The sequence below is a fragment of the Ralstonia edaphi genome (genome assembly GCF_958350185.1).
Classification (GTDB): Bacteria; Pseudomonadota; Gammaproteobacteria; order Burkholderiales; family Burkholderiaceae; genus Ralstonia; species Ralstonia edaphi.
Genome location: NZ_CATWHI010000004.1, coordinates 280,309 through 510,369 on the forward strand (window position 1 = coordinate 280,309; position 230,061 = coordinate 510,369).

At 65.7% G+C, this 230,061-nt stretch carries 208 protein-coding genes (2 of these 208 cut by a window edge); 122 read left to right on the forward strand and 86 right to left on the reverse strand.

Annotation, left to right across the window (positions count from 1 at the left end; genetic code table 11):
* The 6 genes from R2669_RS16150 to R2669_RS16175 all read left to right on the forward strand — a co-directional run.
* Positions 1-102, forward strand: the final stretch of a protein-coding gene (locus tag R2669_RS16150; RefSeq protein WP_316901183.1) for an acyclic terpene utilization AtuA family protein. 1,254 nt of this gene lie to the left of the window's left edge; the window shows 102 of its 1,356 coding nt (coding positions 1,255-1,356); the start codon falls outside the window, past its left edge; the stop codon is at positions 100-102.
* A gap of 1 nt (position 103) precedes the next feature.
* Positions 104-424, forward strand: a complete 321-nt coding sequence (locus R2669_RS16155) for an AtuA-related protein (protein ID WP_316901185.1) — start codon at positions 104-106, stop codon at positions 422-424.
* Positions 425-450: 26 nt separating this feature from the next.
* Positions 451-1,350, forward strand: coding sequence for a LysR family transcriptional regulator (locus tag R2669_RS16160; protein ID WP_316901187.1), 900 nt, complete (start codon positions 451-453; stop codon positions 1,348-1,350).
* Between the two features lie 90 nt (positions 1,351-1,440).
* Complete coding sequence (locus R2669_RS16165) at positions 1,441-1,908, forward strand: universal stress protein (protein WP_316901189.1); 468 nt, start codon at positions 1,441-1,443, stop codon at positions 1,906-1,908.
* A 115-nt stretch (positions 1,909-2,023) separates the two neighbouring features.
* Positions 2,024-2,467: a nuclear transport factor 2 family protein gene (locus tag R2669_RS16170; RefSeq protein ID WP_147213730.1), complete on the forward strand. Its 444-nt coding sequence runs from the start codon at positions 2,024-2,026 to the stop codon at positions 2,465-2,467.
* Between the two features lie 52 nt (positions 2,468-2,519).
* Positions 2,520-3,524: an NAD(P)H-dependent flavin oxidoreductase gene (locus R2669_RS16175; protein WP_316901191.1), complete on the forward strand. Its 1,005-nt coding sequence runs from the start codon at positions 2,520-2,522 to the stop codon at positions 3,522-3,524.
* A gap of 3 nt (positions 3,525-3,527) precedes the next feature.
* Here R2669_RS16175 and R2669_RS16180 read toward each other — a convergent pair whose 3' ends face one another.
* On the reverse strand, positions 3,528-4,064 hold the full coding sequence (locus R2669_RS16180) for a PadR family transcriptional regulator (protein WP_316901193.1): 537 nt from the start codon (positions 4,062-4,064) through the stop codon (positions 3,528-3,530).
* 332 nt (positions 4,065-4,396) lie between these two features.
* Here R2669_RS16180 and R2669_RS16185 point away from each other — a divergent pair, with 332 nt between their 5' ends.
* Positions 4,397-5,035 (forward strand): LysE family translocator, encoded by a 639-nt coding sequence (locus R2669_RS16185; protein ID WP_316901195.1) that lies wholly within the window; start codon positions 4,397-4,399, stop codon positions 5,033-5,035.
* Between the two features lie 140 nt (positions 5,036-5,175).
* On the opposite strand, the gene R2669_RS16190 is transcribed toward R2669_RS16185, so the two are convergent.
* The gene (locus R2669_RS16190; RefSeq protein WP_147213734.1) at positions 5,176-6,735 is read right to left on the reverse strand and encodes a methyl-accepting chemotaxis protein; all 1,560 of its coding nucleotides are present in this window, start codon (positions 6,733-6,735) and stop codon (positions 5,176-5,178) included.
* A gap of 319 nt (positions 6,736-7,054) precedes the next feature.
* On the opposite strand from R2669_RS16190, the gene R2669_RS16195 reads away from it, so the two are divergent.
* From R2669_RS16195 to R2669_RS16205, 3 genes are all read left to right on the forward strand, one after another.
* The gene (locus R2669_RS16195) at positions 7,055-7,399 is read left to right on the forward strand and encodes an ArsR/SmtB family transcription factor (RefSeq protein WP_147213735.1); all 345 of its coding nucleotides are present in this window, start codon (positions 7,055-7,057) and stop codon (positions 7,397-7,399) included.
* Positions 7,389-7,907 (forward strand): SRPBCC family protein, encoded by a 519-nt coding sequence (locus R2669_RS16200; RefSeq protein ID WP_316901197.1) that lies wholly within the window; start codon positions 7,389-7,391, stop codon positions 7,905-7,907. The genes R2669_RS16195 and R2669_RS16200 overlap by 11 nt, the downstream gene beginning before the upstream one ends.
* Positions 7,908-8,387: 480 nt before the next feature.
* Positions 8,388-11,093: a sensor domain-containing diguanylate cyclase gene (locus R2669_RS16205; RefSeq protein WP_316901198.1), complete on the forward strand. Its 2,706-nt coding sequence runs from the start codon at positions 8,388-8,390 to the stop codon at positions 11,091-11,093.
* 147 nt (positions 11,094-11,240) lie between these two features.
* Here the strand turns inward: R2669_RS16205 and R2669_RS16210 are convergent, their stop codons facing one another.
* Entirely contained in the window at positions 11,241-12,161 is a 921-nt protein-coding gene (locus R2669_RS16210; protein WP_316901200.1) for a LysR substrate-binding domain-containing protein, read from the reverse strand.
* A 135-nt stretch (positions 12,162-12,296) separates the two neighbouring features.
* Between R2669_RS16210 and hglS the strand changes: the two genes are divergently transcribed.
* The 3 genes from hglS to R2669_RS16225 are packed head-to-tail and all read left to right on the forward strand — an operon-like array spanning position 12,297 to position 16,431.
* Positions 12,297-13,706 (forward strand): 2-oxoadipate dioxygenase/decarboxylase HglS, encoded by a 1,410-nt coding sequence (hglS, locus tag R2669_RS16215; protein WP_316901201.1) that lies wholly within the window; start codon positions 12,297-12,299, stop codon positions 13,704-13,706.
* Positions 13,703-14,953, forward strand: a complete 1,251-nt coding sequence (locus R2669_RS16220) for an aminotransferase-like domain-containing protein (RefSeq protein ID WP_316901203.1) — start codon at positions 13,703-13,705, stop codon at positions 14,951-14,953. The genes hglS and R2669_RS16220 overlap by 4 nt, the downstream gene beginning before the upstream one ends.
* A 38-nt stretch (positions 14,954-14,991) precedes the next feature.
* A complete protein-coding gene (locus R2669_RS16225) occupies positions 14,992-16,431 on the forward strand; it encodes an FAD-binding oxidoreductase (RefSeq protein ID WP_316901205.1) in 1,440 nt (479 codons plus the stop codon).
* Here the strand turns inward: R2669_RS16225 and R2669_RS16230 are convergent.
* Entirely contained in the window at positions 16,416-17,258 is an 843-nt protein-coding gene (locus R2669_RS16230) for an IclR family transcriptional regulator (RefSeq protein WP_316874672.1), read from the reverse strand. The genes R2669_RS16225 and R2669_RS16230 overlap by 16 nt on opposite strands.
* 187 nt (positions 17,259-17,445) lie before the next feature.
* On the opposite strand from R2669_RS16230, the gene R2669_RS16235 reads away from it, so the two are divergent.
* The 8 genes from R2669_RS16235 (at position 17,446) to amaB (ending at position 25,756) form a co-directional block, all read left to right on the forward strand.
* Positions 17,446-18,510 (forward strand): ABC transporter ATP-binding protein, encoded by a 1,065-nt coding sequence (locus R2669_RS16235; RefSeq protein WP_316890641.1) that lies wholly within the window; start codon positions 17,446-17,448, stop codon positions 18,508-18,510.
* A complete protein-coding gene (locus tag R2669_RS16240) occupies positions 18,507-19,364 on the forward strand; it encodes an ABC transporter permease (RefSeq protein ID WP_027679829.1) in 858 nt (285 codons plus the stop codon). The genes R2669_RS16235 and R2669_RS16240 overlap by 4 nt, the downstream gene beginning before the upstream one ends.
* A gap of 10 nt (positions 19,365-19,374) precedes the next feature.
* Positions 19,375-20,169 (forward strand): ABC transporter permease, encoded by a 795-nt coding sequence (locus R2669_RS16245; RefSeq protein ID WP_027679828.1) that lies wholly within the window; start codon positions 19,375-19,377, stop codon positions 20,167-20,169.
* Between the two features lie 13 nt (positions 20,170-20,182).
* Positions 20,183-20,509: a (2Fe-2S)-binding protein gene (locus R2669_RS16250; protein WP_027679827.1), complete on the forward strand. Its 327-nt coding sequence runs from the start codon at positions 20,183-20,185 to the stop codon at positions 20,507-20,509.
* Positions 20,509-21,939: an FAD/NAD(P)-dependent oxidoreductase gene (locus tag R2669_RS16255; RefSeq protein ID WP_316901209.1), complete on the forward strand. Its 1,431-nt coding sequence runs from the start codon at positions 20,509-20,511 to the stop codon at positions 21,937-21,939. Before R2669_RS16250 ends, R2669_RS16255 begins: the two co-directional genes overlap by 1 nt.
* Complete coding sequence (locus R2669_RS16260; protein WP_316901211.1) at positions 21,932-23,065, forward strand: NAD(P)/FAD-dependent oxidoreductase; 1,134 nt, start codon at positions 21,932-21,934, stop codon at positions 23,063-23,065. The genes R2669_RS16255 and R2669_RS16260 overlap by 8 nt, the downstream gene beginning before the upstream one ends.
* 26 nt (positions 23,066-23,091) lie before the next feature.
* Positions 23,092-24,156 (forward strand): ABC transporter substrate-binding protein, encoded by a 1,065-nt coding sequence (locus tag R2669_RS16265; RefSeq protein WP_316901213.1) that lies wholly within the window; start codon positions 23,092-23,094, stop codon positions 24,154-24,156.
* A gap of 67 nt (positions 24,157-24,223) precedes the next feature.
* Complete coding sequence (amaB, locus tag R2669_RS16270; RefSeq protein ID WP_316901215.1) at positions 24,224-25,756, forward strand: L-piperidine-6-carboxylate dehydrogenase; 1,533 nt, start codon at positions 24,224-24,226, stop codon at positions 25,754-25,756.
* 71 nt (positions 25,757-25,827) lie between these two features.
* On the opposite strand, the gene R2669_RS16275 is transcribed toward amaB, so the two are convergent.
* On the reverse strand, positions 25,828-27,093 hold the full coding sequence (locus R2669_RS16275; RefSeq protein WP_316901217.1) for a serine hydrolase domain-containing protein: 1,266 nt from the start codon (positions 27,091-27,093) through the stop codon (positions 25,828-25,830).
* A 159-nt stretch (positions 27,094-27,252) separates the two neighbouring features.
* Between R2669_RS16275 and R2669_RS16280 the strand changes: the two genes are divergently transcribed.
* Positions 27,253-28,170, forward strand: a complete 918-nt coding sequence (locus R2669_RS16280; RefSeq protein ID WP_316901219.1) for a LysR substrate-binding domain-containing protein — start codon at positions 27,253-27,255, stop codon at positions 28,168-28,170.
* A 9-nt stretch (positions 28,171-28,179) separates the two neighbouring features.
* Here the strand turns inward: R2669_RS16280 and R2669_RS16285 are convergent, their stop codons facing one another.
* On the reverse strand, positions 28,180-29,088 hold the full coding sequence (locus R2669_RS16285) for an alpha/beta fold hydrolase (RefSeq protein WP_316901220.1): 909 nt from the start codon (positions 29,086-29,088) through the stop codon (positions 28,180-28,182).
* 173 nt (positions 29,089-29,261) lie between these two features.
* Complete coding sequence (locus R2669_RS16290; RefSeq protein ID WP_316890627.1) at positions 29,262-30,332, reverse strand: NAD(P)H-dependent flavin oxidoreductase; 1,071 nt, start codon at positions 30,330-30,332, stop codon at positions 29,262-29,264.
* Between the two features lie 148 nt (positions 30,333-30,480).
* Between R2669_RS16290 and R2669_RS16295 the strand changes: the two genes are divergently transcribed.
* Positions 30,481-31,062 (forward strand): CGNR zinc finger domain-containing protein, encoded by a 582-nt coding sequence (locus R2669_RS16295; protein ID WP_316890625.1) that lies wholly within the window; start codon positions 30,481-30,483, stop codon positions 31,060-31,062.
* 116 nt (positions 31,063-31,178) lie between these two features.
* Positions 31,179-31,952 carry an SDR family NAD(P)-dependent oxidoreductase gene (locus R2669_RS16300; protein WP_316901222.1) on the forward strand — a complete coding sequence of 258 codons (774 nt, stop codon included), beginning with the start codon at positions 31,179-31,181 and terminating at the stop codon, positions 31,950-31,952.
* 331 nt (positions 31,953-32,283) lie between these two features.
* On the opposite strand, the gene R2669_RS16305 is transcribed toward R2669_RS16300, so the two are convergent.
* The 5 genes from R2669_RS16305 to R2669_RS16325 form a co-directional block, all read right to left on the reverse strand.
* Positions 32,284-33,720 carry a M20/M25/M40 family metallo-hydrolase gene (locus R2669_RS16305; protein ID WP_316901224.1) on the reverse strand — a complete coding sequence of 479 codons (1,437 nt, stop codon included), beginning with the start codon at positions 33,718-33,720 and terminating at the stop codon, positions 32,284-32,286.
* Positions 33,721-33,909: 189 nt separating this feature from the next.
* Positions 33,910-35,454, reverse strand: a complete 1,545-nt coding sequence (locus R2669_RS16310; RefSeq protein ID WP_316901226.1) for a methyl-accepting chemotaxis protein — start codon at positions 35,452-35,454, stop codon at positions 33,910-33,912.
* Positions 35,455-35,594: 140 nt separating this feature from the next.
* Positions 35,595-36,086: a GNAT family N-acetyltransferase gene (locus R2669_RS16315; RefSeq protein WP_316890619.1), complete on the reverse strand. Its 492-nt coding sequence runs from the start codon at positions 36,084-36,086 to the stop codon at positions 35,595-35,597.
* A 2-nt stretch (positions 36,087-36,088) separates the two neighbouring features.
* Positions 36,089-37,495, reverse strand: coding sequence for an alkaline phosphatase family protein (locus R2669_RS16320; protein WP_316901228.1), 1,407 nt, complete (start codon positions 37,493-37,495; stop codon positions 36,089-36,091).
* A 104-nt stretch (positions 37,496-37,599) separates the two neighbouring features.
* Positions 37,600-38,859 carry an MFS transporter gene (locus R2669_RS16325; RefSeq protein ID WP_147217819.1) on the reverse strand — a complete coding sequence of 420 codons (1,260 nt, stop codon included), beginning with the start codon at positions 38,857-38,859 and terminating at the stop codon, positions 37,600-37,602.
* 89 nt (positions 38,860-38,948) lie between these two features.
* Between R2669_RS16325 and R2669_RS16330 the strand changes: the two genes are divergently transcribed.
* The 3 genes from R2669_RS16330 to R2669_RS16340 all read left to right on the forward strand — a co-directional run bounded on the left by R2669_RS16330 (position 38,949) and on the right by R2669_RS16340 (position 41,550).
* On the forward strand, positions 38,949-39,911 hold the full coding sequence (locus tag R2669_RS16330) for a GlxA family transcriptional regulator (RefSeq protein WP_316901230.1): 963 nt from the start codon (positions 38,949-38,951) through the stop codon (positions 39,909-39,911).
* Positions 39,912-39,975: 64 nt separating this feature from the next.
* Entirely contained in the window at positions 39,976-40,641 is a 666-nt protein-coding gene (locus R2669_RS16335; protein ID WP_147217815.1) for a glutathione S-transferase, read from the forward strand.
* A 48-nt stretch (positions 40,642-40,689) separates the two neighbouring features.
* On the forward strand, positions 40,690-41,550 hold the full coding sequence (locus R2669_RS16340) for a class I SAM-dependent methyltransferase (protein WP_316901233.1): 861 nt from the start codon (positions 40,690-40,692) through the stop codon (positions 41,548-41,550).
* A gap of 12 nt (positions 41,551-41,562) precedes the next feature.
* Here R2669_RS16340 and R2669_RS16345 read toward each other — a convergent pair whose 3' ends face one another.
* Positions 41,563-41,895, reverse strand: a complete 333-nt coding sequence (locus R2669_RS16345; protein ID WP_147217811.1) for a hypothetical protein — start codon at positions 41,893-41,895, stop codon at positions 41,563-41,565.
* Positions 41,896-42,178: 283 nt separating this feature from the next.
* Here R2669_RS16345 and R2669_RS16350 point away from each other — a divergent pair, with 283 nt between their 5' ends.
* The 3 genes from R2669_RS16350 (at position 42,179) to R2669_RS16360 (ending at position 48,062) form a co-directional block, all read left to right on the forward strand.
* Positions 42,179-42,574 carry a DUF1801 domain-containing protein gene (locus R2669_RS16350; RefSeq protein WP_147217809.1) on the forward strand — a complete coding sequence of 132 codons (396 nt, stop codon included), beginning with the start codon at positions 42,179-42,181 and terminating at the stop codon, positions 42,572-42,574.
* A gap of 77 nt (positions 42,575-42,651) precedes the next feature.
* The gene (locus R2669_RS16355; RefSeq protein ID WP_147217807.1) at positions 42,652-42,981 is read left to right on the forward strand and encodes a DUF2322 family protein; all 330 of its coding nucleotides are present in this window, start codon (positions 42,652-42,654) and stop codon (positions 42,979-42,981) included.
* 155 nt (positions 42,982-43,136) lie between these two features.
* Positions 43,137-48,062 (forward strand): NAD-glutamate dehydrogenase, encoded by a 4,926-nt coding sequence (locus tag R2669_RS16360; RefSeq protein ID WP_316901235.1) that lies wholly within the window; start codon positions 43,137-43,139, stop codon positions 48,060-48,062.
* A gap of 9 nt (positions 48,063-48,071) precedes the next feature.
* On the opposite strand, the gene R2669_RS16365 is transcribed toward R2669_RS16360, so the two are convergent.
* Positions 48,072-49,322 (reverse strand): phosphatidylserine decarboxylase family protein, encoded by a 1,251-nt coding sequence (locus tag R2669_RS16365; RefSeq protein WP_316901237.1) that lies wholly within the window; start codon positions 49,320-49,322, stop codon positions 48,072-48,074.
* Positions 49,323-49,333: 11 nt separating this feature from the next.
* Positions 49,334-49,909 carry a diguanylate cyclase gene (locus tag R2669_RS16370; protein ID WP_316890606.1) on the reverse strand — a complete coding sequence of 192 codons (576 nt, stop codon included), beginning with the start codon at positions 49,907-49,909 and terminating at the stop codon, positions 49,334-49,336.
* Positions 49,910-50,028: 119 nt separating this feature from the next.
* On the opposite strand from R2669_RS16370, the gene R2669_RS16375 reads away from it, so the two are divergent.
* The 3 genes from R2669_RS16375 (at position 50,029) to R2669_RS16385 (ending at position 51,341) form a co-directional block, all read left to right on the forward strand.
* Positions 50,029-50,655 carry a UdgX family uracil-DNA binding protein gene (locus R2669_RS16375; protein ID WP_316901239.1) on the forward strand — a complete coding sequence of 209 codons (627 nt, stop codon included), beginning with the start codon at positions 50,029-50,031 and terminating at the stop codon, positions 50,653-50,655.
* A 61-nt stretch (positions 50,656-50,716) separates the two neighbouring features.
* Positions 50,717-51,103, forward strand: a complete 387-nt coding sequence (locus R2669_RS16380) for a hypothetical protein (RefSeq protein WP_316901241.1) — start codon at positions 50,717-50,719, stop codon at positions 51,101-51,103.
* A gap of 43 nt (positions 51,104-51,146) precedes the next feature.
* Entirely contained in the window at positions 51,147-51,341 is a 195-nt protein-coding gene (locus R2669_RS16385; RefSeq protein ID WP_024542155.1) for a hypothetical protein, read from the forward strand.
* 104 nt (positions 51,342-51,445) lie between these two features.
* On the opposite strand, the gene R2669_RS16390 is transcribed toward R2669_RS16385, so the two are convergent.
* The 10 genes from R2669_RS16390 to kbl form a co-directional block, all read right to left on the reverse strand.
* Positions 51,446-51,718: a hypothetical protein gene (locus R2669_RS16390; RefSeq protein WP_316901243.1), complete on the reverse strand. Its 273-nt coding sequence runs from the start codon at positions 51,716-51,718 to the stop codon at positions 51,446-51,448.
* A 233-nt stretch (positions 51,719-51,951) separates the two neighbouring features.
* Positions 51,952-52,182, reverse strand: a complete 231-nt coding sequence (locus tag R2669_RS16395) for a hypothetical protein (RefSeq protein WP_316874702.1) — start codon at positions 52,180-52,182, stop codon at positions 51,952-51,954.
* Between the two features lie 382 nt (positions 52,183-52,564).
* Positions 52,565-53,572 carry a poly-beta-1,6-N-acetyl-D-glucosamine biosynthesis protein PgaD gene (locus R2669_RS16400; protein ID WP_316890601.1) on the reverse strand — a complete coding sequence of 336 codons (1,008 nt, stop codon included), beginning with the start codon at positions 53,570-53,572 and terminating at the stop codon, positions 52,565-52,567.
* Positions 53,569-54,855, reverse strand: a complete 1,287-nt coding sequence (gene pgaC / locus R2669_RS16405) for a poly-beta-1,6-N-acetyl-D-glucosamine synthase (protein WP_430708802.1) — start codon at positions 54,853-54,855, stop codon at positions 53,569-53,571. The genes R2669_RS16400 and pgaC overlap by 4 nt, the downstream gene beginning before the upstream one ends.
* Before the next feature lies 1 nt (position 54,856).
* Positions 54,857-57,007 carry a poly-beta-1,6-N-acetyl-D-glucosamine N-deacetylase PgaB gene (pgaB, locus tag R2669_RS16410; RefSeq protein ID WP_316901484.1) on the reverse strand — a complete coding sequence of 717 codons (2,151 nt, stop codon included), beginning with the start codon at positions 57,005-57,007 and terminating at the stop codon, positions 54,857-54,859.
* Between the two features lie 50 nt (positions 57,008-57,057).
* The gene (pgaA, locus tag R2669_RS16415; protein WP_316901245.1) at positions 57,058-59,520 is read right to left on the reverse strand and encodes a poly-beta-1,6 N-acetyl-D-glucosamine export porin PgaA; all 2,463 of its coding nucleotides are present in this window, start codon (positions 59,518-59,520) and stop codon (positions 57,058-57,060) included.
* 73 nt (positions 59,521-59,593) lie between these two features.
* A complete protein-coding gene (locus tag R2669_RS16420) occupies positions 59,594-60,607 on the reverse strand; it encodes a response regulator transcription factor (RefSeq protein WP_316901248.1) in 1,014 nt (337 codons plus the stop codon).
* 585 nt (positions 60,608-61,192) lie between these two features.
* The gene (locus tag R2669_RS16425) at positions 61,193-61,465 is read right to left on the reverse strand and encodes a hypothetical protein (protein ID WP_261797232.1); all 273 of its coding nucleotides are present in this window, start codon (positions 61,463-61,465) and stop codon (positions 61,193-61,195) included.
* Between the two features lie 82 nt (positions 61,466-61,547).
* Positions 61,548-62,531, reverse strand: coding sequence for an NAD-dependent epimerase/dehydratase family protein (locus tag R2669_RS16430; RefSeq protein ID WP_316890597.1), 984 nt, complete (start codon positions 62,529-62,531; stop codon positions 61,548-61,550).
* Positions 62,531-63,748 carry a glycine C-acetyltransferase gene (gene kbl, locus R2669_RS16435; RefSeq protein ID WP_316890595.1) on the reverse strand — a complete coding sequence of 406 codons (1,218 nt, stop codon included), beginning with the start codon at positions 63,746-63,748 and terminating at the stop codon, positions 62,531-62,533. The genes R2669_RS16430 and kbl overlap by 1 nt, the downstream gene beginning before the upstream one ends.
* An 87-nt stretch (positions 63,749-63,835) precedes the next feature.
* Between kbl and R2669_RS16440 the strand changes: the two genes are divergently transcribed.
* Entirely contained in the window at positions 63,836-64,435 is a 600-nt protein-coding gene (locus R2669_RS16440) for a helix-turn-helix domain-containing protein (protein WP_316890594.1), read from the forward strand.
* Positions 64,436-64,455: 20 nt separating this feature from the next.
* On the opposite strand, the gene R2669_RS16445 is transcribed toward R2669_RS16440, so the two are convergent.
* The gene (locus R2669_RS16445; protein WP_316901249.1) at positions 64,456-65,811 is read right to left on the reverse strand and encodes an MATE family efflux transporter; all 1,356 of its coding nucleotides are present in this window, start codon (positions 65,809-65,811) and stop codon (positions 64,456-64,458) included.
* A 362-nt stretch (positions 65,812-66,173) separates the two neighbouring features.
* Here R2669_RS16445 and R2669_RS16450 point away from each other — a divergent pair, with 362 nt between their 5' ends.
* Together R2669_RS16450 and R2669_RS16455 are read left to right on the forward strand one after the other, a co-directional pair.
* Positions 66,174-67,820 carry an APC family permease gene (locus tag R2669_RS16450; protein ID WP_316901251.1) on the forward strand — a complete coding sequence of 549 codons (1,647 nt, stop codon included), beginning with the start codon at positions 66,174-66,176 and terminating at the stop codon, positions 67,818-67,820.
* 158 nt (positions 67,821-67,978) lie between these two features.
* Positions 67,979-68,824 (forward strand): DUF4349 domain-containing protein, encoded by an 846-nt coding sequence (locus R2669_RS16455; protein ID WP_316901252.1) that lies wholly within the window; start codon positions 67,979-67,981, stop codon positions 68,822-68,824.
* Positions 68,825-68,840: 16 nt separating this feature from the next.
* On the opposite strand, the gene R2669_RS16460 is transcribed toward R2669_RS16455, so the two are convergent.
* Together R2669_RS16460 and R2669_RS16465 are read right to left on the reverse strand one after the other, a co-directional pair.
* Positions 68,841-69,851, reverse strand: a complete 1,011-nt coding sequence (locus tag R2669_RS16460) for a VOC family protein (RefSeq protein WP_316901253.1) — start codon at positions 69,849-69,851, stop codon at positions 68,841-68,843.
* Positions 69,852-70,217: 366 nt separating this feature from the next.
* Positions 70,218-71,120: a LysR family transcriptional regulator gene (locus R2669_RS16465; protein ID WP_316901255.1), complete on the reverse strand. Its 903-nt coding sequence runs from the start codon at positions 71,118-71,120 to the stop codon at positions 70,218-70,220.
* 115 nt (positions 71,121-71,235) lie between these two features.
* On the opposite strand from R2669_RS16465, the gene R2669_RS16470 reads away from it, so the two are divergent.
* The 5 genes from R2669_RS16470 to R2669_RS16490 all read left to right on the forward strand — a co-directional run bounded on the left by R2669_RS16470 (position 71,236) and on the right by R2669_RS16490 (position 76,552).
* Complete coding sequence (locus R2669_RS16470; RefSeq protein WP_316901257.1) at positions 71,236-72,120, forward strand: aldo/keto reductase family oxidoreductase; 885 nt, start codon at positions 71,236-71,238, stop codon at positions 72,118-72,120.
* 101 nt (positions 72,121-72,221) lie between these two features.
* Positions 72,222-73,097, forward strand: a complete 876-nt coding sequence (locus R2669_RS16475; RefSeq protein WP_316901259.1) for a LysR family transcriptional regulator — start codon at positions 72,222-72,224, stop codon at positions 73,095-73,097.
* 117 nt (positions 73,098-73,214) lie between these two features.
* Positions 73,215-74,231 (forward strand): succinylglutamate desuccinylase/aspartoacylase family protein, encoded by a 1,017-nt coding sequence (locus R2669_RS16480; RefSeq protein ID WP_316901261.1) that lies wholly within the window; start codon positions 73,215-73,217, stop codon positions 74,229-74,231.
* A gap of 49 nt (positions 74,232-74,280) precedes the next feature.
* On the forward strand, positions 74,281-75,642 hold the full coding sequence (locus R2669_RS16485) for an MFS transporter (protein WP_316901263.1): 1,362 nt from the start codon (positions 74,281-74,283) through the stop codon (positions 75,640-75,642).
* A 16-nt stretch (positions 75,643-75,658) separates the two neighbouring features.
* Complete coding sequence (locus R2669_RS16490) at positions 75,659-76,552, forward strand: MBL fold metallo-hydrolase (protein ID WP_316901265.1); 894 nt, start codon at positions 75,659-75,661, stop codon at positions 76,550-76,552.
* A gap of 46 nt (positions 76,553-76,598) precedes the next feature.
* Here the strand turns inward: R2669_RS16490 and R2669_RS16495 are convergent, their stop codons facing one another.
* Positions 76,599-77,585, reverse strand: a complete 987-nt coding sequence (locus R2669_RS16495; protein ID WP_316874720.1) for a response regulator — start codon at positions 77,583-77,585, stop codon at positions 76,599-76,601.
* Positions 77,566-80,964: a hybrid sensor histidine kinase/response regulator gene (locus tag R2669_RS16500; protein WP_316901267.1), complete on the reverse strand. Its 3,399-nt coding sequence runs from the start codon at positions 80,962-80,964 to the stop codon at positions 77,566-77,568. Before R2669_RS16500 ends, R2669_RS16495 begins: the two co-directional genes overlap by 20 nt.
* Positions 80,965-81,226: 262 nt before the next feature.
* Between R2669_RS16500 and urtA the strand changes: the two genes are divergently transcribed.
* The 8 genes from urtA to R2669_RS16540 all read left to right on the forward strand — a co-directional run bounded on the left by urtA (position 81,227) and on the right by R2669_RS16540 (position 88,716).
* The gene (gene urtA / locus R2669_RS16505; RefSeq protein ID WP_316901268.1) at positions 81,227-82,462 is read left to right on the forward strand and encodes an urea ABC transporter substrate-binding protein; all 1,236 of its coding nucleotides are present in this window, start codon (positions 81,227-81,229) and stop codon (positions 82,460-82,462) included.
* Positions 82,463-82,549: 87 nt separating this feature from the next.
* Positions 82,550-83,467, forward strand: coding sequence for an urea ABC transporter permease subunit UrtB (gene urtB, locus R2669_RS16510; protein ID WP_027679773.1), 918 nt, complete (start codon positions 82,550-82,552; stop codon positions 83,465-83,467).
* Between the two features lie 10 nt (positions 83,468-83,477).
* A complete protein-coding gene (gene urtC / locus R2669_RS16515; RefSeq protein WP_316901270.1) occupies positions 83,478-84,614 on the forward strand; it encodes an urea ABC transporter permease subunit UrtC in 1,137 nt (378 codons plus the stop codon).
* A gap of 14 nt (positions 84,615-84,628) precedes the next feature.
* Positions 84,629-85,390 (forward strand): urea ABC transporter ATP-binding protein UrtD, encoded by a 762-nt coding sequence (urtD, locus tag R2669_RS16520; RefSeq protein WP_027679772.1) that lies wholly within the window; start codon positions 84,629-84,631, stop codon positions 85,388-85,390.
* Positions 85,391-85,405: 15 nt separating this feature from the next.
* Positions 85,406-86,095 carry an urea ABC transporter ATP-binding subunit UrtE gene (urtE, locus tag R2669_RS16525; protein ID WP_027679771.1) on the forward strand — a complete coding sequence of 230 codons (690 nt, stop codon included), beginning with the start codon at positions 85,406-85,408 and terminating at the stop codon, positions 86,093-86,095.
* Between the two features lie 25 nt (positions 86,096-86,120).
* Positions 86,121-87,143, forward strand: coding sequence for an aliphatic amidase (locus R2669_RS16530; protein ID WP_092970959.1), 1,023 nt, complete (start codon positions 86,121-86,123; stop codon positions 87,141-87,143).
* Positions 87,144-87,168: 25 nt separating this feature from the next.
* Positions 87,169-88,350, forward strand: coding sequence for a formamidase (gene fmdA / locus R2669_RS16535; RefSeq protein WP_027679769.1), 1,182 nt, complete (start codon positions 87,169-87,171; stop codon positions 88,348-88,350).
* Positions 88,351-88,416: 66 nt separating this feature from the next.
* Entirely contained in the window at positions 88,417-88,716 is a 300-nt protein-coding gene (locus R2669_RS16540) for an FmdB family zinc ribbon protein (protein WP_092970957.1), read from the forward strand.
* A gap of 103 nt (positions 88,717-88,819) precedes the next feature.
* On the opposite strand, the gene R2669_RS16545 is transcribed toward R2669_RS16540, so the two are convergent.
* The gene (locus R2669_RS16545; protein ID WP_316901272.1) at positions 88,820-89,848 is read right to left on the reverse strand and encodes a MerR family transcriptional regulator; all 1,029 of its coding nucleotides are present in this window, start codon (positions 89,846-89,848) and stop codon (positions 88,820-88,822) included.
* Positions 89,849-90,105: 257 nt separating this feature from the next.
* Between R2669_RS16545 and R2669_RS16550 the strand changes: the two genes are divergently transcribed.
* Complete coding sequence (locus R2669_RS16550) at positions 90,106-91,890, forward strand: EAL domain-containing protein (protein WP_316901274.1); 1,785 nt, start codon at positions 90,106-90,108, stop codon at positions 91,888-91,890.
* An 18-nt stretch (positions 91,891-91,908) separates the two neighbouring features.
* On the opposite strand, the gene R2669_RS16555 is transcribed toward R2669_RS16550, so the two are convergent.
* Together R2669_RS16555 and R2669_RS16560 are read right to left on the reverse strand one after the other, a co-directional pair.
* Positions 91,909-92,661, reverse strand: coding sequence for an autoinducer binding domain-containing protein (locus tag R2669_RS16555; protein ID WP_316901276.1), 753 nt, complete (start codon positions 92,659-92,661; stop codon positions 91,909-91,911).
* 210 nt (positions 92,662-92,871) lie between these two features.
* Positions 92,872-93,045, reverse strand: coding sequence for a hypothetical protein (locus R2669_RS16560; protein ID WP_316890571.1), 174 nt, complete (start codon positions 93,043-93,045; stop codon positions 92,872-92,874).
* A gap of 558 nt (positions 93,046-93,603) precedes the next feature.
* Here R2669_RS16560 and R2669_RS16565 point away from each other — a divergent pair.
* The 3 genes from R2669_RS16565 (at position 93,604) to R2669_RS16575 (ending at position 97,921) form a co-directional block, all read left to right on the forward strand.
* Positions 93,604-95,022 carry a discoidin domain-containing protein gene (locus R2669_RS16565; RefSeq protein WP_316901277.1) on the forward strand — a complete coding sequence of 473 codons (1,419 nt, stop codon included), beginning with the start codon at positions 93,604-93,606 and terminating at the stop codon, positions 95,020-95,022.
* Positions 95,023-95,209: 187 nt separating this feature from the next.
* On the forward strand, positions 95,210-96,880 hold the full coding sequence (locus tag R2669_RS16570; RefSeq protein WP_316901278.1) for an alkaline phosphatase D family protein: 1,671 nt from the start codon (positions 95,210-95,212) through the stop codon (positions 96,878-96,880).
* 27 nt (positions 96,881-96,907) lie between these two features.
* Positions 96,908-97,921, forward strand: coding sequence for a 2-dehydropantoate 2-reductase (locus tag R2669_RS16575; RefSeq protein WP_316901280.1), 1,014 nt, complete (start codon positions 96,908-96,910; stop codon positions 97,919-97,921).
* Here the strand turns inward: R2669_RS16575 and R2669_RS16580 are convergent.
* From R2669_RS16580 to R2669_RS16600, 5 genes are all read right to left on the reverse strand, one after another.
* Entirely contained in the window at positions 97,918-98,607 is a 690-nt protein-coding gene (locus R2669_RS16580) for a Crp/Fnr family transcriptional regulator (protein ID WP_316901282.1), read from the reverse strand. The genes R2669_RS16575 and R2669_RS16580 overlap by 4 nt on opposite strands.
* Positions 98,607-98,999: a 2OG-Fe(II) oxygenase gene (locus R2669_RS16585; RefSeq protein WP_316901283.1), complete on the reverse strand. Its 393-nt coding sequence runs from the start codon at positions 98,997-98,999 to the stop codon at positions 98,607-98,609. Before R2669_RS16585 ends, R2669_RS16580 begins: the two co-directional genes overlap by 1 nt.
* A gap of 45 nt (positions 99,000-99,044) precedes the next feature.
* Positions 99,045-99,308, reverse strand: a complete 264-nt coding sequence (locus R2669_RS16590; protein ID WP_316901286.1) for a DUF2164 domain-containing protein — start codon at positions 99,306-99,308, stop codon at positions 99,045-99,047.
* A gap of 35 nt (positions 99,309-99,343) precedes the next feature.
* Positions 99,344-100,972 carry an alpha,alpha-trehalase TreA gene (treA, locus tag R2669_RS16595; protein WP_316901288.1) on the reverse strand — a complete coding sequence of 543 codons (1,629 nt, stop codon included), beginning with the start codon at positions 100,970-100,972 and terminating at the stop codon, positions 99,344-99,346.
* 184 nt (positions 100,973-101,156) lie between these two features.
* Positions 101,157-101,717 (reverse strand): dihydrofolate reductase family protein, encoded by a 561-nt coding sequence (locus tag R2669_RS16600; protein ID WP_316901290.1) that lies wholly within the window; start codon positions 101,715-101,717, stop codon positions 101,157-101,159.
* A 151-nt stretch (positions 101,718-101,868) separates the two neighbouring features.
* Between R2669_RS16600 and R2669_RS16605 the strand changes: the two genes are divergently transcribed.
* Positions 101,869-102,486: an HAD hydrolase-like protein gene (locus R2669_RS16605; protein ID WP_316901292.1), complete on the forward strand. Its 618-nt coding sequence runs from the start codon at positions 101,869-101,871 to the stop codon at positions 102,484-102,486.
* 64 nt (positions 102,487-102,550) lie between these two features.
* On the opposite strand, the gene R2669_RS16610 is transcribed toward R2669_RS16605, so the two are convergent.
* Both R2669_RS16610 and R2669_RS16615 read right to left on the reverse strand, forming a co-directional pair.
* Positions 102,551-102,877 (reverse strand): hypothetical protein, encoded by a 327-nt coding sequence (locus tag R2669_RS16610; RefSeq protein WP_316890560.1) that lies wholly within the window; start codon positions 102,875-102,877, stop codon positions 102,551-102,553.
* Between the two features lie 71 nt (positions 102,878-102,948).
* The gene (locus tag R2669_RS16615) at positions 102,949-103,299 is read right to left on the reverse strand and encodes a hypothetical protein (protein ID WP_147217742.1); all 351 of its coding nucleotides are present in this window, start codon (positions 103,297-103,299) and stop codon (positions 102,949-102,951) included.
* Positions 103,300-103,507: 208 nt separating this feature from the next.
* On the opposite strand from R2669_RS16615, the gene R2669_RS16620 reads away from it, so the two are divergent.
* Positions 103,508-104,086, forward strand: coding sequence for a chorismate mutase (locus R2669_RS16620; protein ID WP_316901294.1), 579 nt, complete (start codon positions 103,508-103,510; stop codon positions 104,084-104,086).
* Between the two features lie 124 nt (positions 104,087-104,210).
* Here the strand turns inward: R2669_RS16620 and R2669_RS16625 are convergent, their stop codons facing one another.
* The 4 genes from R2669_RS16625 to R2669_RS16640 all read right to left on the reverse strand — a co-directional run bounded on the left by R2669_RS16625 (position 104,211) and on the right by R2669_RS16640 (position 109,716).
* A complete protein-coding gene (locus R2669_RS16625; protein WP_316874751.1) occupies positions 104,211-105,692 on the reverse strand; it encodes a DegQ family serine endoprotease in 1,482 nt (493 codons plus the stop codon).
* Positions 105,693-105,841: 149 nt separating this feature from the next.
* On the reverse strand, positions 105,842-107,158 hold the full coding sequence (locus tag R2669_RS16630) for a sensor histidine kinase (protein WP_316901296.1): 1,317 nt from the start codon (positions 107,156-107,158) through the stop codon (positions 105,842-105,844).
* A 3-nt stretch (positions 107,159-107,161) separates the two neighbouring features.
* Positions 107,162-107,896 carry a response regulator transcription factor gene (locus tag R2669_RS16635; protein WP_316890551.1) on the reverse strand — a complete coding sequence of 245 codons (735 nt, stop codon included), beginning with the start codon at positions 107,894-107,896 and terminating at the stop codon, positions 107,162-107,164.
* Between the two features lie 95 nt (positions 107,897-107,991).
* Positions 107,992-109,716 (reverse strand): S53 family peptidase, encoded by a 1,725-nt coding sequence (locus R2669_RS16640; RefSeq protein ID WP_316890550.1) that lies wholly within the window; start codon positions 109,714-109,716, stop codon positions 107,992-107,994.
* Positions 109,717-109,930: 214 nt separating this feature from the next.
* On the opposite strand from R2669_RS16640, the gene R2669_RS16645 reads away from it, so the two are divergent.
* Entirely contained in the window at positions 109,931-110,764 is an 834-nt protein-coding gene (locus R2669_RS16645) for a MurR/RpiR family transcriptional regulator (RefSeq protein ID WP_147217727.1), read from the forward strand.
* A gap of 25 nt (positions 110,765-110,789) precedes the next feature.
* On the opposite strand, the gene R2669_RS16650 is transcribed toward R2669_RS16645, so the two are convergent.
* The 3 genes from R2669_RS16650 to zwf are packed head-to-tail and all read right to left on the reverse strand — an operon-like array spanning position 110,790 to position 114,008.
* Positions 110,790-111,854: a glucokinase gene (locus tag R2669_RS16650; RefSeq protein WP_316901298.1), complete on the reverse strand. Its 1,065-nt coding sequence runs from the start codon at positions 111,852-111,854 to the stop codon at positions 110,790-110,792.
* Entirely contained in the window at positions 111,835-112,539 is a 705-nt protein-coding gene (gene pgl / locus R2669_RS16655) for a 6-phosphogluconolactonase (RefSeq protein WP_316901300.1), read from the reverse strand. Before pgl ends, R2669_RS16650 begins: the two co-directional genes overlap by 20 nt.
* The gene (gene zwf / locus R2669_RS16660) at positions 112,539-114,008 is read right to left on the reverse strand and encodes a glucose-6-phosphate dehydrogenase (protein ID WP_147217566.1); all 1,470 of its coding nucleotides are present in this window, start codon (positions 114,006-114,008) and stop codon (positions 112,539-112,541) included. The genes pgl and zwf overlap by 1 nt, the downstream gene beginning before the upstream one ends.
* A gap of 320 nt (positions 114,009-114,328) precedes the next feature.
* On the opposite strand from zwf, the gene edd reads away from it, so the two are divergent.
* On the forward strand, positions 114,329-116,158 hold the full coding sequence (gene edd / locus R2669_RS16665; protein ID WP_316901301.1) for a phosphogluconate dehydratase: 1,830 nt from the start codon (positions 114,329-114,331) through the stop codon (positions 116,156-116,158).
* Positions 116,159-116,206: 48 nt separating this feature from the next.
* On the opposite strand, the gene R2669_RS16670 is transcribed toward edd, so the two are convergent.
* Both R2669_RS16670 and R2669_RS16675 read right to left on the reverse strand, forming a co-directional pair.
* Positions 116,207-116,905, reverse strand: a complete 699-nt coding sequence (locus tag R2669_RS16670; RefSeq protein ID WP_316901303.1) for a YceH family protein — start codon at positions 116,903-116,905, stop codon at positions 116,207-116,209.
* Between the two features lie 106 nt (positions 116,906-117,011).
* Entirely contained in the window at positions 117,012-117,467 is a 456-nt protein-coding gene (locus R2669_RS16675; protein WP_147217568.1) for a universal stress protein, read from the reverse strand.
* 137 nt (positions 117,468-117,604) lie between these two features.
* Between R2669_RS16675 and R2669_RS16680 the strand changes: the two genes are divergently transcribed.
* The 7 genes from R2669_RS16680 to R2669_RS16710 all read left to right on the forward strand — a co-directional run bounded on the left by R2669_RS16680 (position 117,605) and on the right by R2669_RS16710 (position 123,507).
* A complete protein-coding gene (locus R2669_RS16680) occupies positions 117,605-118,063 on the forward strand; it encodes a DUF3293 domain-containing protein (protein ID WP_147217570.1) in 459 nt (152 codons plus the stop codon).
* A gap of 97 nt (positions 118,064-118,160) precedes the next feature.
* Positions 118,161-118,673: a hypothetical protein gene (locus tag R2669_RS16685; protein WP_147217571.1), complete on the forward strand. Its 513-nt coding sequence runs from the start codon at positions 118,161-118,163 to the stop codon at positions 118,671-118,673.
* Positions 118,674-118,908: 235 nt separating this feature from the next.
* Positions 118,909-120,066: a cytochrome c oxidase subunit II gene (locus R2669_RS16690; protein WP_316901305.1), complete on the forward strand. Its 1,158-nt coding sequence runs from the start codon at positions 118,909-118,911 to the stop codon at positions 120,064-120,066.
* A gap of 12 nt (positions 120,067-120,078) precedes the next feature.
* Entirely contained in the window at positions 120,079-121,869 is a 1,791-nt protein-coding gene (ctaD, locus tag R2669_RS16695; RefSeq protein ID WP_316901307.1) for a cytochrome c oxidase subunit I, read from the forward strand.
* Positions 121,866-122,477, forward strand: coding sequence for a cytochrome c oxidase subunit 3 (locus tag R2669_RS16700; RefSeq protein WP_316901309.1), 612 nt, complete (start codon positions 121,866-121,868; stop codon positions 122,475-122,477). Before ctaD ends, R2669_RS16700 begins: the two co-directional genes overlap by 4 nt.
* Positions 122,474-123,172: a heme-copper oxidase subunit III family protein gene (locus R2669_RS16705; RefSeq protein WP_316890543.1), complete on the forward strand. Its 699-nt coding sequence runs from the start codon at positions 122,474-122,476 to the stop codon at positions 123,170-123,172. Before R2669_RS16700 ends, R2669_RS16705 begins: the two co-directional genes overlap by 4 nt.
* A gap of 8 nt (positions 123,173-123,180) precedes the next feature.
* Positions 123,181-123,507, forward strand: coding sequence for a cytochrome C oxidase subunit IV family protein (locus tag R2669_RS16710; protein ID WP_316901312.1), 327 nt, complete (start codon positions 123,181-123,183; stop codon positions 123,505-123,507).
* A gap of 517 nt (positions 123,508-124,024) precedes the next feature.
* Here the strand turns inward: R2669_RS16710 and R2669_RS16715 are convergent.
* On the reverse strand, positions 124,025-125,260 hold the full coding sequence (locus R2669_RS16715; RefSeq protein WP_316901314.1) for a cystathionine gamma-synthase family protein: 1,236 nt from the start codon (positions 125,258-125,260) through the stop codon (positions 124,025-124,027).
* 238 nt (positions 125,261-125,498) lie between these two features.
* Here R2669_RS16715 and R2669_RS16720 point away from each other — a divergent pair, with 238 nt between their 5' ends.
* The 11 genes from R2669_RS16720 to R2669_RS16770 all read left to right on the forward strand — a co-directional run bounded on the left by R2669_RS16720 (position 125,499) and on the right by R2669_RS16770 (position 139,351).
* Positions 125,499-128,417 carry an ABC transporter transmembrane domain-containing protein gene (locus R2669_RS16720; RefSeq protein ID WP_316901316.1) on the forward strand — a complete coding sequence of 973 codons (2,919 nt, stop codon included), beginning with the start codon at positions 125,499-125,501 and terminating at the stop codon, positions 128,415-128,417.
* A 2-nt stretch (positions 128,418-128,419) separates the two neighbouring features.
* Positions 128,420-128,989 carry a hypothetical protein gene (locus R2669_RS16725; protein ID WP_430708803.1) on the forward strand — a complete coding sequence of 190 codons (570 nt, stop codon included), beginning with the start codon at positions 128,420-128,422 and terminating at the stop codon, positions 128,987-128,989.
* Between the two features lie 355 nt (positions 128,990-129,344).
* Complete coding sequence (locus tag R2669_RS16730; RefSeq protein ID WP_316901319.1) at positions 129,345-130,658, forward strand: glycosyltransferase family 4 protein; 1,314 nt, start codon at positions 129,345-129,347, stop codon at positions 130,656-130,658.
* A 35-nt stretch (positions 130,659-130,693) separates the two neighbouring features.
* The gene (locus R2669_RS16735) at positions 130,694-131,455 is read left to right on the forward strand and encodes an SDR family oxidoreductase (RefSeq protein ID WP_316890536.1); all 762 of its coding nucleotides are present in this window, start codon (positions 130,694-130,696) and stop codon (positions 131,453-131,455) included.
* Entirely contained in the window at positions 131,446-132,069 is a 624-nt protein-coding gene (locus R2669_RS16740) for a D-glycero-alpha-D-manno-heptose-1,7-bisphosphate 7-phosphatase (protein ID WP_316901321.1), read from the forward strand. The genes R2669_RS16735 and R2669_RS16740 overlap by 10 nt, the downstream gene beginning before the upstream one ends.
* On the forward strand, positions 132,066-133,277 hold the full coding sequence (waaF, locus tag R2669_RS16745; RefSeq protein WP_316890533.1) for a lipopolysaccharide heptosyltransferase II: 1,212 nt from the start codon (positions 132,066-132,068) through the stop codon (positions 133,275-133,277). The genes R2669_RS16740 and waaF overlap by 4 nt, the downstream gene beginning before the upstream one ends.
* A gap of 48 nt (positions 133,278-133,325) precedes the next feature.
* Positions 133,326-135,152 (forward strand): carbamoyltransferase family protein, encoded by a 1,827-nt coding sequence (locus tag R2669_RS16750; protein ID WP_316901323.1) that lies wholly within the window; start codon positions 133,326-133,328, stop codon positions 135,150-135,152.
* Positions 135,149-136,201: a glycosyltransferase family 2 protein gene (locus R2669_RS16755; protein WP_316901325.1), complete on the forward strand. Its 1,053-nt coding sequence runs from the start codon at positions 135,149-135,151 to the stop codon at positions 136,199-136,201. The genes R2669_RS16750 and R2669_RS16755 overlap by 4 nt, the downstream gene beginning before the upstream one ends.
* Positions 136,198-137,343, forward strand: coding sequence for a glycosyltransferase family 9 protein (locus R2669_RS16760; RefSeq protein WP_316901327.1), 1,146 nt, complete (start codon positions 136,198-136,200; stop codon positions 137,341-137,343). Before R2669_RS16755 ends, R2669_RS16760 begins: the two co-directional genes overlap by 4 nt.
* The gene (locus R2669_RS16765; RefSeq protein ID WP_316901329.1) at positions 137,340-138,332 is read left to right on the forward strand and encodes a glycosyltransferase; all 993 of its coding nucleotides are present in this window, start codon (positions 137,340-137,342) and stop codon (positions 138,330-138,332) included. The genes R2669_RS16760 and R2669_RS16765 overlap by 4 nt, the downstream gene beginning before the upstream one ends.
* Positions 138,329-139,351 (forward strand): UDP-glucuronic acid decarboxylase family protein, encoded by a 1,023-nt coding sequence (locus R2669_RS16770; protein WP_316890527.1) that lies wholly within the window; start codon positions 138,329-138,331, stop codon positions 139,349-139,351. The genes R2669_RS16765 and R2669_RS16770 overlap by 4 nt, the downstream gene beginning before the upstream one ends.
* A 25-nt stretch (positions 139,352-139,376) precedes the next feature.
* Here R2669_RS16770 and R2669_RS16775 read toward each other — a convergent pair whose 3' ends face one another.
* The 6 genes from R2669_RS16775 to R2669_RS16800 form a co-directional block, all read right to left on the reverse strand.
* Positions 139,377-140,300, reverse strand: coding sequence for a glycosyltransferase family 2 protein (locus R2669_RS16775; protein ID WP_316874794.1), 924 nt, complete (start codon positions 140,298-140,300; stop codon positions 139,377-139,379).
* A complete protein-coding gene (locus R2669_RS16780; protein WP_147217599.1) occupies positions 140,284-141,006 on the reverse strand; it encodes a PIG-L deacetylase family protein in 723 nt (240 codons plus the stop codon). Before R2669_RS16780 ends, R2669_RS16775 begins: the two co-directional genes overlap by 17 nt.
* Positions 141,003-142,274, reverse strand: a complete 1,272-nt coding sequence (locus tag R2669_RS16785) for a zinc-dependent alcohol dehydrogenase (protein WP_147217601.1) — start codon at positions 142,272-142,274, stop codon at positions 141,003-141,005. Before R2669_RS16785 ends, R2669_RS16780 begins: the two co-directional genes overlap by 4 nt.
* A 96-nt stretch (positions 142,275-142,370) precedes the next feature.
* Positions 142,371-143,642 (reverse strand): Nramp family divalent metal transporter, encoded by a 1,272-nt coding sequence (locus tag R2669_RS16790; protein WP_316890524.1) that lies wholly within the window; start codon positions 143,640-143,642, stop codon positions 142,371-142,373.
* 7 nt (positions 143,643-143,649) lie between these two features.
* Positions 143,650-143,916, reverse strand: coding sequence for a hypothetical protein (locus R2669_RS16795; RefSeq protein WP_147217606.1), 267 nt, complete (start codon positions 143,914-143,916; stop codon positions 143,650-143,652).
* A 35-nt stretch (positions 143,917-143,951) separates the two neighbouring features.
* The gene (locus R2669_RS16800; RefSeq protein WP_147217608.1) at positions 143,952-144,443 is read right to left on the reverse strand and encodes a DUF421 domain-containing protein; all 492 of its coding nucleotides are present in this window, start codon (positions 144,441-144,443) and stop codon (positions 143,952-143,954) included.
* Between the two features lie 156 nt (positions 144,444-144,599).
* On the opposite strand from R2669_RS16800, the gene R2669_RS16805 reads away from it, so the two are divergent.
* Positions 144,600-145,460, forward strand: coding sequence for an SDR family oxidoreductase (locus R2669_RS16805; protein ID WP_316901332.1), 861 nt, complete (start codon positions 144,600-144,602; stop codon positions 145,458-145,460).
* A gap of 20 nt (positions 145,461-145,480) precedes the next feature.
* On the opposite strand, the gene R2669_RS16810 is transcribed toward R2669_RS16805, so the two are convergent.
* From R2669_RS16810 to R2669_RS16835, 6 genes are all read right to left on the reverse strand, one after another.
* The gene (locus tag R2669_RS16810; RefSeq protein WP_316901334.1) at positions 145,481-146,617 is read right to left on the reverse strand and encodes a porin; all 1,137 of its coding nucleotides are present in this window, start codon (positions 146,615-146,617) and stop codon (positions 145,481-145,483) included.
* 121 nt (positions 146,618-146,738) lie between these two features.
* Positions 146,739-147,959, reverse strand: a complete 1,221-nt coding sequence (mhpT, locus tag R2669_RS16815; RefSeq protein WP_316901336.1) for a 3-(3-hydroxy-phenyl)propionate transporter MhpT — start codon at positions 147,957-147,959, stop codon at positions 146,739-146,741.
* Between the two features lie 29 nt (positions 147,960-147,988).
* Entirely contained in the window at positions 147,989-149,737 is a 1,749-nt protein-coding gene (locus R2669_RS16820; RefSeq protein ID WP_316901337.1) for a tannase/feruloyl esterase family alpha/beta hydrolase, read from the reverse strand.
* A 60-nt stretch (positions 149,738-149,797) separates the two neighbouring features.
* A complete protein-coding gene (locus R2669_RS16825) occupies positions 149,798-151,702 on the reverse strand; it encodes a feruloyl-CoA synthase (RefSeq protein ID WP_316901487.1) in 1,905 nt (634 codons plus the stop codon).
* Between the two features lie 81 nt (positions 151,703-151,783).
* A complete protein-coding gene (locus R2669_RS16830) occupies positions 151,784-153,247 on the reverse strand; it encodes an aldehyde dehydrogenase (RefSeq protein ID WP_316901339.1) in 1,464 nt (487 codons plus the stop codon).
* 38 nt (positions 153,248-153,285) lie between these two features.
* On the reverse strand, positions 153,286-154,119 hold the full coding sequence (locus R2669_RS16835; RefSeq protein WP_027679713.1) for a p-hydroxycinnamoyl CoA hydratase/lyase: 834 nt from the start codon (positions 154,117-154,119) through the stop codon (positions 153,286-153,288).
* A gap of 187 nt (positions 154,120-154,306) precedes the next feature.
* Between R2669_RS16835 and R2669_RS16840 the strand changes: the two genes are divergently transcribed.
* The 4 genes from R2669_RS16840 (at position 154,307) to R2669_RS16855 (ending at position 160,894) form a co-directional block, all read left to right on the forward strand.
* Positions 154,307-154,780 (forward strand): MarR family winged helix-turn-helix transcriptional regulator, encoded by a 474-nt coding sequence (locus tag R2669_RS16840; RefSeq protein ID WP_147217618.1) that lies wholly within the window; start codon positions 154,307-154,309, stop codon positions 154,778-154,780.
* A gap of 171 nt (positions 154,781-154,951) precedes the next feature.
* A complete protein-coding gene (locus R2669_RS16845; protein WP_316901341.1) occupies positions 154,952-158,158 on the forward strand; it encodes an efflux RND transporter permease subunit in 3,207 nt (1,068 codons plus the stop codon).
* The gene (locus R2669_RS16850; protein WP_316901343.1) at positions 158,151-159,452 is read left to right on the forward strand and encodes an efflux RND transporter periplasmic adaptor subunit; all 1,302 of its coding nucleotides are present in this window, start codon (positions 158,151-158,153) and stop codon (positions 159,450-159,452) included. Before R2669_RS16845 ends, R2669_RS16850 begins: the two co-directional genes overlap by 8 nt.
* Positions 159,449-160,894, forward strand: coding sequence for an efflux transporter outer membrane subunit (locus R2669_RS16855; RefSeq protein WP_316901345.1), 1,446 nt, complete (start codon positions 159,449-159,451; stop codon positions 160,892-160,894). Before R2669_RS16850 ends, R2669_RS16855 begins: the two co-directional genes overlap by 4 nt.
* Before the next feature lie 3 nt (positions 160,895-160,897).
* On the opposite strand, the gene R2669_RS16860 is transcribed toward R2669_RS16855, so the two are convergent.
* The gene (locus R2669_RS16860; RefSeq protein WP_316901346.1) at positions 160,898-161,812 is read right to left on the reverse strand and encodes a hypothetical protein; all 915 of its coding nucleotides are present in this window, start codon (positions 161,810-161,812) and stop codon (positions 160,898-160,900) included.
* Between the two features lie 359 nt (positions 161,813-162,171).
* Here R2669_RS16860 and R2669_RS16865 point away from each other — a divergent pair, with 359 nt between their 5' ends.
* Positions 162,172-163,764 (forward strand): N-acyl-D-amino-acid deacylase family protein, encoded by a 1,593-nt coding sequence (locus R2669_RS16865; RefSeq protein ID WP_316901349.1) that lies wholly within the window; start codon positions 162,172-162,174, stop codon positions 163,762-163,764.
* A gap of 27 nt (positions 163,765-163,791) precedes the next feature.
* On the opposite strand, the gene R2669_RS16870 is transcribed toward R2669_RS16865, so the two are convergent.
* On the reverse strand, positions 163,792-164,442 hold the full coding sequence (locus R2669_RS16870) for a helix-turn-helix domain-containing protein (RefSeq protein ID WP_037026654.1): 651 nt from the start codon (positions 164,440-164,442) through the stop codon (positions 163,792-163,794).
* A 94-nt stretch (positions 164,443-164,536) separates the two neighbouring features.
* Here R2669_RS16870 and R2669_RS16875 point away from each other — a divergent pair, with 94 nt between their 5' ends.
* From R2669_RS16875 to R2669_RS16890, 4 genes are read left to right on the forward strand one after another with little or no spacing between them, the layout of a single operon-like run.
* On the forward strand, positions 164,537-165,829 hold the full coding sequence (locus R2669_RS16875) for an MFS transporter (RefSeq protein WP_316890512.1): 1,293 nt from the start codon (positions 164,537-164,539) through the stop codon (positions 165,827-165,829).
* A 12-nt stretch (positions 165,830-165,841) separates the two neighbouring features.
* A complete protein-coding gene (locus R2669_RS16880) occupies positions 165,842-167,365 on the forward strand; it encodes an amidase (protein WP_316901352.1) in 1,524 nt (507 codons plus the stop codon).
* 22 nt (positions 167,366-167,387) lie between these two features.
* The gene (locus R2669_RS16885; RefSeq protein ID WP_316890509.1) at positions 167,388-167,744 is read left to right on the forward strand and encodes a RidA family protein; all 357 of its coding nucleotides are present in this window, start codon (positions 167,388-167,390) and stop codon (positions 167,742-167,744) included.
* A 13-nt stretch (positions 167,745-167,757) separates the two neighbouring features.
* Entirely contained in the window at positions 167,758-169,011 is a 1,254-nt protein-coding gene (locus R2669_RS16890; RefSeq protein ID WP_316901354.1) for an NAD(P)/FAD-dependent oxidoreductase, read from the forward strand.
* Here R2669_RS16890 and R2669_RS16895 read toward each other — a convergent pair.
* From R2669_RS16895 to R2669_RS16915, 5 genes are read right to left on the reverse strand one after another with little or no spacing between them, the layout of a single operon-like run.
* A complete protein-coding gene (locus R2669_RS16895; RefSeq protein WP_316901356.1) occupies positions 169,008-170,489 on the reverse strand; it encodes an NAD-dependent succinate-semialdehyde dehydrogenase in 1,482 nt (493 codons plus the stop codon). The two genes, R2669_RS16890 and R2669_RS16895, sit on opposite strands and share 4 nt — an antisense overlap.
* Before the next feature lie 20 nt (positions 170,490-170,509).
* Entirely contained in the window at positions 170,510-171,595 is a 1,086-nt protein-coding gene (locus tag R2669_RS16900; protein WP_316901358.1) for a tartrate dehydrogenase, read from the reverse strand.
* Between the two features lie 30 nt (positions 171,596-171,625).
* The gene (gene hpaI / locus R2669_RS16905) at positions 171,626-172,429 is read right to left on the reverse strand and encodes a 4-hydroxy-2-oxoheptanedioate aldolase (RefSeq protein ID WP_316874819.1); all 804 of its coding nucleotides are present in this window, start codon (positions 172,427-172,429) and stop codon (positions 171,626-171,628) included.
* Positions 172,398-173,738 (reverse strand): MFS transporter, encoded by a 1,341-nt coding sequence (locus R2669_RS16910; protein ID WP_316901360.1) that lies wholly within the window; start codon positions 173,736-173,738, stop codon positions 172,398-172,400. Before R2669_RS16910 ends, hpaI begins: the two co-directional genes overlap by 32 nt.
* Before the next feature lie 50 nt (positions 173,739-173,788).
* Positions 173,789-175,336 (reverse strand): UxaA family hydrolase, encoded by a 1,548-nt coding sequence (locus R2669_RS16915; RefSeq protein ID WP_316901362.1) that lies wholly within the window; start codon positions 175,334-175,336, stop codon positions 173,789-173,791.
* Between the two features lie 161 nt (positions 175,337-175,497).
* Between R2669_RS16915 and R2669_RS16920 the strand changes: the two genes are divergently transcribed.
* The gene (locus R2669_RS16920) at positions 175,498-176,550 is read left to right on the forward strand and encodes a LacI family DNA-binding transcriptional regulator (RefSeq protein ID WP_316901364.1); all 1,053 of its coding nucleotides are present in this window, start codon (positions 175,498-175,500) and stop codon (positions 176,548-176,550) included.
* 3 nt (positions 176,551-176,553) lie between these two features.
* On the opposite strand, the gene R2669_RS16925 is transcribed toward R2669_RS16920, so the two are convergent.
* From R2669_RS16925 to R2669_RS16955, 7 genes are all read right to left on the reverse strand, one after another.
* Positions 176,554-178,032 carry a M81 family metallopeptidase gene (locus R2669_RS16925; protein ID WP_316901366.1) on the reverse strand — a complete coding sequence of 493 codons (1,479 nt, stop codon included), beginning with the start codon at positions 178,030-178,032 and terminating at the stop codon, positions 176,554-176,556.
* 19 nt (positions 178,033-178,051) lie between these two features.
* A complete protein-coding gene (locus R2669_RS16930; RefSeq protein ID WP_316901368.1) occupies positions 178,052-179,305 on the reverse strand; it encodes a Zn-dependent hydrolase in 1,254 nt (417 codons plus the stop codon).
* An 11-nt stretch (positions 179,306-179,316) separates the two neighbouring features.
* Positions 179,317-180,033 carry an ABC transporter ATP-binding protein gene (locus R2669_RS16935; protein WP_045218983.1) on the reverse strand — a complete coding sequence of 239 codons (717 nt, stop codon included), beginning with the start codon at positions 180,031-180,033 and terminating at the stop codon, positions 179,317-179,319.
* A complete protein-coding gene (locus R2669_RS16940) occupies positions 180,030-180,800 on the reverse strand; it encodes an ABC transporter ATP-binding protein (protein WP_147218506.1) in 771 nt (256 codons plus the stop codon). Before R2669_RS16940 ends, R2669_RS16935 begins: the two co-directional genes overlap by 4 nt.
* A complete protein-coding gene (locus R2669_RS16945; RefSeq protein WP_316901490.1) occupies positions 180,797-181,765 on the reverse strand; it encodes a branched-chain amino acid ABC transporter permease in 969 nt (322 codons plus the stop codon). Before R2669_RS16945 ends, R2669_RS16940 begins: the two co-directional genes overlap by 4 nt.
* On the reverse strand, positions 181,765-182,622 hold the full coding sequence (locus R2669_RS16950) for a branched-chain amino acid ABC transporter permease (RefSeq protein ID WP_009240143.1): 858 nt from the start codon (positions 182,620-182,622) through the stop codon (positions 181,765-181,767). The genes R2669_RS16945 and R2669_RS16950 overlap by 1 nt, the downstream gene beginning before the upstream one ends.
* An 80-nt stretch (positions 182,623-182,702) precedes the next feature.
* A complete protein-coding gene (locus R2669_RS16955; protein WP_316901369.1) occupies positions 182,703-183,902 on the reverse strand; it encodes an ABC transporter substrate-binding protein in 1,200 nt (399 codons plus the stop codon).
* Positions 183,903-184,257: 355 nt separating this feature from the next.
* On the opposite strand from R2669_RS16955, the gene R2669_RS16960 reads away from it, so the two are divergent.
* Positions 184,258-185,115 carry a FadR/GntR family transcriptional regulator gene (locus tag R2669_RS16960; protein ID WP_316901371.1) on the forward strand — a complete coding sequence of 286 codons (858 nt, stop codon included), beginning with the start codon at positions 184,258-184,260 and terminating at the stop codon, positions 185,113-185,115.
* A gap of 4 nt (positions 185,116-185,119) precedes the next feature.
* On the opposite strand, the gene cynS is transcribed toward R2669_RS16960, so the two are convergent.
* Positions 185,120-185,563 (reverse strand): cyanase, encoded by a 444-nt coding sequence (gene cynS, locus R2669_RS16965; RefSeq protein WP_316901373.1) that lies wholly within the window; start codon positions 185,561-185,563, stop codon positions 185,120-185,122.
* 299 nt (positions 185,564-185,862) lie between these two features.
* Here cynS and R2669_RS16970 point away from each other — a divergent pair, with 299 nt between their 5' ends.
* The 5 genes from R2669_RS16970 (at position 185,863) to R2669_RS16990 (ending at position 192,125) form a co-directional block, all read left to right on the forward strand.
* Complete coding sequence (locus R2669_RS16970; protein WP_027679690.1) at positions 185,863-187,218, forward strand: carbohydrate porin; 1,356 nt, start codon at positions 185,863-185,865, stop codon at positions 187,216-187,218.
* 31 nt (positions 187,219-187,249) lie between these two features.
* On the forward strand, positions 187,250-188,260 hold the full coding sequence (xylF, locus tag R2669_RS16975) for a D-xylose ABC transporter substrate-binding protein (protein WP_147218518.1): 1,011 nt from the start codon (positions 187,250-187,252) through the stop codon (positions 188,258-188,260).
* A gap of 42 nt (positions 188,261-188,302) precedes the next feature.
* Positions 188,303-189,850 (forward strand): xylose ABC transporter ATP-binding protein, encoded by a 1,548-nt coding sequence (locus R2669_RS16980; RefSeq protein ID WP_316901375.1) that lies wholly within the window; start codon positions 188,303-188,305, stop codon positions 189,848-189,850.
* Between the two features lie 6 nt (positions 189,851-189,856).
* Positions 189,857-191,059, forward strand: a complete 1,203-nt coding sequence (locus R2669_RS16985) for a sugar ABC transporter permease (protein WP_147218522.1) — start codon at positions 189,857-189,859, stop codon at positions 191,057-191,059.
* 139 nt (positions 191,060-191,198) lie between these two features.
* Positions 191,199-192,125 carry an NAD-dependent epimerase/dehydratase family protein gene (locus tag R2669_RS16990; protein ID WP_316890495.1) on the forward strand — a complete coding sequence of 309 codons (927 nt, stop codon included), beginning with the start codon at positions 191,199-191,201 and terminating at the stop codon, positions 192,123-192,125.
* A 56-nt stretch (positions 192,126-192,181) separates the two neighbouring features.
* Here the strand turns inward: R2669_RS16990 and R2669_RS16995 are convergent, their stop codons facing one another.
* The 3 genes from R2669_RS16995 to R2669_RS17005 form a co-directional block, all read right to left on the reverse strand.
* Positions 192,182-193,366 carry a hypothetical protein gene (locus tag R2669_RS16995; protein WP_316901376.1) on the reverse strand — a complete coding sequence of 395 codons (1,185 nt, stop codon included), beginning with the start codon at positions 193,364-193,366 and terminating at the stop codon, positions 192,182-192,184.
* 464 nt (positions 193,367-193,830) lie between these two features.
* Entirely contained in the window at positions 193,831-194,874 is a 1,044-nt protein-coding gene (locus R2669_RS17000) for a LacI family DNA-binding transcriptional regulator (protein ID WP_316901378.1), read from the reverse strand.
* A 113-nt stretch (positions 194,875-194,987) separates the two neighbouring features.
* Positions 194,988-195,881: a DMT family transporter gene (locus R2669_RS17005; RefSeq protein ID WP_316901381.1), complete on the reverse strand. Its 894-nt coding sequence runs from the start codon at positions 195,879-195,881 to the stop codon at positions 194,988-194,990.
* Between the two features lie 98 nt (positions 195,882-195,979).
* Between R2669_RS17005 and R2669_RS17010 the strand changes: the two genes are divergently transcribed.
* The gene (locus tag R2669_RS17010) at positions 195,980-196,819 is read left to right on the forward strand and encodes an AraC family transcriptional regulator (RefSeq protein ID WP_316901383.1); all 840 of its coding nucleotides are present in this window, start codon (positions 195,980-195,982) and stop codon (positions 196,817-196,819) included.
* Here R2669_RS17010 and R2669_RS17015 read toward each other — a convergent pair.
* Entirely contained in the window at positions 196,804-197,502 is a 699-nt protein-coding gene (locus R2669_RS17015; protein WP_316901385.1) for an SDR family oxidoreductase, read from the reverse strand. The two genes, R2669_RS17010 and R2669_RS17015, sit on opposite strands and share 16 nt — an antisense overlap.
* A gap of 66 nt (positions 197,503-197,568) precedes the next feature.
* Positions 197,569-197,994: a MarR family winged helix-turn-helix transcriptional regulator gene (locus R2669_RS17020; RefSeq protein ID WP_147218541.1), complete on the reverse strand. Its 426-nt coding sequence runs from the start codon at positions 197,992-197,994 to the stop codon at positions 197,569-197,571.
* A 216-nt stretch (positions 197,995-198,210) separates the two neighbouring features.
* Between R2669_RS17020 and R2669_RS17025 the strand changes: the two genes are divergently transcribed.
* The 9 genes from R2669_RS17025 (at position 198,211) to R2669_RS17065 (ending at position 205,527) form a co-directional block, all read left to right on the forward strand.
* A complete protein-coding gene (locus R2669_RS17025) occupies positions 198,211-198,744 on the forward strand; it encodes a hypothetical protein (protein WP_428984280.1) in 534 nt (177 codons plus the stop codon).
* Complete coding sequence (locus R2669_RS17030; protein WP_316901386.1) at positions 198,741-199,250, forward strand: hypothetical protein; 510 nt, start codon at positions 198,741-198,743, stop codon at positions 199,248-199,250. The genes R2669_RS17025 and R2669_RS17030 overlap by 4 nt, the downstream gene beginning before the upstream one ends.
* A gap of 136 nt (positions 199,251-199,386) precedes the next feature.
* Entirely contained in the window at positions 199,387-199,674 is a 288-nt protein-coding gene (locus R2669_RS17035; protein ID WP_316901388.1) for a hypothetical protein, read from the forward strand.
* Positions 199,671-199,937: a hypothetical protein gene (locus R2669_RS17040; protein ID WP_316901390.1), complete on the forward strand. Its 267-nt coding sequence runs from the start codon at positions 199,671-199,673 to the stop codon at positions 199,935-199,937. The genes R2669_RS17035 and R2669_RS17040 overlap by 4 nt, the downstream gene beginning before the upstream one ends.
* A gap of 7 nt (positions 199,938-199,944) precedes the next feature.
* The gene (locus tag R2669_RS17045) at positions 199,945-201,567 is read left to right on the forward strand and encodes a PepSY-associated TM helix domain-containing protein (RefSeq protein ID WP_316901392.1); all 1,623 of its coding nucleotides are present in this window, start codon (positions 199,945-199,947) and stop codon (positions 201,565-201,567) included.
* Positions 201,568-201,766: 199 nt separating this feature from the next.
* The gene (locus R2669_RS17050) at positions 201,767-203,872 is read left to right on the forward strand and encodes a TonB-dependent siderophore receptor (RefSeq protein WP_316901394.1); all 2,106 of its coding nucleotides are present in this window, start codon (positions 201,767-201,769) and stop codon (positions 203,870-203,872) included.
* 608 nt (positions 203,873-204,480) lie between these two features.
* A complete protein-coding gene (locus tag R2669_RS17055; protein WP_027679670.1) occupies positions 204,481-204,897 on the forward strand; it encodes a MarR family winged helix-turn-helix transcriptional regulator in 417 nt (138 codons plus the stop codon).
* A gap of 55 nt (positions 204,898-204,952) precedes the next feature.
* Complete coding sequence (locus R2669_RS17060) at positions 204,953-205,345, forward strand: tautomerase family protein (RefSeq protein WP_316890480.1); 393 nt, start codon at positions 204,953-204,955, stop codon at positions 205,343-205,345.
* Positions 205,346-205,392: 47 nt separating this feature from the next.
* Positions 205,393-205,527 (forward strand): hypothetical protein, encoded by a 135-nt coding sequence (locus R2669_RS17065; protein WP_004632518.1) that lies wholly within the window; start codon positions 205,393-205,395, stop codon positions 205,525-205,527.
* A gap of 4 nt (positions 205,528-205,531) precedes the next feature.
* On the opposite strand, the gene R2669_RS17070 is transcribed toward R2669_RS17065, so the two are convergent.
* Positions 205,532-206,551, reverse strand: coding sequence for a GlxA family transcriptional regulator (locus tag R2669_RS17070; RefSeq protein WP_316901492.1), 1,020 nt, complete (start codon positions 206,549-206,551; stop codon positions 205,532-205,534).
* 88 nt (positions 206,552-206,639) lie between these two features.
* Between R2669_RS17070 and R2669_RS17075 the strand changes: the two genes are divergently transcribed.
* From R2669_RS17075 to R2669_RS17090, 4 genes are all read left to right on the forward strand, one after another.
* The gene (locus R2669_RS17075; RefSeq protein ID WP_316901396.1) at positions 206,640-207,782 is read left to right on the forward strand and encodes an acyl-CoA dehydrogenase family protein; all 1,143 of its coding nucleotides are present in this window, start codon (positions 206,640-206,642) and stop codon (positions 207,780-207,782) included.
* A 27-nt stretch (positions 207,783-207,809) separates the two neighbouring features.
* Positions 207,810-209,015: an acetyl-CoA C-acetyltransferase gene (locus tag R2669_RS17080; protein ID WP_147218885.1), complete on the forward strand. Its 1,206-nt coding sequence runs from the start codon at positions 207,810-207,812 to the stop codon at positions 209,013-209,015.
* Positions 209,016-209,028: 13 nt separating this feature from the next.
* Positions 209,029-211,155: a 3-hydroxyacyl-CoA dehydrogenase NAD-binding domain-containing protein gene (locus R2669_RS17085; RefSeq protein ID WP_316901398.1), complete on the forward strand. Its 2,127-nt coding sequence runs from the start codon at positions 209,029-209,031 to the stop codon at positions 211,153-211,155.
* A gap of 256 nt (positions 211,156-211,411) precedes the next feature.
* Entirely contained in the window at positions 211,412-214,084 is a 2,673-nt protein-coding gene (locus R2669_RS17090) for a bifunctional diguanylate cyclase/phosphodiesterase (protein ID WP_316901400.1), read from the forward strand.
* Positions 214,085-214,092: 8 nt separating this feature from the next.
* On the opposite strand, the gene R2669_RS17095 is transcribed toward R2669_RS17090, so the two are convergent.
* The gene (locus R2669_RS17095; protein WP_316901402.1) at positions 214,093-214,914 is read right to left on the reverse strand and encodes an anti-sigma factor family protein; all 822 of its coding nucleotides are present in this window, start codon (positions 214,912-214,914) and stop codon (positions 214,093-214,095) included.
* Entirely contained in the window at positions 214,904-215,539 is a 636-nt protein-coding gene (locus R2669_RS17100) for an RNA polymerase sigma factor (protein WP_316901405.1), read from the reverse strand. The genes R2669_RS17095 and R2669_RS17100 overlap by 11 nt, the downstream gene beginning before the upstream one ends.
* Positions 215,540-215,736: 197 nt before the next feature.
* Between R2669_RS17100 and R2669_RS17105 the strand changes: the two genes are divergently transcribed.
* The 5 genes from R2669_RS17105 (at position 215,737) to R2669_RS17125 (ending at position 219,918) form a co-directional block, all read left to right on the forward strand.
* Positions 215,737-216,699, forward strand: a complete 963-nt coding sequence (locus tag R2669_RS17105) for a metallophosphoesterase family protein (RefSeq protein WP_316901407.1) — start codon at positions 215,737-215,739, stop codon at positions 216,697-216,699.
* Between the two features lies 1 nt (position 216,700).
* On the forward strand, positions 216,701-217,078 hold the full coding sequence (locus R2669_RS17110) for a cupredoxin domain-containing protein (protein ID WP_147219308.1): 378 nt from the start codon (positions 216,701-216,703) through the stop codon (positions 217,076-217,078).
* Positions 217,079-217,258: 180 nt separating this feature from the next.
* The gene (locus R2669_RS17115) at positions 217,259-217,735 is read left to right on the forward strand and encodes a DUF305 domain-containing protein (RefSeq protein ID WP_316901409.1); all 477 of its coding nucleotides are present in this window, start codon (positions 217,259-217,261) and stop codon (positions 217,733-217,735) included.
* The gene (locus R2669_RS17120) at positions 217,735-219,210 is read left to right on the forward strand and encodes a YncE family protein (protein WP_316901411.1); all 1,476 of its coding nucleotides are present in this window, start codon (positions 217,735-217,737) and stop codon (positions 219,208-219,210) included. The genes R2669_RS17115 and R2669_RS17120 overlap by 1 nt, the downstream gene beginning before the upstream one ends.
* A gap of 126 nt (positions 219,211-219,336) precedes the next feature.
* On the forward strand, positions 219,337-219,918 hold the full coding sequence (locus R2669_RS17125) for a J domain-containing protein (protein ID WP_316901413.1): 582 nt from the start codon (positions 219,337-219,339) through the stop codon (positions 219,916-219,918).
* A gap of 573 nt (positions 219,919-220,491) precedes the next feature.
* Here the strand turns inward: R2669_RS17125 and R2669_RS17130 are convergent.
* Positions 220,492-221,397, reverse strand: a complete 906-nt coding sequence (locus R2669_RS17130; protein ID WP_027679648.1) for a LysR substrate-binding domain-containing protein — start codon at positions 221,395-221,397, stop codon at positions 220,492-220,494.
* Positions 221,398-221,562: 165 nt separating this feature from the next.
* Here R2669_RS17130 and mdcA point away from each other — a divergent pair, with 165 nt between their 5' ends.
* The 11 genes from mdcA to R2669_RS17185 all read left to right on the forward strand — a co-directional run.
* Positions 221,563-223,251, forward strand: coding sequence for a malonate decarboxylase subunit alpha (gene mdcA, locus R2669_RS17135; RefSeq protein ID WP_316901415.1), 1,689 nt, complete (start codon positions 221,563-221,565; stop codon positions 223,249-223,251).
* Positions 223,251-224,180, forward strand: coding sequence for a triphosphoribosyl-dephospho-CoA synthase (locus R2669_RS17140; protein WP_316901417.1), 930 nt, complete (start codon positions 223,251-223,253; stop codon positions 224,178-224,180). The genes mdcA and R2669_RS17140 overlap by 1 nt, the downstream gene beginning before the upstream one ends.
* Positions 224,167-224,472, forward strand: a complete 306-nt coding sequence (locus tag R2669_RS17145) for a malonate decarboxylase subunit delta (RefSeq protein WP_316901419.1) — start codon at positions 224,167-224,169, stop codon at positions 224,470-224,472. Before R2669_RS17140 ends, R2669_RS17145 begins: the two co-directional genes overlap by 14 nt.
* A gap of 9 nt (positions 224,473-224,481) precedes the next feature.
* The gene (locus R2669_RS17150) at positions 224,482-225,327 is read left to right on the forward strand and encodes a biotin-independent malonate decarboxylase subunit beta (protein WP_316875756.1); all 846 of its coding nucleotides are present in this window, start codon (positions 224,482-224,484) and stop codon (positions 225,325-225,327) included.
* Positions 225,324-226,154 (forward strand): biotin-independent malonate decarboxylase subunit gamma, encoded by an 831-nt coding sequence (gene mdcE, locus R2669_RS17155; RefSeq protein ID WP_316901421.1) that lies wholly within the window; start codon positions 225,324-225,326, stop codon positions 226,152-226,154. The genes R2669_RS17150 and mdcE overlap by 4 nt, the downstream gene beginning before the upstream one ends.
* A 361-nt stretch (positions 226,155-226,515) precedes the next feature.
* Positions 226,516-226,923, forward strand: coding sequence for a malonate transporter subunit MadL (madL, locus tag R2669_RS17160; RefSeq protein WP_027679642.1), 408 nt, complete (start codon positions 226,516-226,518; stop codon positions 226,921-226,923).
* An 11-nt stretch (positions 226,924-226,934) separates the two neighbouring features.
* Positions 226,935-227,699 (forward strand): malonate transporter subunit MadM, encoded by a 765-nt coding sequence (gene madM / locus R2669_RS17165; RefSeq protein WP_009240185.1) that lies wholly within the window; start codon positions 226,935-226,937, stop codon positions 227,697-227,699.
* Positions 227,696-228,331, forward strand: coding sequence for a malonate decarboxylase holo-ACP synthase (locus R2669_RS17170; RefSeq protein WP_316901423.1), 636 nt, complete (start codon positions 227,696-227,698; stop codon positions 228,329-228,331). Before madM ends, R2669_RS17170 begins: the two co-directional genes overlap by 4 nt.
* Positions 228,328-229,260, forward strand: coding sequence for a malonate decarboxylase subunit epsilon (gene mdcH, locus R2669_RS17175; RefSeq protein WP_316901426.1), 933 nt, complete (start codon positions 228,328-228,330; stop codon positions 229,258-229,260). Before R2669_RS17170 ends, mdcH begins: the two co-directional genes overlap by 4 nt.
* An 85-nt stretch (positions 229,261-229,345) precedes the next feature.
* Positions 229,346-229,969 carry a hypothetical protein gene (locus R2669_RS17180; protein WP_316901428.1) on the forward strand — a complete coding sequence of 208 codons (624 nt, stop codon included), beginning with the start codon at positions 229,346-229,348 and terminating at the stop codon, positions 229,967-229,969.
* A gap of 34 nt (positions 229,970-230,003) precedes the next feature.
* A protein-coding gene (locus R2669_RS17185) for a hypothetical protein (protein ID WP_316890443.1) crosses the window boundary here: on the forward strand, positions 230,004-230,061 show its 5' portion. Its footprint extends 218 nt past the window's final position; the window shows 58 of its 276 coding nt (coding positions 1-58); the start codon lies at positions 230,004-230,006; the stop codon falls past the right edge of the window.

Here is a 230,061-nt window from a genome sequence, read left to right on the forward strand (position 1 = left end):
GGCGGCGGCGCAACGAAGAGCGCGCGCGAAATCATCGCCGTGGCATCGACGTTGATTCCCGCAGAACTGGCCCCGCACGCCGTGCACATCCTGGAGAGCTGACATGCCCCGCACCCTCCGCGACCTCGCCCACACCCGCGCCGGCGACAAGGGCGATATCTCCTGCATCTCCGTCATCGCGCTTCGTCCGGAATGCGCCGAAGACTTTGCCCTGCTCGAGCAACACGTCACGGCCGAGCGCGTGCGCGCGCATTTCGCTGACCTCGTCCACGGCAAGGTCGAGCGCTACGTGCTGCCGCAGCTGGGCGCGCTGAACTTCGTGCTGCATGGGGCGCTGGCCGGCGGCGTGACGCGCTCGCTGGCGTTGGACGCGCATGGCAAGTCGCTATCGAGCGCGCTGCTCACGCTGGAGATTCCAGGCTAAGCTGGCGCACCACGCCCGGCATCGCCATGAACCTCTCCGTCAAGCAGCTCCGCGCCTTTGCCGCGCTGCGCGAGCACAAGAACTTCACGCAGGCGGCACAGACGTGCCACTTGTCGCAATCGGCCTTCAGCGCGCTGATCCAGAACCTGGAGGCCGATGCCGGCGTGCGCCTGTTCGACCGCAATACGCGCCATGTCGAATTGACTCCGGAGGGCGAAGCCTTTGCCGAATCGGCATTGCGCCTGCTGGCCGATTTCGAGGCGACGTTCTCCGAGCTGCGCGATCGCGCCGCGGCCCGCACCGGGCGCGTGACGGTGGCCGCGCTGCCGTCGATTGCCGCGGGCATTCTGCCGGCTGTGCTGGCCGCGTTCTCCACGCAGCATCCGGGCATTCAACTGGCGCTGCACGATCAACTGTCCGACTCATGCATCGACATGGTCCGGCGCGGGGCAGCGGACTTCGCCATCGCAGCCATGGGCGCCGACATGGCGGGCCTGGCCGCGCAACCGTTCTGCACCGACGACTTCCACCTCGTCTGCCACCAGGATCACCCGCTTGCGCGCAAGCCGGCGCTGGCCGTTGGCGATCTCGTCGATACGCCGTTCATCCACCTGGCCCGCAACACCAGCATCCGCCAATACCTGGATGCGGCGCTGCACCCGACCAAGCTGCGCAGCGGCATGGAAGTCGAGCACCTGGCCACGGCGGCCGCGCTGGTGGCGGCCAACCTGGGCATCACCGTCATTCCGGCGTTGGCGCTGTTCCAGTTCCGCCTGCCCGAGCTGGTGGTGCGGCCGCTTGCCCTGCCGGGGCTGGTGCGTACGCTGTATGTGATCCGCCGCGACGGGCGCAGTCTGTCGGTGGCGGCGCAAGCGCTGCTCGACTTGCTGCTGGCACATCCCGCGCGTACGGCGGTGCCCGTTTGACGCGGCGCAACCCGGGCACATCCGGGTGCAGCATCGCCCACCTGCGCTGCTACAGTGAGGCATTCCCATTCCGATTCTGCGGAGCGCCCCATGCATCAACGCATTCTTGCCGCCTTCGACGGCACCCATGAGTCCCACCTCGCGGTGGAGGAAGCGGCTGCCCTGGCCCGCGCATTCAACGGCCGGGTCCGCGTCGTCTGGGCGATCGGCTCGCCGGCCATGCCGGAGTCGCGGGAAATCTACAGCGTCGACAAGTTGCGCGAAGAAGCGCACCGGACGGCGAGCGCTTCGCTGGTCGAATTGCAGCGCCTGTTCGACGCTGACGGCACCGCTGCTGAAACGGGCATCCTGATGCTCGACGCCACCGACGACGACATCGGCCACGCACTCGAGCACGAAGCCGAGCGGTGGCAGGCCGACACCATCGTGGTGGGCTCGCACGGCAAGCACGGGCTCGCGCGCCTTCTGCTCGGAAGTGTGGCCGAGCGCACGGCGCGCCTGTCGCACCGCACCGTCATCGTGGTGCGTGCACAGCACCCCGAGAACGCTGCCGGCTGACATCGATTGAACTCGAAGGGCTCCACTATGCAACTTGTTGCATAGAGAAAGTTGGCTGTGCTATGTTGCATGCCACGTTGATGCAATCCGTTGCACTTTCTGACCAGGAGCCAGCATGCCGCAGCCGATTCCCCAGACACTGAACGCCCCCGCACAAGCCACGCTCGAGGCTTGGCACGCCATGATCGAAAGCGGCAACATGGACGATCTCGACCGGTTGTTTGCCGACGAAGTGGTTTTCCGCTCGCCCGTGGCGCACACGCCTTACCCGGGGCGCACGGCCACCACACTGGTCCTGCGCACTGTCAACACCGTCTTTGAAGACTTCAAATACCACCGCAGCTTCGCCACCGACGAGGGCTTAAGCGTGGTGCTCGAATTCAGCGCGAACGTGAGCGGCAAGGCCCTCAAGGGCATCGACATGGTCCGCTTCAATGCCGACGGCAAGATCGTCGAGTTTGAAGTCATGGTGCGCCCGGCCACTGGCCTTCAGGCGCTCGGTGCAGCCATGGGTGCCAAGCTGGGCGACAAGCTCGCACTGCTCAAGGCCGAAGCCTGAGACCCGCTCGCCCCTTTTCCCCTCTTCCATAACGATTCCAACGGAGACTGCCATGTCGCTGCCGCCGATCCTGCAAAACCGCCTGTCCGTGCCCGTGGTGGGCTCGCCGCTGTTCATCATTTCCAACCCAGACCTCGTGATTGCACAGTGCAAGGCGGGCGTGGTCGGTTCGTTCCCGGCACTCAACGCACGTCCGGCCGAACTGCTGGAAACCTGGCTGCAGCGCATCACCACGGAGCTGGCCGAATACGACGCGCAGCACCCCGACAAGCCGTCGGCGCCGTTTGCCGTCAACCAGATCGTGCACAAGTCGAACGACCGCCTGGAGCACGACCTGGAGCTGTGCGTGAAGTACAAGGTGCCCATCGTCATCACGTCGCTGGGCGCGCGTGAAGACGTGAACCGCGCGGTGCACAGCTACGGCGGCATCGTGCTGCACGACGTGATCAATAACACGTTCGCCAAGAAGGCGATCGACAAGGGTGCGGATGGGCTGATCGCCGTGGCGGCGGGCGCGGGCGGCCATGCGGGCACGACCTCGCCGTTTGCGCTGATCCATGAAATTCGTGAGTGGTTCGATGGCCCGCTGCTGCTGTCGGGCGCCATCGCCAACGGCAACGCCATCCTGGCGGCGCTGGCGGCCGGCGCCGACCTGGCCTATGTCGGCTCGGCCTTCATCGCCACGGAAGAGGCCAACGCGGTGGAAGGCTACAAGCAGGCCATCGTCGAATCCACCGCCACCGACATCGTCTACACGAACCTCTTCACGGGTGTGCACGGCAACTACCTGCGCAAGAGCATCGAGAGCGCCGGGCTGGATCCGAACGCGCTGCCGGAATCCGACCCGAGCAAGATGAACTTCGGCTCGGGCGGCGGCGCGAAGGCCAAGGCATGGAAGGACATTTGGGGCGCCGGCCAGGGCGTGGGCGCGGTCAAGCGCGTGGTGCCGGCAGCGGAACTCGTCAAGCGCTTTGCCGAGGAGTTCGAAGTGGCGCGCCGTCGCCTGAATAACATCGAAGCGCTGCGCGCCCCGACCGGCAGCAAGGCGACGGCTTAATCCTTAAGCGGTGACTGAGGCTGGCTCCAGCAACGGCAGCACATCGTCTGCCCACGCGAGCCAGCCTTCTTCGTAAACGATGCCGCGCTGAAGCACCGCGTGCTGCAACTGCTGCGCACGCGTGAGATCGGGCCGCGCAAAATCGCGCTGCTCGATTTCGCGGAAGGTATTCAGCCGCGTGCGGTGCTGCTCGATCAGGCGCTGCATCTCGTCGCCAAAACCGAGCGGGCCGATCACGGCGTCGGCGCGCAGCTTCACCAGCACTTCTTCGCGGTTGTCCGACGACACGGTGGGCTCCAGCACCCAGCGCGCGAGTTCGTCCCGGCCCGGCGGCAGAACGGTGTACGTCTTCTTGCGGCTGTCGTCCTCTTCTTCCACACTCACCCAGCCCGCTTCGGCCATGCGGCCGAGCTCTCGGTAGATCTGCTGATGCGTGGCGCTCCAGAAATAGCCCATCGACTTGTCAAAGCGTCGGGCAAGCTCATAGCCCGACGAGGGCTTCTCCAGCAGGGAGGTCAGCAGTGCGTGTTGGATCGACATGATGGCGTTCTTTATGTAAGCCGTTGATTCTAAATGCAGAATACCCGCCTCGTGGAAGATTTTTTCCCACGAGATCAAGGTGTTCCTTGGCAAGCGATTCAAGGGCCTGGCATGTCGTTTTGAACTGCAATGGAGCGGTTTTGCGCGGGTACGCGTCGTCCAGGCACGGGGTGATTGTGTCACCGCAGACGTGTAAAACGCAGGCGCGGAGGCGGACTGCCAAACCGCGCATCTCTGTGCTTCAATGCACGACGCTGCCCGCGCGTTCCGGAAATTCAGAGACGGCACGCGGGTATCGTGAAGACGCCCAGCCGTGCCACAGGAGCCCTGCAATGATCAACTTCGCCGTCTTCCCCTACTTCTTGCTAACGGTGGCGCTCGTTGTCGCCATACCGGGCGCGAACACCATCTACGTGTCGACGGCCAGCGCCAGCCAGGGCTTCAAGTTTGGTCTTGCGTCGTGCTTCGGCATCATGCTCGGAACACTTGTTCACGTGTCCTTTGCCGCCATGGGCATCACTGCGCTGCTGATGGCATCGCCCGCTCTTTTAGGCGCGACCAAATTGCTCGGCGCCTCCTACCTTGTCTATCTGGGGGTCAAGTCGATTACCAAAACGGTGGTCGACACCGACACCGTGCGCCAAACCTCTCTGGGCCTGGGCGAATCCATCAAGAAGGGCTTCCTCGTCAATTTGCTGAACCCAAAGACTGCCCTGTTCATCGCGGCCTTCCTGCCCCAGTTTGTTGACCCGGCCTCCCAGAACATTCCACTTCAGATCTTCTTGCTGGGCGTCATCCTGATCGTGATTGGCGGCATCTGCGACATCCTTTATGCCGCTGCGGCCAGCAAGATCGGGAAGATGGTGGCCAACACCCGCAGGACGCGCAGCGTTGGAAAGTATGTGACGGGGGCCATCTACATTGGCCTGGGCATCGTGGCTGCCACAGCTTCGAACGGCTCGACGAAGTAGCAAGGAAGGGAGCGGGGGATGCGCTATTCCCCCGATTGAAGACGACGGGCGACCGCGGCATTTCTATCGAACCGCGGCGCCCCGTTGGTACGCACGCCGGCTTCCAGCAGAAACACTGCCGAGTGGCGCGTTGGCAGCGCTCAGCCCTGACCAGCGCCCAGCCTGAATACGCTCACCGCACGCCGCAGGTTGCCGGACTGTTCCTGCATCGCCTGTGCGGCGGCCGCCGACTCTTCCACCAGCGCAGCGTTCTGCTGAGTCACCTGATCGATCTGGCTGATGGCCTGACTGACCTGCTCAAGGTTTCTGCTCTGCTCGTCGGACGCCACGGCGATCTCGGCAATGATGCTCGACACGCCTTCGATCGCGGTGCTGACGCGGGTCATCGCGGCATTCACGCCTGCGGCTTGCTCCGCACTGAGTTCGACTTTGCTCGTCGATGCCTCGATCAACTCCTTGACCTCCTTCGCCGCGCCAGACGACCGCTGCGCGAGCGAGCGAACCTCGCCCGCCACCACCGCGAACCCCCGGCCCTGTTCACCGGCGCGCGCTGCCTCCACGGCTGCGTTGAGTGCGAGGATATTCGTCTGGAATGCAATGCCCTCGATCAAGCCGGTGATCTCCGCAATCTTCTTTGAGGCGGCGCTGACCTCTTCGACGGTTTTCACCATCGCAGCCACTTCGGCGCGTCCGGATTCCGTCATGCCTCTTGCGCTCGCAGCAAGCGACGTGGCTTCACGCGCGTTGTCGGCATTCCGCTTGACTGCCTCAGTCAGTTCCGTCGTGCTGGCAGCAGTCTCTTCAATCGAAGCAGCCTGCTCCTCAGTGCGGCTGGACAGATCCAGATTGCCCGCTGCTATCTGGCCAGCAGCACCTGCAACCGACTCGGTCGCCACACGGATACTGCCGACCGTGCCGACAAGCTGCGACGTCATGTCCGCCAGGGCCTGGAGCAGCCTACCGGTCTCATCCGTCGATTTGGAGGCGACCACAGTCGAGAGATCGCCTTCGGCAACACGGCTGGCGATACCGACCGCTGCATGCAACGGCCGTGTGATGCTGACGGTCAGGAAGTACGCAAAGGCGACGCCAATCATCAGGATCAATCCTTCCAGCACCAGCAGCAGGGTCCGGCTCTTTGCGGAGTTTGCGTCGACCTCCTTCGCCGCGTCGTCGATCGTGCGCCGCTGCACTTCAACAAGCTGGCGCATGGTGTCTTGATACGCATTGGCACCTGGCACGAAGACTTGATCGAGGATGCGTTGCGCCTCTGCCGTATCGCCTGCGGCTTTGGCTTTGTTGATGGCGTCGCGAGCGCTCAGGTAGACCTTTCGCAGTTCGCCGATGCGGGCAAACAGCTTTTTCTCTTCATCGCTGGACAACAGCGCTTCCACCTTCTTCTGGTACTCGCCCGAGCTCTTTGACGAAGCAGCGACCTCCGCCGCGAAATACGGTCCCAAAGAGGGGTCCGAACTTTTCGCAACGGCAATGGTGCGACGGATGCCAGCGACGAGGTTGGCATACCAGTCGCCCATCAGACGCTCCTTGAGCAGCGGCTCGCTCATCATTTCTCGCGTTGCCGTCGACGCGCTGTCAAGGCGCCAGATGGCGATCGCGGTGATGACGATGGAAAAAGCGAGGACGACGGCAAAGCCCAAGGCGAGGCGCTTGCCGATTCTCATGTTGCTGATGAATTGCATGTCTTCCGTTCCATGTGTCCACACCGGGACCGGCGGGTGTGCTTTCGTTTTGGCGATGTTTCGTCGGGCGATTTCACGCGCAGAAGGTCGATTTGTCGCAGCGGCGCAAACCACACGATGCCCACGGAGAAAGCGAGCACGGCAAAACGCCCGCGACCCCGATCGGCACCCAAAAACCATCGTCCCGTACGGGTTTTTGTCCTTCTCGTTTATCGAGCGAAAGTGAAGGAAGCACACCCCACTTCCGGGGGGTATGAGCGCGAACACGATGCTCAAGCTCTCGTTGCAGCACCGAAGATTCACGTATATAGTTAGCCATATGGATAACAATCAGAACGCGCTAGACGCGGTATTTCACGCGCTTGCAGACCCGACGCGCAGGGCTGTTATTCATCGGCTCGGCAGCGGCCCTGCGACAGTGAGTGAGTTGGCCGAGCCATTCGCCATGGCCCTGCCCTCGTTCATGAAACACATGCGGGTGCTGGAAGGTGTCGGGCTGGTTCGCTCGGAGAAGACCGGGCGAATCCGTACATGCACGCTCGAGCGCAAGACCCTGGCCGCAGCGGAGCGTTGGTTTGAGCAGCAGCACGCCATTTGGGCAAGCCGATACAGCAATCTGGACAACCTCTTAGAGAAGCTCCAAGGAGAAGACAATGAAGCCTGACCTTCGATTCGATTTCGTCGTCGACATGCAAAAGAACACCATCACCGTCCGGCGAGAATTCGCGGCAAAGCGCCAGCTGGTGTGGGACTGCCACACGAAAGCAGAACTGTTGGATCGATGGTTCGCGCCAAAACCGCTGACCACCAAGACGAAACACATGGACTTCCAGGCGGGCGGCTACTGGCACTACGCCATGATCACCCCCGATGGGGACGCCTTCTGGAGCCGCGTTGACTATCAGGAGATCAACCCGATCGACGGCTATACCGCCCTGGATGGCTTCGCTGACGAAGCAGGTGTCGTCAATCCGGATATGCCGCGCTCACGCTGGAACGTCGGCTTTACCGATGCGAACGGCCAGACACTCGTGACGACCGTTGTCTCGTACAACTCCGCGGAGGATGTGCAGAAGGTGATCGACATGGGATTGAAGGCGGGCATGACGTCCACGCTGGAACGTCTCGACGAGCTTCTCCTCGACCTCGCTGTACCGCAAGAACAGGCTTGAACGGAAGGAGCGCCTTCCAGGGCCGAGTGGAGAAGCGCATGAGCCTTTGCACTCGGCCGACATTAGCCCTCTGACTTCACGGGCGAACCCAATCCCCCCAGCCGCCTCAAGCGCGCGCTCCCCTCCCGCAAACAGCTCAATTCCCCTGCATCCCGCTCAGCGTGCCGGTGCAGACGAAGTAAGCCGGCGCGTTGCCTTCTCAGGTTTTCCCCGGACGTGCCGATTAGACGAACGGTGCAGAAAAGATACGAGTTGCCGTGCTAGGCACCACCTGGCAACGAGCAACCTCCCGGCCACCAGGTCTACGCGCTGAATTCCCCTTCTGCAGAACGAAGGCGTTTGCAGTGCGAGCGTGTGTAAGCCGGACCTACACATCATCACCAGCTCGCATCAACGGCCTAGCCCGCCGGCACCAGATGCGCAAACGGGGACACGGTAAAACCCGCCACGGGTGAACCGCATGAGCGAAAAGAACGACGCATGATCCGGCCAACCCTCAAATTCCAGGCGGCTTTCTTTGCCACCATCATTGTGGCCGTGCTGCTCGCCGGCTTTTTCGTCAGCCAAAAGAACAAGTTCCGCCAGGAAGTCCAGGCACTGGTCCAGGAGCATCAGCAAGCACTCGTGAAGGACGTCGCCGCAGACCTGCGCCAGCGGCTGGACGAGTATCTCGATATTGTCCAGCGCACTGCCAGGCAAACGCACTCCGTTCAATTTCGGTCTTCTGAAGACGCTCGCAGCTACTTCGAATCCATCGCGCCCGTAGCGGGCCTCTTCGACAGCGTCTTTCTCGTCGGGATGGACGGCAAGGTCAGTGCCATTTCTCCGCATGCGCAGCGCGTCATCGGTTTGGACGTCCGCGACCGGGACTATTTCAAGCAAGTCGTTGTCGTCGGCCAGCCCACCATCTCGGCCCCGCTACGAAACCGCATCGGTGGTGCGCCGAATATCGTACTGGCCGCGCCTGTCTTTGATGAGACGGGCCACATGGTCGGCGTCTTCTGTGCCTCCCTGGGGCTGCTGCGGCCGAACTTCCTGGGCGACATGCGCAACGCCCGCATCGGCACACATGGCTACCTGTTCGTGGTGCAACGCGGCAACGACCCGGTGTTCGTCATCCACCCCGATGACGCCAAGCTGCTGGCCAACACCAGCACGGATCCCGCCATTGCCCGCGCCGTGGCCGGACAGCCCCTCAATGGTGAAACCGAGCCCATGGTCAGCATGGAAAACGTCATTGCAGTCGGGTGGACCGTGGGCTCGGTCATTCCGAGAGACGAAGTCGATGCTCCGTTTGCGACCATGCGGAACCGGTTCGGTTGGGCCGGGGGCTTTCTCATCGTGCTCGTGGCGTGCTCTGTGTGGGGCGCAATGCATCTTCTGCTGCGCCCGCTGGGCCGCCTGCATGCGGCGCTGCGTAATCCGGATCGCGGTGAATGGGGCCGCTTGACCAAGCTCGATGTCGGCCCGGCATCACCGGAAATCGAAGCCATCGTCCGCAACCTACGTGCGCTCATGGGAGAGGTCGTGCGGCAGCGGGCAGAACTGGAAGCGGTGAACGACGCATCGCCGCTCGGCTTCTTCAGAACACGTAACGACGGGCAAACCACCTACATCAACGAGTCGTATTGCCGGATTCTCGGCCTATCCAAAGAAGCAGCGCTCGCAAACCAGTGGCGCGAAAGACTCGACCCGGACGATCGGGCACGTGCGGAGGACGCGTGGGATTCGGCCAGAGAGCGCCGCGTCGTCTTCCGAGACAATCAGCGCATCTGCGTTCCGGGGGAGCCGGTACGTCAGATCTCCGTCACCGCGGCACCCGTTGTTGTTGACGGGAAGGCGCGCGGATATGTCGGCGTTGTCGAAGACATCACGCAACGTGTCCGGGCGGAACAATCGGTGGCGGCACTGATGTCGGTTCTGGAAGCCACGCCCGATTTCATTGCCCAGACGGATCGCTATGGCAAGCTCACCTACATCAATCCGGCCGGACGCGCATTCGCCGGACTTCCGGCCGACAAGGCAATCAACGAGACAACACTTGCGGACTATCACCCGCCTGAAACGGTCCAGGCCATAAGAGAGGTCGCGGTACCGACTGCGCTGAGGTCTGGTGTCTGGGTCGGGGAATCGCTCGCGTACAACGCCAAGCATGAAGCGGTGCCGGTGGCCCACACCGTCATCGTCCACCGCGACGCTGCAGGCCGGCTCGACCATTACTCCTCGATCATGCGGGACATCAGTCAGGAGAAGGCCGCCAAGGAGGTCATGGAACGCAACGCCGAAACCTTGCGAACGGTGACGGATGCCATGCCAGCCGAAGTGTGTTTTGTCGGCGCCGACGGCCGATATGAATTTGCCAACGCGGCCTATGCCAAAAAGGTCGACATGCCGCACGGAAAACTCATCGGCAAGACCGTCCAGGAAGTGTTCGGCATTGCCGCATATGAGCGGATACGCGAGCCATTCGAGAAGGCCCTGGCAGGCAGCGCTCAACGGTTCGAGCGGGAAGAACCGAATGGCACGTCGCTCGCCTGCAAGGAAGTGCAGTACGTTCCGCAGTTCCGACCGGACGGCTCTGTCATTGGTGTGCACGTCCTGATCACGGACATTACGGCGCGCAAAGAGAAGGAAGTCCGACTGAAGTCCTTGTCAGAAACCGACCATCTGACGGGCTTGCTCAATCGGGCGGGCTTCGAAGAGCAGCTGGCAAAGGCTGTTTCCTCTGACAACCGCCGTGCGTTGGGCGCGCTGCTGCTGATCGACCTGGATGGGTTCAAACGCGTCAACGACACCTATGGCCACGCAACGGGCGACGAGGTGCTGCGCAGCTTTGCCGATCGGCTACGCACCGTCATGCGACCGACAGACTTTGTCGCCCGCTTTGGCGGCGACGAGTTTGCCGTCATCGTCGGGCCGGTGAATGACGACACGCTGCATCGCCTTGCCGCACGTCTGATCTCGGTCGGCGCGAGGCCGTACAAATTCGGCGAGGTCACCATCGGGCTCGGTTGCAGCATCGGCGTGGCCCGCCTGCGTCACGACGTCGACCGCGCTGCCTTGGTCGCCGCTGCCGACGACGCCTTATACCGCGCGAAAAACCGGGGCAAAGGGCGTTACGAATTTGCTGACGACGTTGCCGACGAAGAGATCGACTTCGACCCCGACGCCACGACACGCGTATAGCCGCCGCAGACCGCCGCGTGGCCAGCCCAACCGTTGCCGACCCGCCGAACTCGGCGGTTTTTTCATTTCGTGTCGAGCTGACTGTCCGGCCACGGTTGGTGTAGTGCCGAACGCGTGCACTTCAGCGCTTTCCGGCAACGCTGCGCCTTACCCGGCAGCCGGCGTTTGCATGAAGTCTTGTGCCACCTTCACGAGCCAAGTCCGCAGGGCCTGCAGCGGCGGATAGCCTGCACGGCTCGTGGGCCAGGCGAGGTAATAGCGCTCGGCACTTTCCATCTCGGGCACATGCGGCAACGCTCGCACCAGGTCGCCCTGCCGCAGCTCGTGGGCGATCAGGAAACGCGGCAACAACGCCACGCCGAGCCCCGCCACTGCGGCTTGCGCGGCGGTGGCAAATTGGTCGAACAGCATGCCTTGGGGTTCTGCACCCGCCACCTGATGGCTCGCCAGCCAACGCGGCCAGGCATCGGGGCGGGAGGCCAGATGCAACAGCGGCGCATGCAGCAGATCGCGCGGCTGCGCAAAGTCGTAACGGGCCAGCAGCGCCGGGCTGCAGGCGGGCACGGCGGTTTCGCTCATCAGCAAGGCCAGCTCCGCCCCCGGCCAGTGCGGCGTACCGAAATGAATGGCCGCATCCACCGCCTCCAGTTGAAAGTCGAACTGCGACAGCCGCGTCGTCAGATTGATGGTGATGCCGGGGTGCTCGTCAAAAAAGGCCGGCAGGCGCGGCGCCAGCCAACGGGTGCCGAAGGTCGGGAGGATGGCCAGATTCAAGCTGCCGCCCTGCGGATTGGTACGAAACCCCACCGTGGCGCTGGAGATGCGCATCAACGCGCCGCGGATTTCCTCCGCATACGCCTGGCCCGCCGCGCTCAGCCGCACGGTCTGGCGTTCCCGCACGAAGAGTTCGGCGCCCAGGCGCTCTTCCAACGCACGGATCTGGCGACTGACGGCACTTTGCGTGAGGTGCAGCTCGGCGGCGGCCGCCGTGAAGCTCTGGTGGCGCGCGGCGGCCTCGAACGCGCAAAGCAGGGACATCGGCGGCAGAAAGCGGCGAGACAGGAACATGGAAGCGCAGAAGTTGTGCGGTGCGAAAGTGGCCCAGTCATTCTAATTTGGAATGACCTTAGGCCGGATTATCGTTTGACCGCCGCTCCTTGCCCAACCTAGCATCGCTTCACCACTGCCCAATCCCACTCAGTCATGAGCACTGCGCATCAACTTCCCGCGTCGAACTTCATCGACGCAAACGAAATCCGCTCGCGCTTTTCGCGGGCCATGTCGGCCATGTACCGGGAGGAGGTGCCGCAATACGGCACGCTGGTCGAGTTGGTGGCAGACATCAACGCGCGCACGCTGGACGCCCAACCCGCGCTGCGCGCGCAGATGGCGCAGTCGGGCGAACTGGAGCGGCTGGATATCGAGCGCCACGGCGCCATCCGTGTCGGCACGGCCGCCGAGCTGGCCACGCTGCGCCGGCTGTTTGCCGTCATGGGGATGGAACCAGTGGGTTACTACGATCTGTCGGTGGCGGGCGTGCCCGTGCATTCGACGGCGTTCCGCCCAGTGACCGACGCCGCGTTGCTGGCCAACCCGTTTCGCGTGTTCACCTCGCTGCTGCGGCTTGAGCTGATTGCCGACGCTGCCCTGCGCGAAAAGGCCGCCGCCATCCTGGCGCGCCGGCAGATCTTTACCCCACGCGTGCTCGAATTGATCGCCCAATGCGAAGCCGACGGCGGCCTGGCCGACGCAGATGCCGACACGTTCGTACGCGAGGCGCTCGAGACCTTCCGCTGGCACAGCACCGCCACAGTCGACGCCGAGACGTATCGCGCTCTGCAAGCCGCACACCGTCTTGTGGCCGACGTCGTGTGCTTCCGCGGCCCGCACATCAACCACCTGACACCGCGCACGCTCGACATCGACGCCGCCCAGGCCGCCATGCCCACACGCGGCATGGATGCCAAGGATGTGGTGGAAGGCCCGCCGCGCCGCAACTGCCCCATCCTGCTGCGCCAGACCAGCTTCAAGGCACTGCAGGAAGCGGTGCGCTTTACCGACGATGCAGGCGCCCACACGGCGCGCTTTGGCGAAATCGAGCAGCGCGGCGTGGCCCTCACGCGCACGGGCCGCGCGCTGTATGACCAACTGCTGGCCGAGGTGCGCAGCATGGGCAATGCCGGCAGTGCCGCCCCCAACTACGGAAGTCGGTTAGCCCAGGCGTTCCGCGCCTTTCCCGATAGCCATGACGCGCTGCGTGCGCAAGGGCTGGCGTTCTATCGCTACACGCTCACGCCGTCGGGCCATGCAGAGGCCGACGCAGCCACGGCAGCCGATTTGTCGTTGGATGAACTCCTGGCCAAGGGCTGGCTGCAGGCCGACCCCATCACGTATGAAGACTTCTTGCCGGTCAGCGCGGCCGGCATCTTCCAGTCCAACCTGGGCGGCGAAGAACAGAAGCAGTATCAGGCGCACGCCGCACAACAAGCGTTCGAAGCCGCACTGGGCGCGCGCGTGCACGACGAAATCGCGCTGTACGAAGCGGCGCAGCGGCGCTCCATCGATCAGGTGCGCGCCGTGCTGCGCGGCACCCCCGTTGCGGATGCCGCATGACGGGCCCGCACACGCCTGCCGCCATGTCGGGCTTTGCTGCGCCGTTTGCAAACCCCGCCGGCTCGCCCATCCGTGAACTGTTTCCGTACCTCAGCCAGCCGGGGATGATCTCGCTGGCGGGCGGTTATCCGTCGCCGAGCCTCTTCGATGCCGAAGGGCTGGCACAGGCCGCCGGCCGAGCCATGACGGGCGATGCGCAGGCCTTGCAGTACGGCGCGACTGAAGGGCTGCCCGTCCTCCGCACAGCCCTCGCCGCATTGATGGAAGCGCGCGGCGTCCAGGCCAGCGGCGAACAAATGATGGTCACCACGGGCTCGCAGCAAGCCTTCGACTTGCTGGTGCGAGTGTTGATTGAACCGGGGGATACGGTGTTGGTGGAAGTGCCCGCCTACCCTGCCACGCTGCAAGCCTTGCGCCTGGCGCAGGCCCGCATCGTGCCCGTGCCGATGGACGAATACGGCCTGCAGACCGATGCACTGGCCGACCTCCTCCATCAACTGCCTGCCACGCAGCGCCCCAAGCTGCTCTACACCGTGCCGAATTTTTCCAACCCGCGCGGCACGCTGCTCGCTGCCCAGCGGCGCGAAGCCCTGGTGCAGCTGGCCTGCGCGCACGGCTTTTGGGTGGTGGAAGACGATCCCTACGGCGAGCTGCGCTTTGATACGGCAGACGGCGACGCCGCTGCCATGCCACCCACGCTGCGCGCAGTGGGTGATCTGCTTGCCGCAAGCGGCACGAACCCGGTGGTGTATCTCTCCAGCCTGTCCAAGACCGTCGCACCTGCGCTGCGGATCGGCTGGATGCTGGCCGACAGCAGCCTGCTGCGCCGCTGCGCCATCGCCAAACAGACGGTGGATCTGTGCACGTCTCCTCTGGCGCAGATGGTGGCGGCGCGCTATCTGGAAAGCGGCCGCTATCCAGCCACGGTGCAGCGCGCACGCATCGAATATCAGCGGCGCATGCAGGCGCTGGTGCAAGGCATCGCCACGCAGCTGGATGGCCGAGTGCAGTGCGCCGCGCCGGCGGGCGGCATGTTTGTCTGGGCGACGTTCACGCCGTCGATCGACCCGCAGGCGCTCTTCGATGCCGCCGTGTCGCAGCAGGTGCTCTATGTGCCCGGCAAGGCGTTCTATCCGGACAACGCGCAACTCAACACCATGCGACTGTCGTTTGCCGCGCCCGAGGTGCCGCAGATCGAGCAAGCCGTGCAGCGGCTGGCAGCCGCCGTGGCGCTGGCCATGCGTTGACGCCGCCTCAGATAGAGACAACCCTCATCGCAATAGCCATGACTCCCGACAACCTGATTCCGGCCTTGCGCGACATCGTGGGGGCCGCCAATGTTCTGACCGACGACGACTGCGCCGAATACGAATCCGATTGGCGCCAGCGCGTGCGCGGCAAGGCGCTGTGCGTGGTGCGGCCCGGCTGCACAGCCGACGTGGCGGCGGTCGTGCGCGCGTGCGCACAAGCCGGTGTGTCCATCGTGCCGCAAGGTGGCAATACGGGGCTGGTGGAAGGCTCGGTGCCCGATGCCAGCGGCGAGCAGGTCATCATGAGCCTGCGCCGCATGCAGACCGTGCGCGCCATCGACGCCGCCAACATGACGATGACGGTGGATGCCGGTGGCGTACTCCAATCACTGCAGGACGTGGCAAGCGAAGCCGGCATGCTGTTCCCGCTGAGCCTGGGTGCGGAAGGCAGTTGCACCATCGGCGGCAACCTGGCAACCAACGCGGGCGGCACACAGGTGCTGCGCTACGGCAATGCGCGCGAGCTGTGCCTCGGGCTGGAAGTCGTGCTGGCCGACGGCCAAGTCTGGGAAAACCTGCAAGGCCTGCGCAAGGACAACACCGGCTATGACCTGCGCAATCTGTTCATCGGCAGCGAGGGCACGCTGGGCATCATCACGGCGGCCACGCTGCGGCTGTATCCGCAACCCGCCGCGCAATTGACGGCGTGGGCCGCTGTGCCATCACTGCAAGCGGCCACGGCATTGCTGGCCCTGTCGCACCGGCATCTGTCTGCCGCGCTCACGGGTTTTGAGGTGATGAGCCAGGAAGGGCTCCGGCTGGTGGACACGCACTATCCGCATCTGCGCGTGCCGATGTGGCGAGAAACGATGTGGTGCGTGCTGCTGGAAGCGTCCGACAGTGAATCCGAGGCGCATGCCCGCGCCCAGTTCGAACACCTGCTGGAAACCGCGATGGAAGACGGCATCGTCACCGACGCGATCATCGCCGAAAACATCCGGCAGGCGCACGACCTGTGGCACATCCGCGAGAGCATCACCCTGGCCCAGGCAGCCGAAGGTCCCAACATCAAACACGATGTCTCGGTGCCGATCTCGCGCATTCCCGAGTTCGTGGCGCAGACCGATGCACGGCTGCAGGCGCTCGCGCCCGGGCTGCGGCTCATCAACTTCGGGCACCTGGGCGACGGCAACCTGCACTACAACGTACAGCCGCCGGCCGGGGCGGACGGTGCGGCGTTCGTTGCCGCGCATGAGGCAGCGATTGGCGATGCGGTGTACCAGTCCGTCCACCACTTTGGCGGTTCGATCTCGGCCGAGCACGGCATCGGCGCGCTCAAGCGCGACCACCTTCCGCACTACAAGGCGCCGGTCGCCCTGCAGTTGATGCAGACCATCAAGCAGGCGCTCGACCCGCAATGCCTGCTGAACCCGGGGCGCGTGCTCGAACGGCGGCCGGGTCAGATGGCGCGATAGGTATCGCTCACGGCCATCGATTGCATCGGGCGGCGCAGCGTCGGATCGAACGGATTGATCTGCGTGGTCAGGCGATTGGCCTCGCGCAGCAGCATGTCGTAGACGATGGGCAGGCGCTCTGCGCTCAGGCGGTTGGCGAGCGTACCCACGGAAAGCGCGGCGACGACGTTGCCGTTGCGATCGAACACGGGCACGGCAATACCGGCCATGCCTTCGAGCAACCCGTCCGTCTTGGCGCTGTAGCCGCGCTCGCGTGCCTTCCTGACCTCGGAGCGCAGATAGACCTCGTCATAAACGCTGTAGTGCCGGATGCGCGGCAGGTTGTAGCGCAGCACCTCCTCCTGCTCCGCCTCGGGCAGGTGCGCGAGGATCACCAGCGCGCCCTGGCCGACGCCGAGTTCGATCCGGCCGCCCACATCGCCGGTGAACGTGCGAATGGGGTACTGCCCTTCCACGCGGTCCAGACATACCGCATCGAAACCCGAGCGCACCAGCAGCAGCACCGTGTCGCCCAGGCTGGCATTCAGCCGCAGCAGGGCCGGCCGGGCGACGGAGCGCAAGTCGTTCACCGCGCCCGCCTGGGCCGCCAGGCAAAAAAGATCCAGGCTCAACCGGTACAGCTTGTTCTGCTGATCCTGCTCGACCATGCCCTCCTGCGTGAGGCCCTGCAGCAGGCGGTGCGTGGTGGCAGGCGTCATTCCCAGCGTCTTGGCCAGGTAGGTGACGCGCACACCTTGGTGCTGCTGCTCCGCCATGGTGCGCAGGATCTGGAAAGTGCGGTGCATGGCGCTGCGCTGATGCGCGTCGTCGTCGGAATCTACGGACATAAAGCTGGAATGGACTGAATTTGGTTGATCGATTGTATTCCTGTGATCGGAATAAATACGAGAAAAATTCCAATTACAGCGTATACACCTAGGCAAAATCGATGTTTTGGCACACCTGTTGCAATAGCATATCCATATTGTTCAATTGGAAGAGTCTGGCGACGCCCCCAGTCGCAAGGGATGACCGATGAGTTTTCTGCGCCTGAACCATGTCTCCAAGCAGTACGGCGACCTCCGGGTCGTCCAGGACTTCAACCTGAACGTGCACAAGGGCGAATTCGTCTCGCTGCTGGGCCCGTCGGGCTGCGGCAAGACGACGACGCTGCAGATGATTGCGGGCTTCGCGGAGGTGACCGAGGGCTCGATCGAGCTGGACGGCAAGGACATCACCCGCGCAAAGGCCAACGCGCGCGGCCTGGGGATCGTGTTCCAGACCTACGCGCTGTTTCCGCACATGACGGTGCGCGAGAACGTGGAGTTCGGGCTGGAGATGCGCAAGTGCCCGGCAGCGGAACGCCGCGAGCGCGCCCTGCAGACGCTGGCGCTCGTGCATCTGGACAAACATATCGACCGCTACCCGCGTGAGCTGTCGGGCGGCCAGCGCCAGCGCGTGGCCCTGGCGCGCGCGCTGGTCATCAAACCGCCGGTGCTGCTGCTGGACGAGCCGCTGTCGAACCTGGACGCCAAGCTGCGCGAAGAGATGCAGTTCGAGTTGCGTGAAATCCAGCGCAAGGTCGGCACGACCACCATCATGGTCACGCACGACCAGGCCGAAGCCATGTCGATCAGCGATCGCGTGGTCGTCATGGAAGCGGGCCGCATCACGCAGGTGGATACGCCGCTGGCGGTGTACGAGCACCCTCGCAACGCGTTCATCTCGACGTTTGTCGGCAAGGCCAACCTGCTGCATGCGGCCGTGGTGTCCGGTGCCGATGGCGAACGTCACGCGGCGGTCGGGTCCGTGCAACTGGCGCTGCCGCCTGGCACGCCCGTGGGCAACAAGGTCGTGCTGGCGCTGCGCCCCGAAAAAATGACGTGCAACGCCGACGGCACCGGCCGCTGCGAAGGCCGCGTGACCGAACGCTTCTTCCTCGGCAACCAGTGGATGTACACCGTCGACACGCCGCTTGGCGCGATGCTGGTCTCAGCCGTCAACGATGGCGACGCCCCGCGCGAAGTGGGTCAGACCGTCGGCGTGGATTGGGAAGACCGCTATGTGCGCGTGATCGGCACCGAGGGGACCGCAGCATGAGCCGCAGACCGATCTGGGTGCCGTGGAGCATGACCGGCCCTGCGCTGGCGCTCTTCGGCGTGATGCTGTTCGTGCCCCTCGCGCTGAGCGTGATGCTGTCGTTCAACGCGTTCGACGCCGACAAGGGCCCGATTGCGGGCACCTTCACGTTTGCGCACTACCTGCACGTAGTGCAAGACCCGTACTACTACGAAATCTTCTGGCGCACGCTGCGCGTCTCGGCGCTCGTGACGCTGATCTGCATCGTGATCGGCGCGCCCGAGGCCTACATCCTGAGCCGGATGCGCAAGCCCTGGCGCTCGATCTTCCTGCTCATCATCCTCGCTCCGCTGCTGATCTCGGTCGTGGTGCGCGCATTCGGCTGGAGCATGCTGCTCGGGCCCGAAGGCCTGATCAACGCGGCGTTCAAGGCGGTCGGCATCGGCCCGGTCAAGCTGCTGTACAACGAGACGGCCGTGGTCATCGCGCTGGTGCACGTGATGCTGCCGTTCATGGTGATTCCGGTGTGGACGTCACTCCAAAAGCTCGACCCGTGGGTGGAAAACGCCGCGCTGTCGTTGTCGGCATCGCACTTCACGACGTTGCGCCGCGTGGTGCTGCCACAGGTCATGCCGGGCATTCTGTCGGGCAGCCTGATCGTCTTCGGCCTGGCAGCCAGCTCCTTCGCCATTCCGGGCCTGCTGGGCGGGCGCCGCGTGAAGATGGTCGCCACGCTCATCTACGACGAATACCTGAACGAACTGAACTGGCCGCTGGGCGCAGCCATCGCGCTGATCCTGCTGGCGGCCAACCTCGTCATCATGCTCGGCTGGAACCGCATGATCGAAGGCCGCTACAAGAAGACGTTGGGCTGAAGGAGCGCACATGCAAAAGAACGGACCGCTCGCGCTCATCTTCAACGCGCTCGTCATCACCTTCATGCTGGCACCGCTGGTGATCGTGTGCATCGTCGCCTTCACGCCCGAAGAAACGCTCACGCTGCCCACCAGTCATTTCTCGCTGCGCTGGTTCGACCAGGTGCTGCATCACCCCGACTTCGTGCAGTCGTTCTGGAACAGCCTCTGGCTGGGGCTGGCCGCGGCCACGCTGTCGACCGCACTCGCGGTGCCGGCAGCCATGGCCATCGTGCGCTACCGCGCGCCGGGGCTGCAGTATCTGCAAGGCGTGTTTCTGTCGCCGCTGATCATTCCGCACCTTGTGCTGGGCGTGGCGCTGCTGCGGATGTTCTCGCTGGTGGGCGGGCAAGGCAGCTTCGGCTGGTTGATCTTCGCGCACGCGCTGATCGTCACGCCGTACACGATGCGGCTGGTGATGGCGGCGCTGGTGGGCTTTGACCACTCGGTCGAGCACGCCGCCTATTCGCTGGGCGCGAGCAGCTTGACGGTGTTCCGCCGCATGACGCTGCCGATGATCCTGCCGGGTATCACGGGCGGCTGGCTGCTGGCCTTCATCAACAGCTTTGATGAACTGACGATGTCGATCTTCGTGGTGTCGCCCGCCACCGTCACGCTGCCCGTGCGCATGTACATGTACGCCACGGAATCGCTCGACCCGATGATGGCTGCCGTCTCGGCGCTGATCGTCTTCCTCACGCTCGCGTTGATGCTGCTGCTGGACAAGGTCTACGGCCTGGACCGAATCCTGATCGGCAAGCATTGAGACAGAGATCACGATGAATGCTCCTGCAAACCGCTCTGCCCGCGCGCAGCTCCAGCGCCTCAAAGAGCGCAACCGCCCCACGGTGGCCTTCGTGCTGGACGGCCAGCCCGCTGAAGCCCTCGCCGGGGACACCGTCCTGACGGCCGTGCTCACGCACACACGCCAGTTGCGCATCAATGAATTCAGCCAGCAACCGCGCGCCGGCTTCTGCCTGATGGGCGCATGCCAGGACTGCTGGGTGCGGCTGGCCGACGGCAAATCGCTGCGCGCCTGCCAGACCATGATCGAACCCGGCATGCACATCTGCACGCAGCCGGCCGGCAACGAGGGAGCCGCGTGATGACGCAACCCGCCCCCACGCTACAGCGGCAGTCGCAAGCGGACCTGCAGCCCGTCATCATCGGTGCCGGGCCGGCAGGTGTGCGTGCGGCGCAGACGCTGCTGGCGCACGGCCTCAAACCCATCGTGCTGGATGAAGCGCCGCGCTCGGGCGGCCAGATCTATCGCCGCCAGCCGGACGGCTTCGCCCGGAGCGCCGCAGATCTGTACGGCACGGAAGCCGAACGTGCGCAGGCCATACACGCCACCTTCGACCGCCTCCAACCGCAGATCGATTACCACCCGCAGACGCTGGTCTGGAATGCGCAGCCCGATCTGCTCGACCTGCTGCACGTGCCAACGCGCGCGGTCAGCAGCCTGCCGTGGCGCGATGTGATCGTCGCGACCGGCGCCACCGACCGCGTGCTGCCCATCCCGGGCTGGACGCTGCCTGGCGTCTATACGCTGGGCGGCGCGCAAGTCGCGCTCAAATACCAGGGCTGTGCAATTGGCGATGCCGTGGTGTTTGCCGGCACCGGCCCGCTGCTGTATCTGGTGGCCTGCCAGTACGCCAAGGCCGGCGCGAATGTCGTGGCGGTGCTCGACACCGCACCGGCCTCCGCGCGCTACAAGGCGGCACCGGCCATGCTGAGCCAGCCTGCCGTCATGGCCAAGGGGTTGGCGCTGGTTGCCTGGCTCAAGCTGCATGGCATTCCCATGCATCACGGCGTGCGACTGCTCCGCGCCGAAGGCGACGCGGGGGTCGAGCAACTCGTGTGGCAAGACAGCGCCGGCCGCGAGCAGCGCACGGCGTGCTCCGCGGTGGGCCTGGGCTACGGGCTGCGGCCCGAAACGCAGCTCGCCGATCTGCTGGGCTGCGCGTTCGAGTTTTCTGCGCTGCACCGCTGCCATGTGCCGCGCATCGATGCGATGCGGCGCAGCTCCGTCCCGGGCGTGTATCTGGCGGGCGACGGCGCGGGCATCATGGGTGCCGACGCCGCCGAGTCCTCCGGTGAATTGGCCGCGCTCGCCCTGTTGCAGGATCGGCAAATCACCGTCAATGCCGATCGTTTGGACGCGCTGCGCCAGCGCCTGCAGAAGATCGAGCGGTTCCGCCACGCGCTGGAAATCGCCTTCCCGTTTCCCGATGACTGGGCTACGCACGCCAGCGACGACCTGGTGGTGTGCCGCTGCGAAAACGTCACCGCGGGCACTCTGCGCCAGACGGCCGCGGAATGCGGCGTGCATGAACTGAACCGCCTGAAGGCGCTGTGCCGGGTCGGCATGGGCCGCTGCCAGGGCCGGATGTGCGGCGCGTCGGCAGCAGAAATCCTGGCGCACGCGCAGTCCGTGCCGCTGGCACAGGTGGGCCGATTGCGCGGGCAGGCCCCGATCAAGCCGCTGCCGCTGGATGTGACGGAGGTGATCGAACCGGAGGGCCACCATGCGTGAGCAGCTTGCATGCGACGTGGCCATCATCGGCGGCGGCATCATGGGCAGCGCGACCGCGCTGTTCCTGCGGCGGCGCGGGCTGACCGTCACCTTGCTCGAACGCGACCTGTGCGGCTCGCGCTCCAGCGGCGTCAATTTTGGCGGTGTGCGGCGTCAGGGGCGCTCCATCGAGCAACTGCCGCTGGCCCAGCGTTCGCACCAGATCTGGGGGCGCCTGACCGAGCTGATCGGTACCGAGGCCGAGTACGAACGCAGCGGGCACTTCAAGATCGCGCGCAGCGTGGCCGACATGGAATCGTTGGCCAGCTATGCAGCGCGCAGCGAGGGGTTTGGCCTCGGGCTGCAGCTCATCGAGGGCCGGGCCGCGCTGCAGAGAGTTTTTCCGATGGGCGGCGAACAGATCGTCGGCGGCTCGCTGTGCCCGGAAGACGGACAAGCCAATCCGCGTCTGCTGTCGCCCGCATTTGCCCGCGCCGCCCAGGCTGCCGGCGCCGATGTGCGCGAGCACGCGCCGGTGCAATCGGTCGAGCACGACGGCACGCGCTTCGTCGTCCATGCGCGCCAGCATGATCGCGATCTGGAGGTCAAAGCCTCCGCGCTCGTCAACTGCGCCGGGGCGTGGGCCGCCCAGTTTGCCGCGCAATGGGGCGAGCCCGTACCGATGTTCACCATCCCGCCCACCATGGGCGTGACCGAGCCGCTGCCGTTCTTCCTGCCCTGGAGCCTGGGCGTGGAAGGTGGCGGCATTTACTGTCGCCAGGTGCGGCGCGGCAATGTGGTGTTCGGCGGCGGGCGCGGCTACGTGCTGGATGACCAGCGCGCACGCTCGTCGCACGTGGCGATCCTGCGCCAGCTGCCGCAACTGGCGGCGCTGCTGCCGCAGCTCACCGGTGCCCACATCATCCGCACCTGGAGCGGCACCGAAGGCAACCTGCCCGACGACCAGCCCGTGATTGGCCCCAGTGCCCGCCGCCCCGGCCTGTTCCACGCGTTCGGCTTTGCCGGCGCCGGCTTCCAGCTTGGCCCCGGCGTGGGCGATGTCATGGCCGAGCTGATTGCCGAAGGCCGCACCACCACGCCGATCGAGCCCTTTTCCATCCAACGCTTTCTGCCACCCGCAGCTTGATGCACTTGATGCCCCAGGAGACCACCATGCTTGTGAAACACGCGAAAACATCGTTCACGTCCGTCATTGCTGCGGCTGCCGGTATGGCCCTGCTCGCCGCGGGCACCGCCCACGCCGACACCAAGACGCTGTACATCGGCATGAACGGCGGCAACATGGAACGCACCTACACGCAGTTCGTATTCCCGCCGTTCGAGAAGGCCAACAACGTCAAGGTCGTCGTCGTGCCCGGCACCTCGACCGACATCCTCGCCAAGGCGCAAGCCACCAAAGGCAAGGCACAGATGCACGTGATGACGCTGGACGACGGTGTCATGTTCCGCGCGATCGGCATGGGGCTGTGCGAAAAGCTCAAGCCCTCGGCGAACCTGTCGGCGGTGCCCGCCATTGCGCACCTCAAGGGTGATTACGCGGTCGGCTTGTCGATGGGCCTGACGGGCCTGGCCTACAGCACCAAGATCTTTGCGGACAAGGGTTGGACGCCGCCCACCTCGTGGGGCGACCTGGCTGACCCGAAATACAAGGGCAAGGTGGTCGTGCAATCCATGCCGGCTTCGTCGTTCGGGCTCGATGCTTTCCTGATGTTCAACCGCATGAAGGGCGGCACGGAAAAGAACGTCGATCCCGCCTTCAAGGCATGGCCGACCACCATCGGCCCGAACGTGGTCGAGTACATCCCCAACTCGTCGAAGGTGGTGGAGATGATGCAGGCCGGCGATGCGGCGCTGTTCCCGTACACGCTCACGCAGGTGGAGCTGATGAAGTCCAAGGGCATCCCGATGGAGTTCGTCGCGCCCAAGGAAGGCGCCGTCGTTCTGCTCACAGCGCAGTGCGTGCTGGCCAACAATCCGGATGCAGATCTGGCGCAGAAGCTCGTGGACTACCTGATCAGCCCCGAAGCCCAGGCGCTCGCCATGGAAAACGGCTCCTACAATCCAGTCAACCCCAAGGCGCCGCTCAAGGGCAAGGCGGCGGAAGAGCAGAACAAGATGAACACCATCCTGAAGACGGCCGTTGCGCTGGACTGGGACGTGATCAACGCCGAGCGCCCCGAGTGGAGCAAGCGCTGGAACCGCATCGTCGAGCGTTGAGCGTTACGCACCACCGCATCGCAACAGTTTTTCGATTGAACACGAGAGAAGAGCAAGGATTCACGCCATGTCAGATTCCCGAACACGATTGCAGACCGTACTGAAGGCCCTCGGCCTGGACCTGAAGGCCTATGAAGGCACGGACTGGACGAGCCGCGCGCCGCGCGATGGCACGGTATTGGCGACCGTGAAATCGCATACCGCCGGCCAGGCCGAGGCTGCCATCCAGAGCGCGCATCAGGCGTATCTGGCCTGGCGCATCGTGCCGGCACCCGTGCGCGGCGAACTCGTGCGCCGCCTGGGCGAGGTGCTGCGCACACACAAGGCGGCGCTGGGCGAACTGGTGTCGCTGGAGGCCGGCAAGATCACCTCCGAGGGGCTGGGTGAAGTGCAGGAGATGATCGACATCTGCGACTTCGCCGTCGGCCTGTCGCGGCAGCTGCACGGCCTGACCATCGCCAGCGAGCGCCCGGGGCACCGGATGATGGAAACGTGGCATCCGATGGGCGTGGTGGGCATCATTTCGGCGTTCAACTTTCCAATGGCGGTGTGGTCGTGGAACGCCGCGCTCGCCCTGGTGTGCGGCAACGCCATCGTGTGGAAGCCGTCGGAGAAAACGCCGCTCACCGCCATTGCATGCCAGCACCTGATGCAGCAAGTTGTTGACGCGTTCAATGCAGAGAAGCCGGGCGCCATTCCTGCTGGACTGAGCCAACTGCTGATCGGCGGGCGCGACGTGGGCGAAGCGCTGGTCGCCAGCCACCTGGTGCCGGTGGTCAGCGCCACGGGTTCGACGCGCATGGGCCGCCAGGTGGGCGTGAAGGTGGCGGAACGCTTCGGCCGCTCGATCCTGGAGCTGGGCGGCAACAACGCGATGATCGTCACGCCGTCGGCGGATCTGGAACTGGCGGCGCGCGCCATCACCTTTGCCGCCGTCGGCACGGCGGGCCAGCGCTGCACGTCGCTGCGCCGTTTGATCGTGCACCGCTCGGTGGCCGATACGCTGCTCGCTCGCCTGGAAAAGATCTACCAGAGCATCGCGATTGGCGACCCGCTGGCTGACGGCACGCTGGTGGGCCCGTTGATCGACCAGGCGGCCTTCGACGGCATGCAGCAGGCACTCGCGCAGGCCCGCGCCGAAGGCGGCGAAGTGCTGGGCGGCGAGCGCGTGCGCGAAGACCTCGGCGCCGACGCCTGGTACGTCCGTCCTGCGCTGGTCAAGATGCCGAAGCCGACCAAGGTGATGGAAAGCGAAACCTTCGCGCCGATCCTCTATGTCGTGACGTACGACGGCGGCACCGAACAGGCCATCGCGATCCAGAACGGCGTGCCGCAGGGCCTGTCGTCTGCCATCTTCACGGCCAACCTGAGCGATGCCGAGCGCTTCATGTCGTCGGCGGGCAGCGACTGCGGCATCGCTAACGTCAACATCGGCACGTCGGGCGCCGAGATCGGCGGCGCATTCGGCGGCGAGAAGGAAACCGGCGGTGGCCGGGAATCCGGCTCGGACGCGTGGAAGGGCTACATGCGCCGCGCCACCAACACCGTCAACTACAGCGGCGCGCTGCCGCTGGCGCAGGGCGTCCGGTTCGACGTTTGATCCGCGTCTGATCGATGAGATGTTCGGGCGGCGGCGCGCGATGCCCCGCCGCCTTGACGGTCAACACGCGCTCAACGCGCCGCGCCGCCCACATCCGTGATCGCGCTGTAGACCAGCGTGCGCAATTGCCGGCGCACAGGGTAGGCAGACGAAGGCAGCACCTGGGTCAGGAACAGGCCGATCAGATCCTCCTGCGGGTCCACCCAGAAGAAGGTGCCAGCCGCGCCGCCCCAGAAGAAATCGCCCGTGCTGCCGGGAATCAACGTAGCGGCCTGCGAGATCGTGGTTGCAAAGCCCAAGCCGAATCCGACGCCGTCGTACGCGGCCTCGCTGAACATCGAAGGCGGCGACAGGGTCGACATGTCGGCCCCGCCCGGCAGATGGTTGGCAGTCATCAGCGCCACCGTTTTCGGCCCCAGCAGGCGCACGCCGTCCAGCTCTCCGCCCTGCAGCAGCATGCGCGAAAAACGCAGGTAGTCGGCGGCCGTGGAAACCAAACCACCGCCACCGGAAATGAAGCTGGGCGGCTTCAGGTAAGGGCTGGTGCGCGGATCGTCCTGCAGGACCGGCCCGCGATCGGACACCACCTTCGAACCCATCGCTCCCACGGCATAGCACGCGCAGAAGCGCGACGCCTTTTCTTCCGGCACATGGAAGGCCGTATCGACCATGCCCAGCGGATCGAAAATCCGCTCCTTCAGGAAGGTCTCGAACGGGATGCCACTGATCTTGCCGACAAGGTAGCCGAGCACATCGGTGGAAACGGAGTAGTTCCACGCCTCGCCCGGCGAGAACTCCAGCGGCACGCCGGCCAGCTTTTCGATCATCTCGTCGAGCGTGCCGCCAGTGGCGATGTCGCCGAGCTTGAGCCGACGGTACGCTGCGTCGACATTCGTGTTCTGGTGGAAGCCGTAGGTCAGCCCCGAGGTATGACGCAGCAGGTCGACCATGCGCATTGGGCGCTTGACCGGGCGCGACTGGAAGCCTTCCATGAAGCCGCCGGCGTGCACGCCCAGGTTTGCCCATGCGGGAATGAACTTGCTGACCGGATCGTCCAGCGCAACCTTGCATTCCTCCACCAGCATCATGAACGCCACCGACGTGATCGGCTTGGTCATCGAATAGATGCGGAAGATCGAATCTTCAGCCAGCGGCACCTGGCGCTCGCGGTCGGCCCAACCCAGCACGGAGTTCAACGCCAGCTCGCCGCGCCGCCATACCTGGGTGAGCGTACCGGGCAGCTTGCCGGTCGCGATGTAGGCGTCATCGATGAAGCGCTCGACGCGATCGAGCCGATCGCGGGACATCCCCTGCGTTTGCGTGCCTTGCCTGTCCATGCCTTCTCCTTGCATTGATGCCAGACTCCGATCCGGCCTGCGCCGATGCTGACCCGCGCAGCCCGCCCAGCGACACTGTACAGCGCCGAACCATGGGCCGCGAGAGCGCCCTGCCAGCGCCTATGCTTCAATGCGGTTCGACCGCAACCCCGTCCCGACATGAAGCGCTTCGACGACCTGTACCTCTTCACGCGCGTGGTGGAAGCCGGTGGCTTTTCCGCCGCCGAACGCGCCACGGGCATCCCCAAGTCGCGCCTGAGCCGACGCATTGCCGAACTGGAAGCGCAGCTCGGCACGCGGCTGCTGCAGCGCTCGAGCCATCGCGTATCAGTCACGCCGGTTGGCGAGGCGGTGTATCGGCATGCGCGCGACATGGCCGACGCGTCGGCCGCCATTGAAGCGCTGGCTGGTGCAGCACGCAGCGAACCGGCCGGCGTGCTGCGCGTCGGCACATCGCCGTTGCTGGCGGAAACGCTGGTGGCAGGCTGGCTTGCCGAATTTGCCGACGCGCATCCGAAGCTGCGCATCGAGCTGGACTTGTCGAACACGTACGTCGACCTGATCGAGCACCGCATTGACGTGGCGATCCGCGCGGCCACGGGGCCGCTGCCCTCGCGCGATGTGGTGGCGCGGCAGCTGGCGGTCTCGCCGCGCGTGCTGGTGGCGAGCCCCGCACTGATTGCGCGTGTGGGCGAGCCGGACACGCCGGCTTCGCTGGAAGACTTCCCCTGCCTGGGGCAAGGCTCGCTCACACGCAGCCGCGATTGGGTGCTGCAGGATGCGCGCGGCCATCGGCTGTCGCTGCCGATTCGCCCGCGCTTTGCCAGCGACAACATCATCGCCCTGCGTGAAGCCGCCATCGCGGGCCTGGGCCTGACCATCCTGCCGCAGCATTGCTGCCATGCGGCGCTTGCCAGTGGCCAACTGCGCAGGGTGCTGCGCGGCTGGACGCCTGAACCGGCCGACCTGCACGCGCTCTATCCGTCGCGCGCTGGCGTGCCGCCTTCAGTGAAGGCGCTGGTGGCGTTCCTGCGCGAGCGCTTTGCCGCCGAAGCCACCATGCAGCCGATGCCTTGACGCTGCGCGCTACTTCACCACGCGGCCAAGAAAGTCGAGCATGCGTGCGCCAATTTCCGCATGGTGCGTCTCCAGCGCAAAGTGGCCGCTGTCGACAAAGTGGATCTCCGCATCCGGCAGGTCGCGCTTGAAGGCCTCAGCGCCAGGCGGAATGAAAATGGTGTCATTGCGGCCCCACACTGCCAGCAGCGGCGGACGATGCGCGCGGAAATACGCATGCAGCGCCGGATACAGCGCCACGTTGCTCGCGTAATCGAGGAACAGATCCATCTGGATGTCGAGCTGGCCCGGACGGCTCAGAAAATATTGATCCAGCAAGTAGCCATCCGGCGCGACGCGCGTCGGGTCAGGCACGCCATCCAGGTATTGCCACTGCGTCATTTCGTCGGAGACGAGTGCATGCAGCTCGCGGCGATGCGCTTCGTCGGGGTGGTTCCAATACGCCTTGATGGGCGCCCACGGACCTTCGCCCAGCCCTGCCTCATAGCCGTTGCCGTTTTGCGTGACGATGGCGCTGATGCGCTCCGGATGCGCCATCGCCAGGCGCCAGCCCACCGGCGCGCCGTAATCGAACACGTAGATTGCGTACCGCGACAGGCCGATCGCCTGCGTAAAGCCATCGACCACATGCGCAAGGTTGTCGAACGTGTAGCGGAAACCGCTCGGCACCTGCGTCAGGCCAAAGCCGGGAAAGTCCGGCGCCACCACGCGATAGCGCTCAGCCAACTGCGGAATCAGGTTGCGGAACATATGCGATGCGCTCGGAAAGCCGTGCAACAACAGCACGGTGGGCGCATCGGCGGGGCCGGCCTCGCGATAGAACATGCGTACACCTTCAACATCCACCGTGCGATGACGCACAGCGGTGGGGGCATACGCATCGACAACCAGATCAGCGGTTCGGGCAGGGGCGTTCATGGCAAGGCTCCGGATGGGTTTCGAGAACAAGCAACGAAACCATCGTAACCATGTAAACAACGTTTTTCAAGTTACATGAAATTTTCCCATCGCTCGCATGCCGATTTGTGATGTGAAACAAAACGGGCACGCCGTCTGGCGTGCCCGCGCGGGAAGCGATGCAGCAGAAAAACTCAGGTGAGTCGCTCGAGCGCCTGGGCCGCAATGCGCCGCGTGATGGCTTCGGCCGAGTCTTCCGTGGCCAGCTGGCCGGCCTGACCCGACCACAGATTGATGAAATCGCCCGAGCCGGTCGGCTCCGTCTTGGCGCGCAGCGGCGCCAACGCGCCGCCGGCTGTCGGAAAGGCCGGCGCAAACGGGCTCATCGGGCCGATCTCGCGCATCAGCCGGTTGACGATGCCGCGCGCCGGTCGGCCGGTAAACAAATTGGTGAGCGCGGTGTCGGCATCCGTTGCCTGCTTGAGCGCCGCGCGATGAATGGCCGATGTCTTGGCCTCCGGCGACAGCATGTAGGCGGTGCCGATCTGCACGGCCGACGCCCCCAGCGCCAACGCTGCCACCAAGCCGCGCGCATCGCCAATGCCGCCGGCTGCAATGACGGGCACTTTCACCGCATCGGCCACCTGCGGCACCAGCGCGAACGTGCCGACCTGCGATTCGATCGTCTTGGCGAGGAACATGCCGCGATGGCCGCCCGCCTCGTTGCCCATGGCAATGATGGCGTCTACGCCACGTGCTTCCAGCCAGCGCGCCTCTTCCACCGTGGTGGCGGCGGAGATGATCTTCGCCCCTGTAGCCTTCACGCGGGCCTGCAACTCCGGTGTCGGCAGGCCAAAGTGGAAGCTCACCACCTCCGGCTTCAATTCCTCCACCAGCGCGCAGGTCGCCTCGTCGAACGGCGCCCGGTTGACGGCCGGCGCTTGCGCATTCAAATCGATACCGAATTCGGCGTAGTACGGCGCCAGATGGGCACGCCATTTGGCATCGCGCTCAGGGTCCGGCTGCGGCGGCGTGTGGCAGAAGAAGTTCAGGTTGATGGGGCCGCGCACGGCCGCCCGAAACTGCTCGACCTGCTGGCGGATCTGCTCGACGTTGAGCATCGCGCACGGCAGCGAACCGAGGCCCCCGCCCCGCGCCACGGCAATCGCCAGCTCCACGCCGGCCACGCCCGCCATCGGTCCCAACACGATGGGCACTTCGATGTTGAACAACTCCAGCACGCGTGCATCGGGCCATGCGCTCATGATCGTCTCCGGCAAGTTACTTGGATGACACATGGTAATGCGGTGGGCTTTTCAGCGGATCGATCCGTTGAAACGCACGCGCAACAAGTAACTGGCATAGTTTATTAAATTGGTTACAATTCAACCCACCGCCTTTTCGAAAATCGCCATGCCCGCACCCGCTGCTGCCGCCGATGCTCCCCTGCTGATCGCCGACGATCCGGTGCTGGACATGCTCAACACCGTGGCCAACATCAACGGCCAGACGCACGATTTCTGGCAGAACGACGCCGATGTCTCCGACTGGCTGGTACGCGCCGGCTGGCTTGCCGAGCCCGTGGCGGGCCGCTATCCGCCCGGCGTGCTGCTGGCCGTGGCGCGGCACCTTCGCGAAGTGATTCGCACCTTGGTGGAAGCACGCAAGTCGGGCCGTGCGGCCAGCGCCGATGCGCTCAATGTGTTCCTGCGGCAGGCGCCAAGCCATCCTGTGTTGATCTGGGAAAACGGCACCCCGCGCGTCGAGCGCCTGCGGCCCACCGATTCGGTCGAGCAATGTCTGGCGCCGCTGGCCGAAGCCGCCGCGCATCTGCTCGCCGAAGGCGATTTCCAGCTCGTGCGCGTGTGCGAACACCCCGAATGCACGCTGTGGTTTTACGACCGCACGAAGTCGCACAAGCGCCGCTGGTGCAGCATGGCCCTCTGCGGCAACCGGCACAAGGTGGCGGAATACCGCAAGCGCCAGCAGGGCTGATTGCACTTCAGTCGTTCCAATGCTGGAACGCCGCGTCGCGGCCAAACGGGCTGCGCACAAGCCGGCGGGTTCGTAACCTGTTCTCCCGAAACATCGCACCCATTCAGGAGAACAGCATGTCTGAAACTCAAGCCACCCCGTCCACGACTGCACAACGCCTGGCAGGCCGCACCGCCATCGTCACCGGAGGCTCGCGCGGCATCGGCGCCGCCGTGGCGCATCGACTGGCCGCCGACGGCGCGCGCGTGGCCGTGGTCTATCGCAGCAACGCCGCAGAAGCCGATGCCGTGGTCAACAGCATCCGCAGCACCGGCGCACAAGCCATTGCCGTGCAGGCCGACGTGAGCGATGCCGTGTCGGTTGACGCAATGGTGAGCATCGTGCGCGAGGCCTTCGGCGCCATCGACATCCTCGTCAACAATGCCGGCATTCTGGAAAACCAGCCGGTCGGCAGCATCGACCTTGCGTCGTTCGACGCGCAGTTCCGCACCAATGCGTTCTCGACGATTCTCGTCACGCAAGCGGTGCTGCCGCATGTGCCGGCGCGCGGCGGGCATATCGTGAACGTGTCTTCCAGCCTGGTGTACCGGCCGCGCGCAGGGCTCGCAGTGTATGCGGCAAGCAAGGCCGCCGTCAGCGCCCTCACCCACGCGTTTGCCGTAGAACTGGGCCCGCGCAACATCACCGTCAACGCCGTGGCCCCCGCCCTCACGCGCACCGACATGACCGCCCCGATTCCCGATGAAGTGAAAGCGCGCATGCGCGAATCAACCCCGATGGGCCGCCTGGCCGAGCCGCAAGACATCGCCGACGCCATCGCCTTCCTGGCCTCGGACGACGCCCGCTGGATCACCGGCCGCACCTTGATGACCGATGGCGGATTCATCTAACAACCCGTCCCTCCTGCCGAGGCAGGCTAAGACGCCAGCCCAGGCATACGAACGGTGTGGCCGTACCCTGCCCTATGCGGCGCCTTGAATTTTTGTGAGCGGGCGGAAAAAGGAAGGAGGCTGTCTGAGCGCAGCGAGTTTGCCTCCTTCCCCGCGCGGTCACGGAAATTCAAGGAAGGGGTCGCCGCATCGGGCGCGCCTTTCTTTGCTTACCTTTCTTTGGCAAGACAAAGAAAGTAAGTCGGCCCCGCCAGGGGCCGAAACCCAACAAAAAACCAGAACCAAAAGCCGCACCCGAAAAAACACACGAGCGCAGCACTCAACCAAAAACTCACTCAGCCAACTGCTTCACAAGCCGATAAAGAAACTCCCGCCCGTCATACAACCGCGCAATCTCGATACGCTCATCCAGACCATGCGTGCGGAGGTCAGCCGGCTCGGTAAACAACCCCGACACGCCATACATCGGAATGCCGGCATTGCGCATGAACCGGCTGTCGGTCGCGCCGGTGCTCATGGCAGGAATCACCGGCACATTCCACATCTGCTGCGTCAGCGCTTCCACCGTCTTCACCAAGTCGCCATTGAGCGGAGACGCCGGGCTCGCCAGCGGCTTGTTGACGTAGCGCACGCTGATCTTCTCGTTGCCGATCACCTGCTTCAACTGACGATCGATATCGGCGGGATCATCGTGCGGCAGGATGCGGCAATTGACGGTGGCCTTGGCCGATTGCGGCAGCGCGTTCTCGGCGTGGCCGGCGTTGACCATGGTGGCCACGCACGTCGTGCGCAACTGGGCGTTGTAGAACGGAATGGCCGAGAGCCGATCGATCGCGGCCTGGTCCGGCTTGCCGGTGCCGACCGAACGCATGTCGTCCGCCAGTTGCCCCGTGGCCAGCGGTGCGCTGCGGGCAAAGTAAGTTTGCGTCACGTCGGCCAGCTTGACGGGAAACTGATACGCCCCCAGCCGATCCAGCGCGGCCGACAACGCATAGATCGGGTTCGTCTTCGTGGGCACCGAACTGTGTCCGCCCACGTCACGCACTTCGAGCTCGTACGTCGTGTACATCTTTTCGGCCACCTGAATGCGGTGCAGCACCGGCTTGCCGTTGCGCAGCTCGCCACCACCGCCTTCATTGATGCCGAACTCGGCCTTCACCAGCTCCGGCTTGTTGTTGACGATCCAGTACGCGCCGTTGGTCGGCACATCGCCGCGTTCCTCGTCGGTGGTCAACGCCAGGATGATGTCGCGCGATGGCTTGAAACCTTCCTGCTTGAGCTGCCCGAGCACTGACACAAAAGCCGAGGCCATCGCCTTGTCGTCGATCGCGCCGCGCGCGGTGAAATAGCCATCGGTCTCCTGCAGCTTGAAGGGGTCGGTCTTCCAGTCTTCGCGCTTGGCTTCCACCACGTCAATGTGGGCGAGCAGCAGCATCGGCTTCTTGCCGCCCGCCCCCTTCCAGCGCAGCACGAGATTGCCCTTTTTCGGGAAGGGCTCAAGCACCTGCATGTCAGCGGCGGCAAACCCTGCATCGCGCAGGCGTTTTTCCATCGCGCGCGCGGCCTGGGTCGTGTCACCGGCCGAATGCGTCGTGTTGATCTCGACCAGCTCTTTATAGATGTCGTGGTAGCGCTGCTGCTCGGGCGTGAGCGTGGTAGGCGCGGGCTTGCTGGCAGGAATGGTCTGAGCGAACGCGCCGGCGCTGCATGCCAACACGGCTGCAGACACCAAGACGCGAACGGGAACACGACGACACTGGGAACGCATGACACCTCCGAATAATCGTTATGTGAACCGGCTCATGGCTCTTGGCGAGTGGCTCGGGGGCGTAGCAGGAGCATGAGCGGCTTCTGGATGCACCGCATAAAACAAAGCGGGGCCGACCCGAAGGCCGACCCCGCAGTGTAGCGCCGCGGCAGCCATTTCGCTGCCGGGGCAACCCATCAGGAACGTGCTTTACATCGCCACGCGGAACACCGCCACGGCACGACGCAGCTCATCCGCCTGTTCTTCCAGCGCCTGCGCAGCGGCAGCGGCTTCTTCAACGAGCGCGGCGTTCTGCTGCGTCACGTCGTCCATCTGCGTGACGGCTTCGTTGATCTGCTCGATGCCGGTGCTTTGTTCAGCCGAGCCCGCACTGATCTCGCCCATGATGTCGGTCACGCGCTTCACGGCCACGACGATCTCTTCCATCGTCTTGCCGGCACGTGCCACCAGCGTCGAGCCGGATTCCACACGCGTGGCGGAATCTTCGATCAACGATTTGATTTCCTTGGCGGCACCCGCGCTGCGCTGCGCCAGCGTGCGCACTTCACCCGCCACCACGGCAAAGCCGCGACCCTGTTCACCGGCACGCGCCGCTTCCACCGCGGCGTTGAGCGCCAGGATATTGGTCTGGAACGCAATGCCTTCGATCACGGCGATGATGTCGGTGATCTTGCGCGACGATTCGCTGATCTCGCCCATGGTCGTCACCACGTCCTGCACCACGGCGCCACCCTGCACGGCAATGTCGGAGGCGTTGACTGCCAGCGTGCTCGCCTGACGCGCGTTGTCGGCGTTCTGCTTCACGATGCTCGTCAGCTCTTCCATGCTCGATGCGGTTTCCTCCAGCGAGCTGGCCTGCTCTTCCGTGCGCTGCGACAGATTGGTGTTGCCCGCGGCGATCTGCTGCGTGGCGGACGCAATCGACTCGCTGCCGCGACGCACCGTCACCACGGTCTCCTTCAGCTTGGCTTGCATCTGCTGCAGGCCTTCCATCAGCAGGCCCATCTCGTCACGCGAGTGGATGCGCACGTCGGTGGTCAGGTTGCCGCCCGAAATTTCGTGGAAGTGCACGAGCATCTCTGCCAGCGGGCGCGAGATGGCGCGCGACAGTACGAGGTAGCACCCAGCCGCCAGCGTGATGCCCAAGGCAATCACGATGATGAATGCCCACACCAGCCCATTGAAGAAAGACTGCGCCCTTTCGTACGACGCAGTGGACACTTCCATCTGGATGGCATTGAGGCGATCGGACAACTCGGCGTACGCGCGGAATTGCGCAGGCATGGTTTCCATCGCGATGCGGTGAGCGCTTTCACTGTCACCGCGCTGGATAGCCGCAATGGCCTCGCCGATACCGCTCTTGACGATCTCACGCAGCTTCTTCGCTTCACCGGCCACCTTTTCTTCTTCTGGCGTGGAAAACGGCAAAGTCAGATAGCTCGCCCAAGCCTTGTCGCTGTTCTGGATCTGCAAATTGACACGGCCGATGGCGTCAGTGGCCTTGGCTGCGTCCGTTTGCGTGACGGCACGGTCCAATGCCGTACGCGCCTGCGCAAGCTTGGATTCCGCCTGCCCGAGCGCCCGGGTGGAAGCAAGGTTATTGGAATAGGTTTCCTTGAGCGCGGCGTTGGAGCGCATGTTGCCAACCAGGCCCAGCGCGCCGACCCCCGCCAGGAACACAGCCAGAACAAACAGCACCAGCGCCAGCCGTGCCTTGATGGAGAGCGTCTTCATATCTGTCGCGCGAAGTTGGGGAGCGTGAAGCGGTTCCTCTAAGGGAACTGAATTCAGCAAAACTAACGACAGATCCTCGGCAATCTTTAACCACATTGCGAGGGTTTCCCCGAAGAACAAAGTCCGGTGCGACTCTTAGCTCACGCCTGCACGCGCACCATCAATGCGTTATCGAGCAAGACGCCACGCACCGTCACGGTCTGGCGTGCGATCACTTCAAACCCGTTGCGGGCAAAGAAAGGCTCGGCGCTCAAGCTCACGTGGGCTTGCATACGCGGCACGTCGCGCTGCGCTGCCAAGCCGAGAATGTGGCTCATGAGTTGTTGCCCAATGCCTTGTCGCGCATGGTCGCCCGATACGAAGAAGTGATCGATATAGCCGTTCGCCTGCAAATCGGCATAGGCGACGGGGCGCCCGGCGCGTTCCACCACAAAGGGCTGGATGCGGCGGATGCGCTCGCCCCACTGGGCGACGTCGTAATCGGTGGGGGCCCAGGCCTCGCATTGCTCGGGGCTGTATCGGCGGGAGGCGATACCGTGCACGGCGGAGTGAAAGACGGCGTGCAGCAGCGGCTCGTCGCCAGGTCTGAAAGCGCGTATGACAACGGGCAGGGCCTGAAGTGGTGCGTTCACGATCATTGCCCCGCGTGCGGCAGATCCATCGATGCCAGCACGTCCTTGATGTGCTGCGCCGCCTGCTGGGCGTTCTGCGCAGCGGGAACCGGCGGCTGCTGATCGGTCGAGAGGTTGCGCACGTGGTCGTCAATGCTGATGCCGGTGCCGAGCGGCGCCAGCATTGCCGCCGACTCATGCATGGCCCACTGGAAATCGTTGAGCGGCGCGTTGCGGGCGGCCTGCAAGCCGGCCGGGTTTGCTGCGATGGCACGCGCGACGACGGGCTCGCGGTCGTCATCGGGTGCGCTCAGCTCCAGCACGTGGCCGAGGTCGGGCGCACTGGCATCGCGGGCGGTGAGCGGGGTGCGGATGTTGTAGCGCATGCGCAGCGTCTTGATGATGGCGGTGTGATCATACGGCTGCGCCACATTCGAGCGGAAGATCGTGCCCTTGGGAATCCACGGCGATACCACCACCGCCGGCACGCGCACGCCCAGCCGGTCGAACGCGAAAAGCTGCCCCGGCTGCGGCGGGCTGGGCGGCACCGCGGCGGGCGGCGGCACGTGGTCGAAGCAGCCACCGTGCTCGTCGAAGGTGATGACGAGCAGGGTCTGATGCCACTGCGGCGAACTGCGCAGCGCGTTGTACACCTGCGCGACGAGGGCATCGCCGTAGCCTACATCGTGCGGCGGATGCATATCGTTGGGCCAGTCGAGATCGGCAAAGTAGCGCGGCTCGATAAAGCTGTACGAAGGCAGCTTGCCGCTGGACGCATCGTCGAGAAAATCGTCGAACAGGTGAAAGTGGTCCAGATGCAGCCACAGCCGCGTGAGCGTGAGCGACTGTGCGAAGTCGTGGTAATAGACGGCCCAGTCGTCGGGCACCACGCCGTCTAGCGCGTTGAACAGCGTCGGCATCAAGTACGGAAAATGCACCGGCGAGTTGTTCGGATAACCGTGCGCGGTGCCGGTGTGGACAAAGAACCGGTTGGGCCACGTCTGGCACGGCGCCGAGGCAAACCACGCATCGCACACGGCGTAATTGCGCGCCAGCGTGCTGAGCGCGGGCACTTGGTCCGACGTGAAGAAATGCATGATGTCGCGCGGGTCGCCACCGTTCTTGGCGTAGTTGGTGGTGAAGCCCTGCATGGTGGGCGTCTGCCCCAGCGGCATCTGCTGGCCGAAGAGCTGCTGGTTGATGTCGGTAAAGAGTTCGCCCGGGTCGGGATTGGGCAGCGTCATCACGTTGGCCGGCGCGGGCGTCGTCCACACGCGGATCGGCTGGCCGCCACCGTCTGGGTTGGTTTCTTCGCCCGACAGGCCGTCGAACTCCGCGCTCTTTGAATACAGCGTGCCGAACAGGTTGTCGAACGACCGGTTCTCCAACATCAGCACGACCACGTGGTCGATTGCGCCCAAGCCTGCCATGGTGGCCCCCTCGTTTCGTTGCGTTGCTTCGTTTTACGGGGCCGCACCGGGCGGCGCCTGCGGCTCACTATAGGAAGAAACGAGGGGATTGGCGCTGCGTACACCTATGGACGCTGCGCCGGCAGCACACGCCACGCAATCAGCGCGCTGCCTGCCGCCACCAGCCACACCACCGGCCACGATGACCACGCCAGCACCTGCGGCAGACACAGCGACGTGAGCCCGAGCGCGGCAAACGCGCCTGTATTGCCAAGCCCGAGCGCCGTGCCGGCGCGCTGCGCACCGGCCAGCGTGGCAAGTTCCGTATAACCCACGCCATGCCACGCTGATACGCAGATACCGCCCGCCACCACGGCCGCCACCAGCGCCACCCGCATGACCGACAGATCAACCGACAGCGCCGAGGTCATCCAGGCCACGCCGGCCAGCACCACGAACAGCGCGGCGCTCAACCGCGCACACGCCTGCAGATAAGCGCGGCGATTGCCGTGGCGGTCGGTCCAGCGGCCACTCCAGACGCGCATGACGGCCGCCCCGCCCTGCACCGCCGCCATGGTCAGGCTGAGCGTCAGCACATTGGCGTGCGCAAAGTCGCGCAGGAACACCGTGGCGAACGCAACGACGGCCCCTTGCGGCACGCACAGCAGTCCGATCGCCAGGGCCATGCGCAACAGCATTGGATCGCGCAGCGGGCCAGTGCTGCCCGGCGTGGCTGCTTGCGCAACGGCATTCACCATGTCCGGTGCGTCATGCACCCACAGCCACGTCAGCACCGCAGTCAATGCACACGCCGCCGCCAGCACGCCGTAGACGGCGGCAAACCCGGCGTGCGCCGCCAGGCTCGGCAGCACGAGCGCCCCAATGCCGCCGCCCAGCGGTACGGCGGTCTGGCGGATGCTCATGGCCAATCCGCGCTCGCCTTCGCGAAACCAGCCCATGACCGCGCGGCCGCTCGATCCGTTCACGCTGCCGCCCAGCAGGCCGACGCTCAGCATGCCGCCCACCAGCCACGCAAGCGGCGGCACGTTGCCATGCAGCGGCACCACGCAACATGCCATCACGAACAGGGCCAGCGCAGTCAGCCCCAGCCCCGCCAGCAGCACCGTGCGATCGCCCCAGCGGTCGGTCAGCAAACCCCACGGCAGCTCGCTGATGGCAATGCCAAGCCCCAGCGCACCCAGCGCCACACCCAGCTCCGCATTGCCCAGGTGATACGCCGAGCGGATGAACACGGCAGTCGTCGGGATGCCCGAAAACGCGGCCGAAAAACTCGCATTGGCGGCCACCCCCACGCCCAGCACCTTCCAGCGGTGATGGCGCGACATCGGCGTCGACGTGGCCGGCAAGCACATCGCGGTTGTCATGATCGTCTCTCCAGAAATGCGTTTGACAACAGCAGTCTGGCGGAGCAACATCAGGCCTAAATGACGTTAATCCCTCATTTCAAGACATCATGCGCAGAATCGGCTTTTTGGTGTTTCCGGGCTGCAGCCTGCTCGATTTCACTGGCCCGCTGACGGCCTTTGACGTGGCGAACCGCCTGGCACCCCAGCCGGCGTACCGGATCGACGTGCTGTCCGAAGGGGGCGCGCAGGTGCAGAGCGCGCCGGGCCTCGTCATGCAGACGCAAGGCCTGGACGATCCGGCCTTCGATACGTTGATCATCTCGGGCGGCAACGGCCCGCGTGAAGACGCGTTCTCGCCGCGGCTGATCGCTTTCGTGCGGGAAGCGGCAGCACACTCGCGACGCATGACGAGCGTGTGCTCCGGCGCGTTTGCCCTGGCGGCGGCAGGCCTGCTCGATGGCCGCCGCGCCACGACGCATTGGCGCATGGCGGCGCTGCTGCAGCGACGCTATCCGCGCGTGCAGGTGCAGAGCGACCACATCTTCATCCACGACGGGCCGGTGTGGACGTCGGCCGGCATCTCGTCGGGCATCGACCTGGCGCTGGCGCTCATCGAGGAAGACCTTGGCGTCGACGTGTCGCGCGCCGTGGCCCGCGAGCTGGTGGTCTATCACCGGCGGCCCGGCGGGCAATCGCAGTTCTCGACCTTGCTGGAGCTGGACCCGGCATCGAGCCGCATCGCGCGTGCGCTCGCCTATGCGCGCGAACACCTGCACGAAGCGCTGGACGTCGACCGCCTGGCCGAAGTGGCCCATTTGAGCCGCCGCCAGTTCGACCGCGCCTTCGTGGCCGAGACTGGCCAGACGCCCGCCAAGGCCATCGAAAAACTCCGTGCCGAAATCGCCCGGCCGCGCGTGGAAGCGGGCGATGAATCGCTGGAGCACATCGCGCGCGCCGTGGGCTTTGCCGACCCCGAACGCATGCGGCGTGCGTTCATTCGCGTATTCGGGCAGCCGCCGCAATCGGTGCGGCGCTCCGGGCGATCCGGACATTCACGTCTGGCGGCCTAGCGCGCCGCGCCCATGAATCCGCTACCCTGACGCGCCTGAAATCCGTAGCCCCGCATTCGTATCGATGTCCGACAATCCAGCCCTGCCCCTGCTCTACAGCTATCGCCGCTGCCCCTACGCCATGCGTGCGCGCCTGGCGATGCTGCAAGCCAATCGACGCTTCCAGACCTACGAGATCGTCATGCGCGACAAGCCTGCCGAACTGCTGGCGCTGTCCCCGAAAGGGACCGTTCCCGTCTTGCGTTTGACCGACGGCAGCGTGCTGGAAGAGAGCCTCGACATCATGCAATGGGCCTTCGAAGCACGCGACCCGGAAGGCTGGTGGCGCCGCGCGCAATCCGACGAGAACCTCGCGCTGCTGCACACCAACGACGGCGAGTTCAAGCGCCAGCTCGATCGCTACAAATACCCAGACCGGTATCCGCAAGAGACCACGCCCCGTGAGACGGCCCGTGCCCGGGCAACAGAAACGCTGCTGATACCGCTGGAATCCCGCTTGCTGGCGCAACGCTATCTTGGTGGCGCGACGCCGTGCGCCACCGATCTGGCGATCTTCCCGTTCGTGCGGCAGTTTGCGGCGGTGGAGCCGGACTGGTTTGCTGCCCAGCCGCTGCCCGCCGTACAGGCTTGGCTGGCCGAGTGGCTCGCCAGCCGCCTGTTCGAGGTGTGCATGACGAAGCAGCCCGTGCAGGCCGTTGCCGTATTTCCGGAGTATCACCAACCCGATTGATCGACTGACCAGCTCACCGGCAGGTCCACCAATGGAGGCGTGTGTGCAATGAACGACCCACAGACAGCATCCCCCGACAGCACCGCAGTGCGCGTCGCGTTGTGGCGCGCCTTGCATGTGCACAGCGATGCACCACCGCACGTGCTGGAAGACGAAGTGGGCCTGAAGCTGCTCGCACCGGAACCGGACTGGCAACAACGCGGCGACATGGACCCGCAGTTCACGCGCCCGTTTCGCGCGTCCATTGTGGCCCGCGCACGCTTTATCGAAGACCTCGTCATCGAACAAGCGGGCCGTGGCTTGAGCCAGTATGTGATTCTCGGCGCGGGACTCGACAGCTTTGCGCAACGCCGGCCGGATGTGGCATCGCGCATGACGGTGTTTGAAGTCGATCAGCCCAGCCCGCAAGCCTGGAAGCGCCAGCGTCTGGAAGCGCTGGGCTTCGGCATTCCGCATTGGCTGCGCTTCGTGCCGGTGGATTTCGAGGCGCGCCAATCCTGGCAGGATGCGCTGGTCGCGGCTGGGTTTGATGCGAGCAGGCCGGCCATCGTGGTGTCCACGGGCGTGAGCATGTATCTGACCAAGGAAGCGAATGCGGCCACGCTGCGGCAGGTGGCATCGCTGGCGCCGGGCTCGATGCTGGCGATGACGTTTCTGCTCCCGTTGGAGATGGCTGACCCGGACGTTCGCCCCGGCCTCGAAATGGCGGAAAAAGGCGCACGCGCGAGCGGCACACCGTTCATCAGCTTCTTTACGCCGCCAGAGATGCTCGCGCTGGCCCACGAAAACGGCTTTCGCGATGCCCAGCACATCTCGGCAGACATGTTGACGGAGCGCTATTTCGCGGGCCGGCCCGACGGCCTGCGCCCGCCGCGCAACGCAGAGGAACTGCTGCTGGCGACGGTCTAGCCGCGCACCTGCCTAGCGCTCGCGCAGCGGCCCGGGCAGCGCCTTCAGGCCAATCCACAGCACGCCGATGACGACGTTGACCGGCACGCTCAACGCGCTGGGCACATAGAACAGCACCGACAACCCCGGCGTGTTGAGGCCCAGCTCCAGCACACCGCCCAGCGCGTAGCAAAGCAACCCGCACCACAACCAGCGCCGCATATACGCCAGCAGCCAGTGCGCGTGCGCCTGGTTGAAACGCCAGGCCGCCGACCGTTCGAACAGGTTGCCGCGGCTGGCATCCTTGAACAGCCAGCCGAAGAAGAAGTAGCGGTACAGCAGGGTGCGAAAGGCGAGCTCTTGCATGATGGCTCCCTCGGCCAAACCAGCTTCAGGCAAGCAAGTTTGGCTCCAAAATCGCACGGGCGCCATGCCCGCTCGCGCCGGGTTCATCATGGCGCACCCGGCTGCGCCGGCTCATTTTTGCCGCGCTTGATTGGCGTTTCATTTCCCTCTGCCCGACAAAGAGGCATTCCTACGTTTTCTCGTCTAAAGCCGGGGCCTGAATCTCATGCACCGGGCGTCGAGTGGCTACCGGCCCGTGTTCCTGCCAGTATGATCTGCTTGGTCCACCTGGAGGCAGACACCCATGAAGAAGAGCACGCCGGACACCGCCGCACCCGCGTCCGAGCTGATCGACGCACGTATTGCAGAGCTGGACGACTGGCGCGGCGACATGCTCGCCCGCCTGCGCGCCGTTATCCGCGCAGCCGATCCCGACGTGGTGGAGGAATGGAAATGGAGCGTGCCCGTGTGGTCGCACCACGGCCTGATCTGCACCGGCGAGGCGTACAAGCAGACAGTGAAGATGACGTTTGCCAAGGGCGCGTCCGTGCCTGACCCAGCGGGCCTGTTCAATTCGAGCCTGGACGGCAACACGCGCCGCGCCATCGATTTCCGCGAGGGCGACAAGGTCAACGAAAAAGCGTTGAAGGCGCTCATCCAGGCGGCCATCGCCGTGAACAAGGCCGGCGCCAAGCGTTGAAGCACAGGCAAGCTCGCGCGGGTCGGGCCGGAGCCGTTAACATACGGCCCGCCTGATCAACCAACGGAGCAACCGCAGTGATTCAACCGACCAGCGTATTCAAGGACAACCTCGCCCAACTGCCCGGCATTGACGGCATCGAACGCATCGATCTGGTCGACGGCCAGGGCACCGTGGTGGCCGACATCGAAAACAAGCCCGGCAAGCAGGGTTCGGTGGCGGTGTACCACTACCTGCAGCAGACGTTCGGCCAGCTCGACGCCAAGGCCGCCGAGCACGGCCTGGCCGTGTTTGCCGAGCACACCATCGACGCGCGCAACCGCCCCGGCGCTCACCCGAATGTCGACCGCCTGCTGGCCATCGCGGCGGGCGAGCCGGCACTACGCATCAACGTCGTGAAGGCTTGAGGACACATCGCTGACGCGCGCTGCACAAAGCAGCGCGTGAACCGCCCGCGCTCTCGTTGCACTGCACACAGCGGCATCAGCGAAGCCGGGCGCCCTGATTGCCAGCCATGGGCACGCGGCGTAGCATGAGGCAGCCCTTCATCGGGAGCCGCCTCATGTCTGCCCAGCACGAAGACAAGGTCCGCCAGCACATGGCGGATGCAGTGGCCCTGGCGCGCGAACGCGCGCCCGATATTGCCGACCTGTTCGAGCCGTTCCTGCGGCACTACTACGGTCTGGCAGACCCCGAAGACGTGATCTCGCGCAGCGTGGCCGATCTCTACGGCGCGGCGATGGCGCACTGGCAGCTGGGCCAGAAATTCGTGTCGGGACAACCGCGCGTTCGCGTCTACAACCCGAGCCTCGAACAGCACGGCTGGTACTGCGCCCATACGGTCGTCGAGATCGTCAACGACGACATGCCGTTCCTGTTTGACTCCGTGACCATGGAGATCAACCGGCAAGGGCTGGCGCTGCATTCCGCCTTCCACCCGGTCTACCGCGTACAGCGCGATGGCGCCGGCATGCGCGTGGCGGTTTCGGCCGGCGGCGGCGTACAGCGCCCGGCGGCACTCGCGGGCGACATGCCGGACACGCCCGCCGATGCAGACAGGGCAACCCGCGGCGTGGCGCGCTTCGAGTCGACCATCCACATCGAGGTGGACCGGTTCTCCGAACCCGACCGCCTGCAGGCGTTGCACGACGGCCTGATGCGTGTGCTGGGCGACGTGCGTGCCGCAGTGGAAGACTGGAAGCCCATGCAGGCCGCCGCCCAGGCGGCCATCGACGCCCTTGCCGTACGCGCCGCACAGCCCTCCACCGGAGAGGTAGAACGCACCGAGATCGCCGAAACGCAGGCCTTCCTCAGCTGGATGCTCGAGCGTCATTTCACCTTCCTTGGCTACCGTGATTACGAACTGATCACGCAAGACGATGGCCATTACCTGCGCGGCATACCCGGCACGGGCCTGGGCGTGCTGCGCGAAGCGCTGCGCGACACCTCCACGCCGGACACGACGCGCCTCGCACCGGGCGCTGCGAAGTTCATCGACGCACCGGAGCCCATCTTCCTCACCAAGGCCAATTCGCGGGCGACCGTGCACCGCCCCGGGTATCTCGACTACGTCGGCATCAAACTGTTCGACGCCGACGGCCGTGTCTGCGGGCAACGGCGCTTCCTGGGGATGTACACGTCGAACGTCTACATGGTGCCGGCCGAAGACATTCCCCTCGTGCGTCGCAAGGTGGCCGACGTCATCCGGCGCACGGGCTTTCTTCCCGACGGGCACCTGGCCAAGACGCTGGTGACGATCCTGGAGCAATATCCGCGCGACGAGCTGTTCCAAATGGACGCCGAAGCGCTGCACGACATCGCCCTGGGCATCCTGCGCTTGCAGGAGCGGCAGCGCACGCGACTGTTCGTGCGTCGTGATCCGTTTGACCGCTTTGTGTCGTGCCTCGTATTTGTGCCGCGCGAGAAGTTCAACACCGACCTGCGCGTGCGTATCCAGAGCCTGCTGCAGGCCGCGTATCACGGCACCGCCGTGGAGTTCACGCCGCAGTTGTCGGAGTCGATGCTGGCACGCATCCACATCACGGTGCGCACGCAGCCGGGCAACGTGCCCGACGTTGACGTGGCCGAGCTGGAAGACCGCATCGTGCAGGCAGCGCGGCGCTGGCAGGACGACCTGGCCGACGCGCTGCTCGAACGCGGCGGCGAAGAGCGCGGCAACCGCCTGCTGCGCCGTTATGCCGGCGCGTTTCCCGCCGGCTTTCGCGAAGACTACGCCGCGCGCCTTGCCGTGCGCGACATCGAACTGATGGAGCCGCTGCTCGGCGCCAATGCGGCGGACAACGTGCTGGCCATGCAGCTCTACCGGCCGCTCGAAGCACCGCCCGGTGCGCTGCGCTTCAAGATCTACCGCGCCGGCCAGCCGACATCGCTATCGCACAGCCTGCCGATGCTCGAGCACCTCGGCGTGCGCGTGAACGAGGAGCGCCCCTACTGCATCGAACCCGCCGACGCCGCCCCGATCTGGATGCACGACTTCGGCATGGAGACCATCGACGGCAGCGAAGTCGATCTCGACGAAGCCCGCGCACGCTTTGAAGACGCCTTCGCGCGCATCTGGACCGGCGAACTGGAGAACGACGATCTCAACCGCCTTGTGCTGCAGGCGGGCCTGACCTGGCGCGAGGTGCGCATCCTCCGTGCATATGGACGCTACATCCGCCAGATCGGTTCGACGTTCAGCAACGCGTATATGGAGAGTGCGCTGAACGGCAATCCGTCGATTGCGCGTGCGCTGGTGCGGCTGTTCCTGGTGCGATTCGACCCCGCGCTTGCCGAGGCCGAGCGCTCGCGTGCGGCGGAAACGCTGCGCAAGCAGATCGACGAGGCGCTCGAAGACGTACCCAACCTCGATGAAGACCGCATCCTGCGGCAGTTCCTGGGCGTGCTGGAGGCCACGCTGCGCACGAACTACTTCCAGACGCTGCCGGACGCGGGACAGGGGCACCAGCCCAAGCCGTATCTCTCGTTCAAGTTCGACCCGTCGCGCGTGCCGGGCCTGCCCGAGCCCAAGCCGATGTTCGAAATCTGGGTGTACTCGCCGCGCGTGGAAGGCGTGCACCTGCGCGGCGGCAAGGTCGCGCGGGGCGGGCTGCGCTGGTCTGACCGGCGTGAGGATTTCCGCACCGAGGTGCTGGGGCTGGTCAAGGCGCAGATGGTGAAGAACACGGTCATCGTGCCCGTCGGTTCCAAGGGCGGCTTTGTCGTCAAGCAACCGCCGCCGGCCAGCGACCGCGATGCGTACCTGGCCGAGGGCGTGGCGTGCTACCAGACCTTCCTGCGCGGGCTGCTCGACCTGACCGACAACTACGTCGACGGCCGCGTCGTGCCGCCGCCGGATGTCGTGCGCTACGACGAAGACGACCCTTACCTTGTCGTCGCCGCCGACAAGGGCACGGCCACGTTCTCCGATTACGCCAATGCCATCTCGGCCGAATACGGCTTCTGGCTGGGCGATGCCTTCGCTTCCGGCGGCTCGGTGGGCTACGACCACAAGAAGATGGCCATCACCGCGCGCGGCGCATGGGAATCGGTCAAGCGGCACTTCAGCGAGATGGGCGTCGATACGCAGACGCAGGACTTCACCGTCGTGGGCGTGGGCGACATGTCAGGCGATGTGTTCGGCAACGGCATGCTGCTCTCGCGCCATATCCGCCTGCTGGCGGCGTTCGATCATCGCCACATCTTTCTCGACCCGTCGCCCGACGCGGCAACCAGCTTTGCGGAGCGCGAGCGGCTGTTCAACCTGCCGCGCTCAAGCTGGGCCGATTACGACCGGGCGCTGATCAGCCCGGGCGGCGGCATCTTCCCGCGCACGGTCAAGTCGATCACGCTCACGCCCGAGGTGCGCGCCATGCTGGACGTGACCGCCACCGAGATGGCGCCGAACGACCTGCTGCACGCCATCCTCAAGGCACCCGCCGATCTGCTCTACAACGGCGGCATCGGCACGTACATCAAGGCCAGCACCGAAACGCATGCCCAGGTGGGCGACCGCGCCAACGATGGCCTGCGCGTGAACGGCGCGGAGCTGCGCTGCAAGGTCGTGGCCGAGGGCGGCAACCTGGGCTGCACGCAACTCGGCCGCATCGAATACGCGCAGCATGGCGGGCGCATCAATACCGATGCCATCGACAACTCCGCCGGAGTGGATTGCTCCGATCACGAGGTCAACATCAAGATCCTGCTGGGCCTGGTGGTGGCCGACGGCGAGATGACGCTCAAGCAGCGCAATACGCTGCTGGCCGAGATGACCGACGAGGTGGGCGAGCTGGTGCTGCGCGACAACTACTTCCAGACGCAGGCGCTGTCACTTGCGCGCACGCGCACGGCGTTGTGGCTCGACCCGGAAGCACGGCTGATGCGGCATCTGGAGCGCAACGGCCGTCTGAACCGCGCGATCGAGTTCCTGCCCGCCGATGAAGAGATCGACGCCCGCCGGGCCAGCGGCGGCGGCCTGACCACGCCCGAACGCGCGGTGCTGATGGCCTACAGCAAGATGTGGCTGTACGACGTGCTGCTGGGCAGCGACCTGCCCGATCAGCCGTTCGTGGCCGATGGCCTGCCGGATTACTTTCCAAGGCCGCTGCACACGCGCTGCGCTACGTCGATCCCTCGGCACACGCTGCGGCGCGAGATTCTGGCGACGATGCACGCCAACGCGCTCGTCAACCGCGCCGGCGTGACGTTCGTGCACCGGATGGCCGAAGAGACCGGCGCAGAACCGCTTGCCGTGGTGTGGGCCAGCCTCGTAGCGCGCGCTGTCTACCGGCTCGATGCGCTGTGGCAGGAAGTCGATGCCCTCGATGCGCAGGTGCCGCACGAAACGCAAACTGCGCTGTTCACCTCGCTCGCGCAACTGCACGAGCGCGCCACGCTGTGGTTCCTGCGGCGGCGCGTGTCGGACGTACCGGCTGCAGTCGAACACTTCCGGGCTGCGGTGGATGCGCTTGCGCCCGAAATCGACGCGCTGCAAACGGAGGAATCCGCGCTGGCGGCCGCGCAGCAGCGGCAGGTCTACACCGAAGCGGGTGTGCCCGAAACGCTGGCGCGCGTGGCAACCGGCGTGCCGGCACGCGTGTCGTTGCTCGACATTGCCGAGGTGGCAGCGGCAGGCAACTGCGATACGCGGCTCGCTGCCCGCGTGTACTTTGCGCTCGACCAGCCGCTCGGTTACGGATGGCTGCAAGGCGGCATCATCGGCCTGCCGACGCAAACGCATTGGCAGATGCTGGCGCGTGCGACGTTGCTCGAAGAACTGGGGCAACTGCGGCGGCGGCTCACGCAATCGGTGTTGCAAGACGCGGCACCTGGCACCAGCGCGGAGGCGCTCATCGACGGATGGCGCACGACACGGCAGGAAGCGCTGGCGCGCTACAACCGCGTCATCGCCGACCAGGTGGCTGCCGGCTCGCCTGACCTGGCGATGCTGTCGGTGGGGCTCAAGGCATTGGCCGAGGTCGACGCCTGATTCGATCCGCTATCGGGCGCGCGCCAATGCCGCATTGACGTGCACCGGCGCGGCGTTGCCGGACGGCGGCGACTGGACCAGGAAGGCATCGATCACGCCGGGCTCGAAGAACAGGCAGTATGTCGATCCGCCGTACTGGAAGTAGCCAAGCTCCTCGCCTTTGCAAACATGCTGGCCGGGCGTCACGTCCACCATGCATGACGACACCTCGGCCATGCCGATGAACACGCAGCCCACGGTGCCCATGGCCCGATCATCGCAGGCGATGGTGATGATCGCGCGTGCTGCCATGGCAGCGCTGTAGCCTTGCGAGTCGTTGAGCCCTTCGGGGTCGGCGCCCTCCGATTCCACGCACGAGTAGTACGTGCCATCGAGATGGTAGGTATCGACGATGGTGCCGGAGACGGGCGCGTGCCAGCGGTGGTAGTTGTATGCGCTGAGGAACGCCTGGTAAGCACAGCCGCCAGCAAAACGCTCGGCCAACTGTGCCTTCTCCGGCCCGAAGATGTCGCGCAACGAGTACGGTTGCGCCTTGATCCAGAACGCATCTTCATACCGCGTGTCGTGGCTGATGTTGTAGGGCGTGGCCTCGCAAGCGCTGACGATCAGCTTGTTGTCGTCTTCTCCCGCGACGGGCCGCATGCCGGCACGGAAGCGGCGCGTGAAGAAATCGTTCCACGACGTGAAGCCCCAGTACGGCTGCGACGGATCGCACAGAAACTGGTCCATGCCGATGCGCCGTGCCGCTTCAGGGCTGAACCAGCCGTCCGGCTCTTGCGTGTTCAGATAGGCGCGCGAGTGCGGGCCGCTGAGGAACGCGCTCCAGCCATTGAGCACCGCCTTGAGCGCGTCGTTGAAGCGCCTGTCGCGGAACAGCGCGTAGCCGGATGGCATGCACATCGGCCAGTCCAGGAGCGCATTGAGCGGGCAGATCACCAGGGTCTTCTCGCTGAAGCGCGGCGCGCACTTGACGATGTGGTCGATGGTGAGCAGCAGTTCTGTGCTGTCCTTGTAGCCGAGCTCGTAGCCGTGGCCCCTTGCTTCGTCGATTGCCCGTGCGAGGTGCATGCGCAGTGCCGGCTCGCCATCGATCAGGTTGGCGAGCGCCCGCACGGCATCCACCGAGGGCGTCCTTGACGGACGTGACAATGCCTGTGCGACAAGCTCGGTGCGAAACGCCGCCAGCTGCGCCTCGCCTTCGGGCAACCAGTTGCCCAGCCGGCGGCGCCGGTCCAACGGAACATTCGATGCAGCTTCCAAAAATTTTCTCCTTAAACGCGCCGCTGCCCGGCAACCAGAGGCGGAGCGCGCCGTTGCCGCAGGCAACGCACCAGCTCCTCCGCATACGGCAGCAGCTCCAGCACCACGAAAACCGACAGGACGGTGGCGACATAGCCCCACGGCAGGGGCGGATCTTTCCAGCGCACGGAAAAGTCGGGCGTTGCAGGCCCCGCACCCAACAAGCCGAGTACCTCGTTCCAGTGCAACAGCGCAACCACCGACAACGCCATGAGCGGGATCATCTCCAGAAAGCTGTGCACGTGTTGCTCGAACGGCTTCACGGTGCGATGGGCCGTGGCATAGCTGACGTCCCACATGGCGGTGGCCTGGTGCACGACATAGGCAACGGCCATCACTACGAGCACGAGCGCGTTGACCCGCAGGAACAACGCTGCCAGCACGGGCACGCCCATCTCGGCAAGCATCAGCAGGTGCAGCAACGACTCCTTGGCACCGGAGGTTCTTTCAATGCGCGTGGCACGGTGGCAGCACCAGTCGGCCACCCCGGCTGCCACCCACAGGGGGATCAGGAAGTACATCAGGTACAACTCAAATGGCTCATGCATGGGCCGGCTCCAGCGAAGATTGCGTTACACGTCCTGGCAGGCCGACAGCCTACGCAACCAACGTTCCAGCCGGGGTGGCATTGAGGTTGCTGCACCTTGCGCAGCCGGAAACCCTGCCCATGAAGACGCCTCCCTCCACCCCCGAGCCCGACGAGACCGACCCGCACCAGCAGCCGGCGTCGCTTGACGCATGTCGCCGCTGCGATCTCTGGCGACACGCCACCCAAGCCGTACCCGGTGAAGGCAAGCGGCGGGCGCGCATCATGCTCGTCGGCGAACAGCCCGGGGACGGCGAGGACCTTGCGGGCAAGCCATTTGTGGGGCCCGCCGGCAAGCTGCTCGACCGCGCCCTCGAAGAGGCGGGCATCCCGCGGGACGACGTGTTCATCACCAACGCAGTCAAGCATTTCAAATGGGAGCTGCGCGGCAAGCGGCGTCTGCACAAGACGCCCGGGCAGCGCGAAGTCCAGGCCTGCATGTACTGGCTCGAGCAGGAGCTGCAACAGGAAGCGCCGGCGGTAGTGGTAGCGCTGGGTGCGACTGCGCTGAAGGCCTTGCTCGACGATGCCCACGCGCGCCTGCAAGACCACTTCAACAAGCCCGTGCGACATGACGGCCATACGGTGCTGGCGACCTGGCATCCCTCCTACGCACTTCGCGCCCCCGACCCAGCGGCGCGGGAGAGCGCCTATCTCGACATCGTCAGGGCGCTCAAACATGCGCGGCGGCTGGCTGCCGGCAAATAGCGGCACGGGCGCGCGAGTTGCGTCGGTGGAACCGACATAGACACTTCATGAGAGGACGACGATGAATCGCACCACCTATCAGGCACGTGCGCTGTGCGCGGCGGCAGCAATGTTCGTCTCACTCGGGGGCAGCGCCGTGTTCGCACAAGCGACGGGCGGGCAGGCCGGCAGCAGCGACAACGCACCCCCAGCCAACGCAAACAGCACCACCGCCACTGGTACCACGAGCCGCACCGACAACCCCACGGGCCGCGATGCCACGCGCAACCGCGCCCGCACCCGCAACGACAGCGCCAACCCTTCCGGCGAATACGTACCGCGCACCGGTTCCACTTCGCATCAGGACAAGAACGGCAACGTGGTCAAGGACCGGTCCACCGGCGGCAGCCCGCAGGGGCGCGAGCGCCCACCGGCCAGCCCCGCGAACATTCCCGCAACGCACCCTTGAAGGGACGCTGTTCCGTCCCCGCACGGATTCAGGAGCACATCGCATGAACAACGAAAACCCCATCCCCGGCACGCCGCCCGCCCCCGCCGCACCCGGTGACGAAGCAGCGCCCGGCGCGCCAGGCAGCGGCGAAGCGATCTGCCCCGAGTGCAACGGAACGGGCCAGCGCGACGACGGCAGCCCGTGCCCGTCGTGCGAAGGCAGCGGCAAGATCATTCAGGGGATTGGCGGAGGCTGACGACTGACGGGAACGCTGGCAGTGTCGGAACGGCCGCATCAGGATGACGCCCGGCGCGCTGGCGTTGCGTGACCGCGGTCGGGCGTTCAGTGGGTCACGCTGTATCAGCGATGTTCCATGTCTTCGTGGACTTCATGCGCGCGCTCGCGCGCCTCGTGTTCGCGGTGTCTCAGGGCTTCGCGGTCACGCTTGATGTCGCGGTGTTCGGCACGGAGTTCACGGTGCTCTTCGCGGCGCTCCATGTGTCGCTCATGCTCCATGCGCTCCGCACGTTCGTGATCACGGTCTTCCGGATGCGGCGGCGGCATGGGCTGCGCAAGGGCCGCGGTACCGGCGACCGCAAACAACGCGGCGAGCAGGGTATGTCTGATCTTCATGGGTGGCTCCTCTTGAGTTGTCATGCGTGCCCACCCGCCGACGCTTGAACGTCGAACTTCAGGATAGGCATCTGCAATTCAGCAAGAAGCCGGCCGCGTAGCGTGGCTGCGAGCGCATAAGCAGCGCCCCCGCCACGAGCAGTGTGTTTCTGTTTGTATCGATTGCAGGCAGGTCACTCGGCGCCTGGGCTGCGCGCCCAGGCAGCGACGGGCTGCGTGCAATGAGGAAAGGATCAGTGAGGCACGGCCACCGCGCGGCGGCCGCTGGTGCGGACGTGCCCGGAAGCCTTGAGCAGGACGTAGCCCTGGAGCGTCACCCGGGCATAGCTGTGGTCGGGGCCACGGCGCTCCAGCGTCACGAGCTGTCGCTCGACGAGCGCTTCGACATCGGCGCGATCCAGATCGTCGGATTCCGCGCCGTCGTTGACGAGAAGCAGGACAGCAAATTCATGGGGACTCAGCACAGTTGGCTCCAGCTTGTCTGTTGGCCACGGCATGCAATCCGTGACGGGGGGTGGGCTTGGTTTTCACTGACACCATGAGCACTGCAAGCGCCGCCGGGAACACCGAGAGAGAACTGCTGGGCCTGCAGGAGAAGCCAGCATAGGCACGCACGCAGCCGCATTCAAGAGGGCAAATCCATGCGCCGTCCATGCGGTGCACCAGCCCTATGCGCGATGCTGGTGCGCCAACCGTTTGCCGTGCTGCGCAGCGCACGGGCGGCAACGATTGCGCAAAGCGGGAAAGTCCGCCCTCCTCCGTTTGCGCTAAGTCAATTGCGCAAAAGAATGCGCCCCGGTGACTCGCATCACCGGGGCGCTGACTGCCGCGCTGGGGGCGTCGACCTTACACGTCGTCGGCGACGACGTTCGCGCGGCGGCCAAAGCCGTGGAGCGGGTCAACGCGTTCGACGCGTTGGAGCCGCGCGTAGGGATCGTCCAATTGTGCATGCGCACCAAACGCATGCAGCGCGCGGTGGCGTTCCGTGGCGCGGTCCGCTGCTTGCACTGCAGCACGGCCGTGGACGACGGCGGTCACGCTGCCGTAGTGGCGTGCCATGCCGGGGCGCATCGCGTACGTCTGGGCAGGCGATTCGGCCGGTTGCGGTTCGACCCAATCGCTGCGGCCCAGACGGCCGCGATAGCCGAATCGATGGAAACCGGCGGCTTCGGCCGTCACCGCGTCCACCGCCTTTACGATGTCGCGCGGTTGCTGCGCCGGCGCATCAGCACGTGCAAGGGAGGGCTCCTCACGGTCGAGGTTCTCCAGCACGATCGCCTCGCTGACAGGGCGAGAGCCGAGCACCGGCTCTTCCGGGTCGTATTCCGGGCTGCGGGTGAACGGCGTGGGCGGTGTGGCGGTACCGGCAGGTGCGGGGCGGCCCGCCCACTCCTGCCACGAGCGCACGTGGGTGATGTCACCGTCATCGTCGTGGTCGACCACCAGCAGGCGCGTGTTGCGCGGACGCTGCCACGCGGGCTGCTGCGCATGCAGCGTCCCACGCGAGGCGCGCGCGGAGGCGCCACCGGACGCCGGCCGCGCTACCGGCGCACGCGCAATCTTGCGGCGGATCGCACGGTCCAGCCGCGACAGGACCATCCACACCACGAGCACGCCGCCCATGCCGGCGATGATGTTGCCGTACATGCGCAGTTGCTCGAACGGCAGGCCGCTCGGACCCACGCTGCTGATGGAGTAGCCCACATACAGCCCCAGCATGCCCCAGATCGAAATCACGAGCACTGGCCGGAAGATCCGGAACCACAGCACATGGTGCAACGTGCCGAAGACGCCCTTGTCCGAGAACGACTGTCGGATCGAGTTTCGCGAAACATCAATGACAAGCATGGTCATGGCGAATTCCCCTGTTGTTGTTGGATGCCCCGGTCAGGGCTGGTCCAGCGGGCACGGGCACGCGTACGCTGGAAGGCGACGGCCGGAAAGCCGACCACCGTGGTGACAAGGTTCAGGATCCAGAACGCAACCGGATACCAGACGGTGTCGATGAAGTACCGCAGGATGTTGTCGTCGTAGCGCCGATCGATGAAACAGCCGATCAGCAACTGCAGCACACACGTAATGAAGAGCAGCGTGCCGTGCCAGCGTGGGAGCGCTTCCATGCGCCATTCGGGGGGCAGCTCGACGAGGAAGCTGACCATCGACCACGTGATGACAACAAGCATGTTGTACGCCCACACCACCGACAGCGCGTACTCGAAGAAGATCGGCCACATCATCGACTGCCGCAGGCTCGCCATTGCCGGCGCGTACTTGATCAACGCCTGGATGCCGCCCTTGGCCCATCGCAGACGCTGCTTGTACAGGCCGCGGAAGGTCTCGGGCATCAGGATCCACGACAGCGCGCGCGGCTCGTAGCGGATCATCCAGCCACCCACCTGCAGCTTCCAGCTGATGTCGATGTCTTCCGTGAGCATGTCGTTGCTCCAGTAGCCGACATCCTCGATGGCGTGCTTGCGGAACATCACGACCACGCCCGACACCGTCAGCAGCCGGCCATAGACCTGCTGCGTGCGCTTGATAAGGCCCACGATCGACGAGAACTCACCCACCTGCATGCGGCCCAGCAACGTCGAACGCGTGCGGATGCGCGGGTTGCCCGTCACTGCGCCAACGTTCGGGTTCTCCATCAGGTGGCGGATCATCCAGGCAATCGCGTCCACATCCAGGATCGAATCGCCGTCGATGCACATCAGGTACTCGGCATCGGTCACCTGTGCAGCGGTGGTGAGCCCGATCGCCTTGCCCTGGTTCGACGACTGGTGGATCACCACCAGCTGCGGGTACTCCGCAGCCAGTTCGTTCAGCCGCTCACCGGTGCGGTCGGAGCTGCCATCGTTCACGGCGATGATGTCGTAGTTCGGATACCGCATGCGTGCGAGGTGGCTGATCACCTCGCGCACATTCGCCTCTTCGTTGTAGCAAGGCACGATGATCGACACCTTGGGGTAGCTCTTCACCCCCAGCAATGCCAGCGGGTGCCGCACGTGCTCTGTCCCGCGTTCAAGCAGGAAGTAGTGCAGCAGCCCGCCGATCATCCAGAAATACGACATGAAAAACGGGTAGTAGAAGACGAAGTCGGAGATCCAGCGCTTGGCCAGAAGGAAGCCCACTTCCATGTCAGCCTCCCGCCTTGGTGTTGGACGACGTCGCCGCTTCGGTGGTCGCGGGTTTCCTTTCCACGCCGGCATTCGGCGGCTGGCTCTGCGGCGCGGCGCTGCTGTCGAGCTTCTCGACGCTGCCCTTATTGCCGCCGGGCGGCTTGCGGGTCTCGATGTACGTCTTAAGCGACATCACATCGCGCAGCACCTCGGTATCGGGCCGACCGGCAATGAAGTCATCCGGGTAGTAGCCGTAGTTGAGGGCACCGGCCGAGCGCAGCGCGCGCATCTGGTCACGCAGTTCGGTCGTCGGGATCGGCTTGTCCTGGTTGCGCCAGTCCACCGCCTGCAGCTCGAAGATGGTCTTCTTCAGGCCATCCTTGTGCTTGGCCACGGCGGCGGTCAGCTTCTTCATCCAGTCCTTCGGGTCCTTGGCTTCTTCCATGTACGGCATGGCTTCGAGCGCCACGTAGTCGTACGCCTCCAGGAAGTCGTCATAGTTCTGCGCCGTCCAGGTTTCGGCCTTCGGATCGAGCACCGGACCCGAAAAGATGTTGCGCGCGGTCAGCATGTCGCGGCCGTTCTGATAGCCCTGCGCCACCGAGATCAGCTCTTTCGAGAACGAGATCAGCGCAGCGGTCTTGGCCTTCGACCACTTCTGCATCAGCTCGGGCGACTGGCGGATCTTGTTGATATCGCCGGGCAGGCCCATGGCCTCGTAGGCCTTGAGCGCGGCGGGGCTGGCATCTTCGTAGTCGTCGAGCACGCCGTCGTCGTGGAACAGCACGCCGTCGATGATCGAGTTCTTGGCCAGGTCCTCATAGATGTCGCGGATCATCTGGCGCGCCTGCGGATCGAACGGCGACAGGCGCGGCGGCTTGACCGAGCCCGGCTTCTGCGGCGCACCGGGCAGCGACTGCACCAGATGCGTAGCCGCCGGGTTGTTGGCCGGCAGCTTGTACGACAGCATCGGCAGCCACGCGTACACCTCCACCTTGGCCCGCGTCTTCAACTGCCACGACACGCGCGAGAACAAGTCCGCACGCATCGGCATGTGCCGGTTCGGGAAGTACACCGCGTCCACCGCGCCGTTGCCCTTCGGATCGGCGAAGGCCTGCAGGTACACCACACGCGGCGCGAGGTCCTTGATGCGGTCGACCAGCTTGCCGAGGTTGGCTTCCTGCTGCTTCGGGTCCGGGTCATAGATGTAATCCATGTCGACCTGCACCACGCGCTGCACGGGGTTGATCTCGCCGTGATGCGTCACAGGCTCGCGCAGCGAGCGCTCGAGATCGCCGGTGTTGGTGTCGTAGCCCATCAGGCTCCGGCGGATGGCGGTGAGCGGCACATCCGGCGTATTCGGGCCCGGCTCCAGCGTAAGCATGTACTTCAGGCCCACGTTGGCGGCTTCCTGGTCGAGCATCTGGTTGTGGGCGCCATACGGCCACACCACCGTCTGCACCTTGGTGCCCACATTTTTCTGGATGAGGTCGATGCTGCGCTGCAGGTCGTCGCGCACGCGCTTGCGGTACTCGTCGTCGGTTTCGTACCGGCCCAGCTTGGGCAGATATTCGTGCGTGGTGGCCGCCGGCATCTCGTTGCCCTGCGGATTGCCCAGCGCGCCGTGGTGCATATCAGCCGTGTGCGTGGCGAACTCGGCCAGGCCCGAGGCCTGCATCTCGCGGATCTGGCTCCAGTTCATGAAGAAGTCACGCGGCACGATCTGCGTGTTCGACAGCTTGATCTTCGACCCCTGCGGCGCATTGGTCCAATCCGTCACGAGTCCGAACACGGCCGGGAAACGGAACTGCTTGAGCAGCGGAAAGACCTTCGTGTAGTGGCTTTCATAACCGTCGTCGAACGTCAGCAGGATCGGGCGTTTTGGCAGCGGCTTGCCGCCGTGGCGCGCCGCATCGATCTGCGCGAGCGTGACGGGGTGATAACCGTTGGCCTGGATCCAGCTGAACATGTTCGTCAGCATCTTGGTGTCGACGGCAAACCCGTCGGGCAGCGTCTCGAAGCTGGCGCGCAGGTTGTCACGGATGTCGTGAAAGCACAGCACGCGGAACGTCTTGCCGTCGTCCGGATCGGGCTTGGGCAGGAAATCCACCTGGACGGCGCCGGCGGGGCGAACGGCGGCCACGATGGCCAGCGCCACGGTCAATGCCATCCAGGCGATGAATCGTCGCAACGACGGTTGTCGGAGAGCTTGCATGGGCATCACAGCGGAATGTTGAGGTTCAGGTACAGGAACTTGCGGTTCTCGGGCTGGCCGTCGTAACGATGGCGGCCAAAGCCGATGCCGTAGGAAACCTGCGTCTTGCGATTGATCTGCCACACGTGTTCCAGCCGCGCTTCCATCATCGGGCTGTTGCCAAACGACTGCTGGTTGTACACGCCGCCGGTCAGGTACAGGCGCTGCGTGAACGACTTGTCTGCATAGCGCCAGGGCGTCCACGACCAGATGGCGGTGGCCGTGCCGCTGTAGTCGCGCGACGGCGTGAAGTAATTCAGGCCAGTCATGGTGTTGGTGCTGGTATCGGCCCCCAGCAGCACACCGACCGTATGGCGCGGCGAGGTGAATACCTGCTGATAGAAGTTCGCCGCCCAGCGCTTGCGCAGGTTGTCGTCGGTGTAGCGCGACACGCCGTACGTCAACGAGGCGTAGCGCGTTTCATCCCATGTGTAGCGCACGTTGCCGCTCAAGGTCTTTCCAGTCACGCCCACCTGGTACGCCTTGTAGGGCACCTCGAGGTCGTCGTTCGTGACCATGCCCGACACCTTCCAGTGGTCGCTCGGGATCCAGGTGGCATCGAGCGTGCCGCCGGTCTTGCCTGCAGCGCCGACGGACTGGTGCACCTCGCCGTTCACTTCGACGCCGGTGTCGAACCACTGCAAGCCCGCGCCGTTGCGCACGCGGCTCTGCGATGCGCCGTCAAACTGCGCACGGCCCGCAAAGTTGTGGAAGAACAGGCGATAGTGATCGGCAAACGGTCCGCTGTAAGCCTTGGTGCTGATGCCGTATTCGTTGTTGGCGAACACCGAATTGCCCTTGTCCGCCGTGGATTCGATGATCAGCTGTGGGCTCTGGTAGACATCGAGATCCTTGCGCAGCGCACGCACCGAACCGTTCTCCGGAAAGCGCTCGTCCAGCCCGTTGGCGACATCCTTGGCCGTCTTCAGGTCGTCCACCGCCAGCGACGCACGGCCATAACCCGCCACCACGCTCAGGTCGTCGGGGTGCTCGGCCAGCGCCGTCTTGTACATGTCGCGCGAGCGATACGGCTCGGTCTGCACCATCGCACCGTCGGCCCGTGCGCTGACGAGCGACGCGGCAAACGGCGCTTCGTGGCGCCACTTGTCCAGCTCGGCAATGCCCTGGTGCGTGCGGCCCGTCAGGATCAGGTACTGCGCTTCCAGGCGCTTGATGCGCGAGTAATCGGGATTGGGCGTGCCGGCTTCCGGCGCCAGGCGCACGTATTCCGGGTTGTCGGCCTTCATCTTGTCGAGCAGCGCGCGGGCGTCTTCAAAACGGCCCGTATCCAGCATGGCGTAGAACAGGCCTTCCTGGACGTCGCCGGTTTCGATCTCGCCGGGGCTCGCGTCCTTGAGCGCGCGGGCGTAGGCATCGGCAGCCTTGTCCGGCTTATCGAGATACGCATAGGCATCGCCCGCGGCCACGCGCGTGTAGGCGGGCACCTTGCCCGTCTGCGCCATGGCCTCGTAGCGCTTGACGGCGTCTTTCATGCGTCCGCGCGAAGCCAGCGCCACCACTTCATCGGCCACGATCTCCTGGCGGAACTCAGCGTTCTCGGGCGTATCGGGCACCTTCTTGAGCAGCGCCTCGATCTCGGCCACCGCCTGATCGATGATGACGAAACGCTCGGGCCCGTTGATCACTTTCAACTGCTGCCGCCCCCAGCGGATGCGCTGTGCGGCGGCGGCATGGTCGACGTGCCACGATTCGCTTTCCTTGAACCAGTCTGGATGCTCGCGCAGGTGCTCTTGCGCCAGCGTGGCAGCGCCCTCGCGCGACTCGCGCATGACCTCGTCGTGAAAGGCTTGGCGATCGGTCGGCATCGGGCCGACGGGCGCGTTGTCGGGAGCATTGCCGGCGGTATGTGTCGCGGCGGCATTGGCCGCTTCCGGCGACACCTGCAGCGGTTCCAGAGCGCCCGGACCCTGAGCGCTCGGGCCAGACGGCACGACCGGGGCCTGTGCGGCAGGCTCCGGCGCCGGAGCGCCCGGCGGCAGGATCACCGTAGGCGACGGCGATGCAGAGGGGGGCGCCGAAGGCGCGGCCTGAACAACAGGCATGGGCGATGCGGCGGCCGGCGCGGCAGGCGACGTCGTGCCGGCCGCGTCTGCAGGCGGCACCGCCTGTTGCGCCACCAGCAGCGTGTTCGCCGGAGACGCCGGCACCTCGTCACCGCTGCCGGCGACGACGGTGGTGGAGGCAAACGCGACGGGGCCCTTGGCCGCGGCGTCGGTCAATTGCGTATCGATCAAGCGGCGCGTGGCCGCGTTGGAAGCATCGTCGGCCGCGGCGTGCGCGATCATCGGCACCGTGCCGACCACCACAACGGTGGCGGCAGCAATAGCGCAGCGGCGGGGATGCCATGCCGCGGCCGCGCTGGTGCGCTCGGCCGGCAGGCTCCAGGAGAGTGGCTCGTGGGTTGTCATTGTTGTCATGTCCAGTGGGCGGTGCGTGCGAGCGCACGCGATCCGCATTGCATGAAGGGCTGCCTGGGCTGAGTCAGCCGAGGCGCGCCGTACCGTTGGCGGTGCGCACCGGGGCGCGCAACGGCTTGGCAGGCGTCACGCTGCCGCTCACGCCACCAAAGGCGCGCGTCATGGCGGCCCAGCGCGATTCAGCGCCCAGTTCAGCGCCCGATGCGGCCACCGTTGCGGTGGTCCGGTCGGACGCTCCCGTCTGGGGGGATGAAGACGCCATCACCGCGTCGCGGGCCGGTGCGCCGGCCTGGAGCGGGGTCGGTATGCGTGCAGCGGTGTGCACGAACACGTCTGCGTCTTGCGCATCGCCAGACACCTGGACCGATGTCTGCGCGGATGCAGCGCCAATGGCGGCGGCAGCCCCGCCCTGCAGTTCCAGTGGAATACCCAGGCGCATGGCGGCGTACACCGCTTCGCTCTTGTTGCGCACGTTCAAGCGTCGATACAGCGTGCACGCGTGCGTCTTGACGGTGGCTTCGGAAATGCCCAGCAGGCGCCCAACGCCCTTCACGGAGTGCCCGCGCGAGAGCAGCACCAGCACTTCGTACTGCCGTAGCGAAACATTCAGCCGCTGCGCCGCCTCCGATGCATCCAGCGAGAGCATCGGCATGGCCGCACCGGCCGCGCGCGGTATCAGGGCCGGATACGACTGGCCGCCGGCCAGCACGAGCCGCAGCGTTGCGAGCAGGACTTCCGGCGATTGCGATTTGGCGCAGTAGGCGTCCACACCGCACGTCATGGCGACGTGCGCCTCTTCAGCAGACAGGCTGGCGGCGAGCAGCACCACGCGGCTGGCCTCGCTCGTGTCGATGGCCTCGCGCAATTGAGCAGCGAGTTGGCCAGCGTCGATCGGGCCGTCGGGCTCGTCCAGGCCGATGACGAGCAGGTCGGCACGCTCGTCGCAAGCATGCAGTTCGCCAGGGATGCCAGAAGGCAATGCCGGGGCGACGACCTCCAGGCCGAGGGTGGGATGCGCGAGCAACTGCGCAAGTCCGGCTCGTAGCAACGGATGATTCTCCAGCAGGACTGCTTTCATGGTTTCCTCGTTTTCTTGTGAAGCGATTCCGGTCAAGCGCGCACAGGCCTGCCGTTGCGGGCGAGCACGCAAATGACCGTCGAAACCCCGGGACCGTCCGAGAGAAGCGCCCTGCCACCGGCGATGTGCCGGCTCTGGAGAAGCGAAGTGCGGATGCCGTGGGGACCGTGGGGTCGTGGGGACCAATCCGGTTCCGGATCCGCTTATGGGAAAAACTGTTCTGCACGTGGCGGGACTGCCTTGCACATGCAGAGTGACCGGACGACATAGAGCAAGCATCGGGCCACCTCCGTGCAGCGCAACATCTGCTTACACTTGCGGCACAAACGCCGGGGTGCAGAACCGAGGCATAACCCGCTGTGGCAAAGGATCGCCGGGCAGTCGCCACAATTGGTGCGATGCCGCAAATTGATGCAATTCTGTAACGATTCAGTTACGAATCTGCGGGGGTGTGACGACCAACCCCATCATGCCGTCAGCTGTCCACTGAACGTTTTTACAACCTGTTTTAAAACTTACCGAGCGGATGCTGCAGGCGGCACATCACCGGGACGCCGCACGCGGGCAGATGACCGATGCGCCGCTTTAGGGCTTATGGCGCATGGCAAAAAGGAAGAGGCTGTCGATGGCGCCCACCATGAAGATGAGGCCGGCAGCCGTGTGCAGCATCCAGGCACCGTCAGCAAACGGCAGTTGGATCGACGTGTGCGGAATGGCCGCCACCGCGCCTGCGGCCACCGACATGCGCACCACCGGCACCCACCAGGCGCGCTTGGCGGGCGGCGGATCGTCGCGATGTCGCGGCGCGGGGTCGGGTGTCGAACAAGGCATGCGGGCGGGGCGAGAAGTGATGGCCATGCTGCATTGTTGAACACAACCGATCGAAGCGAAACAGAAAACAGCGCCGTGCAATGCCCGCAATTCCCCTAACTGAAGCTGCCTAGGCTGTGTGCGCGGCCAAGTGCGCCAGGTTCTCCAGCATGTCGGCCGTCATCTCCGCCACACCGTATTCAGGCTTCCAACCCCAGTCGCGCCGGGCGACCGAATCGTCGATGGAATTCGGCCAGCTTGCCGCGATCGCCTGACGGAAATCCGGCGCGTAGGCCACCTCGAACGACGGACGATGCCGGCGGATTTCCGCCGCCAACTGCTCCGGCGTAAAGCTCACGCCCGCAAGGTTGTAGCTGCCGCGCTCACTGATGCGCTCGGCCGGGGCCTCCATCAACTCGATGGTGGCGCGCACGGCGTCGGGCATATACATCATGGGGAGCGCCTCGTCGTGCTCAAGGAAGCACGTATAACGCTCGCCCTTCACGGCCGAGTGGAAGATGTCGATGGCGTAGTCGGTCGTGCCGCCGCCAGGCGCGGTCTTGTATGAGATGAGGCCCGGATAACGCAGGCTGCGCACATCCACGCCGTGGTGCTCGAAATACCAGCGGCACCATCCTTCGCCCGCCAGCTTGGAGATGCCGTAGACGGTCTTGGGCTCCATGATCGTGCTCTGCGGCGTGTTGTCCGCAGGCGTGGTGGGCCCGAACGCGGCAATCGAGCTGGGCCAGAAGATGCGCTCGAGCTGATGATTGCGCGCGGCTTCCAGCACGTTCAGCAGCCCGTTCATATTGAGCGCCCAGCCCCAGGTGGGCGACTGCTCTGCTGCGGCCGACAGCGCGGCCGCCAGGTGATAGATCTGCGTGATGCCGTGGCGCTCGATGATCTCGCGCAACTGGCCGCGATCGGTCACATCCAGCGTTTCGTGGCGAATCTGCGGATGGCGGCCGCGGGGCACCATGTCGCTCGTCACCACGTTGCCGTTGCCGTAGCGCTCGGCCAGCGCGGCGGCCAGCTCCGTCCCCAACTGCCCGTTGGCGCCGATGATGAGGATGCGCGGCGCCGTTCCAACATTCGCGCTCGTACCAGTGCTCATCAGATGATCCCCAGTTCCTTGCCGGCGGTTTCAAATGCCTTGAGCGCCGCATCGAGTTGCGCGCGCTCGTGCACCGCGCTGATCTGCACGCGAATGCGCGCCTGCCCCTTCGGCACCACCGGGTAGAAGAAGCCGACCACGTACACGCCCAGTTCCAGCAGACGTTTGGACAGCACCTGCGCCTTCTGCGCGTCGTACACCATGATCGGCACGATCGGATGGTCGCCTGGTTTGATATCGAAACCCAGTTCGACGATCTTGCGGCGGAAATACAGCGCGCTGTCTTCCAGCTTGTCGCGCAGCGCGGTGTCGGCTTCCAGCAGGTCGAGCACCTTGATGGTCGCCCCGACAATGGACGGCGCCACCGTGTTCGAGAACAGATACGGCCGCGAACGCTGGCGCAGCAGTGCCACCACTTCCTTGCGCGCGCTCGTGAAACCGCCCGACGCGCCGCCCAGGCCCTTGCCTAGCGTGCCGGTAATGATGTCAATCTTGCCGAACACGCCGCGGTGCTCGTGCGACCCGCGACCGCGCTTGCCGAGAAAGCCCGTGGCATGGCATTCATCAATGCCGAGCAGCGCGCCGAACTCGTCGCAAATAGCGCGGATCTCATCCAGCCGCGCGATGGTGCCGTCCATCGAGAACACGCCATCGGTAAACACAAGCTTGAAGCGTGCGCCCGCCGCATCGGCCGCCTGCAATTGCGCGCGCAGGTCGTCCAGATCGTTGTGCTTGTAGCGATACCGCTGCGCCTTGCACAGGCGGATGCCGTCGATGATCGACGCGTGGTTCAGTTCATCGCTGATGACGGCGTCTTCCGCGCCGAGCAGCGTTTCGAACAGGCCGCCGTTGGCATCGAACGCCGAGCCGTAGAGGATGGTGTCTTCCGTGCCGAGAAATTTGGCCAGCCGCCCTTCGAGCGTCTTGTGCAGATCTTGCGTGCCGCAAATGAAGCGCACCGAGCTTAGGCCAAAGCCATGCGTGTCGAGCGCTTCGTGCGCGGCCTTCAGCACCTCCGGGTGCGACGACAAGCCGAGGTAGTTGTTGGCGCAGAGATTGATGACCTCCTTGCCGTCAGCCGTGCGGATCACAGCGCCCTGCGGCGAGGTGATGATGCGCTCGGTCTTGTAGAGACCGGCTTCCTCGATCGCCTCCAGTTCGCGGCGGATGTGCGCGTAGAAGGCGTCGGTGGAAGCATTGGCTTGCGTTGTCCCCATGGTGCTGCTCCTGTAGACTGCGTTGATCGATAAATCGAACAAGTTCGATATATCGAATAATTCGTTCAATTTACAAGATACCAACCGATGGCACAAGCCCCCGCCACCGATGTCCTCGCCGACGGCCCGCCCGCCGTGGGTGCCAAGCTGCAAGCGCTGCGCCAGGCGCGCAAGCTCTCGCTCGATGAACTGTCGCGCCGCGCGGGCGTGTCCAAATCGATGCTCTCGCAGGTCGAGCGCAACCTGGCCAACCCCACCGTCGCCGTGCTGTGGCGCTTGGCCACCGCGCTCGGCGTCGGGCTCGCGGATTTCCTCTCGCCTGAAGGCGCGGCCGATGCAGCGCCTGCGGTGACTGTCATCCCCGCACACTCCATCCCAGTCATCAAAAGCCCGGATGGCAAGTGCGAATTGAAGATTCTTGGCCCCGTGGACCTGGCGGCGCGCTTTGAATGGTATGAACTGGCGATTCAGCCCGGCGGCGTGCTGGCGTCAGAGCCGCACGAGCTGGGCTCGAAGGAGCACATCTCCGTGCTGAGCGGCACGGTGACGGTGCAATCCGGCGCGAGTGAGAAGAAGGTGCGGCATGGGGAATCGGCGCGCTACCCGGGGGATGTGCAGCACGCCATCTCGAACGCCGGCAAGACGATGGCGACGGCATTGCTGGTGGTGGAATACGCGCAGCAGTAGGCGCCGCGGATTGACGCTGCCTAGGCTGTCTGCAGTTCGGGCGCACGCCACACGCGTGGCAGCAGCATCCCAAGCATCAGCCCGCGCAGCGCCATGAACCCCAGCATCGACAACCACAGCCCGTGGTTGCCCCACAGCGGTTGCAGCGTGATGGACAATCCCAAGAACGCGGCGGCCGCTACGGCCATCGTCACCAGCAGTTCACGCGTGCGGGTCGCGCCGATGAACACGCCGTCAAACTGGAAGCCCCATACCGACACGACGGGCAGCAGCGCCGCCCACACTAGATAGTGGCGCGCGGCTTCGCGCACGGCAGGCTGATCGGTCAGCACGCCGATGATGCCGGCACCCGCCAGCGCGTACACGGCCGCGAAGAGCCCAGCGCCAAGCACCGACCAGAACGTCGACACGCGAACCGCCATGCGCAGCGCAGCACGGTCGCGCGCGCCCATGGCGGCACCCACCAGCGCTTCGGCCGCATGCGCAAAGCCGTCCAGCCCGTAGGCCATGAAGGTCAGGAAATTGAGCAGCAACGCGTTGGCGGCCAGCACCACATCGCCCTGCTTCGCGCCCGCATGGGCAAACCAGCCGAAGGAGGCCAGGAGGCACAGCGTACGCAAGAAGATGTCGGTGTTCAGTCCCATCAGGCGGCGCCAGGCGTCACGGGCGAGGAGTTCGGCGCGGGTCAGCGGCGCCAGGCCCGTCGGCCGCTGCAGCCAGAGCAGCAACATGCCGAGCCCGAACCCGGCAATGTCGGCCAACGCCGTTGCAGCGCCGATACCGGCAACACCCATCCCGGCGGCTAGCACCAGGCTCAGCACCGCAACCATGTTCACGGCATTGATGAACACTTGCAGCAGCAGCGCCCGCCGCACCTGCTGGCGGCCGAGCAGCGTGCCGAGCACGACGTAATTGGCCAGCGCAAACGGCGCCGACCAGATGCGCGTGTGGCAATACACCTCTGCCATGCGGGTGACGGATTCGCTCCCACCCAGCAGCGCCAGCGTGATGCGGATGGCCGGCACCTGCAGCACCAGCAATGCCGCGCCAATGGCAAGGGCCAGCAGCAGCGCGCGCACCACGCTCGCTCGCAACGCCTGTGTGTCGCCGGCGCCGTGTGCCTGTGACACCAGCCCCGTGGTGCCCATGCGCAGGAAGCCAAACCCCCAGAAGACGAAGTTGAAGAAGACCCCGCCGAGGGCCACGCCGCCGATGTATTCCGGCCCCGGCAGATGCCCCGCCACGGCCGTATCCACCGCCGAGAGGATCGGCTGCGTCAGGTTGGCCAGCACGATGGGAAACGCCAGCGTCAGCACGCGCCGGTGCCACTGCGCAGGTGACGCAGGTGCAACCGAAGTGGCGAAAGAGGACTCCATGGGGAGAAAAAACTGCGAGGAACGATGAAAAAGGCGGTGCAACCGCTCACGATTTCGCTATCATTGCGCCCCATTGCGGGCTCCGGAATCGGGCGGCAAGTGCGGCACCCCGCACAACGTCGCCGATGACTATACGCGAATCCCCCCGGAAGGCAGACACCGTGTTCTGTCTTTCATCGCGGCCGGACGGGTGCGGTTGATGCTACGCGTCAGCCAGCACACGCATGTCCTGGGCTGGTGACACCCACCACATAGGACGGCGGGCGGCGCCCAAACAGCGTCGCCTCGGTAGAACTAAGCGGACTGGTAAGCAAACCGCGATGCCCTGTCGAACTTCCGACTCGCCGGGGCGGAGACTCCTCTTGGAAAAAAACGTACAACGCAATCTCGGCGCCTGGGCACTGATGCTGACTGGGCTGGGCTCGATCATCGGTTCGGGCTGGCTGTTCGGCGCCGGCCACGCTGCAAAGGTGGCAGGCCCCGCTGCCATCTTCACCTGGATCATCGGCGCCGTCGTCATCCTCGCCATTGCCCTGACGTATGCCGAACTGGGCGCGATGTTCCCGGAATCGGGCGGCATGGTGCGCTATGCGCGCTACTCGCATGGCTCGCTGGTGGGTTTCGTGGCAGCCTGGGCCAACTGGATCGCGATCGTCACCGTCATCCCCATCGAGGCGGAGGCATCCATCCAGTACATGAGCAGTTGGCCGTGGCCCTGGGCGCAGTCGCTCTTCCAGCACGGTGAGCTGACGCCGCCGGGCCTGGTGCTGTCGGCAGTGCTGGTCGTGGTGTACTTCCTGCTGAACTACTGGGGCGTGAAGGTGTTTGCCAAGGCGAACAACGCCATCACGATCTTCAAGTTCATCATTCCGGCCGCAACGGCGGTGGCGCTTGTTGCAGCAGGCTTTCACCCGGGCAACTTTGGTGGCAGCTCGGCCGCGAATGTGGCGGGACAGGGCTTTGCGCCGTACGGCTGGTCTGCGGTGCTGACCGCCATTGCCACGAGCGGCATCGTGTTTGCGTTCAACGGTTTCCAGAGCCCGATCAACCTGGCGGGGGAGGCGCGCAACCCGGGCCGCAACGTGCCCATCGCGGTGATCGGTTCGATCCTGCTGGCGGCGGTGATCTACGTGGCGCTGCAGGTGGCCTTCCTGGGCGCCGTGCCGCCCGAGTCGCTCGTCAACGGCTGGCACGGCATCGACTACCACTCGCCGTTCGCCCAGCTCGCGATTGCGCTGAACCTCAACTGGCTGGCGATCGTCTTGTACATCGATGCGTTCGTGAGCCCGTCGGGCACCGGCAGCACGTACATGGCCACCACCACGCGCATGATCTACGCGATGGAGCGCAACAACACCATGCCGGCCATCTTCGGTCGCGTGCACCCGCTGTTTGGCGTGTCGCGCCCGGCCATGTGGTTCAACCTGGCGGTGTCGTTCATCTTCCTGTTCTTCTTCCGCGGCTGGGGTGCGCTGGCGGCGGTCATTTCGGTGGCGACGGTCATTTCGTACCTGACCGGCCCGATCAGCGTGATGTCGCTGCGCCGTACGTCGCCGCAGCTGCATCGCCCGCTGCGTCTGCCGGGGCTCTCGCTCGTCGCGCCGTTCGCGTTTGTGTGCGCATCGCTCATCCTGTACTGGGCCAAGTGGCCGCTGACCGGCGAGATCATCGTGCTGATGCTGGTGGCCCTGCCCGTGTACTTCTACTACCAGGCCAAGGCCGGCTGGCCCGACTTCAAGACGGAACTCAAGGGCGCGTGGTGGATGATCGCCTACCTGCCGACCATCGCCGCGCTGTCGTACTGCGGCAGCACGGAGTTCGGCGGCCACGGCTACATCCCCTACGGCTGGGACATGGGCATCGTCGCAGTGCTTTCGCTGTTCTTCTACCACTGGGGCGTGGCCAGCGGCTGGCACACGCGCTACCTGGACGAGGTGGACAGCGTGCACGAAGAAACCGAAGTGCGTGACCGCAAGCGCGCCGCACGCGAAGTCCCGCAAGGCGCCTGACGCCACGGTTGCACGCTGCAAAAAAAAACGCCCGACCGGTTCTGCCGGCGGGCGTTTTTTCTTGTCTGCGGGGCTGTGAGATCTGCTCAGCTGTGTGCGCTAGACTGCGCCGCAATCCCCAGGACTTTGCGTACAACCTCACGCCATTTCATTTGCCCATGACTCGACTCCTCGGCCTGATCCTGATCGCGCTGTCCCTGAGCGCTTGCAGCAAGAAAGAAGAATCCGGCCCGGGCGGCGGTGCATCGCCCGCGATGATGGCTGCCGCACCGGCGCCCGCAGCTGCGGAAAGCGCCAAGATGGCCGATCGCGCCGAGCAGCGCTTTCTCGCCTACGAACACCGCGTCTCATTGGAAGTCGACGCGCCGCAACTCGAGCGCCTGTACCGCGAACTGCAGGACGCCTGCGTGAACGAAGCCACATGGCACTGCACGGTCATGGATGCCAGCATCCAGCTCGAACGGGACCAGCGCGGCGGTACCGCCCATCTGAATCTGCGCGCCAGCCCGGAGGGCGTGCGTGCCATGCGCAAACGCCTGGCGGACAGCGGTGGCGTCGTCAGCCAGGGCACCCACGTAGACGACCTCGGCCAGCCGATTGCCGAAGTCGGCAAGCGCCTCGAGATGCTGAAGAACTACCGCGCGAGCCTGCTCGACCTGCAGCGCAAGGCGACCAAGGTGGAAGACCTCATCCTGATCGCAGAAAAGCTGGCGGAAACGCAATCGGAACTGGAGGTCGCTACCGGCCAGAACACGCACCTGATGGACCGCGTGAACCGCGAGGTGCTGTCGATCGATCTGAGCACGCGGCAGACGGTAGCGCGCAGCCTGTGGGCGCCCATCGGCAATGCGTTCCGCGAATTCCTGCCTTCGCTGGTGCGAGCCAGCGCGAGCGTGATCGAGGCGGTGGCTTACCTGCTGCCGTGGGCGATCGTTCTGTCGATCGTGGTGGCGCTGTTCATCAAGCTGCGGCGCAAATGGCGCCAGCGCAAGTCGACCCAATGAGCCATCGCGCGTGGTGCTAGACCGTGGCGGGTTGACCTTGTGGCTCGCCCACCGCCACGACGGCACCTTGCACACGCTCCACCGCTTCGAACAGCGCGCGGATGTTTGCCGCCCCAAACCCACGCGCGCCCTGGCGCTCGATCAGCTCAAAAAAGAACACCGGCTCCGCCGTGCGCGACGGCGCCAGGAATGACTGCAACAGCAGGCCATCGGTATCGCGGTCGGCCATGATGCCAAGGGCCAGCGCTGCGTCGCGCGGGACCGGGCAGTGCCCGATGCGCGCCAGCATGGCGTCAAACACTTCGGGCATGGAGCCCGCGAAGTTCACCTCGTGGCGTTTGAGCGCGAGGCTATGCGCCAACAGTGCAGGCACACGCAGCGCCAGGTGCTGGATGCCCGCACCGCCGTGCACGTCGACAAAGCGGTGCAGTTGCGTCCTCTGGCTGCTGGCGGTAGGCGCAGAGAGCACGAGCTTCACGCTGCCGCTGGCGTTCTGCAGCACCGTGTTGATCATGCCGAGGCTGCGCGTCTGGATGTGCTCCGTTTGCGTGACATGCAGGCCAAAGCCCGCTTCGTAACGCGCAACCGTTGCGCCCATGGTGCCGCAAGGCAGGCACAGCGCGAGGTGGTCCAGCCCGTGCGCTCCATCGAAGGCAGCATCGCCGGCCGCTGCGTCGTGCTCGACAAACGTGTGCGTGACATGGCCGATTCCGCCCACACGCGCCATGCGCACAGGGCGCTCCCCAGCCGGCGTAGACACGACGTCCCAGTGCGGCGGTGCAAGATCGGCAGCGCCTGCACGCACGGCACGGCCATGCGCGACGGCAACGTCATCGACCGCGAACATCACGTCATTGACGATGATTTCGTCGGCACGCGGCGCATCGGCGCGACCTTGCTCGACCCGCAACCACGCATCGCCGCGCATCTCGCCCTCACCGCTCGCGGGGGCGTGCAGCGTGCGCAGGAAATCGCCGGACCAGCTCGGGCCGCTGACCGATACCGATGCCACCGACGCAATTGTCATGACCGTCTCCTGACGCAGCAGTGGCGTCGTGTGGGGGATTGGGAAACCGCCTGCCGCTTGAGTATCGAAACCCGACGGCACCAGGCAACTACGGGCGCGCGTATGCCAATGTCTCCGGCGCTGCCGGCACACACGGCTTCTCGGGGCACATGCGATGCACGCCACGCAACGGCCTCAGTGTGAGAGCCATGACAGGCACCGCGTACTACGTGGATTGGGCGAACGGCTGGCAGGTGCTACGAAGCCATCACGGAAACTCGATGGAACGCACGGGCCCCGAACATCGCTGCGGTGGCGCGCGACCTGGCGTGGCGCAGTCTTGCGCGAGCAGTCAGGCGACGCTGCTGCGAAACAGCAGGCTCCGCCTTAGTCTGAACTGGCCTTGATGAAATCGATGAACGCCCTGAGCGGCGCCGGAACAAGGCGCCGCCCCGGATAGTAGAGATACGGCCCCGGGAACGGCCGCCACCAATCCTCGAGCACGGGTTCGAGCGCACCGCTCGCCAGGTGCGGACGCAGCCAGTCTTCATAGAGATGGACAACGCCCACGCCGGCCAAGGCCGCATCCACGACAAGATCGGTCGCGCCGCCAATGCGAACGAGCAGCGGGCCCGACGGCTCTACCCGAACCACTTCACCATCGCGCTCGTATTCCCACGGCGGCATCGCACCGCTTGCAAACTTGCCGCGCAAGCAGGCGTGGTCGAGCAGTTCGCGCGGATGAGCGGGCCGGCCGCGTCGATCGAGATAGCGAGGTGCCGCTGCCGTGGCGAACCGTTGGGATCGCGGCCCGATCGGCACGGCGATCATGTCCTGTTCGAGCCGCTCGTCATAACGGATGCCTGCGTCGAAACCTGCAGCCAGGATGTCGACAAAGCTCTCTTCGGCTACGACCTCCAGCTGTATCTCGGGATAGGCGTCGAGAAAGCCGGGGATGATGGCAGGCAGCACCAGCCGCGCGGCGCTCATCGGCACATTGAGCTTGAGCGTGCCGGCGGGTCTTTCGCGGAAGCTGTTGACGACATCGAGCGCGGCTTCCACCTCGCTCAAGGCGGGCCGCAGCCGGCCCAACAGACGCTGCCCAGCTTCAGTGGGTGAGACGCTGCGCGTCGTGCGGTTCAGCAGGCGCACACCGAGCTGCGTCTCCAACCGCCGCACCGCCTCGCTCAGCCCGGATGCGCTCGCGCCCATCAGCCTTGCGCCTTCGCGGAAGCCCTTAGCCTGCGCCACCGCCACGAAGGCATTGAGGTCACCCAGATCGACTTTCATTGTTCGCCTTTTCGCACAACCCGTGCGGATTATGTCCCCTTATCGCGCACCGCGCTTGCGCCTACTCTGCCGTCATGCCCTTTTCTTCTTCGATCTTCAACACAGGAGTGTGACCATGTCTCTCATCGTTCAGTCCGACACGTTTTCCATCGGCGGCCACCAGGTGCACCGTCTCGGCTATGGCGCCATGCAGCTCGCCGGCCCGGGCGTCTTCGGCCCACCCAGGGATCGCGACGCGGCGCTCGCCGTACTGCGCGAGGCGGTGTCGTCGGGCGTCAACCATATCGACACGAGCGATTTCTACGGCCCGCACATCACGAATCAGTTGATCCGCGAAGCGTTGCATCCGTATCGCGACGACCTGCTCATCGTCACCAAGATCGGTGCCCGGCGTGACGCGAAGGGCGCGTGGCTGCCGGCGTTTTCTGCGCAGGCGCTGACCGAAGCGGTGCACGACAACCTGCGCAACCTCGGCGTGGAGGTGCTGGACGTGGTGAATCTGCGGATCATGTTCGACACGCACGGCCCCGCCGAAGGGTCGATCGAGGCGCCCCTCACGGCCCTGGCCGAACTGCAACGTCAGGGGCTGGTGCGGCATATCGGGCTGAGCAACGTCACGGCCAACCAGATCGCAGAAGGACGGCGGATCTGCGAGATCGTCTGCGTGCAGAACCACTACAACCTCGCCCACAGAAACGACGACGCGCTGATCGACACACTGGCCAGCGACGGCATTGCATATGTCCCGTACTTCCCGCTGGGTGGGTTCAGCCCGCTGCAGTCGTCCACGCTCAACGATGTCGCAGCGCGGCTGGGTGCAACACCGATGCAGACCGCGCTCGCCTGGCTGCTGCACCGGTCGCCGAACATTCTCGTGATTCCGGGCACCTCGTCGGTCGCCCACCTGCGCGAAAACCTCGGCGCCGCGGCGATGACGTTGCCGGAAGATGCGATGCGCGAACTCGACACCGTCGCACATGCCTCGCACCTGGCGGCGTGATGCTGTGCATGGCGCCGCCGCGCAATGTCAGCAGGAGCACCGGTCGATTCTGCTCAGGTGCTGCACTATCATTGCCGACGATCTGACTGCGCGGGACCATCATGGAGCTTCGGCATCTTCGGTATTTCATCGCTGTGGCCGAGCTGCGCAGCGTGCGGGCCGCTTCGGAGCAGTTGCACGTCACGCAGCCGGCCATCTCGCGCCAGATCCAGGACCTTGAAGACGCCATCGGCGCAGTGCTGTTCGAGCGCACGCCACGCGGCCTGAAGCTGACGGCGGCAGGCACTGCATACCTTGATGAAGCGCGCGACATCCTCACGCGCGTCGATGCGGCAAACCGTCTGGCGCGGCGCATTGCAGACGGCGTGCATGGCCAGCTGCGGCTCGGCTTCGTCGAGAACGCCGCCTGGATCGGCATCGTCTCGCAGGCATTCAGCGCCTTTCAGCAGACCGCGCCGGACGTCGCGCTCGAACTCACACCCATGAATACGCCGGAGCAATTTGACGCGATTGCAGCGGGCCAGCTCGACGGCGGCTTCTGTTATCGCCTCGGCGCGTTGCCGCAGGGCATCGCCGGCGTGCCCGTGCTGGAACAGAACGTCGTGCTGGCGGTGCCGCAGTCGTGGTCTCTTGGCAGCGAGGACGCGGTCCTCGCCAGCGAGCTTGTCGGTACGCCCTTCATCGCGTTTCCGCGCCGCATTTATCCCGCCTACTACGACCGGCTCCTGTCAGCCTGTGCCGAACGCGGACTCACGCTCGATATCCGCCAGGAAGCATCGACGGAAACCGCCATCCTGTCGCTTGTATCTGCCGGCATGGGCGCGGCCATCGTCAACGCCGCCAATCGTCATCGGCCACCGGCCCGCGTGCGCTTTGTCGAACTGCGCGATCTGTCGGTGCCGCTGCCCCTGGAATTCTGTTTCCTTTCGGCGCACACCAACGCGGCACTCCAGCGTTTTATCGCGCAGTTGCAGTAGACCCGGGCGCGTTCCGGGCGCGATGCCTGCAAGGCATCGGCCGCCGCAGAAATCGGCATTGGCCGCGCTTTCCGGCGTCGGCGATAGTGAAGACACCTCGTCTTCACGCTTGCCGCCATGACAACGTCTGCCTCGCTCATCGCCACCGACATCGACTTCGAACGCGTCGGCTTCCAGACCGGAACGCTGCGCCTGCCGTGGTCACATGACCGCTCCGCCTACGGGCATATTCCGATCCCCATTGCGGTGTGCAATGCCGGCGAAGGGACCGGCCCGACTGTGCTGCTGACTGGCGGAAATCATGGAGACGAATACGAAGGCCCCGTCGCCCTGATGAAGCTGCTGCAGCGGCTGCCGTCCATGGCGATGCGCGGCCGCCTGATCGTGATTCCCGGGCTGAATTTCCCGGCCTTCATCAACGGCTCACGCACGTCCCCCATCGACCGAGGCAACCTGAACCGCATGTTTCCCGGTGCGCGCAACGGGCAGCCGACCGAAATGATTGCGCACTATGTCGAGACCGAACTGCTGCCGCGTGCAGATGTCGTGATCGACCTTCACGCCGGTGGCGCATCGTTCGATCACCTGCCGACGCTACTGGCGTCCCCGCCGGCGCACGGTGAACAACGCGCGCTGTACCTGGAACTGGTGCGCGACTTTGGCGCACCGCACACCATGATCATGGATCTGCTTGGCGAAGACCGGACCTTCGCCGCTGCCGCCGAGCGCCACGGCAAGTTGTTCTTCTGCGGAGAGTTTGGCGGCCATGCCGGCTGCGACGCCAGCAACCTTGCGATCGTCGAAGCCGGCCTGCAGCGCGTGCTGCATCGGCTTGGCGTGATGCCGGAGCCGGCAGGGCCAGCGCCGAAACAGACGCGCTTTCTGCGCGTGGAAGGCGCGCGCCATTACGTGTACGCACCGCATGCGGGCGTGTTCGAGCCGGCCTTCGCCCTGGGCGACCAAGTCCGCGCCGGTCAACTGGCGGGGCGCCTTTTCGACCCGCACCGCCCCTGGGCGGCCCCCGAGAACATCACGTTCGGCGGCGACGGCACGGTCATGTGCATGCGCACGTTTGCACGCGTGGAGCCGGGCGACTGCATCGCCCTGCTCGCCTCGGAAGCCCATCTCGACTGAGTGGGCAGCCATTCAGTTGACCTCGCCACATAACAATACGGAGACCACGATGCCTACCCAGACTCTTTCAACGGAGTCGTCCGACGACGTTGCGCCGCTGCGTGTTGGCGGCAATGTCGGCCACCCCGTCTACATCGTCCTGCTGTTCTTTGTGTGCTTTGCCTTCTCGTACCTGGACCGGCAGGTCGTCAGCATCCTCGTGCAGCCGATCAAACAGTCGCTAGCGCTGAGCGACACGCAGATCGGCTTGCTGCAAGGCTTTTCTTTCACGATGTGCTATGCGACGGCGGGTGTGTTTGTCGCACGGCTTGTCGACCGGGCCAATCGCGTCAAGTTGATCGCGGCGTGCATCGCCATCTGGGCGATCTCGACGACCGCATGCGGGTTCGCGACCAACTTTCCGGAGCTGCTCGTGGCGCGTGCCGGCACCGCCATTGCCGAAGCGGCGCTAAGCCCCGCTGCGCTGTCGATCTTCAGCGACATCTTTGCGCCGCGCCGCGTCGCGCGTGCCAGCAGCGTCTTCATGCTCGGGCCGTACGTCGGCGGCGGCCTGGCGCTGTTTGGCGGCGGCATGCTGTTGTCGGCGGCCGCGGGGGGCAGCGGAAACGCCTGGCTGGCGGCGCACGGCGTCGCGCCATGGCAGGCCGTATTCATTGCCGTGGGCCTGCCAGGGCTCGCGCTGGCCGCGCTTGTTGCCTTGACCGTGCGCGAGCCGCAGCGGCGTGAAGTGCAGGCACACGCCGCACGCGCCGATGACGAGGTGCCATCGCTCAAGGATGTGTTGATCGAACTGTTCGTGCGCAACCGCTTCTGTCTGGCGTACTTTGCCGCGTATGTCGCGCTCATCACGCTGTTCTATTCGCACGCAGCATGGTTTCCGACACTGTTGATGCGCCGGTTTCATCTCGCGCCGAATGTGGTGGGCCAGATGGCGGCGCCCGCTTACATGATCGGCGGCATGCTCGGGGTCGCGTGCGCCGGCATGCTGGCCACGCGCGTGACTGACGAGACGGCCCTGCGGCGCGTATTGGCCTTCTCGGCCTGCGCTGTTGCGGTCTTAGTGCCTGCGGCCATCGCGATGCCGCTGGTGGGTGAGAGCAGCGTGGCCGTGGTGCTTTACGGCGCCTGCGCGTTTGCCGCCAGCATTGCGATGGGCCTGGCGCCCGTGCCGCTGCAAATCGCCATGCCCAACCGCATGCGCGGCCGGTCGCTCGCCTTGCTGGTGTTCATGACCAACGCGATCAGCGGTGGCGTTGGGCCGCTGTCGGTCGGTTACCTGAACGAGCGCCTGGGGCAAACTGGCACCAGTTTGGGCATGGCGCTGGCGCTGGTCGGTGGCGTGTCTGCGCTTGCCAGCGCGGTGCTTTACACCGTCGCAACGCGGCGGGTGCCGCCTGCCAGCACCCAATGATTTTCGGAGACCCGTCATGCTGGTGAAATCCGCCTCCCTTATCCATCGCGTTGGCGCGGCAACCATCACCCGCGTCGACGAGACCGATTTTGCGCTGACGCCCGAACGGCTGTTTCCGCTCTGGACCGAAGAGGGGGGCCGCGCGGCCGAAGCGCGATTTGCCCCCGCCAGCGTCGACCTGACCAACCGTCGGATACCGCTGAAAACCCATCTGTGGGTGGTGCAGGCCAACGGGCTCACCCTCGTGGTCGATACCGGCATCGGCAACGGCAAGTCGCGGCCGTTCAACGCGTTGTTCGATCGGCTCGACAATCCCGTGCTGGAGCGGTTTGCGGCCGCGGGTTTCCAGCCGGAACACGTCGACTACGTGCTGCTGACGCACCTGCATGTCGACCATGTCGGCTGGAACACGCATTGGCAGGACGGGCGATGGGTGCCCGTCTTTCCCAACGCGACCTATGTGTTCGGCCAGCGCGAGCAGGACTTCTTCGCGATGCCGGAAGGCCAGCCGCGGCGGATGGTCTTTGAAGACAGCGTGCTGCCGCTGATTGAAGCCGGGCAGGCCCGCGCGGTGCGCGACGCGGGCGAAGAGATTCTTGACGGCATCCGCTTCGTGCCCACGTTCGGGCACAGCTTCGGCCATATGGCGATCGAGGTGAGATCGTGTGGCGAAACGGCGCTCTTCTCCGGCGACGTCATGCACAGCGCGATCCAGGTGTACCAGCCGGCGTGGAACTCGGTGTTCTGCCTGGATCAGGCGCAGGCGCGTGAGTCGCGGCGCTGGCTTTTGGACCGGGCGGCTGAAACCGACGCGACGGTCTTCGCCGCCCATTTTCCGGAAACGTCCGCGGGCAAGGTGCAGCGCTCAGGAGACGGCTTCGAATGGCGCTACGTGCGTGGTCAGGGCTAGCGCTACAAGCGTGCCCGCCACGAAGCCGGCGCAGCCCGACGGACCCTCAACCCGGCTGAGCCTGCAAAGCCAGCGCAGCAGCAGCCGCGCGCGTTTCCACACCAAGCTTCTCGAAGATGTGCTCGAGATGCTTGTTGACGGTACGCGGCCGCATACCGAGGATGTCGCCGATGTCGCGGTTGGTCTTGCCGCGTGAAATCCACAGCAGCACCTCGGCCTCGCGTGCGGTCAGACGAAACCTTGCGCAAAGGCGATCGCTCACCTTGCGGTCGTCGTGCTCTTCCAACTGGATGACCCATGCGCTGTGCGGCGCGGGGCCAGCCAGCCTTGCCACCAGCCGCACGCCCTCACCGTCTTCCGCCATCCGGCCGGCTTCGGGTACGCCGACGGGCCGCACGCTCTGCGCCAGCCACTGCTGCAATACCGGCGGCAGCCGCTGCATGTCGCCGTGGTCCGGATAGAAGCGCGCAAACAACGGCGCGACCCGCGAGCTGCGCCAGTGGATCGCGCCGTGCACATCGGCCACCAGCGCCGCACGGCCGCCCAGGCCAACGATTTCGTCTGCCTGCCGGTGCGCACGGGCGCGCTCCAGATGCGCGGCGACGCGCGCGAGCACCTCTTCGGGGCGGATCGGCTTGGTGATGTAGTCGATCCCGCCGGCACGGAAGCCGCGCACAACATGCTCGCTCTCCGTCAGTCCCGTCATGAAGATCACGGGAATCTGCGCGTGCCGCGCATTGGCCTTGATGTGCTCGCAGGTTTCGAAGCCGCTGATGCCGGGCATGACGGCGTCCAGCAGGATGATGTCGGGCGTCAGACGCTCGATGCGGTCCAGCGCGCTGGGGCCGTCCAGCGCCACCAGCACGGTGTAGCCGACGGCGTCGAGCGCATCGGACAGCAACGCCAGATTGTCCGGCGTATCGTCGACGATGAGCACGACGCCGGAACCCCCAGCGGCCGCACCGATCGTCTGCGGGGCCGATGGCAGATGCAGCGCCGCCGCGCCGCCATGGTCAATCCACGCTGTGTTCATCTGAAGGGGCTCCTTTGAGCAACCTATCCAGTTCAGTCAATCGGAAGCGCCGCGCGGCCGATCGCACAGGTTGCAGCGCGCCGGCAAGGTCGGGATGGCGATGTTCGGCTTCGTCCAGCAATTCGATGAGCCCGCGGATGTAACCGATCTCGAGCAACGGCCGCAACTGTGCGACCAGCTCGGCCGGCAGCGGCGCGTGCGAGCGTGCCGGCGGCGGCGCTTCCGCAGCCGCTTCGCTGTCGGCGATCCATTCGAGGTTGAGCAGCTCGCCCACTTTGTCGAGCAGATGCGGCAAGTGGACAGGCTTGGCAAGGTAGTCGTCGCAGCCGGCGGCGGCACCGCGTGCGCGGTCACCGGCAAACGCATTGGCCGACAACACCAGGATCGGCGCCACACTGAGTGCCTGCTTGCGGATCAGCCGGCTGGCCTCGAAGCCGTCCATCGATGGCATCGAGACATCCATCACGATCAGGTCGACCTGCAACGCGCCGAGCTGGCGCATCGCCTCGGGCCCGCTGGCCGCTTCGACGAGCGTGAAGCCCAGCGGCGCGAGCGCGCCCACCACGATACGGCGCTGCTCGCGTTGGTCATCCACCACCAGCACGGTCCGCCGCGCACCGCGATAGCCGCTGACATGGCGGATGCGGTCGACCGCCCGGGGCTCGCGCACCTCCGGCAGGAACAACCGCACGGTAAAGCGCGTACCTTCGCCGGGCACACTGTCCACGCTCAGCTGGCCGCCCATCAGCGTGGTGAGCATGCGGCAGATGGTCAAGCCGAGGCCGGCGCCGTTGTCCTGCGCGTGCGCTGCGGCGCCGCGTTCGAAGGGCAGGAAGATGCGTTCCAGCTCGTCCGAGGCAATGCCGATGCCGGTATCGAGAATTTCGAAGGTCGCCAGCTCACGCGCGTAGGCCACACGCAGCGACACCGTGCCGCTCTCGGTAAACCGCACCGCGTTGCCCAGCAGATTGATCAGGATCTGGCGCACACGTTTTTCGTCCATGCGCACCGCGTCGGGAATGCGGCCTACATGCTCCATGCGGAAGGCCAGTCCTTTTTCCGAGGCATGCGGCTCCATCATCGCTTCGATCTGCGTGAGGAACGCTGGAAACGCCACCTGGCTCACGTCGAGTTGCAGCTTGCCGGCCTCGATGCGTGCCACGTCCAGCAGCCCATCGACCAGGGCCAAGAGGTGCTCGCCGCTGCGGAAGATGGTGGCAAGGCCCTCGCGGCGCGCGGGTGGCACCGACGGATCGCGCATCAGCAGTTGCGCATAGCCGAGGATGCTGTTGAGCGGCGTGCGCAGTTCGTGGCTCAAGCCCGTCACGTAGCGGCTCTTGGCCCGGTTGGCAGACTCGGCGGCTTGCTTGGCCTGCTGCAGCATGGCGTCGGTCTTGCGGTGCGCTTCGATCTCGCGCATCAGCAGCATGGTCTGGCGGTTGGACTCTTCCTGCGCGACCTTGCGGCTTTCCTTGGCGAGCACCAGCCACCATGCGCCAACGCAGCCGACCAGCGCCAGCGCAAAGAACGCCTTGATGTAACCGCGCGCCAGCAATTGCAACGGCGATTGGTCCGCGCTCAAGGTGACGGCGGTCTGGTAGTAGATCAGCGTCAGTACGCCTGCCAACAAGCCCAGCACGATCAGCAGCACGGCGGCGTACTGCGCCACGCGCACGTGCAGTCGCGGCAGTTCAGTGTTTGGAAACCAGTGTCGCCACGCCTGCGCGATTTGCGCAGACAGCCGGCCGTGCGGCTTGCAAGCATCGCCGCAGCGCGCGTCCAGCGAGCAGCACAGCGAGCAGATGCTGCCGGCGTAGGCGGGGCAATGCGCCATGTCTTCTCGCTCGAACACGTTCTCGCAGATGACGCAGCGCATGGCGCCGGCGTGCGCATGTTCGGCGTCGGCGGGGGCGTGCACCTTGCGGGCGAGGTAGAACCGCCCGCGCGTGGCCACGGCGATGAGCGGCGCGCAAAGGAACGCCATGCCCAATGCGACGAACGGCGACAGCGCTTCGGTCACGGCACCGAACAACCCGAGGTGAGCAAGCGTCGCGACCACCGAGGCAATCAGCATGGCGCCCACGCCAACCGGATTGACGTCGTACAGGTAAGCGCGCTTGAACTCGATGTGTGCGGGGCTGTATCCCAACGGCTTGTTGATGACGAGGTCCGCCACGAGCGCGCCGATCCAGGCGATGGCGACGTTGGCGTACAGCGCCAGCACTTCGCTCAGCGCCTCGAACACGCCCAGCTCCATCAGCAGCAGTGCGATCAGTACGTTGAAGACGAGCCACACCACCCGGCCCGGATGACTGTGCGTGAGGCGCGCAAAGAAGTTGGACCATGCCAGTGAACCGGCGTAGGCGTTGGTGACGTTGATCTTGATCTGCGACACCACCACGAACAACGCCATGGCCGCCATCGCCAATGCAGGCGAGCCGAACACATACTGATAGGCCACCAGGTACATCTGCGTGGGCTCCACGGCGCGCGCCGTGCCCACCTCGTGCTGAACGGCGAGGAAGACGAGAAAGGAACCGCCCAGCATTTTCAGCGCGCCAGGCACCACCCAACCGGGGCCTGCCGCCAGCAGTGCCAGCCACCACTTGCCGCGGTTGGCGCGCGTCTTTTCGGGCAGGAAGCGCAGGTAGTCGACCTGCTCGCCAATCTGCACGATCAGCGCAAAGGCCACGGTGCAGCCGGCGCCAAAGGCCAGCAGGTTGAAATCGCGGCCCGATTCCGACAGGCCGCCAAAGCTCGGCCAGTCGGCAAACGCGCGCGGATTGCGCAGCAGCACCGCAGCGTAGGGCAGCACCAGCAACACCAGCCACAGCACCTGGGTCCAGCTCTGCAGCTTGTTGATGGCCGTGATGCCGTGCGTCACCAGCGGGATGATCACCAGCGAGCACAGCACATAGGCGATGGGCAGGGGCAGCCCGACGTAAAGCTGCACGGCCAGCGCCATGATGGCCGCCTCCAGCGCCAGGAAGATGAACGTGAAGGTCGCATACACAAGCGAGGTGACCGTCGAGCCGATGTAGCCGAAGCCGGCGCCGCGCGTGAGCAAATCCATGTCGACGCCGAAGCGCGCTGCGTAATAGCTGATCGGCAGGCCGGTCAGGAAGATCAGCACGCTCACCACCACGATCGCCCAGAACGCGTTGGTAAAGCCGTAGTTGATGGCGAGCGAGCCGCCAATGGCCTCCAGCGCCAGGAACGACGTGGCTCCCAGCGCGGTATTGGCCACGCGAAATTCCGACCATTTGCGGAATCCGCGCGGCGTATAGCGCAATGCGTAGTCTTCCAGCGTCTCGTCGGCGACCCACGTGTTGTAGTCACGACGGATCTTGACGATGCGCTGGGTGCCGGATTGGTGCACGAACGCTCCCCGTTTCGGTGAACCGCGCCTGAGCTTCGTGCTCTAGGCGAGTAGGCGCGGCGGGCGATGCAAGTTCCGTTCCGCCCTCGCACTCGGCCGGTTCACCCTGTGATGTCGCTGTGTTTTTGATTGCGGATGGCTGCGCCGTGCAATGCGGCTGCGCTGTACGTCGGTTGACGTATTCCGGCAATCGGGGCCCCCGCCTAGGCTTGCCTCCATGCCTGTTCACAACGACCACCATCCGCAACCGGGAGAAACCACGATGTCACGCCACCACTCGCGCCTTCGGCGCCTCGCCTTGTGTCTTGCCGTCACGCCACTGCTGGCGGCGCCGCTGGCCGCGCTCGCGCAGTCGTACCCGACCGCCAAGGTCAATGCCACCAAGCTTGCCGTGACCGACACCGAGGTCACCGTGGGCCAACTGCATTCGGCCACCGGCACCATGGCGATCAGCGAGACCGGATCGATCCAGGCAGAGCGCCTGGCCATCGACCAGATCAACGCCGCGGGCGGCGTGCTGGGCCGCAAGATCAAGATCATCCAGGAGGACGGCGCGTCGGACTGGCCGACCTTTGCCGAGAAAGCAAAGAAGCTGCTCGAAGCTGACCGTGTCGCCACCGTGTTCGGCTGCTGGACCTCGGCATCGCGCAAGGCCGTGCTGCCGGTATTCGAGAAAGACAACGGGCTGCTGTACTACCCCACGTTCTACGAGGGGCTCGAGCAATCCAAGAACGTGATCTACACCGGGCAGGAAGCCACGCAGCAGATCCTGGCCGGGCTGGATTGGGTGGCCAAGGAGAAGAAGGCCAAGACGTTCTATCTGGTCGGCTCCGACTACATCTGGCCGCGCACGTCGATGAAGATCGCGCGCAAGCACATCGAAAATGTGCTGCACGGCGAGGTGGTCGGCGAGGAGTACTACCCGCTGGGCAACACGCAGTTCGGCTCGCTGATCAACAAGATGAAGCTGAAGAAGCCCGACGTGATTTTTGCTGCCGTGGTGGGCGGTTCCAACGTGGCCTTCTACAAGCAGATGAAGGCGGCGGGCGTGACCGCCGACAAGCAGACGCTGCTGACGCTGTCCGTCACGGAGGATGAACTGCTCGGTATCGGCGGCGAGAACATGACCGGCTTCTACGCCTCCATGAAGTACTTCCAGAGCCTGGACAACCCCAACAACAAGAAATTTGTCGAGGCCTTCAAGGCGAAGTACGGCGCCAAGGCCGTCATCGGCGACGTCACGCAGGCGGCTTACCTCGGCCCGTGGCTGTGGAAGGCGGCGGTGGAAAAGGCCGGCAGTTTTGACGTCGACAAGGTGGTCGCGGCCTCGCCCGGCATCGAGCTGAACACCGCGCCGGAAGGCTACGTGAAGGTGCACGCCAACCACCACCTGTGGAGCAAGACGCGCATCGGGCAAGTGCAGACGGACGGCCAGTTCAAGGTGGTCTACGAGTCCGGTCTGATCGAACCGAATCCGTTCCCGAAGGGTTACCAGTAACCCGCCGCAGACGCGGTCCGGCCGCAGCAGGGTTTGCAAGCCGGACGGACCGCTTCCCACCGCATCCATCGTCTTCGTGGAGCCGCCATGACCTCGTTGTCGGAATTCGGGGCGATCTTCGCCATGCAGGGCTTCAACGGCCTGTCGTTCTTCTGCGTGCTGCTGCTGATGGCACTCGGCCTGGCCATCATCTTTGGGCAGATGGGCGTGATCAACATGGCCCATGGCGAGTTTCTCACCATCGGCGCGTACACCACGTACCTACTGTCAACGCTCACCGCCAGCTATGCGCCGGCACTGCAGCCTTACTACTTCTTCGCGGCCGTGGTGCTGTCGTTCGTCCTGGCAGCGGCCATCGGTTACGCAGTCGAGCGGTTGATGATCTCGCGGCTTTACAACCGCCCGCTCGACACACTGCTCGCCACCTGGGGCCTGAGCCTGGCCATGCAGCAAGCTTTCCGCTCCATCTTCGGCGCCAAGGAAGTCAGCCCGGCGCTGCCCGACTGGCTGATGGGATCGTTCTCGCCCGGCGGCGGCATCGATATCCCGATCAACGGCCTCTTCGTGATGGCGCTGACCACGCTGCTGACCGGGGCGCTGTTCCTGCTGCTGTTCCGCTCGCGCTGGGGTCTTCAGGTGCGTGCCACGGTGCAGAACCGCGTGATGAGCGGTGCGGTGGGCATCGACACACGGCGCGTCGACCGCATGACCTTCGCCCTGGGTTGCGGCGTGGCCGGGGTGGCGGGAGCCGCATTTACCACCATCGGTTCGACCGGCCCGACTTCGGGGTCGCTGTACATCGTCGACACCTTCCTGGTGGTGGTGTTCGGCGGCGCGCAAAGCCTGCTGGGCACCATCGCGTCGGCCTTCACCATCGCCCAGACGCAATCGACCACCGAGTTCTTCCTCACAGGCTCGATGGCCAAGGTGCTGACGCTCTCGGCCGTGATCCTGATCCTGATGATGCGGCCCCAGGGGCTGTTCTCGGTCAAGGTCCGCAAATAAGGAGTCCGACATGAACCCCACGCTTCACTCATGGCTAGAGCGCAGGCGCGACTGGCTCGGCCTGGCCGTACTCTGCGCCGTCATCTTCGTCGTCATGCCGCTGGCGTTCGACGTGTTCCGCCTGAACCTGATCGGCAAGTACCTCAGCTACGCCTTCGTGGCCGTCGGCCTGGTGCTGTGCTGGGGCTACGGCGGCATCCTGAGCCTCGGCCAGGGCGTGTTCTTCGGGCTCGGCGGTTATTGCATGGCGATGTTCCTCAAGCTGGAAGCCTCCGACCCGGTCAGCACCAAGATCCAGTCCACGCCCGGCATTCCCGACTTCATGGATTGGAACCAGCTGACCGCCCTGCCGTTGTTCTGGGAGCCGTTCCGCCACTTCGGCTTCGCGGTGGTCGCGGTGGTGCTGGTGCCCACGCTGCTTGCGTTGCTGATCGGCATCGCCATGTTCAAGCGGCGCGTGGGCGATGTGTATTTTTCCATCGTCACGCAGGCCATCGCGGCGATCCTGTCGATCCTCATCATCGGGCAGCAGGGCTGGACGGGCGGCGTCAACGGCATCACCGACCTGAAGACGCTGCTCGGCTGGGACATCCGCACCGACTCCGCCAAGCTGATCCTGTACTTCGTCACCGCCGGCCTGCTGGTGGGCTGCATCGTGCTCGGACGCTTCATCCTGCGTTCCAAACTCGGCCGCCTGCTGATGGCGATGCGCGACAAGGAAGAGCGCGTGCGCTTTTCCGGTTACGACGTCGCCAGCTTCAAGGTGTTCGTGTTCTGCGTGGCGGCGGCCATGTCGGCCATCGGCGGGGCGATGTTCACGCTGCAGGTGGGCTTCATGTCGCCGTCGTTCGTCGGCATCGTGCCGTCGATCGAGATGGTCATCTATGCCGCGGTGGGCGGACGCCTCTCGCTGCTGGGCGCGGTGTACGGCACGCTGCTCGTCAATTTCGGCAAGACGTATTTCTCCGAGTCCTTCCCGCAGCTGTGGCTGTTCCTGATGGGCGGCCTGTTCATCGCCGTGGTCATGTACTTCCCCAACGGCCTGGCGGGCCTGTACGACAGCCACGGCCGCAAATGGATCGCACGGCTGCTGCAAGGCCGCCGCGCGGCGGCAAAACCGGCGCCCGGCGCCGCCGCACAAGGCTAAACACGGAGACCACCATGACCCAACCGATCGGCGTGGAAATGCCCAAGCCCGTGCTGGCGATCGAAGACCTGACGGTGTCGTTCGATGGCTTCAAGGCGGTGGACAGCCTGAACCTGTATGTCGACCGCAACGAAGTGCGCGTGGTGATCGGCCCCAACGGCGCGGGCAAGACCACGGTGCTGGACCTGATCTGCGGAAAGACGCGCGCCACCTCCGGCAGCATCCGCTTCAACAACCTGGAACTGACAAAGATGCGCGAGCACGACATCGTGCGCTCGGGTGTCGGCCGCAAGTTCCAGACACCGTCCATCTACGAAAACCTGACGGTGTTCGAGAACCTGGAGATGTCGTTTCCACGCGGGCGTAAGGTGCTCGGCGCACTCGCCTTCCGCCGCACGCCCGACGTGGTGGAACGCGTGGAAGCCGTGGCCCGCGACATCTTCCTGCACGAGCTGCTGCACCAGCAGGCGGACCTGCTCTCGCACGGGCAAAAGCAGTGGCTGGAGATCGGCATGCTGCTCATGCAGGAGCCGGAACTCGTGATGCTCGATGAACCCGTGGCCGGCATGAGCGTGTCGGAACGCGAGAAGACAGCGGAGCTGCTCGGCCGCATCAGCCAGGGGCGCTCGGTGCTCGTCATCGAGCACGACATGGAGTTCGTCAAGAGCATCGCCCACCGCGTGACCGTGCTGCATCAGGGCAAGGTGCTGGCCGAAGGCAGCATGGATGCGGTGCAGGCCGACCCGAAAGTCATTGAAGTCTATCTGGGCCATTGAGCCCCGGAGCCGAACATGTTCAACGTGACCGACCTCGTTTCCGGATACGGCCAGAGCCAAGTGCTCCATGCCCTCAACCTGCAGGTGGCGCCGCAGGAGATCGTGGCCGTGATGGGCCGCAACGGCATGGGCAAGACCACGCTGTTCAAGACCCTGATGGGCATTCTTCCGACGCGCTCGGGCAGCGTGTCGATCGACGGCCAGGAACTGACGGCCCTGCCCTCGTTCCAGCGCGTGGCGCGCGGCATCGCCTACGTGCCGCAGGGCCGCATGATGTTCTCGAGCATGACGGTGCTGGAGAACATCCAGACCGGCCTGCCGGCCTCCGCGGGCGGGCGCGTGCCGGACGAGCTGTATGCGCTGTTTCCCGTGCTGTACGACATGCGCGGGCGCAAGAGCGGGAACCTGTCGGGCGGCCAGCAGCAGCAGCTCGCCATTGCGCGCGCATTGGCCACCAACCCGAAGGTGCTGCTGCTGGACGAGCCGACCGAGGGCATCCAGCCGTCGATCATCAAGGACATCGCGCGGGCGCTGAAGGAGATCCGCAAGCTCCGCCAGCTCACCATCGTCGTGTCGGAACAGGTGCTTAGCTTCACCCTCGATATCGCCGACCGCTTTCTCGTCATCGACAAAGGGCGCTTCGTCTACGAAGAAACGCGCGACAAGGTCGATGCCGCCACCATCAGCCGATACCTCTCGGTTTGACTCACCTCACACCATAGGAGCAAGCATGCGTCACGGGGACATTTCAAGCAGCCAGGACTGCGTTGGCGTGGCCGTCGTCAACTACAAGATGCCGCGCCTGCACACGCGCGCCGAGGTGCTGGAGAACGCGCGCAACATCGGCCGGATGCTGGTCGGCATGAAGCAGGGGCTGCCCGGGCTGGACCTCGTGGTGTTTCCCGAATACTCCACGCACGGGATCATGTACGACGCTGCGGAGATGTACGAGACGGCGGCCACCATCCCCGGCGACGAGACCGCCATCTTTGCCGCGGCATGCCGCGAGGCGAAGGTGTGGGGCGTGTTCTCGCTCACCGGCGAGCGCCATGAAGACCACCCCAACAAGGCGCCCTACAACACGCTCATCCTGATGAACGACCAGGGTGAAATCGTGCAGAAGTACCGCAAGATCATGCCGTGGTGCCCCATCGAAGGCTGGTACCCCGGCGGCTGCACCTACGTATCGGAAGGCCCCAAGGGCCTGAAGATCAGCCTGATCATCTGCGACGACGGCAACTACCCCGAGATCTGGCGCGACTGCGCCATGAAGGGCGCCGAGCTGATCGTCCGCTGCCAGGGATACATGTATCCGGCCAAGGAGCAGCAGGTGATGGTGTCCAAAGCCATGGCGTGGATGAACAACGTCTACGTGGCCGTGGCGAACGCGGCCGGCTTCGACGGCGTGTATTCGTACTTCGGGCACTCGGCCATCGTCGGATTCGACGGCCGCACGCTGGGCGAATGCGGCACCGAAGAGATGGGCATCCAGTACGCCGAGCTGTCGGTCGGGCTGATCCGCGATGCGCGCAAGCACCTGCAATCGCAAAACCATCTTTATAAGCTGCTGCACCGCGGCTACACCGGCACCATCAACTCCGGAGAAGCACCGGAAGGCGTGGCCGCCTGCCCCTTCGATTTCTACAAGACCTGGGTGAACGATCCGGCCGCCGCGCGCGCGCAGGTCGAGGCCCTCACCCGCCGCACCGCCGGCACGCCCGAATGCCCCATCGATGGCATCCCCCACGCCTGACGCCACTTCCTGAGGAGAAACCACCATGCAGCATTTCAAGATCCAGCCCGGCAAGCCGCTGGCAGAGCAGGCCGAACTCGGCCACAACCGCTGGCATCCGGACATCCCGTTCCTTTCCAAGGTCAAGCCCGGTGAAGAGATCATCATCGAATCGCTGGATTTTCTCGACGCGCAGATCCGCGACGACGACAAGGTCGACGACGTGCGCAATGTCGACCTGACCCGCGCGCATCCGCTCACGGGGCCCTTCTACATTGAAGGTGCGGAGCCGGGCGACCTGCTGGTGGTGGACCTGCTCGACATCAAGCCCGTCACGCCGATCGGCTTTTCGGGCGTGTTCGCAAAATCCAACGGCGGCGGCTTCCTGGCCGATTACTTTCCCGACGCCGACAAGGCCATCTGGGACTTGAAAGGCGTCTATGCCACGTCGCGCCATATTCCCGGCGTCCGGCTGGCCGGCCTGACGCACCCGGGGCTGATGGGCTGCCTGCCCTCCCGCGAACTGCTGGACGAATGGAACCGCCGCGAAGCACCGCTGGCCGCCAAGGGCCTGGCCCAGCCGCCCGACCCGCGCACCGCGGTGCTGCGGGGCGTGTCCGGCGCGGAGTTCGATCGCATGGCGGGCGAGGCCGCGCGCACCGTGCCGCCACGCGAGCACGGCGGCAACACCGACATCAAGGATCTGTCGATCGGCACCCGCATCTTCTTCCCGGTGTACGTCAAGGGCGCCGGCTTCTCGATGGGCGATCTGCATTTCTCCCAGGGTGACGGCGAGATCGGATTCTGCGGCGCGATCGAAATGGACGGCGCCACGCGTGTCGGGTTCGACCTCATCAAGGGCGGCATGGCCAAGTACAACCTGAGCGCGCCGATCTTCATGCCCAGCCCCGTCAAGCCGCGCTACGACCAGTGGCTGACCTTCGAGGGCATCAGCGTGGAAAACGGCACCAACTACTACCTGGATGCCACCGTCGCCTATCGGCAGGCGTGCCTGAAGGCCATCGACTACCTCACGCACTTCGGCTTCACCGCCAGCCAGGCCTACATGCTGCTGACAGCCGCGCCGGTGGAGGGACGCATCGGCGGCATTGTCGACATCCCGAACTGCGCGTGCACGGTGTCGATTCCCACGGCGATCTTCGATCAGGACATCACCCCCAAGGGCATGCTGAACGACAAATCGCACTGGGGCCGCAAGCCCGCTTGACGTTGATGACCAATACGCGCCGGCCATGGCGGCACCGCTGCGGCCGGCGCAGCAACGGAGGCATGCATGCCGCTATACGACATCCGCTGTACCGCTTGCGACGGCATTTTCGAACGGCTGATTCCGGCTGCGAAACTGCACGCGCCCACACCCTGCCCCTATTGCGACGAAGACACACCCGCCGCGCCAATGCCGACCGGTGGGCGCGTTGCATTGAAGTCAGTTTCACGCTGGCAACCCAGTTCGCTGCATGAGCAGCTGGCGGGCAAACCAATCACCGGGCCGGGCAGCGCGGGTGGCTCCGGCCGCCGCAACAGCGTCCTCCATGTCTGCGGCGGAAAGCACTGTTCGATCTGCGGCGTGTGAGCCCAGACGCTGGCGCGTGATGGTGGCCTTTTGCACGCACAACAACGCGCACCCAAGGCGCCTGCGTGACCGGCAGGCGCCCCGGGGTTGCTCGAGCTGCGGCTTACGCTGCGGCCTTCAAACCTTCCATCGCCTCACGCACATAGGCGATCAGGTCCGGGCCCATCCACGGGCTGGCGGATAGTTCAGGCTCCTGCTCCATCGCCAGGCGCACCTTCGCTTGCGTCTGCGGATCGTCCCCCGCATAGGAGCGGAACAATTCGATCCAATGCCGCGCAAGCTGCTGCATGGCAGGCGCATGTGCCGGTGTGCCGTTGGCCAGATGCTGTCGCACCTCTGCAATCAAGGTCGGCCACTCGTTGGCGCGCTTGCCAAAGTTCTCACGCATGAACTTCAGCTCCTGCGCCGACAGATACTTCGCGTAGATCGCCAGCTTGGTTTCGTTGGCCGCCTCCATGATGAAGTCGAGCATCTCCAGGCTGATACCGGTGCGCTCCTGCAACGCCGGTTCGTTGATGTGCATTTTGTGCAGCTTGGCCGAGAGCACCGGGTCGAGCACCGCATCCTGCGCGAGCAGCGCCATCCATTGCCTGGCGAGCGCCTGCGCCTCGCTGCTGCGCGAGGGTACCTGGCGGTTCATCGCGTCCTGCACGGTCGACACCAGCGCCGCCCACCGCGCATGACGGGCGGTATCGGCGTCCATGCGTTCGGCGCGCGCACGTTCTTCCTGCGAGAGATATTTGTCGTACATGGTCATCCATTCCAAGGTTGTGAGCCACTCGGTCAATTCGGGCTCCTCCTCGCGCACGAGCTGGCCGTGCAGCCGCGACAGCCGATCGCGCAGCACGCTGGCCTGCGTGATCTGCTGATCGAGCATCGCAATCTGCCGTTCCACGATCGTGGTGAAGGGGATGTCCGGATTGGCCAGGAAAGCCCCGACATCGGCCAGCGACATGCCGAAGCGCCGCAACGCCTGGATCTTGTGCAGGCGGGCGACGTCAGCCTTGTCGTACAGCCGGTAACCGCTGTCGGAGCGGGCCGAAGGCGTGAGCAGGCCGATGGTGTCGTAGTGATGCAGCATGCGCACCGAGAGGCCGCAGCGTTTGGCGAGATCGCCCACTTTCAACAACATGGTGGCTCCTGTCTTCTGGCTTGGACACAGGCTAGGACCTCACACAATGTGAGGGTCAAGCACGGCGTGAATGGACGGCAATAGGCAGCGCCCCATGAAGACGCAGGCGCATCCTGCATTCTGAACCACGCCCCCTCTGTGGTGGGGAACATGCCCCGCGAACCCGCGCCGCTGCGTGCGTCACAAAAAGTTCATTCAACTCTGTGTTCAGCGGGTCGTTTAGCGGAATGTCCGATCTTGCGTCTGCCGCCAACGTCATGACTTTCTCACCGCTTCCCTTGCCCGCGGGCATTGCGCCCGAGATGCTGCGCACGGTGTTCCAACCGATCTTCCGCCTCTCGACCACCGAGGTGCTCGGCTATGAAGCGCTGCTGCGCGGGCCGGTGGGCTCGGCCATGGAGTCGCCAGCGGCACTGTTTGCCGCAGCCTCGGACACGGCAGGCACGATCGCCCTGGAGACGACCGCCGCGCGTCTGGCCATTGCCAATTTCTCGGCCCTGCGCCTGCCGGGCAAGCTGTTCCTCAACTTCAGCGCGCAAGGCGTGCGCCAGTTGCTGCAGGATCACGCCCGCCTGCTGCATGCGATTGCCGACCACGACCTGCATCCGTCGCGCATTGTCATCGAGCTGACCGAGCAGACGCCCATCGACGACCTGGCCAGCTTTGCCGACGCCCTGTCGGTGGCACGCGACTTTGGCCTGCAATGCGCGCTGGACGATTTCGGCACCGGCAATGCCAATCTGAACCTGCTGATCGAACTCACGCCCGACTTCATCAAGCTCGACAAGTATTTCCTGCGTGACATTGCCAAGCATCCGGCCAAGCTGGACATGGCGCGCACGCTGCAGCAGACACTCAAGGGCGGCGCCACCAGCATCATTGCCGAAGGGCTGGAAACCGAAGACGAGCTGGGCGTGGTGCGCGACCTGGGCATCCGTTTCGGCCAGGGGTTCTTTCTTGCGCGCCCGCAGGACAAGCCCGCGAGCGACATGTCGAGCCAGGCGGCGCGCGTTCTGCAGTCTTCGCAGATTGCGGTGTTTCCGCAGGCCGTGCGCGTGGGCTGGCGCGCCATCACGGCCAGCAAGCTGCTGCGCGTCGCCCCCACGCTGCCCTTGCGCAGCAGCAACGACGACGTACTGCACCTGTTCAACCGCCACCCCGATCTGCACGCCGTGGCGCTGCTCGACGAAGACGAACGCCCGCTCGCGCTCATCGCGCGCCGTGCATTCATCGACCGCTATGCGATGCCGTATCACCGCGAGCTGTACGGCAAGAAACCGGCATTGGCGTTTGCGAACCGGCAGCCGGTGCTGGTAGAGAAATCCGCCTCGCTGGAAGACATGTCGGCGCTGCTGATGAGCGACGACCAGCGCTACCTGACCGACGGTTTCATCATCACCGAGCACGGCCGCTACCTGGGCCTGGGCACCGGCGAAGAACTGGTGCGCACGGTGACCGAAATCCGCATCGAGGCAGCACGCTACGCCAATCCGCTCACATTCCTGCCGGGCAACATTCCGCTGAACCTGCACATTGAACGTTTGCTGGAGGCGCACGCGGAGTTCTATGCCTGCTATGTGGACCTGAACCACTTCAAGCCCTTCAACGACCAGTACGGCTATTGGCAGGGCGACGAGATGCTCAAGATGGCCGCTGCCGTATTGGCCACCGCCTGCGAGCCCACGCGCGATTTTCTCGGCCATGTGGGCGGCGACGATTTCCTGATCCTGTTCCAGAGCGCCGACTGGCAGGCGCGCATCACGCAGGCAATGGTCGCGTTCAATGCCAACGCACTCGCCATGTACACGCCCGCTGACCGCGCGGCGGGCGGCATCCATGCTGAAGACCGCAAGGGCTTGCCGGCCTTCTTCCGCTTCGTGACGATGGCGGTTGGCGCGCTGCATGTGCACCCGGGCGCGGCCCACAACAGCGACGACATCGGCACGGCCGCCGCCCTGGCCAAGCGCCGCGCCAAGCAGAGCGACAACGGTTTCTACCTGGAAGCCATGCACCCTGCCGGCCCCATGCGCGCCATGGCCTGACCCGCTGCGACTGCGCCGCTACAGCATCGCGGGTATCAGCCCCATCAGCGCAGCCTTCACCACGGCATGCGTCTTGTTGGCGGCGTTGAGCTTGGTGATGGCGTTGCGGATGTGGAAGTTCACGTTGCGCTCGGTCATCTCCAGGATGGCCGCCACTTCGGCCGCCGTCTTGCCTTCGGCCGTCCAGTGCAATGTCCGGCGTTCCACCTCCTTGAGGCGCGTGGCGGCATCGGGCAGCACCTTCTCGGCCATCAGCGTACTGATGCTGGTGTGCGCACGCTGGCTGAGCCAGATCATTTCTGGCTCGCTGGCGGCCAGTTCGTCTTCGGTGATGGGCATCGCGCGGCGCACCAGGCTGAAGGTGCCAAAGATGCCGGTGTGATCCCGAATCGTATGTGACCACCCGTGATTGAGCCCGTGCTGACGCGCATCCCTCCAGAAAGGCGCGTCTGCCGTGGCGATACCGGACCAGAGCATCGGCTTGACGCAGCGCTGCCCAAACTGCAGCACCGGGTCGATGGCCAGATAGCCGCACGCGCGGTAGTGCTCACACCAGTGCTCCGGATAGGTGCTCCAACAGAGGGTATTGAAGCGAGTGATGGGAACCGCTGCACGTAGGGCATAAGCGCAATAGTCGAAACCGAGCAGCGCCACCGCAGGTTGCAGGCAGCGGAATACCGCATCGGCATCGCGCAAGGCATTCAACTCGCGTAGCAATGCCGCGCGCCAAGACGTGGCGCGGTCATGCGGCAATTGGTTGTGAACACCCATCCCATCGGCCTCCAAAACCCACGCTCAATCGCCATGGCCCTGTCCATTCCCGCCAACCGGCTTTTCTCATTTCCCAAACAGGCGGAAAGCCTGATCAGTCTTGCGTTTCGCTGAGGGCAATCGTTGGCGTGCCCGAACTATACATAATCCGAAACGCATTGCATGCCGCGCACAGGCGATGCAATTAGTATGTTTTCTCGAATATTGGAATCAGGCAATACAGAAATAAATCTTTTGATAGCCAGGCGTTCTTTGCGCAAAAACGCGCAATTCATTTAAATCGGATTCTTTTGCTGGATATACCGCAATTGGCGTTTTGATTGAAAGCGACGCCGGTTTTCCGAGGTGGTCCACGTAGGCGGAATTCGTATTGCGGGCTTCCATCCGCGCTCGCCGCCGCCAACCATGTGCAGCTTCGCGCGCGCCATTCGATTTCAGTGCAGGAGACGCCTCAAAGTGCGCGTGGGCACCACATTGCCTTAGTGCAGGAACGCGACACCCAGCAAGGATTGCACCGCTGTCACGCGACAAAACGCCGCGGTAAAAATAACAATCACGACAGTGTACGTGCAGATTAATCAACGTGCAGAAAAATTGACGTGTCAGATTTACACGCACGTGTGCCGATTTGCCCCCACGGCAAAGAATTAGGGCAAGAACGGCTTTCTTATTGGGGTTTCACAGTGTCAGCGAAACCCTTACAGTCTGGTCCGCGACTCGCCCTCTCGATGTAGTCGAGACCCCGACAAGAAACACGACGGTACGAAGCAACAGGGTTTTTTGGCGCGTCTCCATCCTCGTCACTCCCCCGGTTTGTGGCGCTTTTTCAAATCCGGTTTCTCCGGAATTGGCGGAGCTTTGCCCAAATTCAGAAAAGTGACGCGGACTTAATGCGGCGGTTGCCCCGCCCCACTGACCCACTTGTTTAGGAAGTCCCGTTTCATGCGCTCCACTCTGATGTCTCTTGGCCTTGTCGCCACGGCCGCACTCGGCTTGTTCTCCGCCGGCGCCCAGGCCAACTGCGTTGCCAATCCGCCCACGCAATCCAACACCACCTTCCCGGCCAGCCTGACCGGCAAGCTCGCGTATCACAGCTACGTCAGCTACGGCGATGGCACGAGCCAGATCTTCATCTACGACTTTTCTGCCCGCACGCTGCAACAGGTGTCGAAGGCGGCCTGGGGCATCAAGGACCCGATGAACGCCGTGTTCAGCCCCGACGGCAAGTGGATCGCCTTCATGGGCATCACCAACAACGCGTGGAACGTGTTCTTCTGGCAAGTCGGTTCGACCAGCATGCCGATCAACTTGACCAACAGCACCGGCCAGACGCGCAATGAAGACCCGAAGTTCAGCACCGACGGAAAATCGCTGTTCTTCAAGCAGAACGGCGATGTCATCCAGGCCGCGCTGTCGTACACCAGCTCGGGCCCCGTCTTCACCTCGACTGTGAACCTCACGCGCACGGCGCCGACGCTGGAAAACTCGATGCCGTTTGCCACGCCGGACGGCACGGCGGTCTTCTACACCACCGGCACCGGCTCGGGCATGGGCCTGTACAAGCAGACCGTGGGCAGCACCACCAAGGTGGCGTTCGACACGCCGGCGGGCCTGGCAACGTACTACCCGATCGTGCGCGCCGACGGCACCGTCTTCTACGCCCGCTGGCACGACGCCACGAGCCAGGCCGACCAGATCTACACCAAGGTCAACCCGAGCGACACGCCCAACCAGCTCACGCTCAACGACTGCAACAGCAACAACTCCGATCCGTCGCCCGTGAACAACACGAACTACGTGTTCTTCTCGTCGACGAGCGCCGGCGGCTACCAGCTCTACCTGGGCGACGCGAGCACGGGCCAGCGCTGGAGCCTGTCGCAGTTTGGTGTGAACTCCGACACGACCAAGGCGAAGCTTGGTTCCAACTACTACGCCGGCACGCCGACGGCCGCTGCGCAGGCGGTGACGCTGCTCTCGCAGGGCAAGCCGGCCAGCGCGTCGTCCAGCTACAGCGCCAGCCTGGGCCCGGCCTACGCGTTCGACGGCAATACGACCAACACGCGCTGGGATTCGGTGGAAGGCGTGGCCGGCGCGCAATGGCTGATGGTCGATCTGGGCTCGACCCGCACCATCACCGGCGTCGACCTGTACTGGGATGCAGGCGCCAAGGTGTACTACATCCAGACCTCGAACGACGGCGTGACGTGGACGAACATCTACTCGACGTCGAGCGGCGCTTCGTGGGGCCACACATCGCTGGCCAACCTGAAGGGCAGCGGTCGCTATGTGCGCATGTACGGCACGCAGCGCGCCACGCAGTGGGGCTACTCGCTGGACGAAATGCAGGTGTGGGGCTACTAAGCGGCGGTATCCGCATCAGCATCGCATGACATGACAGCGCCCCGGTGGCTTCGGCCATCGGGGCGTTTCTCATTGGTCATGCGGTCGATGCGCGGCCCGCATCGGGACCTACCCCTAGATTGTCAAAAGCTGAACATTCAGCCTGCGCAGGGCTCGGCACGATGGCGTCTCCGCACCACGCCAGAGGATGACGATGCCCTCCCGCACACCACCGAACACCCCTTCGCACGGCATGAGCCGGCGCGATTTCCTGACGCTTGGCACCGCCGCCGCTGGCCTGGGCGCGCTGGGCGTAACCCTGCCGGAAGGCGCTCAAGCCGCCGCGCGTGCCGCCGACGCCAACTGGCATGCCGGCCAGCTCGCGCACCTGATCCCTGCAGCCAGCCACAATCGCTTTCTCATCAAGGCGTCGTTTCAGGCACCGCTTGCGCGAGCGCCGTGGCTGGTGGTCAACGGCAAGCGCGTCGCCGGCGAGCAGACCGATGCCGCCGGCCGCTTCTGGCGCTTCGACGTGCGCGGTCTGCAGCCCGCCACGCAATACACGCTGCGCATTGTCGATGCGGCCGGAAAGCCGCTGGCCAATGCGTGGCCGCTGCGCACCTTTCCCGCACCGGATGCGACGCCCGCGCGACTGCGCATCCTGGCTTACACCTGTGCCGGCGGTTATGACGGCCCGCCGCTGGCCGGCAAGACCGCGTGGCTCGACATGTCCGCACGCCGCCGGCTGCTCGCGCGCGGCATGTCGTTTGCGCCCGACACCGTCATCGCCAACGGCGACCACATCTACTGGGATCTGCAAACCTCGCAGAACAAGCCGTTCGCACGCCAGGTGCGCGAACTGATGTGGGCGAAGTTTGGCGGCGCGCTCGACACATCGGTGCCGATGTCGCACCCGAAGAACGAAGCCATCTTCACGCGCGTGTGCGACTACCAGATCAGCGGCCTGTACGGCACCACGCTGCGCTCCACGCCCGCGTATTTCCTGACCGACGACCACGACACCTTCGAGAACGACGAGTTCGACGACAAGGTCACCACCTTGCCGCCGGAGCCTTACGGCCTAGTGGGTGCAGAGCTGACGCAACATCGCTACTACCCGGAGTTCCTGCCCGACGCCAACCGCCCCGTGTGGCTGCCCGGTGGCGACAAGGCCGGCATGCCCGGCGACACCAACAGCGCTTTCGGCACCCTGCGTTACGGCGCATTGCTCGAAGCCGTGCTGTACGACTGCCGCCGCTTTCTCGACAACAAGGGCGTGCACGCACGCGTGGTCCCGCAATGGGTGGAAGACTGGCTCGTGGCGCGCACGCGCGCTGAGGACACCGCGCACTTCTTCCACGTGCCGTCGCTGCCGTTTGCGTATTCGTCGGGCAAGCTGGGCGACTGGTATCCGGACCTGCTCGACAGGAAGACCGGCCGCCTCGTCGCCAACGAGCCCAAAGCTGGCTGGCAGAGCGGCTGGCATGCACAGCACCAGCGTCTGGTGGCTGCGCTCGCCCGGCAGAAACAACGCGCGGCCGTCATCGTGCAGGGCGACTTCCATGCATCGGCGGCCGGGTCGATGTCGCGCTCCGCAGACCTCGCCTTCGCACAGCCCGTGCACACGGTCATGACCGGCACGCTCGGCACCGGCGACCTCGCCTTCCCTTCGGCATTCCGCAGTATCGAAACCACGCCTGCGTTGTCGGTCGCCATGCACGAAGCGTTGCGCCCAACAGAGAAAAACGGCTTTACCATCATCGACGTGACGCCCGAGAAGATGACGTTCTCGCTGTTCATGTGGCGCCCGCCCGAGCCGGTGGAAGCCATCGATACGCTGCAGCCGGCCCTGGTGTACGAGGTGCCGCGCCTGGCGTGACGCGTCAGCACAACAACAAGGAGACGCATGGCGAAGATCTGCATCGTGGGGGCCGGCTCGATCGGCTGTTACGTGGGTGGCCGTCTGCTGGCGGCCGGTGCCGATGTTGCGCTCGTGGGCCGCGCACGCATCGGCAGCGAACTGAGTGCACACGGCCTGACCTTGACGGACTACCGCAACGGCCGGTGGCACGTGCCGCCTTCGGCGATCCGCTACATGGCCGAGCCCAGCGCCGCCGCCGATGCCGATCTCGTGCTGGTGACCGTCAAATCCGCCGCCACGCAATCTGTCGCCGATGAACTAAAGCCTGTGCTGCGCGCGGGCGCCATCGTCGTCAGCTTTCAGAACGGTCTGCGCAATGCCGATATCCTGCGCGCCGCGCTGCCACAGCAGACCGTGCTGGCCGGCATGGTGCCCTTCAACGTGATGCAGCCTGGCCCGGGCGCCTTTCATCAGGGCACGGCCGGTGAATTGGAAGTGGCGGCATCCCCCGCGCTGCAACCGTTTCTCGATGACTTCCGCCGCGCGGGTCTGCCGCTTACGGAACGCACCGACATGGCAGCCGTGCAATGGGCCAAGCTGCTGCTCAACCTGAACAACGCCATCAATGCGCTGGCCAACCGGCCGCTGAAGGAAGAGCTGTCGCAGCGTGCGTACCGGCGCTGCCTCGCGCTGGCACAAACAGAAGCACTCCGGCTGCTGGCGCGTGCGGGCATCCAGCCCGCCAAGCTGACGCCGATAGCGCCCGCTTGGATTCCACGCCTGCTCGCCACGCCCGATGCGGTGTTTGCGCTACTGGGCGGAAAGATGCTCGCCATGGATCCGCTCGCGCGATCGTCCATGTCTGACGATCTGGCCGCCGGGCGCATGACCGAGGTCGACTGGATCAACGGCGAAGTGGTGCGTTTGGCAGAGCGCCTCGGGCAACGCGCGCCGGTGAATGCGCAACTGTGTGCGCTGTTGCATGCCGCCGAAGCTGCCGCCGCGCGCCCGAGCTGGTCGGGCAACGATCTGCTGGCGGCCTTGCGGGCGGCAGGTTAGTCGGTGCCGGCTTCGCTTGCAGCCAGCAACTGCGCCATGTCCTGGATCTCGATGTGGCCATAGCGCAGGCGGATCGCACCGAGCTTGACCAGCGCCTGCAGCTCCTTGCTGAGCGTCTGCCGGCTGATGCCCAGCATCATCGCCAACGCGTCTTGCGAGGTCGAGATGCTCGCGCGCCCCTCTGCCGAAAGCGACACATCGCCGTGCGCGAGCGAAGCAATACGCCGCGCCACGCGCGCCCGCGTGCCGTGCAGCGCCGCACTCGCCAGCGAGCCATACGCTAGGCGAAGGCGCGTTGCCACCAGCCGCGCGATTGCGCCGGCAAATGCGGCGTCGCGCATCAGTGCTTCAAATTGCGCCACGCTCACAGCCAGCACGTCCGAATCTTCCAGCGCGATTGCGCAGTGGCCGCGCGGTTGCTGATCGAGTGTCGAGACCCCGCCAAACCAGTTGCCCGGCTCCACCAAGGTGAGGATCGCCTCGTCGCCCTCGGCATTGAAGACGGAAAGCTTGAGCGCACCGCTGGCCACGCCAAAGAACGCATGCGAACCGGCGTCCATCGGATCGCCCTGACGAAAGAGAAAGGCGCCCGCGGCGATGCGCACGGGCACCGTGGCTTCGAGCAGCGCCTCGGCAACGTGCGGAGGGAGGCTCCGGAACCACGGATTGGCGGCAAATGCGTGCATCACGATTTGGTTTCCCGCACTGAGCCTCGGCGCCCCAACACCCAACCCACCGACAACACATACCGGCTGCCGCCCACCACGCGCGTCACGCTGTGCTCACACGCGTCGGGGCGGAACAGCTTGATGCGCCGTGTCTGGAAGATCGGTTTCGCGCAGAGAAACTCGCCGCCCGCGCGTGGCGATTTCAGCACGATGTTCAGCCGATAGTGCCGGCCGTTGGTGACGGGGTCGGTATGCGGTGGAATTTCCGAGCCGTCCGGATAGCGGATCAGGTAGCTGTCGAACGGGATGGGCCACGGCGCGGTGGCCAGCAGCATCTTGTCGTAGCCCGTGCCCTGGCGGCCGCGCTGCCAGCGAAAGGCGGTGCCGAAGAATGCGCGCAAGGAAGACATGGAAACGAAGCGGCCGGGATGGAATCCGGGCATGGTAGCCGGGAACTATCGGCGCTTGTCGAATTTCTTCCAGTACCCGAACGGCTCCTGGTGGCACTCGTAGTCCAGCTCGGCCACGCGCGTCTGCAGACGTTCCTGCGCCTCCTGCACGGCGAGGTTGTAGACCGCGGGGCCGATCTCTTCAAGAAAGAAACTGAGCAGCGCACCGGCCTGAATGTTGCCGATGCGCTCGTCCAACTGCTCGGTGAAGTAGCGCTGGATGGATTGGACGGCCTCTTCGCGGACGTCGCGGTCAAGTTCGATGGGCATGCGCAGGGCTCGCGGTGGCGGACAAGGCCACCAGCTTACTGCCCGCGGCCATACGCATCCAGCAGCTTGAGGGTGACGCCGTTCGTCCAGCCGAAACCGTCCTGCAACGGATATTCACCGCCGCCACCGCCGGTACCCGTTCCATCGACGATGTATTTCTCGACGAGTTTCTGCTGGCTGGCATAGAGCTGCTCGACGCTGCCGAGAAAGCGCTCGCCGATCGCCTGGGCAAGCGGCTGCCAGCCGTAGCGCTGCGCGCCGCGCAACGCGATCCATTGCAGCGGCGCCCAGCCGTTGGGCGCATCCCACTGCTGGCCGGTCTTGAAGGTGGTGGTCGACAACCCGCCCACCTGCAGCAGCGCCTGCTGCGTCCATTGCAGTGTCTTCCACGCGCGGTCGGGGCGGGCGGCACCCACAAACAGCGGATACGTCATCGCGGCGGACTTGTTGTCGCGCACGCGGCCGAGCTGCCAGTCGTAATCGGCGTAGTAGCCGGCGGGGTGCCACAGGTAGCGCTCGATGGCGACGGCACGCTTTCCGGCGCGCACGGAGTATTCGACCGTGCACGCAAAATCGCGCGCTGCTGTGCAACCGCGCGCGATCGTCTTCTCAAGCTGGAACATCAGGCTGTTCAAATCCACCGGCACGATCGACGTCGTGCGGATGGTGCCCAGCGTGGCGTTGTCGCCAAACCAGCGCGAGCTGAAATCCCAGCCGCTTTCGGCCGCCGCACGCAGGTCGCGCCAGATCTCGTTGGCGGGGCGTGCGGGTGTTTGCTGCGCGGTGGTCACGTCTTGCAGATACGACTCGGGGCGCGGGGTGTCCTGGTCGTCCCAGTAGCGGTTGAGCACAGTGCCGTCGCGCATGACGACGACGTTGCTGCTCGCCTGTCCGGCAGGCGTGGTGGCCGCGCCGCGCATCCAGTACGCATACTCCTTGCGCAGTTGCGGCAGGTATCGCTTGAGCGCCGCGTCGCCCTCCTTCTGCGCAGCCAGCTCCACCATCAGCGCAAAGAACGGCGGCTGCGAACGGCTCAGGTAATACGTGCGATTGCCGTTCGGGATGTGGCCGAACTGGTCGATGGCATACGCGAAGTTGTCGAGCATGTTGTCGACCAGGTCTTCTCGGCCGGCCTCCTGCAGGCCGAGCATGGTGAAGTATGTATCCCAGTAATAGCCCTCACGGAAGCGGCCGCCCGGCACCACGTACGGCTTGGGCAGGGGAATGAGCGAGCTGTTGTCGGGCGCGGTGGTCGTTGTGCGCGTGAGCGCTGGCCACAGCCAGTTGATGTGCGCGCGCAAGGACTGCCCGGCCGGCGGAGTCACGGGCGTATCGACCGGCGGCGTGAAGTACTGGTCGACAAACGCCTTGAGCGAGAAGCCGGGCACGCCCTTCTGTGCCTGATACGCCTGCAGAATGACGGCCGGTGCGGCCTTGGGCACCGCATCGACAAACGTCTTTTGATCGGGATACACCTGCGCGGTCTGCACCGCCACAAACAAGTCACCGTAGAGCTTGTCGGGCGACGGCGGCAGCGCGGCGCCCACGCCCACATCGGCCAACGCGGACGAGGCCGCCAAACCGAACGCCAGCCATGCGGCAACGTTCGCCACACGGCGCCGGATCAAAAAGTGAGCCTGTCGATGCATCGTCGTCTCCTGCATGGTTGACGGAAAGCCAGTCCAGAAAAGGAGACGCCGACAGCGTTGTCAAATCGACAGGTTTTGCGCAAAGCGACCACGTACGGAAGCGCCAGAAACGGCGCCATATCAAGCTCTGCGGGCAAGCAACTTGCTGATGCGCGGCGATGCTTCGATCGCCCCTGCGAGCGTTCGGAGCTAGACCCCACTAGCCGCGCACGACCTCGTAGCGCATCTCGACGAACGTGTTCTTGTAGGGCACGGCGGAAGTCAGCTTAAGCGCAGGCTGCACGATGCGGCGCGGCAACAGCGGCAGGCCCGTGCCCAGCGTGACGGGCATCACCTGCACGATCAGTTCGTCCAGCAACCCCGCATCGAGAAATCTGCCGGCGAGCTCACCGCCACCCACGATCCAGAGATTGCGCCCGGCGGCTGCGGCGAGCATGTCGCGGTGCACTGGCCGCACATCGCCCCGCACGAAGCGGATGTCCGCACCTTGCACCGCCGGCAGCGTGCGCGATGTGAAGACCCACGCAGGCTGCACATAAGGCCATGGCTGGGCTTCGCCCGCAGGGCCGGGTTTGGCCAGTTCGCGCAGCAGCCATTCGTAGGTGGACGCGCCCATTGCCAGCGCGCCGACCTCGCGGATGAAGCCTTCGTAGCTCGTGCCCTCGAGCGAGCCGAACTGCATCAGCCAATCGAGCGAGTGATCGGTCGTGGCGATGAACCCGTCGAGGCTGCTGGCGGCGTAGTACTGGGTCTTGGACATGGCATGCGCTCTCGTTGTTGTTTGAGGGAACGCAATGCTACGGGATCGGCAGCGCGCAAGTTTTAGATCGGCTGAGGTGCAACGGACGCCGTCGCACAAGCGCATGCTTGGCCGCTACAATCGGCGCCCGCCTTTTCTCACACCGACACGGATGCCCTACCGACTCATCGCCTTCGACTTTGACGGCACATTGGCCGACTCCTTCGACGCGTTCGTTGATGCACTGAATGCGGCAGCGACGAAACACGGATTCCACCGGCTCGAAGGGGGCCGGCTGGCGCAGGCGCGCGGAGCATCGGCGCGCGACGTCATGCGCCTGCTGGATGTGCCGTTGTGGAAAGCCCCCGCCATCACCCTCGAGATGCGCCAGCAGATGCGTGAGCGCATCGCCCAGACCCAGCTGTTCGACGGCGTTGCCGACACGCTGGAAGCACTCGCAGGGCGTGGTGTGCGTCTGGCCATCGCCACATCCAATGCCGAGGACAACGTGCGGGCCGTGCTGGGCCCGGCAACACGGTGGGTCCACCACTACAGCTGCGGCATCTCGGTATTCGGCAAGGCGCGCAAGCTGGCGGCGCTCACGGCCTCGACGCGCGTGCGCCCGGAAGACGTGCTGTATGTGGGTGACGAAATGCGCGACGCCGATGCAGCGCGCGCCGCAGGCATCGCGTTCCGGGGAGTGGCCTGGGGATACACGGCGCCAGACGCGTTGCAGCGACACGCGGGGGCGCCGCTGCTCGGCCGGCCGGAGGATTTGCTGGCCTTGTAGCAGCGGCCGCAGCGCTGGCGGCAGTCCCGTGCGATCGCTGCACTCCGGCGCCGCCGCCCCGCTCTCAGCGCTCCGGACCCAAGTCGTCGACGGCGCGCCCGCCGGTGGAGTGCAACGCTGCTTCGGCGGCATCCACCTCCGAAGGCTCGGCGTCGATGGTCAGCAGAAAGCGCCCGCCGATCACGACGTTCTGGAATTTGCGCTCGTAGGTCTCGGCGTTTTCGCCGCCGGGCTCGTAGTCGCCGCAGAGGAAGTTGCCGCACAAGGCACCTGCCTCGTCACCCTGGTGCGACAGCGCGACACGCTCGAGCGTGAGGCCGGTGTTCAACACGGCTTGGCGGGCTGCCTCGGCAGCGGCATGGTCTGTGAAGATGCGGACGATGGTCGGCATGGGGGTTCTCCTCGTGATGAACCCAGAGTTGACGCATCGGCCGTGCCCGGCGACACGCCGGACGGGGACGCTCAGAACAGCGCCATCTGGCGCATCCCGAACCCGATCGCCTCTTCCACCCGCATGCGAGCGTGCGTGAGCGACCCCTCGATGCCCGAGAGCGTGCCGGCCAGCCAGCGGTAAAGCAGCGGTGCCTGACCGCGCGGGCTCAGGTGGATTTCACCGAGCTTCTTGCCGCGCTTGTCGCGGTAATAGTGGGAGCGGTAGCCGCGTTCCCAATGGGTGATTGGGCCGCGCCATCGGCGCAAGCGGCGGGGTTTGGTGGGGGCGTTGTCGGCCGACGATGCCGACGCCGGTTCCTCCCAGCCGAAAGCGGGTTTGGCAAACAGCGGCAAACCTTCCAGATCGGGGTAGAAATCCATCGTCGTATGCTCAGCTAGCCGCGCCGCCGCAGGCTTTGCGGACAAACACGGCGCGTAGGCCGCATGATACCTGGGTTTATGGCAGACGGCACGTGCAAACGGCCTAGCCACGCGCGTCGGAACAACATTGCGCACGCCCGACACCACGCGCTTCGGTATGATTGCCGCTCCCAGTCTCATGACACGCGGCAATCGACCGTTACCCAGCATGAAGAACGCCTTTAACACGTTGATGACACCCCGAATCGCCTGCGCCCTGTTGCTGGCGGCAAGCTGCGCCACCCAGGCCCACGCCCAGGAAGGCGCCTTCGCGCCACTGCTCCGCCATCTGGCCGATCGCCTGGTCACCGCAGACCAGGTCGCGCTGAGCAAATGGGACAGCGGCCAGTCGGTCTACGACCCCACGCGCGAAGCCAAGGTCATCGCCAATGTCTCGGCGGAGGCGCCGGCCTATGGTCTGGCGGCCGCAGACGTGAGCGATGTCTTCACAGACCAGATCGAGGCGAACAAGGAGGTGCAGTACGCCCTGCTGAACGACTGGCGCCGGGCCGGTGCTGCGCCGACCGCGCAACGGCAGAGCCTGCCGGAGGTGATCCGGCCCAAGCTGGACGGGCTGCAGAAATCGATCCTGCAAGCGTTACGCGATGCAGCACCGGCACGCGGTCAGCCGGATTGCCCCGTGCAGCTAGCAAAGGAAATCGGCCGAGTGTCGCAGGAGAAATCGCTCGACAGCCTGCATCGCATTGCGCTGGATCGTGCGACGGCGCGGCTGTGCACCACGCGCTGATCTCATGAAAGAACGGCGTGGCCAACATCGGGCACGCCGCAAACAAAAACAAAAAAGCCGGCCCAAGAGGACCGGCTGTTCTGGAAGAGGCGATGCTCCCGGCGACGAGGCGCCGGGCCTTACGTCAACCCAGGTCCACCGGCACAAAGATCTTCGTGTCGTCACGCTGTACGAGCAATGCGACATGCTTGCCGGCGCGATCCACCAGCGTGCGCAACTCCTGCACCGACGACACCGGCGTGCCGTTGAGCGACAGGATCACGTCGCCCGGCTGGATGCCGACCTTGGCCGACGGGCCGGTCACGTCCATCACCACCAGGCCGCCGGGCAAACCGTTCTGACGCTTTTCTTCCGGTTGCAGCGGGCGCACCGCCAGGCCCAGGCGGCCTTGGTCCGGTGCCGCCTTTTCGCTGGCTGCCACCTTGGTGTCCTTGGCGGCGCCGACGGTCACCGTCAGCGTGGTCGGCTTGCCCTGGCGAATGATCTGCAGCGGCACAGTGGTGCCAGGCTTGATGTCGGCCACCTGCTCGGGCAGGTCGCCCGACCGGTCGATACGTGCATCGCCAATCTGCAGGATCACGTCGCCAGGTTGCAGGCCGGCCTTGGCTGCGGGGCCGCCGTCTTCTACCGAGTTCACCAGTGCGCCCTCGGGCTTGGGCAGCTTGAAGGAATCGGCCAGCGACTGGTCGACCTCCTGCACAGCAATGCCCAAGCGGCCGCGCGTGACCTTGCCGGTGGACACAAGCTGCTGCTCCACCTTCATCGCCACATCGATCGGCACGGCAAACGACAGGCCCTGGTAGCCGCCGGTCTGGCTGTAGATCTGCGAGTTGATGCCGATCACCTCGCCGCGCTGGTTGAACAGCGGGCCGCCCGAGTTGCCGGGGTTCACGGCCACATCGGTCTGAATGAACGGCACGTAGGTGTCGTCCGGCAGCGAGCGCGACTTGGCGCTCACGATGCCGGCCGTAACGGTGTTCTCGAAACCGTACGGCGAACCGATCGCCAGCACGGGCTCGCCCACCTTGGTGTTGGCGGGGCTGCCGATCTGCACCACCGGCAGGTTCTTGGCCGAGATGCGCAGCACTGCCACGTCCGATTGCTTGTCGACGCCGAGCACCTTGGCCTTGAACTCGCGGCGATCAGTCAGCTTGACGTTGACCTCCTGGGCGCCGTCCACCACGTGGGCATTGGTCAGGATCAGCCCATCGGCCGAGACGATGAAGCCGGAGCCCAGACCGCGCACGATCTGGTCGCCCCGCTGCTGCGGCATCTGCGGCATGAACCGCTTGAAGAATTCGGAGAACGGATCATCCGGGCTCATGCCGGGCGGCAGTCCTTGCATGCTGGTGCGCTGTGCATGCGCGGTGGTGCTGATGTTGACCACCGCCGGGCCGTAGCGATCGACGATGCCGGAGAAATCCATTGGCGTCGCCACAGCCATCGGCGCCGTGCCCGGGGCTGCCGCGGTGGTTGCCGTCGCGGTGGCCACGGGTGCCGCCACGGCGCGCGAGATCATGTCTTTCTGAAGATAGGCATAGCCGCCTGCAACGGCGACCACCGCGGCCAGGCCAGCCGCACTGCGTGCCAGGGTTTGACGCGTCATTGTCGTGTCCTCTCTCTTGCTGAGCGCGAGGGTCACGGCCTGCGGAGTCGCCTGCCGTGCCCATCGGTTGAGGGCATCGTAGGCGGGCAGACTTAATCGAGACTTAAAGGTCGGCGCCGCACACCGACATCACATGAAACAAAGTGTTTCTACGCGTTGGCCTTGAAGGGAAAGCGCAAAACCACGCGCAAGCCGCCGCCTTCACGCGCTTCCAGTGCGAGCGTCGCGTCATGCGCCTGCGCGATTTCCCGGACGATGGCGAGCCCCAGGCCGCTGCCGCCCGTGGGCGCCAGCGCAGGCCGATAGAACCGATCCAGCACGCGTTCGCGTTCGTCTGCGGGGATGCCGGGGCCGTTGTCCTCGACCACAAGCTGCGCGCCACCATCCGGCGTATGGGCGGTCGACACATCGACGCGCGCCCCGGCCGGGCAGTACTTCAGCGCGTTGTCGACCAGATTGACCAGCAGCACGCGCAGCGCATCGGCATTGCCGAGCACGGATGCGGGCTGCGACTCCACCGCGATCCCCAGGTCAATGCGCTTTTGCACCGCCGCCGGCGATAGCTCGGCAACCACGTCGGCCGCCACGGCGTCGAGTGCAACCGTTGCACGCTGCGTATCGGCGGCGCCCGGCTCCTGCCGCGCGAGCGTCAGCAACTGACCAACAAGACGGATCATGCGTTCCACACCGCGATGCAGATCGGCATGCGCGGCGCGGCGTTCATCTTCGTTCTCGGCGCGGTCGGCCACCTGCAATTGCAGCTTGAGCGCAGCCAGTGGCGTGCGCAGCGCATGCGCGGCGTCGGCGACAAACGCGCGCTGGTGGGCCAGTGCGGTGCCGAGGCGCGCCAGCAGATCGTTCAACGCGTTTGTCAGTGGGCGGATCTCGTCAGGCAAATCGTGCGTGGGCAACGGCGACAGCGCGGCCGCATCGCGCGCCTGCACCTGCTTGGCCACGGAGCCCAGCGGCGCCAACCCGCGCCCGACCGCCAGCCAGACGATCCAGCCCAGCAGCGGCAACAGGATCAGCAGCGGCGCCACCGTGCGCAACGCCATGCGCGCCGCCACCTCGTGCCGCGCGCTATACGGCTGGGCGATCTGCACCACGGCAGGCCCGAACGCAACGCTGTAGATGCGCCACGGGCCTTCCGGCGTATTCGCGTCGGAAAAGCCCAGCTCCGCCTGGTCCGGCAGATTGGGGCGCGCATGCGAGAGGTACAGGCTGCGGCCGGTGCCGTCCCAGATGCGGATCACGACGTCGTCGTCACGCGCAATGCCCGCGAGCGCGGGGGGCGGCGGGTCGATCCACTGGCTCGGCAGTGCGGCGGCCACCTGCTGCATCTGGTAGTCGAACAGCGCGTTGGCTTCCTGGCGCGCCTGCGCGTAGATCAGGCCGGTGGCGATGACGATGCCCGCTAGCAGGCCGCCGGCCAGCCACCACAGCAGGGTTTTACGGATCGATTGCATGGGTTATTGGTGCGCGTCGCCGCCGGCAGGTTCCGCAGGCGACGTCGGCGCCTCACGTGGAATCACATACCCCACGCCGCGGATGTTCTGGATGAAATGGCTGCCGAGCTTCTTGCGCAGCGCATGGATGTAGACCTCGACCGTGTTGCTGCCGACCTCTTCATCCCAGCCGTAGAGGTTGTCCTGCAGCTGCGCGATTGACCACACCTTACCCGGCCGCGCGAGCAGCGCATGCAGCACCGCAAACTCGCGGCCCGACAACTTGACCGGCACACCCGCGCGCAGCACTTCGCGGGTCACGGGGTTGAGCAGCACCTCGCCGTGGCGCATGAGCGGATCAGCACGGCCGCCCTGTCTGCGCAGCAGCGCGTGCATGCGCGCAGCCAGCTCCTGCAGGTCGAACGGCTTGACGAGGTAATCGTCTGCGCCGGCATTGAGACCGGCCACGCGATCGGCCACCGCATCGCGCGCGGTGAGGATCAAGATGGGGATGGCGATGCCGCGCTGGCGCACCTCGCGCACCACGTCGAGCCCGTCCCGCTTGGGCAGGCCGAGGTCGAGCAGCATGAGGTCGAACATGGTGGTGCCCGGTTCCGCACCCGCGGCACCGGGGGCGGTCACGGCGTGCACGGCGGCCTCGCCGTCGCGCACCCAATCGATGGCGAAACCGTCGTGGCGCAAACCCTTGCGCACGCTGTCGCCGATCATGTCGTCGTCTTCCACGAGCAGTACGCGCATGACGAATCAAAAATAAGCCGGGGAAGGCTCATTGTAGAACCGCCGCGCGGGCGGCTCGCGCTTTGTGCGAAACCGCCCGCAAACTCACCTCCGGATCAGAATCCGCCCGATTTGATCAACTGGTTCAACGCGCCGATGTTCAGGCTGCCCCAGCCCGTCGGGTAGTCCCAGCCCTTGGCGGCGCTGTAACCGTAGCCCTGGTAGCCGTTGTTGCCCGACACCACGTCATAGCGCAGCAGCGACGCGTTGGCCGGAATGGCGCTGTACAGGCGCGCCGCCGGAAAGCCCAGGTTGCCGTTGGCCGCCAGCAGCCGCGCCCAGAAACCGACGAAGATGGGCGACGCCAGGCTTGTGCCGCCAATCTGCTGCAGTCGCCCGTAGTTGTAGATATAGGCGCCGGTGTTCTGCGCGGCGTCGAACGACACATCGGGCAACAGCCGCGCGCTGCCGCCCTGCCAACTCGGCGCCGGCAGGATCTGGCTGATGCCGCCGCCGGTGGCCCACAGCTTGCCGTTGCCGTCGAGGCCCTCGTTCCACACGGTCTCGCTGGCGAAGCTCGATCCGCTCGTGTAAAGCGTGGTGCCGCCAATGGCCAGCACGTGCGGGGACGATGCCGGCCACGACACGCTGTAGTTGCCGCCGTCCGGATAGCCGCGGTTGTTGCACTCGTAGACACCCTCGTCGCCGGAAGACACCGAGAACGTCTGCCCCTGCGCGGCGGCTGTGGTGAAGATGGCTTCCTCCGCATCGAGCGTGCCGTCGGCGCTGGCGTCGTTCTCGCACCAGCCGAGCGACACGTTGATGATCTTGGCGGTGTTATCGGTCACCGCCTTGTTGAACGCCTTGGTCAGGCCCGTGTTGCCGGGCGCATTCAGGTCGGCCATGTAGAAAGCCAGCTTGCCGACCGCACCGCCGGCCGCACCCACGATGGACTGGCTGTCGAGGTTCCACTCGCCCTGGCCTTCCTGGTCATCGGTGTAGTTGCCGCTGGTGCCATTCGTCTTGATCGTGGAGGTGGACACCGCGGCGTAGCCGTTGTTGCTCGTGAACGTGCGCAAGTCGCGCAGCGTTTGCGATACCCCGCCGATGGTGATAACGCCCACTGTGGTGCCCGCCGCCGTCGGCACGCCGGTCGCGCCGTACAGCGCCGGGAATTCCTTCGGGTAGTGGCCCGTCGCGGTGCCCGCTGCCAGCGTGCGCGCTTCCGCCACATCGCCCAGACGCAGCAGCGGACGCGCGCGCGCCACGTTCTGCAGGCCCAGTACAGAGCCGACGATACCGCCCAGCGCGCGCGGCACCTGCGCCTTGCCGCTGTTCGCGAATCCGCTGCGGCCGGCCAACTGGTAATGCACCAGCGGCGTGTTGAACGCCGCCTTGACCGTGCCGGCCGTACCGCGCGCCGACACCAGCAGCCGGTTAGGCGCCACATCGATATCGATAAAGCCGTTCTGCCGCAGATAGCCCACCACGGCGTCCACCTGCGCCTGCGTGGGCGCGTGGTCGGCCATGAACTGCTCGCTGGTCAGGTACTTGCGGTAGCGCGGGTTGCGCGGGTCGTTCACATCGTGCGCGAGCGCCTTCAGCGTGGCCTCGTTGCGCAGTTTGAGGCTGACCAGCACATCGGTGGTCTGGCCAGGTGCGATCTCGTTGGCGGCGCCGCGCGCCATGAGCTGCGGGCCGGTGACGAACGCCTTGGTGTGGGTATCGACCCAGTCGGTGGCGGCATGCAGCGGCCCAGCCGCGAACACCAGCGGCCAGGCATACGCCAGATGACGGCACAGCGTGGAAAAGCGCTGCAGGGGGAGAGCAGTACGGAGCATCGGATGTCCTTTGAGGGGTACGACGTTGCAGGACCACGCCGCTTGTGACGACGTGGGCGTCGTTCACCGTAGCCAACGCGCTCGCCTCGCAACAGTGCAAAAACAGTCAGTTGCAGTCGGAGCGCGCGGCATCTAGCAACCCCTCGTCGGGCGGTTGCGCACGGCTGCGCTTGCCTTTATCGTGATGCGGTCCGCCATTCGAACCCGCGCGCAGATGAGCGCCCAGCAAGCCACTTCCTCCGCCACACCCGATGCACCGACCGACCTGCGCGAGCGCATTCGCGCGGCGCGCCCGTCGCTCTCTCCGGCCGAACGCCAAGTGGCCGACTGGGTGCTGCGCCAGGCCGGAACAGTGCTGAGCCTGCCGGTGGCCGCCATCGCCCGCGAGGCCGGCGTCAGCCAGCCGACCGTCATCCGCTTCTGCCGCTCGATGGGCTGCCATGGCCTGTCGGATTTCAAGCTGCGGCTCGCACAAGGCAACGTCGCCCGAGATGCCGCACCGGCGCGCAGCGCGTCGCCCTCGGGCACGCGCGTCCTGCGGAACGCCATCGATTCGCTCACCACGCTGCAAGAACGATTCGACGCTCGCACGCTCGATGCGGCGGTGGCGCTGGTCGACAGCGCACATCGCATCGACCTGTACGGCTTCGGCAGCTCCGGCGTGGTGGCGCTCGATGCGCAGACGAAGTTCTTCCGCTACGGCATTCCCGCGAATGCGTATAGCGATCCGTATCTGGTGTCGATGTCGCTGAACGTGCTGCAGGCGGGCGACGTGGTGATCGCCATTTCAAAATCGGGCGCGTTGCCCGAACTGCAGACGGCGGTGGAACGCGTGCGCGAACTCGGCGTGCGCGTGATTGCCGTCACCACGCCTGGCAGCCCGCTCGCGGCACTGGCCGATGTGGTGCTGCCCGCCGACGTGGACGATGCCGTGGCGGACCGCTCGATGGTCGCGCGCCTGTTGCACCTGGCGCTGCTCGATGCGCTGGTGCTGGAAGTTGCGCTGCGCAAGGGCAGCGCGCCCCAACACGCCGATCAACCTGAATAACGCCAATGCCGACGCCGACGCGGCGTCAGTGTCCCTGGGCCACCGCGTGGTCCATGGCAGCACAGAGGCCGATCAGCCCCGGGTACGGTGAATGAATCACGTACACCGGCATTGATGCCACATAGGCCGAGAAACGGCCCTTGTCTTCAAAACGCCGCCGGAACGGCGAGTTGGCAAACGCCGGCCCCAGACGCGGGACGATGCCGCCGCCGATGTACACGCCACCGCGCGCGCCCAGCGTGACCGCCAGGTTGGCCGCGATGGTGCCGAGAAACGCGCAGAACGTATCGACGGCGTAGCGGCAGCGTGCGTGGTCGCCCGCAGCATCTTCCATCTCGCCGAGCGCGATGGCAGTGATGTCGGCCGCGCGGCGCAACGTGGGGCCTTGCTGCCAGAGGTCGAAGCACGCGCCCAGCGCCTCGTAAATCAGCTCCAGACCCATGCCGGAGATCAACCGCTCGGCAGACACATGGCCGAAGCGCTCACGCGCGAAGCGCCAGATCACGACCTCCTCGTCATTCATCGGCGGAAAGGCGACATGGCCGCCCTCGCCGGCCACGGCAATGTAGCGGCCCTCCGCCGTCGGCAGCAGCGACGCGACGCCCAGGCCCGTGCCGGCGCCGAGCAGCGCCCGCGGCGCATCGGCCAGGCTGGCGCCGCCGCCCACCTGTTCCAGCTCATCTGCAGGCAGATACGGCAACGCATGCGCCAGCGCTGCAAAGTCGTTGAGCACGACAAAGGTGTCGAAGCCCAGCGACTGGCGCATTGCCTCGATCGAGAACGCCCAGTCGCGATTGGTCATGCGAATCTGGTCGCCCAGCACCGGGTTGGCGATGCCGATGGCGGCATGCCGCACGCCAGCCGCCGCGATTTGCGGCGGCAGCGACGCCAGGTAGGCACGCATCGCCGCCTCGAGCGACGGGTAATCGTCGCCGGCCAGCACACCGATGTGGGCCAGGCGCATGGGCGCCATCTCCAGCGCAAAGCGCACGTTGGTGCCGCCCACGTCGGCCACCAGCCGCGGGTAGGCCAAGGTGTCGGCCAGCTCGGCCGCGCTGCCCGCGTTCACGTCATGCAGTCCAATAGACATCGAGCGGTACCTCCCGCTGATGAATGACATAGCTCACCGGCAGCGCGCGCTGTGCCACGCCTCGCGCGGCTTCGTCGAACACACCGCGCTTGACCGGCCCCGAGATCGAGAGAAACAGCCGCCGCGCCGCGCACAGCGCAGACAGATTCAGGCTGATCCGGCGATGCGGCGCGGCGCCCGGGCGCACCGGCAGATAGCCCGGCGCACGCGTGCGGTCGATACCGTCGTCCAATTCGGGCGCGTCGGGAAACAACGATGCGGTATGCCCATCGTCGCCCATGCCGAGAATCACTACGTCGGGTTGCTGAAACGGATCGTTGGCGGTCGCCACGCATGCATCCACGTCAACCGATTCGCCATGCACATGCGGGGACAACACCAGCGGAAAGAAACGCGCCGCCGCCGCCGCATCCTGCAAGAGGTGCTCGCGCACGAGCCGCGCGTTGCTGTCGGCATGCCCGGGCGGCACGGCACGCTCGTCGACCAGCGTGATCGACACGTCGGCCCAGCGCAGCGGCAACACGCGCAAGGCGGCAAACAGCGCAATGGGCGAACGCCCGCCGGACACAGCCAGGCACGCACTGCCCTGCTCCTCGATCACATGCGTGAGCGTGTTGGCAATGGCCGCTGCCAGCGCTTGCACCTGCGCGGCGGCGTCCGGAACTGCGTGCCAGCGCATCGCCATTACATCTCCTCGTGCCAGGCGGCGTTGTCGCGCGAGAGCAGCGCGCTCGATGCCGCGGGGCCCCAGCTGCCCGCGGTGTAGCCCTTGGGCGGAATGCGCGCCTCGTTCCACGCTTCAATGATCGGCTCGACCCAGCGCCAGGCTTCGGCCTGCTCATCGCGGCGCACGAACAGCCCAAGCTTGCCGTTGACGGCGTCCATCAGCAGACGCTCATACGCGCCGGCATGGCGCACGCCGCCATGGTCGGTAAAGTCCAGGTCCAGCGTGGACGGCTGCAGGCCGAGTGCCGCGCCCGGCGTCTTGGTCAGAAACTGCAGGCGGATGCTTTCTTCCGGCTGCAGGCGGATGACGAGACGGTTTTCCGGAAACTGGATCAGCGGCTTGGGGAACAGCGCATGCGGCACGTCATGAAAGCGCACCACGATCTCCGCCAGCCGTTGCGGCATACGCTTGCCGGTGCGCAGGTAGAACGGCACGCCGGCCCAGCGCCAGTTGGCAATCTCGGCCTTGATGGCGACGAAGGTTTCCGTGCGGCTGTCCGGCGGAATGCCCTGCTCATGCAGATAGCCCTGCACCGGCTGCCCGGCGATGGCGCCTTCCTGATACTGGCCGCGCACGGTCTTCTCAGGCACCTCTTGCAGCGGGATCGGCTTGAGCGCTTTCAAGATCTTCAGCTTTTCGTCGCGGATGGCGTCTTGCGACAGGCTCGACGGCGGCTCCATGGCGACGATACATAGCAGTTGCAGCAGGTGGTTCTGCACCATGTCGCGCAGCGCACCGACGCCGTCGTAGAAATCGCCGCGCTTTTCCACGCCAAGCTGCTCGGCAATCGTGATCTGCACGTCCTTGATCCACTCGCGGCGCCACAGCGGCTCGAACAGCGCGTTGCCGAAGCGGATCGCCATCAGGTTCTGGACGGATTCTTTCCCGAGGTAATGGTCGATCCGGTAGATCTGGTCTTCGGCAAAGAACTCGGCCACGGCGGAGTTGATGCGCTCGTTTGACGCGAGATCCGTGCCCAGCGGCTTTTCCAGCACCAACCGCACATTGGGCGTATTCAGCCCGACGCGGGCGAGCTGCTTGCAGATGTCGATGAAGAAGCCCGGCGCCGTCGCCAGATAGCACACCGTCACTGGCGCCCGGTCTTCGCCCAGCGCGGCGGCCAGCCCGTCGAACTGTTCGGGTTTGCGGGCGTCGACCTGCTGGTAGACGATGCGCTCGGCAAACGAGGCCCAGGCGTCGTCGGAGACGGGCGCTCCGGAATACAGGCGCATGGTCGGGCGCGTTTCGCGCTCCAGCAACGCCAGGTAGCCGGCTGTCTCCAGCGGCTGCGTGCCGATGGCGAAGATCCGCCCGCGCGGGTGCAGTTCGCCGCCCTGATGCGCATCGAACAAGGCCGGAATCAGCTTGCGGCGGGCAAGATCGCCCGTACCGCCGAACAACACCATGTCGAATGCGGGCACCGACATCGTCATCTCCTGTGTGTGAGCCATCGATTAGGCTAGCCTAGCTGACTAGCAAAGCCACGTCTTTTCAGCTCATTTTGTAGTATTACTACATCGCGAGCAAGACGTTCGTGAAACTGCCCCGGCAAGCGTTTCCGGCAGATCTTTTGCGCCGAAGCATGGCGTCCCGCGCGGCTTCTGGCACGCAATTCGCGTGCTCGGCCGTGTTACTGGCGCTGCGTCGGATGCGGTACCTGTGGAAAACCCTGCACCACATCCGGCGCATTTGTAGGAAAATTACAGCATTCCGTCCCGCCCGGACCTACCCCTCCAGGAGAACCCGCATGGCCCTGCACCGCACTTTGGCCGCCGTCACCCAACGCATCATCGACCGCAGCCGCGGCCCCCGCCAGGCCTATCTGGACGTCACCCGCAAGAATGCCGGCCGCAAGGTCGAGCGTACGCTGCTCTCGTGTACGAACCTCGCCCACGGTTTTGCGGCCATGCCGGGCGAAGCGAAGATCCGCCTGAAAGCGCTGGAGCGGCCGAACCTGGGGATTGTGTCCGCCTACAACGACATGCTGTCGGCGCATCAGCCGCTGGAGGCGTTTCCGGCGTGGCTCAAGCAGGCTGCGCTGGACGCCGGCGGCACCGCGCAGTTTGCCGGCGGCGTGCCGGCCATGTGCGATGGCGTGACGCAGGGGCAGGACGGGATGGAGCTGTCGCTGTTCTCGCGCGACACGATTGCCCTGTCGACGGCCGTGGCGCTGTCGCACCAGATGTTCGACGCCGCGCTGTACCTGGGCGTGTGCGACAAGATCGTGCCGGGGCTGGTGATCGGCGCGCTGTCGTTCGGCCACCTGCCCGCCGTGTTCGTGCCGGCCGGCCCGATGACCACCGGCATCAGCAATGATGAAAAGGCGCGCACGCGCCAGCTGTACGCCGAAGGCAAGCTCTCGCGCGCCGACCTGCTGGAAGCCGAATCCAAGTCGTACCACGGCCCGGGCACGTGCACGTTCTACGGCACGGCCAACTCCAACCAGATGCTGATGGAGGTGATGGGCCTGCACCTGCCGGGCACCGCTTTCATCAACCCGAACACGCCGCTGCGCGAAGCGCTCACGCGTGAGTCGGCGCGCCAGGCGCTCAAGCTCGTCTTCAGCGGCGACCAGTACACCCCCATTGCCGACGTGCTCGATGAGCGCGCGTTCGTCAACGGCATCGTCGGCCTGCTGGCGACGGGCGGCTCGACCAACCACACGCTGCACCTGGTGGCGATGGCCCGTGCGGCCGGCATCCTGCTCACGTGGGACGACTTCAACGATCTGTCGGGCGTGATTCCGCTGCTGGCGCGGGTCTACCCGAACGGCAAGGCCGACGTGAACGAATTCCAGGCCGCGGGCGGTCTGTCCATCGTGATTCGCGAACTCCTCGACGCTGGTCTGCTGCACGACGATGTGACGACGATCATGGGCAAGGGCCTGCGCCGTCATGCGCAAGAGCCCTTCCTGGAAGGCGACAAGCTGGTCTGGCGCGATGGCGCCGCCGCCTCGCTCGATACCAACATCGTGCGCGGCGTGGCCGAGCCGTTCTCGCCGGACGGCGGCCTGCGCGTGCTCGACGGCAACATCGGGCGCTCGGTCATCAAGGTGTCGGCGGTCAAGCCGGAACATCGTTTTGTGGAAGCGCCGGCACGCGTCTTCCTCGCGCAGGACGATCTGATCAACGCGTTCAAGGCCGGCGAACTGGAACGCGATTTCGTGGCCGTGCTGCCGTATCAGGGCCCGGCCGCCAACGGCATGCCCGAGCTGCACAAGCTCACGCCGACGCTGTCGGTGCTGCAGGAGCGCGGCTTCAAGGTCGCGCTGGTGACGGACGGCCGCATGTCGGGTGCGTCGGGCAAGGTGCCGGCCGCCATCCACATCACCCCGGAAGCGCTCAACGGCGGGCCGCTGGCACGTGTGCGCGATGGCGATATCGTCGTGCTGGATGCGGAAGCGGGCACGCTGCAAGTGCGCGTGCCGGAGGCAGAGTGGAATGCCCGCCAGGTCACCGCGCCCGATCTGTCGCACTACCACGCAGGCGTCGGGCGGGACTTGTTCTCGGGCTTCCGCCGCAATGTGTCGGCAGCGGAAGAAGGCGCCTGCACGCTGTTCGTATCGGCCGGCGCGTAAACCGAAGACGATCAATCGGCCCCGGTGCAACGCCGGGGCCGATTGCGTTTACAGCATCGACTTGTCGATCGAGATGCCCAGCTCACCGGCCATCTGCTCGACCAGCGCTTGAAGCCTGTCCACCTTGTCGGCCAACTGTTTCTGCTCCGCTTTCAGCGCCTCGAATTCGGACGGCGCAATGGACTCGTCAACGGCGCCGCCCTGCCGAATGTCCGCCTGCGCAACTTCACCGCACAGCAAGTGCATCCAGCGGCTTTCACGCTCGCCGGGCATACGCGGCAGCTTCACCACATAGGGCGGATCGTGCTCTGCCAGCTCATCGAGAAACGCTTCAACGGATGAGATGTCTGCAAAGGCGTGGAACCGCGCCGCGTTCAATCGCAGCTCGGCTGCCGTCTGCGGGCCACGCAGCAGCAACACCGTGAGCAACGCGACCGATTGGCTCGGCACGCCCAGCACGCGGTTCATGTTGTGCTCGAAACGCGGCACACGGCTGCTGCTGCCTTCCATGACAAGGCTTAGCGATTTCAACCCGTCGATGGCCGTGAGGATTTCGGCTTCAGTCACGGACATGACCGGCGCGCGCGCGGTCTTCTGGTTGCAGCCGGCCGCCAGCGCGTTCAGCGTGAGCGGATAGGTGTCGGGCACCGTGTGCTGCTTCTCGACCAGGACGCCCAACACGCGCCCTTCAAGGGCGGTCAGGGTACGGATGGCGCGACGCTGTGGAGCGTCGGATTGGATATTCATGATGGGACGGCGGCGGATACGCTGTGGGTTGGGGCAAATTCGAACGCCGACATCATATCCGCCGCGCGCAGGCCAGCGGCCCTGCCTGCGCAACAACAAGCGAAGCTCAGCCCTTGGCAGGACCGCGCACCAGCAACACCGGCGTGGTCGCCTGGCGGATGAACTTTTCGGCCACGCTGCCCAACATCGCATGCGCCAGCCCACGGCGGCCGTGCGTGCCGATCACCACCACATCGGCGCCGCTGCGCACCGCTTCACCTTGCAGGGCGGCCGCTACGTCTTCGCCCACGCTTTGGGTTTCCACCAGCACCGTTTCCTGCTGCAAACCGGCAGAGGTCAGCGCTGCGGCGGTGTCGGCAAGCAACGCGGTGCCGGCCTGGATAAACGACTTGCGCAGCTCGGTCGGGTCGTAATAGCCGACGTCGAAGAGCATGGCCGGGCTGTCGACGATATAGACGGCGCGGACGGTGCTCTGGAATGCCTTGGCCAGGCGCACGGCCTCGGCCAGGGCCAGCTTGCTGGTTTCGCTGCCATCAATGGCGACCAGGATCTTCTTGTACATGGTTCGAGCCTCGCAGGGGAGTGGTTGTCGGAATACTGTGCCGGGGCAGCAACATGGCCGCCTACGCACTATTCTGTGACATCCACGGCCCTTTTGCGTTGCGCCAGATCAGATGGCCGCGACCATGCGACGCAACAATGCACCGCCATCCGCCCGCCCCTACGCCTGAACTGATTGCCGCTTATCGCAGCGCGCGGTATCGCGTCAGCACGCCGGAAGGCGACGTGCTGCTGCGCGTCGATGCCATCAACCCGTGTGTGGCGGCATTGCTCGCGCAAGCCGATGCGCCGTGGGCCGTCTTCGTGACGGCACATCAGCCGTTCTCGCGCCCGGTGTCCGCCGAGGAAAACGCTGCGCGCCAGGCAGAACTGCTCGCCTGGGCCATCGCGCGCGGCATGCCCTGGCTCGATGGCGAAGGCGGCCCGCCCGAAGATGCCGCGGCGGACACGTGGCCGCCCGAGCCGAGCCTGTTCGTGTTCATCGAAGACCCCGCCATCGCCGACACGCTGATGCTCACGTTCGAGCAGAACGCCGTCGTGCTGTGCGATGCGCATGGTTTTTGTACCTTGCGTTGGCACCCGTATCTGCCAGACTGATTCTGCACAGGGCACTTGGCGCACAGCGCTTTGCAGCACCGCAAGTGGCGCTTCCGATTCCTAAGTGCCGGCGTAGATACATCAGCAGGAGGTTCGTATGGAACTGCACATGCAATCGCATCATTGGGAGCGCCGCATGCCCGACTGGCTGGCCGCCAGCGTGGCCGGCATCGTGGGCGGCGCGCTGGTCATCGTGCTGGAGTTCTTCTGGTCGACCATGGTGCTCAATGAAAGCCCCTGGCGCCCGACCCACAAGATCGCCGCCATGATCATGGGTCGCGGCGCGCTGGAAGAGATGTCCCTGTTCAGCTTCAGCATCGTGGGAACAGCGCTCGTGCTGCACTTCGTGCTGGGCGCCCTGATGGGGATGATCCTCGCGGCCATCATCGCGCCGTTCCACTTCGACTCCAGCCCCGGCATGCTCGCAGCCATTGGCGTGGTCTTCGGGATCGTGGCGTACGTAGTCAACTTCTACGGCATGACGGCCGTGTTCCCGTGGTTCGTGTCGGAGCGCGGCTCGGGGCCGTTGCTTGCCAACCTGCTGTTTGGCGTCGTGACGGCGATCACGTACGGCATGCTCGAGCGGCCCATGCCCAAACCCATGCACTGACACACCCGCCTTTTTCCTGCGGCGCCGCAAGCTGAGCAGCGCCATCAGGAGGCGGCCGCCTCGGGCAACCCATGCCGGAGGCGGCCGTTTTGCATTGCGGCGCAGCATGCAGACGGCGCGTCGGCGCAATCCATATGCGTGGTGCGCCTCGTCCTTACGTTGCCTTGCACGATCGGGGTGCGCGACCTAGCCTGTCTTTAGCGTGTTGAGGGAGTCCCTCGCCGGGAGGTGCCCCATGGCCCTTGCGATTGCGCTCGTGCTGATCGTCGTGCTGGCGGTGGGGTTTCACTTTGCCAGCCCATGGTGGACCACCCCGATCGCCTCCAACTGGGTGCGCATGGACGACACGCTGACGATCACCATCGTCATCACCGGCGTGCTGTTTGTCGCCATCAACCTCTTCGTCGTCGCTGCGCTCCTGCGCTATCGCCATCGCAACGGCCAGCCCAACCAGCGCGCCGCCTACGAGCCGCACAACAAGCGTCTGGAATGGTGGCTGATCGGTATCACCACCGTGGGCGTGGCGGCGCTGCTCGCGCCCGGCCTCTTCGTCTATGCGGATTACGTCCGCCCGCCACCCAACGCCCTGCAGATGGAAGTACTCGGCCAGCAGTGGCAATGGCGCTTCCGCTTTGCCGGCCCCGCCGGCAAGCTCGGCACGACCGACGTGCGCTACATGAGCAACGACAACCCGTTCGGCCTGAACCCGGCTGACCCGAACGGCCGCGACAACTACCTGATCGAAACGCCCGAGCTGCACCTGCCGATCAACCGCCCGATCCAGGTGCTGGCGCGCTCGCGCGATGTGCTGCACGACTTTTACGTGCCGCCGTTTCGCGCGCGCATGAACATGGTGCCGGGCATGATCACTACGTTCTGGTTCACCCCCACCAAGGCGGGACGCTACGACATCCTGTGCGCGCAGCTCTGCGGCATCGGGCACGCCAACATGCGCGGCGTGGTGGTCGTGGAAGACGAGGCGTCGTTCGCACGCTGGCTCGCCCAGCAGACCACCTTCGAGCAGCGCCAGAAGGCCAAGGTGCAGGCTGCCCCCGCCGCTGCAGGCGGAAGCGCGCAGGCATTGGCCGAGCAGGGCCAGACGCTCGCCCAGGCCAAGGGCTGCGTTGCCTGCCACAGCGTTGACGGCAGCCCGCGCGTCGGCCCCACGTGGAAAGGGCTCTACGGCAAGACCGAAACCATGGCCGACGGCAGCACCGCGCACGTCGACGAGGCGTACCTGCGCGCCTTCATCCGCGATCCGAAAGCGCGTGTGGTCAAGGGCTTCGCGCCCATCATGCCGACGTTCGACCTGAGCGAGCAGGAACTCGCAGCGCTGGTGGCGTACATCAAGGCACAAGGCGGCGACGCTGCGGCAACCGCTGCAAAACCGTAGCGAGGAGACGCCATGTCCTACGGCAAGAATGACCACGGCGACCACAGCCACGCACCGCAGAGCTTCTGGACGCGCTACGTCTGGAGCCAGGACCACAAGGTCATCGCGGTGCAGTACGCGCTCACGGCCATCGCCATCGGGCTGGTGGGGCTCGTGCTGTCGAACCTGATGCGCCTCCAGCTGGGCTTTCCGGGCAGGTTCGCCTTCATCGACGCCAACCACTACTACCAGTTCGTCACCATGCACGGAATGATCATGGTGATCTACCTGCTCACGGCGCTGTTCCTGGGCGGCTTCGGCAACTACCTGATCCCGCTGATGCTGGGCGCGCGCGACATGGTGTTTCCGTTCCTGAACATGCTCAGCTACTGGGTCTACCTGCTGGCCGTGCTGGTGCTGGTGGCGAGCTTCTTCGTACCGGGCGGGCCCACCGGCGCAGGCTGGACGCTGTATCCGCCGCAGGCGATCCTGCCCGGCACGCCGGGCACCGAATGGGGCATCGTGCTGATGCTGGTGTCGCTGGCCATCTTCATCGTCGCGGCCACCATGGGCGGGCTCAACTACGTGACCACCACGCTGCAGGCGCGCACGCGCGGCATGACGCTCATGCGCATGCCGCTCACGGTGTGGGGCATCTTTACGGCGACGGTGTTGGCGCTGCTGGCGTTTCCGGCGCTGTTCGTGTCGGCCATCATGATGCTGCTCGACAAGACGCTGGGCACCAGCTTCTTCATGCCGGCCGTGGTATCGATGGGGCAGCAGCTGAACCACAGCGGCGGCAGCCCGCTGCTGTTCCAGCACCTGTTCTGGTTCTTCGGCCACCCCGAGGTCTACATCGTCGCGCTGCCTGCCTTCGGCATCGTGTCCGATCTCATCAGCACGCACGCGCGCAAGAACATCTTCGGCTACCGGATGATGGTGTGGGCCATCCTGATCATCGGTGTGCTGTCGTTCGTCGTCTGGGCGCACCACATGTTCGTGTCGGGCATGAACCCGTACTTCGGCTTCTTCTTTGCCACCACCACGCTGATCATCGCCATCCCGACCGCGCTCAAGGTCTACAACTGGGTGCTCACGCTCTGGCGCGGCGACATCCACCTGACCGTACCGATGCTGTTTGCCATCGGCTTCATCAGCACGTTCGTCATCGGCGGCCTGACGGGGCTGTTCCTCGGCAACGTCAGCGTGGACATTCCGCTGTCCAACACGTACTTCGTCGTCGCGCACTTCCACATGGTGATGGGCGTGTCGCCGATTCTCGTGGTGTTCGGCGGGCTCTATCACTGGTACCCCAAGGTGACGGGCCGCATGCTGAACGATACGCTCGGCCGCGCGCATTTCTGGATCACCTTCGTCGGCACATACCTGATCTACTTTCCGATGCACTACCTGGGTGTGCTCGGCATGCCGCGCCGGTACTACGCATATGAGGGTTACAGCTTCATCCCGCCGTCCGCGCAGACGCTGAACACGTTCATCACCGTCATCGCCATCATCGTGGGCCTGGCGCAGCTGCTGTTCCTCTTCAACCTGGCGTGGAGCCTCGTGCGCGGCAGGAAGGCCGAGGCCAACCCGTGGCGGGCCACCACGCTCGAATGGCAGACGCCGCAGACACCGCCCGTGCACGGCAACTGGGGGCCGGCGCTGCCGGTGGTCTATCGGTGGGCGTACGAGTACAGCCCGCCCGGCCGAGCAGATGACTTCGTGCCGCAGAACGAACCGCCCACCGGCGCCTCCGACATGGGAGCGGAGGTGGAGGCGCAGCCGGGAATCTCCCTCCACGCCAGCGGGGTGCGCACATGACGACCCTGCCCCGCCACTTCGCGCCCGACACATCGCCTGCATTGCCGCCGCACGCTGGGCGCATTGGCCTGCGCGTCTTCATGGCCGTGGTGACGACGCTGTTCTCGCTGCTGATCCTGGCCTATGCCATGCGCATGCGCGAGCCCGACTGGATGCCGGTTCCCCACCCGGCGCTGCTGTGGTGGAACACCGGCGTGCTGGCGCTGGCAAGCGTCGCCATGGAAGGGGCAAGGCGCACCGACGCGCGCCGCACGATCTGGCTGTTCGCGGGTGGCGCGCTTGCAGCGCTGTTCGTGTTCGGGCAATGGGCGGCGTGGCAGCAACTGTCGGCCACCGGGCAAGGCGTGGCGGTCAACCCATCCAACAGCTTTCTGTATGTGTTCACGGGCCTGCATGCGGCGCATGTCATCGGTGGCCTCGTCGTCTGGGCGGTGACGGTCGCGCGCCTGCACAGGAACGCCGATCGCACCCGGCGGGCCATTGCCCTCTGCGCGACGTACTGGCACTTCCTGCTGGCCGTCTGGCTCGCACTGCTGGCCGCGATGTGGTGGATCACGCCCGCATTCGTCAGCGCCATCTGCGGGCCGCTGTATGGAGCCACGCCATGAGCCACTCCACGCTTCCAACGGGCCCGGCAGTCTCGGCGGACGCCGCCAAAGGCTGGCCCGGCATCGTCAACGACTGGTCGGCCGACCGCGAGACCTTCAAGGTGCCGTGGGGCAAGGCCATGATGTGGATCTTCCTGCTGTCGGACACGTTCGTCTTCAGCAGCTTCCTGGTCGGCTACATGACGGTGCGCATGTCGACCACCGTGCCGTGGCCCGACCCGTCCAAGGTGTTCGGGCTGTCGGTGGGTGGCGTGGAAGTGCCGCTCCTGCTGATCGCCATCATGACGTTCGTGCTCATCAGCAGCAGCGGCACGATGGCCATGGCGGTGAACTTCGGCTACCGGCGCGAGGCAAAGCGGGCGGCGTTGCTCATGCTCGCAACCGCCATCCTGGGCGCGGCGTTCGTGTCGATGCAGGCGTTCGAGTGGACCAAGCTGATCGTGCATGAGGGCATCCGCCCGTGGGGCAACCCACTGGGCGCGGCGCAGTTTGGCGCGTGCTTTTTCATGATCACCGGCTTCCACGGCTTTCACGTGACGTGCGGCGTGATCTACCTGTTGCTGGTCGCGCGCAAGATCCTGCAGCCGGGCTTTGCCGAACACGGCAACTTCCAGATCGTGGAGATCGCGGGCCTCTACTGGCACTTCGTCGATCTCGTCTGGGTGTTCATCTTTGCGTTGTTCTACCTGTGGTGAGGGCAGTCATGGACCACACGGAACCCTCTGCCCACGGGCAACAACACCCCATCGGCATCTACCTGAAGATCTGGGGCCTGTTGTTCGTGCTGAGCACGATGTCGTACCTGGTCGATTATTTCCACGTGCAGGGGCTGATGCGCTGGACGCTGATCATCGTGTTCATGATCGCCAAGGCCGGGCTGATCGTCTCGGTGTTCATGCACATGATGTGGGAGCGGCTGGCCCTGGTGTACGCGATCCTGCTGCCGCCGCTGGCGTTGCTCGTGCTGATGGTGCTGATGGCGGCGGAGGCTAATCACACCTTTGGCACGCGCATGCTGTTCTTCCATTGAACCCCGGGCGGGGCGGGCCAAGCACGGCCCGGCGGGGCTCACATCCGGCCCCCGGAGGGCGGAGCATGGACCTCAAACAGTCGCGCTCGGCAGTCTGAGGTCCAAAATTTCGACCTCAGACTGTGGCGTTCCACCCTCAGAGAGTGGAACGCCAGTCTAAACCCGTCGAGCGTGCCCCTCCGAGGCCGGAGCGCGACCCTCGGAGTGCGGATAGGTCGAATGTTTTTGGGCGGAGCGTGAGCCTCGGACAGTGGCGTTCGAGCCTCCGAGGCCGAAACGCCAGCCTCCGAGCGCGGCAATCGTGTGTTTGACATTGGGGCACGACCCTGTGACGGTGGCGTTCGGGCCTCAAAGCGTCACGTTCGACGCTCGCACGGTGGAGCGCCAGTGTTTGCGCCTGGAGCGCCACCATCCGAGGGTGGAATGCGAGTGTCCGACCGTGGAGGGCGATGCTCCAACACTCGCGGGCGAACGGGCAGCCCTGCCCCGGGCCGCCGCGTTGCAACGGCGATGAGATTCAGCCGAGGTGGATGGCGTCCAGCGCCTGCGTGAAGTCGGCCACCAGATCGGCTTCATCCTCAATGCCCACCGACACGCGCACGAGCGAATCGGCAATGCCCATCGACGCGCGGCGCTCGGCGCCCATTTCCCAGTAGATGGTGGGCGCCACCGGAATCACCAGCGTGCGCGTATCGCCCAGGTGCGTGGCGCGCACGGCGTAGCGCAGGTGGTCGAGCATGTCGACGTAGTCAGCGCCATCCACCAGTTCGAAGCTCAGCAGGCCGCCGTAGTGGCGGAACAGCTCGGTGGCGCGGGCGTGTTCGGGGTGTTCCGGCAGGCCGGGGTAATACACGCGTGCCACCTTCGGGTGCGCGGCCAGCGTCCGGGCCAGCGCCAGGGCGTTGCTGCAGGTGCGGTCCACGCGCAGGGCCATCGTTTCGGCGCCCACGGCAATGCGATGCGCGGCATCGGCTATCAACGTCGCGCCCTGGTCGCGCAGGCCCTTCTTACGGATCTGCTGGATGCCCTGCATTTCCGGCTTGGCCTTGCGGTAGGCCGGGTAGATGTTCGGATACGCCGCCCAGTCGAACAGGCCCGTATCCACCACCGCGCCGCCCAGCGCGTTACCGTGCCCGCCGATGTACTTGGACAGTGAATGCACCACCAGGCTCGCCTGCGCGTCGCGCGCGCGGAACAGCCATGGGGACGTCATCGTGCCGTCGACCACGTAAATCAGGCCGCGTGCCTTGCAGATATCGCCAATGCCCTTCAGATCGGCCACTTGCGTGCGCGGGTTGGCAATGGTTTCCACGAAGACGAGGCGCGTATTCGGCTGCACGGCGTCGGCCACGGCCTGGGCCGACGTGGCATCGACGAACGTCACTTCCACGCCCAGGTTGCGCAGCGTTTCGAACACGCTGTTGGTGTTGCCGAACAGGAACGCGCTGGAGACCACGTGGTCGCCTGCGCGCAGCAGGGTCGAAAACACCGCCATGATGGCCGCCATGCCGGTGGCAAAGCATGCGGTGGCCACGCCGGCTTCCATCATCGTGATCTTGGCTTCGAGTGCGGCCGTGGTCGGGTTGCCCTGGCGCGCGTAGGTGTAGCCGGGCTTGCCCTGGAACACGTCGATCAGCTCGCGCGTATCGGTATAGCCGTACGTGGTGGACGTGTGCAGCGGCTTGTGGATGGCGTAGTGCTCGACGCCGGCTTCGCGGTCGGCGTGCAGGAGGGCGGTGGTCAGTCCGGTCATGGCAGGGCAGCAGAAAGGCGGGAAAAGCGAGGAGGCGCTGGAAACAGCAGGAAAGTCACGCATTATCGCGCGATTCCGGCGCCACCTGGCCGCCGGAACCCGGGCGGGCGTGGAACGTGGCTTGCGTCGCACCTCGCGTTGCAAGACCGACCGGATTCCATGCCTGGTGACGAGCCCATCTCCTGCATCCTCCCCTCCTCCCCATCCTGCTGAGGCATCCAGCCTGCAGCAGCGGATCGTGGGCGCGCTGTGGCGCGCCATCTGGCGCTACCGCAAGCGCGTGCTGGTGGCCGTGGGGCTGCTGGTGCTGGCCAAGCTGTGCGCGGTGGGCGTGCCGATCGTGCTCAAGTGGATCGTCGACGGCTTTGGCGATGCCACGCGCGCGCGTGTATTTCCCGCCTTCCTGCTGCTGGCCTACGCGGTGCTGCGCTTTGGCGGCACGCTGTTCGGCGAGCTGCGCGACATGGTGTTCTCGCGCGTGTCGCAGCCCACGGTGGCGGGCTTCATGGCGCAGGCGTTCGAGCACCTGCATCAGCTCGGGCCGCGCTTTCATGCAAGCCGGCAGACGGGCGGGCTGATCCGCGATGTGGAGCGCGGCACCACCGGCATCGAGTTCCTGCTGGGTGTCGCGCTGTTCACGATCCTGCCGACCATGGTGGAGATCGGCTCCGTGCTCATCATCATGATGAGCCGCTACAGCGGGTGGTATCTCGTCACCATCCTGGCCACGTTTGCGGCCTATTGCACCGCCACCGTGCTGCTCACGCGACGCCGCGTGCGCCTGCAGCGGCAGATGAACGAGTTCGACTCGATGGCCGGCAGCCGGCTGCTCGACAGCATGCTCAATCACGAAGCCGTGAAGGTGTATACCAGCGAGCGCTTCGAGGCCCACCGCTACCGCGACATCCTGCGCCAGCGCATCGAGACGGCAGTCGCCAACCAGCGCGCGTTGTCACTACTGCACGTGTCGCAAAGCGGTGTCATCGCGGCAGGCGTAGCGACCGTCATGCTGCTGGCCGGGCAGGACGTGACGCGCGGCGTGCTATCGGTGGGCGATCTCGTGCTGATCAATGCGTACATCATCCAGGTGTGCCTGCCGCTCAACGCGCTGGGCTTCATGTTCCGCGAGGCGAAAGACGCCGCCATCAACGCCGAGCGCCTGTTCCAACTGCTTGAACAGCGGGCCGACGTGGTGGACCTGCCCAACGGCGCGCCGCTGCGCGTGACGCAGGGCGACGTGCAGTTCGACCACGTGGATTTCGGCTACGAGAACACGCGGCCCATCCTGCACGACCTGTCGCTGCACATTCCGGCCGGGCACACGGTGGCAGTGGTAGGCGGCAGCGGCTCGGGCAAATCGACGCTGGCGCGGCTGCTGCTGCGCTTTTACGACCCGTGGGCGGGGCGCGTGTCCATCGACGGGCAAGACCTGCGCGTGGTCACGCAAGACAGCGTGCGCCGCGCGATCGGCATCGTCCCGCAAGACACCATCCTCTTCAACGACACCATTGCCTACAACATTGCCTACGGGCGCGAAGGCGCGACGATGGCCGAGGTGATCGAGGCAGCGCGCGCGGCCTATGTGCACGACTTCATCGCCGCGCTGCCCGAGGGCTACCAGACCATGGTGGGCGAGCGCGGGCTGAAGCTCTCGGGCGGTGAAAAACAGCGCATTGCCATTGCGCGGGCGCTGCTGAAGAACCCGTCGATCCTGATCTTCGACGAGGCGACCTCCGCCCTGGATACGCGCTCGGAACGCGCGATCCAGCGCGAGCTGGATCGCCTCTCGGCACACCGCACGACGCTGGTGATTGCGCACCGGCTTTCCACGGTGGTGGACGCACACGAAATCGTCGTGCTGGAAAAGGGCCGCATTGTCGAGCGCGGCCGCCATACCGACCTGCTGGCGGCCAACGGCGTCTACGCCCAGCTCTGGACCCTGCAACGCCAGCAGTCCGACCTGGAGCAGGCCCAGCACCGGCTGGCACAGCAGCCGATCAACCTCGTGGCCCTGGTGGTGAGCGTGCTCGACGGCCTGCGCGAGGCGATCGATGCACGCCGCATCACCGTGTATTCCGTCATCCGCTCGGAAACCCCGAGCATCACGGGCGACCCGAGCCGCCTGCAAGGCATCGTGGGCGATGTGCTCAGCCACGCCGTGCTGGCCAGCCACCCGGGCAGCCGCATCGAGATCGTGCTGGAGCGCGTGGAAGGCATGGCGCAGTTGCGCGTGACCGACACGATTGCCATACCGGCGGTGGCGGCGGCCGCCATTCCCACCGCGTCGCACACGCCCGCCGAGATGGAGCCCGACGCCGCCCTGTCGGCCTTTGGACCCACGGCCACCCCGCCTGCGCCGGCACCCTTCGACGTGCTGGACCCGGTGGACCCGCTCGCGCCGCTGCGGCAGGAGCCGCGCGCGTTCGATACCGCGCTGGCGGCAACCGCGCAGGACACGGCCGCCACGCCTGCAGCCACGCTTGACCCGTTGTGGATCCGCTCGGTGGTGGAACAGCACGGCGGGCGCTTTGCCGTCGTGCCGCTGCCCCATGGTGACGGCACCACGTATGTGATGGACTTCCCGATCCGCGCGGTGGCCCCGCTCGCGGTCGCACCGGGCGAGGCCATGCCCACCGCAGCGCCGCAGGCGCCACGGGCCGAGCGCACCGCGCTTCCGCCGCCGGATGCGCTGTCCGGTGTGCACGTGCTCATCGTCGACGACCAGGAAGACGCCCGCGAAATTCTCCAGCTGCTGCTGGAAGACTACGGCGCCACCGTCACCGCGTATGGCGCCGCCAAGCCGGCACTCGCGGCCCTGCGCGCGGCGCCCAGCAACTCGTGGCCCGACGTGCTGGTCTCCGACATCGCGCTCGGCGACGACGAAGACGGCTACGCGCTGCTGCGCAACGTGCGCCTGCTGGAGAGCGAGCGCGACATGCCGCTCGATGCCCGGCTGCCCGCCGTCGCGCTCTCCGGCTACGACCGCCCGGAAGATCGCACGCGCGCGCTTCTGGCCGGCTTCCAGCTGCATCTGGCCAAGCCCACGGAACACGGCGAACTGGTCACCGCCATCCTCAGCGTCATTCGCGCGCGACGCGCCCCCGCGCGTGAATCGCACGCCTCCGTTTCCCTCCAATCAGCCCAGGAGTCTCCATAAACATGCTGGCCGATTTCGATCCTTCCGCCTCCGCACAGGAAACGCTGCAACCACAGCAACCACAGGCACCGCAGAAACAATCGCAACAGCCCACCTCGCACTTTGCCGGCGCAGACGCCGCCCGCCGTGCCGTGGAGATGGCACTGCCGCTCATTGCACAAGCGATGACGCGTCCACAGGAAGTGGGCGACAGCGGCTTCCTGTACATCGTGGTGATGGACCCGGCACGCTCGCCTGCCGAGTGCGCCTTTGACGAGGCCGTGCTCTACGAATATTCGGTGGGCGATCGCGCGCAATGGGATGCGGACTACGCCGCTTACGCGCGCGCCAAGGCACGGCTGGCGTGGCAGCACGGCATGAGCACGCACGCGCTGCAGAGCTTGCGCCCGCACGTGCTGCGCGCAGGCGACACCAACCTGTGGGGCAGTGCCGTGCTCGACGGCATCGTGGTGGGCGTGAGCGGCGCGCTGCCGTTCTATGACGAAGCCTTTGCCCATGTTGTGGCGGCTTGCCTGCGCGCCATCGCCAAACAGGCCGCGGCCGCCACGGGCGGCACGCTGCGGCTCGCCTGACGCCGCCGCTTCTCCTCATCCCCTTCGCGGCGCGACAGGCGTGATGCCGTCGTCGCGCCGTTTCTCCTTGTACGCCGCGTAAGAATTGCGCGGTCCCCCAACAGCCGCACGTTCAAGCGCGCGGCGCCACGGCGGGTGCACTGCGTGCACGACCGGCGCGCCCCTCCGGGCTTCACATCCCGCAAACGCTTGTCCGGACAAGCGAAACGCGCTTCCCGGGCCCGGCTCATCTCTCCTTGTTGGAACGGCTTGCGGCACAAGGTTGCGCGCCATGGCACGCCGGCTGCTGAGGGTCTTCGCACGTGGCTTCCAAACACCTCACCACACAGGCCGCGACGATAAGAGGAGAAACGACATGCGCATCGCCATGGTCAGTGAACACGCATCGCCACTCGCCGACTTGGGCGGTGTCGACTGCGGCGGACAGAACGTCTACGTGCGCCATGTCGCGCGCCAGCTTGCACGGCTGGGCCATCGTGTCGATGTCTTCACGCGCCGCGAGCGTCCGCGGGACCCGGAGGTGGTGCCGTTTGACGACGGATGCCGTGTCGTCCACGTGCCGGCCGGGCCGGCCGCCGTGCTGCCAAAGGAAGCGCTGCTGCCGCACATGCATGCCTTTGGCCGCCACCTGTTGAACCACTGTGCGCGCGCCCAGGCCAGGGGCGAGGGTTACGACGTCATCCATGCCAACTTCTTCATGTCGGGCCTGGCATCGCTGGCGGCATCAACGCGGTTGCACCTGCCGCTGGTCATGACCTTTCACGCGCTGGGCCGCGTGCGCCGACTGCACCAGGGCAGCGCCGACGGCTTTCCCGATGCGCGCTTCGCGATCGAAGAGACGCTGGTGCAACGCGCCGACCGCGTCATCGCCGAATGCCCACAGGATCAGGCTGACCTGGAAACGCTGTACCGTGCGCGGCCCGAGCAGATCGACGTGGTGCCGTGCGGCTTTGACGCCGCGGAATTCGCCCCCATCGACCGCGCCGAAGCGCGACGCCGCCTGGGCGTGCCGGCCGATGCGTTTGTCGTGCTGCAGCTGGGCCGCATGGTGGCGCGCAAGGGCGTGGACAACGTCATCGAGGCCATCGGCAAGCTGCCGGCCGATGCGCGCAAGCGCGTGCGCCTGTATGTCGTGGGCGGCAACACCGTCGTGCCGGATGTGGCCGCCACGCCGGAACTCGGCCGCCTGCAGGGCATTGCCGAGCGCGCCGGTGTGAGCGCGCAGACCACCTTTGTCGGCAAGCGCGGCCGGGCCGATCTGCGCATCTGGTACAGCGCCTGCGATGTCTTCGTCAGCACGCCCTGGTACGAGCCGTTCGGCATCACGCCGGTGGAGGCCATGGCGTGCGGGCGCGCGGTGATCGGCGCAGACGTGGGCGGCATCCGCTCGACCGTGCGGCACGAGCGCACCGGTTTCCTCGTCCCGCCCAAAGACCCGCAAGCGCTGGCCGCGCGCCTGCTGCAGCTGATCGAGCAGCCCGAGCTGTGCCGCGAGCTGGGGCAAGCCGGGCTGGTACGCGCCCGCATGCTCTACACGTGGCTGGGCGTGGCCGGCCAACTCGAGCGTGCCTACCTCAAGGCCATCGACGCTCACGCCCGCGCGATGGGCCGCATGACCGATGCCGTGCCCAGCGCCAACGCTGCGGCGCTGGCGGGGCTCGCGGCCTGACCCGTTTTTTTCCACCCTTCCCTCATCACGCCGCCATGACCCAGACCGATTTGAACTCGACCCACAACACCACGCCAACGCTGCGCGACCAGGTCATCATCGTGACCGGCGCGGGGCGCGGGCTGGGCGCCGCCATCAGCCGTGTGCTCTCTGCCGAAGGGGCAACGGTGGTCGCCACCGACCACGATGCCGGCACCGCTGACCGCACCGCCGCCGAGCTGATCGCCGAGGGCAGCCAGTCGCACGCCATTGCGCTGGACGTGGGCGACGAAGCCGCCGTGCGCAGCGCGCTCGATGAAGTGGTCGACCGCTTTGGCCGCGTGGATGCCGTCATCAACAACGCAGCCATCGATATCACGCTGCCCATTGACGAACTGAACGTCGAAGACTGGGACCGCGTGGTGCGCACGAACCTGCGCGGCCCGTTCCTGCTGGCCAAGCACGCCAGCGTGCTGATGCGCAAGCGCGCGAGCGGCGCCATCGTCAACATCGCCTCCACCGCATCGCGCCGCGCGTGGCCGAATGCGTCGGTCTACCACGCCACCAAGTGGGGGCTGCTGGGGCTGTCGCATGCGCTGCATGCCGAGCTTCGCCCGCACGGCATCAAGGTCTCTGCCGTGATTGCCGGCGGCATGCGCACGCCGTTCCTGCTGGACCGCTTTCCCGACATTGACGTGAACAACCTGCAGGACCCGGCCAACGTGGCCGCCGCCGTGCGCTTCGTGCTGCTGCAGCCGCCCGAGACGGTCATCCCGGAAGTGATGGTGCTGCCGATGCGGGAGACGTCATGGCCCTGATGCGCGCGCCGTTGCGGCCGCGACCGAGCCCCGCCGTCTTTCTCGACAAGGACGGCACGTTGCTGGAAGACGTGCCCTACAACGTCGACCCGGCGCGCATGGTATTGGCACCCGGGGCGGGCGAGGGTCTGCGCATGCTGGCCGCCGCCGGCCTGCCGCTCATCGTGGTGAGCAATCAGCCCGGCGTGGCGCTGGGCTACTTTTCCGAGGAGGCGCTCGACGCCGTAGCCATGCGACTGGGCGAGCTGTTCGCGCTGCACGGTGCCACGCTCAGCGGCTTCTACTTCTGCCCGCATGCGCCGGCAGACGATGGCAGCGTCAGCTGCACCTGCCGCAAACCGGCCGATGGCCTGTTGCGCCAAGCCGCGGCCGCACACGGCCTCACGCTGGAAGGCTCGTGGATGATCGGCGACATCCTCAACGATGTGGAGGCCGGCCGGCGCGCAGGCTGCCAGACGATCCTGATCGCCAATGGCAACGAAACGCTGTGGCAGCCGGGCCCATTGCGCGTACCGGACTACATCGTCGGGCGCTTTGACGAGGCGGCTGCCATCGTCATTGCGCAGCAGGCGCGGCACGCGCCCCGCGCGCAACACCTGAGGGCCGTCGCATGATCGCAGCCGGCATTCCCGAGCGCCGCGCCGTGTGGGCGAACGCGAGCCGCATCCTGTGTGTGCGGCCCGACAACCTGGGCGACGTGGTGATGACCACGCCCGCCTTTCACGCGCTCAAGGCCGATCAGCAGACGCGCCGCGCGAGCCGTCATCTCACGTTGCTGACGTCGCGCTCCGGCGCCACGGCCGCACCGCACCTGTCCGACATCGACGACGTGATCGTCTGCGATGTGCCGTGGGCCAAGCACGTCAACGCGGCCGACGCCGACCAGACGCGCGCGCTGGTCGACACGCTGCGCGACGGCGCATTCGACGCGGCGGTCATCTTTACCGTGCACACGCAGAATCCGCTGCCGGCTGCCATGCTGTGCTTTCTGGCGGGCATTCCGCTGCGCCTCGCGCATTGCCGCGAGAACCCGTACGCGCTGTTGACCGACTGGATTGCCGACCCCGATGCGCGCATTGCCGCCACCGCGCCCGGCGACGTGCGCCACGAGGTGCGCCGCCAGTTGGACCTCGTGCAGCACGTGACCGATGTGGCCGCGCATCTGCCGCACAGGCTGCGCTTCAACGTACGCGCGGCGGACCGCGATGCCGTGCGCGCCAAGCTGGCCGAGCGCGGCATCACCACCGATGCACCGTGGATCGTCCTGCATCCGGGTGCGACGGCGGCGTCGCGGCGCTATCCGCCCGATCGCTTCGCGCATATCGCGTGCACGCTGGCAAACCGCTATGGCTGCCCGGTGGTGGTGACGGGTGCGCCCACCGAGGCCGAACTGGTGCAGCAGGTGTGCCTGCCGGGGCTGATTGCCGGGCAGCGCGTCATGAACCTGGCCGGGGCGCTCACGCTGGGTGAGCTGGCGGCGCTCATTGAAGGCGCAGCGCTGCTCGTCTCCAACAACAGCGGCCCGGTGCATCTGGCTGCGGCCACGCAGACGCCGGTGGTCGATCTCTACGCGCTGACCAATCCACAGCACACGCCTTGGGCCGTGCCGCATGCAGTGCTCTCGCACCAGGTGCCGTGCCGCTACTGCTACCGCAGCGTGTGCCCGCTCGGCCATCAGGCTTGCCTGACCGGCGTGACGGAAGAGGAAGTGGTGGCGGCCGCGCACCCGCTGTGGCAATCGTCGCGCGTCGCGCAGGCGTTATGGCCCGGCGCTGCGATGGCTACGTCGTCTGCATCGAACGCGCCCACGCCGGTCGCCTGAGCACCGCCCATGACTTGTATTGACTGACCCGATTGACGGAGCCCCCGCATGGAAGCCAAACCGCTCTACACCCTCGGCATCAACGCGGCGTATCACGACTCCTCGGCCACGCTGGTGCGTGACGGTGTGGTGATTGCCGCCGCTGAAGATGAACGCTTCACGCACGTCAAGCACGCCAAGCGGCCGGTGCCCTTTTCCACCTGGCAGCTGCCGTATCACGCCATCGATTACTGCCTGGCCGAAGCCGGTATCGACCTGGCGCGCGTGGACCACGTCGCCTACTCCCTCGACCCGGCCCTGCTGACCGACCTGCAGGCGCAGACCCATATCGCGTTGCCGCTGCAGCCGTCGGCGCAGCTGGATCTGCCGCCCGGCGCCGCGCCGTGGGACCCATTGTTTCTCTCGTACGTGCTGAACGCCCCGCGCCAGCTGGCCGACGGCGCGCCGCATCATCTGCGGGCGCGCTTCGCCAACGTGAAGCACACCGGGCCGTTCCGCTGGTCGTTTGTGGAGCACCACCTGGCCCACGAGGCCAGTGCGTTCCTGGCGGCGCCCTACGACGACTGTGCCGTGCTCACGATGGACGGACGCGGCGAGCGCGCGACCACGTCCTACGGCCTCTTCCGCAACGGCGAATACACACGCCTGCAGCAGGTGGACCTGCCGCACTCTCTCGGCCTGCTCTATGAAGAGGTGACGGACTACCTCGGTTTTCTGCGTTCGTCCGACGAATACAAGGTGATGGCGCTGGCGTCATACGGGGAGCCCCGCTATGTCGACGCATTCCACGAAATGGTGCGCGTTGACCCGGACGGCCGCTACACCGTGGCACCGCTGCGCCTGGAAGAGCGCTTCGGCCCGCCGCGCCAGCGTGGCGGCCCGATGGAACCGCGCCACTTTGACATCGCGCGTTCGCTCCAGCAGGTGCTGGAAGAGACGGTGCTGACGATGAGCCAGTGGCTGCACCAGGCCACCGGCGCGCGCAACCTGGCCATGGCCGGCGGCGTGGCGCTCAACTGCGTGATGAACGCGCGCATCCGCGACCGCGGCCCGTTCGAAAACGTCTGGGTGCAGCCAGCGGCCGGCGATGCCGGCACGTCGCTTGGCGCCGCGCTGTGGACGGATTACCAGGCGCGCGGCAACAAGCAGCGCCTGTGGAAGATGGACCACGCCTATCTCGGCCCGTCGTATGCCGATGAAGAGATCGAGCAGTTCCTGACGTGGTCGAAGCTGCCGTTCGAGCGTCTGGACAACATTGCCGAGCAGACCGCCGAGCTGCTGGCGCAGGGCCAGGTGATCGGCTGGTTCCAGGGGCGCATGGAGTTCGGCCCGCGCGCGCTCGGTGCGCGGTCCATCCTCGCTTCGCCCATCCCCGCCGACATGCAGGCGCGGCTGAACGAGATCAAGGACCGCGAAGACTTCCGCCCCGTCGCCCCGGTGGTGATGGAAGAGCGCGCCGCCGACTGGTTTGTCGGTGCGCAGGTCGCGCCGTTCATGCTGTTCATCTTCGACGTGCGGGAAGACCGCGCCAAGCAGATCCCGGCGGTGCGCCACGTCGACGGCACTGCGCGCGTGCAGACCGTCAACCGCCGGCAGCATCCGCTGTATTACGACCTGCTGGCTGCGTTCGAGCGGCGTACCGGCGTGCCGATCCTGGTCAACACGTCGTTCAACACGCGCGGCGAGCCCATGGTCTGCAGCCCGCGCGATGCGGTGGAATCGTTCTGGACATCGCCGCTGGATGCGCTGGTGATCGGGCCGTTCCTGCTGCGCAAGACGGCCGACCGTCCGGAGCAGTCGCAAACCCAGGAAGACGGCGCCGTGCGCAACGTTGATGGGCTGCGGCGCGTGCCCGGCCTGGCGGGGGTCGCATGAACCAGCCGATGCCGTTTGACGTGTCGTCGGTGACCCCCGTGCAAGGGGCGCCGGCCATGTCCGTCGTCATTGCCACATGGCGACGGCCGCAGATGCTGCAACGCTGCCTGGACGGGCTGCGGGCGCAGACGTTCGACGCGCACCGCTTGGAACTGGTCGTGGCAGACGACGGCCCGGACGACGCCACCCGCGCGGTCGTGGACAGCTTTGCCGCTGCGGCCCCCGGCTGGCGCGTGCAGTACGTGCCCGTGCGCGAAACGCAAGGCCCCGCCGCCGCACGCAACCGCGGCTGGCGCGCCGCCACCGGCGACATCATCGCCTTCACCGACGACGACACCATTCCGGCGCCGACGTGGCTGGCGGAAGGCTGGCGCATCATGACCACGGCCGAGGGCGTTGCCGGTGCTGAGAACGGCGGGCCGCCCGACGCCGCCACCGGCGCAGTCCGCATGCCGTTGCCCGAGCGTCCGACGGACTACGAGCGCGATGCCAGCGGCCTCACCCGCGCCGAATTCGTCACCGCCAATTGCTTCGTGCGGCGCGCGATGCTGGAGCGCGTCGGCGGCTTTGACGAACGCTTCCGGCTGGCGTGGCGGGAAGACTCCGATTTGCAGTTCCGCATCCTCGATGCAGGCGGGCGCATCGTGCAGGCGCCGCGCGCCTTGATGCACCACCCCGTGCGGCCCGCGCCCTGGGGCGTGAGCGTGTCGCAGCAGCGCAAGGTGTTTTACGACGCGCTGCTCTACAAGAAGCACCCCAGGCTCTACCGCACGCGTATCCGGCCGGTGCCGCCGTGGCATTACTACGGTGTGGGGGCGGCCGTGGTGGTTGCAGTGGCCGCGCTGGCCGCGCACCTGCCCTGGGTGGCCGCTGCGGCCGCCGTGGTGTGGCTGGCGCTCACGCTGCGCTTCACCGCCATGCGGCTGCGCGGCACCGCACACACCGCGCGGCATGTGCTCGAAATGTTTTGGACATCCATTGCCATTCCGCCCCTGGCGCTGTACTGGCGCCTGCGCGGTGCATGGCATTTCCGGGTCTGGTTCCTATGACGCCCGCTGCTGAACTCCTGCGCGGCGCACGCCGCATCGCCGTCTTTCGCGCCTTGCAACTCGGCGACATGCTGTGTGCCGTGCCGGCCCTGCGCGCGCTGCGGGCCGCTGCACCCCAGGCGCATATCACGCTGGTAGGTCTGCCGTGGGCGCACCAGTTCCAACAGCGCTATGCCGATCTGCTGGACGACTTTGTCGCCTTTCCGGGCGGCGACGGCTTTCCGGAAGCCGGGCCGGCCGATGCAGAAGCGACACACGCGTTCTATGCCGGCATGCGGGCACGCTGCCTGGATGTCGCCATCCAGCTGCACGGCAGCGGGCCGCAATCGACGGAGGTGGTCCGCCAGTTTGGTGCGCACCATGTGTTCGGGTTTCAGCCCAGCGGGGCGATCGCGCGACAGGCCAACGCAGGGCTGCTCCCGTGGCCGACGCAGTTGCCCGAGGCGCAACGCCTGCTGGCGTTGCTCAATCACCTGGGGGCGCCGGCGGTGCCGGCCACACCGGACTTTCCGCTCCTGCGCGAAGACTATGCCGAGGCGCTTGCCTCGCTGCGCCATCAAGCCCTGGACCGCGACCGCCTTGTCTGCCTGCACCCGGGCGCGCGCATGCCCACGCGGCGCTGGTGGCCGGAGCGCTTTGCGGCAGTGGCCGACACGCTCATCGTCAGCGGGTTTCATGTGGTGATCACCGGTGCGGCATCGGAGGCGGCCCTCGCCGAAGAAGTCCGCAGCCGCATGCGCCAGCGTGCGGCCTCGGTGGTGGGGCAAACCTCGCTTGGCGGGCTCGCGGCACTGCTGCGGCTGTCGCGCCTGCTCATCTGCAACGACACCGGCGTGTCGCACGTGGCGGCGGCGGTGCGCGCGCCCAGCCTCGTCATTGCCTGCGGCAGCGACGTGGAACGCTGGGCGCCCGCTGACCGCACGCTGCACCGCGTGCTGGCCGTGCACCCGCCGTGCCGGCCGTGCATGCATTGGACGTGCCCGACCGGGCATGAATGCGCGCGCGATGTGACGGCGCGTCAGGTGCTGGACGCCGCGTATGCCGCGCTGTTCGACCCCGATGTCCACCTGCGCGCGTCTTACGCGCCCCAGGGTGCCGAGTCCCGAACCGCATCGCACACGATCGAGAATTCCACCTCATGACCCACCCCACGCGACAACGCCTGCGCATCCTGACGTGGCACGTGCACGGCAACTACCTGTACTACTTGTCGCAGGTGCCGCACGACTTCTATCTTGTGACGCGGCCGCCCGATGCCTCGGGCCGCGTGCCGCCCGGTTACGCGGGCAAGGTCGGCGCGCTGCCCTGGGGTGACAACGTGCACGAAGTCCCGTTCGACGCCGTTGCCGGGCAGCACTTCGATGCGGTGCTGTACCAATCGCGCGCGCATTGGGAAAACGATCGCCTCTCGGTCCTCAGTGCCGCGCAGCGGGCGTTGCCCACGATCTATCTCGAACACGATCCGCCGCAGGAACACCCCACCAACACGCTGCACTGGGTGCAAGACCCCAACGTGCTGCTGGTGCATGTGACGCCGTTCAACGCGTTGATGTGGGACAGCGGCATCACGCCCACACGCGTGATCGAACACGGCGTGCACTTGCCCGTGCCGGCCACCTACACCGGCGAGCTGGAGCGCGGCATCGTGGTCGTGAATCATCTGCACAAGCGTGGGCGGCGGCTGGGTGCCGACGTGTTCCAGTCGCTGCGCCAGCACGTGCTGCTTGATCTGGTCGGCATGGGGGCGGAAGCCGCGGGCGGGATCGGCGAAGTCGGCAACCTCGACCTGCCCACCTTCTGCGCGCGCTACCGCTTCTTCTTCAACCCGATCCGCTACACCAGCCTGGGCCTGGCCGTGGTGGAAGCGATGACCATCGGCATGCCGATCGTCGGCCTGGCCACCACGGAGATGAGCACGGTCATTCGCAACGGCCACAACGGCTACGTCGACACCAGCCCCGATGCGCTGGCAGGCGTCATGCAGACGCTGCTGCGCGACCCGGCCCTGGCCCGCCGCTGGGGCGACGCAGCACGCGAGACGGCCCGCACGCGTTTCGGCATCGACCGCTTCGTCGCCGATTGGTTGGACGCGTTTGCCACCGTCATGGAAAACAGGAAGGAGGCGGCATGAGACACCACGGAGACGCACACCACCCCGGCCACCCGGAGCCGCACCACCATTGGCGCGACCAGCGCCGCGTGCTGGTCACGGGCGGCGCGGGCTTTCTCGGCTCGCACCTGTGCGACCGCCTGCTGCGCGACGGGCACGATGTGCTGTGCGTCGACAACTTCTACACCGGCACCAAGCGCAACATCGCCCACCTGCTGGGACACCCGCGCTTCGAGGTGCTGCGCCACGACGTAACCTTCCCGCTGTATGTGGAGGTGGACGACATCTACAACCTGGCCTGCCCCGCCTCGCCCATCCACTACCAGCACGACCCGGTGCAGACCACCAAGACGAGCGTGCACGGCGCGATCAACATGCTGGGGCTGGCCAAGCGCGTGGGCGCGCGCATCCTGCAGGCCTCCACCAGCGAGGTGTACGGCGACCCGCATGAGCATCCGCAAACCGAGCGCTACTGGGGCAACGTCAACCCGATCGGCGTGCGCTCGTGCTACGACGAAGGCAAGCGCTGCGCCGAGACCCTGTTCATGGACTACCGCCGCCAGCATGGCCTGGACGTCAAGGTCGCGCGCATCTTCAACACCTACGGCCCGCGCATGCACCCGAACGACGGGCGCGTTGTCTCCAACTTCATCATGCAGGCCCTGGCCGGCGACCCGATCACGCTCTACGGCGATGGCCGCCAGACGCGCGCCTTCTGCTACGTGGACGATCTCATCGACGCGCTGGTGCGCTTGATGAACACGCCGCCGGATTTTTCGGGACCGGTGAACGTGGGCAACCCGGTGGAGATGAGCATGCTCGATATCGCGCGGCAGATTGTGGCTTGCACACGCTCGACGTCGGAACTCGTCTTCCACCCGCTGCCGCAGGACGACCCGACGCAGCGCTGCCCCGACATCACGCTGGCCCGCGAGGTGCTCGGGTGGGAGCCGCGCACCGCGCTTGAAGTGGGGCTGGCGCGTACGGTCGAGTATTTCCGGCAGCAGTTCTTCCTGGCGCCGATGCCGGTGCCGGCCTGAGCTTCCGGCCGGCACGGCCACCGGGCTAGCCGATCGACAGTGTGGGGATGGCGCGGCGGCGCTGGCGGTCGGCGTCCATCTGCCGCCACAGCGCCACGGTGGTCGGCTGCACGGTATGCCGGCGCAGCAATGCGCGCGGCAGGCGCACCAGCGCGGCCGGCAACGCCTCGGCAAGCACGCCCTGTTCGGCCATCGCGCGGATGGCGCGGCCCGTGACGCGCCAGGCCAGGTCGAGCGGCAAGCGCAGCCACGCACTCAGCATCTCGTTGCGCGCCAGCAGTGCACGGCGCTGCTTCACATCACGCACCGGCGATGGGTTGTGGTGCGTGACCACCTCGCGGCAGTAGACGATGCGCCAGCCCGCGTCAACCAGGTCGAGCGCCAGCACGCTTTCTTCACCGCCGATAAACAGGTCGCGTCGGTAGCCGCCGGCCTCCGTAAAGGCACGCGTGCGCGCCACGCAAGCGCCGGCCATGAAGCCGAGCAGCGCGGGGCCAGGCAGCCCATCGGAAGGCAACGTGCTGGTGGCCATGGGCTCGCACGCAGTGTCGTCGCGGCGCGTCGGGCCGACCACCACGTGCGCCGCCACCACGCCCACCGACGGATACCGCTGCAGCACATCGACCGCACGTCCCACGGAGCCCGGCAGCCACGCGGTGTCGTCATCGCAGAAGGCAACGTAAGGCGTATCGATGCTGGCCACGCCGAAGTTGCGACCGGCCGCGCCGTAGTTGCGCGGCGCGCGCACGATGGCGACGTCAGGAAAGCGCGCGGCGATCTGGTCGGCGGTGCCGTCGGTGGAGCCGTTGTCCACCACCACGATCGGCCACGGTTCCTCCAGCGCCACCAGCTTGCCCAGCGTCTCGAGGACGGTGGCTGCGCGGTTGTACGTCAGCACGACGATGGAACACGGTGCCTGCGCCCTGCGGGCGTCATCCAACGGTTGCATGATCGGGTTCTCCTTGCTTGGGTTCCAGCAGCCAGAAACGTTCGGGCTGGTGCAGGTCTTCCACGCCGCCGGGGCCGAACGCGCGCAACTGGCTGGCGTAGCAGGCCACGGCGCGGCGCTTCTGGCGACCATCGACGGCCGTGACGGGCGATACCGGCGTGGCGACGATGTCCTGCGCAGCCAGCGCGACGATGCGATCCTGCACGGCGCCGCGCCCACGCCGGTACAGCGCGTCCTCGTAGCCGATCCAGAGCCGCTGCGGCAGCTTGCGCAGCAGCAGCAACGCCGCTTCGTGCACGAGGACGTGGTCGCTGTGGAACAGCCCCAGCGGCACGAACACCGCGTCTGCCGCGCGCCTTTCCACCAGCCGGTAGAGCGCACGCTCCAGTTCAGCCACGGTGGGCGTCTGCCCGTACTGGCTATCGCAAAAACCGAGGTGATGCACCGTGGCGCTGACCTGCGCGTGCGCCTGCGCATCTTCCAGCCGGCGCGCCGCCACAGCCTGGGTGGAATCGGCAAAGCCCGCCTCCTGGTCCCAGGTCGTTGAGACTGGAGTTTCAGGCGCCCCACCGAACACGGTAACCGTGCGGCTGCCGTGATGCGCCGCGAGCAACGCCCCGCACGAGAAGATCGCGTCGTCAAAGTGCGGCGAGATCACCAGCACCGGCCCGAGGCTGGCGACGCGATCGTGCAGCGCCCGGCTCATGCCCGTGAGGCGCCGGGCGTGCGAGCGCCGTCAGTGGCTTGCGGGTCCAGCTTGACCTTCATCCAGCCGGGCTCGCGCGTGTCAAAGGCGCGGTAGGCATCGAGCGCCGCCGCCATCGGCTCGCGCACAGACAGCACGGCCGCCGGATCGATGGCACCCGTGCGCACCAATTCCACGAGCTTGGGCAGATAGCGCCGGTGGTTGCAGTTGCCCATGCGGATGGTGAGGTTCTTGTTCATCGCCATGCCGATCGGGAACGTCGTGTCGTTGGGCGGGTACACGCCGATGATCGACAGCGTGCCCGCCTTGGCAAGGCCTTCGACGGCCCAGCGCAGCGCTTGCGAGGGCGCATCGCCGGCTTGCCACGGTGCGTTCTCGTTGGCATCGGAAACGGCACCCGTGCCGCGTGCTTGCGGGGTGGTGGCTTTGCGCTCGGCGGCAAACGCTTCGGCCGTCTTGTCGTCGGGGCGGGCAGGGCCGTGGTCGGCATGCTGGGCGTCCACGCCCACGGCGTCGATCGCACAATCCACGCCAATGCCGCCGGTGAGCCGGCGCAACGCCTGCACGGGGTCTTCACGTTCGAAGTCGATCACCTCGGCGCCTTGGGCGCGCGCCATGTCGAGTCGGTCCGCCAGGTGGTCCACCGCAAAGATGCGCCCCGCGCCCATCAGCTTGGCGGAGGCGATCACAAACTGCCCGACCGGCCCTGCGCCGAACACGGCAACGGTGTGGCCCGGCTTGATGTTGGCCAGATCGGCGCCGAAGTAGCCGGTGGGGAAAATGTCCGACAGCAGAATGGCCTGGTCGTCCGACACCTCGTCGGGCAGCTTGACGAGGTTGACGTGCGCAAACGGTACACGCGCCTTTTCGGCCTGCAGGCCGTCGAAGCCGCCGGCTTCCTCCGGGCCGCCGTAGAACGACGTGCCGGCCAGATGCCCGTGCGGATTCGCCACATCACATTGCGCGGTATAGCCGGCACGGCAATATGCGCACGCGCCGCATGCAATGGTGGACGGAATCACCACCCGATCGCCGACCGACAAGTTGCGCACGTCGTCGCCGAGTGCTTCCACCACGCCTACACCTTCGTGGCCGAGGATGCGCCCCTCCTTCACATCGGCCATGGTGCCGCGTACGAAGTGCAGATCCGTCCCGCAGATGGCGCTGGCCGTGAGGCGCACGATGGCGTCGGTGGGCTCGCGCAGTGTCGGCTCGGGCACGTCTTCCAGACGAATGTCGCCGATGCCGTGAAATACGACAGCTTTCATGATTGACCCCTGGTTGGTGAACAGGACACCGCACTTGTTGCGCGGTTTCGCCCAAGACACGCAACCCCGGTGCCTGCGTGGCAACCCGGCGGCCTGTCAGGACCCTCGCGCGGCCAGCACGAAGAACAGCAAGGTACTGGCGCACATGCTCAGCGTCGCCAGCCAGGCCGTGCCATGCAGCAGCGGGGAACTGCGGAACGGCCCCATCACCGCCTTGCGGCGCGACATCAGCTGCAGCATCACCATGACAGGCGTGGCGGCCACGCCATTGAGCACCGCGGCCCAATACAGCAGCTTGAACGGCTCGATGGGCAGAAACACCATCACCGTGGCCGCCGCCATCACCAGCGTGAGGAACAGGTAGAACTTAGGCGCGCGGTGCACCTTCGCTTCAAGGCTGCTGTGCCACTTGAAGGCCTCCGCGGCGGCATAGGCAGCGGAGCCCGCCAGCACCGGCACCGCAAGCAGCCCCGTGCCGATCACGCCCACGGCAAACAACGTCTGCGCAAAGCGGCCAGCCACCGGCTTGAGCGCTTCGGCGGCCTGCGCACAAGTTTCGATTTTCGTGACGCCATGCGTGTGCAGCGCGTAAGCGGCCGTCAGCATGATGCAGAAGGCAATCAATGCCGACACCACCATCCCGACCGTCGTGTCGATACGGATGCGTGCGAACTGGTCCTTCGCCTGCCACGGCGCCTTCTTGAGCGGCGCTTCGTCTTCAGCCAGGCGGGTTTCTTCCACCTCCCCTGCGGCCTGCCAGACAAACAGATACGGGCTGATGGTGGTGCCAAACACTGCGACGAGCGTCATCGCATAGTCCTTCGACCAATGCAGCTGCGGGACGACGGTGTCGTGCAGCGCATGCGCCCAGTCCACCTTCACGACAAATGCCGTGGCCACGTACGCCAGCAGCGACAGCGCGGTCCACTGCAGATAGCGCGCATAGCGGCGATACGGCATCCAGACTTGCAGCACGAGCGTGAAGACGGCAAACAGGCACGCATACCACGCGGTCGAGCCGCCCAGGAGCAGCCGCACGCTGTCGCCCATGGCAGCAATATCGGCCCCGACGTTGATGATGTTGGCCACCGTGACCAGCGCCACGAATGCATACGCCAGCCACGGCGAGTGATGCTGCCGGATATTGGCCACCACGCCCCGGCCGGACACGCGCCCCAGGCGCGCACTGACCAGTTGGATGGAAATCATCAGCGGCAGCGTCAGCAGCAGCGTCCACAGCATGCCGGTACCCATCTGCGCACCGGCCTGCGCGTACGTGGCGATCCCGCTGGGGTCGTCATCTGCCGCGCCAGTGATGAAGCCGGGCCCCAGCCGGCGGTACCACGGGGTGTCGTCAGCTGCGGGCACGCTGGGCTCAGCTCCGGTTGTCAGTCGAGGGCGCGTCCGGCGTCTGCTCCCCGGGGTCGTGCAGCTTGTCGCGCGTGATGCCCGGCGGCACTTCGCCTTGGCGCATGCGGCGCAGCGTGTCGTGCTTGCTCTGCGGCTTCGGTGCCGTGCTGCCTGTGCGGCCGGCTTCCGCATTGGCCGGCCGATCGCCCGGCTTGCGGTGCGACTCGGCCTGTTCCCAGTCGGCCTGACGCTGTTCGGCGTCGCGGTTTTCCTTCTCTTGCCTGTCTCGCATGGTTGCCTCCGGTGTACGTGTGCAGGTGTGAAAAATCAGCGGCGCTTGCGGATCAGGCTGACCTGCCCGTTGCGCTCCAGAATGGCGGCCTCCACATCGTCCAGCGTGCGCGAGCCGAGGGTCTGGCGCACGCTCTCATGCACATCACCCACGGTGATGAGCGCGGCATCCATCTGGCCTTGGTCGAAGCACCCTTCCCGATAGATCTCGCGTTCGCGGCCGGCGATGAGCCGATCGAGCTTGGGTAGCCGCACGCATGCCCACCCCAGCAGACGGTGCACCGCCACCAGTGCGAGCGAAGCCGACACCGTCGCCAAAAAAGGCGATGCGCCGACGATAGCGCGGCTCAGCGTGGCGCCCAGCAACACCGCAACAACGAAATCGAACGGCGCACGCTGGCCGAACGAGCGGCGGCCCGACAGGCGAACCAGCGCCAGCCCGATGGCGAACACCACCACTGCACGCATCGCGGTTTGTAACGGGTTGAGATCCTTGCCTTCGCCAAAGAGGAACAGCAGCGTGTCCATGGCGCCTCCCGTGGTGGATGTGAAGTGTTTTCCACCACGCTAGCAAGCGGCGTGCCGCGCGCATGCGCGCCAGACCGCACGCCAGGCCCGATTGAAACGCGATGGCATGCCGTGTGCTGAAAGCCGGTGTATCCACACTTTCATAGCGAGCCCGCCATGCCCGAGCAGCCACAGCAGCAACCACCGCAGCACCAGGACCGCCAGCCCGGCACCGAGAGCGACATGACGCCACGCCCGCAGGCGGAGATGGAAAATTACGTCGGCAGCGGCAAGCTGGCCGACAAGGTCGCCATCGTCACCGGCGGCGACAGCGGCATCGGCCGCGCGGTCGCCATCGGCTTTGCCAAGGAAGGCGCCGATGTGCTGATCGCGTACCTGGACGAACACGACGACGCCAACCAGACCTGCCGCCTCGTCCGCGCGACCGGCCGCCGCTGCGAAGCCATTGCCGGCGACCTGGGCGACGAAGCGCATGCCCGCGCGGTCGTCACGCAGGCGGTGGCCACCTTCGGCAAGATCGACATCGTGGTGAGCAATGCGGCAGAACAGCACCCGCAGCAGAGCCTGGCCGACATCGATGCGGCGCAGCTGGAACGCACGTTCCGCACGAACGTCTTCGCGATGTTCTATTTGATCCGTGCCGCGCTGCCGCACCTGCATGAAGGCGCGCGCATCATCACGACCACCTCGGTCACGGCGTTTCGCGGCAGCGGCCACCTGGTGGACTACGCCGCCACCAAGGGGGCGATCGTGGCGTTCACGCGCTCGCTGGCGCAGCAGGTGGCGGACAAGGGCATCCTGGTGAATGCCGTGGCGCCGGGGCCGATCTGGACACCGCTGATCCCGTCCACCTTCGACGCCGAGCACGTCGCCAAATTCGGCAGCAACGAGCCGCTGGGCCGGGCGGGCCAGCCGGATGAAGTGGCGCCGTGCTACATCTTTCTGGCGTCTGCCGATGCGAGCTACATGACGGGGCAGACGCTGCATCCGAATGGGGGGGAGATCGTCAACGGGTGACGGTGCCGCCCCCCGCTGCATCAGAACGCCGTCCGCATCCCGACCATCGCGCCGAGCTGGTTCACGCCCTTGCCCGGCGTGGTTCCACCGCCGCCACCGCTTACGGAATACTGCGCGTTGGCGCTGTTCCACAGATAGCCCGTCTGCGCATACAGCGCCGTGCGCTTTGAGAGCGCATAGACGCCGCGCAGCACGGCCATCGTCGCGCTGCGGCTCTGGTCGGCATTGACGAGGCGGATCAGACCGGCATCCAGCGTCAGCGCGCCCGTGAGCGGATAGCTGCCGTTGACGAAGTAGAGGTTGGAACGGACGTCGCCGGCAACGGCCTGCACGTGGCGACCGATCCAGCCCACGCCGAGCTTGGCGTTGCCGAGCTTCACATAGCCGTTGGCGACGATGCGGCGGTCCTTGTCGCCCGCATCGGTGAACGCAACGGGCGCGCTGCCGTTGAAGAACGATGCGGTGGCGCCGGTGCCGCCGCGCTGCTCTTCATAAGCGCCGGCCACGCCAAAGGTGGCCGCGTCGTACTTCACCATGGCCGACATGGCGCGACACGCCGATGCATTGCCCGCCACCTCACCCGCGCAGGTTCCGGAGGCCGGCACACCGCCCGCCGCGTCACGCCCGAACGAATACGTAGCGCCCACCGTCAGGCCGCTGAAGGTGCCTTTGTAGGCGATGGTATTGTCCGTGCGCGCGTTTGGAATGTACGCATCGAGTGAGCCGATGGCGTACTGGCTGGGGCCGAGGATGTCTGCATCGGCCAGCGACAGAAACACCATGCTGTACTGCCGGCCCAGCGTGACGGTGCCGTAATCGCTGGCCAGCCCGACCCACGCCTGCCGGCCGAACAGGCGGCCGCCCTGGCCGGAAGTGCCGGTGTCGGTGTTGAAGCCGCTTTCCAGCGTGAACACGGCCTTCATGCCGTTGCCCAGGTCTTCCGCGCCGCGCAAGCCCCAGCGTGAGGGCAGCGTGCCCGTGACCGACGGGATGCGCGTGAGGCCGTTGCCGTTGGCATTGGCGTGGCTCACGTATTCGATGCCGGTGTCGATCAGGCCGTAGAGCGTGACGCTCTGCGCGTTGGCCGCGCCGCTGGCGAGTGCGCTCGTGGCCGCTGCCAGTGCGAGACAGTGCGTGCGCAAGGTGGTGGTTTGCATGTGGGGCCCCTCCTAGGGTCGAGCCGGTCCCGCCCCCCATGTCTGGCGGGCCGGCAGTTTGGAATATGTGGATGTGAAAGGCGCCATCCGGCCGGACGGCGCGAAAAATGGAACTGCTGTGTCAGTCCTGCACGCGTGGCCGCTTGAGCAGCAGCAGCGCAGCCAGCGCCGCGATGATGGTGACCGGGATGCTGGCGCCAATGATGGTGGTGGCGTGCTGCCCCATCGCCAGCAGTTGCCCCGCCAGCAGCGGCCCGGCGATCGACCCCAACCGGCCCACCGCCACCGCGGCGCCCACGCCAGTGCCGCGCACGACGGTCGGGTAGTACGCCGCCGCCAGCGCATACAGCACCGACTGCGCGCCAATCACGAACAGCCCAGCCATGAAGGCGCCGGCCGACATCGACGTCATGCCGCCCGCCGCCGCCAGCAACGACAGCGCCGCGATGATGCCGACATACATGCCCGACACCACCCAGCGCGGGCGCGCCGCGTCCATCAACATGCCAATGCCCAGCGCGCCGGCACCGCCGCCGATGTTGAACAGGATCTGCACCATGCCCACCTGCGGCCGGCTCAGGCCCTGCGCCGCCATCAGGGAGGGCAGCCAGTTGAGCAGGAAATACAGCACGATCAGCGTGAAGAAATAGCTGACCCACAGGAACAGCGTGGCCGCCATCCGGCGCTCGCCGAACAGCGCCCATGACACCGACGGCGGCTGGATGGCACCACGCTGCGCGCTGTCAAACCGGCGTGATTCCTGCAGCGTCAGCAGCAGCGGCACCACCACGAGCGGGCCGAAGCCGCCCACGTAGAAGATATGGCGCCAACCGGAATCGCCTGCGCTCAACATGCCGACCACCGCGGCGATGGCACCGCCGAATGGAATGCCGCAATACATGACGCTCACGGCGGTGTTGCGCAGGCGTGCGGGTACCGCTTCGGCACACAGCGCGATCAGGTTGGGCATGGCGGCACCCAGACCGATGCCGGTGGCCACGCGAATCATCAGCAGGCTGTTGAAATCCCACACGTGCGCGGTGGCGATCGAAAAGATGCCGAACAGCGCCGTCGCCAGGATCAGCACGCGCTTGCGGCCGATGCGATCCGCCAGCCGGCCGCCCAGCATGGCGCCCGGCAACAGGCCGAACGTGCCGGCGCTGAAGGCAAAACCCATCTGCCCGACCGATAGGCCGAACTCGCGCGCCATGCGCGGCGCAGCCACGCCGATGGATTGCAGATCGAGCCCTTCGAGCAGCGCAACGATGAAGCACAGCCCGAGCGTCATGGCGACGCCGGGGCCAACGGACTCCCGGCTCAACGTCGTGGTGGTGGTTTGCATGGCGTCTCCTTCCGGATGTTGGGCGGCCGTCATTGGCAACTGAAGCTCGAGGCGTCGTTGATGTTGCCGGTGCCCGTGTAGCGCGCGTTCTTCGGGTAGGCGCACAGCGGACGCGTGCGGTCGTGGCCGGCGGCATTCCAGTCGCTGGGCACTTCGGCATTCGGCACGGCGTTGGCGGGGCCGCGTGCGGTGGCGACCACGCTGTCGGGCGCCACGCCGCGCTCCACCCAGGCCACCAGCGGCGTGAGCATGTCGAACTGGTCGGCGGTCGGCCCGCCCGCGCAGTGATTCATGCCCGGCACCGGATAGAAGCGCGCGAAGTTGCTGGCATCGCCGCCATTGGCTGCGGCCAGGCGCTGGTACCAGTCGGTCGTGTCGTCGGACGAGAACACCGGGTCGCTCGTGCCGTGATAGACCATCAGCTTGGCGCCGCGCCCCTTGAGCGTGCCGAGGTTGGTCTCATCCGGCGGCGTCATGAACGACCAGGCGGATTCGGTGTACGTGGCGTCTGTGGCGAAGATCTTCGGCGCGTCGGTGTCCATGTTGAACGCCAGGCCATACGCGGTGAGTGACGTGATGGCCGACGCCGGCTGCGGCGTGGTCGTAAACACGAACGCCAGCGCTGCGGGGTCGAGCTGGATCGAGTTGCCCTGCTTCCACGCCGCCCAGTTGCTGCCGCTGATGCCGGCGTCAAACGAAAAGCCCGAGTACAGCGCCTGCCCCGCACTGTTGCGCGCGCCGGCAAACAGGTTGGCCATCACGGTTTTCTGCGCGGCGGTCAGGCAAGTGCCGTCGCGGGTGCCGGTGCAGGTCGGCACGTCGTTGGCGAGGCTGAAGGCGGTCTGGCACGCCTTGAGGTTGTTGATCATGCCGTCGGTCGTGCCGTCCAATGCGTCGCACTTGGCGAGTACGTGGCTGGCCACCATGGCGCGCTCCGTGGCGGACAGGGACGTGGTGATGTCTGGAAAGCCCGCGCTGGTGTTGGCGGTCGCCACCGTCGCCAGTTGCTGCGCGCTGTACACCTCGTTGATGGCCGCCTTGGGCAGATGGAAGCCCGGGTCGCCGGCCACGATGCCGTCATACGCATTGGCCGAACGCGCGGCGGCCACCATCGCATGGCGCCCGCCGTTGGAGCACCCGCCAAAGTAGCTGCGGTCCGGCGCCTTGCCGTACACCTGCGCGATCATCGACTTGGCCATCGGCGTGAGCGTGGCAACGGCGTTGTAGCCGTAATCCAGACGCGCCTGCGGGTCGCGCCCGAACAGCGGCACCTGGCTACCGTTGTGCCCCGCATCCGAACTGATGACGGCAAACCCGGAGCCCAGCGCACTGCTGACCGGGCCACCGCCCAACGCGCCGAGCGCCGTGGCCACCGCGCCATCCAGCCCGCCGTTGGCCTGGTAGTAGAAGCGACCGTTCCATGCCTTGGGCAGACGCATCTCGAAACCGATGGCGTACGTCTTGCCGTCCACCGGGCTCACACGCGTGTTCATGGTGCCGGTGATCAGGCAGTGCTCGGGCACGGCGTTGCCGCCCACGCTCAACGTGCCTGCCGCCACGGTCGAGATGGCGGTGATGCTGGTGTTGGCAAAACTCAGCTTGCCGGCAAAGCTCTCGCACGCGGCGGCGAGATTCAAACCCGTGGCAGGCGAAAGCTGCGGCAGCTGCGATGCTTGCGACGACGATGCGTCGCTGGTGCTGTCGTCGTTGCAGCCGGCGCAGCTCAGCGTGAGGGCGAGCGCGGCCAGCGCCATGCCCCGTGACATGACGGTCTTCATGAGTCTCCTCCTGGGTGGATGAACCGGTCTTTGCCGGTTGGGTGTCGTGCTGCGTTGGAATCAGCCCGCGCGAATCACCGCGGGATCGCCATCGCGATACAGCGTGTCGACCTGCTCGGCACGGTGGGCCAGCACGGCGCGCTGGTTGAGCGTGCCCTTGTCGGTGATCTCGCCGCGGTCAAGCGATGGCGGCACATCGAGCAACAGCAGCCGCGCCACGCGCGTCGCGCTGCCGGTGGCCGTGGCGTTCAATTCGTGCAGCAGCGCGGCAAATGCGGCGCGCACGGCGGGGGCGGCCAGCACTTCGGCTGCGCTGGCGCTTGGCGGCAGGCCAGACAGCCGCCGGCATCGCTCCACCTGCGGGAACACCAGCAAGCCGATGTCGTCACGGTTCATGCCGGCAATCACCACGTCCTGCACATACGGCGCGCCTGCGGCAATCACGCGTGCGCGCAACGGGCCCACGCTGACGAACGTGCCGGAGCTGAGCTTGAAGTCCTCCGCGATGCGGCCATCGAAGACGAGGCCTTTTTCGGGGTGGTCCGCGTCGTAGAAACGCAGCGCGTCGCCGCTGCAGTAGTAGCCGTCTTCATCGAAGACCGGTGCGGCAGGCTCTTCGCCCAGGCGCCAGTAGCCACGCATGACATGCGGCCCGCGAAAGCGCGCCTCCAGCTTGTCGCCCACGGGCACGAGCTTGAGTTCGCAGCCCGGCGCCGGCGTGCCGACATAGCCGGAACGCATGATCGGCCGGGTCGTGAACAGGCAGCACGGCGACGTCTCTGTCATGCCCAGGCCGGCCATGATGCGGATGCGTTCGCCGCTGTGCTGGCCGGTCACGCGCTCCAGCCGGTCCCAGGCTTCTTGCGACAGTCCTGCACCGCCAAAAAAGTAGAGCTTCACGCGGGAGAAGAAAGTCTCGCGCAGCGCCGGGTCCCGTTCCAGCGCCAGCGCGAGTTCTTCCCACCCCTTGGGCACATTGAAATACGCGGTGGGTGCGATCTCGTGCAGGTTGCGCAGCGTCTCGTCGAATTTGCCGGGCACGGGCCGGCCGTCATCGATGTAAAGCGTGCCGCCGTTGTAGAGCACGATGCCGACGTTGTGGCTGCCACCGAACGTGTGGTTCCACGGCAGCCAATCCACCAGCACCGGCGGCTCCTTGGCGAATTCGGGAATCGTCTGGCGCAGCATCTGCTGGTTGCTGCACAGCATGCGGTGCGTCGTCGGCACGGCCTTGGGGGCGCGCGTCGAGCCGGAGGTGAACAGCACCTTGACGAGCGTATCGGGGCCGGTTGCGGCCTGCGCGGCGTCTGCCGTCGTCACGGGCGTTTGCAGCAGCGTGTCGAAGGCCGTCGCGCTGCGCCCGGACAATACGCCGTCGCGCGTGATGACCTCCACGCCGGGCGGCACCACCGCGCCGATGGCGTTGGCAAAGGCCGCGCCGTCGGCGGCATAGACGAGCCCCGGCGTCAGCACGTCAAACACGTGGCGCAGCTTGCCGAAATCCGTCGACACCAATGCATACGGCGGCGACACCGGCGCATACGGCACACCCGCCCACATGGCGCCCAGCGCCAGCTGCAAGTGCTCAAGATCGTTGCCGGACAGAATCGCCAGCGGGCGCTCGGCGGAGACACCGCGATCCAGCAAGGCCTGACCGATGGCGCGTGCGCGCTCCAGCATCTCGCGATAGGTCAGCTTGATCCACTCGCCGTCCGGCCCGCGACGGGCGGCCAGCACGCGATCCGGATGGCGCTGCGCGCCTGCGACCAGGCAGTCGGTCATGCGCGGCGGATGCGCGGCCAGCGCTTCGGTATTGCGCACGTGCCAGACACCGCCGCCGCGCGCGTCCATCTCGCAACGCGCAGGCGCATCGCTCACGGCAACCTGCCTGTAGGGGTGATTTGGCACACCTGCCGGGGGCGGCGTGTGATGCCCGGTTTGAACCTGCGGGCCCTGAGCCTGCATTTCGACGTGATTCACGTCTTGTCTCCTGAATGCGCCGCCCGTTTTATGGTTGTGGTGGGCGACTGCCGAACTTCAGATCGGTTAAATCGGATAGTGGCGCGGCGTATTCTGCAAGGTGATCCAGCGCAGTTCGGTAAATTCCGCAATCGACGCCTTGCCGCCAAACCGGCCGTAGCCGCTGCTCTTCACGCCGCCAAACGGCATCTGCGCCTCGTCGTGCACGGTGGGGCCGTTGATGTGGCAGATGCCCGATTCGATACGCTGCGCGACCCGCATGGCGCGCGACACATCGCGGCTGAACACGGCGGCCGACAAACCGTATTCGCTGTCATTGGCCAGGCGAATCGCCTCTTCATCGCCATCCACGCGCGCCACCGTCACCACGGGGCCGAACGATTCCTCGTTGTACAGCCGCATGGCGGGCGTCACGCCATCCACGATGGCCGGCTGCACGATGGCGCCATCCATGTGCAAGCCGACGGGCAGCGCAGCGCCGTGCGCGCGGGCGTCTTCCACCAGCGCCTGCACGCGCCGGGCCGCATCTACGCTCACCATCGCGCCCAGCTGGGCGGTCGCGTCGGTGGGGTCACCTGCGCGCAGCGTGCGCGCCTTGGCGGCCAGCTTGTCGACGAGGGCATCGGCAATCTTGCGATCGACAATGACGCGTTCGGTCGACATGCAGATCTGCCCCTGGTTGAAGAATGCGCCAAACGCAATTGCTTCCACGGCGGCATCCAGGTCGGCATCGTCCAGCACCAGCACCGGCGCCTTGCCGCCCAGTTCCAACAGCGCAGGCTTCAGGTGCCGCGCTGCGTGCTGCGCAATGATGCGCCCGACGTGCGTCGAGCCCGTGAAGTTCACGCGGCGCACGGCCGGATGCGCGATCAGGCGCTCCACCACCTCGGCGGCGTCGGCCGGCGCGTTGGTCACCACGTTCACCACGCCATCGCCCAGGCCAGCCTCCTGCAGCACTGCGCCGATCAGCCGGTGCACGGCCGGGCACAGCTCCGAGGCCTTGAGCACGACCGTGTTGCCGCATGCCAGCGGCATGGCCAGCGCGCGCGTGCCCAGGATCACCGGCGCATTCCACGGTGCAATGCCGAGCACCACACCGCAAGGCTGGCGCACGGCCATCGCAAAGTTGCCCGGCACATCCGAGGGGATCACGCTGCCGTCGATCTGCGTGGTCATGGAGGCGGCTTCGCGCAGCATGTTGGCCGCCAGCATGACGTTGAAGCCGATCCAGTTGGGGCTGGCGCCGGTCTCCGCCGCGCCGGCGCGAATGAAGGCGTCGGTGTGCTGGTCCATCAAGTCGGCCGCTTTGAGCAGCCGCTTGCGGCGCTCGCCCGGCGCCAAGGCCGCCCACGCGGGGAACGCATCAGCGGCAGCCTGCACAGCGGCGTCGGCATCTTCCAGCGTGGCCGCCGCCGCGCGCGATGCGACTGCGTCGTTGACGGGATTGCGGCGCTCGAAGGTGGCACCGTTGGCAGCTGGCCGGCTTTCACCGCCGATCAGCAGGGTCACAAGCTGAGTCACCTCAGGCATGGGTTCGTCTCCGGGGGCGTTGGCGTGAGCGGGCCAGATCAGGCGCGCTTGTAGGCTTGCAGGCCCGGCTTGATCGACTTGTCGTCCAGGAACTGCTTGAGGCCCTGCTCGCGGCCGCCCTCCGGATCACGCAGCGTGGCCTGGTCGAGCTTGGCGTACAGATAATCCTCGTTCTGCTCCCATGTCAGCTCGCGGCTGCGCTTGAAGCCGTGCTTGGCGGCACGCAGCACCACGGGGTTCTTCTCCAGCAGCTTCTCGGCCAGTGCCACGGTGCGCGCACGCAGGTGGGCACGCGGCACGCTCTCGTTGACGAGGCCCATGGCGGCGGCCTGCTGACCGGTGAAGGTCTCGCCGGTCATGATGTAGTAGAGCGCCTGGCGGTGGCCCACGGTATCGGCCATCGCCTTGCTGACGAGGTTGCCCGGCGGAATGCCCCAGTTGATTTCCGACAGACCGAAGGTGGCCTCGTCCGCCGCAATCGCCAGATCGCACGCCACCAGCGGCGAGAACCCGCCGCCGAAGCACCAGCCGTTGACCATCGCGATGGTCGGCTTGGCATACATGCGCAGCAGCTTCCATTGCCACTGGCAGGCATCGCGCCGGATCTTCTCCTGCAGGATTTCCGGACCGGCGTCGACTTCGCGGAAGTACTCCTTCAAATCCATGCCGGCCGTCCACGCATCGCCCGCGCCGGTCAACACCAGCACCTTGGCATCGGCATCCAGCTCCAGCGCTTCGAGCACCTGGATCATGTCCGAGTTGAGCGTCGGGCTCATGGCATTGCGCTTCTCGGGGCGGTTGAACGTCACCCATGCAATGCCCTGGTCCACCTTTACGTCCACGGTTTGCCAGCGCCCTTGGTAATCAGCCATTTCCGTCTCCTTGATCTGTCGGCTGCTTGAGATGCCCGCCGTCTTGTGTGCGGCGCGTCTCAGCTTGGTGCCAATTTAATATCAGGTAGCCTGATATAACAAGGAGATTATCATTGCCGTAAACCCTGATCCGAACGACACGTAGCAGAATGTGCGCATCTGCATAGGTGCACACCCACTCACATCCATGGCGGCCACACGAACCAAACGCAACACACCTCAGCCCGCACAAGACGGCGCACCCGCAACGTCTGCACGACTGCCCTACCTGATCGGCCGCACCGACCGCATCGTCAAGCGCCGCCTGGGCGAAGCGCTCGCCCCGCACGGGCTGACGGTGCCGCAATTCACGGCGCTGTCTGTGCTGCACGCGCGCGGCAGCCTGTCGAACGCGCAACTGGCGGAGCGCTCGTTCATGTCGCCGCAGTCGGCCAATGAAGTGGTGAAGGCGATGGAAGCCCGCGGCTGGGTGACGCGCACGCCCGATCCAACGCATGGCCGCATCGTCATGCTGGGCCTGACCGACGAAGCGCTCGCGCTGCTGGCGCTGTGCGATGAAGCCGTGAGCCGGCTCGAGCAGGAAATGCTGCAAGGAATCGACGCTGCGCACGCGGCATTGCTCCACGATCTGCTGCTGCAATGCGGGCGCAATCTGCGCTGAGCAGGGCCCTTCAGTTGCCACGGCAGTTGCCGTTATGCAATGTAATAAAGTCAGATCAAAGCGACATATTGATCGGCGGCCCCCGGCGCTAGAATGGCTGGTCCCTGCCTGTCGGGCCGGATCGAACAACCGTCGCCCTCCATCAACGCACCGCGGTTCTGAAACGCCTCCATGTGGATTGTCCAACTCGCGCTGCGAAGGCCGCTGACGTTCATCGTCCTCGCCCTGCTGATCCTGCTGGCGACGCCGTTTACGCTCATGCGTACGCCCACGGACATCTTCCCGGAAATCGACATTCCGATCGCGAGCATCATCTGGAACTACAACGGGCTGCCCGCGAAGGAGATGGCCGACCGCATCGTCTCCGTCACCGAGCGCAGCCTGACGACGACCGTCAACGACATCGAGCACATCGAGTCGCAATCGTTGGGCGGCGTGTCGATCATCAAAGTCTTCTTCCAGCCCAACGCCAACATCCAGACCGCGCTCGCGCAGATCGTGGCGAGCACGCAGGCGCAGGTGCGGCAGTTGCCGCCGGGCACCACGCCGCCGCTGGTGATCAAGTATTCGGCGTCGAGCATTCCGATCCTGCAACTGGGCCTGTCCAGCAACACGCTGTCGGAGCAGGAACTCAATGATGCGGCGCTGAACTTCCTGCGCCCGCGCCTGATCACGGTGCCGGGCATCGCGGTGCCGTTTCCGTATGGCGGCAAGAGCCGGCAGATCACGGTCGATCTCGATACGCAGAAGCTGCTGGCGCAGGGCCTGACGCCCGTCGACATCGTCAACGCGGTAGGCGCGCAGAACCTGATCCTACCGGCCGGCACGCAAAAGATCGACGCCACCGAATACGGCGTCACGCTCAACGGCACGCCGGGCAGCATCGCCGCGCTCAATGCGATTCCGGTAAGGACCAGCAACGGCGCCACGCTGTACCTGGGCGACGTGGCCCACGTGCGCGACGGTTTCTCGCCGCAGACGAATGTGGTGCGCCAGGACGGCCAGCGCGGGGTGCTGCTGTCCATCCTGAAGAACGGCGGCGCATCGACGCTCGATATCGTCAACAACATCCACAAGCTGCTGCCGGCCGCGGCCGCCGCGCTGCCGCAAGACCTGAAGATCACGCCCCTGTTCGATCAGTCGCTGTTCGTGAAGGCGGCCATTGAAGGCGTGATCCGCGAGGCGATCATCGCCGCATGCCTGACGGCGGCCATGATCCTGCTGTTCCTCGGCAACTGGCGCAGCACGGCCATCATTGCGGTGTCGATTCCGCTGTCGATCCTGTCGTCGATCATCGTGCTGCACCTGATTGGCGAAACCATCAATCTGATGACGCTGGGCGGCCTGGCGCTCGCGGTTGGGATTCTCGTGGACGACGCCACCGTCACCATCGAGAACATCGAGCGCCATCTGCACGAAGGCAAGGCGCCCGTCACCGCCATCCTGGATGGCGCCGCCGAAATTGCCGTGCCTGCCTTCGTGTCCACAATCTGCATCTGCATCGTCTTCGTGCCGATGTTCTTCCTCACGGGCGTGGCGCGCTACCTGTTCGTGCCGATGGCCGAAGCGGTGATCTTTGCGATGCTGGCGTCATACGTGCTTTCGCGCACGCTGGTGCCGACGCTGGTGATGATGCTCATGACCGGCCACCCGCATGACGCCGGGAAAGCCGACGCAAAACCGAGCACGTTCGGCCGCATCTACCGGGCGTTCAACACGCAGTTCGAACACATGCGCGGCAACTACGCCGCCATCCTGGGCGGGCTGCTGGAGCGCCGCCGCGTATTCGCGCTGTCATTCCTGGGCTTCTGCGTGGCGTCGTGCGCGCTGTTCCTGATGCTGGGCCGTGACTTCTTCCCCGATGTGGATGCCGGACAGATCCGCCTGCACATGCGCGCACCGTCGGGCCTGCGGATTGAAGAAACCGCACGGCTGGCCGACGAGGTGGAAACGGCCATCCGCGACATCATCCCCAAACAGGAACTGTCGACGATTCTCGACAACCTCGGCGTGCCGAACTCGGGGATCAACCTGTCGTACAGCAACGCCGGCACGATCGGCACGCTGGATGGCGAAATCCTGATCGCCCTGCACGAGGGCGAGCGCAAACCGAGCGCGGAATACATCCGCCGCCTGCGCGAGGAACTGCCGAAGCGCTTTCCGGGCGTGGAATTCGCCTTCCAGCCTGCAGACATCGTCAGCCAGATCCTGAACTTTGGTTTGCCGTCGGCCATCGACGTGCAGTTCTCCGGCGCCGACGTGGCCACGAACAAGCAGCTTGCGGGCATGCTGGCCAACCGCATCAAGCAGATTCCTGGTGCGGTGGATACGCATGTGCACCAGCGCTTCGACCAGCCCACGCTCGCCTTGAACATGGACCGCACGCGCATCCAGCAGGTCGGCCTGGAAGGGCGCGACGTGGCGCAGAACCTGCTCGTGTCGCTCAGCTCAAGCTTCCAGACCTCGCCCACGTTCTGGCTGAACCCGATCAACGGTGTGGTGTACCAGGTGGCCGTCACCAGCCCGCAGTACCGCGTCGATTCGCTCGACGCGCTGCTGCGCACGCCGGTGGCAAGCTCCCGCGGTGGCGCTGCACAGGCAGGCGGGCCGCAGTTGCTGGGCAACCTCGTGCAGGTCAGCCCCGCGGTGCAGCCGCAAGTGGTGTCGCACTACGACATCACGCCGGTGGTGGACGTCTATGCCGCCGTGCAGGGCCGTGACCTGGGCGCGGTCGCCAAGGAAGTACAGAAAGCCGTCGACGACATCCGCCCCAAGCTGCCGCGCGGCGCGCAGGTCACGGTGCGCGGTCAGGTGAAGACGATGGAATCGTCGTTCCTCGGCTTGGGGCTCGGCCTCGTCATGGCGATCGTGCTGGTGTACCTGCTGATCGTCGTGAACTTCCAGTCGTGGATCGACCCGCTCATCATCGTGACGGCACTGCCGGCGGCGCTGGCGGGCATCGCGTGGATGCTGTTCGTGACGGGGACGACGCTGTCGGTGCCGTCGCTCACGGGGGCAATCATGACGATGGGCGTGGCGACGGCCAACTCGATCCTGCTGATCTCTTTTGCGCGCGAGCGCCTGGCCGAAGGCATCGCGCCGGTGCAGGCCGCGCTCGAAGCCGGCGCCACCCGCCTGCGTCCGGTGCTGATGACGGCGCTGGCGATGATCATCGGCATGGTGCCCATGGCGTTGGGCCTCGGCGAAGGCGCAGAACAGAACGCGCCGCTGGGGCGCGCCGTGATCGGCGGTCTGCTCTTCGCGACCGTCTCGACCCTCTTCTTTGTTCCGGTGGTGTTTGCCAGCGTGCACAACAGATTGCAGCGGCGCGCCGCCCGGCGTAGTCACGATTTGCGGGGAAGCGAAGGACATGTCTGAGCAAACATCCGGAGCCCATTCCGGGGCGCATTCTGGCCACCTTGCGGACGGCCCGCCGCACCACGTCGTCACCGTCGACCCGATCGAACAGGTGGATCGCGGTCCCGCCATGCGCCGCGCACGCTGGGTCGTGATTGCCGTGGTGGTGGTGCTGGCGCTGGGCGCTGGGCGCACGCTGGTCGGCCGCTACTACAACGCGCAGGCGCTGGAGCGGCAGGTGAACGCGCAGACCAGTCGCTACGTCACCACCGTCGCCCCCAAACCGGCCAGCGCCAACCGCGAGCTGACGCTGCCGGGCACGCTGCAGGGCTACGTTGAATCGCCCATCTATGCCCGCACGAGCGGCTATGTGCTGCGCTGGTTCAAGGACATCGGCGCCCACGTCGACAAGGGCGAAGTGCTGGCGCTGCTCGACACGCCCGAAGTCGACCAGGAACTGAACCAGGCGCAGGCCACGCGCAACCAGGCTGCGGCACGCAAGGCGCTGGCGCAGACCTCGCTCACGCGCTGGCAGAACCTGCGCCAGAAAGACGCCGTCTCGCAACAGGAACTGGACGAGCGCACCAGCGCCGCCAACCAGGCCCAGGCCGACCTGGCCGCTGCCGAAGCCAACGTGCGCCGTCTGCAGGAGCTGCAAGGCTTCCGCCGCGTGGTGGCGCCGTTTGCAGGCGTGGTGACCAAGCGCAATGTCGACGTCGGCACGCTGGTCAACGCCGGCAATGCAGGCGCCAACCGCGAGCTGTTCACGCTGGCACAGACCGATCCGCTGCGCATCTACCTGTATGTGCCGCAGGCGTATTCGCAGCAGGTGAAGGTCGGCCAGGACGTGGCCGTGACGCTGGCCGAGCTGCCGGGCCAGACGTTTCACGGCACCATCGCGCGCGCCTCCGGCGCCATCGACGCCACCACGCGCACCATGCAAGTGGAAGTGCAGCTGCCCAACAAGGACGGCCGCCTGCTGCCGGGTGCGTATGTGCAGGTCGCCATCAAGGGCAAATCGTCCGGCGACGATGCGGGCGCCAACGGGCAGGGCACGTACCTCGTGCCGACAAACACGCTGCTCTTCCGTAAGGAAGGCCCGCGCATCGCCATTGCAGAAAACGGCCGCGTCGACCTGCGCCCTGTCACCATCGGGCGCGACTACGGCCGCACGGTGGAAATCGTGTCTGGCCTGAAGGCGACGGACGCGCTGATCCTGAACCCGGCCGATTCGATCGAGCAAGGCGAGGCGGTGACCATCGTCACGCCCGCACCCGCATCGGCACCGGGGGCATCGGCGCCGCACGCATCATGACGCGGCTGCACACCACCGCGCTGGCGGCCTCGCTGATCGTCTCGCTGGCCGGTTGCTCGCTGGCACCGACGTACGAGCGCCCCGCCATGGACGTGCCGGCGCACTGGCAGACCGAAGCACCGTGGCGCGCCGCGCAGCCCGCCGATGCAACGCCCAAAGGCCCGTGGTGGCAGCGCTTCAACGATCCGCAGCTCGACAGGCTGATCACGCAGGCGCTGGCGCACAACCAGTCGCTCAAGGTCGCGCTGTCGAACCTGGAGCAGGCACAGGCGCAGACGCGCGTGGCACGCGCCAGCCTGCTGCCGACCATCACGGCCACCAACAACGACACGCGCACGCGCACGTCGTCGGAGCGACCGCTCTCGTCGTACACCAGCCCGACCATGTCGACCATCCAGAGCGATTTCGTGCTGCGGGCCGACGCGAGTTACGAAGCCGATCTGTTCGGCCGCGTGCGCAACACCGTCGCCAATGCCGCCGCCAGCGAAGAACAGGCCGGCGCCAATCTCGAGAACTTCCGCCTGCTGCTGGCCGCGCAGGTCGCCACCACCTGGTACAACCTGCGCGAGACCGACGCGGAAATCGCCGTGGTGCAGGAAGGGCTGGCGCTGCAGCGCAAGGCGCTCGATTTCGTCACCTCACGGCATCAGGACGGCGTGGCATCGGGGCTCGACCTGGCGCAGCAACAGGCGCTGGTCGACAGCACCGCCACGCAGGCCGAACTGCTGACCAAGCAACGCGCGCAGTACGAACACGCGCTGGCCACATTGGTCGGCACACCTGCACCCGCTTTTCACATCGAGCCGACGCCGCTCAAGGGCACGGCGCCGCAGATTCCGGTGGCGCTGCCGTCCGACGTCATCGAACGCCGGCCCGACGTGGCGGCCGCTGAACGCGGGGCCGCTGCTGCCAACGCGCAAGTCGGTGTGGCACGCGCTGCGTTCTTCCCGAGCGTGATGCTCAACGGCGGCGCCGGTTGGGAAAGCCGCGATCTGGCGCTGCTGTTTTCTGCGCCGACGCTGCTGTGGTCGTTCGGCACGCAGATCGCGCAGACGGTGTTTGACGCCGGCCGCACGCGGGCGCGTGTGGACATTGCCAACGCGGCCTACCAAGGTGCGATCGCGAACTACCGCCAGACGGTGCTGGGCGCGCTGCAGGAAGTCGAAGATGGTCTGGCCGGACTGCAATCGCTGGACCGTGCCGCAAGCCAGGCGCGCCATGCCGTGGAAAGCGCCCGCAAGGTCTACGACATTGCCAGCGCGCGCTATGAGGGCGGTTTGGCAACGTCGTTGGACGTGATCACCGCGCAGCAGTCGCTGTTGAACAACCAGCGCACGGCGGTGCAGATTCTCGGCCAGCAGATGACGACGAGCGTGTTCCTCGTCAAGGCGGTGGGCGGCGATTGGAACCAGGCCGCAGCCGCGCCGATGGCCACGCGGTAGACGTCAGGCAACGCGGCGCAGGAAGCCCGCGCCAACAAAGAGGCCACCGAGCCAGCTCAGCGTGAGCGCCACGGCAACGAGCAGTTCAAGCAGCTCGGTGCCCTCGCCAGGCACGCGCAGCGCCAGCGCAATCACCGCCGCCATCAGCGCACCCGCTGCGATCAGGCTGACCAGCAGCGCGCCCAGCCCCGTCGACAACGTGCGCACGACCGGCGGATGCACGTGCGCCGGCGGACACAGCTCTGACATGCGCGCACGCACATAGGCCGCCGTGCGGGTGCCGTCGGTGGCATCGGCGTGATGCCGCATGACGTGCATCCAGGTTCGAGTGTCCAGCACGCCGGAACTCAGTTCCTGCGCAACGCGCCGCAGGGCGGCCCGTTCGCGTGCGTGGTCGGTGGCGTCAGAGGGCGTTTCATTGGGGGCGGGCTTGTCGAACACAGCCGGTGCGGCAGCAGGATCGGTCAGCCGCACCTCATGCCGATAGGTCACGCGCACGCGGCGCGAAAACCAGATGTACGCTGCCGTGCCGATCAGCAGCAACGCCTCCGCTGCCAGCAGCAGCATGATCGGCATGCGCCCTGCCGTGCCGCCGGAGGCTTGTGTCGTCCACGCGTGGATTCCGCCGCTCATGGCGAGCGTGGCCAGCAGCTGGAGCACGCCGTATCCGAGCCACAACATCGGAAACCAGCGCAGGCGCAGGAAAGCCACGGTGACGAGCCCCAGCGGAAAGACGAGCCCGGCCAGCGCCGGCGCCGCCCGCGCCGGGCCGCCGTTGGCGTCGCCGAGCGTGAGCATCATGCCCATCGCCAGCACGATCGCCAGCGCCGGCAGCGTATTCAGCCACAGCAGTGTCACGAGCCAGCCGCGCACGCCGTACAGGCGATGCGCCCGCGCGCGCGCCGCCGAAATTGCCATCCAACTCTCTTGCATGAAGCTCCCCGACCGGGTCTGCCATGCGTCGCATGTCGCGCAGCATGACTTCTGAATTTTCGCGATTGTGTCACCGGGGCAAGGCAGTTGCCCCCCTCCAAAGTGGGGACGGCCGCACATTGTCGCCAATGTCTTGCCACACCCAATGCTGGCAAGGCTTTCCGGGTGATTAGTTGTTCTTAATTCAGATATTGATAACGCTGAGTGTTGTATTGACGCCTGCCCGCAAGCGTTCCAGCACCGCAAACCCCTGCATGTCCGTTCCGCATACCGGGCCGAACCATTTGCATGTCATGTGGGCAACAAGGCTCCTTACACTCGCTGCAAACCACAAGGAAGCCGATATGCGCCCACACCGTCTGCCGCAGTGCCTGCTGTCCGCCCTCACCCTGAGCCTTGCGCTTGCCGGCCCCGCCCGTGCGGCCCCCGAGCCCGAACCGGTCGATATCCTGATCCGCAACGGCACGGTGGTCGACGGCAGCGGCGGCGCGCCCTTCGTGGCCGACGTGGGCATCCGCAATGACCGCATCGTGCTGGTGCAGCCCTCCGCCACGGGCGTGCAGGCGAAGACGGTGCTCGATGCGCGCGGGCTGGTGGTGGCGCCGGGCTTTATCGATCCGCATACGCACGCCTATCACAACCTCATCTCCAAAGACCGGCACCACAACCTGCCGTACCTGCTGCAAGGCGTGACGACGGTGGTGATCGGCAACGACGGCATCGTGCTCGAAGGCGACGGGCCGGATCTCGACCGCATCGGGCCGACGCTCAAGGCGCTGGACGCCAACCGCATCGGCACCAACGTGGCCATGCTGGTGGGCCACAACGCCGTGCGCCACCGCGTGATGGGCGACGTGGCGCGTGCACCCACCGCCGACGAACTCAAGACCATGCAGACGCTGATGGAAGACGGCATGCGCGACGGCGCATTCGGCATGTCGACGGGCCTCGTCTATACGCCAGGCGTGTTCGCCAAAACCGACGAGGTGGTCGCGCTGGCCAAGACCGTGGCCGCGCGTGGCGGCATCTACGACACACACCTGCGCGACGAGGGCAACTTTCGCACCGGCCTCGTCAACGCCGTGAAAGAAGCGCTGGACATCGGCCGGCAGTCGGGCATCCCGATCCACATCTCGCACATCAAGGCGCTGGGTGTGGATTCGTGGGGCAAGAGCGCGGAGGTCATCAGCCTGATGCGGCAGGCGCAGGCCGACGGCATGAACGTATCGGCAAGCCAGTATCCGTACACGGCGTCGAGCACGCACATCATTCCGGCGCTGGTGCCCGGCTGGGCGCGTGACGGCGGCAACGACGCGCTGCTCAAGCGCCTGGAAGACCCGACCACGCGTGCCCGCATTGCCACCGACATGGAAAAAGCCATGCAACAGCGCAACGGGCCCGCCGCGCAGGTACTGATTTCCACCAACCCCGAATACAACGGGCAATCGCTCGAGGCGCTGGGCAAGAAGCTGGGCGTGAGCCCCGTCGATGCGGCCATCAGCGTGATCCAGCACGGCGGCACGAACATCGTGTCGTTCAACATGAGCGACGCCGATCTGGAAGCCTTCATGAAGCAGGACTTCGTCGTGGGCGGCTCCGACGGCATTGCCGGACACCCGCGCGAAGCCGGCACCTTTGCACGCCGCATCGGCGAATACGTCACGCGCAAGCACGTGATGACGCTGCCGTTTGCCATCCGCCAGGCCAGCGCCCGCACGGCCGAAATCTTCGGCATCAAGGACCGCGGCACCGTGCAGGCTGGCAAGTTTGCCGACCTGGTCGTCTTCGACCCCGCCACCTACGCCGACCGCGCGAGCTATGAACAGCCTGGGCTGCCGCCCGTGGGCGTGCGCTGGGTGCTCGTCAACGGCGCGGTGGCCGTGGCCGACGGCAAGGCGGTGCCGGATGTGCTGGCGGGGCGGGCCTTACGCAAGTAAACAAGCGACGCCGCGCGGCGACGCAGCTCAGATCACGTCGCCGAGTTCGCGCACGTCCGTGCCGGTGCAGCACGCGAGTATCTCGGCGTCTTCCTTGCTGACCGACAGATAGACGTGACCGACTGCGCTGTCGAAGTACAGGCTGTCGCCCGGCGTCAGGCGAAAGGCGTCGCCGTTCTCGAAGCGCAGTTCGATCTCGCCGCCCAGCACGAAGACGAATTCCTCGCCGGGGTGGCGGATGTAATCCGGAAAGTCGTCGACCGAGCGCGCGCGGATGTGTGCGCGCATCGGCAGCATGCGTTTGCCGGTCAGCGCGTCGGCCAGCATGCCGTATTCGTAGTTCGGCGTGTCGTAAATGACCTGGCCGCCGGATGGGGTGAAGGTGGGCCGCAGCGGGCCGGCATCGGGCGTGCGGCGCCGGCCGAGCAGTTGCTCGAACTCGAGCCCCAATGCCTGCGCCAGGCCGGCAAACTTCTCATAGGTGAGGGCAATATCGCCGCGCTCGGCCTTGGAAATGGTGGACAGCGCCACGCCAGAACGCTCCGACAGCTCCTGCAGCGTCAGCCCGCGCGCCTTGCGCGCCTCGCGGATGCGCGCTCCCACCTCCTGGTGATTGAGCTGCGCCGGTGCCTCGTCGATTGAATGGGGCTGGATAGCCGCTTTTGCGCTCGATGCCACGCACGTCTCCGGGTTTTCTCGTATACGAGAATTCGATTTTTCTCGTATACGATAACTCAAACCCTCCCCAGCCTCCAACCCAGGAGAGCCGCCCGTGTCGACACTCGCCCTCGACAGCCGCCCCGCGCTGTCACGCACGCAAGTCATTGCCGCTACCACCATCGGCACAGCGCTGGAGTTTTACGACTTCACCATCTACAGCTACTTCGCCATCCAGATCGGGCAACTGTTCTTTCCGTCGGCATCGCCGGTGAACCAGTTCCTGTTGTCGATCGGGGTGTTTGGCGTCGGCTTTGTGGTGCGGCCACTCGGCGGCGTGATCATCGGCGCGTATGCCGATCGCGCCGGGCGCAAGAAGGCGATGGTGCTGACCATCATGATGATGGCGCTGTCGTGCGCGCTCATCGCCACGGCGCCCACGTACGCCACGGCGGGCATCTTCGCCCCGATGATCGTGCTGGCTGCGCGCCTGATGCAGGGCTTTGCAGCAGGCGGCGAATTCGGGCCCGGCACCACGTTGCTGGTCGAATACGCAAGCGACCGCACGCGGGCATTCTTTGCGAGCTGGAACTTTGCGGCGACCGCGCTGGGCCTCGCGCTGGGCGCGGCGGTCGCCACGCTCATCAACGTGACGCTCTCGAAGGAGGCGGTGCTCGCCTGGGGCTGGCGGCTGCCGTTCCTGCTGGGCATTTTTGCAGCGCCGGCCGGCATGCTGATCCGCCGCCGGCTGGAAGAGACGCTCGACCGCCGCGATGCGGCACCAAGCCCCGCCAAGCCGCAAGGCGCGCTCAAGGCCGCGCTGACCACGCATCTGAAGCTGACCATTCTCGGCACGTTTGCGGAACTGGGCGGCTCGGTGTCGGTGTACATCACGGCGTTCTTCCTGCCCAGCCACGCGGTGCGCACACTGCATATGTCGCCCACCGCGGCGGTGGCCTCGGGCGTGGTCAGCTCGCTGGTGCTGTTCGTGGCCGCGCCGATTGCCGGGCGCCTGGCCGATCGCTACACCCGCAAGCGCGTGCTGGTCACGTCGCGCATCATCATGCTGTTGGCGGTCTACCCGGCGTTTGCCTTTCTGGGCGCGCATCCGACGCCGTTGGCGCTGTACATCGTGTCCGCATTGTTGGCCGTGTTCGTGGCGGCGCAGATCGTGCCCGTGCTGGTGATGATTCCCGAGCTGTTTCCCAAGCACGTACGTGCCACCGGCATCGCACTCACCTATGTGGTGAGCGCATCGTTCTTCGGCGGGTTCTCGCCGTTCATCGCGAGCTGGCTGGTGGAGCGCACCGGCAACCCGCTGGCGCCGGCGTGGTACGTGGCCGCCGCATGCCTCGTGTCACTGGTGCCGGTGATCTGGCTGCGGGACCGCACGGGCGAAGCGCTTTAAAGCGAAATGTTCATGTCGCACAACGAACAACTTGTCAGCCGGTCTGCGGTGGAACTGCGCCGGCTGATTGGCGCCAAGGAAATCTCGCCCGTCGAGCTGCTCGACGCCTGCATCGACCGCATCGAAGCCATCAATCCTGCCGTCAATGCCGTCACAGCGACGTGCTTTCCGCAAGCGCGCGAAGCCGCAAATGCCGCGGAGCGCGCCGTGCTCAATGGTGAACCGCTCGGGCTGCTGCACGGCCTGCCGCTCGGCGTGAAGGATCTGGAAGACACAGCGGGCCTGTTGACGACGTACGGATCGCCCACCACGCGCAGCAACGTGCCGACGCAGGATGTGTTGCTCGTCGAGCGTCTTCGCGCCGCGGGCGCCGTGCTGGTGGCGAAGACCAACGTGCCGGAGTTCGGTGCCGGCGCCAATACGCGCAACCCCGTGTGGGGCGCGACAGGCAACCCGTTCAACCCGATGCTGAATGCGGGCGGTTCGTCGGGCGGTGCGGCGGCCGCGCTGGCGTGCGACATGCTGCCCGTCTGCACCGGCTCCGACACCGGCGGCTCGCTGCGCATTCCGGCATCCAAATGCGGTGTGGTGGGCTTTCGGCCGTCGCCCGGGCTGGTCCCGAACTCGCGCAAGAAGCTCGGCTGGACGCCCATTTCGGTGGTCGGCCCGATGGGGCGCACGGTAGCCGAAGCGTGCCTGCAATTGGCCGCCACGGCTGGATTGTCGGCAAGCGATCCGCTCAGCTTCCACGTCGATCCGCGGAGCTTTCTCACGCCCGCGCCGCTCGATCTCTCCACGCTGCGCGTCGGCTGGACGGAAGACTTCGGCTGCTGCGATGTCGATGCGAGCATCCGCGCGGTCTTCCGCGAACGCATTGCCGCCATGGCGCCGATGTTCCGGTCGTGCGAGCCCGTGCAGTTCGACCTCGGGGACGTGCACCGCTGCTTCGACGTCATTCGGGCGGAGAGCTTTGTCGCCGGCCTGCACGATGCTTACGTGCGCGACCCGGCGTCGATCGGGCCGAACTCGCGCGCCAACTACGAGCTGGGCGCCGCCATGACGCTTGCCGATTGTGCCTGGGCGCAGGCGGAACAGACGCGCATCCTCACGCGCTTCCAGGCGGCGTTCGGCCAGTACGACGTGATCCTGTCGCCGACGACGCCGGTGTCGCCGTTTCCGTGGAGCGCGCTGTACGCCACGCACATCGACGGCCGCGCGCAGGAGAACTATTACCGCTGGCTGGCGCTGACGTACGTCGTCACGCTGACCACGCACCCGGCGCTGTCATTGCCGTGCGGCGTTGACCACGCCGGCATGCCGTTCGGCCTGCAGATCGTCGGGCCTTTCCACGGAGACCGCAAAACGCTTGCCGTGGCGCATGCGCTCGAGCAGGCTTTCGACGCGTCTGCTACGCTGCGGCGGCCGCGTCCGGACCTCGCCAAGCTCACGCAGCCGACGCCGGCACTCCAATCCATCGTCACCGCGCCGCCGGTGTTCGATGCCGCCACGAGCGGCATGGGCACCTCGGCCGTCTGAACCTACAACGGACCTTCTCGACATGACCGACATCCAACGCCTCCACACCAACGCCCGCATGAGCCAGATCGTGATCGCCAACGGCATCGTGCATCTGGCCGGCCAAGTGCCCGACGTCGACTTCAAGTCGATCACCGAGCAGACCAACAACATCCTTGAGCGCATCGATGCCCTCCTGGCCGAAGCGGGTGTCGACAAGACGCGTCTGATCTCCGCCAACATCTGGCTGACCGACGCCAAGCACTTCGCCGAGCTGAACGCCGCGTGGGAAGCCTGGGTGCCGGCTGGCCACGCGCCCACGCGCGCCTGCGTGCAGTCGGGCCTGATGCGCCCGGGCATCGATGTGGAAATCGCCGTCACGGCGCTGGCCAAGGGTTAAGGAGCCAGCCGCCATGCGCTTCGACACCCTTGTGCTGGGCGCCGGCATTGTCGGCGTGTCAGTGGCGGTGCATCTGCAGAAACGCGGGCGCGCCGTCGCGCTGGTGGACCGCCGTGCGCCGGGCTTTGAGACGTCGTTTGGCAATGCGGGGCTGATCCAGCGCGAGGGTGTGTATCCGTATGCGTTCCCGCGCGACCTGTCGACGCTGTTGCGTTACGCGGGCAACACATCGGCGGACGTGCATTACCACCCTGCCGACCTGCCCCGGCTGCTGCCGTTTCTGTGGCAGTACTGGCGCAACTCGCACCCCACGCGGCACGCGGCCATTGCGCGCGCGTATGCACCGCTGATTGCGCATAGCGTGAGCGAGCACCGCGCGCTGGCCGAAGCCGCCGGCGCCACGCATCTCATCCGCCCCAGCGGCTGGATCAAGGTCTTCCGCAATGCCGCCACGCAGGACAAGGAAACACGCAACGTCGAGCGCTGGCAGCGCGAATACGGCGTCGCCTTTGAAGCGCTCGACCCGGCGCGCCTGCGCACAGTTGAACCGCATCTGGACACATCGCTGCTGGGCGGCCTGCGCTATACGGAAGCGGATTCCGTGAGCGACCCCAACGCCCTGGTCACGGCCTATGCGAAGCACTTCGAGCAACTCGGCGGCCGTTTCTTTGAAGCCGATGCCAACACGCTCACGCCCCACGCCCCGTGGCTGTTGCAAACCAAGCAAGGCGAGCTGCGCGCGGACAACGTCGTCATCGCCATGGGCCCCTGGGCAGACGTCATCACTTCGCGCCTGGGCTACAGCCTGCCGCTGGCCGTCAAGCGCGGGTACCACATGCACTACGCGCCGGCGCAAGGCGCGCAGTTGAATCATCCCGTGCTCGATGCGGACGGCGGTTATGTCCTGGCGCCGATGGCGCGCGGCATCCGTCTGACCACCGGCGCAGAACTCGCACACCGCGATGCGCCGAAGACGCCCGTGCAGCTCGACGCCGTCGAGCCCGTCGCGCGCAAGCTCTTTCCCCTGGCCGAGCGGGTGGATGCGGAACCGTGGATGGGCGCGCGGCCCTGCACGCCCGACATGCTGCCGATCATCGGGCCGGCGCCGCACCACGCAAACATGTGGTTCGCGTTCGGCCATGCACACCACGGCCTGACGCTGGGGCCGATCACCGGGCGATTAATTGCGGAAATGATGACGGGCGAGACATCGACGGTAGATGTTCGCCCGTTCCGTGCGCAACGCTTCTGGGATTCAGCGCGCTAGTTCAACCCGCCCTGGCACAGGTACTTGATCGACAGGTAATCGTCGAGCCCGTACTTGGAGCCCTCGCGGCCGTAGCCCGACTCCTTCACGCCGCCAAAGGGCGCCGCCTCGCTGGCAAGCGCGCCTTCGTTGATGCCGACGATGCCCGCTTCCAACGCGCGTGATACACGCTCGATGCGGCGGATGTCTTGCGTATAGAAGTACGAGGCCAGCCCGAACGGCGTGTCGTTGGCGGCCTGCACGGCTTCGGCTTCATCGACAAAGCGGAACAGCGGCGCGACGGGGCCGAAGGTCTCTTCGTTGCAGAGCGCCATGCCGTTGTGGGCGTCGGCCAGCACGGTGGGCGCATAGAAGTGTTCACCGACTTCCGGCAGGCGCTTGCCACCTGCCAGCACGCGCGCCCCGTTGGCGACGGCGTCCTGCACGTGGCGTTCGATCTTGTCGACGGCGCGGGCGTTGATCATCGGGCCGATCTGCGCGTCCGGGTCGGTGGCCGGCGCAACTTTCAGCGCGGAAACCCGCGCGGCCAGCATGGCGCCAAAGCGCTCATACACGCCGGCCTGCACGTAGACGCGGTTGGGGCACACACAGGTCTGGCCGCCGTTGCGGAACTTGGCCGCCAGCAAGCCGGTGATGGCCGCGTCGAGGTCGGCGTCGTCAAACACGATGAACGGGGCGTTGCCGCCCAGCTCCAGCGACAGCTTCTTCAGCGTGCCCGCCGACTCGCGCGCCAGATACTTGCCCACCGGCGTCGAGCCCGTGAAGGTGATCTTGCGCACGCGGCTGTCGTGCAACCAATCGGCTACGGCCTCGATACCACGATCACGCGAGGCGGAAATCATGTTCAGCACGCCGGGGGGCAGCCCTGCTTCCTGCGCGAGCTGGGCCAACGTCAGCGCCGTGAGCGGCGTGTCTTCCGCCGGCTTGGCGACCACCGTGCAGCCCGCCGCGAGCGCCGGCGCGATCTTGCGCGCAATCATCGCCAGCGGGAAATTCCACGGCGTGATGGCGGCCACGATGCCCACGGGCTCCTTGACGGCGCTCATGCGTTTGCCGCGCTGCTGCTGCGGGATCAGATCGCCGTAGATGCGCGTGGCCTCGTCGGCAAACCACGCGACGTACGACGCGCCGTACATGACCTCGCCGCGCCCCTCGGCAAACGGCTTGCCCTGCTCCAGCGAAATCAGGCGCCCCAGCGCATCGGCATTGGCAACGATGGCCGCGTGCCAGCGGCGCAAGATGGCCGCGCGCTCGGCCGGCAGCGTGTCGCGCCACGCGGGAAAGGCGCGCGCTGCCGCGTCGGTGGCGGCACGCGCATCAGCGGCGCTGCTGTCGGGCACGTTGGCGATGAGGCTGCCGGTGGCGGGGTCCGTCACGGCAAAGCGGGCGCCGTCGGTGCCGGCAACCCACTGGCCGTCGATCAGGTTGTCGGTGCGCACGAGCCCGGCCTGGCGGAGTTGGTCGAAGCTGAAAGCCATCGTCGATTCCTTCAAACCGCTCAAGCCAGGTGCGCGGCAATCGCCTCGCCCACCTGCGTGGTGTTGGCAGTGCCGCCCAGATCCGGCGTGCGCGGGCCGTCCTTGAGCACGGCTTCAATGGCGGCGACGATCGCGTCGTGCGCCGCACGGCCTTCGCCCTGGCTTTCGGTCAGGAAGTCCAGCATCAGCGCCGCCGACCAGATCATCGCGATCGGGTTGGCGATGTTCTTGCCGTAAATGTCCGGCGCCGAGCCGTGCACCGGCTCGAACAGCGAAGGGAACGTGCGATCGGGGTTCAGGTTGGCCGAAGGCGCCAGGCCGATCGTGCCCGTCGTCGCGGGCCCAAGATCGGACAGGATGTCGCCGAACAGGTTGGTGGCGGCCACCACATCGAAGCGACCCGGCTGCAGCACGAAGCGCGCGGTCAGGATGTCGATGTGCTGCTTGTCGAGCGTGACGTCGGGATATTGCTGCGCAACCTCGTCGGCACGCTTGTCCCACCACGGCATGCTGATGGCGATGCCGTTGCTCTTGGTGGCGAGCGTCACGTGCTTGCGCGGGCGGCTTTGTGCAAGGTCAAAGGCGAACTTGAGCAGCCGCTCTGCACCCTTGCGCGAGTAAACCGATTCCTGGATGACGATTTCGCGATCGGTGCCTTCGTACATGATGCCGCCGAGCGATGTGTATTCGCCTTCGGTGTTCTCGCGCACGACGTAGTAATCGATGTCACCGGGCTTGCGGTTGGCGAGCGGGCACGGCACGCCCTCAAACAAACGCACGGGGCGTAGGTTGATGTACTGATCGAACTCGCGGCGGAATTTGAGCAGCGAGCCCCACAGCGAAACGTGATCGGGCACCGTGGCCGGCCAGCCGACCGCGCCGAACAAGATGGCGTCCATGCCTTGCAGTTGCTGCTTCCAGTCGTCGGGCATCATCGTGCCGTGCTGCTGGTAGTAGTCGCAGCTGGCCCAGTCGATGTGCTGGGTTTCGAGGTTGATGCCGAAACGGCGCGCGGCGGCTTCCAGCACGCGCAGGCCCTCGGGCATCACTTCGCGGCCGATGCCGTCGCCGGGGATCACGGCGATCCGGTAGGTCTTGCGGGTCATGTCAGATCCGGTAAAAAAGAAGAGGAAGAATCAGGCACCCTGCGGCGCGATGAACTCGCGGGCGAGCTTCCGGGCGCCGTTGGCGAACATCAGGATATCAACGCCCGTGGCGACGAAGGTGCAGCCCAACTCCAGATAGTGACGCGCGAGCGCCGCGTCGGACGTCAACGTGCCGGCGGCCTTGCCCGACGCAACAATCGTGCGCACGGCGTTGTCGATGGCCGCCTGCACGTCGGGGTGGCCGGCGTTGCCACGGTGGCCCATCGATGCAGCCAGATCCGCCGGGCCGATGAACACGCCATCCACGCCGTCCACATCGCAGATGGCTTCGAGGTTTTGCAGCGCGGTGACGGTCTCCGCCTGGACGAGCAGGCAGGCTTCGTCATCAGCAACCTGCAGGTAATCGGTGCGGGCGCTCCAGCGCGATGCGCGGCCCACGGCACTGCCCACGCCACGAATGCCGTGCGGGGGATAGCGCACCGCGCGCACCAGCTCGCGCGCCTCTTCCGCCGTATCGACCATCGGCACGAGCAGCGTGCGCGCGCCGATGTCGAGCAAGCGCTTGATGAGCGACGGATCGCCGTTGTAGGGCCGGACGATGGGCTCGGCACGGTACGGCGCCACGGCCTGCAGCTGCGCGAGAATCGTGCGCACGTCGTTCGGGGCGTGCTCGCTGTCGATCAGCAACCAGTCGAAGCCGGCGGTGGCGCTCACCTCCGCCAGGTACGGATCGCTCATCGCCAGCCAGAAGCCGATCTGGCGTTGCCCGGCGGCCAGCGCGGCCTTGAAGCTGTTCGGGCGCTCAAGCGCGGACGTTTGCATTGCGTGGGTCATGCGAATGGAGGGTTTCAGAAGTGGGCTCGAAGCTGATGGGTTCCACCTTGCCGAGCAGGAAGAGGTAATTCAGGATCGCCAGGCCGATCAGCGCGGCGGAGAACACCAGCGCCGGAATGAACGAGCCCGTGGCACCCACGATGGCGCCGGTGACGATCGGGCCGACCACACCGCCCATGTTCGACACGCTGTTCTGCAGGCCTGCCACCATCGACACGTTGTTGCCCGGTGCCACATCGGCGGGCAGTGCCCACACCTGCGATGCCGCCACGGTCGTGCCTGACTTCGCGATGCACAGCAGGATGACCGCCACGACGGCCGATTGTGCGAACGCCGCCAGCCCGATGCTCGACGCCATCACCAGGCCGATGATGAGGAACAGCTTGCGCGTGGCCGTGAGCGAAAGCTTGCCGGAGGCATACACGCGGTCCGACGCCCAGCCCGCGAACACCTCCACGAACATCGACACGAACAGCGGCAGCGACGCCATGAGGCCCATCTGCATCAGGCCCATGCCACGCTCCTTGACCAGGTACGTCGGCAGCCACGTGATGAAGAAGTACGAGTTGTAGTTGATCATGAAGAAGCCGATGCACATCGCCCAGATGTTCCGGTGCGTCAGCAGCTTCGTCCAGGGCACCTTGGGTTCATCCTTGTTACGGGCTGCCGGCAGGCCGCGTTGGATGTGGGCCAGCTCAGCGGCGTTCACGCCCTTGTGTTCTTCCGGCGTTTCCTTGAACACCGCCCACCACACCACTGCCCACACGATGCCCAGCCCGCCCGTCACGGCAAAGGTGATCTTCCAATCAAACATCACCAACAGCCACGCGATGAGCGGCAACGCGACAGCGCTACCCAGCTTGGAGCCGCTATCGAAAATGGCGGCCACCGTGGCGCGTTCCTGCTTGGGGAACCAGCGCCCGGTAATGCCCGCGCTGCTGGGGTACGCACCCGCCTCACCGATGCCCAGCGCCACACGCAGGCCCACCAGCGACTTGAAGCCGTTTGCCAGGCCCGTCAACGCCGTCGCAACGGACCACCACAGCACCGCAAAGCCGAGCACCTTCTTCTGCCCGAAGCGGTCAGCCAGAATGCCCGCCGGCAACTGCAGCAGCGCATACGACCAGAAGAACGCCGACATGACGACGCCCATTTCCACGGCGCTCAGGTGGAATTCCTTCTGGATGTGCGGCGCGGCCGCCGACAGCACGGTACGGTCGATGTAGTTGATGGCAATCGCCGCCCACATGAGGCCGGCGACGACCCAGCGCACTTTCGAGCGAGGGCCGCCCTGTGACGTGTCCTGCATGGTTTGTCTCCTGTTTTGTAATAGGTGATGCGTGCCTTCGAGTCGAGGCGCTAACTCACGATGCCCATGTGCCAGGGCACGAATTCATGGTCGCCAAGACCGAGCAGCTCACTCTTGGTGCGCTCGCCCGAAGCGGTGCGCAGGATGTGCTCGAAGATGTCCTGGCCCATTTCTTCCACCGAACGCTCGCCGTCGAGAATGCGGCCGCAGTTGATGTCCATGTCTTCTTCAAGCCGGCGGAACATGGGCGTATTGCTGGCGAGCTTGATCGTCGGCGCGGGCTTGGAACCGAACATCGAGCCGCGTCCCGTGGTGAAGCAAATGAGGTTGGCGCCGCTCGCAATCTGTCCGGTCACGGCGACGGGGTCGTAGCCCGGCGAATCCATGAAGACAAAGCCCGAGCAGTCGATGGGCTCGGCGTATTCGTACACGGCCTGCAGCGGCGTAGTACCGCCCTTCATGGCCGAGCCCAGCGATTTTTCGAAGATGTTGGCCAGACCACCCTGCTGGTTGCCGGGGCCCACCACGCCGTTGAACTGACCGTTGTGGCCGCGGGTGTAGTTCTCCCACCAGGCGAGCCGATCGAGCAGCTTCTGCCCGACTTCCGGCGACACCGCGCGGCGCGTGAGCATCGTTTCCACGCCGTGGATCTCCGGCGTTTCCGACAGGATGGCCGTACCGCCATGGCGCACCAGCAGGTCCATCGCCGCACCGAGCGCCGGGTTGGCGGTAATGCCCGAGAAACCATCGGAGCCGCCGCACTCCAGGCCGATCTTGAGATGGCTGGCCGAAACCGGGCGGCGCACGATGTCATTGGCCGCCGGCAGCATCTTTTGGATGGCGCTGATGCCCGCCTCGATAGTGGCACGCGTGCCGCCGGTGTCTTGCATCACGAGCGTGTGCATCAGCTTGCCGGCTTCCAGGCCTTGGCTCGTCATCAAATCTGCCACCTGGTTGCGCTCGCAGCCCAGGCCGACGATCAGCACCCCCGCCAGGTTCGGATGCCGCGCATAGCCCGCCAGCGTGCGGCGCAGCACATCGAAATGCTCCGATGGCGAAGACATCCCGCAACCGCTCGTCTGCGCAAACGCCACCACGCCATCCACACTGGGAAACGGCGCGAGGCGCTCCGGCGTGAACCACGCCGCGATGTTCTTGATGACGGTGGACGAGCAGTTGACCGACGCCAGGATGCCGATGAAGTTGCGCGTGGCCACACGGCCGTCGGGCCGGACGATGCCATTGAACGTAGCGCGCTGCGCCTCCGGGATGTAATCGACCGGACGCACATCGAGGCCGAAGCCGGGGTCGCGTGCGTAGTCGATCAGCTCGATGTTGTGCGTGTGAACGTGCTCGCCCGCCTCGATGTCGCGTGCGGCGCGCCCGATGATCGTGTCGTACTTGCGGATGGCTTCACCGTGGGTGATCCGCCGCGCGGCGATCTTGTGGCCGGCCGGCACCTGCGCGCGCAGGCGCACCGTCGTGCCGTTGATCGACAGGTTGGCCCCGAGCGACAGCCCTTCGCGCGCAATCAGCACGTTGTCTGCCGCGTTCAGCTGAATCAGCGGCCCAGCATACGCTGGGGTTGCCTGCAACATCCTTTGCTCCTCCGGGCTGTCTTCTGGTGCATCCGTCGTCTGTCATGAGTTTTTATGTTACCGGTTTATGTAACCGGTAACATTGGCGCAATCGTAGTCGGGTTTTGCGATAATTGCTAGCCCCTTTTTCCCTGTGTTTCCCTAATCGGCCCATCGATCACGTGACCAAGTCCACGACCGTGTCCCTCGTAGAAACCGCGCCTGCGGCCACACGCCGTGCGCGCAAGAACACCGGGCGCGTCACATTGAGCGACCTTGCCAAGCTGGTGGGTGTGACGAAGGTGACGGTGTCCCGTGCGCTGAACACGCCGGAGCTGGTGTCGGGCGACACGCTGCAGCGCGTGCGCGAAGCGGTGCGGCAGACCGGCTATACGCCGGACCTCGTGGCCGGCTCACTGGCATCCAACCGCAGCCGGTTGATCGTCGCGCTCATCCCGACGATTGCGGGCAGCGTGTTTCAGGAAACGGTCGCGGCGCTGACCACCGAGCTGGCTGCGGCAGGCTATCAATTGCTGATCGGCCAGAGCGGCTATGACGAATCACGCGAAGATGCACTGCTCGACGCGATCGTCGGACGGCGCCCCGCGGGCATCGTGCTGACGGGCGTGGTGCACTCCGCCAGCGTGCGGCAGAAGCTGCAGGCGGCCGGCGTGCCGGTAGTGGAAACCTGGGACATCACGCGCAACCCGCTGGACATGCTGGTGGGCTTCTCCCACCAGAAGGTCGGCCAGGCGGCGGCGCGCTATCTGAAGCAGCGCGGCGCAAAGCACCCCGCCATCATCACGCCGAGCGACCGCCGCGCACAGGCCCGCGCGCAAGCCTTCGTAAAGGCGTTCGGCTCAGAGGCCGACATTCCCGTGATTGCCGCCGAATCGCCCGCCAACCTGGGCGACGGGCGGCGCGCACTGGGCACATTGCTCGCGCAGCATCCGGACACCGATGCCATCTTCTGCGGTGCCGACATCCTGGCGCTCGGCGTGCTGATGGAGGCCCAACATCGCGGCATTGCCGTGCCCCGGCAACTCCGCGTGGTCGGCTACGGCGACCAGGTGTTCGCCAAGGACACGACGCCCGCACTCACCACCATCCGCATCGACGGCACAGGCATCGGCAAGCTGGCAGCGACGTTGCTGATCGACCGCATCGAACACGGCGACGAAGAACGCCGCACGGTGGATGTGGGTTTCACGCTCGTTGAGCGCGACAGCGCGTAGCGCTCAGGCGGCCACCACGTCCGCATCGAGCGGAAACACGGGCCGCTGCACCTTGGCAAACGGGAAGCGGGTGTAGTCCGAACTCGTCACGCCGCCGCCGTCGCACTCCACCACGGCCCTGGCAATGGGCACGAACACCGGCCGGCAATACATGCGTGACTTCAACAGCACGAAGCGCGCGGCATGTGGGTCCACGCCGATGTGCGTGAAGATGCCGAGGTCCCAATGCTCCTGCGGCGTCTCGGTGACGACGATCTGCGCAGCGCCGATGTCGAGCAGCGCCGTTCGCCCCATGCGGATGCGCTGGCCCGTATAGGTCGGCCCCGTGATGGTGTATTCGCCGTCGCTGATGGCGACAACCTTGCCCGTCAGCGCGCGCGGCACGGGGTAGATGCCGAGCTGCACGAGCGGCACCTTGTCGCCGACCGGCAGCGTGATCGTGGCACCCTTGCCCGACTCGATCATCGCCGCGACGGCTTCCGGGTCGCACACCGGCCCGACGGCGATGCCGAGCAAGCCTTGCCGCAACGCTTCGTGCAGGACGTGCATGTCGTCGCACGTGCCGCCGGACATGCAGTTGTCGCCGTGGTCGAGCAGCAGCACGGGGCCGCTGCCGGGCGCGTCCGCCAATCTGGCTGCCCGCGCGATCGATTCGGTCAGCGGTTCGGAGCGGTAGACGAACCCTTCGCGATCAGCCCAGATGGCATCGGCAATGCGTTGCGCCGCAGCGTCGGCGGCATGTTTGTCGCCGTTGCCGACCACCACGACGGAAAGGCACGGCGCGGCAATGTCGGCCAGCCCGAATCCGGCCAGGACGGACACGGCGAGCATGCCGTCGTTCTCGGCCTGTTTGGCGAGCGCCACAGCGCGGTGCATCGCGCCTTCGTCGGTGCGGCTGCGCAGGGTGTGCGTGACCATCGGCAGGCGGCGCCACGCGAGCACGGGGTTCGCGCGGCCGGCCAGCTTGTCGAACAGCAGGCGGCCGGCGTGCTCGCCGGTCTCGTACATGTCGACGTGCGGATACGTCTTGAAACTGACGGCGATGTCGGCCAAGTCGATGAACTTCTGCGTGAGATTGCCGTGCAGATCCAGCGCGACGGCAATCGGCACATCGGGCATCACCGCGCGCAGGCGTTCGAGCAGATCGCCTTCGCCGTCGTCGCTGTTCTCGGCGACCATCGCGCCGTGCAGGTCGAGCAAGAGCGCATCGCACCCCGGCGCCACCGCGACGATGGCGTCGCACAACGTTGTGTACGCCTCGGCAGCGACGCGTCCGCTGGGGTTCGCTCCGGCCACGACGGGCACGACGATTTCCGCGCCTGCCGCCTCCGCCAGATCGATGAACGCACCGGCCGCCGTGCGCGTGCCCTTGGCGGCGCGGTACGCGTCGGCGCCGTAGTGCGGATGGAACGATGCCAGCGGCGTCGGCACCGGCGAGAACGTATTCGTCTCGTGATTGAAGCGGGCGATCAGGATGCGCATGAGCGGTCGGGTGATGGTGTCAAACGCGGCCAGCGGCCTGCAGCATCGCGTGCAGCAGCACATTGGCCCCGGCTTCCAGATGTTCGGGGCGGGCGTCTTCGATCTCGTTGTGGCTGATGCCGTCCTTGCACGGCACGAAGATCATCGCGGTAGGGGCCACGCGCGCGAGGTAGACCGCGTCATGGCCTGCGCCGCTGATCACGTCCATCTCCGACAACCCGAGCTGCCGCGCGCCGCTGCGCACCGCGTTCACCAACGTGGCGTCAAACGGCTGCGGCGGGAAGTAGACGACCTGGCGCAATGCGATGTCGATGCCGCTGCGTGTGCGCAACTCCGCCACTGCGTCATGCAGCGCCCCGTCCATGTCGGACAACATCGCGTCGTCGGCCGCGCGGAAGTCGATCGTCATCGATACCTGGCCCGGAATCACGTTGCGCGAATCCGGATGCACGCTCAGGCAGCCCACCGTGGCCCGTGCATGGGGCGGGCGCTCCAGCGCGATGCGGTTGGCAATGCCGACGAGTTCTGCGGCGGGCAGCAACGCATCGCGGCGCAGCTCCATCGGCGTGGGGCCGGCGTGCGCTTCCATGCCGGTCAAGACCACGTCGTACCAGCGCTGGCCGAGCGCGCCCGTCACCACGCCGATGGTCGTGGCGTGCGCCTCCAGCACCGGCCCTTGTTCGATATGCGCTTCGAAGTAGGCGCCGACGGCTCGGCCGCCAACAGGCTCACTCCCCGCGTAGCCGATACTGCGCAGCGCCTCGCCCACGGCCACGCCGTCGCGGTCCTGCGCGGCCAGCACGGCGTCCAGCGCAAACTCGCCGATGAACGCGCCGGAGCCCATCATCACCGGCACGAAGCGCGAGCCTTCTTCGTTGGTCCACACGGCCACTTCGATGGGCGCTTCCGTTTCGATGCCCGCATCGTTGAGCGCGCGCACGACCTCGATGCCCGCGAACACGCCGTAGTTGCCGTCGAACTTGCCGCCGGTCGGTTGCGTGTCGATGTGGCTGCCGGTCATGACGGGCGGCAGCGCGTTGTTGCGCCCCGGCCGGCGCGCGAAGAGGTTGCCGATGGCGTCAACGCGCACGGTGCAGCCTGCGGCTTCGGCCTGTGCAACGAAGAAATCGCGGCCTTGCCGGTCGAGATCGGTCAGTGCGAGGCGGCGCACGCCGCCCTTGGGCGTGGCGCCGATGCGCGCCTGCTGCATGAGCGTGTCCCACAGGCGTGCGCCGTTGATGCGCAAAGTGGTGTCGAGTTGGGTGGTCGTCATGATGTGTACGTTTAAGCGGCCAGGCCGACGCCAAGGTAGCGGTCCTTGATGGCGTCGTCGGCGCGGAAGGCTTCGTTGGTGCCGGTGTAGACCACGCGGCCCTGTTCGATGATCACGTGACGATCGGCGAGCTGCGTGCAGACTTCGAGGTTCTGTTCGACGAGCAGGATGGACACGCCCGCCTGCTTGATGACCTTCAGCTGCGCAACGATCTCTTCCACGATGACGGGCGCCAGACCTTCGACAGGCTCGTCGAGCATCAGCAGGCGCGGGTGGTTCATCAGCGCGCGCCCGATGGCGAGCATCTGCTGCTCGCCGCCGGAGAGATTCGCGCCGCCGTTGCGCCGCCGCTCGTGCAGGCGCGGGAAGATGCGGTAGATGTCGGCCAGCTGCCACGGAGAATCGCGCCGCGCACCGAGCTTCAGGTTCTCTTCCACCGTCAGCAGCTTGAAGATGCCGCGATGCTCCGGCACGAGGCACAGGCCCTGTGCGGCAATGCGGTGCGGAGGCTGCCCGGCGATGTCCTTGCCGCGAAAACGCACCTGCCCGCCACGCGGCGTCACCACGCCGGCAATCGTCTTCAGGGTGGTCGATTTTCCGGCGCCATTGCGGCCGAGCAGCGTCACCAGTTCGCCCTCACCCACCGTGAGCGCCACGCCCTGCAGCACGTGGCTCTTGCCGTAATAGCCGTGGAGGTCTGCAACGTCGAGAATCGCCGTCGTCGTCATTTCTTACCTCCCGTGATCATGTTGCCGAGATACGCGGCGCGCACGCGCGGGTCCGCCCGCACGGCATCGGGCGTGCCCTCCATCAGCACCTTGCCCTGCTGCATGACGGTGATCGTGTCGGAGATGTCCATCACGATGTCCATGTTGTGTTCGATCAGCACGACCGTGTGGTCCTGCGCCAGGCCGCGGATGAGCGCCTTCATGGCGGGCAGGTCGTCCACGCCCATGCCGGAGGTCGGCTCGTCGAGAAAGATCGCGCGCGGGTTGGCGGCCAGCGCCATGCCGACTTCCAGCCGCCGCTGCTGGCCGTGCGAAAGCGCGGCCGCCGGCGTGTCGGCCAGGCGCGGCAACTCAAGTCGATCGAGCACGCGGTCGACCGTATCGGTGCAAGCCAGATCGCCCTGCGGCAGGCGCCAGCCGTGCATGGCGCGACGCGGCGTGGTGCCGAGTGCGGCCAGGCGCAGGTTCTCGCGCACCGACAGACTCGGGAACAGGCTCGTCACCTGGAACGAACGCGCGATGCCGCGCTGTACGCGCTGGTAGTCGGCTTCACGCGTCACGTCGTGGCCATCGAAGACGATGGTGCCGCTGGTGATCATGCGCGTGCCCGTGAGCATGTGGAACAGCGTGGTCTTGCCGGCGCCGTTGGGCCCGATGACGGAGTGGACCGTGCCGGGCATCACACGCAAGTCAACGCCGCCCAGTGCCGTGAACTTGCCGTACTGCTTGACGATGCCGGTGGCCTGGAGGATGGGCGTGGTGGTCATGCGCGCTCCTCCTGCACCGCCGGTGCGTGTCGCGGCGCGCGCAGGCGCTGCCACAGCTTCTGCCCGAGCCCGAACAGCCCGCGCTGCATGAACAGGCTCACCGCAATCAAGAGGAAGCCCAGCAGCATCAGCCAGCGCGGCCACAGGCTCGAGAGCCAGTCCGACAGCAACACATAGAACGCTGCGCCCAACACCGAGGCAAACACGTTGCTCGTGCCGCCGATGACGGTCATCACCAGAATCATCTCGCTGACGTGGTAGTCGATATTGGCCAGCGGCGCGATGCCCGTGAGCATGGCGTGCAGGGCGCCCGCCAGTCCCGTCACCGCACCGGAGATGACAAACGCGAGCAGCTTGAAGGCGCGCACGTTGTAGCCGACGGCGAGCGCACGTTCTTCGTTGTCGCGAATGGCCAGCAGCGTGCGGCCAAACACCGATTCCGTCACACGCTGCACGAGGAAAAACACGACGAGGAACAGCGCCGCGACAAACGCGTAGAACGCCCACGGCGACGCCGCAAACGCCGGACGCGGAATGTCCAGCAGGCCGTTGTCTCCGCCTGTGAGCGACGGCGTGGTGTAGGCCAGGAAATAGAACATCTGCGAGAAAGCCAGCGTCAGCATGACGAAGTACGTGCCGCGCTGGCGGATGGCAAACCAGCCGACCAGCGCCGCCACGACCGCGCCCACCACCACGGCCAGGACAAGCGCCACCGGCATCGGCAGCGCCAGTTGCGTGAGCCCGATGCCCGCGGCATAGCTGCCGAGCCCGAAGAAGATGCCTTGCCCGAACGACAGCAGCCCCGTATAGCCGAGCAGCACGTTGCAGGCCATCACGGCCATCGCGTAGACGAGCACTTCGGTGGCCAACGTGCCCGAGTTCAGCACCAGCGGCAGCAGCAACGTCACGCCCAGCGCCAGCCACCAGAAGCGGTGACGCGAAATTCCATGGAATGCGGCTTGCATCATCCCCTCCCCAGCAGGCCGTGCGGGCGCAGCAGCAGCACGGCCGCCATCGCCACGTAGATCATCAGCCGAGCGCCCTCGGGCCACAGCGTGCTCATCAGGCTCTGCACGATGCCGACCAGCAGGCCGCCGACCAGCGCCCCCGCAAAGCTGCCCATGCCGCCCACCACCACAACCACGAAGGCGACGCCGAGGGCCTCTACGCCCATGAAGGGCTCCGCGCCGCGAATGGGCGCAGCCAGCACACCGGCCACCGCTGCCGTTGCCGCGCCCAGTGCAAACATCAAGCTGAACAGGCGGAACACGTTGATGCCGAGCAGCGAGACCATCTCGGTCGATTCACTGCCCGCGCGCACCGCGCTGCCCAGTCGCGTGCCCTCCAGCAGCCACCACAGGGCGAGCGCCAGCACGGCCGTAAAGCCGATGACGAACAGGCGGTATTTCGGGTAGACGAAATCGCCCCACATCACCACGCCCTGCAAGGCATCGGGCGCCGGCACATCCACGCCCAGCGGCCCCCACGCCACGATGATCAATTCCTGCACGACCAGGGCCAGACCCACCGTGACGAGGATGTGGAATTCGTGCGCCTGCGCGTAGACGTGGCGCAGCAGCACCTTCTCCGTCACCCACGCCAGCGCGCCGATGACAATGGGCGCAAGCACCAACGCCAGCCAGAAATCCATGCCCATCTGCAGGGCCTGGAAGCAGAGATACGCGCCCAGCGCATAAAACGCGCCGTGGGCGAAATTGACGAAGCGCAACAGCCCGAAGATGATCGACAGCCCCACCGCCAGCAGGAAGTAGAGCATGCCGATCCCCACGCCGTTGACGACCTGGAGCAGGTAGACGTTCATTGCGTTGACCGAAATGGCACTCAGGAAGACAAGCGCCCGTGCTTCAGCAACTGAAGCCGGGCGTGCGGCAGATCAGACCCTCAGGCCAGCTTGCACTGCGTCTGCTCGACCGGCAGGAACGCCTTGCCGACGGCGACCACTTCGGCGAAGTCGTCCTTGTCCTTCATGCGGTTCTTGGGCTTGCCCTTGAGCAGGTAGTAGTTCTTGAGCACCTGGTGGTCGGCCGCGCGAATTTCTTCGGGGCCCGTCAGGCCGTCGTACTTCATGCCCTGCAGCGCGGCAATCACGGCCTTCGGATCTGCGCTGCCGGCCTTGGCCATCGCGTCGAGCAGGATCTTGGTGCAGGTGTACGAGCCTGCCAGGCTGTAGTTGGGGTTGGTCTTGAACGCAGCCTGCGTGCGCTTCACGAGATCGCGGTTGGCGGGCGTATCGACGTCGTGCCAGTACTGCGCGCCGAAGTACACGCCGTCGCACAGGTCGGCGCCGAGCGATTCGAACTGCTCCAGACCAGACGCCCACGCCACCAGGATCGTCGTGTTTTTCTTCATGCCGAAGCTCACCGCCTGGCGCAGCGTGTCGGACGATTGGGAGCCGAAGTTCAGGATCAGCAGCACGTCGGGCTTGGCGGCCATCGCGTTGGTCAGGTAGCCGCTGAATTCCTTCTCGGTGAGCGCGTGATAGCTGTTGCCCACATGCTCGATGCCCTTTTCCTTGAAGATGGTCTTGGCCGCCGACAGCAACCCGTCGCCAAACACGTATTGCGGCGTGATGGTGTACCAGCGCTTGGCCTTGGGCATCGATTCGATCAGCGGGCGCACGGTACGCTCGATGGCGCCGTATGTGGGCACCGACCAGCGGAAGGTCGCGCGGTTGCAGTCCTTGCCGGTAATTTCGTCGGCGCCCGCGGTCGTGATGAACACCCCGCCGAACTTCTCCGCCTCCTTGCCCATCGCCAGCGATTCGGACGAAAGGATGCCGCCCGCGAAGTAACGCGCGTTCTTCTGCTGCGCGAGTTCCTGGACCTTGCGCACGGCCGTGGCCGGCTTGCCTTCGGTGTCGAGCACGCTATATGCCAGCGGCCGGCCCAGCACCTTGCCGTATTGCTCCACGGCGAGCTTCATGCCGAGGTCGGCGAACTTGCCGTTGGCGGCGAACGGACCGGACATCGGCACCGGACAGCCCAGTTCGATGGCATCGGCGGCCCACGCAGAACGGGCCTGCAGCAGCGACGCGGGCACAGCGGACAGCGCCGCCAGTTTGAGCAAATCTCGACGATTCAAAGCGCACTCCTTGGGTTCGTGTGGATACAGAACAGCGCTCGGAGCCACCACCGGCGGCAGCTTCCTCCAGGCCTTCACCGGCGAGGTTTTCGCCGACCATCACGTCGAGCAAGAACCAGACCAGTTTCTTATATTTGTTATGATAAATAGGCGAAATCATCATAGAAGCCGCCTCCACGCCGCGTCAACGACGACGAGGTCGGTGTTTACGCCAAGGTGTGTGCGATGGAGGTGCCGGGCGACGATGCGGATACGCGGTGCGTGCGCACGATCGAAGGGCATGCATGCACCACGTCGGGCAGGCCGTGCAGCACAACCCGGCAGTTAGAATGCGCGCAACAAGGAACGGACATTCATGGCCACACTCGGACCAGGCAAGACGGCGTCGATCGGCATCCGCAAGCAGAAGCGCGCCGACCTCGTTGCAGAAGAACTGAAGCGGCTCATCACGCAGCGCAACCTCAAGCCCGGCGACAAGCTGCCACAGGAGGTCAAGCTGCAGGAGACCTTCGGGGTCAGCAAGGGGACCATCCGCGAGGCCCTCAAGTCATTGGAGGTGCAAGGCCTGGTGAGTGTGAGCACGGGCCCCGCGGGCGGCGGCACCATCGTCGAGGTGCCGTTGGACCGCACGTTCCAGCTCATGCAGAACTATCTGTTCTTCAAGGACATCGGCATTGCGGACGTCTACACCGTGCGGTGTCTGCTTGAACCTGAACTGGCTGCAGGCGCAGTACCGCATCTGACCGAAGACGATTTCCGGGCGCTCGAGCACACCATCGACCTGTGCGACCCGGCTTCCGCCAAGGCCGCTGCGCCGCTCGACCAGCGTCAGGAAGATCTGAGCTTTCACGACATCCTGGCTGCGGCCAATCCCAACCCGATGCTGCGGTTCTGCTGCGAGCTGATCAACGAGATGATTCGGCAGCTTGTGGTGTTCGGCAACGAAACCTCGCCGAAGGACCACGCGAAGTTCGGCGCATCCAACGTGAAGTTCCACCGGCAGATTTTGGATGCGGCCCGCGCGCGCGACGCCGACACCGTGCGTGAACTGATGAGTACGCACATGGACGACTGCACGCATCACGTGACGCGCATGAAGGGCCGCGTGCACGGCCGCCTCGTGCTCGACTCCGAGATGCCGCGCCGCCATCGGCCGCTGATCGACGAACACGACCACAGCGACGGCAGCGGCCACAGCGAAGACGACGCGTGACGGCTCAGTAAGTCTTGTAGGGCAGGAACTTGCCGCTCATGACGATGCGCACGCGATCGCCCTTCGGGTCGGGCTCGCGGGTGAGGTCCATGTTGAAATCGATCGCGCTCATGATGCCGTCGCCAAACTCTTCGTGGATCAGCGCCTTGAATGTCGTGCCGTACACGCTGATGAGTTCGTAGAAGCGATAGATCAGCGGGTCGGTCGGCACGGCCGTCGGGAGCGAGCCTTTGTACGGCGGCACCTGCAGCAGCGCGACGGCCTCTTCCGGCAATTCCAATGCCGCGCCCACGGCCTTGGCCTGTGCTTCAGTCAACGTCATCTGGCCGAGCAGCGCAGCGGTGCTCCACTCCTTGCTATGGCCGATCACCTCGGCCAAGTGGGCCCAGCTCAACTGCTTCCTGATCTTCTGCAGGACGATCATTTCCGTCACATCTTCGCGTTGCATATCGGCACCTCCAATGGGTTGAGGAAACGGCGCGCAACATGAGCAAGGTCGATGCCATGTACGAAGCCCGGTAACCCGGGCGGGGCTTGCTCGGGCGGCACCGATTTTTTGCGTCGCAACATCGGGCCGCGCGATCCACGGCACAGCGTCCAACGCCACCCGAACTAGGGCAAACCCCGAGATTGACAGCGCTGTCAATTGTGGCCATTCTTGCGTCCGTCGGCCCGCCACACTATTCAGAAGAGAACGCTGACACCGCTGTCACGCATGACAGCCGGTCCAATATCAGGAGACAGTCCATGGAGCTTGAAGCCGCACGTCCGGCCGCACGTCGTCAATCCCGCAACACGCGCTTTGGTCAACGCGTCGGCGCGTCGGCCATTGCAGCCGCCGTACTCGCGCTGGGCGCAGGCAGTGCCCACGCGTATGACATCACCACCAGCCCGTATCTGACCGGCGACTGGGGCGGCCTGCGCACCCGTCTGGCCGAACAGGGCGTGACCTTCAACCTCGGCTACGGCAGCGAAGTTGCGCACAACTTCAGCGGCGGTACCGAACATCTCACGCGCTACACCGATCAATGGGTCATCGGTACGGCGCTGGACCTGCAGAAACTTGTCGGCTGGCAGGGCGCCACGTTCCAGGCCACCGTCACCGACCGCAACGGCCGCAACCTCGGCAGCGATGCGAACATCGGCAACAACATGCTGATCCAGGAAGTCTATGGTCGCGGCCAGACCTGGCACCTGACGCAGTTCTGGCTGAACCAGAAGCTGCTCAACGACCGCCTGGAAATCAAGGCCGGCCGCGTGACGGTGGGTGAAGACTTCTTCTCGTTCTCGTGCGATTTCCAGAACCTGACGTTCTGCGGCTCGCAACCGGGCAACCTGGTCGGCGGCTACTGGGTGAACTGGCCGACCAGCCAGTGGGGCGCACGCGCCAAGGTGCACACCTCGGCCGAAACCTATGCGCAGATCGGCGTGTACCAAGTCAACCCGAACTACGTGGATGACGGCTGGGCGCGCCGCAACGGCTGGAAGCTGAACAACCCCGGCGGCACCACCGGCGCGCTGATTCCGCTGGAATTCGGCTGGATGCCCACCATCGAGGGCCGCCCGGGCACGTACCGCGCAGGCGTCTGGTACAACACCTCGAACGGCAAAGACCTGTACGAAGACGTGAACGGCAACGCCCGCGGCATCACCGGCCTGGACGCCAAGCAGCGCAACGGCCAGTACGGCGTCTACCTGAACCTGCAGCAGCAGATCACGGGTGCGCCCGACGGACGCGGCGCCACGGTGTTCCTGAACTTCTCGCAGGCCGATCGCAACACCGCGCAGACCGATCATCAGATCTCGGTGGGCGTGCAATACAAGGGACCATTCGATCGCCTGTCCGACACGGTGGGGTTTGCCGTGGGTGCCACGCACAATAACGGCCGCTACGCCGACTTTGTCCGTCAGACGAATGCCCGCACCGGCGCCAATACCGTGGTGGGTGACGGTTACGAATACGTGAGCGAGCTGTATTACAGCTGGTCGCCGGTGAAGTCTGTGTACTTCCGTCCTAATCTGCAGTACATCCTTCACCCGGGCGGCACTTCGCAAAACAAGAATGCCTTCGTCGTCGGCCTGAAGACCGGCGTCACGTTCTAAGCACGCACTTGCGCACAATAGGAGACCTTTCATGATTTCCCGCGTACTGAATACCCTCGCCGCTGCGGCGGTCCTGACCTTCGCGGCCACCTCGGCCCACGCCAGCAAGGAAGCGCCGGTGATCGGCTTCTCGATCGACGACCTGCGCGTGGAGCGCTGGACGCACGACCGCGACTACTTTGTCGAATCGGCCAAGAAGCTGGGCGCGACCGTCAACGTGCAGTCGGCCAACGCCAACGAAGCCAAGCAGATCGCCCAGATCGAAAACCTGATCGCCCAGAACGTTGACGTGCTCGTGATCGTGCCGTTCAACTCCAAGGTGCTGGGCAACGCCATTGCCAGCGCCAAGAAGAAGGGCATCAAGGTGGTGTCGTATGACCGCCTGATCCTGAACGCCGACATCGACGGCTACGTGACCTTCGACAACGTGAAGGTGGGCGAGCTGCAGGCGCAGGGCGTGGTCAAGCTCGCGCCGAAGGGCAATTACTTCCTGCTGGGCGGCGCCGCCACCGACAACAACGCACGCCTGCTGCGCGAAGGCCAGATGAAGGTGCTCAAGCCGTACGTCGACAAGGGCGACATCAAGATCGTCGGCGAGCAGTGGACGCCGGAGTGGGACCCCTCCAAGGCGCAGAACATTGTTGAGAACGCGCTGACCGCGAACAACAACAACATCCAGGGCATCGTTGCCTCCAACGACGGCACGGCCGGCGGCGCGATCCAGGCGCTGGCACGCCAGAAGCTGGCGGGCAAGGTGCCGGTGTCGGGCCAGGACGCCGACTTGGCCGCCGTCAAGCGCGTGGCCGAAGGCACGCAGGCCATGACGGTGTACAAGCCGATCAAGCAGATCGCCGCCACCGCCGCCGAGATGGCCGTCGACCTCGTGAAGGGCACGACGCCGAAGTTCAACACCAAGCTGAACAACGGCAAGAAGGACGTCGACACCGTGCTGCTCACCCCGACGCTGCTGACCAAGGACAACCTGGACAGCACCGTCGTCAAGGATGGCTTCTATACGCATCAGCAGATCTTCGGCAAGTAAGCCGCCGATGCAGTGGTCAGTCGTAGTCAGTAGGAGAACGCCATGAGCAGTAACGGCACCCTGTTCGAAATGCGCAACATCGTGAAGTCGTTCTCGGGTGTGCGCGCGCTCGACGGCGTCAGCCTGGCAGTGAAGCCGGGCGAGTGCGTCGGTTTGTGCGGGGAGAACGGCGCCGGGAAATCGACCCTCATGAAGGTGCTGTCGGGGGTCTACCCCTACGGCACCTTCGAAGGCGAGATCCTGTGGGAAGGTGAGCCGCTGCACGCACATTCCGTGCGCGACAGCGAGCGCGCCGGCATCGTGATCATCCATCAGGAGTTGATGCTGGTGCAGCAGCTCTCCGTCACGGAGAACATCTTCCTCGGCAACGAGATCACCAAGCCGGGGGGCCGCATGGACTACGACGCCATGCACGCCAAGGCAGAAGAACTCCTCGCCCGCCTGCGCCTGACCGATGTGAACGTGGCCGCGCCCGTGATGAACTACGGCAGCGGCCACCAGCAGCTCTTCGAGATTGCCAAGGCGCTGGCCAAAAACGCGCGCCTGCTGATCCTGGACGAACCGACCTCGTCGCTGTCCGCCAAGGAAATCGAGGTGCTGCTGTCCATCATCGACGACCTCAAGCGCAGCGGCGTGGCGTGCGTCTACATTTCGCACAAGCTCGATGAGGTCAAGCGCGTGTGCGACACCGTCACCGTCATCCGCGACGGCAAGCACATCGGCACGCGCCCCGCCGCCGACATGACCATCGACAACATCATCACGATGATGGTCGGCCGCGAAATGACATCGCTGTTCCCGAAGGTGGAACACACCGTGGGCGAAGTGGTAATGGAAGCGCGCAACGTCACCTGCTGGGATGTCACCAACCCCAACCGCAAGCGCACCGACAACGTGAGTTTTGCCGTGCGCCGCGGCGAGATTCTCGGCGTGGCGGGCCTCGTGGGCGCCGGCCGCACGGAGATGGTGTCGGCGCTGTTCGGCGCCTACCCTGGCCGCTCCAGCGCCGAAATCACGATCGAGGGCAAGCCCGTCAAGGTCAGCACGCCCGCTCAGGCAATTGCCAACGGTATCTGCCTGGTGCCCGAAGACCGCAAGCGCCACGGCATCGTCCCGCTGATGGCCGTGGGCGAAAACATCACGCTGGCCACGCTGGCCCAGTACGCGCGCGGTTTGCGTGTCGACAAGGGCGCAGAACTGACCACCGTCGACCGCGAAATCAAGCGCCTGCGCATCAAGACGGCCAGCCCGGCGCTGTCGATTGCCAGCCTTTCCGGCGGCAACCAGCAGAAGGCCGTGGTCACGAAGATGGTGCTGGCGATGCCGAAGGTGCTCATCCTCGATGAGCCCACGCGCGGTGTCGATGTCGGCTCCAAGTACGACATCTACAAGATGATTGCCGACCTCGCCGCCAGCGGCGTGGCGATCATCATGGTCTCTTCCGAGATGCCGGAAATCCTTGGCATGAGCGATCGTGTCCTGGTCATCGGCGAGGGCCAATTGCGCGGCGACTTCGTCAATCAAGGCCTGACCCAGGAGCGCATCCTGGCTGCTGCAATCAACGCTGAACCCGGCCGCCAAGCGGCTTGAATTGCCATGTCCAATATCCTGCAATCCCAACTCGCCCGCCAAAGCGGCGGCAACGGCGGCCCGCGCCTGGACGGCCGTGCCATCCAGCAACTGTTCGTGCGCTACAAGGTGCTGGCGCTGCTGCTGGCCGTGGCGCTCATCTGGGTCTTCTTCTACTTCCAGACCAGCGGCACGTTCCTCAAGCCCAACAGCATCTCCAACCTGTTCCTGCAGATGTCGGTCACGGGCATGCTGGCCTGCGGCATGGTGTTCGTCATCATCGCGGGGGAGATCGATCTTTCGGTCGGCTCGCTGCTTGGCCTGCTGGGCGGCCTGGTCGCCATCCTGACCGTCAACCTCGGGTGGAACACCTGGCTGGCCGTGGGCACGGTGCTTGTGGCGGGCGCGGCCATCGGCGTGGTCAACGGCTTCATCACGACCAAGCTGCGGGTGCCGTCGTTCATCGTCGGCCTGGGCGGCATGCTGGCCTTCCGCGGCTTGCTGCAGTGGAGCACCGACAGCGTGACGATCGCCCCGGTGCCCGATGACCTCGGCAACCTTGCGCAGAGCTTCGTGCCGGCATGGCTGTCGTGGTCGCTCGCCGCCGTCATCGTTGCCGGTTCCGTTGTGCTGACCGTGCTGCGCCGTCGCGAGCGTGCCCGCCTGTCGCTCTCGCTCACGCCGATGTGGGCTGACGCGCTGAAGCTGCTGGCGATCGCCGCCGCATCGTTTGGCTTTGTCGCGGTGCTCAACGACGCCAGCGGCGTGCCGCTGCCGGTGCTGATTCTGCTGGTGCTTCTGGCCATCTTCTCGTACGTCGCAACGCAAACCGTCTTCGGCCGTCACGTCTATGCCGTGGGCGGAAACATGGAAGCCACGCGCCTGTCCGGCGTGAACGTCGGTCGCGTCAAACTGTTCGTGTTCGTGCTGATGGGCCTGATGTGCGCCTTCGCGGGCATCATCACCACCGCGCGTTCCGCGGCGGGTTCGCCCTCGGCAGGTGTGGGCGGCGAGCTGGATGCCATCTCGGCCTGCTTCATCGGCGGCACGTCGATGCGAGGCGGTTCGGGCACCGTCTACGGCGCACTGATCGGCGCGCTTGTCATGGCCAGCCTCGACAACGGCATGCAGCAGATGAACGTCGACGCCTCGTGGCAGATGATCGTCAAGGGCGTGGTGCTGGTGGTTGCGGTGCTGATCGACGTGCTGTCGGGCTCCAATCGCGGCTGACGACAGCAGAGCCCTCATCACTCAGGGCCCGCCCGGGCCCCCTTCCTGATCTGGAACGATACGGCGGCGCGCGATGGTGTAGCAGCGCCAGCCGCCGGTCGCCCCTTCCTTTTTCTCATCCCGAACAGAATCCGACATCGTGGCTGACTACCAAACCCCTGCTCGCGTTCTTGTGACCGGCGTCGCCGGCAACCTGGGCCGCAAGGTCGTCGAGGCACTGGCCTCCGCCCCGTGGTGCACGTCCATCATCGGCGTCGACTGGGTTGAACAGAACGTCGAGTTCTCCCCGCAAGCGGCCCAACGTTTCCAATGGGTCAAGGCCGACCTCACGCAAGCCGATGGCGCATGGACTGAGCTGCTCGGCAACGTCGATGCGGTCATCCACCTGGCCGCCATCCACTCCACGCCAGACGCAACGTGGGAACAGGCGCTGGCCTCTTACGGCATGACGCTCAACGTGCTGCAGGCCGCGGCTACGCACGGTGTGCGCCGCTTCGTGTTTGCGTCGTCCAACCACGCGATGGGCGCGTACAAGGACCAACCCCTGGCCGGCACCATCGGCCCCGGCAAACTCACCGCCGAGCTGCCCCCCGCGCCGGGCACGCGCTGGAATAACGGCACCGAAGACGTCTACTCGCTCGCCTATGGAACCTCCAAGGCAATGGGCGAACGTCTGTGCAACGCTGTGGGCGCCGTCTCGAAGGCCAATGGCGGCAAGCTGTCGATCGTGTCGCTGCGCATCGGCTGGGCGCTGCCCGACGAGAACGACCCCAATGACATCAACTATTCCGGCACCGCCGGCACGCCCGTGCCGACCGAGCTGCCCGACGAAGCCAGCCGCGTCGCACTGCGCTGGTTCCGCAACATGTGGCTCTCGAATGGGGATCTGCGCCGGCTGTTCCTCTGCTCCGTCACGGCCGACCCGGCACGCTGGCCAGCGCCGGCCATCGTCGTGAACGGCGTGTCGAACAACCAGGGAATGGATTGGGGTCTGGAGACTGGGCGCGAGTTGCTGGGGTATGAGCCGCAGGATGATTTGTATGGGTTGATCCAACAGCCGCAGTAAGGCGCGCAAAAAACCCGGCACACATGGCCGGGCTTTTTCATACGCACCACTTGACTTCAAGCTGCCTGGACCGGCCGGACTGTATCGTCCTGTGTCCCTTTATCTGCAAGGGCTGCCTCTTCGGCCCCGCCGCGCACGTCGGATGGGCGAGCCTTGTCGAACAACAACACCATCGTAATAGCCAACACCGTCCCGCCCACCAGGGACAACAACGCCAGAACCAGTAGCGTTGGGCCCGAACGATTCTCCGCAAGCGTGGGTCCGGACACGAATCGCGTCTCCGTGACATGCTTGTTTTGCATTTGCTCGGCGACTAGCATGATCTGGTTGTACACCTCGCGCGTCTTGTCGTCCTCGAGGTTTTGATCCTTGAAAACGTCCTGGCCTGTTTTCAAAAACTCTCCCAGTAGCGCTATACCTGTCTCCACTTGCCTGCTACGTTGCTCAACGCGCCCATAGAATTCATTGCGCAGAGCATTTTGTTCGGCATCGCGCTCAAGCAACGCAAGCTGCGATCTCAACTCCGCTATCTCCGTCTCCGTTCCAACAAGCTGCGCCATTGGAGACAAGTAGCGCGACGAATCTTTGTCATTGCCGGTTGAGAGCAACTGTCGTGACTCCATCTTCGAGGCTTCGGGGTATCTGTTCGCGATAGCCCTAGCTGCGCCGAGCCGCCTGAGGGCTTGCTCCAGTGCGAGCCGCTTCTGAATGATTTGGTTATCAATAATCTGTTTCTTGGCCTTAGCCTCGCCGGCTTTGATGTAGATCGCATCACGAAGATCCTCACCGAGCATGGTGTCCTTGACGTAGTTGCCCATCAACTCCACGCGCGCTTGCGCATTCTCAGGAGATCTATCAGAGAAAGAGATCGAAAAGCCAAGGATACCCGCAGCCTCAGGCGCGCCCTTCGCATCTGCGATGTACCGCAAATCGTCTTTCGACAACGGTTGGACTGCCTTCAAATGGCTCTGCACAAAACGCTCGTTCAGTGCATCCAGCAAATAGCGACCATTTTGGTCGTCGAGCTTTTTATTTACTCTGAGATAGCTACGAAGTGTTTCCCTATCCCAGAGCGCCGCCTTGTGAGCGTTGTATTCCGCGAATTTACGCGGGGCGCGCAGGAACCCCTCACTGGGATACTGGCATTTCGTCCAAAACACAGCTGCAAAAATGAGCGCTGCAAAGACAACTACAAGCGATAAAACTTGCCGACGCAATTGCCAGACGCGCTGGAGCAACATTGATAGGTCAAGCAGCTCGTCTTCTATTCTTCCCCCTGAATCGGTACCTTTAGCAGTTGACGCTCCCATCCCTCTCTTCCCCTTTCATACTTCAGCATCATTGGAAATCGCGGTGCAATTCGGACCCGCCCAATTTCGCCATTTAATAAGTGACAGCTAGCGATGAGTGCTGCTCTCAAACAGTAGGCGATTGGGACGAAAACGCGCCTGCACGACAAGTCGCGTGGTTATACCAGCGACCGGGACCTAGAAATGTCAATTTGTACGTCACGCTGGCGGGGCAACACACATTAATATCGATTTTCCACACAACGTAACACTTGACCCTGGATTGCTGGCGCCCCGAAGCGGCTCATGGCAGAACCGTCGCTTCCTTTATTTTTGATTTAACGTGTTGAGCCGCTACGCAATGCGCCTCTTGCGGGCAGCCGCCAAATGTATTTCTCAGCAAATTGCTTTACAACTCAACGCGCCGCCGGCGCACAAGTCGATTCCCGAATCACCAGCTCATACTGCAAATTCTCGTGCACCGAATGCGGCTTCAGCCCCGGCAGGTGCGGGCGATGAATTGCGATGAGCTGTTCCACAGCCGCATGCGCCATCGCCTGGATCGGCTGGCGCACCGTGGTGAGGGCCGGCCAGAGCTGGCGTGAGAGCGGCGTGTCGTCGTAGCCGCAAATGGAGAGTTCCTCGGGCACCTTGATGCCCCGCGCCTGCGCCACGCGCAGCACGCCGGCGGCCATGTCGTCGTTGCCGGCAAAGATGGCGGTCGGGCGCGGCTCGCAGGAGAGCAGCCGCTCAGCGCAGGCTACGCCCGATTCGAACGAGTGCTCGCCCTGCTCGACCAGCCGTTCGTCGACTTCGATACCGGCCTGCGCCATCGCATCGCGATAGCCGAATACCCGCTGATACGCCGCTCCGTGGGCGGGATCGCACACCACGAAGCCGATGCGGCGATGGCCGAGCCCGATCAGGTGCAGCGTCATGTCGCGCGCGGCGGCGCGGTCTTCGGTGTTGACGGACAACCCCTTGTGCTCGCGATCGGCAGGGGCCAGGCGCACGTAGTCGATGCCGGCTTCATCCAGCGCCGTGATCAGCGACGGCACGTCCGACACCGGCGGCGTCAGGATGATGCCGGCCAGGGCACGCTGGCGCGCACTCTGGATGATCTGGTCGGCGAGGTTCGGATCGCGGTAGTTGCACGGCGTGAGCAGCAGGCTGTAATCGAGCGCCTGGCAGGCTTCGAGCGCGCCGTGCTGGATGTTGACGATGTAGTTGTCGGAGGGGTTGTCGTAGACGAGCGCGATGATGTCGGCGCGCTTGCTGGCCAATCGCCGCGCAGCTGGATTGGGCCGGTAGTCGAGCGCCTGCATCGCCTCGACCACCTTCGCACGCGTCTTCTCGCTGATGTTGGGCTCGTGATTCAGCACGCGCGAGACGGTCTTGATGGACACGCCCGCATGCGCGGCAACATCATCGACAGTGACGGCTCCGGCGTTGCGCTTCATGGTCTGACGATGGTCTGGCGAGAGTGGTTCTGGAACACGGAACGGGCGCCATCACGCGCCCGTCAATGTGTTCGATTTTACCGCCAACCCCCACGCGGCGCGGCCGAAAAAAACTAACGGGCACTCAGTCCCGAACGGCCAATCGGCAGCCGGACGATGCCTTGCGCCAGGCTCACGCCGAGCAGAACGAGACCGCCGCCGATCCAGTGATAGCCGTGCACCGTTTCACCCAGCATCACGGCAGCCATGCCGGCCGTGAAGACCGGCATCAGGTTCATCAACACGGCCGTACGCTCGCTGCCGATGCGCTTGAGCCCTTGCATCCACAGATACGACGCGGCGATCGACGAGGCGATGCCCGCATAGACCACCAGCCCGATGCCCTTGGCCGGCACGGCCAGGGTATGCGCCGTCATGGCCAGCGGCACGAGCATCACGACGGCCATCAGCACCTGCACGTACAGGTTGAGCCACTGCCCGAACGGGAGCGCCCAACGGCGATAGAGGATGTTGTAGAGCGCATATGCCGTGGCGCCGGCAAGCACGAGCACGTCGCCGTGGTTGATGCCGCCATCGAACAGGTTGGCCGGCTCGCCGCGCCCCAGCAGATACAGCACGCCCAGGAGCGACACCACCACGCCCGTCACCGCCTGCGCGCCGACAGGCTGGCGAAATACCCCCACGTTCAGGATCAGGCCCAGCATCGGGACCAGCGCGCCGATCACGCCCATGTTGGTCGCGCTCGTGCTGTGCGCGGCGTAATACGCCAGGCATTGGTACATCACCATGCCGAGCAGTGCGAGCACCGCAAAGGGACGCCACTGCGCCAGCACAGCCCCACGCTGGCGCCACAGCGGTCGCGCGCAGAACGGCGTAAGCACGACAGCCGCCAGCAACCACCGGTAGAACGAAATGGCCGCCGGGTCCACCACGCCGGCCGCGGCTTTCGACACGATTGTGTTGGCGGCCCAGATCAGCACCGCCAGCAAGGGATACAGCACAGGCACAGCGGCCTCCTCGAGCACTGGAAGACCGCAGTGTAGTAATGTCCGGTTCAAAACATATACTGCAAACCAGACAACATCCCCCCTCGAACGCGACAACCGTGGCCGACACCCCGTACACCGCCTACCGCGAAGCCGATCTACGGGTGCCCAAGGGCGCTCCGTTCTACTTTCGCTACGACCATTTCGAGCCGGAAACCGATATCGAGCCGCACACGCACCCGTGGGGCCAGATCAACCGCATCAGCCTCGGGTTGATGGAGGTGGCGGTCGATGGCCGCCGGCTGACGGCGCCTGCGGAATACGTGATCTGGGTGCCAGCCAACCAGCCGCATTCGGCATCGATCCGGCAGGCGACGGATTTCCTCTCGGTGTACATGGCCGAGCCGCTTGCGCAGCGGCTACCGCCCATGGCCTGCCTGATTCCGCAGACGCCGCTGGTGCGTGCGCTGTTCGAAGACTTCGCCACGCGCCGCGTCACCGCCATGGCCGACGAATGGGACTTGCGCCAGTTCGAGTTGCTGGTCGAAACGCTGGTGCGCGCCGGCCACGCCGACAGCTACCTGCCCGACAGCACCGATCGCCAGCTCGAACCCATCCTGCAAGCCATCCGCCTGGACCCGGCCGACACCACCACGCTGCAGCAATGGGCGGAGCGCGTGCACAGCACCGAGCGCACCCTTGCGCGCCGCTTCCAGACCGAACTCGGCATGAGCTTCGTGCAATGGCGCAACCGCGTGCGCCTGCTGCGGGCGCTGGTCTGGCTCAAGGAAGATCGATCGGTGCAGGACATTGCGCTCGCGCTCGGCTACGGAGCACCGTCGGCGTTCATTGCGATGTTCCGCAAGCAGGTGGGTTTTTCGCCGGAGCGCTATCGACGGCAGATGTGCGGCGAGACCGAACGCCCCGCCCTGCACATCACCGATCAGGCCGCCAGGTAAGCGGGCGCTTCGCTCGAAAGCGATTGCTTCACGTTGCGGCCAACGTCATCGACGAGCACCTCGTCGCGGCCGTCCGCCAGTGCGCGCAGCACTTCAGCAACGACCTGCTCAGGCGTCGACTTCGGTGCAGCCACGCCGGCCGTCATGTCGGTATCGATGTAGGCCGGGTGCACGCCCACCACGCGCGTCCCCTGGCTACGCAGCTCGTGCCGCAAGCCATTGGTGAGCGCCCAGGCCGCGGCTTTCGATGCGCTGTAGGCCCCGCTACCCGGCAGCGCCACCCAGCTCAGCACCGACAGCACGTTCACAACGACGCCGCCGCCATTGCGCTTGAGCACCGGCGCAAACGCCTGCGTGACAGCCAGCAGGCCCCACACGTTCACGTCGAAGATCCTGTGGATCGCGCCGATGTCGCCGGAGGCAAGCAAGGATGCCGGCTGCATGATGCCTGCGTTATTGATGACCACATCAACGTCAGTCAGCGCTGCTGCTGCGGCGGTGATCGACTCCGCGTCGGTCACATCGAGGCGCACGGCCTCTACGCCCGGCTGCGTGACGGACTGCGGGTCGCGGGCACCCGCATAGACCTTGGCCGCACCGGCGGCCAGCAGCGCCTGCGTGAACTGCCGTCCCAAGCCACGATTGGCGCCCGTCACAAGAATGGTCTTGCCTTTGATATCCATGTCGATCTCCATATGTGCATATGCACAGTTTTACTGCAAAAAAATGCGCCGTTGCCCGGCGCGGGTTCAAGTCGTGGTGAGGGCAAACAGGGCTTCGCGAAGCGCGCTGGCCCGGTCCGCCCCGAATTTGTCGTCAATCTCCTGCTGAGCCGCCCGCCAATGCGTCTCGGCGGCTTTGAGCAGCGCCAGTCCCCTCGGCGTCAGATGCAACGCCGTCGCACGACCTGTGGATGCGGCCTTCTGGACGAGCAAACCATCGCGCTGCATCGGTTGCAGGGCGCGCACGAGGGTGGTTCGATCCATCACCAAGGCTTCGGCCACCGACGCCATCGTCGGTTCAGCGGCGGCCGTGGCAATTGCGACGAGCACCGAAAACTGCGACGACGTCAGTCCGACCTCGCCCAGATGGCGGTCGTAAAGCTGCGTAACATAACGCGCCGCCTGACGGACGGCGAGCGCGGTGCACTTGGGGGTTTCAGGTAACTGCGACATGCGCTGCAGTTTATCAGTGCATATGCACATGTCAAGCGATTCCATGTCGGACGATATCGATTCAAGCCAGCAAAAAGACTGTGTGCCTCGCTGACAGGAGGCTGGATGGTGCGCGCGGCACAACTCAAAACAATTGTGAGAAACCGCGCCGCATCGCCGTTTGCGGGCCGCAGCGTCCTTTAGAATTCGCTCTGTTGCAGATTTGGAAGTCCACACATGCGCACACCACGGTTCGCATCTGCCCGGATGCTGGGCAGCGCGCTCGCCCTGAGCACGTTGGCACTCAGCGGCTGCAGTTCGCTGATGTCGGAAGGCACGACCGCCGCGGCCGGTATCGGCGGTGCGGCCCTCGCCGCCAAGGTGACCGACAACGCGGCCGTGGCCACCGGCATCGGCTTGGGCGTACAAGCCGGCGCACGGGCCGCGTTGCAGCACAGCCAACGCGTGGTCCACACCGAAACCCAAGACCACATCGCGCAGATCGCCGGGGCGCTGGCCGACAACACCGTCGGCAACTGGCAGATCAAGCACCGCATTCCCCTGGAGCCCGACGAGCACGGCCGCGTGGTGGTCACGCGTTCGATCAACGGGCCGCTGGTCAACTGCAAGGAAATCCTCTTCACCGTGGACGGCGTTGAAGACGGCGCGGCGAAGGTCGACTTCTTCGTCGCGTCGATCTGCCATGACGGCAAGCAATGGAAGTGGGCGACGGCAGAACCGGCCACGGCGCGATGGGGATCGCTGCAATGAGCCGCGCGCGCTGGCTTGTCACAGCGTGTGCGGGCCTGATGGCTGGCTTGATGGCCGGCTGCTCGTCGGTCGGGCCGTTGACCGGCGCCGCAGCGGGCGTGGCCACCGGCACAGTCACGGGCAACCCGGCGGTGGCCTATGGCGTGGCGGTGTCGGTCAACGCCGCGACCGATGCGTCGATCAAATATGCGACGCGCAAATGGGCCGCCAGCGAGCAGGATGCGCTGGCCATGGCCGTCGGGCGGTTGAGCGACAGCACGCCTTCGCTCAACTGGTCGCTCGAACGCATGATGGGCTTCACCAAGGCGCACGGCCAGGTCGTGCTCGTGCGCACGTTCACGACGCCGCTGGCCACGTGCCGCGAAGCGGTGCTGACCGTTCAGGAAGCGCTCGCGCCCAAGAACGCGCCCGGCGCTGGTTATACGATTTACGCGTGCCAGAACGGCAGCACATGGCAGTGGGCCAACGCCGAGCCCGCCGTGCCGCGCTGGGGCAACCTGCAGTAGGGAGGTCCGGCTGCGGTAGCGCCCGCCCCCTCCCCCAGTCCATCAATTCCCCCAACTGCAACGCGCAACTGCGTCTGCTTGTGCAATTTAATAAGAATCATTATCATTTGCGTTCTTAATTGAATTGAAGACTGCCATGCACGGTATTGCCCTTCTCCTTGGGCTGCTGGCCGCCGGCTGCCTGTATGCGGCCGCGCCCAACCAAGTGCTGCTGCTTGCGCCCGCCTCGCGCCTGCGCGGGCGCGTGCTGTGTAGCGTTGCTGCTGCATTGGCGGTCATTGCCGTGGTGCTGTGGAGCGACGTGCTGGGCTGGCCGGGGGCGGTCATCGCCGTGGCGCTGGTGGTCACGGGGGCCTTGTCGCTGTGGCCCATGTTGGGCGCGTGGATGCAACAACGGCGCGCAAGCAGCGAGACGCCGTCATGAGCGGCATGGGCACCAAGTGGCTGGCCGGTGCCGTGCTGGGGCTGCCGCTGTCCATTGCGCTGTGCACGCTGGCGATCCTGTGGCTGCCGGGCGGCTGGGAAAGCGGTGTCATCGGGGCACTGCTCGTCTGCCTGCCGCTGTGGGCGGTGATCATCAGCGTGAGCGCGTTGTTTCCGACCAGCGCCCGCGCGTGGGGCGTGCTCGCGGCCGTCAATGCCGTGTCATTCGGCGTGCTGTGGCTGCCGCGCCTGATGGTGACCTGACCTCGCCATGAAATCGACGACCTTACGTCTGTATCAGACGCTGCATACCTGGGTGGGCCTGATGGCGGGCTGGGCGCTGTTCATCGCGTTCTTTGCCGGTGCGCTCACCGTATTCCATGAAGAGCTGCATGCGTGGCAGAACCCCCTGCGCGCCGAGCGTGCGGCGGTTGCCACCAGCCCTGCCGATATCGACCGCTTCGTGAACACGCTGGTGCGCACGCATCCGGCCGCTGCCGCAAGCGCGTACGTCATCTTCCCGAACGAGGGCGAACCGGAATTCTCGGCGTATTGGCAGAACAGCAAGGGCGATTGGCAAATGACGACCGGCAGTGGGCTGGCGGCCGGCAAGACCTCGCCGAAAGACCTGTCGATCGAACCCTCCAAGGGCGAGCTGGCCAATTTCCTGAACCGGCTGCACTACTCGCTGGGGCTGGAGGAGCCAGGCATGTACTTCATGGGCGTGATCTCGGTGCTCTACGGCGTGGCGCTCATTTCGGGCGTGCTGCTGCACCTGCCGCGCCTGAAGAAGGATCTGCTGGCCGTACGCCCGGGGCGCAATCTCAAGCGCTTCTGGATGGACATGCACAACGTGCTCGGGCTGTTCAGCCTGCCCTTCCACCTGATCTTTGCGATCACCGCGCCGGTGCTGTGTCTGAGCATCGTGCTGATGACCGTGTTCAACACCGTGGCGCTCAACGGCAAGCTGTTCGACGCAGTGCCGCGTGTAACCACGGCGGCGGGCACGGTGGTGGCCGCCAAGCGCGCCGCGCCCATGCTGCCGGCCGAGCAGCTGCTGGCCCGGGCACGCGAGGCGGCCGCCCCCAACTTCACCGTCAAGTCGATCCACTACCAGCAGATTGGCGATGCGAATGCCGTGGCGGAACTACGCGGCAGCAGCACGCGCGCGGTCGGCGACTACGGCTCGGTGGCAATTCACGCAGCGGCCGACCAGCCCAACAGCGGCAAGCTCGTCGGCAACCAGACGCCCGATGCGCGCGACACCAATCACGCCCTCTACAGCCTCGTCTACGGCTTGCACTTCGGTACTTACGGCGACATCGCCTTGCGTCTCGCCTATCTGGTGATGGGCCTGGCAGGGGCCTTCGTCTTCTACTCGGGCAACCTGCTGTGGATCGAATCGCGCCGCAAGCAGCGCAAGGCAGAACAACCGCGTCTGCATCAACTGCTGGCCCGCGCCACGGTGGGCGTGTGCGTCGGATGCTGCGTCGGCGTGATGGCGACGTTCCCAGCGGCGCTGCTGTGGCCGGAGCGCTCGGCGGGCGTGACGTACTACACCGTGTTCTTCGCGGCGATGGCCTGGGCGATGCTGCGGCCACCAGCGCGCGGCGCCGTCGAACTGCTAAGCGCTGCCGCCATCGCGGCGGTGCTTGCCCCCGTCACCAACGCCGTCGTGACTGGCGACCACCTGCTGCGCACGATGGCGCGTGGCGACTGGATGGTGGCCGGCTTCGACCTGGGCGCACTGGCGCTCGCGTGCGGCTTTGTCGGCCTTGCGCGTGCGACGCTGCGCCGGGCGCGCCACGGTGCGGCCGATTCCGTCTGGGCCATGCCGGTGCGCGAATCGCGCGTCGGCAACGACCTGCATCCGAGCGTCGCCAGAGAGCCGTAGCTCTACACGCCGCCACCAAGAAACCACAACCACCCGCACAGGACTCGCGCATGCCGCTCGCCGGCACGCACGCGACTGCGCACGCCTGCACACAACATTGATTCAGGGGAGCTTGATCATGCGAGCCGCTGCTTTACCACCCGCTTCACGCCGTTCCATCAACCGCCTTCGCCCAACGCCGCTGGTACGCAGGCTCGCAGTGGCTTTTGCCGCCATGGGCGCAGGTGCATCAGCCTACGCGCAGCAGAGCACCACGCAGGTCGACCTGCCCGCCACGCAAGTCACCGCCGGCAAATCGGCGGCCTATGGTGCGAAGCAGGCCAGCACCGGCGCACTGGGCGACAAGGCCGTGCTCGATACGCCGTTCACCATCAACGTTGCCACGCAGGAGCTGATCCAGAACCGTCAGGCACAGACCATCGGCGAGGTTTTCAAGGGCGATCCGGCGGTCACCGCCAACAACGACGGCTACATCGGCGAGGCGTCGAACATCACCATCCGCGGCCTGCAGCTCGACCTGCTGGAGGGTTACAAGGTCGACGGTCTGGCCGTCCCCAACTGGGGCAGCGATGTGCCGCTCGAACACTTCGAACGCGTGGAACTGCTCAAGGGCCTGTCGGGTTTCATGTATGGCTTCGGCACGCCGGGCGGCATCGCCAATTTCGTGACCAAACGCCCGACCAACACCTTTGGCGGCAGCGCCACGTTCGGCTTTACCAGCGGCGGCACGCTGAAGGAATCGCTCGATGTCGGCGGACGGTTCGGCCCGACCAAGGCCCTGGGCGCGCGCCTCGGTGTAGTGCATGAAGAAGGCGACACCTTTGTCGACGGCGGCCATATCAAGCGCGACTCCGCATCGCTCGCACTTGATGCGCGCATCACGCCCGATCTGCAGTGGTCGTTTGACGGCCTGTACATGCAGCGCAACGTACAGGGCGCCTACTACGGCATCATCCCCGGCCAGGACTTTGGTGTGCCGGTCACGGAGTTCGTGCGCACGCCGCGCGCCATTGACGGCAGCCAACGCGTGTCGTCGCGCGGGTCGTATTACGAGACCGAGATCAAATCCGTCGGCACCGAACTGAACTGGGCGGCCACGCCGGACTGGAACGTGCGCGCCGCCTATCGCTACACGCAGCAGAACCGAGGCAATGCCGACAGCGCGATCCAGCTGACGGACAACGCGGGCAACTTCAGCGAGCTGCAGTACAGCTCGTACCAGCGCTACCAATACAGCCAGGCGCAGGTGATGGCCAACGGCAAGGCGCGCACAGGCCCGATCGAGCATGAACTCGTCTTCGGCACCTCGTGGCAGAGTCTCACGCAAGCCACGGGTGGCTTTGCTTCCACGCTGCTCGGCACGGGCAACCTGTACGACACGTCGGCGTTCGTGTCGTCCGGGGCGACACCGATGCGGGTGCCCGCGTCCGACGGTCTGGCTCGCACATCCCGGATCGACCAGACGTCCGTCTTTGCGAGCGATACGGCCAAGTTCAACGAGCACTGGTCGGTGCTGGGCGGGTTGCGCTACACGCGCTTCAACCAGACCGGCTACAACGCCGACGGCAGCACCTCGGCCAAATACACCCGCGAGCCGATCACGCCCACCCTGGCGCTCATGTTCAAACCCGTGCAGCCGGTGACGCTGTACACGAGCTATGTGGAATCGCTGGAGGCCGGCGCCACCGCACCAATCACCGCACTCAACGCGGGCACGGTATTCGGGCCGCTCAAGAGCAAGCAGATCGAAGTGGGCGCCAAGGCGGAACTCCACGACTGGACATTCGGCGCGGCGCTGTTCCAGGTGCAGCGCGGGCTGGCGTATCTGCGGCCGGACAAAGTCTATACGCAAGACGGCATGACGCGTTATCGCGGGCTCGAATTGAGCGCGCGTGGCAAGCTCGCGCGGGACTGGACGCTGCTGGGCGGGGTGCTGTTCATGGACTCGGAGAACACGGAGTCCGATGCCTCGGTGCTGGGCAAACGCGCCTACGGCTCACCGCGCTTCAAGGCGACGGCCTATGTGGAATATGCCGTGCCGCCGGTGCCTGGGCTCGTGCTGTCGGCAGGTGGCCAGTACGTCGGCAACTTGGCGCTTGAAGCGGACAACAGCAACATCGTGCCGGGGTATCACACGTTTGATGTGGGGGCGCGGTATTCGACCAAGGTGGGCGGCAAGCCGGTGACGCTGCGGTTCAACGTCGACAACCTGACGAATGAGAAGTACTGGTTGCCGAGTTGGGGGTTCATTCTGGTGCAGGGGGCGCCTCGGACGGTTAGGGCTAGTGCTACGGTTTATTTTTGATTTTTTTGTTTTTGTTTTTGTTTTTGTTCTGGTGTTGTTGGTGCGCCCCTTGTTTCATCCCCTGCCGGGGCTGACTCACTTTCTTTGGTCTTGCCCAAAGAAAGTAAGCAAAGAAATGCGCGCCCGAGATGGCGAAAGATTCCTTGAATTTATGTCGCAGGGAGGGGAAGGGAAAAACTCGCTTCGCTCAGACAGTTTCCCTTCCTTTTTCCTCCCTGCAACAGAAATTCAAGGCGCCATCTAGGGCAGGAAAGTCAAAGGACAAAGCCACACCCTCGGGGCGCAGGCCCAAACGAAAAGGCCAACCGCACGATGGGTTGGCCTTTTTCCTTTGACGTTGAGCCCTTGATGGCGCCTTGAATTTTCGTAAGCGGGCGGAAAAAAGGTGGGGAACTGTCTGAGCGAAGCGAGTTTTCCCCACCTCCGCCCGGTTACGCAAATTCAAGGAATCCTTCGCCATCTCGGGCGCGCCTTTCTTTTGCTTACTTTTCTTTGGCAAGACAAAGAAAAGTAAGTCGGTCCCGGCAGGGAACGAAAGGGGGGTGGACCACCAACACAAAAAAAACAAGTTGCATATCTAACCATCCTCCCCTACCATCCACCTCACCATGTTCGACCACTGCCTCTACTTCAACACCACCGCCCTGGCCCGCAAGCTCGACCGCGTCTGGGCAGACGCCTTTGCGCCGTTCGATCTCACGCCGCCGCAAGGCTTCATGCTCCGTGCGATCGTCGACCGCCCTGGCATGCTGCAAAGCGAGTTGTCGGAAGCCATGTCCGTCACGCGCCCCACGGCAACGCGCGCGCTGGATGGGCTGGAAAGCAAGGGCCTGATCGAACGTCGCAAGACGGAAGCCGACGGCCGCGAGACCGCCATTTTCCCGACGCCGGAAGCCGTCAAGATCGGGGCGGCGTTGAACGAGGCCAGCGGCGCCGTCACCGCAAGGTTGAAGCGCGTGCTGGGCAGTACCGAATTCACCGATACCGTGACGAAGATCCGCGGTGTGCGCTCTACCCTGACATGAGCGTCCATTTTTTTTGGCCATGTAGTTGCATTGCTAACTAATAGGAGAAACCATCATGCCCATCCTCAACGTCAAAGTCAGCGCCAAACGTTCTGCAGAAATGACGCAGAAGATTGCCAGCACCTTGCTGGAACTCACCTCCCGCATCCTGGGCAAGGACCCGAAGGTCACGGCCATTGCCATCGACTATGTCGACCCGGAAGACTGGATCGTCGGCGGGCAGACGCTGGCCGCACAAGGCAAGAACAGCGTCTATTTCGACATCAAGGTGACGGACGAAACGAATACCAAGGCCGAGAAGGCGCAGTACATCGCCGCGGCGTTCACGGCTTTCGCCGAGCTGCTCGGCAATCTGCACGAAGAGAGCTATATCTATGTGCAGGACGTTCGCGCCGCAGCTTACGGCTACGGCGGCAAGACCCAGGAATACCGCTACCAGCACGCGTAAATGTGCCGGCCGCACCGCTCCCCACCCAACAACGATCAGGTGACATCATGAACCGCATGAGCGCTTTCTTCGCGGCCAGTTGGCTGGCCGCCGCGTTGCTGTACTTTGGCCAACATTCGCTGCCGCTGACCGCGCTCTCGGGTGTGGTGTTGCTGGCCGGCTTCGATCTGCTGCGTCCGTGAAACTTCAGCGGGTGCGATGCTGCGCCCGGTATTGCAGCGGACTGCAACCGCGGCCGGCAGAAAACGCGCGACTCAGTGCGCTGACGCTGCCGTAGCCGCATTCATCGGCAATATGGTCGAGCGGCTGGCGGCCCGTTCGCAGCAGAAACGCGGCCAGTTCCAGCCGCAGCGTCGCCACGTAGCGCCGCAGGTTGCTGCCGGTGGCGGCGGCAAAGCGGCGCGTCAAGCTGCGCTCGCTCATCGCTGCCTGGGCGGCCAGCTCCGCCAGCGTTGGGGGCGCTGCCAGTTCCCGTTCGACGATGTCCTGGATGGCCAGCATGGCCGCATCGCCGTGGCGCTTGAACTGAGCCGTCCACACGGCCATGTGTTCGTATGACGGCAGGGATTGCGTGAGCGCCGTGCGCAGCATCCGCCGCGATGCGCCGGCCCCGCGGCAGTGATCGATGACGTACGCGCAGGCGTCCACGGCAGGGTTGATGCCGCTGACGGTGATGATGCGGCCATCCACCGCAAGCGGCCGGTCGGGCGTGTAATGCACGTCGGGAAAATGCCGTGCAAACCAGGCGCGCTCGCTCGCCAGCCCCGTCGCTCTACAACCATCCAGCAATCCAGCCTTGGCGAACAGCGGCGCCGCGTTCATGCCAACCACCAGGGCACCAGCCTCATAGCGCCTGCGCAGCCACTCGGCGAGGCGCGCTTCTTCCGCATCCAATGTCGCCTCCGGGGCGAACTGTGCGGGCACGATCACGACGTCGTAGGGCGCATCGGTCAACGCGGCGGTGGCGGGCACAGGCATATCGCCAAAGCTTCGGACGGCCGCCCCATCGGCTGACAACACATCGATATCGAAGAGCCGGCTGCCCATCACATCCACGCTGCGCGCCTGCATGGTGCCGGCCACCAGCAACATCTCCTGGGTCAGAAACACGTAACCGGCAAACAGGCGCGGCGGCAGGAGGATGGCAATACGCGCCCGCGTGTGCAAACCGGCGCGTTTGGAGGCAGCTTTCGGCTGGCGCTTCATATCAAGAAAGTGGCGATCCGGATCAACCGGAATTGTCGCGGCCTTGTTGAAATACGGCAACCCATCCGCCGCCCATTCTGGAGCCGCCATGATTGCCCGCACGCTGTTCGATGCTGAACACGACACCTTCCGTGAATCCGTCCGCCGCTTCATCGACGCCGAAGTCCTGCCCCACCACGAGCGCTGGGAAGATCAGGGCTACGTCGACCGCGCCATCTGGGAAAAGGCCGCTGCCGCCGGCTACCACTGCGCCAGCATGCCCGAGGCCTATGGCGGCGCCGGTGCCGACATCCGCTACAGCACGGTGCTGATCGAAGAGATTGCCCGCACGGGCGCCACGGGCCTGGGCTTCGGCCTGCATTCTGAAATCGTCGCGCCGTATCTGCTGCACTACGGCAGCGAGGCGCTGAAACAGCACTACCTGCCCAAGCTGGCGAGCGCCGAGATGATCGGCGCGATTGCCATGACCGAACCCGGCGCGGGCTCCGACCTGCAAGGCGTGCGCACCACCGCCACGCGCAGCAGCGACGGCAGCCATTACGTGCTCAACGGCTCGAAGATCTTCATCACCAACGGCTGGCACGCGGACGTGGTGATCGTCGTGGCGCGCACCACGCCCGAAGGCGGCGCCAAGGGCACGAGCCTCTTTGTCGTCGACACCAGCATGGACGGCTTCAGCAAGGGCAAGCGGCTGAAGAAGGTCGGCATGAAGGCGCAGGACACCGCCGAGCTGTTCTTCGACAACGTGCGCGTGCCGGCCGCCAACCTGCTCGGCGAGGAGCATCGCGGTTTTGCGTACCTGATGCAGGAACTGCCGTGGGAGCGCCTGCAGATCGCCATCGGCGCCATCGCTTCGGCCGAGGGCGCGCTTGATTGGACGCTGCGCTACGTGCGCGAGCGCCAGGCCTTCGGCAAATCCATCCTCGATTTCCAGACCGCGCGGCACGCATTGGCCGAACTGAAAACGGAAGTGCAGATCGGCCGCGTGTTTGTCGACCAGTGCATCTCGCTCAAGCTGGCCGGCAAGCTCGATGCCGCCACCGCATCGATGGCCAAGTACTGGACCACCGACCTGCAATTCAAGGTGATGGACCGCTGCGTGCAGCTGCACGGCGGCTACGGCTACATGTGGGAGTACCCCATCGCCCGCGCGTGGGCCGATTCACGCGTGCAGCAGATCTACGGCGGCACCAACGAGATCATGAAAGAGCTGATCGCCCGCACCCTTTAACGAGCACGACCTTCAGGACGCAACGCTATGGAAGCCTATATCTACGACGCCGTTCGCACCCCGCGCGGCAAGGGCAAGAAAGACGGCAGCCTGCACGGTGTCACGCCGCTGCGCCTGGCCGCAACCGCACTGCGCGCCATCCGCGATCGCAACCAGCTCGACACGGCATTGGTGGACGACGTCGTGCTGGGCTGTGTGGAACCCGTGGGCGAACAAGGCGCGTGCATCGGCCGCGTGGCAGTCCTGTCCGCCGGCTATGCCGAGACGACGGCCGGCGTGCAGATCAACCGCTTCTGCGCCTCGGGCCTGGAGGCCTGCAACATGGCCGCTGCACAGGTGATGGCCGGGCAGAGCAACTTCGCCATCGGCGGCGGCGTGGAGAGCATGTCGCGCGTGCCGATGGGTGCCAGCGGCGGCGCATGGCCTGTGGACCCGGCCGCGGCCATCCCGCTGTATTTCGTGCCGCAAGGCGTGTCGGCCGACACCATCGCCACCAAGTGGGGCTACAGCCGCCATGACGTCGACGCCTACGCCGCCGAGAGCCACCGCCGCGCGCATGCGGCCAGCACCGCTGGCTGGTTCACAGGTTCGATCGTGCCGGTGCGCGACCAGAACGGCCTGACCATCCTCGACCGCGACGAGATGATCCGCCCGCAGACCACCGTCGACACACTCGCGCAGCTCAAACCCTCGTTTGCGGAATTGGGCGAGCAATACGGCTTTGACGCCGTGATCCGCCAGCGCTATCCCGAACTCGAACGCATCGAACACGTGCATCACGCGGGCAACAGCTCGGGCATCGTCGATGGCGCCGCAGCCGTATTGATCGGCAGCCGCGAGGCCGGCAAGCGCGCGGGCCTCAAACCGCGTGCGCGCATCCGCAGCTTTGCGAGCATCGGCTCGGAGCCGTCGATCATGTTGACCGGCCCTTCGTACGCGGCCGAGAAGGCACTCAAGCGCGCGGGCATGTCGGCGGCCGACATCGACCTGTACGAACTGAACGAAGCCTTCGCCTCCGTCGTGCTGCGCTTCATGGAGGTGCTGGCCGTGCCGCATGACCGCATCAACGTCAACGGCGGCGCCATTGCGATGGGCCATCCGCTCGGCGCCACGGGCGCCATGATTCTCGGCACGCTGCTCGACGAGCTGGAACGGCGTGGCGCGAGCACGGGGCTTGCCACGCTGTGCGTGGGCGCCGGCATGGGCACCGCCACCATCATCGAACGCGTTTAAGGAGCGTGCTGACATGATCGACATCACCATCGACACCGACGGCATCGCCACGCTCACGTGGAACCAGCCGGGCCGTGCGCAGAACGTGCTCAACGGCGACACCTGCGCCGCCTTCTTTGCCGCCATCGACCGCGTATGCGCCGATGCCGGCGTCAAGGGCATTCTCGTCACCTCCGCCAAGGCGGATTTCATTGCCGGCGGCGACCTCGAATGGCTGCAGGCCAGCGACGACGCCGCCACGTTGTTTGAACGCACGTGCGAACTGCACCGCATGCTGCGCAAGTTGGAAACCTGCGGCAAGCCCGTGGCCGCCGCGCTGCCGGGTTCGACACTGGGCGGCGGGCTGGAGATTGCGCTCGCCTGCCACTACCGCGTGGCCGCCGACAACGCCCGCGCGCGCTTCGGCCTGCCCGAAGTCACGCTCGGCCTTTTGCCGGGCGGCGGCGGCACGCAGCGTCTGCCGCGCTTGATTGGTGTGCAGAAGGCGCTGCCGATGCTGCTTGAAGGCAAGCGCATCAAGGCGGCAGACGCGCTCAAGCTCGGCATTGTCGATGCGGTCGTCAATGCGGGCGACGAGGCCGATGCCGCGCGCACGTGGCTGCTCGGCGAAGGCCAGACCCGCGCGCAGCAACCATGGGACATCAAGGGCTACAAGGTGCCCGGCGGCGGCATCGCCAGCCCCGCCGTGCAGCAGCTATTCACGGCAGCCAACGCCATGCTGCGCCAGAAAACCTACGGCAACTATCCGGCCGCGGCGAGCATCCTGTCGTGCGTATATGAAGGGCTCATCACCGATCTCGATACGGGCCTCAAGACCGAGGCGCGCTACTTCGTGCAGGCGGTGCTGTCGCCGGAGGCACGGGCGATGATCCGTACCCTTTTCTTCAGCCTGAACGCCGCCAACAAACTGGCCGCACGCCCCGCCGATGTGCCTGCGCGGCGCTACGCCAAGATCGGCGTGCTGGGCGCCGGCATGATGGGCGCCGGCATCGCCTACGTCACCGCCAAGGCAGGGTTGCCCGTCGTGCTGCTCGACACCACGCAAGAAGCCGCCGAACGCGGTAAAGACTATTCGCGCAAGCTCGTCGAGAAGCAGGTACAGCGCGGCCGTCTGCATGCCGACCAGGCCGAAGCGCTGCTCGCGCGCATCCAGCCGACCACGTCCTACGCCGACCTGGACGGCGCGGGGCTCGTTGTTGAAGCCGTGTTCGAGCAGCGCGACATCAAGGCCGACGTGACGCGCCAGGCCGAGGCTGTGCTGTCGCCCGATGCCATCTTCGCGTCCAACACATCGACGCTGCCGATTACCGGTCTGGCAGAAGCGAGTCAGCGCCCAGGCAATTTCATCGGGCTGCATTTCTTCTCGCCGGTCGACAAGATGCCGCTGGTGGAGGTGATCGTTGCCCGGCAGACCACGCGGGCGACGCTTGCGCAGGCGCTCGATTACGTCAAGGCCATCTGCATGACGCCCATCGTCGTCAATGACAGCCGCGGCTTTTATACGAGCCGCGTGTTTTCGACCTACGTGCTCGAAGGCCTGGCGATGCTCGCCGAAGGGGTCGCCCCTGCGCTCATCGAAAACGCCGGGCTGCTGGCCGGCATGCCGGTGGGGCCGCTTGCGTTGATCGACGAGGTTTCGAGCGAACTGATCCACAAGGTCAACCAGCAGACCCGCGCCGACCTGGGGGTCGCCTACATCGAGCGCCCGGGCGAAGCCGTGGCCGAGCGCATGGTCGCGCTGGGCCGCATCGGCCGCAAGGCGGGCCGCGGCTTCTACGACTATCCGGAAGGCGGCAAGAAGATGCTGTGGCCCGGGCTGGCGACCGAATACCCCAACGCCGCCGCGCAGCCCGACGTGCAGACGCTGGTCGACCGCCTCATCACCGTGCAGGCCGTGGAGACGGCGCGATGCCTGGATGAGCGCGTGGTGACCGATCCGCGCGATGCCGATGTGGGCGCGCTGCTCGGTTGGGGGTTCCCGGCATTCCGTGGGGGGCCTGTGTCGCATATCCATCGCGTGGGGGTGGGCGCCTTTGTCGAACTGTGCGACCGGCTCGCGGCAGAACACGGCCGCCGCTTTGCGCCCCCTGCCCTGTTGCGTGACATGGCAGACAAGCAGGCCGCGTTTTACGAACGCTGACCCTGCCGGCGCCCGCGTGCCTTCGGCCGCGCGGCGCCTCTCTCTGCAGGCGTTGCGCCGCACAAACAGCAACCAAGGGTAAGTCCGGGTTTTACCTGCCCCGGGCAAACGATTGCGCTCCTGCTGGCCTGCCTCCACGGTCGGGTTAAGACACATGGGGCCCGCTCCGATATAGAGTGAGAGGCACATGAATTGCCGACACCCAGGCACGCTGCGCGTGCCCTAGGCAACTGGACACGCAAACGCTGGAGTGGGGATGCCCGCAGAGCAATCGAAGGCTTCTTCTGATAGCACGACCGAGACAACGCCGCGGCAAGGATGGCGGCAGAGGTTGCTGTCGCCGCTGAACATCGGGGCGGCGGTGGTCCTGCTGTTCATCTGGACGTTCACGTTCCATCAACTCACACAAGAACGCGACCGGCTGATCCGTGATGCGCAGGCGCGCACGCAGGTCGAAGCACGGGCATTTGGCGAGTACTCGCTCGGCAGCGTGCGGCGCGTGTCCGAATTCCTGCTCGATCTGCGCGCGAGCTGGCTATCCGGTCGCGACGTGTTCGACCACGTGATCCACGAGCGGCAGGAAGCCGTGCGCGACCTGACCTTCCAGGTGGCCGTGATCGACGAGAACGGGATGCTCGTCTACTCCAGCATCGGCCCCACGACAGAACGCCTCGACCTGAGCCAGCGCGAGCACTTTCGCGTGCACAAGGAATCCGGCGGACGCGACGTGCTCTTCATCAGCGACCCGGTGCAGGGCAAGGTCTCGAAAAAGTGGTCGATCCAGTTCACGCGCCCCATCCTCAGGGCGGGCCAGTTTGCTGGCGTCGTGGTGGTGTCGGTCAGCCCGGAACAGTTCGCGAGCTTTGCCAATACGCTCGCCATCGGCAAGGACGGGGCTGCCACCATCATCCGCGAGTCCGGTCAGATCCTGGCCCGCGTGCCGAACCCGACTGCAGGTATCGAAAAGCCGCCGCGCCGCCGACAGTTCAACAAGCCCGGTGCGCAGGACACCGGCAGCTACCGCGTGGTGTCGGGCACCGACGGAGTGGAGCGCATCATCGGCTATCACCATGTGCCGGAGATCGGGCTGTACTTCCTGGTGGGCGAGTCGGTCGTCTCGGTGCTGGCGCCTTACGACGGCTATCGGCGCACCGCGCTGGTCGAGGCGGCAGGCTCCACCCTGCTTCTCGCGCTGCTGTATTTCACGCTGCGCCACCAGGGAGCCGAGCGCAAGCGGCACATGGAAGACATGCGCCTGGCGTCCATGGTCTATGCATCGAGCAGCGAAGCAATGATGGTGATGACGCTCGACGGGCGCGTGATCGACGTGAACCCGGCCTTTACCGTCACCACGGGCTATTCGGCGCAGGAGTTCAAGGGCCAGTCCAGCGACGCGATCCGCTCTGAATGCAACGAGCGCGCCGTCATCGACGCCATGCGTGAGGGCGTCTCCACCAGAGGCACGTGGAGCGGCGAGTACCTGATCCGCCGCAAGGACGGCAGCGAGTTTCCCGCGCTGCTCACCATCGACACGTTTGCAGACAGCACGCTGGGCGAGCCACGCCGCGTTGCGCTCATCCACGACATGACGGAGAAGAAGCGCGCCGAAGAGGTCATCTGGCGGCAGGCCAACTTCGACGCGCTCACCGATCTGCCCAACCGGCACATGTTCTACAACCGCCTGCGCCAGGAGATTGCACGGGCGCGCCAGACGTCGACACAACTGGCGTTGCTGTTCATCGATCTGGACCGTTTCAAGGAAGTGAACGACTCGCTTGGCCATGACCAGGGCGACATCCTCCTCAAGGAGATCGCCCGGCGCATCTCGGCCATCGTGCGCGGCACCGATACGGTCGCGCGGCTGGCCGGCGACGAGTTCACCATCATCCTGCCGGACCTGCCCGATGCCGCAGCGGCCACACCCATCATCCGCAGCTTGCTCACGCGCATTGCCGCGCCGTTGCAGCTGGGCGAAGAAAGCGTGGAAGTGTCGGCCAGCATCGGGGTAGCGCTGTATCCGCGCGATGCCGACACCGCTGAATCGTTGCTCGTGTGCGCAGACCAGGCCATGTTTGCGGCCAAGAGCGCCGGGCGCAACCAGTGGGCCGTCTTCACCCCGGCCTTGCAGCGCGCCGAACAGGAGCGCCTGCGCGTGACCAGCGACTTGCGCGTAGCGCTCGCGCACGGCCACCTGGCGGTGCACTACCAACCCATCGTCGATCTGGTCACGGGGAAGGTCCGCAAGGCCGAGGCGCTGATCCGCTGGACGCATCCCGTGCGGGGCGAGATCGATCCGGCGGATTTCATTCCGGTGGCCGAAGACAGCGGCTTGATCGTCGAGATCGGCAAGTGGGTGCTGAACCAGGCGCTGGACCGGCTCGCACACTGGCACGCCACGCTCGACAACACGCTGCAGGTGTCGGTGAACAAATCGCCGCTGGAGTTCCGCGCGCACCAGTCGGGCACCGAATCGTGGCCGAAGGTGGTGGAGCGCCGGGGGCTTGCGCCGCACAGCCTCGTCGTTGAAATTACCGAGGGCTCACTGATGGCCGACAGCGCAGAGGTGATGGAACACCTGCACGAATTCCGGCGCGCGGGCATCGACATCGCGCTCGACGATTTCGGTACGGGGTATTCGTCGCTGTCGTACCTCAAACGCTTCGACATCGACTACATCAAGATCGACCAGTCCTTCGTGCGCAGCCTCGCGCATGACCCGAAAGACATCGCACTGTGCAGCGCCATCGTCAGCATGGCGCACGCACTGCGCATCAAGGTCATTGCGGAGGGCATCGAGACCGAGGAGCAGAAGGCGATCCTGGTGGCGGCGGGCTGTGATTACGGCCAGGGCCACCTCTTCTGCCCGCCGGTGCCCCCGGCCGCGTTTGAAGCCTTTGTGCTCAAAAGACAGCAGCTTGCGGAAACCTGACCGTTTTTTCAGCCGCCGCGCACGGCCCGCGCAAACGCCTGCACCACGTCGGCAGACGCATCGGTGATGGCCCAGTAGCCCATGCCGGCGCTGCGCCAGAACATCAGCTGGTAGCCGCGCTCGGTGCGCAGCGCGGGCTCGGTATCGCCGCCCGCCTCGGGCCGCACGTACAAGTCGACGGGATGCTGCGCTGAGCGGTAAACCAGCACCGCGACCGGACGCCCGTCGATGTAGTCCAACCGGCCGCCGATGAGCGGGAAACCGTGTGCGGCAAGGTCAGCAACAGGCGGCGCATAGTCGATGCGACCGTTGAACCAAGGCTTGACCGTGTGCCGGTCGGTCGACAACACGTCCGTCTCCCGCGCGCCCAGCAACGCCCGCACATGGCTGGCGGTGATGTCGTGCGCGGTGAGCGCAGCCGTATCGGGCCGCCCAACCAGCACGCCCACGCCGAGCGCCACCGCCGCCAGCGCGCCGGCTCCCAGCCCCAAGCCGAGCCTGCGGGATGGCGTGATCAACCAATTGGCCAAGTGCTGCCATGGCGATGCCGCCGGGCGCGGCGTGCGCGTGGCAGCCGGTTCGGCCCGCACGCCGGCCTCCTTCTGCACGGCCCGCAAGACGCGCGCGCTCAAACCCGCCGGCGCCTTCATGTACACCGCCGGCGCACGCAGCCCCTGGCGCAGCGCACGCACCACGCCATCGTGGCGCGCAGCGATGTCGGTACACGCGGCACACGTGGTCAGGTGCGCTTCCATGCGCAGGCTGTCGGCCGCACCGAGTTCGCCATCGGCGCGGGCAGCCAGCAGCGCGCGGATGTCGTCACAGTTCATGGCGGGACTCCTTGGTGCTGTTTCCCATACCGCCCGTTGCGCGGATGGGCGTCACGTTCGTGCGCGGGGGTGCGTTGTCTTCCGTCAACAGGCGGGCGAGTTGCTGCCGCGCACGCGCCAGCCGCGACATGACCGTGCCGATGGGCGCGTCGACCACGGCGGCAATGTCGCGGTACGGCAGGTCTTCCAGCTCGCGCAACACGAGCACCTCGCGATACGGCACCGGCAATTGCGCGAGCGCGGCATGCACGCGGCGCACGTCGTCGATGCGCGCGAGCAGCGCAGCGGGGTCGATGCCGTAGCTGGCGCTGTCGTCGTGCGCCTGGCCGGCGGCCGCGTCGTCATCCCAGGGCTGGGCCGGCGCCTGCTTGCGGCGCGCGCATTCCGAGAACCACGTGTTGCGCACGATGGCGAGCAGCCACGGGCGTCCATCCCCGCCGCGAAACCCGCCGAACAGCCGGAATGCGCGCAGGCAGGCTTCCTGGACGATGTCGTCGGCGTCTTGCGCGTCGCCCGAGAGCCAGCGCGCCAGGTTGTAGGCGGCGTCGACATGCGGCAGCACCGACTGCGCAAAGCGCTGCGCGTCGGTGGGCAGATCGAGCGTGGGGTCTGGCAGGTCGGGCATGGCGGCCTGGAGGCAGTTGACCTTCGTATACCGGGGTGCAATCCAGTTTATTCCCGCGCCGAAGAAATTTTGTGGAAACGCGAATCTCGTGGAATACGCCGGCACCCCGGCCGGTATGACAGGCAGCACCGGCGCTTCTTCCATTTCCATCGTGCCGGGTCATTACCCAACTCAGCCATCTATCGCAGGGGACACCCATGAGCAAGCAACCCGGACGACGCCAGTTCCTGCAACTGGCCGCGGTCGGCGGTCTGGTGTACGCATCCGGGCTGCCCGGCTGGCAGGCGATGGCGGCCACCACGCGCGCCGCCGGCGCCAAGCCAGACGATTTCTACTTCGTGCAGTTATCCGACACGCACTGGGGCTTCAAGGGCGCGCCCAACCCCGATTCGCAAGGCACGCTGCCCAAGGCGATTGCGGCGGTGAACGCGCTGTCGCCCGCGCCGGACTTCGTCATCTTCACGGGCGACCTCAGCCACATCAGCGACGACCCTGCCGAACGCCGCAAGCGCCTGGCCGAATTTCGCGACATTGCCGCGCAGATCAAGGTGCCGGTGGTGCATTACATGCCGGGCGAGCACGACGCTTCGCTCGACAACGGCGAGGCCTATATCGAACTCTTCGGCCGCACGCATTATTCGTTCGATCACAAGGGCGTGCACTTCATCGCCATCGACAACGTGTCGGACCCATCCGCGCGCGTGGGCGATGCACAACTCGCGTGGCTGGCGGCCGATGTGCGTTCCGTGCCTGAGCACACACCCATCGTCGTGTTCACGCACCGGCCGCTGTTCGATCTGTACCCGCAATGGGACTGGGCCACGCGCGACGGCCAGCAGGTCATCGACTTGCTGATGCCGCACCCCAACGTGACGGTGTTCTACGGTCACATCCACCAGGAACACCACCACATGACTGGGCACATTGCGCACCACTCGGCGCGCTCGCTGATGTTCCCGCTGCCTGCACCGCCCGCGCCGGGCTCGCAGGCCAAACGGAACCCGATCCCGTGGGATGCCGCCGCGCCGTATCGCGGCCTCGGCTGGCGCAGCATCACCGAGCACGGCAAGCACGATGCCGCCACCTGGGCGCTGGCCGAGCAGCCGATCCATGCGAACAGCGAAGCCAACACCATCAACAAGACGCCGGAGGCCACCTGACATGCGCCCGTTCATTGCACACAATCCCAAGCGCCGCCGGGCGCTGTGCCAGTTCACCGTGCTCGCCGCAGGCGCAGCGCTTGCCTGCGTTGCGCACGGCGAGGGCCCGACCGTCATCCGCGTGCACGCGCGCAAGTTCACGTTCACGCCCGACAAGATCACGCTCAAGCGGGGTGTGCCCGTGGTGTTTGAACTGACCGGGCAGGACATCCTGATGGGCTTTGCCATTCCAGACTTCAACGTGCGCGCCGATGTGGTACCGGGGCAGACCGTGCGGCTGGCGCTCACGCCCGACAAGACCGGCACGTTCGATTTCCTGTGCGACATCTTCTGCGGCTCGGGCCACGAGACGATGAACGGAACGTTGACCGTCACCTGAAGCGCAACAGCAAAATGCAAAGCGACACGCCCCGACCTGTTCGGGGCGTTTTCATTTGTGGGACGCGTGCGTGGCTTGTGTGTGCGGCGAAAAATAAATCTTTGCGACGCGTGGGAATAAACCGCCGCCCTGCCTTGTTTACTCCGCTATCACGCCATCGGCGCGCATCCTGGAGAACCCATGTCGTCACGTTTGAAGCCTCGCCCGCGCGCGTTGCTGTTCGCTGTTCTCACGCTCATATCAAGCATCGGCGCACACGCTGCACTCGCGCAGCAACCGCCGCCCCAAGCCGATGTCGAGCAGGCGTTCCTTGCCGAAAACGATGTCGCCATGACAAGGATGATGGACGGGATGGCCCCCAAGCCTACCGGCAACATCGACCAGGATTTCGTGGCCATGATGGCGCCGCATCATCAGGGCGCTATCGACATGGCCGTGGCATACCTGCGCTACGGCCAGAACGAACAGCTGCGCCGCATCGCGCAGGAAATCGTCATTGCGCAACAGCAGGAGATTGCCGCGATGCGCCTGGCGCTTGGCCAGCCGCTGCCCCCGTCTGCACCCGTGCAAACGCAGCTGCGCCCCCTTTCTGCCACGACGGCACCCGCACCGCACGCGGCGCATCACGCCCACACCACCCACCAACAGGAAGATTGATGAAACACCGACTGTTTGTTGCCACGGCACTTGGCGCGGCGGCCCTGACGTGCGCCTCGATCGCATGCGCCGGCCAAGCTCCCGCATCGCTCGCCTCGCCTGACATTCCCATCAGCCACAAGGATCGCGTCTATGCGGCGGAGCAATTTTCCAACACGGTGTCGGTCACGGACCCCGCCAGCAACACGCTCCTCGGGGTGATCAAACTGGGCGATCCGGCACCGGCCAACTTCAGCCCGCTCTATCGCGGACAGGTGCTGGTGCATGGCATGGGCTTCTCGCCCGATCACCGGACCCTGGCGGTGGTCTCCATCGGCTCCAACTCGGTCACGTTCATCGATACGCAGACCAACGCGGCCAAACACACGACGTATGTTGGCCGCTCACCTCACGAAGCGTTCTACACGCCGGATGGCAGCGAGGTCTGGGTGACCGTGCGCGGCGAGAACTACATCTCCGTGCTCGACGCCAAGACCTATGCGGAGAAGACGCGCGTGACCGTCCCGGCAGGCCCCGGCATGCAGATCTTTTCGCCGGACGGCAAGTACGGCTACGTGTGCTCGTCGTTCAATCCGGAAACGGTGGTGATCTCGACGGCGGACCACAAGATCGTGGGACACATCAAACAGGAATCGCCGTTCTGCCCCAACATTGCGGCCACGCCGGATGGCAAGCAGGTGTGGTTCACGTTGAAGGACGTTGGCAAGGTGCAGGTGTTCCACGCCGAGCCACCGTTCAGCGCGATCACCTCGTTCGACACGGGGCCCATCACCAATCACGTCAACTTCGCGCACAGCGCCAAGGGCACGTTCGCCTACGTGACGATTGGCGGCACGAATCAGGTCAAGGTGTTCCGCGCCGACAACTTCGAACAGGTCGCAACGATTCCGGTCGGCAAACTTCCGCACGGTCTATGGCCATCAGGGGACGGCACACGCATCTACGTCGGTCTGGAGAATGACGACGCGCTGGCCGTCATCGACACACAGACGAACAAGGTCGTATCGACCATTCCGATCGGCCAGGCACCGCAGGCGCTGACGTACGTGCCGAATGCGGTGCCTGAGGGCGACGGCACGCAGAATCTGCAGCCGCTCGGCGTAGCGGGGCAGGTCAGTCATCTCACGCTCTTGCCGGCTGGCGCAGACAAGTCCGGCGCATTGGCAGCGCCGACCAGCGTGGCGCTGTTCGACCAAGGGCTCGTTCAAGTTCTCCAGGCCTCGGTGACCGGACTGCAGCCGAAGCAGCCCTATGCGCTTGCCTTGTCACAGCATGCAGATGGCAGCGGCCCGCTGGAGAACCTGGCGAACTTCATGACCAACCCGGCCGGCGGCGCCATCGTCAACTCGATCGGGCAGATTCGGCAGATCGTTACGCCTGCCAACGCTGACGCCGGTAACGCACGCCGATACCTCGTGATTGCGCCGGTGGTATCGGGCAACCTGGGGACAGCGGTGCAGGTTCAGGCGAGGTAAGCGCGATGCGCCCGACGCGGTGTTTTGGCCGCGCCGGGCGCCAATTTTGCTGATGCACCGGTGTGCCCAGCTGGGCAACATGCCCATGCTAGGATGACCTTCCCCCCGGCAGCCGCCACACCGCACATGACCACCATCTACGCGACCCTCGGCGTGCAGCCAGACGCGACCCTGGACGAAATCAAGCGCGCTTACCGCCGCGCCGCGATGAAGTGGCACCCCGATCGCAACCCTGGCCGCGAAGCCGAGGCCTATGCGGCGTTCCAGGAGATCCGCGAGGCCTACGCCATCCTCTCCGATGCCGAGCAGCGGCGCGTCTACGACGAGGTCTTCGCGCAGGAAATGCAGCGCTGGCAGGCCGAGCGTGATGCGCAGGAAGCACAGGAGCAGGAAGCGCAACGCGAGCGCGAACGCCTTGCGCAGGCGCATTACGAAAAGATGGTGGCGATCGCGATGCGCTTTGCCGACGCCGGCCACAATCGCGACGTCCTGTTCGGCGTGCTGCTCGGCAAGGATTGCGATGCAGAACTCGCCGCGCGCATTGCCGACAGCGTGTGGGCCTTGCAGGAAGCATGGCGGGAGAGCGCAGCCACTACAGACTCGCCCGACAATGCGGCGACGATCAAACCCGATGAAGCGACTTCGCCCCAGCGAGCCTCCAGCGCGTTCGAGTCGTTCTGGCAGGGCTTGTTTGGTCTGCGGCAATAATTGCCGGACTTTCAACAGCGCCCAGCTGCGGGGACACATCCGGCCGTACGCCAATTCTGATTTATAGTTTCGCCCCTGCTCAGACGAAGCAGCCATCGGTACACTCTGCGCCATCGTTTTCCGTGCCATAGAGAAAGCGATCGAGGCTTGGAACCCTCGGACATAACGGGCAAGCGCCGAGCATAGGTGCTTGTCCTCAACCGCTATGGCTTGGCTTCGTCTCCCTCATTGGGCGAGCCAGGCTTGTACGGCTTCGGCCGTGCCGATCGTTATGTCTCGGTGTTCCAAACCTGCCTGTGCTCGCCCACCCCTCCCAAGGGTTGGGCGCGGTTCCGTTCATCACATGAAGAGGAATGCCGTGACCCGCTCGATCTCTCACGCCACCCGCTCACACGCGGTACTCAACCGCAACGCTGCCGGCAACGCGTGCGCCACAAGCGCGACGGATACGCCGGAACACTCCAAGCAACAACGCTGACTTGATGGGCGACCCAGGCGCATCCAGCCTGCTGGTGCCGATGTTGCAGCGTCGGCGCCGGGGCTTGTCTGGGCTCGCCCGCCCTTACACCGGCGCTATCTCGCCCCCAGCAACCGACACTCCGCCGACAGCGCCAACAGATTCGGATCGCGCTCCCGATTGCGCTGCATCACCAGCACGATATGCTGGCTGATCGCATAGCGCGCGGCCAGCGGGATCAATTGCACCTTCGGGCTGAAATCCGCCACGCGGCGCGGCAGCAGTGCGTAGCCGATGCCGCCGCTCACGAGATTCATGAGCGAGAAGATGTCGCCCACGCGCAGCGCGATCTGCGGGGCGAAGCCGGCCTTGTCGAAGGCGGCCATGAAGTCGTGGTACGTCGCAAAGTCATCGCCGAGTGCGACGAACTTTTCACGGCGCACGGTTTGCAAGTCGATCTCGGCCGATGCTGCGTACGGCGAGGCGAGCGGTGCGGCAAACAGAATTTCGTCGTCGAACATCGGCACGGTCAGCAGATCGGGATTGCGCAGCGGCTCGCCCAGCGCGATGACGATGGCGTCGAGCTGGCCGTCTTCCAACTTGGCCAGCAGGCTGCGATTCGAGCCCAGCGTGAGTTCGATGTCGAGTGCGGAGCGGCGCGTTTTCAGGCCCGCAAAGATGCGCGGCAACGTGCCAACCGTCATCGAATAGAGCCCGCCGATCTTCAGCGTCGTTGATGAAAAGCCTGCAGCTTCGCGCGTGCGGCGCACACCGGCTTCGCATTCGGCCAGGATGCGCTCCACGTGTTCGGCAAACACGTAAGCAGTGGACAGCGGAATCAGCTTGCGCCCATCGCGTTTGAAAAGGGGACAGCGCAAACCCTCCTCCAGCGAATGCAGCGCACGGTGCACGCTCACTGTGCTTTGTCCGAGCGCCTCTGACACGCGCGCCATGTTGCCCAGCGTCATGAATGATTGGAAGACCTCGAGCTTTTTCAGGGTGATGTCTTCATCGATTGCCATGGCAGGGGCTCCTCCGGGCGCGTTCTACGGGCGCGCTGCTATCAGAATCGGCCATTGTTTCATTAACTTCAAGTTAATGAAACCGCGCCTAGGTTGATTGAAGTGCACCTTTTTACAGCCTACGGTACAGGGCATCAAATCAATCAAGGCTGGAGACGCCACCCAATGCAACCGATGCCCAACCAATCGGCAAACGGTGTCAACGCACCCATCCCGCCGCAATGGCGCCGGCGGCGCGACGAGAAGGAACGCCGCCTGACTGCAGCGCGCCGCATTGCCAACGGCAAGGTGATTCCGACTGAAGACATCGTCGCCGCGCTCGAAACGCTGCTCGCCCCGGGCGACCGCGTCGTGCTGGAAGGCAACAACCAGAAGCAGGCAGATTTCCTCTCGCGCTCGCTGGCCAAAGTGAACCCCGAGCGTCTGCACGATCTGCACATGATCATGCCGAGTGTGAGCCGCGCCGAGCATCTCGACATTTTCGAAGGCGGCATCGCGCACAAACTCGACTTCTCGTTTGCGGGGCCGCAGAGCCTGCGCATCAGCCAGTTGCTGGCCGACGGGCTACTGGAAGTCGGCGCCATCCACACCTATATCGAGCTGTATGCGCGGCTGGTGGTGGACCTGATCCCCAACGTGTCGCTGGTGGCCGGTTTCAAGGCCGACCGCGACGGCAACATCTACACCGGGCCCAGCACGGAAGACACGCCAGCGCTGGTCGAGCCCACGGCGTTTTCCGACGGCATCGTGATCGTGCAGGTCAACGAGATCGTCGATGACCCGGCCGACCTGCCGCGCGTTGACATTCCCGGCTCGTGGGTCGACTTCATCGTGCAGGCCGACAAGCCGTTCTACATCGAGCCGCTCTTCACGCGCGACCCGCGCCTCATCAAGCCCGTGCACGTGCTGATGGCGATGATGGCCATTCGCGGCATCTACCAGCGGCACAACGTGCAGTCGCTCAACCATGGCATCGGCTTCAACACGGCCGCCATCGAGCTGATCCTGCCAACGTACGGCGAGCGCCTGGGCCTCAAGGGCAAGATCTGCCGCAACTGGACGCTGAACCCGCATCCGACGCTGATTCCCGCCATCGAATCCGGCTGGGTGGAAAGCGTGCATTGCTTCGGCACCGAACTGGGCATGGAGCGCTACGTGGCCGCGCGCCCCGATGTGTTCTTCACCGGGCGTGACGGCTCGCTGCGCTCGAACCGCATGCTGTGCCAGCTCGCCGGCCAATATGCGGTGGACCTCTTCATTGGCGCGACGCTGCAGGTGGATGGCGATGGGCATTCGTCCACCGTCACGCGCGGGCGGCTGGCCGGTTTTGGCGGCGCGCCCAACATGGGCCACGACCCGCGCGGCCGCCGTCACGCCACGCCCGCGTGGCTCGACATGACCGAACCGGTGACGATGCTCGAGCGCGGCAAGAAGCTCGTCGTGCAGATGGTCGAAACGTTCCAGGAAGGCGGCAAGCCGACCTTTGTCGACACGCTGGATGCAGTGGCCGTCGCCAAGCAAAGCGGCATGCCGCTCGCGCCCATCATGATCTACGGCGACGACGTCACCCACCTGCTGACCGAAGACGGCATCGCGTATCTCTACAAGGCACGTTCGCTGGAAGAGCGGCGCGCCATGATTGCCGCGGTGGCCGGCGTCACGTCGATCGGCCTGCGGCATGACCCATCCAAGACCGAACAGATGCGCCGCGACGGCCTGATCGCGCTGCCCGAAGACCTCGACGTGCGCCGCAGCGATGCCAGCCGCGAGCTGCTCGCCGCCAAGAGCATCGCCGACCTGGTCGAATGGTCCGGCGGCCTGTACGACCCGCCTGCGCGCTTCCGGAGCTGGTAATGGAAAAGACATTGCAACGGCCCCTGCCGGCCAGCCCGAAAGCGCGTGCGAAGCGATTGGCCGCATTGGTCGAATCTGCCCTGATCGACGAGGTGACGCTGTCCCCCAAACCCGGTCTGGTGGATGTGCGCGGCAACGGCGCGCATCACGATCTGGACTGGACGCTGATGGTGCATTCCGCGCAGACGCTGCGCCCGGCGTTTGAAGCCATGGCGCTGGCCGGCGCGCAGATCGAAACGCAAGCCGGTGCGCAACTCGCCCTGCGCGAGCGCATCGGCCGCCTGGGGCGCGAAGGGGAAGCGGCCATGCTCGAGGCCACCGGCGGCGTCAACACGCACCGCGGCGCCATCTGGGCGCTTGGTCTGCTGGTCACGGCGGCGAGCCAGGCGCCGCATGCATTGAGCGCGGCCGCTGTTGCGGGCCGCGCCGCGCGCCTGGCAAACATTCCCGACCGCTTTGCGCCCGTCTCGACTGGCCACAAAGGCGAGCGCGCCTGCAACGACTACGGCGTCGGCGGGGCCAAGGGCCAGGCGTGCGCCGGCTTCCCGCACGTGATCAAGGTGGCGCTGCCTGCGCTGCGCGAAGCGCGTGCTGCCGGCATCCGTGAAGACCACGCGCGCGTGGATGCATTGCTCGCCGTCATGGCCGCGCTGGACGACACCTGCGTGCTCGCACGCGGCGGTGCCCAAGCACTGCGCGTTGTGCAAGCGGGCGCGGCCGCCGTGCGTGCAGAAGGCGGCTTGGCAACAGCGCAAGGCCGCCGTGCCTTCCGCGCGCTCGAACAGGACATGCTGGCGCTGCACGTGTCACCCGGCGGTGCCGCCGACTTGCTGGCCGCCGCCCTCTTCCTCGACCGCCTGCCCGCAAGCGCGCCCGCAGTGTCCGACACCGAATCCGCTCATCAGGAAACCGAACATGGAGCATCTTGATTTTCAGTTCACCGGCGGCGCACCCGCTGGGCGCCGTGCATACGCCGGCGTGGTCGGCTCGGGCGACCTCGAAGTGTTGTTGACGCCGGGCACCGCCGGCCAGATCGACGTGGCCATCACCACGTCCGTCAATGGCATGAGCGCGACGTGGCAGGCGCAGCTTGCGCGCGTGTTCGGCTCGCACGCGTGGCCGGCGGCCAAGATCATCATCAACGACTTCGGCGCGACACCGGCCGTGGTGCGGTTGCGGCTTGAGCAGGCGCTTGAATCGCTTAACGCGCTCGGGTCATAAGGAGAAGCCATGTCACGCAACCCGATTGAACGCGACAGCTTTATTGAACGTGATGCGCGCCGACGCGCCATTGCCCTGCTCGACCCCGGCACCTTCCGTGAGCTGCTGGACCCGTTCGAACAATTGACCTCGCCGTGGCTGCCGCGTCAGGGCATCGTCACGCAGGCCGATGATGGCGTCGTGGTGGCGCGCGGCACGCTGGGCGGGCAGCCCGCGGTGGTGCTCGCCATTGAAGGCGCCTTCCAGGGCGGCAGCATGGGCGAAGTGTCTGGCGCCAAGATTGCCGGCGCGCTGGAGCTTGCGGTGGAAGACAACCGCAACGGCATTCCCACACGCGCCGTGATCGTCTTCGAAACCGGCGGCGTGCGGCTGCAGGAAGCCAACCTGGGCTTGGCCGCCATTGCCGAGATCCACGCAGGCATCCGCGCGCTGCGCGAGTACGGGCCGGTGATCGGCATCACCGCAGGCGTGGTTGGCTGCTTTGGCGGCATGAGCATCGCCGCGGGCCTGTGCAGCTACCTGCTGATGACGCGCGAGGCGCGCCTCGGCCTGAACGGCCCGCAGGTGATTGAACAGGAAGCCGGCATCGAGGAATACGACTCGCGCGATCGCCCCTTCATCTGGAGCCTGACCGGCGGAGAGCAGCGCGCCGCCACCGGCCTGGCCGATGTCTGCATCGAAGACGATTCCGTCACGATCCGCGCGCAGGTGATCGAGTGGCTGCGTGCCGGCGCACCCGCGCGCCAGCGCAGCGAGCAGATCGACCACTACCTCGCACAACTCGCCGCTGTGGACACATCACGCCAAGCCACGGCAGAAGATGTGCGCACGCACTACGCAAAGGACGTCGCATGAGCCAGAACGAACTTTCCACGCGCGGCGCGACTTGGATGCGCTCGCTCGCCGTCGGCACAGCGGTGCCGGGTTACGGCAGCACACTGCAAGTCGTCGATGCCGCGCTCGCGGGCCAGCCCGCGCGCTACGTCGCCGTCGTGCCCGATGCCGAGAACCGCTTCCCTCGCGCACGCAACGGTGAAGTCGGCCTCGTCGAAGGCTGGCAGCTCGCGCGCGCCGTGCGCGATGTCATGACTGCAGACGCCGCGCAGGAAAAGAAGCGCGCCATCGTCGCCGTCATCGATGTGGCAAGCCAGGCCTACGGCCGTCGCGAGGAGGCCTACGGCATCCACCTCGCCCTGGCTGCAGCGGCGGACGCCTACGCTGCCGCACGCCTGGCCGGCCACCCCGTCATCGGCCTCATCGTCGGCCGCGCCATGTCGGGCGCATTGCTCGCGCACGGCTACCAGGCCAATCGCCTGCTCGCACTGGACGACGCCGACGTGATGGTGCACGCGATGGGCAAGGCCGCAGCCGCGCGCGTAACGCTGCGCTCCGTCGCCGACCTGGAACGCCTCGCACAAGAGATTCCGCCCATGGCGTACGACATCGCCAGCTTCGCGTCGCTCGGCTTGCTGTGGAAACTGCTGAAGGTCAAATCCGCCGACGCACCCGACGCCGGAGACGTCGACACCGTGCAAACCGCACTCGCCGCAGCACTGGCCGACATCGCAGCCGACCCATCACGCGGCCTGGAAAGCCGCCTGGGCGCACCGCTGCGCAACGCATCGTCGGAAGTCCGCAAACGCCTGCGCGAGCAATGGAACGCCCAGCCAGAAGGCGCATAACGAATAGGAAGCACATCACGGCGCGAACCTAAAGCACCAGATGGTGTGGCCGTGCCCTGCCCTATGCGGCGCCTTGAATTTCTGTAAGCGGGCGGAAAAAAGAAGGGGAACTGTTTGAGCGAAGCGAGTTTTCCCCTTCTCCGCCCGGTTATGGAAATTCAAGGAGGGGTTCGCCGCATCGGGCGCGCCTTTCTTTGCTTACTTTCTTTGGCAAGACAAAGAAAGTAAGTCAGCCCCGGCAGGGGATGAAACAAGGGATGCACCACCAACGCAATCAACGCAAAAACAACCAGTCCTCAACCCTCGATCACCAAAACACCACAACAGGCGACCCATCGCCGTTCCTTCAGGAGACAAAGACGTGATCATCTACGGTACAACCCTGCTGGCGCTCTGTCATATCGCCGGCCTCTTCCTGGGCGACCTGCTCGGCCAGGCCATCGGCGTGAAGGCCAATGTCGGCGGCGTGGGCATCGCCATGCTGCTGCTCATCTTCGCGCGGCTCTACCTGCACAAGCGCGGCCTGATGCCCGCCGCCACCGAGGCGGGCGTCTCGTTCTGGGGCGCGATGTACATCCCCGTGGTGGTGGCCATGGCAGCCACGCAGAACGTGGTCACCGCACTGCGCGGCGGCCCCGTTGCGTTGCTCGGTGCCATCGGCGCGGTGATCGTATGCGGCGCCTGCATCGCGGTCATCAACCGCACAGGCAAGGCAGAAAACCGGCAACCGCTGCCGCCACTGCCTGAATCCGAACAAGCCCGCGCTTGAGGAGCCGCACCATGCTGTCAATGCTAGAGAAAGTTCTGCAGCACAACGGGCTGGTCGCGGCGTTCGCGCTGGTCGGCATCGTCATGGGTCTGTCGATGTGGGTGTCCAAGAAGCTGACGTTCGGGCGCGTGCACGGCTCGGCCATCGCCATCATGATCGGGCTGGTGCTCGCCTATTGGGGCGGCATGCAGACCGGCGGCGAGCGTGGCCTGGCCGACCTGAAACTGTTCGGCGGGATCGGCCTGATGGGCGGAGCCATGCTGCGCGATTTCGCCATCGTGGCCACGGCCTTTGAAGTGCAGGTGACCGAGGCACGCAAGGCCGGCATGATCGGCGCCATCTCGCTGCTGCTGGGAACGGTGCTGCCGTTCATCGTCGGCGCCTGCGTTGCCTACGCCTTCGGGTACACCGATCCGGTGAGCGTCACCACCATCGGCGCGGGTGCCGTGACGTACATCGTCGGGCCGGTCACCGGTGCGGCGCTCGGTGCCACCTCCGATGTGATGGCGCTGTCGATTGCGACGGGCCTCGTCAAGGCAATCCTGGTGATGGTCGGCACGCCGTTCGCGGCCAAGGCGCTCGGCCTGAACAACCCGCGCGCGGCCATGGTGTTCGGCGGATTGGCGGGTACGGTCAGCGGGGTGTCGGCGGGCCTGGCCGCCACGGATCGGCGGCTGGTACCGTACGGCTCGCTGGTGGCGACGTTCCATACGGGCCTCGGTTGCCTGCTCGGACCGTCGATCTTGTTCCTGGCCACGCAGGCGCTGCTGCGATGACATCTACGCTGCTGCGCGCACACGACCTGCTGTGGGTGTCTGAGACGCCCGTGGCGACGAATGGCGCGCCCTTGCCTGACTGGGCCATTGCGGCATGCCGGCAAGGCGCGCCTGTTGTGGTGCGACGCGCACCGCGCGGCACCGATGGTTCCGTGCCGGTCGGCCTGCGCGGCGTCGCCCGGCATGAACGCTGCGCAGCGACGGCGGCCGCCAACAGCATCTCGCGTGTGGTCTCACCCGAGGCGCTGGCAGCCCGAGCCGCCTCCATCGCACACGACGCGCCATTCGCGGCGCTGCGCACCTTGCGCGCGCTGGCGCGAGAACTCAACGCACTCGGCTGGGCGTGGGGACCGACAGGCGGCGCCGGCTTTGCGCTCGCCAGCGGGCTGCCTGTGCTGCATGCGGAGAGCGATCTCGACCTCGTTGTGCGCATGCCGCGTGCCCCGTCGACTGCGCAACGCGATCAGCTCGTCCAACTGTTGAGCGATACCGAATGCCGCGTCGATTTGCAGATCGACACCGGCTACGGCGGCTTCGCGTTACGCGACTGGCTGGCGTCGCCGCATCAAACGATGCTCAAGACCGACCACGGCCCCCGGCTCGTCGCAGACCCATGGAGCGACGCAGCATGAGCATCCTGTTCATGTTTCCCGGCCAGGGCAGCCAGCGCGCGGGCATGCTGCACGCGCTGCCTGCCGACCCGGCTGTTGCGCAGACGTTGACCGAAGCCGGCGACGTGCTCGGCGTCGATCCGCTCACGCTCGATACCGCAGAGGCGTTGCGGTCGACGGTCGCCGTGCAGCTTTGTCTCTTGGTTGCCGGCGTGGCAGTAGCGCGTACGCTGGCTCGGCAGAACGCAGGACCGGACATGGTGGCGGGCCTGTCCATCGGCGCGTGGCCTGCGGCGGTTGTCACCGGTGTGCTGGAGTTCAGCGATGCGCTGCGCCTGGTGCGCCTGCGGGCTCAGCTCATGGAAGACGCTTACCCAAGCGGTTACGGCATGGTCGCCATCATCGGCCTAGCCGAACCGGAGGTCGGCGGCATCGTTGCGCAAGTCAACGCCGCCGCCACGCCGGCCTATGTCGCCAACGTGAATGCGGAACGGCAGATCGTCGTGGCCGGCAACGACGCGGCGCTCGCGCAGGTCGCCGAACGCGCGCTGGCCCACGGCGCATCGAAGACGACGCGGTTGTGCATGGCGGTGCCGTCGCACTGCCCGTTGCTGGACACGCAAGCCGCCGAGCTTGCCGCCGCCGCGGCAAAGGCCACCACCCACGCCCCCCAGATCACCTACGTCAGCAGCAGCCGCGCGCGTGCGCTGTTTCGCGCCAATCTCATCGTCGAAGACCTGGCGTGGAACATGGCGCGGCCGGTGTTGTGGCACGACACGCTGCGGCATGCGCTGGAACGCGGCGCAAACATGGCGGTGGAGGTGCCGGGCGGCGGCGCTCTGGCGCGCCTGGCGCAAGGTGTGTTTGCTGCAGACGACGTGTTGGATGCGGGAGCCGGGCTGGATGCGGTGCGGGTGCGGATACAGCGGCGACGCCGCATTGATGGCTGATCGCATCGAACTCAGAGTCGGCCGATATACCTTCTCGCGGTCCTGATAGGAAGATGTTTTCTTCACGGAAAGGATGCATCCACCTATGGGCCCTCTTGAGAACGCCATTGCAGAGAATCACGCGTTACGCCGTCAATACCTGACGTTTCTCGAAGACCGATTTGGTGACGAGCTTCCGAAGACTCCAACACCGCGCGAAATCGTCAAGCTGCTTGATTTGGACGAGGTGGAATGGCGCATCTCACGTCGACACGCTCGATTACTGTTTGATGGTCGATCCTTGCAATGGATCGAAGACGGACAAGTTGAAAGACGCTGGCCGGCGCTTTCCGGAAAGCCCGGCTTCAACGGGAAAGCTCACCAATCACTAAAAGACAGGGGCCCCATTCCCGAGGGAAGCTATATCGCATTGCAATCAGATTTCCAGAAATGGGAAGAAGCGCCTGCCATCAACCGCGCTGCCTGCATACTGAATTTCATCAGTATCAAAGCGGGACGCTGGCCAGGATGCACTATCGCGTGGGGTACACGCCGGGTCGGACTGGTCCCGAGCCGGGGAACCAACGTCTACGGCCGTCACAGCTTCACCATTCACGGCGGCAGGTTTCCAGGCTCCATTGGGTGCATCGATCTGACCGATTCAATGGAGTCCTTCGCAAAGGAGTTTCTGCTCTATGCCAAAGACATGGAACTCGAAGTCCGCTATTAAAATTTTGAGGGCGGTGTACGCAGCCCTACTCGGCATGATGTTCGTTCTTCTGCCCTTCGATCTCTGGGATGCACTGACGACACCGTACGAGT

Bases quoted from the DNA above. Each gene is read 5' to 3' on its own strand.
- R2669_RS16155 (WP_316901185.1), top strand. From the start codon at position 104: ATGCCCCGCACCCTCCGCGACCTCGCCCACACCCGCGCCGGCGACAAG.
- R2669_RS16160 (WP_316901187.1), top strand. From the start codon at position 451: ATGAACCTCTCCGTCAAGCAGCTCCGCGCCTTTGCCGCGCTGCGCGAG.
- R2669_RS16165 (WP_316901189.1), top strand. From the start codon at position 1,441: ATGCATCAACGCATTCTTGCCGCCTTCGACGGCACCCATGAGTCCCAC.
- R2669_RS16170 (WP_147213730.1), top strand. From the start codon at position 2,024: ATGCCGCAGCCGATTCCCCAGACACTGAACGCCCCCGCACAAGCCACG.
- R2669_RS16175 (WP_316901191.1), top strand. From the start codon at position 2,520: ATGTCGCTGCCGCCGATCCTGCAAAACCGCCTGTCCGTGCCCGTGGTG.
- R2669_RS16180 (WP_316901193.1), bottom strand. From the start codon at position 4,064: ATGTCGATCCAACACGCACTGCTGACCTCCCTGCTGGAGAAGCCCTCG.
- R2669_RS16185 (WP_316901195.1), top strand. From the start codon at position 4,397: ATGATCAACTTCGCCGTCTTCCCCTACTTCTTGCTAACGGTGGCGCTC.
- R2669_RS16190 (WP_147213734.1), bottom strand. From the start codon at position 6,735: ATGCAATTCATCAGCAACATGAGAATCGGCAAGCGCCTCGCCTTGGGC.
- R2669_RS16195 (WP_147213735.1), top strand. From the start codon at position 7,055: ATGGATAACAATCAGAACGCGCTAGACGCGGTATTTCACGCGCTTGCA.
- R2669_RS16200 (WP_316901197.1), top strand. From the start codon at position 7,389: ATGAAGCCTGACCTTCGATTCGATTTCGTCGTCGACATGCAAAAGAAC.
- R2669_RS16205 (WP_316901198.1), top strand. From the start codon at position 8,388: ATGATCCGGCCAACCCTCAAATTCCAGGCGGCTTTCTTTGCCACCATC.
- R2669_RS16210 (WP_316901200.1), bottom strand. From the start codon at position 12,161: ATGTTCCTGTCTCGCCGCTTTCTGCCGCCGATGTCCCTGCTTTGCGCG.
- hglS (WP_316901201.1), top strand. From the start codon at position 12,297: ATGAGCACTGCGCATCAACTTCCCGCGTCGAACTTCATCGACGCAAAC.
- R2669_RS16220 (WP_316901203.1), top strand. From the start codon at position 13,703: ATGACGGGCCCGCACACGCCTGCCGCCATGTCGGGCTTTGCTGCGCCG.
- R2669_RS16225 (WP_316901205.1), top strand. From the start codon at position 14,992: ATGACTCCCGACAACCTGATTCCGGCCTTGCGCGACATCGTGGGGGCC.
- R2669_RS16230 (WP_316874672.1), bottom strand. From the start codon at position 17,258: ATGTCCGTAGATTCCGACGACGACGCGCATCAGCGCAGCGCCATGCAC.
- R2669_RS16235 (WP_316890641.1), top strand. From the start codon at position 17,446: ATGAGTTTTCTGCGCCTGAACCATGTCTCCAAGCAGTACGGCGACCTC.
- R2669_RS16240 (WP_027679829.1), top strand. From the start codon at position 18,507: ATGAGCCGCAGACCGATCTGGGTGCCGTGGAGCATGACCGGCCCTGCG.
- R2669_RS16245 (WP_027679828.1), top strand. From the start codon at position 19,375: ATGCAAAAGAACGGACCGCTCGCGCTCATCTTCAACGCGCTCGTCATC.
- R2669_RS16250 (WP_027679827.1), top strand. From the start codon at position 20,183: ATGAATGCTCCTGCAAACCGCTCTGCCCGCGCGCAGCTCCAGCGCCTC.
- R2669_RS16255 (WP_316901209.1), top strand. From the start codon at position 20,509: ATGACGCAACCCGCCCCCACGCTACAGCGGCAGTCGCAAGCGGACCTG.
- R2669_RS16260 (WP_316901211.1), top strand. From the start codon at position 21,932: ATGCGTGAGCAGCTTGCATGCGACGTGGCCATCATCGGCGGCGGCATC.
- R2669_RS16265 (WP_316901213.1), top strand. From the start codon at position 23,092: ATGCTTGTGAAACACGCGAAAACATCGTTCACGTCCGTCATTGCTGCG.
- amaB (WP_316901215.1), top strand. From the start codon at position 24,224: ATGTCAGATTCCCGAACACGATTGCAGACCGTACTGAAGGCCCTCGGC.
- R2669_RS16275 (WP_316901217.1), bottom strand. From the start codon at position 27,093: ATGGACAGGCAAGGCACGCAAACGCAGGGGATGTCCCGCGATCGGCTC.
- R2669_RS16280 (WP_316901219.1), top strand. From the start codon at position 27,253: ATGAAGCGCTTCGACGACCTGTACCTCTTCACGCGCGTGGTGGAAGCC.
- R2669_RS16285 (WP_316901220.1), bottom strand. From the start codon at position 29,088: ATGAACGCCCCTGCCCGAACCGCTGATCTGGTTGTCGATGCGTATGCC.
- R2669_RS16290 (WP_316890627.1), bottom strand. From the start codon at position 30,332: ATGAGCGCATGGCCCGATGCACGCGTGCTGGAGTTGTTCAACATCGAA.
- R2669_RS16295 (WP_316890625.1), top strand. From the start codon at position 30,481: ATGCCCGCACCCGCTGCTGCCGCCGATGCTCCCCTGCTGATCGCCGAC.
- R2669_RS16300 (WP_316901222.1), top strand. From the start codon at position 31,179: ATGTCTGAAACTCAAGCCACCCCGTCCACGACTGCACAACGCCTGGCA.
- R2669_RS16305 (WP_316901224.1), bottom strand. From the start codon at position 33,720: ATGCGTTCCCAGTGTCGTCGTGTTCCCGTTCGCGTCTTGGTGTCTGCA.
- R2669_RS16310 (WP_316901226.1), bottom strand. From the start codon at position 35,454: ATGAAGACGCTCTCCATCAAGGCACGGCTGGCGCTGGTGCTGTTTGTT.
- R2669_RS16320 (WP_316901228.1), bottom strand. From the start codon at position 37,495: ATGGCAGGCTTGGGCGCAATCGACCACGTGGTCGTGCTGATGTTGGAG.
- R2669_RS16325 (WP_147217819.1), bottom strand. From the start codon at position 38,859: ATGACAACCGCGATGTGCTTGCCGGCCACGTCGACGCCGATGTCGCGC.
- R2669_RS16330 (WP_316901230.1), top strand. From the start codon at position 38,949: ATGCGCAGAATCGGCTTTTTGGTGTTTCCGGGCTGCAGCCTGCTCGAT.
- R2669_RS16335 (WP_147217815.1), top strand. From the start codon at position 39,976: ATGTCCGACAATCCAGCCCTGCCCCTGCTCTACAGCTATCGCCGCTGC.
- R2669_RS16340 (WP_316901233.1), top strand. From the start codon at position 40,690: ATGAACGACCCACAGACAGCATCCCCCGACAGCACCGCAGTGCGCGTC.
- R2669_RS16345 (WP_147217811.1), bottom strand. From the start codon at position 41,895: ATGCAAGAGCTCGCCTTTCGCACCCTGCTGTACCGCTACTTCTTCTTC.
- R2669_RS16350 (WP_147217809.1), top strand. From the start codon at position 42,179: ATGAAGAAGAGCACGCCGGACACCGCCGCACCCGCGTCCGAGCTGATC.
- R2669_RS16360 (WP_316901235.1), top strand. From the start codon at position 43,137: ATGTCTGCCCAGCACGAAGACAAGGTCCGCCAGCACATGGCGGATGCA.
- R2669_RS16370 (WP_316890606.1), bottom strand. From the start codon at position 49,909: ATGCATGAGCCATTTGAGTTGTACCTGATGTACTTCCTGATCCCCCTG.
- R2669_RS16375 (WP_316901239.1), top strand. From the start codon at position 50,029: ATGAAGACGCCTCCCTCCACCCCCGAGCCCGACGAGACCGACCCGCAC.
- R2669_RS16380 (WP_316901241.1), top strand. From the start codon at position 50,717: ATGAATCGCACCACCTATCAGGCACGTGCGCTGTGCGCGGCGGCAGCA.
- R2669_RS16385 (WP_024542155.1), top strand. From the start codon at position 51,147: ATGAACAACGAAAACCCCATCCCCGGCACGCCGCCCGCCCCCGCCGCA.
- R2669_RS16390 (WP_316901243.1), bottom strand. From the start codon at position 51,718: ATGAAGATCAGACATACCCTGCTCGCCGCGTTGTTTGCGGTCGCCGGT.
- R2669_RS16400 (WP_316890601.1), bottom strand. From the start codon at position 53,572: ATGACCATGCTTGTCATTGATGTTTCGCGAAACTCGATCCGACAGTCG.
- pgaC (WP_430708802.1), bottom strand. From the start codon at position 54,855: ATGGAAGTGGGCTTCCTTCTGGCCAAGCGCTGGATCTCCGACTTCGTC.
- pgaB (WP_316901484.1), bottom strand. From the start codon at position 57,007: ATGGCATTGACCGTGGCGCTGGCCATCGTGGCCGCCGTTCGCCCCGCC.
- pgaA (WP_316901245.1), bottom strand. From the start codon at position 59,520: ATGACAACCCACGAGCCACTCTCCTGGAGCCTGCCGGCCGAGCGCACC.
- R2669_RS16420 (WP_316901248.1), bottom strand. From the start codon at position 60,607: ATGAAAGCAGTCCTGCTGGAGAATCATCCGTTGCTACGAGCCGGACTT.
- R2669_RS16425 (WP_261797232.1), bottom strand. From the start codon at position 61,465: ATGGCCATCACTTCTCGCCCCGCCCGCATGCCTTGTTCGACACCCGAC.
- R2669_RS16430 (WP_316890597.1), bottom strand. From the start codon at position 62,531: ATGAGCACTGGTACGAGCGCGAATGTTGGAACGGCGCCGCGCATCCTC.
- kbl (WP_316890595.1), bottom strand. From the start codon at position 63,748: ATGGGGACAACGCAAGCCAATGCTTCCACCGACGCCTTCTACGCGCAC.
- R2669_RS16440 (WP_316890594.1), top strand. From the start codon at position 63,836: ATGGCACAAGCCCCCGCCACCGATGTCCTCGCCGACGGCCCGCCCGCC.
- R2669_RS16445 (WP_316901249.1), bottom strand. From the start codon at position 65,811: ATGGAGTCCTCTTTCGCCACTTCGGTTGCACCTGCGTCACCTGCGCAG.
- R2669_RS16455 (WP_316901252.1), top strand. From the start codon at position 67,979: ATGACTCGACTCCTCGGCCTGATCCTGATCGCGCTGTCCCTGAGCGCT.
- R2669_RS16460 (WP_316901253.1), bottom strand. From the start codon at position 69,851: ATGACAATTGCGTCGGTGGCATCGGTATCGGTCAGCGGCCCGAGCTGG.
- R2669_RS16465 (WP_316901255.1), bottom strand. From the start codon at position 71,120: ATGAAAGTCGATCTGGGTGACCTCAATGCCTTCGTGGCGGTGGCGCAG.
- R2669_RS16470 (WP_316901257.1), top strand. From the start codon at position 71,236: ATGTCTCTCATCGTTCAGTCCGACACGTTTTCCATCGGCGGCCACCAG.
- R2669_RS16475 (WP_316901259.1), top strand. From the start codon at position 72,222: ATGGAGCTTCGGCATCTTCGGTATTTCATCGCTGTGGCCGAGCTGCGC.
- R2669_RS16480 (WP_316901261.1), top strand. From the start codon at position 73,215: ATGACAACGTCTGCCTCGCTCATCGCCACCGACATCGACTTCGAACGC.
- R2669_RS16485 (WP_316901263.1), top strand. From the start codon at position 74,281: ATGCCTACCCAGACTCTTTCAACGGAGTCGTCCGACGACGTTGCGCCG.
- R2669_RS16490 (WP_316901265.1), top strand. From the start codon at position 75,659: ATGCTGGTGAAATCCGCCTCCCTTATCCATCGCGTTGGCGCGGCAACC.
- R2669_RS16495 (WP_316874720.1), bottom strand. From the start codon at position 77,585: ATGAACACAGCGTGGATTGACCATGGCGGCGCGGCGGCGCTGCATCTG.
- urtA (WP_316901268.1), top strand. From the start codon at position 81,227: ATGTCACGCCACCACTCGCGCCTTCGGCGCCTCGCCTTGTGTCTTGCC.
- urtB (WP_027679773.1), top strand. From the start codon at position 82,550: ATGACCTCGTTGTCGGAATTCGGGGCGATCTTCGCCATGCAGGGCTTC.
- urtC (WP_316901270.1), top strand. From the start codon at position 83,478: ATGAACCCCACGCTTCACTCATGGCTAGAGCGCAGGCGCGACTGGCTC.
- urtD (WP_027679772.1), top strand. From the start codon at position 84,629: ATGACCCAACCGATCGGCGTGGAAATGCCCAAGCCCGTGCTGGCGATC.
- urtE (WP_027679771.1), top strand. From the start codon at position 85,406: ATGTTCAACGTGACCGACCTCGTTTCCGGATACGGCCAGAGCCAAGTG.
- R2669_RS16530 (WP_092970959.1), top strand. From the start codon at position 86,121: ATGCGTCACGGGGACATTTCAAGCAGCCAGGACTGCGTTGGCGTGGCC.
- fmdA (WP_027679769.1), top strand. From the start codon at position 87,169: ATGCAGCATTTCAAGATCCAGCCCGGCAAGCCGCTGGCAGAGCAGGCC.
- R2669_RS16540 (WP_092970957.1), top strand. From the start codon at position 88,417: ATGCCGCTATACGACATCCGCTGTACCGCTTGCGACGGCATTTTCGAA.
- R2669_RS16545 (WP_316901272.1), bottom strand. From the start codon at position 89,848: ATGTTGTTGAAAGTGGGCGATCTCGCCAAACGCTGCGGCCTCTCGGTG.
- R2669_RS16550 (WP_316901274.1), top strand. From the start codon at position 90,106: ATGACTTTCTCACCGCTTCCCTTGCCCGCGGGCATTGCGCCCGAGATG.
- R2669_RS16555 (WP_316901276.1), bottom strand. From the start codon at position 92,661: ATGGGTGTTCACAACCAATTGCCGCATGACCGCGCCACGTCTTGGCGC.
- R2669_RS16560 (WP_316890571.1), bottom strand. From the start codon at position 93,045: ATGGAAGCCCGCAATACGAATTCCGCCTACGTGGACCACCTCGGAAAA.
- R2669_RS16565 (WP_316901277.1), top strand. From the start codon at position 93,604: ATGCGCTCCACTCTGATGTCTCTTGGCCTTGTCGCCACGGCCGCACTC.
- R2669_RS16570 (WP_316901278.1), top strand. From the start codon at position 95,210: ATGACGATGCCCTCCCGCACACCACCGAACACCCCTTCGCACGGCATG.
- R2669_RS16575 (WP_316901280.1), top strand. From the start codon at position 96,908: ATGGCGAAGATCTGCATCGTGGGGGCCGGCTCGATCGGCTGTTACGTG.
- R2669_RS16580 (WP_316901282.1), bottom strand. From the start codon at position 98,607: ATGCACGCATTTGCCGCCAATCCGTGGTTCCGGAGCCTCCCTCCGCAC.
- R2669_RS16585 (WP_316901283.1), bottom strand. From the start codon at position 98,999: ATGTCTTCCTTGCGCGCATTCTTCGGCACCGCCTTTCGCTGGCAGCGC.
- R2669_RS16590 (WP_316901286.1), bottom strand. From the start codon at position 99,308: ATGCCCATCGAACTTGACCGCGACGTCCGCGAAGAGGCCGTCCAATCC.
- treA (WP_316901288.1), bottom strand. From the start codon at position 100,972: ATGCAGGAGACGACGATGCATCGACAGGCTCACTTTTTGATCCGGCGC.
- R2669_RS16600 (WP_316901290.1), bottom strand. From the start codon at position 101,717: ATGTCCAAGACCCAGTACTACGCCGCCAGCAGCCTCGACGGGTTCATC.
- R2669_RS16605 (WP_316901292.1), top strand. From the start codon at position 101,869: ATGCCCTACCGACTCATCGCCTTCGACTTTGACGGCACATTGGCCGAC.
- R2669_RS16610 (WP_316890560.1), bottom strand. From the start codon at position 102,877: ATGCCGACCATCGTCCGCATCTTCACAGACCATGCCGCTGCCGAGGCA.
- R2669_RS16615 (WP_147217742.1), bottom strand. From the start codon at position 103,299: ATGGATTTCTACCCCGATCTGGAAGGTTTGCCGCTGTTTGCCAAACCC.
- R2669_RS16620 (WP_316901294.1), top strand. From the start codon at position 103,508: ATGAAGAACGCCTTTAACACGTTGATGACACCCCGAATCGCCTGCGCC.
- R2669_RS16625 (WP_316874751.1), bottom strand. From the start codon at position 105,692: ATGACGCGTCAAACCCTGGCACGCAGTGCGGCTGGCCTGGCCGCGGTG.
- R2669_RS16630 (WP_316901296.1), bottom strand. From the start codon at position 107,158: ATGCAATCGATCCGTAAAACCCTGCTGTGGTGGCTGGCCGGCGGCCTG.
- R2669_RS16635 (WP_316890551.1), bottom strand. From the start codon at position 107,896: ATGCGCGTACTGCTCGTGGAAGACGACGACATGATCGGCGACAGCGTG.
- R2669_RS16640 (WP_316890550.1), bottom strand. From the start codon at position 109,716: ATGCTCCGTACTGCTCTCCCCCTGCAGCGCTTTTCCACGCTGTGCCGT.
- R2669_RS16645 (WP_147217727.1), top strand. From the start codon at position 109,931: ATGAGCGCCCAGCAAGCCACTTCCTCCGCCACACCCGATGCACCGACC.
- R2669_RS16650 (WP_316901298.1), bottom strand. From the start codon at position 111,854: ATGTCTATTGGACTGCATGACGTGAACGCGGGCAGCGCGGCCGAGCTG.
- pgl (WP_316901300.1), bottom strand. From the start codon at position 112,539: ATGGCGATGCGCTGGCACGCAGTTCCGGACGCCGCCGCGCAGGTGCAA.
- zwf (WP_147217566.1), bottom strand. From the start codon at position 114,008: ATGTCGGTGCCCGCATTCGACATGGTGTTGTTCGGCGGTACGGGCGAT.
- edd (WP_316901301.1), top strand. From the start codon at position 114,329: ATGGCCCTGCACCGCACTTTGGCCGCCGTCACCCAACGCATCATCGAC.
- R2669_RS16670 (WP_316901303.1), bottom strand. From the start codon at position 116,905: ATGAATATCCAATCCGACGCTCCACAGCGTCGCGCCATCCGTACCCTG.
- R2669_RS16675 (WP_147217568.1), bottom strand. From the start codon at position 117,467: ATGTACAAGAAGATCCTGGTCGCCATTGATGGCAGCGAAACCAGCAAG.
- R2669_RS16680 (WP_147217570.1), top strand. From the start codon at position 117,605: ATGCACCGCCATCCGCCCGCCCCTACGCCTGAACTGATTGCCGCTTAT.
- R2669_RS16685 (WP_147217571.1), top strand. From the start codon at position 118,161: ATGGAACTGCACATGCAATCGCATCATTGGGAGCGCCGCATGCCCGAC.
- R2669_RS16690 (WP_316901305.1), top strand. From the start codon at position 118,909: ATGGCCCTTGCGATTGCGCTCGTGCTGATCGTCGTGCTGGCGGTGGGG.
- ctaD (WP_316901307.1), top strand. From the start codon at position 120,079: ATGTCCTACGGCAAGAATGACCACGGCGACCACAGCCACGCACCGCAG.
- R2669_RS16700 (WP_316901309.1), top strand. From the start codon at position 121,866: ATGACGACCCTGCCCCGCCACTTCGCGCCCGACACATCGCCTGCATTG.
- R2669_RS16705 (WP_316890543.1), top strand. From the start codon at position 122,474: ATGAGCCACTCCACGCTTCCAACGGGCCCGGCAGTCTCGGCGGACGCC.
- R2669_RS16710 (WP_316901312.1), top strand. From the start codon at position 123,181: ATGGACCACACGGAACCCTCTGCCCACGGGCAACAACACCCCATCGGC.
- R2669_RS16715 (WP_316901314.1), bottom strand. From the start codon at position 125,260: ATGACCGGACTGACCACCGCCCTCCTGCACGCCGACCGCGAAGCCGGC.
- R2669_RS16725 (WP_430708803.1), top strand. From the start codon at position 128,420: ATGCTGGCCGATTTCGATCCTTCCGCCTCCGCACAGGAAACGCTGCAA.
- R2669_RS16730 (WP_316901319.1), top strand. From the start codon at position 129,345: ATGCGCATCGCCATGGTCAGTGAACACGCATCGCCACTCGCCGACTTG.
- R2669_RS16735 (WP_316890536.1), top strand. From the start codon at position 130,694: ATGACCCAGACCGATTTGAACTCGACCCACAACACCACGCCAACGCTG.
- R2669_RS16740 (WP_316901321.1), top strand. From the start codon at position 131,446: ATGGCCCTGATGCGCGCGCCGTTGCGGCCGCGACCGAGCCCCGCCGTC.
- waaF (WP_316890533.1), top strand. From the start codon at position 132,066: ATGATCGCAGCCGGCATTCCCGAGCGCCGCGCCGTGTGGGCGAACGCG.
- R2669_RS16750 (WP_316901323.1), top strand. From the start codon at position 133,326: ATGGAAGCCAAACCGCTCTACACCCTCGGCATCAACGCGGCGTATCAC.
- R2669_RS16755 (WP_316901325.1), top strand. From the start codon at position 135,149: ATGAACCAGCCGATGCCGTTTGACGTGTCGTCGGTGACCCCCGTGCAA.
- R2669_RS16760 (WP_316901327.1), top strand. From the start codon at position 136,198: ATGACGCCCGCTGCTGAACTCCTGCGCGGCGCACGCCGCATCGCCGTC.
- R2669_RS16765 (WP_316901329.1), top strand. From the start codon at position 137,340: ATGACCCACCCCACGCGACAACGCCTGCGCATCCTGACGTGGCACGTG.
- R2669_RS16770 (WP_316890527.1), top strand. From the start codon at position 138,329: ATGAGACACCACGGAGACGCACACCACCCCGGCCACCCGGAGCCGCAC.
- R2669_RS16775 (WP_316874794.1), bottom strand. From the start codon at position 140,300: ATGCAACCGTTGGATGACGCCCGCAGGGCGCAGGCACCGTGTTCCATC.
- R2669_RS16780 (WP_147217599.1), bottom strand. From the start codon at position 141,006: ATGAGCCGGGCGCTGCACGATCGCGTCGCCAGCCTCGGGCCGGTGCTG.
- R2669_RS16785 (WP_147217601.1), bottom strand. From the start codon at position 142,274: ATGAAAGCTGTCGTATTTCACGGCATCGGCGACATTCGTCTGGAAGAC.
- R2669_RS16795 (WP_147217606.1), bottom strand. From the start codon at position 143,916: ATGCGAGACAGGCAAGAGAAGGAAAACCGCGACGCCGAACAGCGTCAG.
- R2669_RS16800 (WP_147217608.1), bottom strand. From the start codon at position 144,443: ATGGACACGCTGCTGTTCCTCTTTGGCGAAGGCAAGGATCTCAACCCG.
- R2669_RS16805 (WP_316901332.1), top strand. From the start codon at position 144,600: ATGCCCGAGCAGCCACAGCAGCAACCACCGCAGCACCAGGACCGCCAG.
- R2669_RS16810 (WP_316901334.1), bottom strand. From the start codon at position 146,617: ATGCAAACCACCACCTTGCGCACGCACTGTCTCGCACTGGCAGCGGCC.
- mhpT (WP_316901336.1), bottom strand. From the start codon at position 147,959: ATGCAAACCACCACCACGACGTTGAGCCGGGAGTCCGTTGGCCCCGGC.
- R2669_RS16820 (WP_316901337.1), bottom strand. From the start codon at position 149,737: ATGAAGACCGTCATGTCACGGGGCATGGCGCTGGCCGCGCTCGCCCTC.
- R2669_RS16825 (WP_316901487.1), bottom strand. From the start codon at position 151,702: ATGCAGGCTCAGGGCCCGCAGGTTCAAACCGGGCATCACACGCCGCCC.
- R2669_RS16830 (WP_316901339.1), bottom strand. From the start codon at position 153,247: ATGCCTGAGGTGACTCAGCTTGTGACCCTGCTGATCGGCGGTGAAAGC.
- R2669_RS16835 (WP_027679713.1), bottom strand. From the start codon at position 154,119: ATGGCTGATTACCAAGGGCGCTGGCAAACCGTGGACGTAAAGGTGGAC.
- R2669_RS16840 (WP_147217618.1), top strand. From the start codon at position 154,307: ATGGCGGCCACACGAACCAAACGCAACACACCTCAGCCCGCACAAGAC.
- R2669_RS16845 (WP_316901341.1), top strand. From the start codon at position 154,952: ATGTGGATTGTCCAACTCGCGCTGCGAAGGCCGCTGACGTTCATCGTC.
- R2669_RS16850 (WP_316901343.1), top strand. From the start codon at position 158,151: ATGTCTGAGCAAACATCCGGAGCCCATTCCGGGGCGCATTCTGGCCAC.
- R2669_RS16855 (WP_316901345.1), top strand. From the start codon at position 159,449: ATGACGCGGCTGCACACCACCGCGCTGGCGGCCTCGCTGATCGTCTCG.
- R2669_RS16860 (WP_316901346.1), bottom strand. From the start codon at position 161,812: ATGGCAATTTCGGCGGCGCGCGCGCGGGCGCATCGCCTGTACGGCGTG.
- R2669_RS16865 (WP_316901349.1), top strand. From the start codon at position 162,172: ATGCGCCCACACCGTCTGCCGCAGTGCCTGCTGTCCGCCCTCACCCTG.
- R2669_RS16880 (WP_316901352.1), top strand. From the start codon at position 165,842: ATGTCGCACAACGAACAACTTGTCAGCCGGTCTGCGGTGGAACTGCGC.
- R2669_RS16885 (WP_316890509.1), top strand. From the start codon at position 167,388: ATGACCGACATCCAACGCCTCCACACCAACGCCCGCATGAGCCAGATC.
- R2669_RS16890 (WP_316901354.1), top strand. From the start codon at position 167,758: ATGCGCTTCGACACCCTTGTGCTGGGCGCCGGCATTGTCGGCGTGTCA.
- R2669_RS16895 (WP_316901356.1), bottom strand. From the start codon at position 170,489: ATGGCTTTCAGCTTCGACCAACTCCGCCAGGCCGGGCTCGTGCGCACC.
- R2669_RS16900 (WP_316901358.1), bottom strand. From the start codon at position 171,595: ATGACCCGCAAGACCTACCGGATCGCCGTGATCCCCGGCGACGGCATC.
- hpaI (WP_316874819.1), bottom strand. From the start codon at position 172,429: ATGACCCACGCAATGCAAACGTCCGCGCTTGAGCGCCCGAACAGCTTC.
- R2669_RS16910 (WP_316901360.1), bottom strand. From the start codon at position 173,738: ATGCAGGACACGTCACAGGGCGGCCCTCGCTCGAAAGTGCGCTGGGTC.
- R2669_RS16915 (WP_316901362.1), bottom strand. From the start codon at position 175,336: ATGTTGCAGGCAACCCCAGCGTATGCTGGGCCGCTGATTCAGCTGAAC.
- R2669_RS16925 (WP_316901366.1), bottom strand. From the start codon at position 178,032: ATGCGCATCCTGATCGCCCGCTTCAATCACGAGACGAATACGTTCTCG.
- R2669_RS16930 (WP_316901368.1), bottom strand. From the start codon at position 179,305: ATGACGACCACCCAACTCGACACCACTTTGCGCATCAACGGCGCACGC.
- R2669_RS16935 (WP_045218983.1), bottom strand. From the start codon at position 180,033: ATGACGACGACGGCGATTCTCGACGTTGCAGACCTCCACGGCTATTAC.
- R2669_RS16940 (WP_147218506.1), bottom strand. From the start codon at position 180,800: ATGACCACCACGCCCATCCTCCAGGCCACCGGCATCGTCAAGCAGTAC.
- R2669_RS16945 (WP_316901490.1), bottom strand. From the start codon at position 181,765: ATGCAAGCCGCATTCCATGGAATTTCGCGTCACCGCTTCTGGTGGCTG.
- R2669_RS16950 (WP_009240143.1), bottom strand. From the start codon at position 182,622: ATGAACGTCTACCTGCTCCAGGTCGTCAACGGCGTGGGGATCGGCATG.
- R2669_RS16960 (WP_316901371.1), top strand. From the start codon at position 184,258: ATGGCCACACTCGGACCAGGCAAGACGGCGTCGATCGGCATCCGCAAG.
- cynS (WP_316901373.1), bottom strand. From the start codon at position 185,563: ATGCAACGCGAAGATGTGACGGAAATGATCGTCCTGCAGAAGATCAGG.
- R2669_RS16970 (WP_027679690.1), top strand. From the start codon at position 185,863: ATGGAGCTTGAAGCCGCACGTCCGGCCGCACGTCGTCAATCCCGCAAC.
- xylF (WP_147218518.1), top strand. From the start codon at position 187,250: ATGATTTCCCGCGTACTGAATACCCTCGCCGCTGCGGCGGTCCTGACC.
- R2669_RS16980 (WP_316901375.1), top strand. From the start codon at position 188,303: ATGAGCAGTAACGGCACCCTGTTCGAAATGCGCAACATCGTGAAGTCG.
- R2669_RS16985 (WP_147218522.1), top strand. From the start codon at position 189,857: ATGTCCAATATCCTGCAATCCCAACTCGCCCGCCAAAGCGGCGGCAAC.
- R2669_RS16995 (WP_316901376.1), bottom strand. From the start codon at position 193,366: ATGTTGCTCCAGCGCGTCTGGCAATTGCGTCGGCAAGTTTTATCGCTT.
- R2669_RS17000 (WP_316901378.1), bottom strand. From the start codon at position 194,874: ATGAAGCGCAACGCCGGAGCCGTCACTGTCGATGATGTTGCCGCGCAT.
- R2669_RS17015 (WP_316901385.1), bottom strand. From the start codon at position 197,502: ATGGATATCAAAGGCAAGACCATTCTTGTGACGGGCGCCAATCGTGGC.
- R2669_RS17020 (WP_147218541.1), bottom strand. From the start codon at position 197,994: ATGTCGCAGTTACCTGAAACCCCCAAGTGCACCGCGCTCGCCGTCCGT.
- R2669_RS17025 (WP_428984280.1), top strand. From the start codon at position 198,211: ATGCGCACACCACGGTTCGCATCTGCCCGGATGCTGGGCAGCGCGCTC.
- R2669_RS17030 (WP_316901386.1), top strand. From the start codon at position 198,741: ATGAGCCGCGCGCGCTGGCTTGTCACAGCGTGTGCGGGCCTGATGGCT.
- R2669_RS17035 (WP_316901388.1), top strand. From the start codon at position 199,387: ATGCACGGTATTGCCCTTCTCCTTGGGCTGCTGGCCGCCGGCTGCCTG.
- R2669_RS17040 (WP_316901390.1), top strand. From the start codon at position 199,671: ATGAGCGGCATGGGCACCAAGTGGCTGGCCGGTGCCGTGCTGGGGCTG.
- R2669_RS17045 (WP_316901392.1), top strand. From the start codon at position 199,945: ATGAAATCGACGACCTTACGTCTGTATCAGACGCTGCATACCTGGGTG.
- R2669_RS17055 (WP_027679670.1), top strand. From the start codon at position 204,481: ATGTTCGACCACTGCCTCTACTTCAACACCACCGCCCTGGCCCGCAAG.
- R2669_RS17060 (WP_316890480.1), top strand. From the start codon at position 204,953: ATGCCCATCCTCAACGTCAAAGTCAGCGCCAAACGTTCTGCAGAAATG.
- R2669_RS17065 (WP_004632518.1), top strand. From the start codon at position 205,393: ATGAACCGCATGAGCGCTTTCTTCGCGGCCAGTTGGCTGGCCGCCGCG.
- R2669_RS17070 (WP_316901492.1), bottom strand. From the start codon at position 206,551: ATGAAGCGCCAGCCGAAAGCTGCCTCCAAACGCGCCGGTTTGCACACG.
- R2669_RS17075 (WP_316901396.1), top strand. From the start codon at position 206,640: ATGATTGCCCGCACGCTGTTCGATGCTGAACACGACACCTTCCGTGAA.
- R2669_RS17080 (WP_147218885.1), top strand. From the start codon at position 207,810: ATGGAAGCCTATATCTACGACGCCGTTCGCACCCCGCGCGGCAAGGGC.
- R2669_RS17085 (WP_316901398.1), top strand. From the start codon at position 209,029: ATGATCGACATCACCATCGACACCGACGGCATCGCCACGCTCACGTGG.
- R2669_RS17090 (WP_316901400.1), top strand. From the start codon at position 211,412: ATGCCCGCAGAGCAATCGAAGGCTTCTTCTGATAGCACGACCGAGACA.
- R2669_RS17095 (WP_316901402.1), bottom strand. From the start codon at position 214,914: ATGAACTGTGACGACATCCGCGCGCTGCTGGCTGCCCGCGCCGATGGC.
- R2669_RS17100 (WP_316901405.1), bottom strand. From the start codon at position 215,539: ATGCCCGACCTGCCAGACCCCACGCTCGATCTGCCCACCGACGCGCAG.
- R2669_RS17105 (WP_316901407.1), top strand. From the start codon at position 215,737: ATGAGCAAGCAACCCGGACGACGCCAGTTCCTGCAACTGGCCGCGGTC.
- R2669_RS17110 (WP_147219308.1), top strand. From the start codon at position 216,701: ATGCGCCCGTTCATTGCACACAATCCCAAGCGCCGCCGGGCGCTGTGC.
- R2669_RS17115 (WP_316901409.1), top strand. From the start codon at position 217,259: ATGTCGTCACGTTTGAAGCCTCGCCCGCGCGCGTTGCTGTTCGCTGTT.
- R2669_RS17120 (WP_316901411.1), top strand. From the start codon at position 217,735: ATGAAACACCGACTGTTTGTTGCCACGGCACTTGGCGCGGCGGCCCTG.
- R2669_RS17125 (WP_316901413.1), top strand. From the start codon at position 219,337: ATGACCACCATCTACGCGACCCTCGGCGTGCAGCCAGACGCGACCCTG.
- R2669_RS17130 (WP_027679648.1), bottom strand. From the start codon at position 221,397: ATGGCAATCGATGAAGACATCACCCTGAAAAAGCTCGAGGTCTTCCAA.
- mdcA (WP_316901415.1), top strand. From the start codon at position 221,563: ATGCAACCGATGCCCAACCAATCGGCAAACGGTGTCAACGCACCCATC.
- R2669_RS17140 (WP_316901417.1), top strand. From the start codon at position 223,251: ATGGAAAAGACATTGCAACGGCCCCTGCCGGCCAGCCCGAAAGCGCGT.
- R2669_RS17145 (WP_316901419.1), top strand. From the start codon at position 224,167: ATGGAGCATCTTGATTTTCAGTTCACCGGCGGCGCACCCGCTGGGCGC.
- R2669_RS17150 (WP_316875756.1), top strand. From the start codon at position 224,482: ATGTCACGCAACCCGATTGAACGCGACAGCTTTATTGAACGTGATGCG.
- mdcE (WP_316901421.1), top strand. From the start codon at position 225,324: ATGAGCCAGAACGAACTTTCCACGCGCGGCGCGACTTGGATGCGCTCG.
- madM (WP_009240185.1), top strand. From the start codon at position 226,935: ATGCTGTCAATGCTAGAGAAAGTTCTGCAGCACAACGGGCTGGTCGCG.
- R2669_RS17170 (WP_316901423.1), top strand. From the start codon at position 227,696: ATGACATCTACGCTGCTGCGCGCACACGACCTGCTGTGGGTGTCTGAG.
- mdcH (WP_316901426.1), top strand. From the start codon at position 228,328: ATGAGCATCCTGTTCATGTTTCCCGGCCAGGGCAGCCAGCGCGCGGGC.
- R2669_RS17180 (WP_316901428.1), top strand. From the start codon at position 229,346: ATGGGCCCTCTTGAGAACGCCATTGCAGAGAATCACGCGTTACGCCGT.